The organism is Erysipelothrix amsterdamensis, assembly GCF_940143175.1.
Lineage (GTDB): Bacteria > Bacillota_I > Bacilli_A > Erysipelotrichales > Erysipelotrichaceae > Erysipelothrix > Erysipelothrix amsterdamensis.
Window position 1 is genome coordinate 288,357 of sequence record NZ_OW659496.1, and the last position, 230,686, is coordinate 519,042.

At 37.4% G+C, this 230,686-nt stretch carries 219 protein-coding genes, 4 tRNA genes, 3 rRNA genes and 2 riboswitches (1 of these 228 running past the window's edge); of the genes, 159 read left to right on the plus strand and 67 right to left on the minus strand.

The window, feature by feature from the left end:
- Positions 1-933 carry the 3' portion of a response regulator transcription factor gene (locus NMG63_RS01325; protein ID WP_254007213.1) on the plus strand. The gene continues 561 nt to the left of window position 1, outside the view, so 933 of the gene's 1,494 nt are visible here — the last part of the coding sequence; its start codon lies off the left edge, out of view; the stop codon is at positions 931-933.
- A 45-nt stretch (positions 934-978) separates the two neighbouring features.
- On the opposite strand, the gene NMG63_RS01330 is transcribed toward NMG63_RS01325, so the two are convergent.
- From NMG63_RS01330 to NMG63_RS01340, 3 genes are all read right to left on the minus strand, one after another.
- On the minus strand, positions 979-2,157 hold the full coding sequence (locus NMG63_RS01330; RefSeq protein WP_254007214.1) for an MFS transporter: 1,179 nt from the start codon (positions 2,155-2,157) through the stop codon (positions 979-981).
- A gap of 160 nt (positions 2,158-2,317) precedes the next feature.
- Complete coding sequence (locus NMG63_RS01335) at positions 2,318-4,432, minus strand: GH92 family glycosyl hydrolase (protein ID WP_254007215.1); 2,115 nt, start codon at positions 4,430-4,432, stop codon at positions 2,318-2,320.
- A gap of 10 nt (positions 4,433-4,442) precedes the next feature.
- On the minus strand, positions 4,443-5,471 hold the full coding sequence (locus tag NMG63_RS01340) for a GntR family transcriptional regulator (protein WP_254007216.1): 1,029 nt from the start codon (positions 5,469-5,471) through the stop codon (positions 4,443-4,445).
- A 179-nt stretch (positions 5,472-5,650) separates the two neighbouring features.
- On the opposite strand from NMG63_RS01340, the gene NMG63_RS01345 reads away from it, so the two are divergent.
- The 13 genes from NMG63_RS01345 to NMG63_RS01405 all read left to right on the plus strand — a co-directional run bounded on the left by NMG63_RS01345 (position 5,651) and on the right by NMG63_RS01405 (position 19,944).
- Positions 5,651-6,946 carry a glycoside hydrolase family 125 protein gene (locus tag NMG63_RS01345; protein WP_254007217.1) on the plus strand — a complete coding sequence of 432 codons (1,296 nt, stop codon included), beginning with the start codon at positions 5,651-5,653 and terminating at the stop codon, positions 6,944-6,946.
- A gap of 2 nt (positions 6,947-6,948) precedes the next feature.
- Positions 6,949-9,618, plus strand: a complete 2,670-nt coding sequence (locus tag NMG63_RS01350) for an alpha-mannosidase (protein ID WP_254007218.1) — start codon at positions 6,949-6,951, stop codon at positions 9,616-9,618.
- Complete coding sequence (locus NMG63_RS01355; protein ID WP_254007447.1) at positions 9,618-11,009, plus strand: glycoside hydrolase family 1 protein; 1,392 nt, start codon at positions 9,618-9,620, stop codon at positions 11,007-11,009. The genes NMG63_RS01350 and NMG63_RS01355 overlap by 1 nt, the downstream gene beginning before the upstream one ends.
- A 3-nt stretch (positions 11,010-11,012) precedes the next feature.
- A complete protein-coding gene (locus tag NMG63_RS01360) occupies positions 11,013-11,903 on the plus strand; it encodes an ROK family protein (protein ID WP_200542971.1) in 891 nt (296 codons plus the stop codon).
- Positions 11,887-12,780 carry an ROK family protein gene (locus NMG63_RS01365; protein WP_254007219.1) on the plus strand — a complete coding sequence of 298 codons (894 nt, stop codon included), beginning with the start codon at positions 11,887-11,889 and terminating at the stop codon, positions 12,778-12,780. Before NMG63_RS01360 ends, NMG63_RS01365 begins: the two co-directional genes overlap by 17 nt.
- A gap of 47 nt (positions 12,781-12,827) precedes the next feature.
- Positions 12,828-13,790, plus strand: a complete 963-nt coding sequence (locus NMG63_RS01370; protein ID WP_254007220.1) for a type I phosphomannose isomerase catalytic subunit — start codon at positions 12,828-12,830, stop codon at positions 13,788-13,790.
- Positions 13,791-13,881: 91 nt separating this feature from the next.
- Complete coding sequence (locus NMG63_RS01375) at positions 13,882-14,550, plus strand: histidine phosphatase family protein (RefSeq protein WP_254007221.1); 669 nt, start codon at positions 13,882-13,884, stop codon at positions 14,548-14,550.
- Positions 14,551-14,593: 43 nt separating this feature from the next.
- Positions 14,594-15,814: a GNAT family N-acetyltransferase gene (locus NMG63_RS01380; protein WP_254007222.1), complete on the plus strand. Its 1,221-nt coding sequence runs from the start codon at positions 14,594-14,596 to the stop codon at positions 15,812-15,814.
- Between the two features lie 26 nt (positions 15,815-15,840).
- On the plus strand, positions 15,841-16,593 hold the full coding sequence (locus tag NMG63_RS01385) for an HAD-IIB family hydrolase (protein WP_254007223.1): 753 nt from the start codon (positions 15,841-15,843) through the stop codon (positions 16,591-16,593).
- A gap of 97 nt (positions 16,594-16,690) precedes the next feature.
- Positions 16,691-17,917: a hypothetical protein gene (locus tag NMG63_RS01390; protein WP_254007224.1), complete on the plus strand. Its 1,227-nt coding sequence runs from the start codon at positions 16,691-16,693 to the stop codon at positions 17,915-17,917.
- 10 nt (positions 17,918-17,927) lie between these two features.
- A complete protein-coding gene (locus tag NMG63_RS01395) occupies positions 17,928-19,052 on the plus strand; it encodes an SPFH domain-containing protein (RefSeq protein WP_254007225.1) in 1,125 nt (374 codons plus the stop codon).
- A complete protein-coding gene (locus NMG63_RS01400) occupies positions 19,045-19,398 on the plus strand; it encodes a hypothetical protein (protein WP_254007226.1) in 354 nt (117 codons plus the stop codon). Before NMG63_RS01395 ends, NMG63_RS01400 begins: the two co-directional genes overlap by 8 nt.
- Positions 19,399-19,401: 3 nt before the next feature.
- Positions 19,402-19,944 carry a hypothetical protein gene (locus tag NMG63_RS01405; protein ID WP_254007227.1) on the plus strand — a complete coding sequence of 181 codons (543 nt, stop codon included), beginning with the start codon at positions 19,402-19,404 and terminating at the stop codon, positions 19,942-19,944.
- A gap of 30 nt (positions 19,945-19,974) precedes the next feature.
- Here NMG63_RS01405 and map read toward each other — a convergent pair whose 3' ends face one another.
- On the minus strand, positions 19,975-20,727 hold the full coding sequence (gene map / locus NMG63_RS01410) for a type I methionyl aminopeptidase (RefSeq protein ID WP_254007228.1): 753 nt from the start codon (positions 20,725-20,727) through the stop codon (positions 19,975-19,977).
- Between the two features lie 364 nt (positions 20,728-21,091).
- Between map and NMG63_RS01415 the strand changes: the two genes are divergently transcribed.
- The 5 genes from NMG63_RS01415 to NMG63_RS01435 all read left to right on the plus strand — a co-directional run bounded on the left by NMG63_RS01415 (position 21,092) and on the right by NMG63_RS01435 (position 25,187).
- Positions 21,092-21,922, plus strand: a complete 831-nt coding sequence (locus NMG63_RS01415) for a PRD domain-containing protein (protein WP_254007565.1) — start codon at positions 21,092-21,094, stop codon at positions 21,920-21,922.
- Between the two features lie 18 nt (positions 21,923-21,940).
- Positions 21,941-22,612, plus strand: coding sequence for an N-acetylmannosamine-6-phosphate 2-epimerase (locus tag NMG63_RS01420; RefSeq protein ID WP_254007230.1), 672 nt, complete (start codon positions 21,941-21,943; stop codon positions 22,610-22,612).
- Positions 22,612-24,111 (plus strand): PTS transporter subunit EIIC, encoded by a 1,500-nt coding sequence (locus NMG63_RS01425; protein WP_123171885.1) that lies wholly within the window; start codon positions 22,612-22,614, stop codon positions 24,109-24,111. Before NMG63_RS01420 ends, NMG63_RS01425 begins: the two co-directional genes overlap by 1 nt.
- A gap of 65 nt (positions 24,112-24,176) precedes the next feature.
- A complete protein-coding gene (locus NMG63_RS01430; RefSeq protein WP_256478988.1) occupies positions 24,177-24,647 on the plus strand; it encodes a PTS sugar transporter subunit IIA in 471 nt (156 codons plus the stop codon).
- Between the two features lie 123 nt (positions 24,648-24,770).
- On the plus strand, positions 24,771-25,187 hold the full coding sequence (locus tag NMG63_RS01435) for a hypothetical protein (RefSeq protein WP_254007231.1): 417 nt from the start codon (positions 24,771-24,773) through the stop codon (positions 25,185-25,187).
- Positions 25,188-25,219: 32 nt separating this feature from the next.
- On the opposite strand, the gene NMG63_RS01440 is transcribed toward NMG63_RS01435, so the two are convergent.
- A complete protein-coding gene (locus tag NMG63_RS01440) occupies positions 25,220-26,290 on the minus strand; it encodes an endonuclease/exonuclease/phosphatase family protein (protein ID WP_254007232.1) in 1,071 nt (356 codons plus the stop codon).
- Positions 26,291-26,519: 229 nt separating this feature from the next.
- Here NMG63_RS01440 and NMG63_RS01445 point away from each other — a divergent pair, with 229 nt between their 5' ends.
- The 6 genes from NMG63_RS01445 to NMG63_RS01470 all read left to right on the plus strand — a co-directional run bounded on the left by NMG63_RS01445 (position 26,520) and on the right by NMG63_RS01470 (position 34,400).
- The gene (locus NMG63_RS01445; protein WP_003775691.1) at positions 26,520-26,720 is read left to right on the plus strand and encodes a cold-shock protein; all 201 of its coding nucleotides are present in this window, start codon (positions 26,520-26,522) and stop codon (positions 26,718-26,720) included.
- A 234-nt stretch (positions 26,721-26,954) separates the two neighbouring features.
- Positions 26,955-31,508 (plus strand): S8 family serine peptidase, encoded by a 4,554-nt coding sequence (locus NMG63_RS01450; RefSeq protein WP_254007233.1) that lies wholly within the window; start codon positions 26,955-26,957, stop codon positions 31,506-31,508.
- 112 nt (positions 31,509-31,620) lie between these two features.
- Entirely contained in the window at positions 31,621-32,469 is an 849-nt protein-coding gene (locus NMG63_RS01455; RefSeq protein ID WP_254007234.1) for an undecaprenyl-diphosphate phosphatase, read from the plus strand.
- A gap of 109 nt (positions 32,470-32,578) precedes the next feature.
- On the plus strand, positions 32,579-33,172 hold the full coding sequence (locus NMG63_RS01460; RefSeq protein ID WP_254007235.1) for a PepSY domain-containing protein: 594 nt from the start codon (positions 32,579-32,581) through the stop codon (positions 33,170-33,172).
- A gap of 22 nt (positions 33,173-33,194) precedes the next feature.
- The gene (locus NMG63_RS01465) at positions 33,195-33,725 is read left to right on the plus strand and encodes a dihydrofolate reductase family protein (protein ID WP_254007236.1); all 531 of its coding nucleotides are present in this window, start codon (positions 33,195-33,197) and stop codon (positions 33,723-33,725) included.
- Between the two features lie 141 nt (positions 33,726-33,866).
- Positions 33,867-34,400 carry a TetR/AcrR family transcriptional regulator gene (locus NMG63_RS01470; RefSeq protein ID WP_254007237.1) on the plus strand — a complete coding sequence of 178 codons (534 nt, stop codon included), beginning with the start codon at positions 33,867-33,869 and terminating at the stop codon, positions 34,398-34,400.
- A gap of 40 nt (positions 34,401-34,440) precedes the next feature.
- On the opposite strand, the gene NMG63_RS01475 is transcribed toward NMG63_RS01470, so the two are convergent.
- Entirely contained in the window at positions 34,441-34,941 is a 501-nt protein-coding gene (locus NMG63_RS01475; protein ID WP_254007238.1) for an FUSC family protein, read from the minus strand.
- 532 nt (positions 34,942-35,473) lie between these two features.
- Between NMG63_RS01475 and NMG63_RS01480 the strand changes: the two genes are divergently transcribed.
- The 7 genes from NMG63_RS01480 to NMG63_RS01510 all read left to right on the plus strand — a co-directional run bounded on the left by NMG63_RS01480 (position 35,474) and on the right by NMG63_RS01510 (position 42,095).
- Positions 35,474-35,584: an AgrD family cyclic lactone autoinducer peptide gene (locus tag NMG63_RS01480; RefSeq protein WP_254007239.1), complete on the plus strand. Its 111-nt coding sequence runs from the start codon at positions 35,474-35,476 to the stop codon at positions 35,582-35,584.
- Between the two features lie 96 nt (positions 35,585-35,680).
- Positions 35,681-36,400: a LytR/AlgR family response regulator transcription factor gene (locus tag NMG63_RS01485; RefSeq protein WP_254007240.1), complete on the plus strand. Its 720-nt coding sequence runs from the start codon at positions 35,681-35,683 to the stop codon at positions 36,398-36,400.
- Entirely contained in the window at positions 36,401-37,699 is a 1,299-nt protein-coding gene (locus tag NMG63_RS01490) for a sensor histidine kinase (protein WP_254007241.1), read from the plus strand.
- Between the two features lie 80 nt (positions 37,700-37,779).
- Positions 37,780-38,343, plus strand: a complete 564-nt coding sequence (locus tag NMG63_RS01495; protein ID WP_123171874.1) for an accessory gene regulator B family protein — start codon at positions 37,780-37,782, stop codon at positions 38,341-38,343.
- Between the two features lie 81 nt (positions 38,344-38,424).
- On the plus strand, positions 38,425-38,886 hold the full coding sequence (locus NMG63_RS01500) for a DUF5680 domain-containing protein (protein ID WP_123171873.1): 462 nt from the start codon (positions 38,425-38,427) through the stop codon (positions 38,884-38,886).
- 447 nt (positions 38,887-39,333) lie between these two features.
- Positions 39,334-40,650 (plus strand): uracil-xanthine permease family protein, encoded by a 1,317-nt coding sequence (locus tag NMG63_RS01505; protein WP_254007242.1) that lies wholly within the window; start codon positions 39,334-39,336, stop codon positions 40,648-40,650.
- Between the two features lie 143 nt (positions 40,651-40,793).
- Positions 40,794-42,095, plus strand: coding sequence for a class II D-tagatose-bisphosphate aldolase, non-catalytic subunit (locus tag NMG63_RS01510; RefSeq protein ID WP_254007243.1), 1,302 nt, complete (start codon positions 40,794-40,796; stop codon positions 42,093-42,095).
- Between the two features lie 39 nt (positions 42,096-42,134).
- Here the strand turns inward: NMG63_RS01510 and NMG63_RS01515 are convergent, their stop codons facing one another.
- The 4 genes from NMG63_RS01515 to agaV all read right to left on the minus strand — a co-directional run bounded on the left by NMG63_RS01515 (position 42,135) and on the right by agaV (position 46,395).
- Entirely contained in the window at positions 42,135-44,015 is a 1,881-nt protein-coding gene (locus NMG63_RS01515; RefSeq protein WP_254007244.1) for an LPXTG cell wall anchor domain-containing protein, read from the minus strand.
- Positions 44,016-44,182: 167 nt separating this feature from the next.
- Positions 44,183-45,103 (minus strand): PTS system mannose/fructose/sorbose family transporter subunit IID, encoded by a 921-nt coding sequence (locus NMG63_RS01520; protein ID WP_254007245.1) that lies wholly within the window; start codon positions 45,101-45,103, stop codon positions 44,183-44,185.
- Positions 45,093-45,899, minus strand: coding sequence for a PTS mannose/fructose/sorbose/N-acetylgalactosamine transporter subunit IIC (locus tag NMG63_RS01525; RefSeq protein WP_003775654.1), 807 nt, complete (start codon positions 45,897-45,899; stop codon positions 45,093-45,095). Before NMG63_RS01525 ends, NMG63_RS01520 begins: the two co-directional genes overlap by 11 nt.
- Before the next feature lie 19 nt (positions 45,900-45,918).
- The gene (agaV, locus tag NMG63_RS01530) at positions 45,919-46,395 is read right to left on the minus strand and encodes a PTS N-acetylgalactosamine transporter subunit IIB (RefSeq protein WP_003775652.1); all 477 of its coding nucleotides are present in this window, start codon (positions 46,393-46,395) and stop codon (positions 45,919-45,921) included.
- A gap of 195 nt (positions 46,396-46,590) precedes the next feature.
- Between agaV and NMG63_RS01535 the strand changes: the two genes are divergently transcribed.
- Complete coding sequence (locus NMG63_RS01535; RefSeq protein WP_034886853.1) at positions 46,591-47,781, plus strand: helix-turn-helix domain-containing protein; 1,191 nt, start codon at positions 46,591-46,593, stop codon at positions 47,779-47,781.
- Between the two features lie 57 nt (positions 47,782-47,838).
- On the opposite strand, the gene agaF is transcribed toward NMG63_RS01535, so the two are convergent.
- Positions 47,839-48,276 carry a PTS galactosamine/N-acetylgalactosamine transporter subunit IIA gene (gene agaF, locus NMG63_RS01540; protein WP_003775648.1) on the minus strand — a complete coding sequence of 146 codons (438 nt, stop codon included), beginning with the start codon at positions 48,274-48,276 and terminating at the stop codon, positions 47,839-47,841.
- Complete coding sequence (locus NMG63_RS01545) at positions 48,277-49,452, minus strand: SIS domain-containing protein (RefSeq protein WP_254007246.1); 1,176 nt, start codon at positions 49,450-49,452, stop codon at positions 48,277-48,279.
- Between the two features lie 153 nt (positions 49,453-49,605).
- On the opposite strand from NMG63_RS01545, the gene NMG63_RS01550 reads away from it, so the two are divergent.
- The 11 genes from NMG63_RS01550 to NMG63_RS01600 all read left to right on the plus strand — a co-directional run bounded on the left by NMG63_RS01550 (position 49,606) and on the right by NMG63_RS01600 (position 59,286).
- A complete protein-coding gene (locus tag NMG63_RS01550; protein WP_013852592.1) occupies positions 49,606-50,067 on the plus strand; it encodes a hypothetical protein in 462 nt (153 codons plus the stop codon).
- A 119-nt stretch (positions 50,068-50,186) separates the two neighbouring features.
- Entirely contained in the window at positions 50,187-50,702 is a 516-nt protein-coding gene (locus NMG63_RS01555; RefSeq protein WP_123245149.1) for a hypothetical protein, read from the plus strand.
- Positions 50,695-51,375, plus strand: coding sequence for a hypothetical protein (locus tag NMG63_RS01560; protein ID WP_254007247.1), 681 nt, complete (start codon positions 50,695-50,697; stop codon positions 51,373-51,375). The genes NMG63_RS01555 and NMG63_RS01560 overlap by 8 nt, the downstream gene beginning before the upstream one ends.
- Positions 51,376-51,386: 11 nt before the next feature.
- The gene (locus NMG63_RS01565) at positions 51,387-52,736 is read left to right on the plus strand and encodes a hypothetical protein (RefSeq protein ID WP_254007248.1); all 1,350 of its coding nucleotides are present in this window, start codon (positions 51,387-51,389) and stop codon (positions 52,734-52,736) included.
- 147 nt (positions 52,737-52,883) lie between these two features.
- The gene (locus NMG63_RS01570; protein WP_003775637.1) at positions 52,884-53,228 is read left to right on the plus strand and encodes a hypothetical protein; all 345 of its coding nucleotides are present in this window, start codon (positions 52,884-52,886) and stop codon (positions 53,226-53,228) included.
- Between the two features lie 133 nt (positions 53,229-53,361).
- Positions 53,362-53,483, plus strand: a riboswitch (TPP riboswitch).
- A 69-nt stretch (positions 53,484-53,552) separates the two neighbouring features.
- Positions 53,553-53,849, plus strand: a complete 297-nt coding sequence (locus NMG63_RS01575; protein WP_013852597.1) for a thiamine-binding protein — start codon at positions 53,553-53,555, stop codon at positions 53,847-53,849.
- Positions 53,821-54,612, plus strand: coding sequence for an ABC transporter permease (locus NMG63_RS01580; RefSeq protein ID WP_254007249.1), 792 nt, complete (start codon positions 53,821-53,823; stop codon positions 54,610-54,612). The genes NMG63_RS01575 and NMG63_RS01580 overlap by 29 nt, the downstream gene beginning before the upstream one ends.
- On the plus strand, positions 54,609-55,574 hold the full coding sequence (locus NMG63_RS01585; RefSeq protein WP_254007250.1) for an ABC transporter substrate-binding protein: 966 nt from the start codon (positions 54,609-54,611) through the stop codon (positions 55,572-55,574). Before NMG63_RS01580 ends, NMG63_RS01585 begins: the two co-directional genes overlap by 4 nt.
- Positions 55,558-56,325, plus strand: a complete 768-nt coding sequence (locus NMG63_RS01590; protein ID WP_254007251.1) for an ABC transporter ATP-binding protein — start codon at positions 55,558-55,560, stop codon at positions 56,323-56,325. The genes NMG63_RS01585 and NMG63_RS01590 overlap by 17 nt, the downstream gene beginning before the upstream one ends.
- A 79-nt stretch (positions 56,326-56,404) precedes the next feature.
- Positions 56,405-57,685, plus strand: coding sequence for a GTPase HflX (gene hflX / locus NMG63_RS01595; RefSeq protein ID WP_254007252.1), 1,281 nt, complete (start codon positions 56,405-56,407; stop codon positions 57,683-57,685).
- A gap of 137 nt (positions 57,686-57,822) precedes the next feature.
- A complete protein-coding gene (locus tag NMG63_RS01600) occupies positions 57,823-59,286 on the plus strand; it encodes a DEAD/DEAH box helicase (protein WP_254007253.1) in 1,464 nt (487 codons plus the stop codon).
- A 54-nt stretch (positions 59,287-59,340) separates the two neighbouring features.
- Here NMG63_RS01600 and NMG63_RS01605 read toward each other — a convergent pair whose 3' ends face one another.
- The 4 genes from NMG63_RS01605 to NMG63_RS01620 all read right to left on the minus strand — a co-directional run bounded on the left by NMG63_RS01605 (position 59,341) and on the right by NMG63_RS01620 (position 65,577).
- Positions 59,341-60,279, minus strand: a complete 939-nt coding sequence (locus NMG63_RS01605; RefSeq protein ID WP_254006434.1) for an IS30 family transposase — start codon at positions 60,277-60,279, stop codon at positions 59,341-59,343.
- Between the two features lie 169 nt (positions 60,280-60,448).
- Positions 60,449-64,045 (minus strand): exo-alpha-sialidase, encoded by a 3,597-nt coding sequence (locus NMG63_RS01610; protein WP_254007254.1) that lies wholly within the window; start codon positions 64,043-64,045, stop codon positions 60,449-60,451.
- 198 nt (positions 64,046-64,243) lie between these two features.
- Complete coding sequence (gene mnmL, locus NMG63_RS01615) at positions 64,244-65,185, minus strand: tRNA modification radical SAM protein MnmL/YtqA (RefSeq protein WP_254007255.1); 942 nt, start codon at positions 65,183-65,185, stop codon at positions 64,244-64,246.
- A complete protein-coding gene (locus tag NMG63_RS01620; protein WP_254007256.1) occupies positions 65,182-65,577 on the minus strand; it encodes a GNAT family N-acetyltransferase in 396 nt (131 codons plus the stop codon). Before NMG63_RS01620 ends, mnmL begins: the two co-directional genes overlap by 4 nt.
- Positions 65,578-65,654: 77 nt before the next feature.
- Here NMG63_RS01620 and NMG63_RS01625 point away from each other — a divergent pair, with 77 nt between their 5' ends.
- The 5 genes from NMG63_RS01625 to murJ all read left to right on the plus strand — a co-directional run bounded on the left by NMG63_RS01625 (position 65,655) and on the right by murJ (position 72,786).
- A complete protein-coding gene (locus tag NMG63_RS01625) occupies positions 65,655-66,443 on the plus strand; it encodes a pseudouridine synthase (protein ID WP_123171850.1) in 789 nt (262 codons plus the stop codon).
- A gap of 372 nt (positions 66,444-66,815) precedes the next feature.
- A complete protein-coding gene (locus NMG63_RS01630; protein ID WP_254007257.1) occupies positions 66,816-68,078 on the plus strand; it encodes a YeeE/YedE family protein in 1,263 nt (420 codons plus the stop codon).
- A 42-nt stretch (positions 68,079-68,120) separates the two neighbouring features.
- Entirely contained in the window at positions 68,121-69,818 is a 1,698-nt protein-coding gene (locus NMG63_RS01635) for an FAD-dependent oxidoreductase (protein ID WP_254007258.1), read from the plus strand.
- Between the two features lie 9 nt (positions 69,819-69,827).
- On the plus strand, positions 69,828-71,135 hold the full coding sequence (locus tag NMG63_RS01640) for an APC family permease (RefSeq protein ID WP_123171847.1): 1,308 nt from the start codon (positions 69,828-69,830) through the stop codon (positions 71,133-71,135).
- A 139-nt stretch (positions 71,136-71,274) separates the two neighbouring features.
- Entirely contained in the window at positions 71,275-72,786 is a 1,512-nt protein-coding gene (murJ, locus tag NMG63_RS01645; protein WP_254007259.1) for a murein biosynthesis integral membrane protein MurJ, read from the plus strand.
- A gap of 69 nt (positions 72,787-72,855) precedes the next feature.
- Here murJ and NMG63_RS01650 read toward each other — a convergent pair.
- The 3 genes from NMG63_RS01650 to msrB all read right to left on the minus strand — a co-directional run bounded on the left by NMG63_RS01650 (position 72,856) and on the right by msrB (position 74,925).
- Positions 72,856-74,009 (minus strand): IS3-like element ISErh1 family transposase gene (locus tag NMG63_RS01650; protein ID WP_254006834.1). Its coding sequence is split into 2 segments (ribosomal slippage): positions 72,856-73,736 and positions 73,736-74,009, totalling 1,155 coding nucleotides; the frame shifts between segments, so codons are not numbered across the junction.
- Positions 74,010-74,087: 78 nt separating this feature from the next.
- On the minus strand, positions 74,088-74,549 hold the full coding sequence (locus NMG63_RS01655; protein WP_254007260.1) for a putative immunity protein: 462 nt from the start codon (positions 74,547-74,549) through the stop codon (positions 74,088-74,090).
- The gene (gene msrB, locus NMG63_RS01660; protein WP_254007261.1) at positions 74,515-74,925 is read right to left on the minus strand and encodes a peptide-methionine (R)-S-oxide reductase MsrB; all 411 of its coding nucleotides are present in this window, start codon (positions 74,923-74,925) and stop codon (positions 74,515-74,517) included. The genes NMG63_RS01655 and msrB overlap by 35 nt, the downstream gene beginning before the upstream one ends.
- A gap of 116 nt (positions 74,926-75,041) precedes the next feature.
- On the opposite strand from msrB, the gene NMG63_RS01665 reads away from it, so the two are divergent.
- The 5 genes from NMG63_RS01665 to NMG63_RS01685 all read left to right on the plus strand — a co-directional run bounded on the left by NMG63_RS01665 (position 75,042) and on the right by NMG63_RS01685 (position 80,242).
- A complete protein-coding gene (locus NMG63_RS01665) occupies positions 75,042-75,752 on the plus strand; it encodes a response regulator transcription factor (protein ID WP_254007262.1) in 711 nt (236 codons plus the stop codon).
- Positions 75,739-77,649 carry a sensor histidine kinase gene (locus NMG63_RS01670; protein WP_254007263.1) on the plus strand — a complete coding sequence of 637 codons (1,911 nt, stop codon included), beginning with the start codon at positions 75,739-75,741 and terminating at the stop codon, positions 77,647-77,649. Before NMG63_RS01665 ends, NMG63_RS01670 begins: the two co-directional genes overlap by 14 nt.
- Before the next feature lie 46 nt (positions 77,650-77,695).
- A complete protein-coding gene (locus NMG63_RS01675) occupies positions 77,696-78,136 on the plus strand; it encodes a hypothetical protein (protein WP_254007264.1) in 441 nt (146 codons plus the stop codon).
- A 110-nt stretch (positions 78,137-78,246) separates the two neighbouring features.
- Positions 78,247-78,942, plus strand: coding sequence for a response regulator transcription factor (locus NMG63_RS01680; RefSeq protein ID WP_254007265.1), 696 nt, complete (start codon positions 78,247-78,249; stop codon positions 78,940-78,942).
- Positions 78,905-80,242, plus strand: a complete 1,338-nt coding sequence (locus NMG63_RS01685; RefSeq protein ID WP_254007266.1) for a HAMP domain-containing sensor histidine kinase — start codon at positions 78,905-78,907, stop codon at positions 80,240-80,242. The genes NMG63_RS01680 and NMG63_RS01685 overlap by 38 nt, the downstream gene beginning before the upstream one ends.
- 189 nt (positions 80,243-80,431) lie before the next feature.
- On the opposite strand, the gene NMG63_RS01690 is transcribed toward NMG63_RS01685, so the two are convergent.
- On the minus strand, positions 80,432-81,445 hold the full coding sequence (locus tag NMG63_RS01690) for a YeiH family protein (protein ID WP_254007267.1): 1,014 nt from the start codon (positions 81,443-81,445) through the stop codon (positions 80,432-80,434).
- 93 nt (positions 81,446-81,538) lie between these two features.
- On the opposite strand from NMG63_RS01690, the gene NMG63_RS01695 reads away from it, so the two are divergent.
- The gene (locus NMG63_RS01695) at positions 81,539-82,402 is read left to right on the plus strand and encodes a LysR family transcriptional regulator (protein WP_254007268.1); all 864 of its coding nucleotides are present in this window, start codon (positions 81,539-81,541) and stop codon (positions 82,400-82,402) included.
- Positions 82,403-82,411: 9 nt separating this feature from the next.
- Here NMG63_RS01695 and brnQ read toward each other — a convergent pair whose 3' ends face one another.
- Together brnQ and NMG63_RS01705 are read right to left on the minus strand one after the other, a co-directional pair.
- Positions 82,412-83,719: a branched-chain amino acid transport system II carrier protein gene (brnQ, locus tag NMG63_RS01700; protein ID WP_254007269.1), complete on the minus strand. Its 1,308-nt coding sequence runs from the start codon at positions 83,717-83,719 to the stop codon at positions 82,412-82,414.
- A 111-nt stretch (positions 83,720-83,830) separates the two neighbouring features.
- Positions 83,831-84,871 (minus strand): YdcF family protein, encoded by a 1,041-nt coding sequence (locus NMG63_RS01705; RefSeq protein ID WP_254007270.1) that lies wholly within the window; start codon positions 84,869-84,871, stop codon positions 83,831-83,833.
- 95 nt (positions 84,872-84,966) lie between these two features.
- Between NMG63_RS01705 and NMG63_RS01710 the strand changes: the two genes are divergently transcribed.
- The 9 genes from NMG63_RS01710 (at position 84,967) to NMG63_RS01750 (ending at position 90,784) form a co-directional block, all read left to right on the plus strand.
- Positions 84,967-85,503 carry a GNAT family N-acetyltransferase gene (locus tag NMG63_RS01710; protein WP_254007271.1) on the plus strand — a complete coding sequence of 179 codons (537 nt, stop codon included), beginning with the start codon at positions 84,967-84,969 and terminating at the stop codon, positions 85,501-85,503.
- Positions 85,503-85,934: a DUF1801 domain-containing protein gene (locus NMG63_RS01715; protein WP_254007272.1), complete on the plus strand. Its 432-nt coding sequence runs from the start codon at positions 85,503-85,505 to the stop codon at positions 85,932-85,934. Before NMG63_RS01710 ends, NMG63_RS01715 begins: the two co-directional genes overlap by 1 nt.
- 71 nt (positions 85,935-86,005) lie before the next feature.
- On the plus strand, positions 86,006-86,380 hold the full coding sequence (locus NMG63_RS01720) for a GntR family transcriptional regulator (RefSeq protein WP_254007273.1): 375 nt from the start codon (positions 86,006-86,008) through the stop codon (positions 86,378-86,380).
- A gap of 18 nt (positions 86,381-86,398) precedes the next feature.
- A complete protein-coding gene (locus NMG63_RS01725; protein WP_254007274.1) occupies positions 86,399-87,052 on the plus strand; it encodes a hypothetical protein in 654 nt (217 codons plus the stop codon).
- Positions 87,053-87,062: 10 nt separating this feature from the next.
- On the plus strand, positions 87,063-87,809 hold the full coding sequence (locus NMG63_RS01730; protein WP_254007275.1) for an ATP-binding cassette domain-containing protein: 747 nt from the start codon (positions 87,063-87,065) through the stop codon (positions 87,807-87,809).
- The gene (locus NMG63_RS01735; protein ID WP_254007276.1) at positions 87,806-88,630 is read left to right on the plus strand and encodes an ATP-binding cassette domain-containing protein; all 825 of its coding nucleotides are present in this window, start codon (positions 87,806-87,808) and stop codon (positions 88,628-88,630) included. Before NMG63_RS01730 ends, NMG63_RS01735 begins: the two co-directional genes overlap by 4 nt.
- Positions 88,631-88,676: 46 nt before the next feature.
- Positions 88,677-89,030 carry a hypothetical protein gene (locus NMG63_RS01740; protein ID WP_254007277.1) on the plus strand — a complete coding sequence of 118 codons (354 nt, stop codon included), beginning with the start codon at positions 88,677-88,679 and terminating at the stop codon, positions 89,028-89,030.
- Positions 89,031-89,120: 90 nt separating this feature from the next.
- Positions 89,121-89,825, plus strand: a complete 705-nt coding sequence (locus NMG63_RS01745) for a helix-turn-helix domain-containing protein (protein WP_254006375.1) — start codon at positions 89,121-89,123, stop codon at positions 89,823-89,825.
- Entirely contained in the window at positions 89,798-90,784 is a 987-nt protein-coding gene (locus NMG63_RS01750; RefSeq protein ID WP_254007443.1) for an IS3 family transposase, read from the plus strand. The genes NMG63_RS01745 and NMG63_RS01750 overlap by 28 nt, the downstream gene beginning before the upstream one ends.
- A gap of 101 nt (positions 90,785-90,885) precedes the next feature.
- On the opposite strand, the gene NMG63_RS01755 is transcribed toward NMG63_RS01750, so the two are convergent.
- A complete protein-coding gene (locus NMG63_RS01755) occupies positions 90,886-91,761 on the minus strand; it encodes an RluA family pseudouridine synthase (RefSeq protein ID WP_003775577.1) in 876 nt (291 codons plus the stop codon).
- Between the two features lie 930 nt (positions 91,762-92,691).
- On the opposite strand from NMG63_RS01755, the gene NMG63_RS01760 reads away from it, so the two are divergent.
- A complete protein-coding gene (locus NMG63_RS01760; protein WP_003775575.1) occupies positions 92,692-92,892 on the plus strand; it encodes a cold-shock protein in 201 nt (66 codons plus the stop codon).
- 108 nt (positions 92,893-93,000) lie between these two features.
- Here NMG63_RS01760 and NMG63_RS01765 read toward each other — a convergent pair whose 3' ends face one another.
- Positions 93,001-93,453 carry a hypothetical protein gene (locus NMG63_RS01765; RefSeq protein WP_254007278.1) on the minus strand — a complete coding sequence of 151 codons (453 nt, stop codon included), beginning with the start codon at positions 93,451-93,453 and terminating at the stop codon, positions 93,001-93,003.
- 65 nt (positions 93,454-93,518) lie between these two features.
- Here NMG63_RS01765 and NMG63_RS01770 point away from each other — a divergent pair, with 65 nt between their 5' ends.
- Positions 93,519-94,295: a hypothetical protein gene (locus tag NMG63_RS01770; RefSeq protein WP_254007279.1), complete on the plus strand. Its 777-nt coding sequence runs from the start codon at positions 93,519-93,521 to the stop codon at positions 94,293-94,295.
- Between the two features lie 16 nt (positions 94,296-94,311).
- Positions 94,312-94,722, plus strand: a complete 411-nt coding sequence (locus NMG63_RS01775; RefSeq protein WP_254007280.1) for a GNAT family N-acetyltransferase — start codon at positions 94,312-94,314, stop codon at positions 94,720-94,722.
- Here the strand turns inward: NMG63_RS01775 and NMG63_RS01780 are convergent.
- Positions 94,719-95,417, minus strand: coding sequence for a coenzyme F420-0:L-glutamate ligase (locus NMG63_RS01780; RefSeq protein ID WP_254007281.1), 699 nt, complete (start codon positions 95,415-95,417; stop codon positions 94,719-94,721). The two genes, NMG63_RS01775 and NMG63_RS01780, sit on opposite strands and share 4 nt — an antisense overlap.
- Before the next feature lie 113 nt (positions 95,418-95,530).
- Between NMG63_RS01780 and cls the strand changes: the two genes are divergently transcribed.
- Entirely contained in the window at positions 95,531-97,057 is a 1,527-nt protein-coding gene (gene cls / locus NMG63_RS01785) for a cardiolipin synthase (protein ID WP_254007282.1), read from the plus strand.
- Between the two features lie 7 nt (positions 97,058-97,064).
- Positions 97,065-97,919 (plus strand): patatin-like phospholipase family protein, encoded by an 855-nt coding sequence (locus NMG63_RS01790; protein WP_254007283.1) that lies wholly within the window; start codon positions 97,065-97,067, stop codon positions 97,917-97,919.
- Here the strand turns inward: NMG63_RS01790 and NMG63_RS01795 are convergent.
- Positions 97,909-98,565, minus strand: coding sequence for an RluA family pseudouridine synthase (locus NMG63_RS01795; RefSeq protein ID WP_123171827.1), 657 nt, complete (start codon positions 98,563-98,565; stop codon positions 97,909-97,911). The two genes, NMG63_RS01790 and NMG63_RS01795, sit on opposite strands and share 11 nt — an antisense overlap.
- Positions 98,549-99,406, minus strand: coding sequence for a class I SAM-dependent methyltransferase (locus NMG63_RS01800; protein WP_254007284.1), 858 nt, complete (start codon positions 99,404-99,406; stop codon positions 98,549-98,551). The genes NMG63_RS01795 and NMG63_RS01800 overlap by 17 nt, the downstream gene beginning before the upstream one ends.
- A 129-nt stretch (positions 99,407-99,535) precedes the next feature.
- Between NMG63_RS01800 and NMG63_RS01805 the strand changes: the two genes are divergently transcribed.
- The 11 genes from NMG63_RS01805 to pepF all read left to right on the plus strand — a co-directional run bounded on the left by NMG63_RS01805 (position 99,536) and on the right by pepF (position 112,002).
- The gene (locus tag NMG63_RS01805; RefSeq protein ID WP_254007285.1) at positions 99,536-101,680 is read left to right on the plus strand and encodes an ATP-dependent helicase; all 2,145 of its coding nucleotides are present in this window, start codon (positions 99,536-99,538) and stop codon (positions 101,678-101,680) included.
- Entirely contained in the window at positions 101,677-103,656 is a 1,980-nt protein-coding gene (gene ligA, locus NMG63_RS01810; protein WP_254007286.1) for an NAD-dependent DNA ligase LigA, read from the plus strand. The genes NMG63_RS01805 and ligA overlap by 4 nt, the downstream gene beginning before the upstream one ends.
- Complete coding sequence (locus NMG63_RS01815; RefSeq protein WP_254007287.1) at positions 103,653-104,759, plus strand: CamS family sex pheromone protein; 1,107 nt, start codon at positions 103,653-103,655, stop codon at positions 104,757-104,759. The genes ligA and NMG63_RS01815 overlap by 4 nt, the downstream gene beginning before the upstream one ends.
- An 8-nt stretch (positions 104,760-104,767) precedes the next feature.
- Complete coding sequence (gene gatC / locus NMG63_RS01820; protein WP_254007288.1) at positions 104,768-105,064, plus strand: Asp-tRNA(Asn)/Glu-tRNA(Gln) amidotransferase subunit GatC; 297 nt, start codon at positions 104,768-104,770, stop codon at positions 105,062-105,064.
- Positions 105,061-106,413 carry an amidase family protein gene (locus NMG63_RS01825; protein WP_254007289.1) on the plus strand — a complete coding sequence of 451 codons (1,353 nt, stop codon included), beginning with the start codon at positions 105,061-105,063 and terminating at the stop codon, positions 106,411-106,413. Before gatC ends, NMG63_RS01825 begins: the two co-directional genes overlap by 4 nt.
- Complete coding sequence (gene gatB, locus NMG63_RS01830; protein WP_254007290.1) at positions 106,413-107,828, plus strand: Asp-tRNA(Asn)/Glu-tRNA(Gln) amidotransferase subunit GatB; 1,416 nt, start codon at positions 106,413-106,415, stop codon at positions 107,826-107,828. Before NMG63_RS01825 ends, gatB begins: the two co-directional genes overlap by 1 nt.
- A 38-nt stretch (positions 107,829-107,866) precedes the next feature.
- Positions 107,867-108,544 carry a hypothetical protein gene (locus NMG63_RS01835; RefSeq protein ID WP_254007291.1) on the plus strand — a complete coding sequence of 226 codons (678 nt, stop codon included), beginning with the start codon at positions 107,867-107,869 and terminating at the stop codon, positions 108,542-108,544.
- 89 nt (positions 108,545-108,633) lie between these two features.
- Positions 108,634-109,842 carry an O-antigen ligase family protein gene (locus tag NMG63_RS01840; RefSeq protein WP_254007292.1) on the plus strand — a complete coding sequence of 403 codons (1,209 nt, stop codon included), beginning with the start codon at positions 108,634-108,636 and terminating at the stop codon, positions 109,840-109,842.
- A gap of 65 nt (positions 109,843-109,907) precedes the next feature.
- Positions 109,908-109,983 (plus strand) — tRNA-Asn (locus tag NMG63_RS01845).
- Between the two features lie 7 nt (positions 109,984-109,990).
- Positions 109,991-110,066: transfer RNA gene (locus tag NMG63_RS01850), tRNA-Glu, on the plus strand.
- 136 nt (positions 110,067-110,202) lie between these two features.
- Positions 110,203-112,002: an oligoendopeptidase F gene (gene pepF / locus NMG63_RS01855; RefSeq protein ID WP_254007293.1), complete on the plus strand. Its 1,800-nt coding sequence runs from the start codon at positions 110,203-110,205 to the stop codon at positions 112,000-112,002.
- Positions 112,003-112,058: 56 nt separating this feature from the next.
- Here the strand turns inward: pepF and NMG63_RS01860 are convergent, their stop codons facing one another.
- The 7 genes from NMG63_RS01860 to NMG63_RS01890 all read right to left on the minus strand — a co-directional run bounded on the left by NMG63_RS01860 (position 112,059) and on the right by NMG63_RS01890 (position 118,383).
- Positions 112,059-112,451 (minus strand): CoA-binding protein, encoded by a 393-nt coding sequence (locus tag NMG63_RS01860; RefSeq protein ID WP_254007294.1) that lies wholly within the window; start codon positions 112,449-112,451, stop codon positions 112,059-112,061.
- Positions 112,448-113,050 (minus strand): alpha/beta hydrolase, encoded by a 603-nt coding sequence (locus NMG63_RS01865; RefSeq protein ID WP_254007295.1) that lies wholly within the window; start codon positions 113,048-113,050, stop codon positions 112,448-112,450. The genes NMG63_RS01860 and NMG63_RS01865 overlap by 4 nt, the downstream gene beginning before the upstream one ends.
- A 70-nt stretch (positions 113,051-113,120) precedes the next feature.
- Positions 113,121-114,998, minus strand: a complete 1,878-nt coding sequence (locus NMG63_RS01870; protein ID WP_254007296.1) for a BglG family transcription antiterminator — start codon at positions 114,996-114,998, stop codon at positions 113,121-113,123.
- Positions 114,999-115,062: 64 nt separating this feature from the next.
- On the minus strand, positions 115,063-115,881 hold the full coding sequence (locus NMG63_RS01875) for a PTS system mannose/fructose/sorbose family transporter subunit IID (protein WP_254007297.1): 819 nt from the start codon (positions 115,879-115,881) through the stop codon (positions 115,063-115,065).
- Entirely contained in the window at positions 115,874-116,644 is a 771-nt protein-coding gene (locus NMG63_RS01880) for a PTS mannose/fructose/sorbose/N-acetylgalactosamine transporter subunit IIC (RefSeq protein WP_254007298.1), read from the minus strand. The genes NMG63_RS01875 and NMG63_RS01880 overlap by 8 nt, the downstream gene beginning before the upstream one ends.
- A 29-nt stretch (positions 116,645-116,673) precedes the next feature.
- Positions 116,674-117,162 carry a PTS sugar transporter subunit IIB gene (locus tag NMG63_RS01885; protein ID WP_254007299.1) on the minus strand — a complete coding sequence of 163 codons (489 nt, stop codon included), beginning with the start codon at positions 117,160-117,162 and terminating at the stop codon, positions 116,674-116,676.
- A 144-nt stretch (positions 117,163-117,306) separates the two neighbouring features.
- Complete coding sequence (locus NMG63_RS01890; protein ID WP_254007300.1) at positions 117,307-118,383, minus strand: SIS domain-containing protein; 1,077 nt, start codon at positions 118,381-118,383, stop codon at positions 117,307-117,309.
- Between the two features lie 326 nt (positions 118,384-118,709).
- Here NMG63_RS01890 and nrdI point away from each other — a divergent pair, with 326 nt between their 5' ends.
- From nrdI to NMG63_RS01920, 6 genes are all read left to right on the plus strand, one after another.
- Positions 118,710-119,078 carry a class Ib ribonucleoside-diphosphate reductase assembly flavoprotein NrdI gene (gene nrdI, locus NMG63_RS01895; protein WP_254007301.1) on the plus strand — a complete coding sequence of 123 codons (369 nt, stop codon included), beginning with the start codon at positions 118,710-118,712 and terminating at the stop codon, positions 119,076-119,078.
- The gene (nrdE, locus tag NMG63_RS01900; RefSeq protein WP_254007302.1) at positions 119,075-121,189 is read left to right on the plus strand and encodes a class 1b ribonucleoside-diphosphate reductase subunit alpha; all 2,115 of its coding nucleotides are present in this window, start codon (positions 119,075-119,077) and stop codon (positions 121,187-121,189) included. Before nrdI ends, nrdE begins: the two co-directional genes overlap by 4 nt.
- Before the next feature lie 14 nt (positions 121,190-121,203).
- Complete coding sequence (gene nrdF / locus NMG63_RS01905; RefSeq protein ID WP_254007303.1) at positions 121,204-122,280, plus strand: class 1b ribonucleoside-diphosphate reductase subunit beta; 1,077 nt, start codon at positions 121,204-121,206, stop codon at positions 122,278-122,280.
- On the plus strand, positions 122,280-122,534 hold the full coding sequence (locus NMG63_RS01910) for a glutaredoxin family protein (RefSeq protein WP_254007304.1): 255 nt from the start codon (positions 122,280-122,282) through the stop codon (positions 122,532-122,534). Before nrdF ends, NMG63_RS01910 begins: the two co-directional genes overlap by 1 nt.
- A gap of 51 nt (positions 122,535-122,585) precedes the next feature.
- On the plus strand, positions 122,586-123,485 hold the full coding sequence (locus NMG63_RS01915) for a YihY/virulence factor BrkB family protein (RefSeq protein ID WP_254007305.1): 900 nt from the start codon (positions 122,586-122,588) through the stop codon (positions 123,483-123,485).
- Positions 123,486-123,561: 76 nt separating this feature from the next.
- Entirely contained in the window at positions 123,562-124,377 is an 816-nt protein-coding gene (locus NMG63_RS01920) for a mechanosensitive ion channel family protein (RefSeq protein WP_254007306.1), read from the plus strand.
- Between the two features lie 94 nt (positions 124,378-124,471).
- Here the strand turns inward: NMG63_RS01920 and ybaK are convergent, their stop codons facing one another.
- Positions 124,472-124,942, minus strand: coding sequence for a Cys-tRNA(Pro) deacylase (ybaK, locus tag NMG63_RS01925; RefSeq protein ID WP_254007307.1), 471 nt, complete (start codon positions 124,940-124,942; stop codon positions 124,472-124,474).
- A gap of 76 nt (positions 124,943-125,018) precedes the next feature.
- A riboswitch (THF riboswitch) is annotated at positions 125,019-125,108 on the plus strand.
- Between the two features lie 39 nt (positions 125,109-125,147).
- Between ybaK and NMG63_RS01930 the strand changes: the two genes are divergently transcribed.
- The 18 genes from NMG63_RS01930 (at position 125,148) to NMG63_RS02015 (ending at position 139,960) form a co-directional block, all read left to right on the plus strand.
- Positions 125,148-125,654, plus strand: a complete 507-nt coding sequence (locus tag NMG63_RS01930) for a folate family ECF transporter S component (protein WP_254007308.1) — start codon at positions 125,148-125,150, stop codon at positions 125,652-125,654.
- 36 nt (positions 125,655-125,690) lie between these two features.
- The gene (locus tag NMG63_RS01935) at positions 125,691-127,334 is read left to right on the plus strand and encodes a formate--tetrahydrofolate ligase (protein WP_254007309.1); all 1,644 of its coding nucleotides are present in this window, start codon (positions 125,691-125,693) and stop codon (positions 127,332-127,334) included.
- Between the two features lie 41 nt (positions 127,335-127,375).
- Complete coding sequence (locus NMG63_RS01940; protein ID WP_254007310.1) at positions 127,376-127,912, plus strand: hypothetical protein; 537 nt, start codon at positions 127,376-127,378, stop codon at positions 127,910-127,912.
- Between the two features lie 61 nt (positions 127,913-127,973).
- Positions 127,974-130,151 carry a Tex family protein gene (locus NMG63_RS01945; protein ID WP_254007311.1) on the plus strand — a complete coding sequence of 726 codons (2,178 nt, stop codon included), beginning with the start codon at positions 127,974-127,976 and terminating at the stop codon, positions 130,149-130,151.
- A gap of 359 nt (positions 130,152-130,510) precedes the next feature.
- Positions 130,511-130,861: a hypothetical protein gene (locus NMG63_RS01950; RefSeq protein ID WP_013852633.1), complete on the plus strand. Its 351-nt coding sequence runs from the start codon at positions 130,511-130,513 to the stop codon at positions 130,859-130,861.
- Entirely contained in the window at positions 130,848-131,522 is a 675-nt protein-coding gene (locus NMG63_RS01955) for a F0F1 ATP synthase subunit A (protein ID WP_254007312.1), read from the plus strand. Before NMG63_RS01950 ends, NMG63_RS01955 begins: the two co-directional genes overlap by 14 nt.
- Positions 131,523-131,534: 12 nt before the next feature.
- Complete coding sequence (gene atpE / locus NMG63_RS01960) at positions 131,535-131,777, plus strand: ATP synthase F0 subunit C (RefSeq protein WP_003775506.1); 243 nt, start codon at positions 131,535-131,537, stop codon at positions 131,775-131,777.
- Positions 131,778-131,794: 17 nt separating this feature from the next.
- On the plus strand, positions 131,795-132,307 hold the full coding sequence (locus NMG63_RS01965) for a F0F1 ATP synthase subunit B (RefSeq protein WP_254007313.1): 513 nt from the start codon (positions 131,795-131,797) through the stop codon (positions 132,305-132,307).
- Complete coding sequence (gene atpH, locus NMG63_RS01970) at positions 132,291-132,824, plus strand: ATP synthase F1 subunit delta (protein WP_254007314.1); 534 nt, start codon at positions 132,291-132,293, stop codon at positions 132,822-132,824. Before NMG63_RS01965 ends, atpH begins: the two co-directional genes overlap by 17 nt.
- Positions 132,817-134,337: a F0F1 ATP synthase subunit alpha gene (atpA, locus tag NMG63_RS01975; RefSeq protein WP_254007315.1), complete on the plus strand. Its 1,521-nt coding sequence runs from the start codon at positions 132,817-132,819 to the stop codon at positions 134,335-134,337. The genes atpH and atpA overlap by 8 nt, the downstream gene beginning before the upstream one ends.
- The gene (locus tag NMG63_RS01980) at positions 134,330-135,112 is read left to right on the plus strand and encodes a F0F1 ATP synthase subunit gamma (RefSeq protein ID WP_254007316.1); all 783 of its coding nucleotides are present in this window, start codon (positions 134,330-134,332) and stop codon (positions 135,110-135,112) included. Before atpA ends, NMG63_RS01980 begins: the two co-directional genes overlap by 8 nt.
- Positions 135,113-136,510, plus strand: coding sequence for a F0F1 ATP synthase subunit beta (gene atpD, locus NMG63_RS01985; protein WP_254007317.1), 1,398 nt, complete (start codon positions 135,113-135,115; stop codon positions 136,508-136,510).
- Positions 136,503-136,901 carry an ATP synthase F1 subunit epsilon gene (gene atpC / locus NMG63_RS01990; protein WP_254007318.1) on the plus strand — a complete coding sequence of 133 codons (399 nt, stop codon included), beginning with the start codon at positions 136,503-136,505 and terminating at the stop codon, positions 136,899-136,901. Before atpD ends, atpC begins: the two co-directional genes overlap by 8 nt.
- Entirely contained in the window at positions 136,898-138,238 is a 1,341-nt protein-coding gene (locus NMG63_RS01995; RefSeq protein WP_254007319.1) for a TrkH family potassium uptake protein, read from the plus strand. The genes atpC and NMG63_RS01995 overlap by 4 nt, the downstream gene beginning before the upstream one ends.
- 12 nt (positions 138,239-138,250) lie before the next feature.
- Complete coding sequence (locus NMG63_RS02000; RefSeq protein ID WP_123171800.1) at positions 138,251-138,925, plus strand: potassium channel family protein; 675 nt, start codon at positions 138,251-138,253, stop codon at positions 138,923-138,925.
- A 114-nt stretch (positions 138,926-139,039) separates the two neighbouring features.
- Complete coding sequence (gene trxA / locus NMG63_RS02005) at positions 139,040-139,351, plus strand: thioredoxin (protein WP_003775489.1); 312 nt, start codon at positions 139,040-139,042, stop codon at positions 139,349-139,351.
- 61 nt (positions 139,352-139,412) lie between these two features.
- A complete protein-coding gene (locus tag NMG63_RS02010; RefSeq protein ID WP_254007320.1) occupies positions 139,413-139,715 on the plus strand; it encodes a rhodanese-like domain-containing protein in 303 nt (100 codons plus the stop codon).
- Positions 139,712-139,960 carry a metal-sensitive transcriptional regulator gene (locus tag NMG63_RS02015; RefSeq protein ID WP_003775485.1) on the plus strand — a complete coding sequence of 83 codons (249 nt, stop codon included), beginning with the start codon at positions 139,712-139,714 and terminating at the stop codon, positions 139,958-139,960. Before NMG63_RS02010 ends, NMG63_RS02015 begins: the two co-directional genes overlap by 4 nt.
- 24 nt (positions 139,961-139,984) lie before the next feature.
- Here the strand turns inward: NMG63_RS02015 and NMG63_RS02020 are convergent, their stop codons facing one another.
- Positions 139,985-140,470, minus strand: a complete 486-nt coding sequence (locus tag NMG63_RS02020; RefSeq protein WP_254007321.1) for a hypothetical protein — start codon at positions 140,468-140,470, stop codon at positions 139,985-139,987.
- A gap of 166 nt (positions 140,471-140,636) precedes the next feature.
- Between NMG63_RS02020 and NMG63_RS02025 the strand changes: the two genes are divergently transcribed.
- On the plus strand, positions 140,637-142,079 hold the full coding sequence (locus NMG63_RS02025) for a beta-galactosidase small subunit-related protein (protein WP_254007322.1): 1,443 nt from the start codon (positions 140,637-140,639) through the stop codon (positions 142,077-142,079).
- A gap of 24 nt (positions 142,080-142,103) precedes the next feature.
- Here the strand turns inward: NMG63_RS02025 and NMG63_RS02030 are convergent, their stop codons facing one another.
- Genes NMG63_RS02030 through NMG63_RS02045 form a run of 4 tightly spaced genes read right to left on the minus strand, consistent with a single transcriptional unit; the run spans position 142,104 to position 144,826 of the window.
- Positions 142,104-142,520 carry a gamma-glutamylcyclotransferase family protein gene (locus tag NMG63_RS02030; protein ID WP_254007323.1) on the minus strand — a complete coding sequence of 139 codons (417 nt, stop codon included), beginning with the start codon at positions 142,518-142,520 and terminating at the stop codon, positions 142,104-142,106.
- Complete coding sequence (gene pcp / locus NMG63_RS02035) at positions 142,520-143,161, minus strand: pyroglutamyl-peptidase I (RefSeq protein WP_254007324.1); 642 nt, start codon at positions 143,159-143,161, stop codon at positions 142,520-142,522. The genes NMG63_RS02030 and pcp overlap by 1 nt, the downstream gene beginning before the upstream one ends.
- Positions 143,162-143,186: 25 nt before the next feature.
- Entirely contained in the window at positions 143,187-144,140 is a 954-nt protein-coding gene (locus tag NMG63_RS02040) for a DUF979 domain-containing protein (protein WP_254007325.1), read from the minus strand.
- Between the two features lie 2 nt (positions 144,141-144,142).
- Positions 144,143-144,826 carry a DUF969 domain-containing protein gene (locus NMG63_RS02045; RefSeq protein WP_254007326.1) on the minus strand — a complete coding sequence of 228 codons (684 nt, stop codon included), beginning with the start codon at positions 144,824-144,826 and terminating at the stop codon, positions 144,143-144,145.
- A 400-nt stretch (positions 144,827-145,226) separates the two neighbouring features.
- On the opposite strand from NMG63_RS02045, the gene NMG63_RS02050 reads away from it, so the two are divergent.
- From NMG63_RS02050 to NMG63_RS02065, 4 genes are all read left to right on the plus strand, one after another.
- The gene (locus NMG63_RS02050) at positions 145,227-146,459 is read left to right on the plus strand and encodes a DUF349 domain-containing protein (RefSeq protein WP_254007327.1); all 1,233 of its coding nucleotides are present in this window, start codon (positions 145,227-145,229) and stop codon (positions 146,457-146,459) included.
- 61 nt (positions 146,460-146,520) lie between these two features.
- A complete protein-coding gene (locus NMG63_RS02055) occupies positions 146,521-147,600 on the plus strand; it encodes a hypothetical protein (protein ID WP_254007328.1) in 1,080 nt (359 codons plus the stop codon).
- Positions 147,587-148,135, plus strand: a complete 549-nt coding sequence (locus NMG63_RS02060) for a sugar O-acetyltransferase (RefSeq protein WP_123171793.1) — start codon at positions 147,587-147,589, stop codon at positions 148,133-148,135. The genes NMG63_RS02055 and NMG63_RS02060 overlap by 14 nt, the downstream gene beginning before the upstream one ends.
- A 110-nt stretch (positions 148,136-148,245) precedes the next feature.
- On the plus strand, positions 148,246-149,184 hold the full coding sequence (locus NMG63_RS02065) for an IS30 family transposase (protein WP_254006434.1): 939 nt from the start codon (positions 148,246-148,248) through the stop codon (positions 149,182-149,184).
- Between the two features lie 29 nt (positions 149,185-149,213).
- Here NMG63_RS02065 and NMG63_RS02070 read toward each other — a convergent pair whose 3' ends face one another.
- The 10 genes from NMG63_RS02070 to NMG63_RS02115 all read right to left on the minus strand — a co-directional run bounded on the left by NMG63_RS02070 (position 149,214) and on the right by NMG63_RS02115 (position 154,811).
- Positions 149,214-149,960: a phospholipase D-like domain-containing protein gene (locus NMG63_RS02070; protein ID WP_123171792.1), complete on the minus strand. Its 747-nt coding sequence runs from the start codon at positions 149,958-149,960 to the stop codon at positions 149,214-149,216.
- Positions 149,961-150,090: 130 nt separating this feature from the next.
- Positions 150,091-150,471 carry a hypothetical protein gene (locus NMG63_RS02075; RefSeq protein ID WP_254007329.1) on the minus strand — a complete coding sequence of 127 codons (381 nt, stop codon included), beginning with the start codon at positions 150,469-150,471 and terminating at the stop codon, positions 150,091-150,093.
- A gap of 14 nt (positions 150,472-150,485) precedes the next feature.
- Positions 150,486-151,010, minus strand: a complete 525-nt coding sequence (locus NMG63_RS02080; RefSeq protein WP_123171790.1) for a ClbS/DfsB family four-helix bundle protein — start codon at positions 151,008-151,010, stop codon at positions 150,486-150,488.
- 28 nt (positions 151,011-151,038) lie between these two features.
- Complete coding sequence (locus NMG63_RS02085) at positions 151,039-151,362, minus strand: B3/B4 domain-containing protein (protein ID WP_254007330.1); 324 nt, start codon at positions 151,360-151,362, stop codon at positions 151,039-151,041.
- Positions 151,363-151,387: 25 nt separating this feature from the next.
- Complete coding sequence (locus tag NMG63_RS02090; protein WP_254007331.1) at positions 151,388-151,744, minus strand: hypothetical protein; 357 nt, start codon at positions 151,742-151,744, stop codon at positions 151,388-151,390.
- A 136-nt stretch (positions 151,745-151,880) separates the two neighbouring features.
- Positions 151,881-152,348 (minus strand): DUF7000 family protein, encoded by a 468-nt coding sequence (locus NMG63_RS02095; RefSeq protein WP_254007332.1) that lies wholly within the window; start codon positions 152,346-152,348, stop codon positions 151,881-151,883.
- A gap of 130 nt (positions 152,349-152,478) precedes the next feature.
- Positions 152,479-152,561: transfer RNA gene (locus NMG63_RS02100), tRNA-Leu, on the minus strand.
- 125 nt (positions 152,562-152,686) lie between these two features.
- Positions 152,687-153,454, minus strand: coding sequence for a LiaF transmembrane domain-containing protein (locus NMG63_RS02105; protein WP_254007333.1), 768 nt, complete (start codon positions 153,452-153,454; stop codon positions 152,687-152,689).
- Positions 153,454-153,891, minus strand: coding sequence for a LytTR family DNA-binding domain-containing protein (locus NMG63_RS02110; protein ID WP_254007334.1), 438 nt, complete (start codon positions 153,889-153,891; stop codon positions 153,454-153,456). The genes NMG63_RS02105 and NMG63_RS02110 overlap by 1 nt, the downstream gene beginning before the upstream one ends.
- An 86-nt stretch (positions 153,892-153,977) precedes the next feature.
- Positions 153,978-154,811, minus strand: a complete 834-nt coding sequence (locus NMG63_RS02115) for a deoxyribonuclease IV (RefSeq protein WP_254007335.1) — start codon at positions 154,809-154,811, stop codon at positions 153,978-153,980.
- A gap of 117 nt (positions 154,812-154,928) precedes the next feature.
- On the opposite strand from NMG63_RS02115, the gene NMG63_RS02120 reads away from it, so the two are divergent.
- Both NMG63_RS02120 and pflB read left to right on the plus strand, forming a co-directional pair.
- Positions 154,929-155,450 (plus strand): type 1 glutamine amidotransferase domain-containing protein, encoded by a 522-nt coding sequence (locus tag NMG63_RS02120; protein ID WP_123171784.1) that lies wholly within the window; start codon positions 154,929-154,931, stop codon positions 155,448-155,450.
- Between the two features lie 452 nt (positions 155,451-155,902).
- Positions 155,903-158,140, plus strand: a complete 2,238-nt coding sequence (gene pflB / locus NMG63_RS02125; RefSeq protein ID WP_254007336.1) for a formate C-acetyltransferase — start codon at positions 155,903-155,905, stop codon at positions 158,138-158,140.
- Positions 158,141-158,299: 159 nt separating this feature from the next.
- Here the strand turns inward: pflB and NMG63_RS02130 are convergent, their stop codons facing one another.
- The 3 genes from NMG63_RS02130 to NMG63_RS02140 all read right to left on the minus strand — a co-directional run bounded on the left by NMG63_RS02130 (position 158,300) and on the right by NMG63_RS02140 (position 161,031).
- The gene (locus NMG63_RS02130) at positions 158,300-159,319 is read right to left on the minus strand and encodes an IS3 family transposase (protein ID WP_367399273.1); all 1,020 of its coding nucleotides are present in this window, start codon (positions 159,317-159,319) and stop codon (positions 158,300-158,302) included.
- Positions 159,259-159,963, minus strand: a complete 705-nt coding sequence (locus tag NMG63_RS02135; protein WP_254006375.1) for a helix-turn-helix domain-containing protein — start codon at positions 159,961-159,963, stop codon at positions 159,259-159,261. The genes NMG63_RS02130 and NMG63_RS02135 overlap by 61 nt, the downstream gene beginning before the upstream one ends.
- 105 nt (positions 159,964-160,068) lie before the next feature.
- The gene (locus NMG63_RS02140; protein ID WP_254007337.1) at positions 160,069-161,031 is read right to left on the minus strand and encodes a lactonase family protein; all 963 of its coding nucleotides are present in this window, start codon (positions 161,029-161,031) and stop codon (positions 160,069-160,071) included.
- Positions 161,032-161,188: 157 nt separating this feature from the next.
- Here NMG63_RS02140 and NMG63_RS02145 point away from each other — a divergent pair, with 157 nt between their 5' ends.
- The 3 genes from NMG63_RS02145 to NMG63_RS02155 all read left to right on the plus strand — a co-directional run bounded on the left by NMG63_RS02145 (position 161,189) and on the right by NMG63_RS02155 (position 164,681).
- Complete coding sequence (locus tag NMG63_RS02145; RefSeq protein ID WP_254007338.1) at positions 161,189-162,568, plus strand: 6-phospho-beta-glucosidase; 1,380 nt, start codon at positions 161,189-161,191, stop codon at positions 162,566-162,568.
- A gap of 67 nt (positions 162,569-162,635) precedes the next feature.
- Positions 162,636-163,421, plus strand: a complete 786-nt coding sequence (locus NMG63_RS02150) for a Cof-type HAD-IIB family hydrolase (protein WP_254007339.1) — start codon at positions 162,636-162,638, stop codon at positions 163,419-163,421.
- Between the two features lie 106 nt (positions 163,422-163,527).
- A protein-coding gene (locus NMG63_RS02155; RefSeq protein WP_254006376.1) for an IS3-like element ISErh1 family transposase occupies positions 163,528-164,681 on the plus strand; the annotation gives its coding sequence in 2 pieces (ribosomal slippage) (positions 163,528-163,801 and positions 163,801-164,681; 1,155 coding nt in all).
- Between the two features lie 32 nt (positions 164,682-164,713).
- On the opposite strand, the gene NMG63_RS02160 is transcribed toward NMG63_RS02155, so the two are convergent.
- Positions 164,714-165,577 (minus strand): MurR/RpiR family transcriptional regulator, encoded by an 864-nt coding sequence (locus NMG63_RS02160; RefSeq protein WP_254007340.1) that lies wholly within the window; start codon positions 165,575-165,577, stop codon positions 164,714-164,716.
- 70 nt (positions 165,578-165,647) lie between these two features.
- Between NMG63_RS02160 and NMG63_RS02165 the strand changes: the two genes are divergently transcribed.
- Positions 165,648-165,735 (plus strand) — tRNA-Ser (locus NMG63_RS02165).
- Positions 165,736-165,816: 81 nt separating this feature from the next.
- Here NMG63_RS02165 and NMG63_RS02170 read toward each other — a convergent pair.
- Together NMG63_RS02170 and NMG63_RS02175 are read right to left on the minus strand one after the other, a co-directional pair.
- Positions 165,817-167,190 (minus strand): MBOAT family O-acyltransferase, encoded by a 1,374-nt coding sequence (locus NMG63_RS02170; RefSeq protein ID WP_254007341.1) that lies wholly within the window; start codon positions 167,188-167,190, stop codon positions 165,817-165,819.
- Between the two features lie 8 nt (positions 167,191-167,198).
- Entirely contained in the window at positions 167,199-168,332 is a 1,134-nt protein-coding gene (locus NMG63_RS02175; RefSeq protein ID WP_254007448.1) for an alginate O-acetyltransferase AlgX-related protein, read from the minus strand.
- 232 nt (positions 168,333-168,564) lie between these two features.
- Between NMG63_RS02175 and NMG63_RS02180 the strand changes: the two genes are divergently transcribed.
- From NMG63_RS02180 to NMG63_RS02195, 4 genes are all read left to right on the plus strand, one after another.
- Positions 168,565-169,638 (plus strand): pyridoxal-phosphate-dependent aminotransferase family protein, encoded by a 1,074-nt coding sequence (locus tag NMG63_RS02180; protein WP_254007342.1) that lies wholly within the window; start codon positions 168,565-168,567, stop codon positions 169,636-169,638.
- The gene (locus tag NMG63_RS02185; RefSeq protein ID WP_254007343.1) at positions 169,638-170,342 is read left to right on the plus strand and encodes a phosphocholine cytidylyltransferase family protein; all 705 of its coding nucleotides are present in this window, start codon (positions 169,638-169,640) and stop codon (positions 170,340-170,342) included. Before NMG63_RS02180 ends, NMG63_RS02185 begins: the two co-directional genes overlap by 1 nt.
- A 179-nt stretch (positions 170,343-170,521) precedes the next feature.
- A complete protein-coding gene (locus tag NMG63_RS02190) occupies positions 170,522-171,175 on the plus strand; it encodes a sugar transferase (RefSeq protein ID WP_254007344.1) in 654 nt (217 codons plus the stop codon).
- A gap of 139 nt (positions 171,176-171,314) precedes the next feature.
- Positions 171,315-174,569: a glucosaminidase domain-containing protein gene (locus tag NMG63_RS02195; RefSeq protein ID WP_254007345.1), complete on the plus strand. Its 3,255-nt coding sequence runs from the start codon at positions 171,315-171,317 to the stop codon at positions 174,567-174,569.
- Positions 174,570-174,635: 66 nt separating this feature from the next.
- On the opposite strand, the gene NMG63_RS02200 is transcribed toward NMG63_RS02195, so the two are convergent.
- Together NMG63_RS02200 and NMG63_RS02205 are read right to left on the minus strand one after the other, a co-directional pair.
- A protein-coding gene (locus NMG63_RS02200) for an IS3-like element ISErh1 family transposase (RefSeq protein WP_123171090.1) occupies positions 174,636-175,789 on the minus strand; the annotation gives its coding sequence in 2 pieces (ribosomal slippage) (positions 174,636-175,516 and positions 175,516-175,789; 1,155 coding nt in all).
- Between the two features lie 126 nt (positions 175,790-175,915).
- Positions 175,916-177,661 (minus strand): M3 family oligoendopeptidase, encoded by a 1,746-nt coding sequence (locus NMG63_RS02205; RefSeq protein ID WP_254007346.1) that lies wholly within the window; start codon positions 177,659-177,661, stop codon positions 175,916-175,918.
- Between the two features lie 313 nt (positions 177,662-177,974).
- Here NMG63_RS02205 and NMG63_RS02210 point away from each other — a divergent pair, with 313 nt between their 5' ends.
- From NMG63_RS02210 to cysE, 16 genes are all read left to right on the plus strand, one after another.
- Positions 177,975-178,928, plus strand: a complete 954-nt coding sequence (locus NMG63_RS02210) for an ABC transporter substrate-binding protein (protein WP_254007347.1) — start codon at positions 177,975-177,977, stop codon at positions 178,926-178,928.
- Positions 178,929-179,231: 303 nt separating this feature from the next.
- Positions 179,232-180,188, plus strand: coding sequence for an ABC transporter substrate-binding protein (locus tag NMG63_RS02215; protein ID WP_254007348.1), 957 nt, complete (start codon positions 179,232-179,234; stop codon positions 180,186-180,188).
- Positions 180,188-181,114, plus strand: coding sequence for an ABC transporter permease (locus NMG63_RS02220; RefSeq protein ID WP_254007349.1), 927 nt, complete (start codon positions 180,188-180,190; stop codon positions 181,112-181,114). The genes NMG63_RS02215 and NMG63_RS02220 overlap by 1 nt, the downstream gene beginning before the upstream one ends.
- On the plus strand, positions 181,098-181,877 hold the full coding sequence (locus NMG63_RS02225; protein WP_123171769.1) for an ABC transporter ATP-binding protein: 780 nt from the start codon (positions 181,098-181,100) through the stop codon (positions 181,875-181,877). The genes NMG63_RS02220 and NMG63_RS02225 overlap by 17 nt, the downstream gene beginning before the upstream one ends.
- A 283-nt stretch (positions 181,878-182,160) precedes the next feature.
- Positions 182,161-183,699, plus strand: a 16S ribosomal RNA gene (locus NMG63_RS02230).
- 308 nt (positions 183,700-184,007) lie between these two features.
- Positions 184,008-186,905, plus strand: a 23S ribosomal RNA gene (locus NMG63_RS02235).
- 76 nt (positions 186,906-186,981) lie between these two features.
- A 5S ribosomal RNA gene (gene rrf / locus NMG63_RS02240) occupies positions 186,982-187,095 on the plus strand.
- The 16S, 23S and 5S rRNA genes sit together here, the layout of an rRNA operon.
- A 240-nt stretch (positions 187,096-187,335) precedes the next feature.
- Complete coding sequence (locus tag NMG63_RS02245; RefSeq protein WP_254007350.1) at positions 187,336-188,406, plus strand: ABC transporter ATP-binding protein; 1,071 nt, start codon at positions 187,336-187,338, stop codon at positions 188,404-188,406.
- Positions 188,406-189,290 carry a carbohydrate ABC transporter permease gene (locus tag NMG63_RS02250; protein WP_254007566.1) on the plus strand — a complete coding sequence of 295 codons (885 nt, stop codon included), beginning with the start codon at positions 188,406-188,408 and terminating at the stop codon, positions 189,288-189,290. The genes NMG63_RS02245 and NMG63_RS02250 overlap by 1 nt, the downstream gene beginning before the upstream one ends.
- A 2-nt stretch (positions 189,291-189,292) precedes the next feature.
- Positions 189,293-190,153, plus strand: coding sequence for a carbohydrate ABC transporter permease (locus tag NMG63_RS02255; RefSeq protein WP_254007351.1), 861 nt, complete (start codon positions 189,293-189,295; stop codon positions 190,151-190,153).
- Complete coding sequence (locus NMG63_RS02260; RefSeq protein WP_254007352.1) at positions 190,137-191,414, plus strand: MBL fold metallo-hydrolase; 1,278 nt, start codon at positions 190,137-190,139, stop codon at positions 191,412-191,414. Before NMG63_RS02255 ends, NMG63_RS02260 begins: the two co-directional genes overlap by 17 nt.
- 20 nt (positions 191,415-191,434) lie before the next feature.
- Positions 191,435-192,694 (plus strand): ABC transporter substrate-binding protein, encoded by a 1,260-nt coding sequence (locus tag NMG63_RS02265; protein WP_254007353.1) that lies wholly within the window; start codon positions 191,435-191,437, stop codon positions 192,692-192,694.
- Between the two features lie 106 nt (positions 192,695-192,800).
- A complete protein-coding gene (locus tag NMG63_RS02270; RefSeq protein WP_254007354.1) occupies positions 192,801-193,352 on the plus strand; it encodes a hypothetical protein in 552 nt (183 codons plus the stop codon).
- On the plus strand, positions 193,345-194,271 hold the full coding sequence (locus NMG63_RS02275; protein WP_254007355.1) for a helix-turn-helix transcriptional regulator: 927 nt from the start codon (positions 193,345-193,347) through the stop codon (positions 194,269-194,271). The genes NMG63_RS02270 and NMG63_RS02275 overlap by 8 nt, the downstream gene beginning before the upstream one ends.
- A gap of 133 nt (positions 194,272-194,404) precedes the next feature.
- Complete coding sequence (locus NMG63_RS02280; protein WP_254007356.1) at positions 194,405-195,007, plus strand: deoxynucleoside kinase; 603 nt, start codon at positions 194,405-194,407, stop codon at positions 195,005-195,007.
- 10 nt (positions 195,008-195,017) lie between these two features.
- The gene (gene cysE / locus NMG63_RS02285) at positions 195,018-195,548 is read left to right on the plus strand and encodes a serine O-acetyltransferase (RefSeq protein ID WP_254007357.1); all 531 of its coding nucleotides are present in this window, start codon (positions 195,018-195,020) and stop codon (positions 195,546-195,548) included.
- A gap of 30 nt (positions 195,549-195,578) precedes the next feature.
- On the opposite strand, the gene NMG63_RS02290 is transcribed toward cysE, so the two are convergent.
- Both NMG63_RS02290 and NMG63_RS02295 read right to left on the minus strand, forming a co-directional pair.
- Positions 195,579-196,859 carry an adenylosuccinate synthase gene (locus tag NMG63_RS02290; protein ID WP_254007358.1) on the minus strand — a complete coding sequence of 427 codons (1,281 nt, stop codon included), beginning with the start codon at positions 196,857-196,859 and terminating at the stop codon, positions 195,579-195,581.
- A gap of 153 nt (positions 196,860-197,012) precedes the next feature.
- A complete protein-coding gene (locus NMG63_RS02295) occupies positions 197,013-198,536 on the minus strand; it encodes a bifunctional metallophosphatase/5'-nucleotidase (protein ID WP_254007359.1) in 1,524 nt (507 codons plus the stop codon).
- Between the two features lie 104 nt (positions 198,537-198,640).
- Between NMG63_RS02295 and NMG63_RS02300 the strand changes: the two genes are divergently transcribed.
- The 5 genes from NMG63_RS02300 (at position 198,641) to NMG63_RS02320 (ending at position 204,419) form a co-directional block, all read left to right on the plus strand.
- Entirely contained in the window at positions 198,641-198,868 is a 228-nt protein-coding gene (locus NMG63_RS02300) for a hypothetical protein (protein WP_254007360.1), read from the plus strand.
- Between the two features lie 92 nt (positions 198,869-198,960).
- On the plus strand, positions 198,961-200,751 hold the full coding sequence (locus tag NMG63_RS02305) for an ABC transporter ATP-binding protein (RefSeq protein WP_254007361.1): 1,791 nt from the start codon (positions 198,961-198,963) through the stop codon (positions 200,749-200,751).
- Positions 200,744-202,594 (plus strand): ABC transporter ATP-binding protein, encoded by a 1,851-nt coding sequence (locus NMG63_RS02310; RefSeq protein WP_254007362.1) that lies wholly within the window; start codon positions 200,744-200,746, stop codon positions 202,592-202,594. The genes NMG63_RS02305 and NMG63_RS02310 overlap by 8 nt, the downstream gene beginning before the upstream one ends.
- Positions 202,595-202,850: 256 nt before the next feature.
- Positions 202,851-203,960 (plus strand): M42 family metallopeptidase, encoded by a 1,110-nt coding sequence (locus NMG63_RS02315; protein ID WP_123171756.1) that lies wholly within the window; start codon positions 202,851-202,853, stop codon positions 203,958-203,960.
- A 51-nt stretch (positions 203,961-204,011) separates the two neighbouring features.
- Positions 204,012-204,419: an SRPBCC family protein gene (locus tag NMG63_RS02320; protein ID WP_254007363.1), complete on the plus strand. Its 408-nt coding sequence runs from the start codon at positions 204,012-204,014 to the stop codon at positions 204,417-204,419.
- A 7-nt stretch (positions 204,420-204,426) separates the two neighbouring features.
- Here NMG63_RS02320 and NMG63_RS02325 read toward each other — a convergent pair whose 3' ends face one another.
- Positions 204,427-205,134, minus strand: a complete 708-nt coding sequence (locus tag NMG63_RS02325; protein ID WP_301332392.1) for a GntR family transcriptional regulator — start codon at positions 205,132-205,134, stop codon at positions 204,427-204,429.
- Between the two features lie 205 nt (positions 205,135-205,339).
- Between NMG63_RS02325 and NMG63_RS02335 the strand changes: the two genes are divergently transcribed.
- Together NMG63_RS02335 and NMG63_RS02340 are read left to right on the plus strand one after the other, a co-directional pair.
- Positions 205,340-205,819, plus strand: a complete 480-nt coding sequence (locus NMG63_RS02335; RefSeq protein WP_123171755.1) for a peptidylprolyl isomerase — start codon at positions 205,340-205,342, stop codon at positions 205,817-205,819.
- Between the two features lie 109 nt (positions 205,820-205,928).
- Positions 205,929-207,074 (plus strand): CDP-glycerol glycerophosphotransferase family protein, encoded by a 1,146-nt coding sequence (locus NMG63_RS02340; protein ID WP_254007364.1) that lies wholly within the window; start codon positions 205,929-205,931, stop codon positions 207,072-207,074.
- 170 nt (positions 207,075-207,244) lie between these two features.
- On the opposite strand, the gene NMG63_RS02345 is transcribed toward NMG63_RS02340, so the two are convergent.
- The gene (locus NMG63_RS02345; RefSeq protein WP_254007365.1) at positions 207,245-208,291 is read right to left on the minus strand and encodes a M24 family metallopeptidase; all 1,047 of its coding nucleotides are present in this window, start codon (positions 208,289-208,291) and stop codon (positions 207,245-207,247) included.
- A gap of 94 nt (positions 208,292-208,385) precedes the next feature.
- Here NMG63_RS02345 and NMG63_RS02350 point away from each other — a divergent pair, with 94 nt between their 5' ends.
- On the plus strand, positions 208,386-208,742 hold the full coding sequence (locus tag NMG63_RS02350; protein ID WP_003773015.1) for a hypothetical protein: 357 nt from the start codon (positions 208,386-208,388) through the stop codon (positions 208,740-208,742).
- Positions 208,743-208,768: 26 nt separating this feature from the next.
- Here NMG63_RS02350 and NMG63_RS09195 read toward each other — a convergent pair whose 3' ends face one another.
- From NMG63_RS09195 to NMG63_RS02370, 5 genes are all read right to left on the minus strand, one after another.
- Entirely contained in the window at positions 208,769-209,107 is a 339-nt protein-coding gene (locus NMG63_RS09195; RefSeq protein ID WP_367399271.1) for an IS3 family transposase, read from the minus strand.
- A gap of 23 nt (positions 209,108-209,130) precedes the next feature.
- Positions 209,131-209,523, minus strand: a complete 393-nt coding sequence (locus NMG63_RS02355) for a hypothetical protein (protein ID WP_123171751.1) — start codon at positions 209,521-209,523, stop codon at positions 209,131-209,133.
- Between the two features lie 116 nt (positions 209,524-209,639).
- A complete protein-coding gene (locus NMG63_RS02360; protein ID WP_254007366.1) occupies positions 209,640-209,897 on the minus strand; it encodes a helix-turn-helix domain-containing protein in 258 nt (85 codons plus the stop codon).
- Between the two features lie 73 nt (positions 209,898-209,970).
- Entirely contained in the window at positions 209,971-210,600 is a 630-nt protein-coding gene (locus NMG63_RS02365; protein WP_254007367.1) for a histidine phosphatase family protein, read from the minus strand.
- A 42-nt stretch (positions 210,601-210,642) separates the two neighbouring features.
- Positions 210,643-211,062: a DUF2721 domain-containing protein gene (locus NMG63_RS02370; protein ID WP_123171748.1), complete on the minus strand. Its 420-nt coding sequence runs from the start codon at positions 211,060-211,062 to the stop codon at positions 210,643-210,645.
- Positions 211,063-211,195: 133 nt separating this feature from the next.
- Between NMG63_RS02370 and lplA the strand changes: the two genes are divergently transcribed.
- From lplA to NMG63_RS02455, 16 genes are all read left to right on the plus strand, one after another.
- Positions 211,196-212,182 carry a lipoate--protein ligase gene (gene lplA, locus NMG63_RS02375; RefSeq protein WP_013852671.1) on the plus strand — a complete coding sequence of 329 codons (987 nt, stop codon included), beginning with the start codon at positions 211,196-211,198 and terminating at the stop codon, positions 212,180-212,182.
- Between the two features lie 126 nt (positions 212,183-212,308).
- The gene (gene pdhA / locus NMG63_RS02380; RefSeq protein WP_003773019.1) at positions 212,309-213,439 is read left to right on the plus strand and encodes a pyruvate dehydrogenase (acetyl-transferring) E1 component subunit alpha; all 1,131 of its coding nucleotides are present in this window, start codon (positions 212,309-212,311) and stop codon (positions 213,437-213,439) included.
- Complete coding sequence (locus tag NMG63_RS02385) at positions 213,439-214,419, plus strand: alpha-ketoacid dehydrogenase subunit beta (protein WP_003773020.1); 981 nt, start codon at positions 213,439-213,441, stop codon at positions 214,417-214,419. The genes pdhA and NMG63_RS02385 overlap by 1 nt, the downstream gene beginning before the upstream one ends.
- Positions 214,420-214,439: 20 nt before the next feature.
- A complete protein-coding gene (locus tag NMG63_RS02390; protein ID WP_254007368.1) occupies positions 214,440-216,020 on the plus strand; it encodes a 2-oxo acid dehydrogenase subunit E2 in 1,581 nt (526 codons plus the stop codon).
- Positions 216,021-216,039: 19 nt separating this feature from the next.
- Positions 216,040-217,446 (plus strand): dihydrolipoyl dehydrogenase, encoded by a 1,407-nt coding sequence (gene lpdA / locus NMG63_RS02395; RefSeq protein ID WP_254007369.1) that lies wholly within the window; start codon positions 216,040-216,042, stop codon positions 217,444-217,446.
- Between the two features lie 390 nt (positions 217,447-217,836).
- A complete protein-coding gene (locus NMG63_RS02400; RefSeq protein WP_254007370.1) occupies positions 217,837-219,615 on the plus strand; it encodes an ABC transporter substrate-binding protein in 1,779 nt (592 codons plus the stop codon).
- Between the two features lie 79 nt (positions 219,616-219,694).
- Positions 219,695-220,666 (plus strand): ABC transporter permease, encoded by a 972-nt coding sequence (locus tag NMG63_RS02405; protein ID WP_003773025.1) that lies wholly within the window; start codon positions 219,695-219,697, stop codon positions 220,664-220,666.
- 10 nt (positions 220,667-220,676) lie between these two features.
- Positions 220,677-222,536, plus strand: coding sequence for an ABC transporter permease subunit (locus NMG63_RS02410; RefSeq protein WP_254007371.1), 1,860 nt, complete (start codon positions 220,677-220,679; stop codon positions 222,534-222,536).
- 58 nt (positions 222,537-222,594) lie between these two features.
- Positions 222,595-224,082, plus strand: a complete 1,488-nt coding sequence (locus NMG63_RS09185) for an oligopeptide/dipeptide ABC transporter ATP-binding protein (RefSeq protein ID WP_301332393.1) — start codon at positions 222,595-222,597, stop codon at positions 224,080-224,082.
- A gap of 2 nt (positions 224,083-224,084) precedes the next feature.
- Complete coding sequence (locus tag NMG63_RS02425) at positions 224,085-225,026, plus strand: ABC transporter ATP-binding protein (RefSeq protein WP_254007372.1); 942 nt, start codon at positions 224,085-224,087, stop codon at positions 225,024-225,026.
- A gap of 2 nt (positions 225,027-225,028) precedes the next feature.
- On the plus strand, positions 225,029-225,217 hold the full coding sequence (locus NMG63_RS02430; RefSeq protein WP_003773029.1) for a hypothetical protein: 189 nt from the start codon (positions 225,029-225,031) through the stop codon (positions 225,215-225,217).
- 102 nt (positions 225,218-225,319) lie between these two features.
- On the plus strand, positions 225,320-225,760 hold the full coding sequence (locus NMG63_RS02435) for a MarR family winged helix-turn-helix transcriptional regulator (RefSeq protein ID WP_254007373.1): 441 nt from the start codon (positions 225,320-225,322) through the stop codon (positions 225,758-225,760).
- The gene (locus tag NMG63_RS02440; protein WP_254007374.1) at positions 225,744-227,474 is read left to right on the plus strand and encodes an ABC transporter ATP-binding protein; all 1,731 of its coding nucleotides are present in this window, start codon (positions 225,744-225,746) and stop codon (positions 227,472-227,474) included. The genes NMG63_RS02435 and NMG63_RS02440 overlap by 17 nt, the downstream gene beginning before the upstream one ends.
- 1 nt (position 227,475) lies before the next feature.
- Complete coding sequence (locus NMG63_RS02445; RefSeq protein WP_254007375.1) at positions 227,476-229,266, plus strand: ABC transporter ATP-binding protein; 1,791 nt, start codon at positions 227,476-227,478, stop codon at positions 229,264-229,266.
- A 52-nt stretch (positions 229,267-229,318) separates the two neighbouring features.
- On the plus strand, positions 229,319-229,996 hold the full coding sequence (locus tag NMG63_RS02450) for a metal-dependent hydrolase (protein ID WP_254007376.1): 678 nt from the start codon (positions 229,319-229,321) through the stop codon (positions 229,994-229,996).
- 14 nt (positions 229,997-230,010) lie between these two features.
- On the plus strand, positions 230,011-230,655 hold the full coding sequence (locus tag NMG63_RS02455) for an HAD family hydrolase (RefSeq protein WP_254007377.1): 645 nt from the start codon (positions 230,011-230,013) through the stop codon (positions 230,653-230,655).
- Positions 230,656-230,686: the final 31 nt, after the last annotated feature.

The following is a 230,686-nucleotide window of genomic DNA, read 5'->3' on the forward strand; positions in this document are numbered from 1 at the left end:
ATTCAACGACTCATTCATCATAATCAATATTATGCCTTTTATGATGATCAAGATCTTGTAATGATTTTGGAGGCTGATCGCGTAGAGTTTGATGCTCTTCGAAAAGATCTTTCAAGTCATATCAATCATCAAAATCAGATGCTTGCAGTCGGAGAACTTTTAGTTCCACTTGAAGAAGTTCCAAACAGTTATCAACAAGCAGAAACACTGGTGAGTGTGTCTCGGTTTTATGGCGATCATCCCATTACAGAACGGATGATGCTTAAAAACAAACTGGAACAAAACGATTCTATGTATGAGATTTCGTTTAAAAAATTCCATCATGCTTTATCAATTGGGGATATTCATCTGATTAAATCTGAGATTGGGTCGATGTTTAAGTTGTTATTTGAATACGAAGCAGATCCAGAATATGTTCGCTATATTGGTTTTGTAATTTTCTCAGATATTTATCGACAACATGAAAGTGTTGGTTCGCAGATGTATCATGACTTGCTTCATGAGTTAAATAAATGTGATAGCATCGCGGAAATTCGGGAAGTACTGCATCATGCACTTGAAGCAACCCGTAATGATCAGGTCTTAAAGCAACACAATCCGAATATTCAGAAAGTACTTCAGATCGTTTTGAAAGACTACGCAAAAGATATTACGATCAGCTCAATTGCGGACACATTGCATATGAATGCGATGTACCTTGGACAATTGTTTAAGAAAGAAACAAACAAGAGTTTCTCGCAATACTTAAATCATTTTCGAATTAAAGAGGCCCAAAATCTCCTCTTAAAGTCGAATCATAATATTAATGAAATTGCGGAACTTGTGGGTTATACAAGTTCCGGATACTTCTATAAAAACTTTAAAAAGGAATGCGGTATTTCACCGAAAGAATATCGGGAACGTTATTTGAAACAACCAGATCGTATACGATAAAAAAAGGCCTCAACATCAATGTGTTGAGGCCTTACTTTTGTAACGTTATAATTTTTTGGACTTAAGTGTATAAATGGAAAGAATGATTAGTGTACTTGCTAGTACTAAAAAGTATCGTGGCATCAAAAGCATACTACCCGTATGAAGTTTTGCCATAATACGAACTAACAAGCTAATACATAGGTAGTAACCCAGACTGAATAGGGAACCTGCGGTTCCGTAAACATCTTCGAAGCCATTTAGAGCTAAACTGATTGCATTGGATAGTGAAATGGCTGTACCAAATCTAACAACAATCATTCCTGCAATATAAAACACAAGAGATGGATTGTGTGAAGCAAAAACCATGGTTAAACTACCGAGTCCGAAAACAATATTACCAATGAGCATGATGCGTTCGGGTTTATAGTGTTTTAAAAGCATTTGAGTTAAGAGCGCTCCCAGGATTGTAGATATTGCGAAAAACACACTGTAACTACCAATTTCTGTGAGCGAACGGTTGAAAAATGCTTGCAGGATTATAGGTGCTTCCACATAGTAACAGGACATTACCGCGTTCATAACCGCAATAAAGAATCCGTAGATCCAAACTGTTGGGGTTCTAACTAACCTTAAAAAGACTTTGAGAACACTGTTTTTCGGTAAGTCTTCTTGAATACGTGTTTCGGGTAATTTGTTGTAAGCGAGAACAAGTATGCTCAGTCCTAATACAACTAATAGTGCGAGTAAAGAATATAGGGTGTAGCGTTCCACAATAAATCCACCGAGTATGGGTCCTAAACCTGGAACAAAAGCTAAGCCAACAGATACTTTTGAAAATAATTGATTGCGCACATTCGGTGAAAATGCTTCACGTAAAATTGTTTGTGTTGTAACTGAAGTAGTAGCAATTCCAAAGGCTAAAATTGCACGACCCATAACAAATAAAGTGAAATTAGATGCTATAAATACTAAAGAAGCACCGATTAAATATATGGACAATCCATACATCATTGCCGGTCTTCGTCCGTGGGAATCAGAATAGGTTCCCCAAAAGAGAACACCGCAAGCAAATACTAGAAAATAAATGCTAATGGTATTTTGAGCACTGTTTGCACTTACAGAAAATGTTTGCATGACATGTTGTAAGGATGGCGCAAATAATGCCTCATGAAGTTGGGGAAATCCCAATAGTATAATTATTAATAAAAATGTTGGTTCTGAATTTACGATGTTTTTTCTCAAAAAATAGTCCTCCTATCGATTCGAACGTTGAAAAAAAACATCTAAGTCGGGTAGGGGCGCAATTTTTTTAATGATTGAAGTGAATGTCATCATTAATGCTCCTTTGTCTAAGATTTACTATACCATATCTAACTCCAAATAAGCGAAAGAAAAAGCACATTTAGATGTGCTTTTTTGTGTTTGAGAATGGTTTTATCTTATTGAACCAATCATCATTCGGAACAATACCAAGTGTTATTTCGAGATGTCCACCACGCATGATTGTATCGTGCTTCAGGATACAATCATGATAAGGAATTCCGTTGAACAGAATCTCGTTTATAAAATTACATTGCGGATGATTGTTGTGGGTAGTGATATTGAAGGTATTACCATTACTTAGGTGGATTTGCGCAGAATCTAGAAGCGGTATTCCAATCACATACTCTAAACTACCAGGGCATACGGGATAGAATCCGAGAGCACTAAAGATATACCAAGCACTCATACTGCCATTATCTTCATCACCTGGAAAACAATCTGTAAAACAGTGAGTCATTAATTGTTTTAATAAAACCTGACTTGAACTTGCTTGATTTGCGTAGGTGTAGAGATAAGGGATATGGAAGGATGGTTGGTTTGAGATTGCCATTTGCCCAAAATCAATTGCGGCCATTTCACTCATCTCATGTATTTCAAAACCATAACTTCCTACATCGAATGTTGGTTTTTGATTTACGAGTTCATTTAACTTTTGTGTAAATGGGACGGGTCCACCATAAAGGTTGATCAGTCCTTGGATGTCGTGGTAAACGCCAAAACTGTTTTGCCATGCTGAACCTTCTGTATAAGCACCTCCCCATCGATGGCTGTTGAAGGGTTCTTCGAGGTTTCCGGATGTATCGCGTGGTCGCATGAACCCGGTCTGTGGATCAAAAAGGTTTTGGTAATTGTAAGAACGTTTGAGATAGGTCTCTGCCTGCTCGGGTTTTCCGCAATACGTTGCAACTTGCGCGATACAAAAGTCAGAGTACGCATTATCGAGCGTTTGATTGACACTTTCGTGATAGTGATTCGGTACGTATCCGTACTTAAGATAGTCGCGAACGGCTCGACGTCCATAATTCGCATTGGATGATTCTTCAGAAGCTGCATGAATCATAAATGCAAGGAGTTGATCCGCATCTTCAGTTCCAATGCCTTTTAAGATGGCATCGCATATTACTGCATCTATGAGCGTTCCTGGCATGAGTCCACGTTCATCGGGAGAAAGCCATTTGGGTAAATAACCGGTATTGTTGGCGTGGTTTAAAAATCCTTTTAGACTTAATGCATATTGATCAGAATTCACAAGACTCATAAGAGGGAAGACTGTTTTATATGTGTCCCAAAAGCCATTGTTGGTAACCATATAACCCGGTTTGGTTTGTTTTGCCATTGTATTATAATGACAAGGTTTCATATTTTCATCGTATTCGTAAAAAGTCATTGGAAATAAGTGTGCACGATAGAGACAGTGTCGAAACATTTGACTTTGCGAAGGGTTGTGATGATTAAACGTAATCCGATCAAGATTTTGTGTCCAAAGTATTTGGGCGTGATCACACATGGCGTCGAAATTATCAATTTCCCGAGTTTGGTTCAAGTGTGCTTGATTGAGTGATTGATGGGAAAAAGCAGCGTGAATCTGTAAGTTGTTGGCGTCGGATTTGAAAACATAAAAATCCTTTTCTTGAATCAAGGTCCCAGGCTGAGTCATTGTGAATACAAAATACATCTTAAGATTTGGGTCCTCACATCCAGAAGGATTCGATACCCAACCGACTAGGTTTTGACCGTCTTGAGAAATATCAATCTCGTTGATGGCGCTGAATGCTACAGAAATGGCTTGTGAGCCTTGTAGTCGTATAGAAGCCCCATACATTGAAGGTGTTAATTCACTTGTGAGTTGATATCTCGGACTGTAGAGTTTTAGATAATGTGGTTCGAAAATTGCTTCCTGTTTGCGATATGTGGATTGAATGTCATAAAGTGAATGGATGCGTTGGTCTCCAGAGAAGGGACTGATCAACATGGACGAAAAATCCCCCATCCAAGGACTGGGTTGATGCGTTACTCGTAAACCTTGAAAGGTCTCTGTTTCCGGGTGGAACCACCAACTTCCTTTGGATCCATCAGTTTGTGGGGCGAAGTAATTCATTCCAAAGGGTACACCTGTATAGGGTAGAGCATTACCTCTTGAAAAGCTGTGTTGATTATTGGTACCAATGCGTGTATCGATATTAAGTGATTTCATAGAGTCTCCTTTAATTCGTAGAATTTCGCTTTATAAGATTTACGTCAAGGACTTGACGGGATACCGGATGACTTGGATTTTTAATTCGTGAAAGTAACTCATTCATGGCGACACGACCTATCTCCTCAAAATTTTGAGCGATGGTTGTAAGAGGGGGATCAACATATGCGCTTGCTTGTGTATTATCGAATCCAACAATCTTTAAGTTTTGAGGAATGAGAAAGCCGAGGTGTTTGAGTTCAGCCATTAAGGTTAGAGCTAAAATATCATTGCCACACACAAGTCCGCAATGCTTGGATTGTAGTCTTTCTAAGAAGTCTGGATCTAAGGTTCGATCAGATGGGGACCATAAAATTGGATTTTGATGCGTGTAATCAGATGATTCTGACAGTGCTCTTAAATAACCGAAGTAACGTGTACGAATCGAGGACACGTTCTCAATATCTTCCGAAGTCACAAACAAGACTTCATCTACACCTTGTTCTATCAGATGTTTAGTTGCTTCGTAACCACCTTGATCGTTATTTGAAACCACGGTTGTGATTGGCATACCGGAAACTTCCTTATCCAAGATTACTACCGGGATGTTTCGTGCATAGAGAGTAAAGACGGCTTCCAGTGCATCGTGATTGTCGATGGGATAAAAGATAACGCCAGCGAAATCATCGTATTGCGTTTCTAAATCGTAGCGTTGAATCTGTAAGCGGTAAGGCGTTCCCTGTAGAGCTTGAAGCATTCCGGACGTGTAATCACCAAAATTCGAAGCATCGGGGAAAGGCATCATAAATAATAAATCATAGACATCTTCGGATGTTTTTTTTGTATTGGATTCTGCTACAAAACTCCCCTTTCCTTGAACGCGATAAATTAAACCATCTTGTTCAAGTTCGTTTAGGGCTCGTTTTGATGTAATACGGCTTACGCCATAAGTGGTGGAAAGTTCAAGTTCTGTCGGTAATTGACTGTGTACCGATAAGGTTCCGTTCATGATATCTCGTTGGATATCATTTTTTATTTTTTCATATAAGGGTTTTGTCATGATTCGCACCTCTATCTAGTTGATATATCATATCGAAATTATAGCATGTTTAAGGCTTAAATCAATCCAATAAAACGTACTTAAAAACCTATAATTTGTCCATTATTTTAAATGTTGGTATATCATACAATGATTGTGTAAATAGTAATCATAAAATGATATATCAACTAGGAGGGTTTATGACAACTTACAATACGGTACCGCAATCAGCAGAGAAGCTGATTCGCGAAATTCAAACGCAATGTGGTGAAGAACATAAAGCTTGGGGAGAAATATTTGAAAACGTCTTTTCCAATACATTACTCACAACGGTTAAACGGATTGCAGAAGATGATACGTTTGTTTTAACGGGTGATATACCTGCGATGTGGCTTCGCGATTCTACAGCACAAATTCGCCCTTATTTAGTTCTCGCGAATGAAGATGAGTCCATTAAAGAAATGATTCTAGGGTTGATCAATCGTCAAATTTTCTGTATTAACCATGAACCGTATGCGAATGCATTTAATGAGACGGAAAATGGAGCAGGTCACCAAACGGATAACACTTACATGACACCGTTTATTTGGGAACGTAAATATGAGATCGATTCTTTATGTTACCCGATTCAATTGTCCTATCTCTATTACCAAACTACTCAAGATACTCGGGTATTTAGTGAAGCTTATACGCAAGCAGTACGTTCAATTTTAGATGTATGGGAAACAGAACAAAATCATGAAACATCTCCATATACGTTTACGCGTCCAACAGATCGTCCTGAGGATACTCTAGTAAATGAAGGTCGCGGAACACCTGTAGCTTATACAGGGATGACATGGTCTGGTTTTAGACCAAGTGATGATGCGTGTGAGTATCACTATCTTGTGCCCTCAAATATGTTTGCGGTGGTTGTTCTGGAATATATAGAAGAAATATACTCTGATATTCTAAAGGACTCGGAAATTGTAGAGCGGGCACAAAAACTTCGTAATGAAATTAAAGAAGGAATTGAATCGTTTGGCGTTGTGGATACAGATTATGGATCAGTTTATGCCTATGAAGTGGATGGTCTTGGCAATTCGAGTCTGATTGATGATCCAAATGTTCCTTCACTATTAGCAGCACCCTATCTTGGGTACTGTGCATGGGATGATCCAATGTATCTTCGTACGCGCAATCATATTCTAAGTCCATCAAACCGATATTTCGAATCGGGTACTTTCGCATCAGGGTGTGGAAGTTCTCACACACCTAAAGGTTATATTTGGCCAATTGCACTGGCAATTGAAGGATTGACTACACCTGTTCTCGAAGAGAAAAAGCAAATTATCGATACGCTTGTTAAAACGGATGGTGGTACGAAAATGATGCATGAAAGTTTTAATGTAGAAGATCCAACACAATATACACGTGAGTGGTTTTCTTGGGCAAACATGATGTTCTGTGAACTGGTTATGGACTACTTCGGAATTCGTGTTGGAAAGGAACAATAAAGATGAAAAAAATTGTACATATCATATCCCACAGTCATTGGGATCGAGAGTGGTATTTACCTTACGAGCAACACCATATGCGTTTAGTTGAACTTATTGATGATCTTTTGGATTTATTTAAAACAGACCCAGAATTTAAAAGTTTTCATCTGGATGGACAAACCATTCCACTTGATGATTATTTAGCGGTTCGTCCTCATCGACGTCAAGAAGTTCTTGAGGCAACGCAATCTGGGAAACTAAAAGTGGGACCATTCTATATTCTTCAAGATGATTTTTTAATCAGCGCTGAGGCGAATACACGAAATATGTTGGTAGGACTTGATGAAAGTAAACAATGGGGAGAACCAGTAATGTTGGGTTATTTCCCGGATACATTTGGAAACATGGGACAAGCGCCACAATTGATGAAACAAGCAGATATTCATGCGGTTGCGTATGGACGTGGAGTAAAAACGACTGGATTTAATAATGTTGTTGTGGATGAGACTTATGTTTCCAATTACTCCGAACTTATGTGGGAAGGTGCAGATCAAACTGAAATTTTCAGTATTCTTTTTGCGAACTGGTATAGCAATGGTAATGAAATACCCGTTGAAAAAGATGCAGCCCAAGCGTTTTGGAATCAAAAACTTGCGGATGTTGAGAAGTATGCATCCACACGTCATCTCCTCATGATGAATGGTGTTGATCATCAACCTGTTCAAAAAAATGTTGCGGAGGCCATCCGCCTTGCGAACGAGCTATATCCAGACTATGAATTCATTCACAGTAATTTTGATGATTATCTTAAAGCTGTGATGGCTGAATTACCCAATGATTTGGGCAGGGTAAAGGGTGAGCTTACAAGTCAAGAAACGGACGGGTGGTATACTCTTGCAAATACGTCGTCGTCACGTGTTTATTTAAAACAAAAGAATACAGAAGTACAAAATCTTCTTGAACTTGTTGCGGAACCTCTCGCTACAATGGCAATGGAAAATGACTATCCACATGACATGCTTCGTTATGCGTGGAAAACATTAATGCAAAATCATCCTCATGACAGTATTTGTGGTTGCTCGGTTGATGCAGTTCATCGCCAAATGATGACCCGTTTTGAAAACGCTGAAGAAGTTGGAGTCTATGTCAAAGATCTCGCGTTGGATCATTTAGAGAAGCAAATGGATACATCGATGTTCCCAGAGAACAGTCGTCCATTTACAATTTTTAATACACTTGGAATCAAACGCTATGAAACAGTGACAATCACTCTTGAATTGGAGCGCTTAGACTTTAACCGCGAACAACCAGACCAGTTGTATAAGGAACTTGAAGCCAAAGTTCTTCCAAACTTATGTGTTCAAGATGAACAAGGACATAAGGTTGAAGCAGAAATATTAGATTCGTGGGTACAGTTTGATTATGACCTACCAAAAGATGGTTTCCGCGTTCCACATATGTCCAAACGCGTGAAGGTGAGATTATCCTGTGAACTGCCGGCCCTAAGTTGGAAATCGTTTGCACTGGTTGAGGGAGAAAATACGATTGATTGCGCTGAAGAACTTATCGAAAAGAACGTGCTCGAAAATCAATTTTTAAAAGTGACCATTCATGAAAATGGAGCGGTTGATGTTTATGACAAAGCGAATCATAAGTCATACTTAGATGTCTTTTATTACGATGATGCGGGTGATATTGGAAATGAATACATTTTTAAACAACCTTATGGGGAGCAAACACTTACAAGTCGTAATGTTCAAGCAACAATTGAAGAACTTGAACGAAGTCCACTGGTTCAACGTGTCGCTATGACTCAAAATCTTGATATTCCTGTAAGTGCCGATGAATCTTTATTGTACGAACAAATTTCAGTTACAGAAATGCGCCAACGGAACGCTAAACGAAATCTAGAAACAGCACCGCTCGCAATTACTACAGAATTCACATTAGAAAAAAACAGTCCGGTTCTAAAAATTGATACCCGATTTACAAATGAAATGAAAGATCATCGTTTGCGTGCTTGTTTTGATGTTGGATTTAAAACAACACATCATCAAGCAGAAAGTATCTTTGAAGTGGTTACTCGTCCTAATGCGGTAAGCAAATCTTGGGAGAATCCTTCGAATCCCCAACACCAACAAGCTTTCTGTGGTCTCTATACACACGGACAAGGCGTGGTTATTGGGAATATTGGTTTGAATGAATATGAAATAGTCAATAACGACACAATCGCTGTTACATTACTTCGAAGTGTTGGGGAAATGGGAGATTGGGGATACTTCCCTACACCTGAAGCACAATGTTTGGGTGATCATCATACGACACTCTATTTTGGATGTCATAACGATACGAATCGTGTGAATATGTATCAAACTGTGAAAGCAAAACAAGTTGGATTCCAAGTGAAGCAATGCAAGCATCATCAAGGAATTCTTGCCCCAACCCATACTTATCTAAGCTTAAAGAGTCAAAGAATGTGGATGACTGCTTTAAAACGTAAAGAGCATGGGAAAGATCCTATTGTACGTTTATTCAATATGGAATCGGAATGCAGTGATGCTTTGGAGGTTTGTCTGCCAAATCATACGGTGATGAAATCAGATGTTTTAGAAAGAGATAACGGAGTTTTTGATGGCATCATAAAGCCGGCAGAAATTGTGACCCTTCGTTTTAAAAAGGAGGGACAATGATGAAACCGACCAATGATTTCAGTCTTCCAAAGCATTTCTGGTTTGGGGCAGCAACGTCTGCTCCCCAAACAGAAGGTGCAGCGGATGTCGATGGAAAAAGTCCAAGTACATGGGATATGTGGCATAAATTGGAACCAAATCAATTTGATCAAGAAATAGGACCAAATCAAACAAGTGATGTTTACCATCATTACCGCGAAGATGTGAAACGCATGCAAGCGATGAAATTAAATTCATTTCGCACATCCATTGCGTGGACGCGCCTTTTACCTGATGGTGAAACCTTAAATCAGAAAGCTGTCACATTTTATAGAGATTATTTCAGTGCCATGTTAGAAGCGGGTATTGAACCGGTGATTAATCTCTTTCATTTTGATATGCCTTGGTGGCTCATGGAAAAAGGTGGCTGGGAGTATGAGGGTATAAGCGATGCATTTGCTTACTATGCTTCAGTCTGTGTTGAGACTTTTGGAGATTTGGTCACATATTGGACAACGTTTAATGAGCCTATTGTGCATGTAGAGTGCAGTTATCTTTATGGATATCACTACCCTGCAATCCATGATTTTAAGAAGGCAATTCATGCGGGTTATCAAACAATCTTAGCGCATGCGAAAGCGATTCAAGCGATGCGCGCTGTGAAACCCGACGCCAAACTCGGTACAATTCTAAATTTAACGCCAGTCTATGGTAAAAGTGTTCAGGAAGAAGATTTGAAAGCGCAGGAAGCAGCCGACTTACTCAATACCAAAAGTTTTCTTGATGGTATGGTACTTGGAACCTTTTCCGAGCCCTTGAAGGCGTTACTCCTTGAACATGATTTAATGCCAGATACAAATCCTGAAGATTTAGAAATTATTTCCGATGTTAAACTGGATTTTATTGGAGTGAATTATTATCAACCGCGTCGTGTTCAAGCACCCACAACATCAAAAACACCTGCACAAGATCCAGAAGATCTCTATATTCCGTATATATGGCCCGAACGAAGAATGAATCCCTATCGGGGATGGGAAATCTATCCAGAAGCATTGAGTGATATCGCAACGCTAATCAAGGATGAGTATCACAACATACCCTGGTACTTATCTGAAAATGGTATGGGTGTAGCAGATGAGATGCGTTTTGTCGATGAAGACGACGTAATTCAAGATGATTATCGTGTCGAATTTATTTATGATCACTTGAAGGTTTTAGAACAAGCCATTGCGGATGGCGCAAATTGCTTTGGTTACCACTTGTGGACATTTGTGGATTGTTGGTCGTGGCTAAATGGTTATCGCAATCGCTATGGTTTTTATCGTATTGATCTTAAAACTCAAAAACGTTTTCCAAAACAGAGCAGTTTTTGGATGCGTGCGGTGATTGAACACCATCAAAAGGGGGAATAAGCGATGAAATATTTTGTATTTGATTGGGGTGGAACCTCTGTGAAATATGCATTATGGGATGGCGATACTTTAAGCGATCCAGGTTCTTTTAAAACCCCTTCCACTTGGGAACAACTGAAAAACGAGATGTTAGAACGCGTTAAACCTTACCAAAATACTGTTCAAGGTATTGCGATATCATCACCCGGAAGTGTTGATATCAAACAAGGTATTATTGGGGGCCTAAGTGCAATCGACTATATCCATAATTTTAAAATTGTAGAGGAAATGGAATCACTGTTTGGACTTCCTGTAAGCATCGAGAATGATGCAAACTGTGCAGCACTTGCGGAGTCTTGGCGTGGTGTCGCAAAAGACATGAAAAATCTTCTCTTTGTCGTGATTGGCACAGGCATTGGCGGTGCGGTCATTGTAGATGGTGTGTTGCAACGGGGGTCACAACGATTTGCGGGTGAATTTGGCTGCATGATTTTTGACGGTGAAAATACATGGAGTATGGCTGCGACGGCCGTACACATGGCTGAACGATACTGTCTACGCAAAGGACTTGAAATGGATGCATTAACGGGAGAAACCGTATTCCAACGTGCGCAGCACGATCAGATTGCTTTAGAAGAAGTCAATAAGTTTTATGATGCGCTTGCACTTGGTCTGTACAATCTGCAGTTCACATTAGATCCAGATTGTATTGTCTTAGGTGGTGGGGTATCAAAACATCCGGATTTAATTCCCGAGCTAAATCAACGCATTAATCGCTTATTACAAGAGGCCCAACTTGATGAGCTAAAAATCAATCTCAAACCTTGTTCGTACCATAATGATGCGAACTTAATTGGCGCGGTAGCATCGCATTTAAGTCAATGTGGAGGTGAAAATCATGAAATATGCGATTAGTGTTGATATTGGAGGAACCAATACACGTGTGGCTTTAGTTGATGAAGCTGGAGCGATTCTTAAACGAAATATGTTTTCAACAGATTCAAATGATCCTAAAGCGAATCTTATGAAAATTCATGAAATTGTGAAGGCGTTTGACACACCCATCCTTGGAGTTGGGATGTCGTGTCCAGGACCCTTAGATCTAAAAAAAGGTATCGTATTGACCCCTCCTAATTTAACGGGATGGCACGGTTTTCCCTTAAAAGAATATGCGGAATCACTTTTCGATTGTCCAGTGTTTGTGGAAAACGATGCCAATCTTGCAGGCCTTGCTGAGGCATGTTTAGGTGCAGGGCAAGGCTGTGAAGTTGTTCAATTTTTAACGATAAGTACCGGAGTTGGCGGGGGTTTGATTATTAATCAAAACATATTCCAAGGCGCTCACGGTTTTGCGCAAGAAATTGCGAACATCATTCTTGTTCCTGGAGGACATCAATTAAAACCACTGATGCCTGGAAGTTTAGAATCAATGTGCAGTGGCACTGCAATACTGGCTCGTGCTCAAGCAGAGGGGCTAGATGTAAATCATGCAGGCGATGTGGTGACTTATGCGAAAAAGGGAAATCGTGAAGCACAAATCATTCTTGATGAAAGCAAAGAATACCTTGCAAATGCACTTGCGGGGATGATTGGCATGATTGACCCAGACATTATTGTTTTAGGAGGCGGTGTGGCACTGAAAATCGACGGATATGTTGAAGAAGTTTCACAGCGTGTTAAAGAAAAAGTTTATGAGGTTCAAAAAGAAAACGTACGAATCGAGAAAGCAAAACTGGGTGATGACAATGGCATCATCGGTGGCGCATTACTTGTGTTTAATTCACTTTCATAAGTGTTGTGGTTGGCCACAACACGTGACCAACCTTGAGGGAGGTTAATATGGCTGTAATTAAACTAAGTCCTGCATTTAAAGATTATCTTTGGGGTGGGACACGCTTAAAAGAAATGTATCAAAAACAAACAGATTTAGATATTGTGGCAGAAAGTTGGGAAGTATCGACACATCCTGATGGTCCCAGTTATGTTGTAAGTGGCGTGGATGAGGGCAAAACACTGACTGAATACATAAAATATTATGGTACCCAAATTTTGGGTACACATGCTCAAGATTTTGATTTCTTCCCGATTCTAGTTAAATTTATCGATGCGAAAAAGGATCTTTCGATTCAAGTACATCCAAATGATGACTATGGCCTCAAGCATGAGGGGGAATACGGAAAAACAGAAATGTGGTATATCGTTGAAGCAGAACCCGATTCCGCTATTTACTATGGAACCAAAAATAAAATCAGTCGTGATGATTTTGCGCAAGCAATCGAATCGAATACCGTCCTCGATGTTTTAAATCGTGTTCCGGTAAAAAAAGGCGATGTTATTTTTGTGGAAGCAGGAACCATCCATGCAATTGGCGCAGGAATTGTCATCTGTGAAATCCAACAAAATTCCAATACAACCTATCGTGTCTATGACTATAATCGTAAAGATGCTTGCGGAAATCTTCGTCAACTACATCTGAAACAAGCTCTTGATGTTTCAAACTTGGATCCGTTGGATACCCATTTTAAACCACAAGGCAAACTTGAAACCTTTGAGAATTATCAGAAACAAGTTCTGGTATCTTGTCCGTATTTTAAAACTACATGCATGAATCTATCCGGTGTTTTAGATTATAAAGTCGGACCTGAAAGTTTTGAAACATGGGTTGTTTTGGAAGGGAGTTTAGACATTACTCATAATAATCACACGACCAAACTCAAGGCGGGAGAGACGCTCTTCCTTGAGGCAAATACGAATGATTTACGCATGTCCGGAACTGCAACATGCTTATCAATAAATGTTTAAAGTGCCTTGTGCACTTTTTTTTCGGGGGTATCTCAAAGCAGGAATGTTTAGAAACTGCTATACTATCACAGTATGGTTGTTGGAGGTAAATATGAGTAAACCAATTAATGTATATGTTATTAGACATGGAAAAACAATTTTTAATAATTATGACCGCATGCAAGGGTGGAGTGATACACCTTTACTTGAGGAAAGTGAAGTACTTGCACGTCAATTAGGAAAAAACTTAAAAACAATAGATTTTGATGCACTCTATTCAAGTGATAGTGGACGTGTATACCAAACACGTGACTGCATCCTCGAAGGTTATGGACATGCTTTACCGATGCAAGCAGACCGCCGTTTCCGCGAATTCTTTTTTGGACATTTTGAAGGTGTTCCTGTTGTGGAGTTGTGGAACAAAATCGCAAAACATCGCGGATATGAAAACTTTGAACACTTACAAAAAGAAGTTAATATGATTGATCGACTCGATTGGATCCATCAATTTGATAACTGTGGTGCTGAATCATCCGCTGAGTTCGAAAATCGTATTGTGGCAGGTCTTGATGATGCATTAGAAGATGCACGTAAACAAGGTTATGAGAACGTCATGCTCGTATGTCATGGTGCAGTGTGTGCGCAACTCTTTAAATTATATGCAGAAGGTGTTTGGTTAAATCGCAGTCCTGAAAACTTAAGTGTTTCAAAACTCGTGTGTAGTGAAGATTCACGGATTTTTGAGTTTGTAAATAACACTCAAATTTTGAACCAATTGTAAAGTGACTTATTTTTAATTATAATAAAAACAAAGAGGTGAAAGAATGAGTAAGCATTCTACGCACAGAAAACTAAAACTTAAACCCGTAACCGTTGAGGATATTGATCAGTTTAATGAATTGTTGCGGTATGTATTTCAAGTTACTGGGGAAGAAATAATCAGTTCAGGGTATGAAGACGAAGAAGAAATTGTACGTGCTAAACGTCCAATTCTAAGTCAAGCTGATGTTTTTGGTTGGTACAATCAAGATGAGTTGGTGTCTCAAATCGCAATCTATCCCTGTGAAGTTAATGTTCATGGTACCTTGTATCAAATGGGAGGCATTACCGGTGTTGGTACGTATCCTGAGTATGCCAATATGGGCTTAGTGCGTGAGTTAATTCAAAAAGCATTAGAATCCATGCGTGAAAACAAACAATATATCTCCTATTTGTATCCTTATAGTATCCCGTTTTACCGGCATAAGGGCTGGGAGATTATTTCAGATCAAATGACATTTACTCTTAAAGACAGCCAATTACCCAAAACAGTTCCTGTAAAAGGACATGTTGAACGATTAGAAATTGATGATGAGGATGTCTATCGTGTTTATGATCAATTTGCTCGTAATAATCACGGTGCGATGATTCGTGATCGTTTAGCTTGGGAAGAATACTGGCGATGGGAAAATGAAGAAGATCGTTTTGCCGCAGTTTATTATAATGCAGATGAGGAACCTACTGGTCTCTGTTTTTATTGGATTTCCGATGAAGTCTTCAATATTAAAGAGATGATCTTTATTAATCAAGATGCGCGCAAAGGAATTTGGAATTTTATTGCCGCTCACTTTTCAATGATTGAATCGGTGAGTGGAAAAAACTATTCTGGAGAACCCATTGCATTTTATCTTGAAGACAGCGATATTGTCGAAACGATTCAGCCCTACTACATGGCTCGGATTGTGGATGTGGAAGGGTTTCTACGTAACTATCCCTTCGCAGACATCTGCGAACCGTTTCATTTTATCGTCGAAGATCAGGCAGCGCCATGGAATCATCGAATTTTTGGTATCAACTGGGATGATGAAGAGAATATTCTGATTAGTAATGAAGCGGTAGGTCCTGAAATTCGATTGGATATTGGAGCCCTTACTACATTATTAATGGGATATAAATCCGTATCGTATTTATCACGACTTGGACGCATAGTGGGTTCGCAACGTGCATTACGAAATCTTAAACGTATTGTAGTGTCCGACCGTGTATATTTTTCAGATTACTTTTAAACAGATAGAAAACTATGAGGAAGATTATGAATTGTGTTTTTGATATCGATGGAACAATTTGTTTTGATTATATGAATTTAAGTGAAGAAGGGGTTCAACTTTTAGAAACGCTTGAAGAAGCAGGTCATCACGTAATGTTTGCTTCCGCAAGACCCATTCGTGATATGTTACCGGTTCTAAAAGATCGCTATCGTAACTATACGTTAATTGGCGGAAATGGTTCAATCATTTCTCAAAATGACCAAATTGTGGACGTATGTCTTTTTGAAGCGGATCTTTTAAAATCGATTATGGACGTTTTAGAAGATGAATCTGTGATCTATTTAGCAGATGGCAGATGGAACTTTAGTTATAACGGAGATGGCTCCCATGAATTAATGCAGTATGTTAATCGAGGGAATCTTGGAGACAATGTATCGTTTGAATCATTAGATGGGGTTATGAAATTAATCGTTTTAGAGGCTGAAGATATGAATCGTGTTCACGATCGTCTAAGTGATCTACCGGTTTCATTTTACCGTCATGAATCGACAGGAACTTTAGATATACTGGCATTTAAAACATCGAAATATGATGCCTTAAAACGTCTTGGCATCGAAGATTATATTGCGATGGGAAATGATATCAATGATATAGAGATGTTAGATCATGCAAATCCGGGAATTATGATTAACTTTAATGAACGGCTTGCACCCTATGCAGACTATCAAGTAGATTACGATGAGCACTATCTTGAATCGATTTTAGAAATTATAGAAAAGCATGAAAAGACAGCATAAGCTGTCTTTTTTTTGACGTTTATAACATATTCACAGTGTTTTATAACATTACACCGTGAATTCACGCCATTACTCCTAAAATTAATATAAAAAAGGGGTGGATGCATTGAAGTTAAAACATTTAAAACAGAGGGTGAGTGATTATAAGATTTTGTTTGTACTGATGGTTGTGGGGATTTTGACGCTTACTTGGCTTGGCTGGGAGATGCGCCCGGCACAAATGCGTTCGGCACGTTATACCAATGTACAAAACTATGAAACCATCAACGGTTCTTATGATTTTAAAGATACATACAGCTATTTTGAAACTTTAGGATCACCTGTAACAAAATCACTTTTCAAACTGGAAAAACCCTTCACCTACAACGCCAACAGTGTTGATGTAGTAATTCAAGGGTATGAACTTGTGGAACTGGAACAAGCCATCCAAATTGGGTCATCATCACGAACCCCATCAACGAAGCGGTATCTGATTGCACATATAACAGTCGAAAATCATCAGTCGGAAGCTATTGTTGTGAAGAATTTTGAAAATTTTAATTTTGAACGGGATTATCTTAATGCGATTAAAACGGATGCAAGTTATCCCAATTTAAATTGGGCAAGCGCCTCTGCAACAGGTGGTCATATTACAATTCAACCCGAAGCAGAACAAGAAGGCGAACTTTTAGTTGCTTTAAGTCCAACACATTATGCAAACCTATTCATGGAGGGTGGTTTAAAACTTGAGTCACCTGAAATTAATTTTGAAGGGGACTTCACGGATGATCGTTTGTTTGAAAGTTATCGTCAACTGGATATTCCTATTGCGGAGACAGAAGTAGCGAAAATTTATGACACCTCGTTGGCCTTGCCGACAAATATGCTTCGCTCGGCTTACGGTCAGGGCATTGTAACGGAACAATATAAGCCAGACGTTACGTTTAAATCAGAGGATGGAATGTTATCCGCGACCCTTGAACGTATTGACTTCATTAATGGCGAATACAAACCTTCTTATTTGGAAGGAAGACGTTATGCGGAAAAAGGAGTACAACGATCGATGATGTATCGCGTACGCTTTGAAAACCATGGAACCAGACCCATTCAAGTAAATGATTTACAAACATCACTTGAATCCCTCAATACTGGACGGAAACGCTCGAATTACCCAACATCAAGTCGAAGCTTCATTAACCCAAATGAACCGAAAGAAGTGCTTTATGAATTAGAAGAACACAGCAATTCAGTGTTGAAAATGAATCTCGGCGATCAATTAGAATTTACCGTTGTATCAGAAAGTAATCGCACCTTATTATCCGGTACGTTTACATTAGAAAAATAGGAGGATTATTATGGCACTTATCGACATCGTAAAATACGAAGGAAATCAAGATGTTTTCGCTTGGAAATACCCTGGTGATGAACTTACAACATTTACACAACTCATTGTGAATGAATCACAGGCGGCAGTATTATATAAGGAAGGGGTTGCTTATGATGTCTTTGAAGCTGGAAGACATACCCTTGATACCGCAAATATTCCACTTCTTAATAAGATTGTGAATCTTCCATTTGGAAAGAAATCACCTTTTAAAGCAGAAGTATGGTTTGTAAATAAAGCACACACCCTTGATATTAAGTGGGGAACAACATCACCCATCCAAATTCAAGATCCTAAGTATGGTATATATGTACCTCTCAGTGCTTATGGTCAATTTGGAATTACAGTTCATGATCCAAAAGCATTTCTGATTAAGTTGGTGGGGACACTTAAAAGCTTTGGTCGTAATGAAATTATTAACTATTTTAGAGGGTTTTATAATACCCATGTGAAAGATGCAATTTCAACCTATCTTGTGGAAAAACGCATTACAGTTCTTGAACTGAGCGCATATCTTAAAGAACTATCAGAGTCTGTTAAAGAACAAATGCAACCAACATTTTCGGAGTATGGTATTAATCTCTTGAACTTCTATATTGTGGATATTAGTGTCCCAGATACAGATGGTGCGGTAATGCGTCTTAAAGAAGCACTTTCAAAACGTGCAGAGATGGATATTGTTGGATATGACTACAAACAAGAACGTTCCTTTGATACTCTTGTTGGTGCTGCGAAAAACGAAGGAAGTATGGGCAGTGTTATGGGTGCTGGTATGGGATTAGGTCTTGGAGCAGGGCTTGGAAAAACTATGAGTGAAACCATGGGAACCTTAAGCCTTGATGCGGATCTGTCATGTCCTCATTGTGGTGCGAAAGTCATGGAGTCGGATAAGTTTTGTGGAACATGTTCCGAAGTGCTTAAACACGAAGTGAAAAAATGTCCGGGATGTCATACAGAGCTCAATGATGCTACGCAAAAATTCTGCCATGAGTGCGGAACCCAGTTACAAAAAAAATGTCCATCATGTGACGCACAATTAACAAGTGATGCGAAATTCTGTGGAAGTTGTGGAAAGAAGGTCGATGATCATGAATAAAAATTATAATATTATCGGACTGATAACGGTACTTGCGACGGTATTGATTGGTTATTTGAGTGGTGTTATTGTTGAAATTGCATTTATATGGATCCTCGTAACAGAAGTTGTTTTCTTTTTAATCACGGGATTTGTGGGTACAATGAAATCAACATTTTTAAAAAGCAGTGTCGCGACCATCATGGCGCTCTATGCGTTATTATCAATAAGTTATACACTGATTGTATCGTTTCTCATTCATCAACCCGATCAAACGTTATTGATTGGTCAAATTGTAATTCATGCATTACTTATGGTGTTCCTTTTAATCGTTAAGAACAAAGCAGATCGCTTGGAAATGAAATAACTTATGCAGTTTAAAAAAATATCAACTAATCCAAAATCACGTCTTTACCAACGTAAGACAGGTCGGTTAGTGTGGGGTGTTGTCTTGTTCTTCTTTGGTCTTTTTGGACTAGTGACTGAAGTTCAAGATTCGTATCGCTATGATTACAGCGGTATGATTATCGGTATTGCGTTCATGTTTGGTGGTCTGGCGATGGTTTACTCGGCAACCAAATCAAACTTAAATCTAGAACGGTACCATGCCTATAACCAACTTATTTTTAAGAGAGGAATTTTTTCAATTGATTCCTTAGCACGGTCAATGGATAAAACATATCCAGAAACGATTCAAGATTTAGATCAACTTGTACGAAAAGGTTATCTTCAAGATATGAGTGTTAATCGAGATTCGAAAATGATTGAAGGTTTATTTGTATCGAAATACAAAGCTCAAGTACAGTCGAAGATGATTCGATGTCCAGGATGTGGTGCTTCAAATGAAGTCATTCAACATGAAACCATTCCATGTGAGTATTGTGGACGTAAACTTAAATACACAGATTCGTAAAAAAAAACGTTCGGGCTATGCCTGAACGTTTTATTTTTGTTTGGTTGTAATGAAGGGACCATCTTTCGTAATAGCGAAAGTATGTTCATATTGACAGCTTAGACATCCGTTATTTGTACGAGCAGTCCAGCCATTGTCATCTAACTTCGCATACGGTGAACTTTCGTTGACGATCGGTTCAACCGTAATAACCATACCTTCTTTTAGCTTCGCGCCAGTTCCATACACACCGACAAATGGAACCATCGGTTCTTCATGAATTGTGGGGCCTAGACCATGTCCAGAGAAATCAAGAGACATTTTATAACCGAATTGCGTGATGTACTCATCCATAGCGGCACCAATATCACCAACACGATTGCCAACTTGGGCTTGTTCAATCCCGATATAAAGAGCTTTTTCAGTAACTTCCATTAACTGTTTTACTTCAGGACTTGGATTATTTCCAACACAGTATGCCCAACAAGAGTCAGAAAGAAATCCATTGAGGTCAACACAAAAGTCTACCTTAACAAGATCACCGTCTTTAAGTTTTGTGTGGGTTGGAAAACCATGACACATCTCGTCATTCACACTACAGCACGTAGCATACTTATAACCTTCATAACCAATTTGGGCTGCAACACCACCATTGTCTTCAATCATTTTTTGTACAAATTGGTCAATGTCGTGTGTTGATATTCCGGCTTTTATATAGTCTCGTAGAGACTCATGGATGGAAGCGAGTAATTGCCCGGATTGATACATACCGTCAATTTCGCGTTTTGATTTAATCGTAATCATAGATACTCCTTTTTTACTTATAGGTCTATTATACGCTTAATTTGAAATAATTAAACCGAATGTCAATTCTGGGTGGTGTGATATGTTTGTGATAAATTTGATATAAAATGATAATTAATTTAATATAAGGGTAGAAATGCGATATATTCCGGTAATAATTTTCAACAATGTGAAATTTCAAATATATTTTACAAACTCGTTGATTTTGTAAGGGATTTCGGCTATAATCCATATGCGTGCAACTATATTTCGCATATAGGCATTAGCGACTCGAAATTTTTTTCGTGAGCTCTTGTTTCAGCGAGGATAGTTGTTTTTTTGTTGCATGAGCTCTAGTGTAATCCAGGAAGAAGGAGATGAACGTATGAAGAATCAGTTCAAAGTAGTTCGAGCATTTACCCATAATATTGTCTTTGCCCAACTTGATAAGTATGACTATATCTTGATTGGAAAAGGCATCGGCTTTGACGCTAAGAGCAAAGCGGTCATCGATGAAGAGTCTGTCACGAGTTTTTACCGTATTCAAGATTTAGATAAAATGAGCCAGTATGAAAAGATCGTTATGAACACAGATGATCAAGTACTGCTTGTTACAGAAGCGGCAATTGCTTATGCAGAAAAGACTCTGAATTATAAATTTGATGAATCAATTCATATTTCATTACTCGATCATATTAATTTTGCGATTTATCGTTATCATAATCGCGTTAAGATGAGCAACTTCTTCACCGAGGAATACTATCTTATGTATTCCGAGCTTTATGATATTTCCAAACATATGGTTGAAATGATTAATGACGAATTGGATGTAGAACTCCCTCACTCTGAAGTTGGCTCGGTAATTCTCCATTTACATGCTGCCATGCATCAAGGTAAGGTTTCAAACAGTGCTTTTTATGCTCAGGTGATCACTGCATCCGTCGACTTTATCAACAATCGTATTCCAGAAGAATTCACTCAAAACAGTGTAGGGAAAGCACGTTTAATTACACACCTCAAATTTGCATTTAAACGTTCAGGAGATAATGTAACCCTCACAAATCCATTGATTGATATTCTACGTGAACGGTATTGTGAAGCCTATGAAATCTCTGAAGATCTTGCATTAATGCTTGATCAAGAGTTTAATATTCAACTTCCTGAATCAGAAATTGGTTATATTGCACTACACATTTACAATTTACAACACTCTTAGTGTTGAGGAGGTTAGATTATGTTAGAAGCTGTGAAAGGCGGACTTATCGTTTCCTGTCAAGCACTTGATGGGGAACCGTTACAAAGCTCAATGATTATGGGCCGTATGGCAATTGCTGCAAAGGCAGCAGGTGCTGTAGGGATTCGAGCTCAAGGGGTTAATGATATCAATGAAATTAAAAAGACGGTAGATTTACCGGTTATTGGTATTATTAAGAAAAACTATGAAGGCAGTGAAGTGTTCATTACTGCAACACATCAAGAAGTTGAAGCACTTCTTGGAACAGAATGTGAAATGATTGCACTTGATGCAACAAACCGTGTTCGTCCGATGGGCGTGAAAACGGAAGACCTCGTCAAACAAATTCATGATGGTGGACGTCTTGCTATGGCAGACTGTTCAACGCTTGAAGAAGTGATCGAGGCAGAACGTATTGGTTTCGATTGTGTTTCGTGTACACTTGCGGGATACACATCGTATTCTAAAAATGTTGATGGACCGGATTTTGAACTGGTAGAGAAGATGGTTCAATCGGTAAAGGTTCCTGTAATTGCGGAAGGTAAAATTCATTATCCCGAGCAATTAAAACATATTATGGATTTAAAAGTTCATAGTGCTGTTGTAGGTGGTGCCATTACCCGTCCTCAAGAAATTGCGACACGCTTTATAGAAGCGATTAAGGAGAAATAATGTTTAAACAACTACAAAAAATTGGTAAGTCATTTATGTTACCAATTGCAATCCTTCCAGCTGCTGGATTGCTCTTAGGGATTGGTGGAGCACTATCAAACCCAAATACTGTAGCAGCTTATCCATTTCTAAATCAACCAATCTTACAGGCTGTATTCCAAGTTATGTCTGCAGCCGGAAGTACTGTATTTGGAAATCTTGCATTACTCTTAACAATTGGTCTTTGTGCAGGTCTTGCGAAAAAAGATAAAGCAACAGCTGTTTTAGCGGGTGTTGTAGGTTATCTTGTTATGAATGGAACTATGACGGCACTTCTTGGGATTTTTAGTCCTGAAGGAGCTGCTATTGATACTGGAGTTATTGGTGGTATTGTAATCGGTAGTGTTGCGGTATATTTCCATAACCGTTACCACAATATCCAATTACCACAAGTACTTGGATTCTTTGGTGGATCCCGTTTTGTACCGATTATTACTTCATTTGCAGCAATCTTTGTCGGAGCCGCATTCTATATTGTTTGGCCTCCCTTCCAACAACTTCTTGTAAGTTGTGGTGACTTTATTGCTACTTTAGGTCCAATTGGAACATTCCTCTATGGATTCTTGATGCGTTTATGTGGTGCTGCAGGTCTTCACCATATGATCTACCCAATGTTCTGGTTTACAGAGCTTGGTGGTGTTGAAGTTGTGAATGGTGTTTCTGTAGCAGGTGCTCAAAAAATATTCTTTGCGCAACTTGCAGATCCAAACCATGTAGGTCTTTATACACATGGAACACGTTTCTTTGCAGGTCGTTTCGCAACGATGATGTTTGGATTACCTGGAGCATGTCTTGCAATGTATCACTGTGTACCGAAAGATAAAGCGAAACAATATGGTGGTTTATTCTTAGGTGTTGCACTTACATCATTTATTACAGGGATCACAGAACCGATTGAATTTATGTTCTTATTTGTATCTCCTGTACTTTATGTAATTCACGCATTCTTAGACGGTGTATCGTTCTTAATTGCGGATGTACTTCGCATTTCAATTGGGAATACATTCTCAGGTGGATTTATTGATTTCTTACTCTTTGGAATCTTACAAGGACAAGCTAAAACACACTGGCTCTATGTCTTACCAGTAGGTGCACTTTGGTTTGTAATCTATTACTTTGTATTCAAGACCTATATCTTGAAGTTTAATGTCCCAACACCGGGTCGCGGTGAAGACGAAGTAGCTCCAGAAGCTGCAGTCACAACAAAAGATTCGTTAAAAGATGACTCTATCAAGATTATTGAATATCTTGGAGGTCAAGAAAATATTGAAGATGTTGATGCATGTATTACACGTTTACGTGTAGCGGTAAAATCTCAAGATAGCGTAAACAAAGAAGGTTTAAAAGCACTCGGAGCTACAGATGTTCTTGTAGTTGGGGATGGTATTCAAGCGATTTATGGCGCGAAAGCGATTCTCTACAAAAATAATATTGTTGATATCTTAGGTATTGATGAGTAGTTCCCGTTACAAACACAAGCATTAGTTTGAACACAATCTAATAAAAATATATACGGAGGTTCACCATGTTTGAACGATTTAAGAAAAAAGAAGAAACGATGAAAGCATTTGGAACTGGAATCGCACGGTCATTAACGTCGGTTCCAGATCAAGTCTTTTCTCAAAAAATGATGGGTGATGGTTACGCAATCGAACTTACAAATGGTGAAATTGTTGCGCCAGTGAGTGGGGAAGTTACGATGATCTTTCCTACAGGTCATGCATTCGGTATTCAAACGGATGCAGGGCTTGAAGTTCTCATTCACATTGGTATTGATACGGTAGAATTAAAAGGTGAAGGATTTAAAGCGGTGGTGAAACAAGGTGATAAGGTAAAACAAGGTGATGTATTGACTCATGTTGACCTCGACTTTGTGAAAGCACAAGGCAAATCGCTAGTAAGTCCTTTTATCTTTACATCAGGACAAACCATTACACTTCATAAAGAAGATGAAAATGTTGATCCCTCAACAGAAAATCTTTTGACAATTCAATAGTAAATACAGAAAACACGTTTCATCGTTAAACTTTGAAACGTGTTTTTTTTGTATGGAAATATCACGAGTTCTTAACTGAAATTTCGCGTTAACTTTGTATAATCTTTAAAAAGGAGGGTAATGATGAGAACGTTTAAACGCCCCCTAACACGTGTTCTGAGAAGTTATCTCTTAAGTGCGCTAATACTAATTGTTTTCCTAAGCGTTCTTACATTTATCTTAGACCGACAAACACAGCTTGATTGGGCAAATGTTTTAGGTGTCTATGTATCACTTGGTGGTGTTATTTCAATTTTGTGCATCTACTTTATTATTCTTAAGGATGCTATACGATTCGATTTGGATGATACGCACATTATTTCATACCAACTGATGGGTATGAAAAAGAGTTATGACTTTAAGGAATATCGCATAAAGGTACAAAATCATGATATGAAGTTAAATTTCGAAAACATACGTACATTCAAAACGGATGTGATTAACTGCAGACCCTTAGGTCATGCTGTGTTTCGCCAACTACTCGATCATCTACCACATTAAAATAAAAAAATACGTTTTCTAAACGTATTTTTTTATTTTAATGTGAAGATCATTGTTACTGGGTTATGGTCGGAATGTTCAAAGTTGAGGGTTCCATGTCCTTTAGTTTGTGTTATTTCGATATTATCTGAGACAAGAAATCCATCTATAACTGCGGTAAAGGTTTCTTGAGGTCGGTAGGCCTTATCTACGGCTCGTACTGAAGGATTTGTGGGGTCAACACCCCAATGGTAGCCTTGAGGCGCAAAGTCCTCAGGAAGCTTCATAATCCAATCAGGATAGGTATCGGTCCAGGTGAAGTCTTGCGCATCCGTTGTAGGTAACTCATGATTAAAGTCACCACCTAAAATAACGTAATTGCCCTGTTCATACTCAGTTTCAAGAACATTACGCATCTGTGCAAGTTGTTGGACACGGACTTTACCTCCTTCATCAAAAGCAGAGAAGTGCGCGTTGATAAGAACCAGTTCTTTACCGTTATCCGTTGGATAGCGTGTAATACTAAAAGCGCGCTTCAGATCAAACAATTGTTTAATCATCGGTTCTTCACCTTCAAAACGATAACGTTCGGAAAGGTTTGGAACGGATTTAGAGAGGGTTACAATTCCACTTTCAGCACCACCCATGGGATGTGTAAATGGAACAGGAACGTATTTCACCTTGTAATTGGGTGCATAAACCCCATTATATTCATCTTTCCGTAGGAACTCGTATTGATTGACGTCAAAACCGCGATTCCCCGACAAATCCACTTCTTGAAAGAAAGCAAAATCAGGATTTTGAGTTATGAAAAACTGATTGATTGACTCCATGTTGGTAATCACTTCATCGTATGAGTCAGCACCTGCTTTACTCCCACCATCCATAAAGAAGTCTTGATCTTTTCCTAATGCACCATAACCAATATTATAAGTTAAAATCGAATAGGGTTTACCAGTAGAAATTGTAGACTTCAAAGTTCCTTGATCTATTTCAAGTTGGATTCGAGCTTCGGGTTTATAATCAGTAATAAAGGCATAAGTAATAAAACCACCCAGTACAATTAAAACAATAAGCAGGAATGATAAGACCACTTTAATCAATAATTTAAATAGATTCTTCATATGCATCCTCATTTCTATAAATTAATTTTACGTTAGATTGTTGAAAGCAACAAGATAAATGAATGAAAGTTTTGAATGTGGTATTTTGGTGAGAAATGAATAAGTTTAAATGTTTAGTAGTAATTAGCAAAATGATGTGATATACTTTAGAAGTTAAAAGATACTCATTGCAATTGTGTGAACAAGGTAAGCATGACCTTCTTAATTAACTAGAACTGGAGGCATACTTATGGAATCAGGAAAAGTAAAATTCTTTAATGCAGATAAAGGTTTTGGATTCATCATCACTGACAGTGGAAAAGAAATTTTCGTACACTACTCAGGAATCATCAGCGATGGTTTTAAAACTTTAAATGACGGTGATGTTGTTACTTTCGATATTGAAAGTGATACACGTGGTGATAAAGCTATCAACGTTAAAGTTGCTTAATTAAAACATTATCATTTAACTCTCGGTAACGAGAGTTTTTTTGTGCCAATTCACGGGCACTTTTTTGTTTTTGTAGAATATTTCCCACCTTGCAATGCTCAAAATTTGATATAAAATCACGCGATTCTTGATGAATTTTGGAACTTTCTTAAATCTTGACCATAATAAAAATAATTCATGTATTATAAAAAAAAGAAAATAATAAATACTATATATAAGGATAGCGGTGATTTTATGAGAAAAAGATTTAAAACGATGATGCCATTGGTCTTATCACTCCTTTTAGTGATAACAACCGGTACAAATATTCGTGCAAACGATGAGGGAACATTAGCTGAACTCACAGCTCTGGATGATGTATCGATCGTTCAAACAATCTTGGATGAAGAAGATACAAGTACTCAAGAGGATGACCCAGAAGTTTCTGTGGACCCAAGTGTCCCCGTCGATATTATTGTGGAACTTGAAGCACGGCCAATTTTAGATTACGAAAATGAGATAAGACAAGTAGGAAGTTTGGGTGAGTTTTCGGAAACGAAACAGGCTCAAGACCTTGAAGCGAATTTAATCAAATCTCATGAAGTTGTAGTGGATAAGATTGCGGAAGTGATACAAAAAGATGTAGCGGTAGATAGTAACTTCACACGAGTTATGAATGGTTTTTCGCTTAAGGCTTCATTGGATGATCTTAATTTAATTAAAGATATCGAAGGGGTTAAGAGTGCGTTTGTGAGTCAAACATACGAGATTCCAGAACCCCAAATGGTTGATAGTAATCGTACTATTGGTTCGGATACGGTTTGGACACAATCCCATTACAAAGGTGAGAATACTGTGGTGGCGGTATTGGATACGGGTCTCGATACAGGCCATCCAGCATTTGCTGTAGCGCCAACACAATTTAGAATTAATAAACAAAAAATTCAGTCAGTACTTAATAATAAAAAACTGAAAGCAATAGCCAATACTCCCGGTTTAACCGTAGATCAAGTATATATTAATGATAAAGTTCCGTTTGTTTATGACTATGCGGATAAAGATGCAATTGTTGATCCAAGTGCGCATAATTATGGACGTTTAGCGCATGGTACCCACGTTGCGGGAACGGTAGCAGGAAAAGATCAAGCAGATTTTAGAGGTGTTGCACCGGAAGCACAACTGATGATTTTTAAAGTATTTAGTGATAAAGGTGGCGGTGCCAGTGATATCAGCTTAGTATCAGCGTTAGAAGATTGTGTTTATTTAGGCGTTGATGTTATAAATATGAGTTTAGGAAGTGATGCAGGTTATATGCATGATTCCTACAAACCAACAAATGATATGTACAATCGTATTCGTGATAACGGAATTGTACTTGATGTGGCGGCAGGAAATGCTATGTCGTCTTCTGAAAAAAACTTATATGGTAATGACTTAACGCTTGCCTCAGATCCTGATCACGGTATTGTTGGGAGCCCTTCAACTTATGCATCACCCATCTCTGTTGCAAGTGTAAACAATACAAAATATCGTCCTGGTAGTAAAACGATTGATCCAACTCAAGTTACCTTATCAGGTTTCTCCAGTATCGGTACAACACCTAATATCAGTATTAAACCTGAGATTTCGGCGCCAGGAGCATGGATACGCTCCGCGATGCCTCGTTTAAACGGTCAAAACTACGATGAAATGTCCGGAACATCCATGGCAACACCTCATGTTGCAGGTGCATCCGCATTAATGAAACAGTACTTAAACGATAAATTTGGTAATTTAACGAACATTCAAAAAATGGAACTCACTAATAATTTACTGATGAGTACCGCGCATCCAATCGTCCAAAAAGATGGAGCACCACAACCAGTCCGAAAGCAAGGTGCTGGAATGATGGATATCAATGCAGCCATTAAGACACCAGTCTATTTAAGCGTTGATCCAAAACAAAATCATGATGGATCCAATCGTCCTAAAATCGAATTGGGGGATGATCAAAACAAGACGGGAAATTATACGTTAAAATTTAAAGTTACCAATATGGGAACGCAAACCGAAACGTATCAGATTCAAGAAAAAGTAAGTGTACCCGCAATCAAACGCAGTATCATGGATGATCATCGAGAACGTGCGTTTATGACAGATGATAATCGCAGTGTGGATGTAACACGTTCAGGTGTAACCTCCATAACCGTAAAAGCAAAAGAAACAAAAGATGTATCGATTACAGTCCAGCTTACACAAGCTGAGAAAACACGTCTTAACCAAGAATTTGAAAATGGTACGTATGTAGAGGGGTTTGTGCAACTCACACACGCAAGTCATCCGCAAATAAGTATTCCATTTCTCGCTTTCTATGGAGATTGGGAAAAAGCACCGATTTTTGATCATGCTGCGGAATATGAAATGGGTGTTCGTGCAAGCAATTATGCACACCGTTACTTATCCGATAAAATGCCGATGGGTGGTAATATTTTTGATCGTCGTATGATTCATACAAACCCAAGTCGTTTTGTCATCTCACCCAATGGTGATGGCTTATACGATAAACTCAGTGGTATTAATTTAGGTCAATTAAGAAACGTTGAATCCATGACGATGGAAATTACCAACAAACAAACAAAAAAGGTCATTATGAAAGAAGAACGACCCAATATTCGCAAAACATTCTACAACAATTCCTATGGAAAACAAGTTCCTAATCTACTCTTTTGGCCATTCTCAGCCTTCACAGGTCTTGATCAACAGAAAAACCCACTACCCGAAGGGCGATATGATATGAAAATCAGCGCAGATTTAGGGTATCGTAAGGGAATTGACCAAGAGATTGTTCATACAATCCACGTTGATAACACCAAACCTGTCATTCCTCAAGATAAAATTAAGTTTACGGAAAAAAATGGCACAGTCATGATGCATGTGGAAAGTAATGACAACACATTCTTAACACAGACAGCACTCTACCCCGTTTATAATGGTAAAGTACAAGTAAATCGTCCTTTAAAGAAACAATATACACCTTATGATCTCGTCTCACGTCACGCTTTTGATGTAGATGTGACAAACTTAAAAGGGCATGAAGTGGTTATTTCCGCAGTTGATGCAGGAATGCTTGAAACGAACTATAAAACAGTCGTCCCCGGGACACCGAAACCACATCTTAAAGTTGATGAATTCAAAATTAAGGTAGGAGCACAAGTAGAGCTTGAACCGGGTAATTTTAAATGGCAAACACCTACATTTGAATCTGAAGACCCTGAGATTGCGGATGTGAATGATAAAGGACTTGTGACGGGCTTAAAACCAGGAGCAACCTTTATTAAAATAAAAGATAAAAACGGTATTGATCTTGTAGCGTTGATTGAAGTGTTTGAAGAAGAATCGTTTAAACTTCAGATGAAGGTTGGAGAAAAACGCCAACTTGTTTCATATAATTTAGAAGGAAAACGGACCTTCGATTCTGATGCACCTCATATTGTATCAGCGCGTGATACCGGAGAAATTGAAGCACATCAAAAAGGTAAAGCAAAAATTACGGTACAAAATGCCTATGAAAAATTAGAGTATGAGGTGGAAGTAGTAGATCAACCACAATATAAGCCAACATTACGTTTTGATAAAAGTGTATATGAAATTAACTCGGGTGAAGTCGTTTCACCAAAATTCATCATTGAAAACAATGATCCAAGTAATCCACAAGTTGTAACGCGATTACTTACAAGTAATGAAGAACACGTAAGTATTGCAGGGCTCAAATTTACAGGAGAGCATGCGGGTGAAGCAGCTGTCATTGCGGAACTCAAAAACGGAACACGTGCTGTTGCGAAGGTAAAAGTAGGGGGATTGGATACTAAAAAACTTGATATCCTAATCAGTCAGGCATCAAATCTTAATGCAGATGATTACACCAAAACATCCTTCACATCCCTTACAACAACACTTCAGGAAGCAAAAGCGCTTCGCAAACAAAAAGGTATTGATCAAAGCCACATTGATTCTATGGTAGACAAACTTGAACAAGCAATCAATCAACTTGTTCAAGTGATTAAAAACCTGCCGAATACGATGACGGTAGAGGTCGGAAACACGTTTAAATTAAGTCCAAAACCTGCACAAGGAAAATGGGTTTGGGATGCAGAGTACCTTGAAGGAACGCCTCAAAATAACGAACAGGACATGATGTTTAAAGGTCTTAAAGAAGGTCAAACGGATGTGCGTTATCGCACCAAAGACGGCGAAGAACAATCTGTAGCCGTTACCGTTAAACCTAAACCTAAACCTGTAGAAATCGATCCAGTCGTACCAACTGATCCTGTAGATCCAGTGAAGCCAACTGATCCCGTAGATCCGGTGAAGCCAACTGATCCTGTAGATCCGGTAAAACCAACTGATCCCGTAGATCCGGTAAAACCAACTGATCCCGTAGATCCGGTGAAGCCAACTGATCCTGTAGATCCGGTAAAACCAACTGATCCCGTAGATCCGGTGAAACCAACTGATCCCGTAGATCCGGTAAAACCAACTGATCCCGTTAATCCGGTAAAGCCGACCGACCCTACCAAACCTGTAAAACCTGTAGATGGCGGTTTAAAACCGATTGATGATCTGAAAAAACCAATTGTTAAGCCAAAAGATCCTGTTGTCCAGCCACCACAGGTGGAAAGTGTTAAACAAGAAAAGCCAATGATTCGTTTTGGTATTGCAAGTGAATCGTTACCTCAAACCGGAGTAACACCGCAATATCATGGTTATACACTCCTTGGATTGGGACTTATAATTCGTGTTATCAATGATAAAAAGAATCGCATGAAATAATTTATCCATGATCTTTTAACTGAAATTTACATCAAATTCATCACAATGAGTGTTCAATATGTTATTCTAATCATAGTCTGTTAAGGCATAATATAAATAGGAGGACTCTAGTTTGATTGAGTTATTAAAAGTTATAATCCTCGGTATTGTTGAAGGAATTACAGAATGGTTACCGATTAGTAGTACAGGACATATGATTCTTGTTGATGAATTCCTTAAACTGAATGCACGACCTGAATTTAAATCAATGTTCTTTGTTGTAATACAATTGGGTGCGATTCTTGCCGTTGTCGTTATTTATTGGCATAAACTCTTTCCATTTAAGAAAAATAAAGATGGAAAAATTACCGTTGAAAAAAACATTATCGATATGTGGTTAAAGATTGTCGTTGCATGTATTCCAGCTGGAATTGTTGGAATTCTATTTGATGATTGGATTGATGCACATTTGTATAATCCGACAGTCGTTGCAATTATGTTAATCTTATTCGGTATTATTTTTATCGTGGTCGAAAACCGTAATAAAGATTCAAAACCTAGAATCACAAAAATTTCTGAAATTACATACCAAACTGCATTAATTATCGGTTTATTTCAATTGATTGCTGCAGTATTTCCAGGAACATCACGTTCTGGCGCAACCATCGTGGGTGCATTAATATTTGGTGTATCACGAATTGTCGCAACTGAATTTACGTTCTTCTTAGCTGTTCCTGTTATGTTTGGAGCAAGTATTTTGAAATTAGCGAAGTTCTTCATTAAAGGAAATGGATTTATGTTTTCAGAATTTGGTTTGCTCGTAGTAGGGATGGTTGTTTCATTCATTGTCTCAGTATTCGCAATTCGATTCTTATTGAATTATCTTAAGAAGAATGACTTTAAAGCATTTGGTGTTTACCGAATTGTTTTAGGAATTATCGTGCTCTTATTCTTCTATGTAGTAAAACCATTATTATTCTAAAAGAAGCTTCGGCTTCTTTTTTCTAATTAAAATCACAATACAACACACAGTTGTTCAAGCAAGTGTGTGCTAAAATAGAAATAGAAAAGAATGAGGAAGGACTGTCGACATGAAAAAGATCATTTGTATTTGTTTGATGCTAGGAATCGTTACCGGATGTGCAGATCGTGGTAAAACTGCGACTACGGTGAAACCTCGTCCCATCGATAAAGAGGTTCATAAACTTCCGCCTGTCAAACCGAATACAGAAAATCCTAATCATCTTCCGGATGTCTCATTTGAAGATGCCCTTGAATTCTATTTTTCTTTACATGATGAACAATCAATTATTACAGAGATTGCTTATCGTCCCCTTCATGAAGAAGGTGTTTATGAGGTCAAGGCAGCGATTGAAGACAGTGAAGTTGAAATTGTATTTAATAATAATCATGCAATACTCTCAGAGACAAATGAATATTTGGATCATGAAGAATTGATTGAAGTCGAGCGGGATGGATTTACGCGTGATGAACTAGATACGATAATCCCTGTATCAGAAGCAATGCATCAAGCTATTAAGTTCAAACCCGGACATTTTGTGGAAGTTGAACTTAAAAAAGAAAAAGATTTGTTTATATATGAAGTTGAAATCGTTGGAGCGCATCAAAAGTCGATCGACATCAAGGTTGATGCGATCACAGGTAAAGTTCTGCGTGAAGATTAGTTTATGAAACTTAGAAAGTATTATGATGAGAAAAATTAAATTATTTATTGCCATGAGTTTGGATGGCTATATTGCGGATGAAAAGGGTTCAATTGATTGGTTGGAGCCTTATAACTCTGGAGATGATGACACTTATGATTTGTTTTACAAAACCGTTGATACTGTCGTCATGGGACGGAAAACATACGAACAGGTGACTGAAGAACTTTCACCAGATGTATATCCGTATGAGGATTCGTATACCTATGTTATTTCATCACAAGATCTAAAGCCTCGAGATAACATGACTGTCATCTCGGAAGATGTCGTCGCAGTTCTCAATTCGATAAAACACCAAGAGGGTAAAGATCTCTGGATTGTCGGTGGGGCAAGGTTGGTTTCAGCACTTGTGGATGCATCCATTATTGATGAGTATTGGATTGCGGTTGCGCCGGTCTTACTCGGCAAGGGGATAGCGCTATTTGAAGAATCGATAAACATGGAACATCTTCATTTGGTGGAAAGTTTTACCAAAGGTCAATTGGTTTATTTGAAGTATGAGAAGCGCAGTTAAATGCGCTTTTTTTGTTGTTTTAATACGTAATCGATTTTATTATGAAATAAGTGTGAAAAATGACCGCGAATGTCCTTGACTTGTACATGTGGCAGTTGTATTATAAGTGGAATGACACACTTATGTCGCAAAGAGGTTATGATGAAACAACAAGAAATTATTAGAAGAACTGTGCCCTTTATAATTATGAATCCTACTGCTACGGTGAATGATATCGCAAAAAATGCAGGTATCAGTCGTGCTACGTTTCACCGTACATTTACAGGACGTGACGAGCTTTATGATGTAATGGCTCGAGCATGTATTGAAGAAATTGATACCGCACTTAAGGGTCTCGAACGCAAGCTGGATTTATTTGAATCGTTAAAAGATATTGTGGATGTGCTCATTGAACTGGGTGATCGTGTGTATTTTTTATATTATTATCCGGATGGTTTAAACTCGGATGAACTACGACAAGAATGTCATGCAATCTTAAAACCTCTTTATACGGTTGTGATTAAAATGTATAAAAAGAAGATGTTGAATCAGAAGGTTAATGAAGGTTGGATTATCAATACGATTAATAATTATGTTTCAATTGCTTGGGTTCAAGTATATGTGGGTAATGTAACGCAAGAAGAAGCCGTTGAGAATACAATGCAAATGTTGCTTCATGGCATCGTATCATATTAAAAAAAGTCTCAACGACATGTCCCGTTGAGACTTTTTAATTTTAAGATAATTCTTCTTTATGGTTGATGTATTTATTAATAATCACGGATATAAAGATACCAAAGAGTGTTTCAAGAATGCGTCGAATCATATATTGTATTGCGTCGCCTTGGGTGCCATTATGATTGAGTAAGACAGCAAGAACAAGAATGGCTGACATGGATGTAGCATACTCGCGTAGATTTAAAATTTTACAGAGTGTTAGATCGACTAAAAGTACAACTACAATTAGTACTGTATAGGTTAAGGATTCACTGGGAATATTAAAATAGATTGTAATGAGAAGAAATAAGATTCCAATGATTCCTCCAAATAAAGTCCCTAAGATACGATCAAGTGAAGCACGCACTGCATGTTCTGGGGATGACTTCATCATTAAAACGGCGGTAATCGCTGCATAGAAGGGAGCAGGATAGTTTAACGTCCAAGCAGTGACGAGACAGATTGCAACCGCAAGGGTTGTTTTTAGAATTCGTAAACCGGGTAAATATTTCGTGTCCATGTGGCACCTCATGTTTCTTTTTTGTGTAAAAATACAAAATATCCTTAATTTCATACAAATTATACATAAAATATCAAAATATGTCATTCTTCCGTTATTATAGGTTTGCATAACAATACAAAAAAAAATCATAACCTTCTTTGTATGTATGCAGCACACACCATAATAATGATTCATCAGTGTGTGATGAATCGTGTGCAACCGTCTTTGGTGAGACGACTGCTTTTCGATGAAGTTAAGTAACAGTTAGGAATGTTCAAACGAAGATGAACACACTTCGGAGCTCTTATTTAGGTATGGTGGGATATTCTAAATAGTACATTGACTTCCTATAAATCATTATATCGCACATAATCGATTTGTACGCTTGGTTATACTTGACCATATACTCAAGCATTGTTACTTCAGTTATTACGAATAACGATCCGTTTGCATTCTATCATACATGTAAACGAAGCACATCGTACCAAAATTTGTTTTGATCAAGGGGATGTGAAGCAATACAGATATTTGGGGCGGAAGGAGGAGGCCAATGAAAAAAATAGTTAATCACGTAGTACATGGTTTGTTGAAAATTTCAGATCAAGCTACGACATTATCACTATGGTCTTTCTATAAGCCAGAATTGCCAAAGAAAAAATAATAAAGAACCTTGGTTAGTAACGGACCAAGGTTTTTTTTATGGCTTCAATTTTTGATTGGGGTTATGCTATAATTTAGGCAAAGGAATGGTATGGTTATGATTAAAATAGCAATTGTTGATGATGAAACGATAATGCATGATCGTCTTCGGGAAGTTGTGAATCAAACACTGCTTAGTAGAGATATTGATTATCGCATCTTAATCTTTGATAATCCCGATGATGTATTGTCATGTGTTAAACAGACCAAGATTGATATTGTTTTATTGGATATCGAGTTGGGTTCTCGAAATGGTGTGGAGTTAGCGAAACGCCTTTCTTTGGATAGTCCAAGTACCGTCGTTGTGTTTATCACTTCTTATGAGGGCTATATTAAGGACGCATTTGGTCTTAATGTTTATGACTATATCTTGAAGCAAGAATTGGATTTGCAGTTGCCAGAGGCGTTAATTCAGCTTACAACGCGTCTTACACAGCGTGACAGTGTTGTTTTTAAGTTTGATTCAGGGATTTTAAATTTAGAGCTTATGGAAATTGTTTTTGCTTTGTATGAAAATCGTAATATAACGATTTTTACTCAAGATGAATCCTATGTCATGAAGTCAACCAGTCTCACAAAAGTGTATGAGAGTTTACCTGAATCGATGTTTATTCAACCTAATAGTCGTTATATTGTGAATATGATGTATATTCAAGAGATGCGAAAAGGGGTTATCAAACTGAAGGGGTATGATGATCTGATTGAAGTATCACGCGGTCAGTTTAAAAATTTATATCAAAATTACTTGGATTTCTTAGTAGAAAGTGAGCGATTGTAGATGACAAATGAAGGCATGATGTTTATTGGGGAAGCATTGTTTTGTCTTTTAGATGTATTGTTGCTTTTTAGAGCGGCGCAAGTCTTTCTTACAACTAAAGATAATCATAAATTCAAATTCTGGGGTGTTACCTTCCTAACATCCTTTTTAATTTTTAGCGCAACCGTATCGACAGCGTTTTCCTCCTTTGTTTCGATTATTATGGGGGTGCTGCTGGTTGTTTATGTATTTGTGCTTTTTGATGGAAGTGTTTTTGCGAAGGTCATGTCCGCAATTGTTTATTACCTGCTGTTAGGAATTATCACAATTCTTGTAATATCCGCAGTTGTAAAGATTACCAATATTCAAGTTGATGTCTTGATGGGTGCAACCGAATTACGAATGATTGTGATGTTTGGCATTAAGACCATAACAATCATTCTCATTGAGTTATTACGACGGTTTTTAGGGCCAAAGCAGTTTACCCAAGATATTTTCGTATCCAACTATACACTCGGTTATCTTGTCGTGAATCTTCTCGTAATCATTGTACTTTTTGATATTGTTTTGACTCAAGATTATATTATTTCTAAAAATCTTATCTTTTACTTTATTATCATCCAGACTATCTTAATTTCAATCATGTTTATGATTATCAGTAACTACTTTGAAATGAAGGTCAAAAACGAGACCTATCAAACGATGATTGATGCGTTTAATTTATACCAAAAACGTGAAGTGGAACGTGTAGAATCGGATGTGGAAGTGTTAAAACTTAAACATGATCTCAAAAATCATATGGCATCTTTATCGTATATGATCGAGTCTGGGAAAGATGATGAAGCCCGTAATTATATCCATGAACTGATTCATCATGAGGCTTTGAAAACGTATGTGAATACACCCAATCCCGTTATTAATGCCATCGTAAACTCTAAGATCACTCAAAATCCACACATCCATTTTGTAACCCGTGTCGGTATTTCTGAATTTAAAATTGAGCCGTATGATCTAACGGTATTATTGGGAAACGCTTTAGACAATGCGATTGAAGCTGCAGGAAAATGCGAACGTAATCGTGTGGTGAAGTTATATCTTGAAGAGAACAGCCAGTTTTGTAAGATTCAAGTTTTAAATACATTTCATGAAATGCCACGAATGAAAGATGGTGTTTACCTTTCTTCAAAACGACTTGGGGATAAACGTGGTTTTGGGATGGTTGCTATGAAAGAGACAACTGAAAAATACTTGGGAAGAATGGACAGTAAAATTGAAGATGATTATTTCAAACTCACGTTGATTCTTTCGAAATCATCATAATATGCATAAAAAGATACAATATAAACCATTTCGATTTATCATGTATCTTTTTTTCATATAATACAAATAAGAGGTGTTACATGAAAAAAATATCATTGAAATTAAGTCATAATTTTTATAAGTACGGATATATTGATGAAGATGATTGTGATCGCATGCGCTTTGCTTTGGAAGTCGTGATGTCCAATCTTTTTACTTTTGGTTTTATCATTCTCATGGGTATCGTATTTCATTGCTTTCGACCAACACTTGCATTTGTCGTGATGTTAGGGGCGCTTCGAAGTTTAGATGATACGTTTCATTCAAATACATTTCTTGGTTGCTTTACCATGACAGTTTTTGCATATATCTTTTCGGTATTTGGACCAAGTGTTATCGATACAAGTTTTAAAGTCCCTTATATGTTATTATCTTCGGCTTTTTGTGGGTCGATTATGCTTGTGTTTTTGTTTAATCGAAACAATATTCAATTAAATAAGAACTCTGGATTTATGAGTTATATTATTATCATGTGCATCATTTTATTTATTCTAACCCTAGCCCTCCCAAGTATCTTTGATATTATTTTGGTAGTAATGAATGTCATTATGGTAGTAACGGTAACGTTTGCTTTAGGACAAATTATTCATCTTCGTGAATCATAATTAAGCACTATGATATTTATCCTCTAAGTCTGTGTCAACTAAGTGTAGAAACCATAATATAACTAAAAGAGGGAGATTGTTATGAATTATGAAGCGTTAATTGTTTTCCTAATTGAAGCCAAAAAAAATACTTATGCATCAGGTTTTGGAAAAGTAGATAGTAGTCGACCGCATTCATATGATTTAGAGTTTAATTCAGGAGAGTACAAATACATTGATAGTTATTTAGGTACTCATTTGTTCACTGGTGAAGAAGCAATCTGGAATCAATTAAATCCTGTTTGGGCAATGAATTACAGTGGAAGGGTCATCAATGAAGAAAAATTTTCAAGCAAGTTCTTGAAAAAGGCCTTGATGGAGCCAACAATTGATTATCCATTTAGGGGTAAACCGTTTTATTCTGAAGGTGATTATACCTATGTAATGGAGGCAAATGGTGATTTTTCTTGGTTTGTCGGCAGAGAACTTATCTTTAATAAAGACGAATTAGTGTACGAACTCAATTTTCATGGGGGATTAGTTTTAGATACTCATTTTGATTAATATTCACATAATGAAATGAGTACATCGAGATAAACTTTAAAACCAAACTTAGTTTGGTTTTTTTCTTTTCAAAGCGGGATCAGTAAATATTAGGTATTTTTAAAAGAACTATCTTGTAGTTTCAAAAGTGATTCGCTAATGATTTCCATCAGTTGTACATAGTCGAAGGCTTCTGTTTGGAAATATGATGATATTTCCTACTAAATGGTATTTCACATTTATTTTATACAAGGCTCTTTTAAATTGAACTTGTATTTATCTGAGAACCTATGCTATAATCTCGATAGTATGAGTCCTTTAAGTTGTGACAGAGAGCACAGCAAGGTACGCAGTCAACTTTTGTATTATGATGCATAAAGCTGCTTTTTACCTTATTTAAACTTAAAGGACACCTTCGGGTGTCCTTTTGTATAAAAGACCATACGGGAGAAAGAAGAGGTTTTACACATGAGTCATAATCTTACAGTAGGGGTTCAAGAGAAACCCAGTTCAACAAGCAAGTGGGTTATCCTAAGCTTGCAACATGTCTTTGCGATGTTTGGGGCAACCATTCTCGTACCTTTTTTAACAGGTCTTGATGTTGGGGTCGCACTTGTCGCAAGTGGTATTGGTACCTTAATTTATATTCTATGCACAGGCGCTAAGGTCCCAATTTACTTAGGAAGTTCGTTTGCATATATTGGAAGTGTTGCTGCCGCAATCGCTTCAACGGGAGGCGCAGCAAGTGCTTATACCGGTCTAATGGTTGTAGGTCTGATTTATTTAATCGTTTCCATCGTGATTACTTTTACCGGTAGTGGTTGGATCAAAAAGTTATTACCACCAGTAGTCGTAGGACCGATGATTGTGATCATCGGCTTGTCCCTCGCTCCGACAGCCGTTAAAGAAGCAGGTTTAATGGGTATTGATGTTCTCTTAGAACAAGGTAAGTATGTTGGTGTTCAAGGCGCTGCGTGGAAAGTTCCTTTAGTAGCATTTGTAACATTTATGAGTGTTGTACTCGTTTCAATTAAAGGAAAAGGTTTTATTAAAGTAGTACCGTTCCTTGTGGCGATTTTTGTAGGATACTTTAGTTCTGTTGCATTAGGACTTGTTGATCTTGGAACCGTATTCCAAGGCTATAGTTTTATTCAAATTCCAAAATTCCAATTTATTGGAACATATAAACTTGATTTCACAGCCGTTGCAGCTTTCGCACCATTAGCGCTCGTAACAATTGCGGAACATATTGGAGACCACGTAGTATTAGGTGAAATTACGGGTGAAGATTATCTTGAAAGTCCAGGACTAAACCGTACAATATTAGGAGATGGATTGGCTACATTTGTCTCTGCAGCAATCGGTGGACCTGCAAACACAACTTATGGTGAAAATACAGGGGTAATCGCGATGACGGGTGTAGGATCTGTATATGTGACCGGATTGGCCGCAATCTTCGCAATCTTACTTGGATTCTTAGGATGGGTTCAAGCCTTTATCACAAGTATTCCTTGGGCTGTTATTGGTGGTATGACCATTGTGCTTTATGGATTAATTGCTTCAAATGGTATTAAAGTATTAATTAAAGATCGTACGGATTTATCCGATATGAAAAACTTGGTTGTCGTTGCATCCATGTTGGTGATTGGTCTTGGTGGAGCAAGTGTTCAAATTACATCACAAACTTCATTAACAGGGATGAGTTTAGCGGCAATTGTCGGAATTCTCCTAAACCTTTTCTTGAATTTTATTGATAAACCCAAAGAAATTAAAGAGACTTATTAAAAAAGCGGCTTCGGCCGTTTTTTTTATGGTTGATGTTTCATTTGCATTTTTCAAACCAAAATCGAAAAGTACAACTGAATTGTTTATTAAACTAAATCACTGCTACGATGAACATGATAATCTATATTCGAGAGGTGACATAGATGAAAAAAAATCCATTATTTTTATTAAACAATAAACGTCCTGTGGGTGTTTATTCTGCATGTACGGCAAGCGGACCCGTACTTGAAGCAACATTAGAGTTCGCAAAAGAACACAATTCTTCGGTAGTAATCGAAGCAACCGCAAACCAAGTAAACCAATTTGGTGGTTATACAGGCATGCAACCTGTTGATTTTAAAGCGTTTGTTTATGAACTATCCGATAAAGTTGGATATGACAAATCACGCATCATTCTTGGTGGTGACCATTTAGGTCCTTTAACATGGACTGATTTAAATGAAGATGAAGCAATGAAAAATGCATGTGACTTAGTCTATGCTTATGTTCGTGCTGGTTTTACAAAAATTCACTTAGATACATCAATGCGTGTTGCAGATGATAGTACTGAAGAAGTGTTATCAAATGAAACCATTGCACGTCGTTCAGCAATGATGGCAAAAGTTTGTTTAGAAGCTTATGATGATTTATTGAAAGAAGATCCTGAAGCAGTATTCCCTGCATTTATTATTGGTAGTGAAGTGCCAATTCCAGGTGGTGCCCAAGAGGAAGAAGATGCTCTAGCAGTAACATCTCCAGAAGCATTTAAAGAAACATACCGTGTATTCCAAGAAACATTTAAAGCAGCAGACGTGGAAAAAGTATTCGATTCTGTAATCGGTATTGTTGTGCAACCGGGGGTTGAATTTGGTGATGCAGATTTATTCCAATACAATCGTGAAAATGCGAAAGAACTTACGGATACATTAAAACGTGAATTTGATTCATTTGTATTTGAAGGTCATTCAACAGACTATCAAACACCAACACATTTACGTGAAATGGTTGAAGATGGTATCACAATCTTGAAGGTTGGACCAGCATTAACATTCGCATACCGTGAAGCACTCTTTGCGCTTGCACATATCGAAAGTCAAATCTGTACAGATCCATCAAACTTTGTAGATGTTTTAGAAACTGCAATGCTTGATCAACCTGGAAACTGGCAAAAACATTACCATGGAACAGATGTTGAGCTTTTCATCAAACGTAAATACAGCTATAGTGATCGTGCTCGTTATTACTTACCAGTACCTTCAGTACAAGCTGCAATTACAAAACTTGTTTCAAATTTAAATTCTGTAGAAATTCCAATGACATTAATTTCTCAATACATGCCATATCAATACCGTCGTATTAAAGAGGGAATTGTTGAGAATAATGCGGAAGCACTTATTAAAGATTACATTAAACTTTATCTTGATGATTATCAATATGCAACGCATGTTGATGAGCTTGAAGCTTAGTTAAATAAAAACCCATTCCAATTGGAATGGGTTTTCTTTTTAGTCTTTACGACGACGTGTGGCCATGAAGATACCAACTACGACAATACCAAGACCGATAAAGGGTTTGATAGTTGTATTCATTCCTGTATTTGGAAGTGAATTCATATCAACGGCATCATTACTTTGAATTAAGCCTGAATTGTCATTAATGACAAAGACAGTATTTTTTGATGTCGTAATATTTCCGTTTTCGATACGTTCTTCATGGGTGTTTTCAGATTGTATATGTGTTGGACCTTGAGGTAGGTTTGGTTTTACTTCAGGTTTTGTTTCAGGTGTTGGATTCGGTTTAATAGGCGTTTCGGTTTCCGGAAGTGATGGTGTCGGTGTTTCAACATCACCCTCAACAATACTAACGATAACTTTTTGATCTGAAACAAGATAAGTTGTTGAAACTGCTACGGACACTGTAACTTCGTATTGGCCTAATTGACTTAGGTTTACGCTTGTATCAAAATTTGAAACAAGTTGGATTTGGTTGAGCATGCGACTTGAACCACTGCGGCGAACATGCGCATTGATATCACGAAGAAAATCTGTCTCTTCGCAGATACTGCCAAGCTTATATTCAATGTTTGCATCAACTACAAGTTCTAATGCATGAACGCGATTCCATGCTGCGAAAAGGACAGTATCGTGTTCAAGGGTATCAGTTTCTTTGACGGGTAGTAATCCTTCTTGGTCATAAGTCCATCCAATAAATTCATGCGTCTCATGAGATAAAGTAGGTAATGTGCCAATGGTTTCTTGTGCGTAACGAATTTGTGATTCAGGACTTTCAAGATCACTTAATTGTGTATTAAATGACAAAATATTTTTATTGACGTTGAGTTGTACAGCGTTTGTTGTTACTTCGGTACTTGAACGATCAACACCGATTACAAGACGGTAATATGCACCATCATGGTCTTTAGTTGCTTGAAGTGAAAGCGTTGCTTCATTTTCGTTTTCAAGGTCTGTAAACACCTCGTTGTCTGCACTAACTTGCCACTGATAATTTAATTTAAAGGTTACCGGTGCTGTAATGGATGCAGTTGTACCGAGAGTTACGGAGTCATTCAGTTCATAAGTGTCTTCGATTGCAAGGGGTTCATATGAAATCTTTGCATCATTTTCTACTTCATAGTAAACATAGTTACCAAAGCTAAATGAATGCCAAGCACCATGAGCATGAGGCCATAATGATTCATCTTTTTCTTGGCTCATCTCAAAGATCTTTCCATTATTAACGATGTTTGTTTCGTTGTTATATAAATCAAAGGCTAAAACGTTATTATCTTTACTGTTAAAAGAGATTTCTTTTAAATTCCATCCACCATTTAAAAGGGATTGATATGGACCAGATAGTCCAGTTTCAGGTAGGGGAGTTTCAGATTTCGGTCGTAAAGCTAAGGCACCTTTACCGGTATCAAACATACGTAATCGAATACCATTTGGATTACCAGGTGTTACTGTTGACAACGGATTACCATCAATATCAACCCATGGATTTGGTACTTTCCATTGTCCTTCTTCATTATCCCAGACCATCGCTGTAGCGGCCTTACGATCGCCACCATACCAATCTTTCTTGTAATAGACATGATCGATGGAATTGGTAACATATTTCAGGCGTCGTCCCTCTGGAGCGGTCTTGAGGCTGAAGTTTGCATTAAAGTCGTAGCCATCAAAGCGTTCGGTATTTTTCCCGTTATTGTTGATCACTACTTCATAATAAAAGAAGTCGGAATCAACTCGTCCAGAAGCATGCGCAAATCTTTGGTCGATAATGACATCTTCGACAACAGTTGTTGTATCAGCAGAGATTGCGGTAAATGTTATGGACACTAAAACTGCGGTTATAAGTGTAAGACTTAATTTTTGTATCATTTTATTCATAACTTGGTCTCCATTCTTTGGTAGGGCTATTGTATAATTTCAGTCCACCTTGAATGGGTTATGTGTCATAAAAAATATCATAGATGTCATAAAACCTACATAAATTACACAATCTAAATAAAATAGACAAATAAAAAAAGGGATGCATGCATCCCTTTTATGGCAGTTTATTTAGGTTTTTTAGGTATGTGTAAATCATACCATTCTACTACAGGTGTATAACCACCTTTAATTGGTTCACCGTTTGCATCAAGTGCACCGGAGTCTTCAGCCCAAATACCAAATGCAGTACCTACAAGACCAATTACGAGAAGTAATCCAATACATTTTGTAGGCGTCCAATTATGTTTCTTAATAAGTACAAAGAGCATCAATGTAATAATTAATGGAATTAATTGAGGTAAGATACCATCCAAGACTTCTTGGAAGTTAATGAAAGCTCCACCACCTTGATCAATTGAGATACGTAGTGATGTAGCACCATAGTTTGATACAAGTGCCCCAACAATAAATACACCGAGAATACTTGCTGCACGGGTAAACTCTTTTGCATTTTCTGTAAAGAGTGATACAGCATTTGTACCAAGCTCGTAAGATTTATGCATTAAGAAGTAACGAACTGCAAATTGCGCAATATTGAAGATTAAGAGGAATAAGATTGGTCCCATTAAACTTCCGTTAATTGCCATATTCGCTGTAAGCCCAGCAGTAATTGGAACGAGTGTTAACCAGAAGAGTGCATCCCCAATACCACCAAGTGGTCCCATTGCCGCAACACGTACGGCACGAATGGTAGGAATATCTGCTTTTTGTTGTTCAAGTGAGAGTACAATCCCCATTACAAACGTAACAAGGAATGGGTGCGTATTAAAGAACTCTAAGTTATGTTCCATGGATGCTGAGAGATCATCCTTGTTTGTATGGATTTTCTCAAGTCCTGGCAAGATACCATAGAGCCATCCACCTGCTTGCATACGTTCGTAGTTAAACGATGATTGTAAGAAGAGTGAACGCCAAACCATTTTATTTAACGTTTTCTTATCCAGTTGTTGTGCTGGATTTAGATCTTTATATGTATTAGATTCCATCTTCGTCACCTCCACCTGATGTTAAGTCACGTAGTTTTGTATTTGTTTGGAAATCGTAGATTGCAATAGCAGTACCGATCATTGCGATAATAAGCAATGCGGAACCACCAAGTCCTGGAACTTTACTGATAATTGTAGCGAATGCAAATCCAAGGAAGAAGAATCCCCAGAGTTCTCCGGAGAGCATAATCTTCATAAGAATTGCAAATCCGACATAACGCATCATCTTACCACCAGCTGCAAGACCGGCCATAAACCAACTATTATTGGATGACCAATCAACGATTGCTCCACTAAAGGAAACACCAAGTTTCATACCAACCATAATAATGACAGCGAAGAGTAGTCCGATTAAACCCATCCCGATATAGTTGATTTGTTCAATCCCTTTTGGATTTGCAGCTTTCGCAGCTTCATCCGCTTTCTTCATTAATGGTGACATTAAGGTAAAGGCTGTTGTTACAGCATATTGACCTAAAAGTGCAAATGGAACCGCCATCCCCACAGCGGCACTTGGATCAACACTTGGCATGGAAACTGCAAAGATTGTTGCCATGATACCACCAATAACTGCGTTTGGTGGTTGTGCTCCCCCAACAGGCATACTACCAATTTGAATTAATTGATATGTTCCCCCAACAACAAGCCCGGTTTTCATATCTCCTAAAATCGCTCCGATTACAGGACCAACAACGATAGGTTGGTAGAGTGATTCAAGGAAACTGAATTGGTCAATCGCAACAATAAATGTAACGATAAATACGAGCAAGTATTGAATAATTGAAAAACTACTCATAATTCTTTCCTCCTATATATTATTGAAATAACTTTTCGATGTTATCAGCACTTTCGGTAGGAACTTTTCGAATCTCAAGCTCTACACCCAGTTCTTTTAAACGTCTAAATGCTTCCACATCATGATCATCAACAGCGACAACTTGGGCTACTTGACGTTTTCCTTCTGACATATGCATGTTTCCAATATTTACTTTCGTAATGGGAACACCACCCTCCACAAGTGTTAATACGTCAGCAGGGCTCTCACAAACAATAAAAATCTTTTGTTTGTCTGAAGCCTTATGAATTGTTTCGATTGTCTTTTGTAAGGTCCAATAGCGTGTGGTTGCATAACTTGGTGCAGCCATATCCATTAATCCTTGACGCATTTTATTTGATGCTACTTCGTCATTCGCAACAAGAATTAAATTAGCTCCAATAGCGGAACACCATTGTGTTGCGACTTGACCATGAATTAATCGATTGTCAATTCGTGTTAATACAATATTAGGCATCTAAACTCTCCTCCTTCTGCCATAAGAGATGTAAGCGCTCTTATAGTATAAGTGTACCTTAACATTCACAAATAATATTTGCACAATTTTATACTTGTTTTGCACTTTTGTGTTTACTCGTTTGATTATCACACAATAAGAACAAGAATATCTTATGATTAAGTTAGAATATTTGTAATGAATAAAGGAGAAACTATGTATTTAAAAACGACAAGCCCACAATTCTTGAAGTATGGACAAGTACAAGATCACCCATCAAACTTTAAAGTTCATCGTTTCTTTGTGGAAGGAAAAGTTCCTCAGTACTTAAAGTCAGTATCAGTGCCCGTTACACTTGAAGTATTAGAAGGGATTGCATTGGTTGTGATTTTAGATCCATCAGGTGATCCAGAACAGTTTGTAATCCATCGGATTGCCCGATTAAATCCTGATATCCCTTATACCGTAATCCCACTTACACAAAGTGCTGTGATTGAAGAATCCATTCAATCGGATGGTGTTTACACCGTTCATCACTATGAGAATGAACAAGAGGTAGGTTACCTTCCGATACGTCCTAAGTTTTATGTTACCGATATTTTTTCATATTATTATAGTGTTAAAGGGAAAAACTATCATTTTTCTGGGGAATCGCATTTCTATTGGGAAATTACGTATGTGGATACAGGGGAGTTGGTTACGGAAATTGATGGGAAAGAATTCAAACTTGAAAGTCAAAGCATGATGCTTTATTTCCCAAATCAATTTCATAAACAACGCATTGAAGGGGATAAGTCCTGTTCTTACTTAACAATCATGTTTGACATGAATATTAATGTGCATGATATTGATCATATTAAAAATAAAGTCTTTACCTGTACACAAGAAATGTATAATTTGTTTAATAGTTTTATTAAACATTCAACGATTTTAGAAACATATAACGTACCGTATTCACGAGATCTCATGATTTCGTACTTGCAAGAACTGATCATCTTGGTCATTCAATATGACAGCCCAAATCACACACAACATTTGAACTCGAATCCTATTCAAGCTAATTTTGAAAATGAATTGGTAAATGAGATTAATAAGTATATCTTAAATAATATCTGTGAACCCATATCGGTAGAGGATTTATGTGATCACTTTGCGATCAGTCGTTCAAGTTTACAAGTTCTTTTTAAGAAAAACATGGACATGCCTCCAAAGCAGTATATTAATGATATTAAGATGATGCGAGCACAAGTCATGATTTTGGAAGAAAATTTACCCATTACTGAGGTAGCGATGCGTTTAGGTTTTAGTTCAATTCACTATTTCTCCCGTAAGTTTAAAAAACAATTTGGCTTGTCTCCCACCGAGTATGCGCAGTCTTTATATAATAAAAATACCAGCGATGATTAGCTGGTATTTTTATTTGATTTGATAAGCTTTGATAGATTACCAAATTCGATTTAATTGTTAGATGCCATCGCCATCTTCAATCTCATCATCGCGTTGTAAGTCTGCGATGTCGAAGAGATCAACTTGCGATGCTCCTGTTTCGCTTAGTGATAAAGCAAAATCGTGGAGTAATGGTTCACCAAGTCTCATAAGACTGGCTTCAAGTAACATGGATAAATTGGTTCCTGTGAGAACTTCCACGTTTTCTTGTTGTGTCGCAATCATGACTGCTTCTTTAAACGGTGTTCCACCTTTTAAGTCTGTAAAGACAAGAACACCATCTCCAGTGTTAACGTTGTTGATTGCAACTTTTAAGTCTTCAGACAACGCCTCAGGTCCTTTTTCCTCTAAAAAGAGAACGGATTCATATGAGGGTTGTTTCCCAGCGATTAATTCTACAGCAGACGTTAAGCCTTCCGCAAAACGTCCGTGTCCTGTTACGACAATACCAATCATCTATTTTTCCTCCTCGTAGGAATATGGATAAATAATAACACCTTGTACGACACGGTTTACAAGTCCTGATGGCCATGGATTATCCGGTGACTTATCTAAATCAAGAGATTTGTAAAGGGATAATACTTGTGCATACATAACCATATTAAGTCCCACTAAATCTTTGTTTGTATCTTCATTATAGTTAATTGAAACATAAACATCAACGAGTTCACGAATCACATCATCATTCATAGTATCCACAACCATGATTTGGTTTCCATTACGTTGAGGACTCATTTCCTTAATAATATCAACTTGATATTGACGTGTATAAGGATCTTCTTTCATATAGACAACTGTCAGTGTTGTACCATTTACAATTGATTTAGGACCATGACGGAAGCCGAGTGGTGAGTTATGCATTGTCACAACTTCACCTGCAGTCAGTTCAAGCATTTTTAATGCAGATTCTTGAGCGAATCCGTTTTGATCTGCATCACCAAGGTAAACAATACGATCAAATTTAAAGTTTTCTACAAGTTCCATCGCAACTTTATAGCCTTCTTCATTAAATGCATAACCCACACGGATAATGTCTTTAATTGAAGGGTAAAGTGATTCAAGGTTTTCCGTATTAAAAGCCAAGAATGCAGCAAGGAACATGTTTGAGAAACTACTTGTCATTGCAAATGAGAGGTCATTTGTTTCTTTAGGTAGTTTGATTGAGTAGATGTTTTCATCATCACGAAGTGCAAGTTTTCCTTCGTGATTACATGTAATCACTAAGTGTTTCGCATTTTTATTGATTTCATTCACAACATCTACAGCTGCAATGGATTCAGGTGAGTTACCTGAACGACCAAAGGATACAAGTAATGTAGGTTTTACAGGGTCGATAAATAAAGCAGGTGTAGCCACAATATCTGTAGTAGCAATTGATTTAAAATTTGAATTGAATTCCTTTACAAGTACAGGTGCAAGTGCATTTCCTACAAATTCACTGGTACCCGCTCCGGTAAAGATTACATCGTATTCACTTTCATTAATCACTTGATTAATAAAGTTTTGGATTTCTTGACGGCGTTCTAAAACAATATGGTATGTTTTATCCCATGTTTGCGGTTGTTGGTGGATTTCATTTGCGGTATCAAATGCTTTGAGATCTTTCCAAGTTTGTTCATTGTTGTTAAACATAGTGTATATGTCTCCTATCTTTCATTGTTCACTGTCATTATAGGTAAGCATTGATACGACCTCAACCAAATTGGTTAAAGATACAAAAACCTCGTTAAAAAAGACAAGTGAAATAGAAATGTTATACAGTACAATAAAGAAAAGGAGTCAATTATGAGCGGAAACCAAAAAAATACATTTACTGATTTTCTAACACGCAAAGTATATAAAGTGAATCAAGACCAAGAAAAACAGCTTGTTTTTTACCGTAATCGTATTGTGATAGCAATTATGCTGGGAATCTTTCTGATCAGTTTTAACGTTCCAACTGGTTTGAGTCTGTTATTGGCAGGGGGATTTGGTGTTGTTGCGGAACTTCGTTATCGTTTTGATTTTCTAAAAAAATGTCATCCTGTTTCTTTGGCACAGGTGAAACATAAAACGGTCTCGTCATCAAACATGCTTCTCAATAGTGGCTTGTATGGTGTTTTGGGTATCTTATTACTTTATTTCGCATTGAAAGAGCCCAGCGTTGAATCCTATCGATGGTTCTTAGTGGGGATTGGGGCAGTCGGTATTGTGGTTGCGATGGTATACTTAATTCAATATTTCTCAAATCGACACGAACACATTTAAAGGTGCACTCCAAATGCACCTTTTTCTTATGAATTATCCATGAAAACAGAAGACATGAATATAGGCTTTAAGTGCTTTGTGCTAAGATAGAGGTGTAGAGAGCGACAAGGAGGTATTGTATGCGAAATATGATTGAAGAATATCGACTTAAAACAAATGGAAATCTAGGAAATATAATTTATAAATGGGGCCCAGTAATCCTTTTAGTAGGAGCTGTTATTTTACTGGTCTTAACGCAAATGACTTTTGGAAATATTTTTAATGCCATGACACATGTTGAACGGTTTGCGGGGAATGTGATCAAGACTAAGGTGATGGTTTCGATTCTGATGGTTGTCTCAATTTGTGTAGGTTTATTGATGATTTGGGACATGATTGCGTTTAAAGAAAAACGTGGTGAAGTTAATCGCTTGTATAGCTTGATTGGGACCGTATTTTTTTTCTTAACCTTAGTGAATATAAATAAAATCACGAAGCTTACGAATCTTATTGAAATCGTTGAACCGACACAATCGGTTTATCGTATTATTGCATGGGGTGTAATTGCGGTGCTCGGTCTTGTTTTGGGACTGATTCATGCTCATAAACAAAATACGCGTATTGTGATGGAACGAGAGGTAACCTATCATGCTTAGTTCAAAACAATTAGAACGTTTAAAATTAGAACATGTGGAATCTTTGGATGAAGCATTGCATTGTTTACGACGTGACATCAAGCCGAAGGTGTCTGCCCAAAAATATGCGAAAGTTGTTGCATCCGTCGCAACACATTATGCAGAGGTGTATGAAGAACAACCCGAAATACTTGAATCCGATAATGCACCAATCTCTGAAGAACCAATCGAACCGGTGGAAGCGCCAACTGTAGGCTTTAGTACGCAATTCTTTGCGACATTGCTTACAGGCTTGTCTGTAGTGAGTTTGGGTGTTGTGATGATGAGTAATCGTAGTTTTGCGAAATTAGTTAGTATGTTTGATCAAGGAACACCACTGCTTTGGATTATATTGAGTATTTTGCTCTTTGTATCAATGTTGGTGATTCGTATGATTGAACGGAGTGAAAATGCACATGCGAAATATTATTTAAGTCGTAAACTCGTCTTATGGATGAGTGGACTTGGATTGATGAATGCACTGATGGGTATTTTTGTCATAATGAGTGCAAATTCATTAAATTTAGTTTTAAAACTTATGTTTTCATTAGTCTTAGGAAAAATCACAGCCGTAGTTTGCTTGTTAACGGTAATTGCGTTTGTTGTGGTATTAGTTAAACAAGATGAATTAGTTCTTGTGAAAGTACAAGAGTAGGAGGCATAGAAATGGAAGAAAAAGATGAATTGGACGACATTCTTGATGAAGTCGATGCGCAAGATGATGCGGAAGCAAAACGATTAGAGGACTTGGAAGAAACAGAACAAGAACTTGATGACTTGGAAAACAAGGAAGAAGATCTTGATGACATTCTCGATGAGATTGAGTCTAAACCTGAAGCTGTGATCGAAAAGGTTTATGTCGTAGAAGAATCACCAAAATCTGTAGAAGAAACCGTCGTTAAAAAGTCAAAACCAAAACGTTCTGATAAGCATAGTAAGTCTAAACACAAGAAATCGAAGAACAAACGCAATGCATTGATTGCCTTGTTTGTTTTAATTGTAGTGTGTGGTGGTGTCTTTACGGTATGGAAACTAAAGTTTAGTGGACAAGCCTTGGATGCGTTTAAATATGTACAGGTTGACTTTGAAGGGGTCGATACAAAAGGAACGGCTACATTAGAAGTGGACCTAGACGCAATTAAAAATCCTGAACAAAAAGAAATCTATGAAAGCTTAACGTATAGCTTGAGTCCACAAGAAGGTCTCGAAAATGGTAATCGTATTAAACTGATTGCTGAGAAATCTGAGTCTACAGATAAACTCTTAAAAACACATAAATACCGTCTTGAAAATTTAGAAAAAGAAATCGTAGTTAAGGATCTCTATGATTCCGAACAGTTTAATCTCTTTGAACAATTTTCATTTAATTTTGAAGGGATGGATGGAAGTGGTACGGTTACCTATGGTATGTATTTGGATGTGGATGAGTCATATCTTCAAACAATTGTGGAAGGAACAACCTTATCATTCTCAAAAGATAAAAATCTTGTGAATGGTGAGGAAATAACTGTCAAGGCGACCTTTAATAAAGAAGCGATGGCAGCCATGAACCAACATAAAGTTAAAATTTCTGAAGAACAGACAACTGTTAAAGTGGAAGGCCTAAGTGATGTTTATGCAAGTATAGATGATATTAAGGAATACAAGGAGTTACAAAATCTTGCGTTCAATAAAATTAAAGCAGATTATGCGAAACATCCCGATACTTATACGAATTTCAAACTAGAGTATGCATGTTATGCAGCGGATACACAAAATAATGTAAATGCGGTCGATTACTTTGATAAGCATGCTTACTCAAAAGGGAGTTTGATGTTTATTTATAGTTTTGATCGTATACGTGGTAATGATGTTGCACATTTTGCAGATAACTATGGTTACACCAATATGGTATTAAGTGATGGGAAACTAGATCGTGATGCCATGTTACTGATGTCACCGTATCAAGATGGTGCATCTATAGAGAAAGTATTGAATGAATTACAAGCGAATAATTTTAAGTGTGAAGCCCAATAATATGGAACGCATAAAGACTGTCAACAAGTTTGGCGGTCTTTTAATATTGGCCTTTGACCCGTCTTTAATGTAAGCGCTTGCTATATTTGTGTAATTTGTGTATAATTTGTGTAGAGAGCTAAACATGCATATGGTTAGGGGGATTTTATGAAAAACTATTATGCTGTGTTTATTGCATTTACGCTCGTTGTTCTTACACGAACTGTGATTCATCCGGATTTACTTTTAACTGTAACGGGTACTGTAACATTCTTGGTGATTCTAATCTTTGCGATAACACAAATATTTAATTTAAAGCATGAAGTACGCGACGAGAGATTGCTCTATCTTAATGCTGTGTTAAATGTGTTTACTGCTTTCTTATATTACAACAATGTTTATAAAGCGATAACATTAACACCCTATGATTCGCTGTTATTCGGGTTAACAAGCGTTCTTGCATTCATATCTCCAGTGTTACTGTTTCTTGCTCGTGATGCAAACCACATCTGAGTGCTTTATACATGATCGTAATTGCTTGTGAAAATATAACCAGTGCCAGGTTATATTTTTTTTGTCTTTCGATTGCATATTAATGTGGGTTTAGTATAATGGGGTTAGTTTCTGATGGAGACTAAGAAAATTGAATTCGTACAAGGGGTGCTCGTATTTCGGGCTGAGAATAAACGGTTACGTTTTAAACTCTAAGCTTTAAGCTTTGTACCTGATCCAGCTAATACTGGCGGAGGGATGTATTAATCGCATACTTTTTTTTGAGTAAACGTGTATACCTCTTTTCGTACGAGAAGAGGTTTTTTATATTATAAGGAGGTTCATATGAACGCAAGTGTAGCAATTCAGATTTTACCGAATACAACTTCAAATGAAGAAACAATTCGTATTGTGGACGAGGTGATCGCATATATTGCGCAAACAGGTCTAAATTATGTTGTAGGGCCGTTTGAAACATCTATAGAAGGGGATTATGATGAATTGATGGAAATTGTAAAGAACTGTCAACTCATTGCTGTTAAGGCAGGTGCGGATAAAGTATCAGCATATGTAAAGATTGCTTATGCACCCACAGCCCACATTCTCACCATCGATGAAAAAATCACAAAACATCAAAAATAAATTGTTGTCAGTATCCGCAATTGTTGGATTGTTGGTGCTGTGGCAAGGTCTTTCATCACTTGGAGTGATACCACGGTTTATGTTGCCGGCTCCCAGTGATGTTGTGAAAGCATTTAATAATGATTTTAGTTTACTTATGTATCATGCGAGAACAACGCTCTTAGAAGCCTTTTTAGGATTAACATTTGGAATTTTGTTAGGATTTATATTTGCGGTCGTTATGGATCATGTATCGTGGTTCCATAAAATGTTTTACCCACTTATTATTCTTACACAGACAATTCCTACCGTTGCATTGGCACCGCTTTTGGTGTTATGGATGGGTTACGGATTACTTCCTAAAATTACGTTAATCATCTTAACGTCGTTTTTCCCCATTACGATGGGATGTATGAATGGATTTCAGTCCTGTGATAAGGACGCCTTGAATTTAATGAAATCGATGGGTGCAAATACCTTACAAACCTTTCGTCATATAAAATTTCCACATGCCTTACCTTACTTCTTTTCCAGTTTAAAAATTTCAGTATCGTATTCTTTAATTGGTGCTGTGATTGCGGAATGGTTAGGTGGTTATAGTGGATTGGGCGTTTATATGACTCGTGTACGTAAATCGTATTCGTTTGATAAGATGTTTGCTGTAATTTTCTTTATATCTTTCTTAAGCTTGGTATTGATGGGCTTCGTTTCGTGGTTACAAAAACGAACGCAACCATGGCTTGATGCGGAAACTTTACAAAGAGATGGAGCAGATAATTCATGAAAAAGAAATTAATGGGGATACTGGTGTTGGGGTTACTTTTAACGGGATGTGGTGCTAAGTCATCAAAACCGGTACGTATCGTATTGGATTGGACCCCCAATACCAATCATACGGGGCTTTATGTAGCTCAAGAAATGGGATTCTTTAAGGCTCAAGGTCTTGAAGTGGAGATTGTTCAACCACCAGAAGGATCCACAACATCGTTAATTGGTGCAGGTGGTGCAGAATTTGGTATTAGTTTCCAAGATACCATGGCACCAGCACTTGCCAGTGAACATCCACTTCCAATTACAGCGGTAGCAGCCTTAATTCAACACAATACTTCAGGTATTGTTTCATTAAAAGAAAAGGGTATTGATGCACCTCGTAAGATGGCAGGACATACTTATGCAACATGGGATTCACCGATCGAACAAGCAATTATTCGTAAAATTGTGACGGATGACGGTGGAAATTATGATGACATTAAAATGATTCCTAATACGGTTACGGATGTGGTATCAGCACTTCAAACAGATATTGATGCAGTCTGGATTTTTAAAGCATGGGATGGTATGGCTATCCAACAAGCAGGTCTGGATACACATTTCTTAAACTTTGCGGATTACGGTCAAGAACTTGATTTCTACAGTCCTGTTTTAATAGCGAATAACAGTTATTTGGAAGAAAATGGCGAAGAAGCCAAGAAAGTTTTAAAAGCCTTGGAAGAAGGGTATGAGTTTGCGATTGAAAATCCTGATGAAGCAGCGGAGATTCTTGTGAAGCATGTACCGGAACTTGATCTCGATCTCATCAAGGCAAGTCAACAGTTCCTTGCGAAAGAATATAAAGCTGAAGTTGCGAAGTGGGGTACGTTTGATGGTACGCGATGGAATCAATTCTATGCATGGCTTTATGATAACAAATTGATTGACATGCCCATTGCGGAGAATGTAGGTTTTACTAATGACTATCTCAACTAATCCCGTTTTATCACTTGAACACGTATCGATGGCTTATGGCCGAAAGCAAGTCTTGGATGATGTTTCGGTTACGTTAAATCAAGGGGAAGTTGTCTGTATCTTGGGTGAAAGTGGTGTTGGTAAGACGACATTATTTAATGTGATAGCAGGACTGCTTCACCCTGATAAGGGTTCCGTATCCTTACATAAACAAGATATTACAGGCACGACCGGTCATGTTTCGTATATGCTTCAAAAAGACTTATTATTGCCTTATAAGACCGTTATCGATAATGCTTCACTCCCTTTACGCATTCAGGGTAAAAGTAAAGTAGAAAGTCGTGAAGAAGCTTTAAAATACTTTGTGACCTTTGGGTTGGAGGGAACCGAAGACTTATATCCAGCACAGTTATCGGGAGGAATGCGTCAACGTGTCGCATTTCTAAGAACATTTTTATTCTCAGATAATGTCGCTTTATTGGATGAACCCTTTAGTGCATTAGACACCATTACCAAACATCAGATGCAAACATGGTATTTGGATATTATGAGTCAGTTAAATCTATCCACCTTCTTTATAACCCATGACATCGATGAGGCGATATTACTTTCAGATCGAATTTATGTACTGAGCGGAAAACCGGGGAAAATTACGTATGAACTCATCATTGATACGCCAAAACCTCGAAATGAAGACTTTCTGCTTACGGATGAATTTATTAATTATAAACGCATCATCAAAGGTCACTTAAACGAGACTAAAACCGAATAGAACTTAAAGATACACACGGATAAGTGTGTATCTTTTTCATAAAACTTGTTATATTGATAGAAGAAGGTTGAGGAAATGCATGTTAGATACAAAAACAATTAAAGAACGCGTCGTTTTAGTTGGCGTGGATTTTGGAAAAAAGGATTTTGATTTAGAATCATCAATGTTTGAATTAGTGGACCTGGTTGAGGCAGCTGAGGGAACGGTTGTATATCAAATTACGCAAAATCGAGATCGCCCTGAAAGTGCAACCTATATTGGGATTGGGAAAATTGAAGAAGTGATGCGTGCCGTCGCAACTTATGATGCAGATACTGTAGTTTTCAATGACGAATTAAGCGGTTCGCAAATTCGTAATCTTGAAAGTTTAATTGGGTGTAAGATTGTCGATCGGACCAATCTCATTCTTGATATTTTTGCCTTGCGTGCAACTACGGCCGAAGGGAAACTTCAAGTTAAACTTGCGCAGTTAAAGTACCGTTTGCCTCGATTGATCGGGTATAGTGATTATTTATCCCGTACAGGTGGTGGCATTGGGACACGGGGTCCCGGAGAACAGAAACTGGAATTGGATCGTCGTCACATTCAACGAGAGATTCTTCACGTCCAAAATGCCTTAACAAAATCAGAAGAAAACCGTGAGATTACGCGAAGTAAACGGTTAAATTCAAATCTTCCTATAATCTCTTTTGTTGGGTATACAAACGCAGGGAAATCGACGTTAATGAACGCAATTTTAACCAATGGTGATCCTCAGTCAAACGATAAACATGTGTTTGTGAAGGATATGCTCTTTGCGACTTTAGAACCATCCCTACGGAAAGCACGTCTTAATAATGGTCTAAATGTTATTCTTACAGATACCGTTGGATTTGTTTCGAAATTACCACATACACTTGTTGAAGCTTTTAAAGGGACCCTTGAGGAAATTAAGTATTCAGATCTTATCATTCATGTCGTGGATGCATCCAATCCTGACTTAAACATCCAAATGGATACAACGTATAAAATGCTTCGAGATTTAGATGTGCTTGACCGAAAAATCATTACAGTTTTTAATAAAATGGACCTAGCGATGGATCAAGATATCGCTTTTTACCAAAGTGAATTTGGAAATCGCATGTATATTAGTGCTCATGATATGGATGATGTTGATCGTCTAGTGGATGCCATTGAAGTTGAATTGGAATCAAGTTTCAAAAAAGTAAATTTTGAAATCCCTTTTTCCGATCTTGGCATTTTAGATGCGATTGCATCCAATTATGAAATTATTGGTTTGGAGTATACAGAAAAGGGCGCACAATTCCGTGCAGTGATCCGTGAATCGGATCAAAATCGTTATAAAAAATACATAATCTAAAAGATGTTTGTGTTTTTGGATTGCTCATTAACCACTTTGTACTGAGATAGTGTATAATGAAAAAGCACTTTCACACATGTCCAATCGGTATGGTGAATTCGGTTTAGAATAACCATGCATAGAAAAGAGATGATATCGTGAAACATACATTTAAAAATTATGGAATTGATAATTCAATTCTAAAGTCAATTCAGTATTTGGGCTATGAAGCCCCAACAGATGTTCAACAAGAAGTCATTCCGGCAGTATTAAGCGGGAAAAATATTGTTGTACAATCACAAACAGGTAGTGGAAAGACCGCTTCATTTGGGATTCCTATTTGTCATCAAGTTGAATGGGAGAAACGTAAACCTCAAGTTTTAGTATTAGCACCGACGCGTGAACTTGCAATCCAGATTCAAGAAGATTTATTTAATCTTGGTCGTTTCAAACGCTTAAAGGTTGAAGCATTGTTTGGTCGCAGTTCGTTTGAGAAGCAAGCACAGCGTTTAAAAGAAATGACACACATCCTTGTCGCAACGCCAGGTCGCTTATTGGATCATATGGCAAGAGAAACCGTGGATCTTTCACATATTGAAACATTAGTGATTGATGAAGCGGATGAAATGTTTAATATGGGGTTTATTGATCAAATTACAAGTATCATCAACCGTATCCCGAAGAAGAGTCAAAAACTGCTCTTTTCCGCAACCATGCCAGAACGTGTTAAAGACCTTTGTACACTTTACATTAAAAATCCGCAATGGATTGATATTGAAACAGAAAGTCGCGTTGAAGATCGTATTGATGAACGTTATTATATTGTGGATTATCCCGATAAAATGGCGTTACTTGAATCCGTACTTATTACGGAAAATCCAGATAGTTCAATCATTTTCTGTAATACAAAAGAACAGGTCGAAACCGTAACCAATTTTATGGAAGACTTGGGGTGCAAGGTAGATACCCTTCATGGCGGGATGGAACAACGTTTCCGTACCAAAGTCCTAGCGGACTTTAAACATGGTCTTTTCCGTTATCTTGTTGCTACAGATGTTGCGGCACGTGGTTTGGATATTGATGATGTTTCACTTGTTGTGAACTTCGATGTTCCTGAAAATACTGAAAGCTATACGCATCGTGTCGGACGTACCGCACGTGTGGATAAATATGGTAAAGCAGTAACCTTCGCAAGTCCCTATGAAATGAAATTTATGAATCTAATTATCAATGATACCGATCATGAACTTCAAAAAGTAGTCAAACCAGGACAAAGTCTTGTGGATGCACGTCGTGATGCATTTGAAGCCAAACGCGATCGTAAACCTAAAGTCAAAAAAGATAAAGCACATGACTTTAAACAAGAGATTACCAAAATTCATATTAATGCTGGTAAGAAAACTAAAATGAGACCTGTTGATGTGGTTGGAGCATTATGTTCCATTGAAGGCGTGAATGCAGAAGACATTGGTGTTATCAGTATTGTGGATGTTTCTACCTTTGTGGAAATTCTAAATGGTAAAGGGGATCTTGTTCTTAATGCTCTTAAAACAATGCCTATCAAAGGCCGACCTCGTAAAGTAAACCGTGCCAATAAAACGGAATACGAACGACTTTTATAAAAAACTAAAAACTGTAGCTGCACCTAAATGGACGCAGCTACAGTTTTTCTTTTATCAAATCTCAACCGCACCACTTTTACTTTTATTAAAGTCTATCTCATAGGCCGTTTTGAAGTCAAATATTTTTCGCGGCATTGAGTTAATTTTGAAGCAAATATCATCAAGATATTGTTGCGCTATATCATACATTGATTTACCTTTTGGTATAAACCTTCTTACTATTGCATTCGCTCGTTCATTGGTTCCACGTTGAAAAGAACAGTATGGATCACACTTATATAGTTTCACACCCAACCGCTTGGCTGTAATTCCTAATGTTTTAAATTCAAGTCCATTATCTACTGTTATCGATTTCGTGGTTATATTATTCTCTTCAATAAATTTTCGAATTAAGTTTGATGTGTAATAGTCATATCGATATTCTGCTTTAATAAGCCAGGTCATTCTTGAGCAGCGGTCTACAATGGATATAATCGCTGCAGATTCATGTTTCTTACCGATTATAGAGTCGATTTCGAGATGGCCAATCTCGTTACGTTTCTCAATGTATTTAGGTCTAAGGCTAATTGGAAGTACTGTTTTCTCTTCCAAGTTCCATCTCAAGTGATTCATCATTCCACTAATTCTCTTTTTACGTTTTCGACGTTTATAGCACATTCTATTTGGTTTTATATCAAGTTTACCTTGATTAATCCAGTTATAGACTTGCTGCGATGAAACACACGGTTTATATGGATGATATCGTTTATAGTTACTCAAGCATACTTCTACCGAATGAACTTTAGGATCATAGTGAGAATGCAGATATTCGATTAGGTGGGAATATTTTTCTCGAATATCAATCGTTCGTTTCTTATAGACATTATTTTTATATCTAGAAATCGTAGAATGAGATATATTGAGTTTACGTGCTGCCTTGCGCATAGAGTAGCCGATGCTTAATAGAATATCAATTTGGTCTTTCATTTTTTTATCTAATTGTTTATACTTCATATGGGAGCTCCTTTTAGTCGGGTGGGCTCCTTTTATTATACAAAAACAACCGCACCTTGGGTGGTGCGGTTGAGATTTGAATTTAGGAAAAACTGTAGCTGCACCTAAATGGACGCAGCTACAGTTTTTTTAGAAAAAAGATACGTTATTACTAACGTATCTTAAAATTTTATTGTTTTCGTTTAAAAATCACAAAACCACATAGGGATACAAGCATACCAAGTCCGATAAATCCAGAAACAGCTTGTCCTGTTTTAGGAAGTGTTACATCGGTTTTGTCGGTAGGTGATATTTGAGCACTGTCTTCAGTATTGCTATCTGGAGTTTCAGGTTTTTGAGAATCTGTATCCGGTTTTGGATCTACGATTGGAGGTGTGATGTTTTCATCAGGATTTGATGGTTCCTCTTTTTCAACCTCACGTTTGCTTAAACCTCTAACGGCTGAGTCTAAGGATTCAATGGCTTCTTTAATCTGAGCTTCGTTTGGTGTAGAAGCTTGGAAGAGACTTCTGAAACTGAAGCTTGGCGTTTGAAGTAATGCTTTCGCAGACTCTAACGCGTCATAAACAGCCTGTACACTTGTCTTTGTGTAGAGAGACAAATCAAGTGTATTCATATAATCTTCAACCTCTTGAATTTTTTGACGTAATGAACCTAAAGTATAGTTGCTTAACTCGAGATTATTGATGAATTCATTGAGGTTTATAACCATTTCATCAATCAATTCCTGTGTTGCTTCTGAGTTATCGCGAAGTTCATACGCTTTTTCTTTTAATTCAAGTAAAGGTTTAAAACTTGCTTCGGTGTAAAGGTTTTGATTCAAACTTTCAAGTGTTTCGAGAACTTGATTTAGGGTTGAAAAATCAAGGGGTGCACGATACGGTTTTCCGTGCAGAGTAATTTCCGCAGCATTCCCATAGTTTTCAAGCCCTTTCACCACTTTAAAGATCAGCGTATCCACATGAGCATCTTCAAATGTGATCGTTTTCTTTGTAAGGTTAGTATCAAGGGTTCCTTCAGTGAGAACATGAAGCGGTGCATCGCCCAATTTTCCTAAGATTTGATATTCGGTGACGACACCATTGAGCGTACCATCTTGACGTGGTAGGTAGGTCAAGGCATTCACAACCATCTCATGATGGAATGAAACCGTTACATCAAATGGTGGGTTCTTATCACCCCATTTGGAGTGCCAGAAGGTGTTTGGGTCGCCATCAAAGGCTAAACCGATGGGACCTTCGACGTGTGTATTCCCTTTTTCATCTTCTTGACTTGATGCCGTTACATCAAACATTGAGTTTGGAATGTAAGTTGGATCAATCGCATCAATCATAGCATGGATTTGTTGGATGAAATCACCGATGGTAAAGGGATTATCACTTAAGAGTTCTGCTTTGGTGATCAGTTGATCCGCTGCATCCTTCACACTTGGTGCTAAGTTTTCAAAATCAAGGGCTTTAAGTGTTTCAAGCGCTTCATCAAGACCTTGTTTATTCGCAATATTGAGTGCTTTTCCATCAAGTGTTTCAAGATACCCTTTAGTAAATCCATTAAGAATGGTGACGGGTTCTGCTAAGTTAAAGCGTAATGTGTTCGTATCAACACGATTCGGTGTTGTTGTTTGAGTTGTATTATACGTTAACGTTAAGTTTGAACTAGGAATTAAAGCTTTATCCGATTTGATTTCAAGATAGGTATCCTGAATATCAAGACTTAGACTTGAAGTATCTTTGACACCTAAATCTTCAAAAGAGAAGCGTTTAAACATCATCGACATATTATCCCCGTTTTCAGGTTTTTTATGTTCATACATTAAACCGAAGTGACCATCGGGAAGTGGTTGAACCACATTGTACTCATAATTTCCACTTTGCATATGCGTATTAGAAAGAAGTACGAGACGTTCACCTTCTAAAACTTGAAGCAGTTTCACAGCCCCATTGGTACGTTTAGGACCATTTGGATTTGCAAGTAAGATATACTCTTTACCTTCATGGTTATAATGGAGGGCGGACATTTGTGAGTAAACATCGGTAATTGGAAGTGTTTCAAGATCATTCTCCCAGGTTTCTCCATTATCGTAAGAAGTACCTACCAGAACTTTTCCGGATACATTTCGCGCAAATTGTTTCAGGGTTCCGTTATTAAGTTGTACCACTTGAGATTCAGTTACCAATGCACCGCCGTTATTTAAGGTTTTAGAATTTAAAACTTGACCGTTAAAGTTACGATTGTCATTGAGTGATTCCGTTTTATGCCATGTAATACCATCGGAACTTTTAATCATGGATGTAGATTGGGAATTACCACCATGGCGGTTTGTATGGTAAATCGGGAAAGCAAGGTCACCGTTTTCAAGTTGAATCCCAACACCGGGACCGGTTCCGATGAATTGCATCCAATCTGCTTTAACTTGTGGTGTAATATCATGGGGTGATGACCATGTTTGACCGTCATCATCCGAATGGGTTAACCATAAATAAGCGGTTTGGCGAATGCGTAATGGACTTTTCTTAAGATAGATATTTCCCACATACGTATCGCCTTCATAAATATCTCCAAGATCATTGAAAGGCATGCCCTTCTCAGATTCTAAGACAACGCGGTAATTCGTGATGATATCAGTGTTTAGATCAAATACGGTTCCATCAGCTTTTGCGTAATACTTTTTGCCATCGGTACCTTTCAAAACAATATGAGTACCGTCTTCTTTGGTTACATAAGGTTGACCAAAGTCTTGGTCTTCATTTTGAACACTAAAGAATCCTCGTGATTCTGGGAACATATCGACTAAAAGATAGATACGTCCATTCCGTTTATCTTGTGCCATTGCCGCATCAATGAGGAATGCGGAACTTTGATAGTTCGTATTCACATTTTCTTGAGAAACATTCGGATCTGATTTTAAATCAATAATAACTTGAGTGTCAGACCATGTCTTACCACTGTCTCGACTTCTTCGTAAGGCGATATCGATATTTCCCCAGTCAGCTTGGTGGGTAATACGCTTATCGATTGCAGCGATTACTGTGCCATCTTGGGTTGTGAGAAGACTTGGAATACGATAATTTTTACTTCCATCTTGTCCTGGCGCATAAAGTTCGATCGCTTCTGAAGTCGTTGTATCAACCGTAGACGCTGTATCTGCATGAAGTGCTTTGATGGTATCAACATCGAGGATGTCATGACTTAAGTTCAAGGATGCGATTTTGCCACTAAATGGCCATAGGTTTTCACCTTTTAAACGAGCAACCCCTCCCAATTTCATACGGTTCCAAGGCAAAGATTGGATTTTTGTGAAATCAATATTATCTTGGGATGCAAGTAAGATTCCATCTGCATATATTTCAACACGATTACCATGATTTAAAACGGTAACGGTGTGCCAGTTTGCGTTGGCAAGCTGGGTACTTGTGCCCGAAGTATTGATTATATGTTTGCCGGTTTCATCTCTGAATTCAATGCCAAGTTTACCGGTACTGTTTTGATAGTAAAGCGCGAAATAGTTGTTTTCCAAATTTGCGTTTGATATTGAAAACAGGGAAGTAAGATCACTGGATAGTGATTCAGAGCGAAAACGTAAGGTTAGGGAACCTTGATTAAATTCTTTGATGTGTGATAAATGGTCGGAAATATCAGCACCTTCTCCCTTTAAGTGTACATCGTGAAGATTTAGATCATTCATAGCAAAGATAGAACTTGGGTAAAGACTAATACCCAATACAAGTGTAAGAAGCACGACGAAAATGTTACTTATTTTCTTCAATTTAAATACCCCTCTCATATAAGTAATGTATGGATGATTCAAATGTAAGCGCTTCATTCATCGACATTATAGCATCTTTTTCGGGCATGTCCAAAACAATTTACAAAATTTCATATTCACGAAAATGAGTTTCTTAAAGGGTCGAAAATAAGCATTAAGATTGTGTATTTAACGAAAATAATTACCAAAAAAAGGAGCTTAACGCTCCTTTACGTATTTACCTTGCCAGGTATTTCTTTTAACCATTAATTTATCGATTTCATTGGTGACTACAATTTTTCGAATGGTCCACAGTGGAGCAAGCAAATCATCTGCCATCCCATCTCCGGTAAGTCGGGCAATCACAATGTCCTCGGGGAGTCGTTCAATTTGCTTCACAACAATATCCACGTATTCATCACGACTTAAGAGAGGAAACGCATTTTTTTGATATTCTGCGCCCAGTTTTGTGCCTTTAATAATATGAAGCATGTGTATTTTAACCATCTCAGGATGCATTTTCGCAAGATAGTCGGCTGTTTCAAGCATCATCTCCGGAGTTTCTTGGGGAAAGCCATTGATAATATGAACACAAGTACGAATACCTGCTGCTTTGAGTTTTTGAATACAGCTTGTGACTGATTCAAGATCATGACCACGATTCATCCATTCTGAAGTTTCAGGATGGATGGTTTGTAAGCCGATTTCGATGGTTAAATCTTTCTTACGACTCATTGCTTCAAAATATGCAATCTTCTCATCATCCAAACAATCACTTCGTGTCGCAATATCTATCCCCACAAACCGATCATCATCAAAGAAGGGATCGTAAAGCTTCTTGAGGTTTTCGAGGGAATCATGCGTATTGGAATAAGCTTGAAAGTATGCAATCTTGGCGGCGTTGGGCCATTTTTGAAGCATTATATTTTCACTGTGTTCAATTTGCTTCTCTAAATCAGGATTTTTTAAAATCATGTCTCCTGATCCACGGGCACTGCAGAAGTTACAACCCCCACTTCCACACGTACCATCACGATTTGGACAAGTAAATCCTGCATCGATGCTGACTTTAAATGCTTTTTGTCCATAAGTTTTTTGGGTAAAGTAGTTATAAGTTTGATAACGCTTGTTATCTAGGGAATAAGGGTAAGGGTTTGTCATCGTAATACCTCCATAATACAATAGTCGATGTCATTGCGGGTAAATGTTTGATTTGTTTGTCTAAAACCAAAACGTTCATAATATGAAATTTTGCTTGTTCGCGCATTAAGAATGATGCGTCCATTATATAATGATAGCACATGACTTAATAACATGCTCCCGTAACCTTGATTTTGAAAGCTTGGAAGGGTTGCGAATTTTCGCAGTTGAAGCGTATCATCATGATTAATGGCTGAAATCACTGCGATGCATTGGTGGTCCATAAAAAGACCATAATGCGTTGCGAGGGAGTCATCCTCAGTTTGTGCCAAGTTTAAAGGTCCATCAGGATACATTGCTTTGTGGCGAATGGGTAAAACGTGGTCTATTGAAGTTGTTTGTATGGTAATCATGGTTATTCTCCTTGTGACATATTATACGGTAAATGGTAGAATAGATGTAAATAATTAGAAAATAGATTGAGGACTTTATGAAACAAGCACGACAACAAGCATCAAATATCAATGAAAATATCAACCCCATACAGCACGAAGCACGGGAATCTTTACGTTTAAACAAGTATATTAGTGATTCGGGGTATTGTTCACGTCGGCAAGCAGATCGTTTTATTGCGGAAGGTGTAGTTGCGATTGATGGTGTTACGGCCACTGTTGGCCAGCAAGTACTGCCAGGGCAACGTGTAACCGTTGAAGGCAATCACGTTACCATCGATGGCGAAAAAGTTTATATCGCTTTAAATAAGCCGCGAGGCATTACCTGCACAACCGATACCGCAATCGGAGGGAATATTTCAGATTTTATGAACTACCCAAAGATGATTTTCCCAATCGGACGTTTGGATAAAGATTCCAGCGGATTAATTTTACTCACCAATGATGGTGACATCGTTAATAAAATACTACGTGAAGAATACGGTCATGATAAGGAATACATTGTATCGGTCAATAAAGCGATTGATGAAGACTTTATTACCACAATGTCTAAAGGGGTCGAAATCTATAACCAACAAACCCATCGTATGCAAGTGACCAATCCATCCGAAGTGGAGAGGGTTGCACCGAAAACATTCCGTATTATTTTAAATCAAGGCTTAAACCGTCAAATCCGACGTATGACAAAGGCATTGGGTTTTAAAGTTACAAGCTTAAACCGGGTTCGAATTATGAATATTAAATTGGGTGATTTAAAAGTTGGTGAATGGCGCTATCTAAGTGTACAAGAACTGGAAGAAATGAATCAACGTATCCAAAACCGCTAATAAGCGGTTTTTTATTTACCCATAACCAAATATTATTGCGCGATAGGCACGAGTTATAAGCAATACTTATGACAAACACCTGAAATCCATGAAATTTTGTGATACAAGTTATTAATTTCACAAACACAAAAGAAATAAATCACTTTTAAATCGAAAAAAGTGATATAAGAGCAGATTATGGCTAAAGTCCATAAAACTCGTGAGTTAATTAGTTGAAATGTCATCGATACGTGATACGATTTATGAGCAAGGCAACGATTAGCCTTAAACATTTGATGATTATCCATGCGGTAATGCGCAACGATACGGGGATCTGATAATCAAATAAATGTAAGGTGTCGTTTGCATCTTTGTCATTCATAGGAGGAGAACATGAAGAAGACAGAAAATATTATTGGATTTGTATTGCTTATCGCAGTATTCATCCTTGGAAAGAATTTTTTAGCGTCTGATATGCATTTATTCAGACTTGTAATGGGGATTGCATTAGGATATACATTAACACGTGCTGCAACAGGGTTTGCAGGAAGTGTGAACCGTGCCGCAAACACGGGTTCAACAAAATTAATGAAAACCTTAATGTTTATGTTCTTTATTACCACAGCATTATCCGCATCGTTTATGATTTTCCAAGATCCATCACAAATGGATTTGTGGGTTAATCCAATTAATGGTGGCTTACTTGTTGGGGGTGTGCTTTTCGGATTTGGGATGGCATTCTCATCCTGCTGTGCATCCGGTGTTTTAACGGATTTAATCACAAGTTTACCACGTGCTTTAATTACACTTGTATTCTTTAGCTTTGGAGTCTTTATTGGATTCCCACTTCAAAAACAAGGTTGGGTTGCGACATCATGGTTTGTTTCTGAAGTTGGATCACAAACTGCAGGTGGTGTCTTCTTACCAGACCTCTTTAAATGGGATGGTCTTGGCGGATATCTTGGTGCATTAATCTTAACAGCACTTCTTTGTGGTCTTGTGGTTGTGCTTGCTAATAAATACGAAGCAAAACGCAAAAAAGAGGGTACATACACAGGTCATTTTGTGGAAAAAGGCCAAGACAGTATGCAAGCATTTGAAGTTGAGAAAGATTATGCTTTCCCAACAGAAAGTACTTATGAACGTCTCTTTGTAAAGACATGGACTTTAAAACAAGGTGCAGTCATCATTGCGATTCTCTTTACATTATTAATGGGTGTTACAAAAGCAGGTTGGGGTGCATCAACACCTTACGGATTCTGGTTCGGTAAATTCTTAACACTCTTTGGAGTATCCGCAGAATCCCTTGGAGCTTTTACACAAATGGATCCAGCTGTATTCTCAAAACCATTCTTAGCAAACCCTGTGACAGTTCAAAACATGGGTATCCTTCTCGGAACTGCAGTATATTTACTGACAGCAGGTAAATTTAAAAATACATTTATGTCAGAATTACACATTACCGCAAAAGATGGACTCCTTTACGCAATGGGTGGTATCACAATGGGTGTTGGGACTCGTCTTGCGAATGGATGTAACGTTGGTGCATTATATACACCGATTGCGAACTTCTCATTATCCGGTTGGGTGTTCCTTGTCGTGATGGTGATTGGTGGTTACTTAGGAAACAAACTCGCAAAACATTTACAAAAATAAACAACTTAAAACAATAACTTAGAAAAGAAAGAGGATTCTACCATGAGTAAAAGAATATTAATTGTTGGAGGGGTAGCTGGAGGCGCTTCAGTTGCAGCTCGTGTTCGTCGTCAAGATGAACATGCGGAAGTTATTATGTTTGAACGCGGACCGAATGTGTCCTTCTCAAACTGTGCCTTGCCTTACCACTTAAGTGGCATTGTCGCATCAAGTGATGACTTAGTCTTAATGACACCCGAACAATTTAAAAAACAATATAACATCATTGCACGCACAAGCACTGAAGTTCTAAAAATTAATCGTGATGCGAAAACTGTAACGGTTAAAAATCTTGAAACCGGTGAAGAAATGGATGAAGCATATGACAAGCTTGTCTTATCACCAGGAGCAAGTGCAATTTTACCACGCAGTATCGAAGGCATTGACGGCGATAATGTCTTTACCGTACGTAATGTTGTCGACATTAAAAAATTAAACGGACATATCGTCAACAACAATATTGAAAACATCACCGTCGTTGGTGGTGGATTTATCGGTGTTGAAGTTGCGGAAAACTTGCGTCATGCAGGTAAAAACGTAACACTTGTGGAAGCAATTGATCAAATCATGAGTCCATTCGATTATGATATGGCACAAGTATTACATAAAGAAATGATGGATCACGGCATCAACCTAATTCTTGGTGATGGCGTTAAAAAGATTACAGAAACAAGTGTTGAACTGGGTTCAGGAACAATCTTGGAATCTGGTGCAGTTGTAATGGCAATCGGTGTTGCACCTGAAACAAGTCTTGCGAAAGCTGCAGATCTTGAAATCGGTGTTACAGGTGGAATTAAAGTTGATCACAACTACCTTACAAATGATAAAAACATTTATGCAGTGGGTGATGCGATTGAAGTCTTCCATCAAATCACACATAAACCAACACGTCTTGCACTTGCAGGCCCTGCTCAACGTCAAGCACGTGCAGCCGCAGATCATATGTATGGAATTCCTCATAACAATAAAGGTGTTGTTGGATCATCATGTGTACAAGTATTTGACTTAAATGTTGCTTCAACCGGTCTTAATGAAAAAATGGCAAAGGCTAACGGTTTCGATTATGACTTTGTTTACATTATCCCTGGTGACAAAGTTGGATTAATGCCCGATGCAAATCCAATGCACTTTAAACTCTTATTTGAATATCCAACAGGTAAATTACTGGGTGCGCAAGCAATCGGTAAGGGAAATGTTGATAAACGTATTGATGTGATTGCGACAATGATTCAAATGGGTGGAACTCTTGAAGATCTTAAAGAAGTTGAATTATGCTATGCACCACCATTTGGTACGGCTAAAGATGTCGTGAATCATGCAGCGCTTGTTGGTTTAAACCTTCTTTACGGTCGTTTCAACCAAGTTCCGGTAACGCAAGTTCGTGAATTGGTAGAGTCCAATGCATGTATTATAGATGTTCGTGAAGAACATGAATATGCATTAAGTCACCTTATCAATGCTGTAAATATTCCATTAAGCCAAATTCGTGATCGCTTGGATGAAATTCCTACAGACAAACCTGTATATTTACACTGTCGTTCAAGCCAACGTTCATACAATGCTGTTATGGCACTTCAAAACCTTGGTTTTGATAATGTGATTAATATTTCCGGATCATATCTTGGAATCTGTGTTTATGAATACTTTAACGATCAAGTCACAGGCCGTGATAAAATCGTTACAGAATACAACTTTAACTAAGGAAAATCTATGCGCAAAAGACTCAGCAAACTGGATATCTTGGCGCTTGCATTAGGTTCAATTATCGGTTGGGGATCGTTTACGCTCCCAGGGACCAAGTTCTTGCCCGAAAGTGGTGTGATTAACACTGCAATCGGGCTTATTCTTGGTGGCATCGCAATCATCTTTATTGTTCAAGGGTATCATGTCATGATGTCTACCCATCATGAAGACGGTGGTGAATTCTCATATACATACAATAATTTAGGAAAAAAACACGGTTTCATTGTAGGCTGGTTCTTAATTCTTTGTTATATCAGTATGGTTCCCCTGAATGCGACAGCATTTGTGCTTGTCGTGAAGAAACTTTTTGGATCTTTTGTAACGTTTGGATACCTCTATGATATCGGAGGAACCTCCGTATATCTCTCAGAAATACTTATCGCAAGTTCCATCATCATCGTGTTTGCGAAAATTAATATCCAAGGACTTAAGATGAGCTCAAAAGTTCAAAATGTGATGATTTTGCTTACGGTCGCAAATATTATGGTGATCTTCACCATGATGCTTACAACACAAGGCACTTCCGTTTTGAAAGAATACTACATTACCCCTTATACCTTTGATCTTGCTCAAATTGCAAAAGTCTTTGCAATTGCGCCTTTTCTCTTTGTAGGGTTTGATGTAATACCTCAAGTATCAACGGATTTAGACTTCAGTGCTTCAAAAGCCGTTCGAGTAACCATTCTTGCTGTATTTGCAGGTGTCGTATTCTATAATCTCAATAACATCACGACAGCCTTGGTCTTTGCGCCACAAGCCGGTTTACTTGAAGAGTGGGCATTAGGGTCAGCGGTTTTAAGTCGCTTGGGATTTACAGCGTTTATCTTACTGTTGATTTCACTTGCCGGTGCTGTATCGGGTGGGATTAATGGCTTTATGCTTGGAGGAAGTAAACTTATCGGGGCATTAGCTCAATATAAACTGATTCCTGAAAAGTATAACTATGAAAACCAAAATGGTATGTATACAAAGGCAATCCGCTTCATTACGATCGTGAGTCTTGTTGCACCATGGTTTGGACGTGAGATGATTATTTATATTGTAGATATGTCGTCACTCTTAGCGGCCATTGTTTATTTCTATGTGTGTATGATCAGCTATCGAAAATCATCGGGGCATGCTCGAAGATTAAGTGCTGTGGGTGCGCTAGTAAGTCTTGTCTTTGTAGGACTTCTTGTTCTACCGGGATCACCAGGACAACTCCAGTTGCCTTCATTTATCTTTATGATTATTTGGTCAGCACTCGGTGTTTTCTATTACTTTAAATATCAATAATACTTTAGGTTAAAGCGATGCAGCTTTAACCTTTTTTATCGCAGATTAAAAACCCAAAAAGTGTTTAATTATGTGACACGACATTTTCGTTAAGTTTCATGAATTAAAAGGGTATAATAGAAAAGAAAAGAGGAATTCCATGAAACGTAATGCAGCTTATTTAACCATCGCAATTCTAATCTCAAAAATATTAGGTCTTGTAAGAGGGTTTGTTTTATCGTATTTTTACGGAACATCAATGGTATCCGATGTTTACTTTACTTCATGGAGTATTCCCAATGTAATCTTTGGATTTGTGGCAATTGGACTGGTAAGTACGTTCATTCCGGTTTATATTCGGGCGACTGAGGAACAGGGTGAAGCAGTCGCAGATCGTTACATGAGTGATGCACTCAATCTGATTACAATTTTAGCCTTAGTTCTGGTCTTGTTGGGTCTTGTCTTTACGAAAGAACTGGTACTTATTTTCGCGCATGGGTATACAGGTGCTAAACTGGAACTTGCGGTTCGCTTTACCAAAGTTACACTTCTATCAATCTTCTTTATCGGAGCACGTTCGATTTATGAAAGTTATCATGAGATTCATAATCGCTTTCTTATTGCACCGATTGGAAGTTTCATGATGAATATTGTGGTTATTCTATCCATTTTTATGAGCGTGAAAACGGATATCATGGTCTTGCCTATTGGGATTTTTATTTCAAGTGTTATTCAATATCTCTTTGCTTTCATTACATCAAAAGGTAGAGGGTTTAAACGTCGTTTAAGCTTTGATGTTCGCAATCCCTATGTAAAGATGATGACGGTGATGGCAATTCCAATCATTTTGGGTGCTTCGATTGATCAAATTAATCTTGTAATAGATCGGACTATTGCCTCGACGTTTGTTGATGGATCTATTTCCGCCATCAGTTATGCATCGCAAATTAATGATGCAGTCTTAGGTGTTTTTGTTTCAACGATGGCAACAGTACTCTATCCAACCCTAGTGGGGAATGCAGTTCGTAATGAAACGGAACAACTCAAAGGAACCGTTACAAAAATATTAAATGTTGTGAATTTATTAATGATTCCTGCATCCATTGGAATCATGGTACTTTCAAAACCGATTGTAATGATGCTTTTAGGTCATGGTAAGTTTGATGATCAAGCAATTGTGGTCACAGGTACGATTTTATTTTTTTACGCTTTGGGTCTTGTGGCGTTTGGAATGCGTCAAGTTTTAACGAAAACATTTTATGCACTGGAAGATACAAAGACACCGGTTCGAATTGGTGTGGTTTCTGTAATCACTAATATTATTTTAAATCTTTTACTTTCGAAGATCATGGGGGTTACAGGTCTTGCACTAGCGACAACATTGGCGGCATTTGCAGGTTCTTTACTTCTCTATAATGCACTGCGAATCCGTTTGAATGGTTTGAAAACGGGGCAATTTATTCGCTCGTTCTCTAAAACGATGCTCGCATCACTCATCATGGGGTTTGCGGTGTATGTCATCTATTACCCAACCTTGCTGGGTGATATGGGTAAAAAGGGTGTTGTGATTGCGATTGGGTTTGGTATTGCGGTTTATATGCTGGTCATGCATTTTATGGGTGTACCGGAATATGATGAAATTATTAAAAAAAGAATTAAGACGAATGCATAAAAAAACTTCTTTGAAGAACTAGTTTTGTTGGAACTGACCTAGTTCCGTGGGACTAAAGAAAAAACCAAGTTAGGATGAAGTTAACCGATAATTTACGGGCGATTGATATCCTAGCTTTTCTTGTATTCGATTTTCATTGTAATATTTTAAATAGTTTATCACAGTTTGTGATACAATTTCAGTAGAACCCTTTAGTTCTGGGTTTAATTCGAATGTTTCACACTTTAGAGAGGCATGAAACGATTCGATAGGAGCATTATCAGCGGGTGTCCCCTTACGGGACATACTCATGGTAATGCTTTTATTTTTTACTCTAAGTTGATACTCTTTTGATGTATAGACACTCCCTTGATCAGAATGAAGAATACATGGCTGAACGATATCCGGAAGTTGATTTAATGTATCAACCACACATTCTAGGTTTTGTCTGTCACTCAATGTAGACGCAATAATCTCACCATTATATAAATCCATGATCGTAGATAAATAGAGCATCTTATGGCCATAAGGGATGTAAGTGATATCTGTCACCAATTTCTCTAGAGGACGTAGTGATTTAAAGTCGCGATTAATGATATTGGGCATAATGATCTTCGGATTTTTGTTTTTTCTATACCGTTTGACCTTAACACGGCATTGACATTGGTGTTTCTGCATTATCTTTTGAACAGTGTTCTTATTGATAATTCTTTCTTTTCGAATTAATGCAGTTATTTTTCGATATCCATAACGAAATTTATTTTCTTTACAAAGTTCAATTACTAATGCTTCATTGACAGAATAATTATTAGACTCAAGTTGCTCTTTTTTAGTCCAACGGTAATACGTTGACTTAGGTACCCCAAAAAGATTCAAGATATCTTTAATAGATACAGTGTTGCGATACTCTTCAACGAGCTTGATGATTATTTCAGGAACCACATCCTTTCTCTTTCCAAATACTTTTTTAATAGTTCAATTTGTTGCTCCAAAGATTTAATTCTAAGTCTTTGTGTTTCTTCGACCGTGTCTCCTTCAGGCCCTTTTCCAAAAGTATATTGCTTGCCTACAGGTTGAGAAAATCGATAGTGTTCACCATTTCGATACCATCTCCACCATGTTTTGACTTGTGTTACATTTTTTATTCCAAGTTCAGTCTGAATAAACCTGCTTGAGTATCCTGCCAATTTCATTTCTATAACTTTCATCTTTGTCTCATAGCTATGCATAGTTCGTGTTCCCATATAAAAACCTCCTATATTGAACTATTTTACAATAATTCTCATACAAGAGGTTTTTTTCTTTAGTCCCACGGAACTAGGTCAGTTCCGTTCTTTGTAAGAAGTTTTTTTATCGAGATAATCGGACAAGGTGTCGAGTTGCCATTTACGTTCAAGTGAACGTTTACTGCGTTTTCCAACTTGTACTGCTTTTAATGCATAATCTGCACATTGGATGCCGTGTGCTTTTACTTGTGTGGTTCCTGCGGCATGACCACTTGCTCTGAGTAAATAGACGTGCTCTGTTTTTGTGAGCTCACGTGCACGCTCATGTGCCTTTAAGGCGCGTTTTCGTGCTTCATCTGTCGCCATGGTTCCTTCAACCCAATCTCGGGTTGCTTTAAGGGACGCGGTAGCATGTACATCTTTATAGCGACAAAGGGTTAAAGCATGTTCGAGGCAATCTCCAGCCCACATCACAACGATGTGTTTTGGTGCTTCTTTTAAAAGCGATTCTAATAATTCTGTATCAGTCATGTTTGATGTCTTGGATATACTGTCCATAGCCTTCTTCTTCCATTTGATCAAGTGGAATAAAACGAAGTGCTGCGGAATTGATGCAGTAACGAAGTCCTCCCAGTTCTTGAGGGCCATCGTTAAAGACATGACCAAGATGTGAATCTGCATTTAAGGAACGCACTTCGATACGTCGTGTTTCATCTTCAACTTCAAGCAGTGCGTCAATAGGTTTTGCGAAAGCAGGCCATCCGCAACCCGCATCAAATTTATCGTTTGATAAGAAAAGGGGTTCGCCGCTTACAATGTCGACATAAATTCCGGGCTCATAAAAATCATCATAGGCTCCGGTAAACGGTGCTTCAGTAGCACTGTTTTGGGTTACTTCATATTGAAGTGGTGTGAGTTTATTTTTTAAATTCATCCTTATGTCCTCCTGAATTAATTATAAACCAATGTTGTATCTTAAACAATTCTTAAACATTTGACCCGTTGGTTTTTAAACAGTTACTCCCTATAATAGAACTAAGAGGTGGCAAGATGGCTAAAATATTGATTTGTGATGATGAAAAAGATATTGTGAATGCATTAAAAATTTATTTATCACAGGAAGATTATATTATTTATGAAGCGTTTAACGGCGTAGAAGCATTAGAGTTGCTTGAAAAAGAGCACATTGATCTTGTGTTGCTGGATATTATGATGCCTGTAATGGATGGGTTGGAGGCGATGATGCATATTCGTAAAACAACAACAATCCCAATTATTCTTTTAACGGCGAAGGGCGAAGATACGGATAAGATTTTAGGATTAAATGTTGGGGCGGATGACTACATTACTAAACCGTTTAATCCAATGGAAGTGATAGCACGGGTAAAATCACAACTTCGGCGCTACACACAATTTAATCAGGCATATGTAGAGAAGTCCCATATTTTAAAAGTAGGCGGACTTGAACTGAATGATGAAACCAAATCGGTGAGTATGGATGGAAAACACGTCCGTTGTACACCCACTGAGTTTGAAATCTTAAAGTTTTTGATGGAGCATCCAAACCGTGTCTTCTCACCCAAGCATATTTATGAACATGTATGGCAAGACCACTCTTATGGTGCGGAAGGAACGGTTGCAGTTCATATTCGTCATTTAAGAGAAAAGCTCGAAATCAATCCGTCAGAACCCCGTTATTTTAAAGTAGTGTGGGGACAAGGCTATAAAATAGAAGGAGATCTAAAACATGAATCCGAATAAACGTAAACATTTTATCATTCGTTTCTTATCAGCAGCCGTATTTATCGTATCCTTTGGGGGATTTGTGGGGAGTGTGTATGCCCTGGTGAAGATGCAAGATCTTCACGTGAACAGCATGACGCCGGAAGCGTTACGCGAAAATGTTTATAATGAAACCGCTCAAGACCAAATTAGAACTTTGATTCTAACGTCATCGTTTGATAATGCGTCTGACAAGCGTTTTGCTGCAGGACTTAAAGATATGGAACAATCTGTAGTTTCTCCAAATCATTTTTTTAAAATCTATAATTCGGACAATGCGCTTCTATACAGCAAGGAAACCCCTTCGAAGTCTGGATTTATCACAGTCTATACTCTTTCGGATTATCAAAGCGTGGATGAACGTGATTCGGATGGTCATTATATAAAATCACAAATGATTCAAAAAGATTATCGCGTTGAAAGCCAAATTGTTGAGGGGGCGCACGATGTCTTTTGGTATTTGGATATCTTAATCAATAAACTCTTAGAATTAGGTTATCGTCTGTATGGAATTCTAATTGTTTCTGCGTTTTTTATGCTTGCGTCATGGATTGTCTTTACAAAACATGCTGGGATTCGTAATGAAGATGGTACTGTCGACCAGAATTCTTTTGATCGTATTCCTTTAGAACCCTTTGCGCTTTTATACTTATTCATTTTCGGCTTTTCGATCAGTCTTCTTGGAGAGAGTCTTAAGATCTTCTATCGCGATGTTCCCAACGCTTTTTTAATGGGAATCAGTATTACACTTATTTTATTGGGGTTATCATTTATTTTTTATAACTCGTTCATCAAACGGATTAAAGCAAAACAGCTCTTTGTGAATTCGTGGGTCTATCGATGGGGATATCTCCCGATAAAACGTCTTTATAATGCATCATTCCACAATCGTGATTTGCTTATAAAAGTTTCCGTGGTTGTGGGGGCATCTTTATTATTTGATGTCATCACGATGACATCAATTTTCAATCATAATAACGGCACCATGTTCTTTTTCTGGTTAATAAAAACAGGCGTGGTTCTCTATTTTATCTTTAAATTTACGCTTGATGCGAAAGGGATACGTGATGCAACGCAAGCAATGGTTTCTGGGAACCTCGATAAACCTCTTGATACATCAAAGCTTCAAGGTGTCTTAAAAGAACATGCACATGATTTAAATCAACTATCAGATGGTATGCATCGTGCGGTCGAGAAACAAATGAAATCGGAACGCATGAAAACGGATTTGATTACAAATGTCTCGCATGATATCAAAACACCCCTAACATCGATCATCAATTATATTGGACTTCTTGAACAAAAATCTTTTGAAGATATAGAAGTTCAAGAATATTTAAAGGTTCTTTCAAGACAATCTTCACGCCTTAAGAAATTAATTGAAGATTTGGTTGAAGCATCGAAAGCAAGCTCAGGATCAATTCATCTTAATCAAGAAGATACCGACCTCAATGTCCTTCTTGATCAAGTCATCGGAGAGTACCGGGATCGCTTTGATCAGAAACACTTGGAGCTTGTCGTGTCACAGGATGTCGTTCATGCACATTTAGATGGAAATGTCCTATTCCGTGTACTGGATAATCTCTTTGGAAATATTTGTAAGTATTCCTTAAAGCAATCACGGGTTTATGTAAATTTAAAACTTATTGAAAATAAAGCGGTTCTTGAAATTAAGAACATCTCAGATGTGTCTTTAAACATCAGTTCCGATGAATTAATGGAGCGATTTGTACGCGGTGATGCATCTCGAAATACAGAAGGAAGTGGCTTAGGACTCTCGATTGCGAAAGCATTAACGGAAGTAATGGGTGGTGAATTTAAGCTCGATATTGATGGTGATTTATTCAAAGTTAAATTAACATTCCCACTTCAGTGACAGGCCTTGTTTTCTCACGTATAATATAGTGAAGGAGACGATGCATATGAATCAAAAATTATTTAAACTTAAAAATATCATCGTCTTAATCGCCGTCATTAACTTTATGATGTTGACGATGGTTCGGGTCATCCTCTATTCGGAGTTACACCTTGTATACCGTTCTCATTTTAAAATGTTTCTCTATGGAGGTTTCTTTACCTGTATCATTCTTTTAATGTTTTATCTAGTTTATTATTTAGTAAGACCAAATGCTTTTGATCGCCGATATGGTATTGAAAATATTTTCCGTCGTGTCCTTCTAACAGTTTTTCTTCTCGCGGGTGTTCTCTATCTAGGATCAATAATGACGCGTTATGTTATTAACCTTGATCGAACTGAAATTCAACGGGATGGCATGATTGAAGTAACGACGAATGGACGTGTTGAACGTTATCGTGATTGTGGTCCCTTGTTTATGGAGTACATCACCACATCTTTAGATTAATCAAAGCGATCAATTAAGATTGCTTTTTTTTGTGATTTTAAATAACAATTATTGACAAGAAAAGTGAGAATCTCTATATTTAAACTTGATTTACTTGAGGAGGATGTTTTATGAATCGCATACTTGTGGTCGATGATGATTTTGAAATTAGGGAACTGCTTGAATTACTGCTTACTAACGATGGCTTTCAAGTGCAGACGTATTCGAATGGTTATGATGCACTGGAAGCCCTTGATGATGGATTTGATTTAGCGATTTTAGATGTGATGATGCCGGAGATAGATGGTATTAAACTGTGTCGAAAAATACGTGATGCACACCAAATTCCAATTCTTTTTCTGACGGCTAAGGAGAAAGAAGAGGATGTAGTCAGAGGGTTTTCCGCAGGTGCAGATGACTATGTAATGAAGCCATTTTCATATCTTGAGCTAAGTGTCCGGGTTAAAGCACTTTTACGACGATACTGTAATTATGGAAGTAAGCAACAAGGTAGCGATTATGAGATGCTTGAAGAAGGTGATCTACGCTTAAACCGTAGAACCAATGAAGTTTATAAAAATGGAGTTTTACTCGATTTAACGGAGCGTGAGTATCGTATTCTGCGTCTTTTATTAGGGAATCCAGGCCGTATCTACACCATGGAACAACTTTTTGAAATTGTATGGGAAGATACGTATTTCTATTCCTGTTCCAATACAGTGATGGTTCATATTCGCAATCTTCGCAAAAAAGTAGAAGATGAGCCCAATAAACCCAAGATTGTGAAAAATGTTTGGGGTAAAGGGTATACATACGATGGTCTTTAGGCAAACGAAAAAACCAACGCGACTTTCGTTTCAAATTCTTATCTACATTCTTATTGCGACGATACTGAGTTCTTGCCTATATTTTACGATGCGACATTTTTCCGAGATCTATATTACAAGTGTCCATCCAAACCGTAATACAATTCACCAACGTGTGGATTCGTTACAAACATATATTGAGGCAAAAAAGATTACAGAAGCATCGCTGGATCAACTCAATGATTGGGTTAAACAATATCCGTATTCGCTTTTCTACATCTACAACGACTCGAAATTGTTGTATACGAACGATCTTGAAGTGGAAGTAAGGTCCTTTGACACGGTTAATGACGCATCGTATCCACTACAAACCTTTGGTTTAAATGTGAATGGAACACCGCTTCGGGTTGATATTATGAGTCAAGATAATATTGAATTTTTAGATCGCGTTGATCAAGTGAACCGTGTTGTATCGTTTATCGCGTTTGTAACGGTGATGTGTATTTTATTACGAAGTATGACTTCTTACATAGAAACGATTACGAATGAACTTAATGCGATTGGTGGAGGTATGCTCGAAACGAAAGTATCAGAACAAGGTAATGATGAATTAACGGATTTAGCGCGTGGTATTAATATGATGCGCGAAGCACTAATCGCCAATACTGAGATGGTTGTACGTTCACAAGAAGCGTTAAAAGATGCAACCACAACGTTGTCGCATGATATTCGCACGCCAATGACAATATTACTGGGTTATCTTGAATACTTACAAAATGATGAAAGCTTAGATTCCTCGCATCATGATAAAATTCATCGATGTTATCAGAAAGCACATCAGGTTAAAGATTTAACTCAAGAATTACTACAATGTTTTACGGATATCGCAAATCAAGAGGAACATTCCTTTCCGATTATTAAAACATCCTTTAATGATTTGAAACATGATTTTTTGAAGCAGTTACGGTCCTCCCTTGGGGTGTATGGTATTGAGGTCGTGGTTGAAGATTTCAGTAATGAACAAGGTTGGTGTTATGTTTCGCATATCTTGATGCATCGTATTTTTGATAATATAACGTCAAACATTATTAAATACGCACAATATGATCAAGGCGTTAGTGTTCATATAAAAATGCTTGGTCCGAAAGTGCGGATTCTTGTGGAGAATGAAATTGCTTTGGTGCCAAGAAATCATGAGAGTTACGGTATTGGATTAAGGAGCTGTGAACGACTGATGAATCTTCAAGATGGATTTTTATCGTGGAATCGAAATGGAACTCAGTTTCAATTGTGTTTAGAGTTAACAGTTAAGAATTATTAAGAAAAAGAAAATACTATTCTATACAATTATTTTGTATACTGACAATGTCTTGAAACTGAATGACCGTATACATAATTAATCTCGTTGATTTGATAACGTCATGTTATCAATCCATATTCTTTCCACTATCAGTCTTAAGTTTCATCAAGACACAAAAAAAACAGGATACAATTCCTGTTTTTTTTGTGTCTAAACAATTCCCATCATAAATTCAACACCCAATGCAACCACCACCACAAGTAATGAAATAATAAAACCATGGAGGAATGGGTTGAGACCGGTCTTCAACATCGATTTGAATTTTGTATTTAAACCAATAGAAGCAAGTGCACACACCATTAAAAATTTACTAATTTGTTTGAGAAGTTGACTGATACCAACGGGTATCAAACCTGTGCTGTTGAGAATTGCCATCCCAATAAATAAAAGAATAAACCAAGGTATGATTTGTGTTAATTTAATTGATTCATTTGCGGGTGTTAAGCCATCTCTTTTTTTAACGTGTGCGTGAATTAATGAGAAGACAATAACGGTTGGAATTATTGCCAGCGTACGGGTTAATTTCACCATCGTTGCGAAATCTCCTGCAGCTTCCGAGAATGCATAACCCGCTGCCACAACACTTGATGTATCATTCACAGCAGTACCTGCCCACAAACCATAAGCCATATCCGTGAGACCTAATGCTTTTCCCATAATCGGGAAGAGTACAATCATCAGTACATCAAATAAAAATGTTGCGGACATCGCATAGGCGATATCTTCGTCTTCTGCTTCAATAACAGGTGCAATTGCAGCGATGGCTGAGCCACCACAAATTCCCGTTCCGGCAGAGATTAAATTCGATAACTTCCAATTTAAACCAAGTTTCTTTCCAATAAAGTATCCACCACCAAAACATGTAAGCAGGGTAAATACCATAACGGCTAAGGATAGTTTTCCTACCGTTAAGATCATTGTGATATTTAACGATGCTCCTAAAAGAATAATCGCGAATTTTAAAACATGCTTGGATGTGAATTTTAAACCTGTTTTGATAACTGGACTGGGTTCTTTCCACGTATTCACAAGCATTCCAATAAGCAGTGCAATGACGGATGCTCCGACAAATTTTACGGGTAATAGACTTTCAAGTAGCACAGCGATAAGCGCTACAAGGCATGAAAGGATAAAACCGGGTGTATATTTTTTAATTGAGTTCATAAGACCCCTCTTTCCAAAGAAAGTATACCATGTGTTATCATAACGCTTTATTATTCTGTGTTATAATGGATAAAGAATATTTATGGAGGGTATATGGATCCAAAGTTAAAAACATTAATGACTGTGATGGAGTTGGAAAGTTATACTGAAGCAGCTTCTGTGCTTCATTTGACTCAACCTGCAGTTTCTCAACACATTAAGCGCTTGGAAACAATCTACCAGTGTAAGTTGGTGTATTTTGAAGGGCGGGTCTTGCATTTTACACAATCCGCATATTTACTTTATGATTTCGCCAAAATCCAGAGTGCTCATCAGGATGTCTTATTCCAAAAACTTGAAGGTGTTGAAAATCCGGTATCGATTGGTATGACGTTGTCGATTGCGGATTATTACTTTCCAGCGTCCTTGCGATCCTATCTGATTGAAGAGTGTGTAAATTTTAAGATTAAAGTTGCGAATACGGATACGCTTTTAGAGGATTTGAAATCAGGTGCTATTGATTGTGCTTTGGTTGAAGGTATGTTTGATCAAGATATCTTTACCTCGCATATCTTTACAGAGGCTCGTTTTATGCCCGTGGTGGCACGAACTCATCCGTTGGTAGGTCAAAGTGTGAGTTTAGAGAAACTCCTGTCATATCCGGTTATAGTACGCGAGTTGGGTTCAGGTACGCGCTCAATTTTTGAAAACTGGTTAACAGCTCATAATCATCGTTTAACTTCATTTCAATCAGTCCAAGAGATTGGAAGCTTTCAAACCATAAAAACATTTTTAAAGCGATCCAATGCAGTGTCATTTATGTATACGAAAGTAGCTCATGAAGATATCGAAAATCAAGAATTAACCTATCTTGAGCTTGAAGATTTTGAATTGAAACGACCCTTGCACTTTGTGTATCTAAAACATCATCTTAAACAAAATGAGATTGAGGCAATTTATCATCTTACGCAAAAATAAAAGAGGAACTTAATTAAGTTCCTCTTTCTTTTGGAGCATTAAACTGAATGATGCAAGAATTAATGTGGGAATGACCCATCCGAGATTAAGGGTGTAAAAAGGCAGCGTTCGACAGAATTGTGTTATTAGGGGGACTGAAATTTTAAAGTGATCAAGAACTGCAATAATACTAAATAGAGTACTGGATATAATTGCGATGCGGTATGTCAGGGTTGAGGGTTTAGATGATAAACCCAAGAGTATTAAAACAATAGCGGCCGGATAGACACAGGCAAGGATGGGTCCGCTGATTTTCAAAATTGTTGTTAATCCGATATTAGAGATTGCGAAACTTATGAAGCAAAGGATTGATACACTACGACGGTAGCTTAAGCGTGGATATCGTTCCGCAAAGAATTCTGCGGAACAACTAATGAGACCTACACAGGTTGTAAGACATGCAAGAAAGAAGAGCATACCAAGAACAAAAGGGCCATAATTTCCAAATAAACGGGTTCCAAGATGTGCTATAACCTCCGCACCATTTTGAGCCTGAACAAGCTCACTCGACATTAAATTACCTAAAAAACCAAGCATACAGTAAACAATAAACAAGAGCACTCCCGCAATAACACCTGATTGAACGGTTGTCTTTCGAACTTGTTGTTCATCTTTTAAACCATAACTTTTAATTGACATTGTCACTAAAATACCAAGGTTTAAAGCCCCCAAGCCATCCAAAGTTAGGTAACCATCCACAAGACCGCTTGCGAAAGAAGACCCGGATGTAAGGTAAGGTTCATGGGAAAGTGAGTTTCGGGACAAGGTTGTGAAAAACGCTGCACCAAACAAAATAAGAATAAACAGTAAGAGTAATGGCGTCAAGATTTTTCCAACACGATCACTTAGCGCTTGTGGTTTAATACAAAAACCAAAACACAGAAGAAAAAACAGAAATGAATAAATCAGTAATCCCATTTGAATATGATTCGGATTATCAAAGAGAAGGCGTATTGACGTTTCAAAAGGCATAATACCGGCACGCGGTACTGAGAGAAGTGGTCCACTTAAAAGATACAAGATTGTTGGGAAAATCAATGCGAAGCAAGGATGTACTTTGTTCGCAAGACTTAAAAAACCATCTTGTTTCGAAACGGCAACGAGAGCGAGAATTGGTAAGAGTACGGCTGTAATACTAAATGCAAAGATCCCAATCCATTTATGAGTCCCTGCAAGATAACCAATCATCGTCGGGAAAATAAGATTTCCTGCGCCGAAAAACATCGAAAATAACATTAAACTAACAGATAATAACTGTGATTTTGATAATTTATTCATATATAATACCCCTTAAAATTTTAATTTCATTTTCTAATTAAACTTTAATGAACAAATATTGTCAATAATAATCATAAAAAAAAGAGCCACTTAAGACTCTTTAAGAATAAATTAGAGTAAACTCGCAAGAAAAATAAGGGAATAGGCAAGCCCATTAAGGCTGAGATGAATGCGACGATGCATAACCATTAACGCAATAAACTCGCGAATCATTGCATTGGGCACAAAATAGGCAGCAGTTTTCGCGCCAATGCCTTGCGCATCTAAACCAACCTGGCGAGCATATTGACTGGCTCTAAATATATGAAATGTGTTTGAACTAAAAAGACAGGTATAGGGATGATTTAATGCGTAGGCATCCATCATTTTCTTAGAAAACAACATATTTTCATAGGTTGTCGTGGACTGTGTTTCCATCAGTGCATGTGACTTTGGGATGTCATGTGCAAGTGCATAATCACGCATTGCTTGACCTTCAGGAACACACTCATCTTCACCTTGTCCACCACTAAAAATAAGAAGAGGCGGAACTTTTTGATGGTGATAATACTCGAGTGCGACATCAATTCGAGCGGCCAGAAGAGGTGGAACTTCATTACCATTTCGAAGACCACTACCCAAAACAATAATAAAATCGCAATCTTTATGGGGCTTAAAAAACTGATAGAGAAATGAGGACGATAAAAAATTTATAAAAACAAATATTAAATAAATGCATGAAAAGGTGATACAGGCTAAAAGGGTGTGGGCCCATCGCAGTTCCTGTGGAATTGAATTCGAAAGCAAGGGGATTACAAAGATAAACACAATTAAACCCAAAGCAGCAAAAAGCGTTAATAAATTTGAAAAACGAATCCCTTCTTTTTGAATTAAGTGTTTCGCATTCTTAATAAGGCCAATAATGAGTATATAGTAACCCAGAAGAAAAACGAGAAGGACTAGAATCATTAAGCATAATGAAATCGCACGAAGAAGAGGGTTCTCATATGTGAACGAAAGTGCAATGAAATCAAGTGCGATGAGCGACATCAACATATTAAATAAAAATCCATTGAAGATACGTCCGCGATTTCGTTTAAAAGATAAGAAAAGAATTCCCCCTAAAACTACACACAGTAACGAGAGTATTAACACTACTGAATAATCTGCCATCATCGACCCTCCTTTTTTGATTATTATACCCTAAAAGTGTCCTAGACAGAACTTGCGTGTTTTTTAAGGTATAATAACATCAAGGAGTGTGACCAATGATAGAGATACGTAAACTACAAAAAGAAGACATGAAATTACTTTGGGAATATGCATTTCAAAAAGAAAGACCGTGGATGTCCTTTGATGCGCCCTTTCTTGACGAACATCTTCCGTTATCTTATGAAGATTTTGAGGCATCACGACTGGAATTATACTTAGATGTGGATTTCAGGCAGGGAATTTTTAAAGATGGTCGATTAATTGGACTTGTATCGTATTACTGGGAATCATATAAAACACGATGGCTTGAGTTTGGAATTGTTATTTATGATGAGAAGGAATGGGGGCATGGACTTGGAAGTTCATGTGCCATGTTTTGGATGGATCAACTCTTTACAGCCTTTCCGGATATACAACGTCTCGGATTTTCAACCTGGTCGGGGAATAAAGCAATGATGGGTGTTGGTGAAAATATTGGAATGACTTTGGAAGGTAGAATCCGAAGTGTTCGCTACTACCAAGGTGAGTATTACGATGCATTAAAATACGGTATGCTTCGTGAAGAGTGGGATGTTAAACGGAGAATGTTTTAATGGACATTCAAGCGTATATTGATCAAGGTGAAGGCGCCTTTAAACAACAATACATCCTGTTGTTTAATGCCATCAAGTCCTCCATACCAAAAGGATTTGAATTAATTATGCAATACAATATGCCTTCATTTGTAGTGCCATTATCGTTATATCCAAAAGGATATCGTGGTGATCCTACCGTACCCTTACCATTTATTAGTTTGGGATATCAGAAACATCATATTGGTCTTTATCATATGGGGATCTATGCACAACCGGAAATATTAAGTTGGTTTGAAACATCCTATCAACAATCTGTCTCAACCAAATTAAACATGGGGAAGTCGTGCATCCGATTTACAAAGACTACTGAAATTCCGATCCAACTCATTCAAGAACTTGTGGCCAAAATAACACCGCAAGCTTGGATTGAAATATACGAAAACAGCTGAAAGGCTGTTTTTTTATAGATTGACAATAAATGATTGACTGTATATGCTGTGTATACACAGAAAGGGTCCTTATGAACATATACATCAAAACAGAATATGATTTACCCATTTATGAACAAATAGTTGTTCAGATTAAACAAGCAATTGGAAAAGGTACGCTCAAACCCCATGAAGCCATGCCCTCGATTCGATTTCTGGCCAAAGAATTACAGGTAAGTGTGATTACGACCAAGAGAGCGTATGAAGAACTGGAAAAAGCAGGATATCTTTATACAATACCGAGTAAGGGATCATATGTCTCTGAGCTTGGAAAAGATAAACTTTATAAAGATTCTGTAAGTTCCATTGAGTCACATCTTGATTCAATTATCACCATTGCGAAAAATGCTGAGATTTCAAAGCAGGATTTAATCGAACTTTTAGATGCGGCATACGAAAAAGAATAGAAACGGGAAAGAAAAATTATGAAAAACGCAATCAAACGACAGTACTCACTTTTTAAATCATTATACACATATAAAACATTTTTAATATTAATGTTGATGATATGTATCTATGCTTTAGTATTTCAAGAATATCGTATCAACCCAGGCATCTGGACCCTTATCTTTTTTACTCAAAAAAATTGGAAAAGTTATGTTTCACTACGATATCAATCCAAAAAAACTTTTTTTGTCGATATGCTCGGCGTAAGTCTCATTACATTTATTTTTAATGCCATGATTATCGCGTTTTTCTATTTTGGACTTCGAAGTATTTTTGGTCCTGAAATACTGATGTCTGGAGAAGAAATGGTGCACTACCAACAAGCTGGATTAAATATAAAACAGATTTCAGACGATCTCTTTTGGAAAGAAATTTATAAGAGCATGGCCATACTGTATATCGTAGGGATCATACAAGTATTCAGTTTAACGCGTATTTATAGAATTCATAGTGATCGTCCTAAAGAAATGGGAACGGTTGCCTTGAAAATTATCATCGTAATTACATTGATCGGCTGTACTGTAAGTCTGCCTCTACCACTCCTCTATAAAGTAATTATTGGGAGTCTTGCATCGCTTATACTCATATATCAAAACTATAAATACGCTGTAAGTCATTTCGACTTAATATAAAGGAGAAACTATGTCAAACTACTTAACCGTCGACCATTTTGGTCGTAAATTTGAAGGCTCATTTGAAATCAAACCGATGTCGTTTGAAATCATGTCAGGAACAATCTGCGGTGTTTTTGGAGAAAATGGGGCCGGGAAAACGACCTTGATGAACATGATGATGCAGATGTATCAACATACTTCAGGCTCAATTAAATTCGGTTCAAATCCACAAATCCGTTCATTATCGGCATATATACCCGATACAATTCCCTACCCTGTGCACATGACACTTCAAGAAATTGTAACCCTAGAATCCTTGTTAATTCCGACATGGAATCAGAGGTTGTTCGAAAAATATCAGCTTCAATTTAATTTGGACTTAAAAACACCCTTAAATAAACTAAGTTTGGGTGAGAAACAACAACTTATGTTTTGTATCGCGCTTGCGACTGAAGCAAAACTGTATATTTTAGATGAACCTACTGAAGGCATTGATCCATTTAAGCGTGATGAATTCATCAGGTTACTCCATGAAAATATTTATAATCAAGAAGCAATCGCAATGATATCAACCCATAATGTGAAAGGAATTGAAAACTTACTGGATTATATTTTATACATGGAAAAGGGAGCGTGTGTACTTTTTACAGATATCGAACAATTTCCACACGCAGCTCGAAAATGCCTAGCAGAACGTCATCTAGATTTAAGTGTATTTGATAGAAATCCGAGTTTGGATCAATTTATTCAAATGATGCAAGGGTGTAACGCATGATCCACATAAACAATCTAAAAATCCAACGTGATACATTAACATTTGATATTCCTAAACTTAACTTAGAGTTCGGGAAGTTGATTTTGGTGGTTGGTCCAAATGGTAATGGGAAAACAACACTACTTAAGTTGTTAAGTGGTGGCCTAAAACCAGATCTTGGAAATGTGACCATTCATAACCAATCTGCCCATGACTATGCGATAACAGAAGGTATTTGTTATATTCCTTCTCAATTTCCATTTAAAACATCGATTCAATTATCAGATTTAGGAGGTTATGGGGAAGCACTTATTCCTAATTGGGATTTTAAGTTATTGATGCAACAAGCACGGGAAATGGGATTTTCAAATCTAAATCGTATCGATGAAATGTCTCAAGGACAACGCCAACAAATTCTGTATCATTTCATGATGCAGAAACAGAGTAATCTTTATCTTTTGGATGAACCTGGCCTCGGTCTTGATGCACGTCATCTTAAAATACTACGAGAGGATATTCAAACAAAATTACTTCATGTAGATCACACTGTGATCATTGCAACCAATTCGCTTGAACATTTTGAAACCATTGCGGATGAAATTGTCCTAATGTCCAAAGGTCAGTGTATTGTTTCGGACACTGTTGAAAATCTTAAAGATCGCTATCAGGGAATTACTCAAGAGGAGTGGCATAAAACAAAAAATGATGATGCCATGGTAGGGATCTTAAATTCGGGTGTATACGTAATTGATACTAAAGTACATCATTATGAAAGGATGCAACGCTTAAACCTCACTCCAATATTAAAAGCGCTACTTGAACAACATGAAAACATATCTTAAACAATCCTTTTTCAGAAGTCGTCTTCTCGGTGGAGTCGTCATACTCATGAGTGATTTACTATTTCTTGTATTATTTCGCAACATGATGTCATTTGAAATGCTAAGCAGTATCTGGTTTCTTGGAAGCAGTATAATGATGGGTGTATCCTTAAATAATGCTACTAAAACATTCAATGATGAAAATCATCTGATACAACTAAGATCGCTAGGCTTTACCTCAAATGAAATTAAACACGAATTTGAGAACTTAGTTATGAGAAGTTTTATCTCACTGATACTTATGCGCATTATGTTGATATTGCTTACACATACATTCTCAAGCAGAAGACTGTTTATACTCATTGTTGCTTTATTAAGTTACACTGCGCTTTTGAAGTGGTCTTCAAGTCATAAAATATAAAAAAGCCCCACGCATAATGATAAGCTCCCCTTAAAGTAGACACCCGAAATAAATAAAATCGGGCACTACAAAAAAGGAGGAGCTTTTTCTATGGGGAGAAAGAATAAATATCCAGCCGAAATAAAAGAACAAGCAATTAATGAATATTTGAATGGCATAAAAGGTGCACCAGAAATAGCTGAAGAATTATCTATTGATTCTAGTACATTACGTAGTTGGGTGAAAAAGTATCAAACTTATGGTATTGAAGTTTTTTCAGATAAAGATCGAAACAAAAGTTATTCGAAAGAGCTCAAGGAATCCGCAATTAGGGATTATCTTGAAGGCGCAGGTTCTCTTAAAGATATTAGTATTAAATATGGTATAAGTTCCCATGAGGTTTTGCGCGGATGGATAAAAAAGTATAATAGACTTGAAACTATAAAGGATTACGATCCTAAAGGAGAAGTCTATATGACAAAAGGTAGAAAAACAACAATTGAGGAGCGTCAGGAAATTGTCGCATATTGTATTGAACATGACTACGATTATAAGGGGACTGCTGAGCGCTATGAACTTTCTTATGCTCAGGTTTATCAGTGGGTGAAAAAGTATAACGAATTGGGAGATGATGGTCTTCTTGATAAACGTGGCAAGCGAAAACAAGAAGATCAACTTAGTAATGAAGAACGTTTAGAACGTAAAGTAAAACTACTTGAAAGACAACTCGAACTGAAAGAACGCGAGAACATTCTATTAAAAAAAGTGAAGGAAATCGAAAGGGGGCGATATTCTCCAAAGCAAAACAAGAAGTAAAGTATCTCGCAGTGCAGGAACTACATCATAAACATGGCTGGAGTATTCAGTGGATGTGTAAGGTACTTAAAATCGCAAGAAGTAGTTATTATAAATGGACGCATCGTGTTGAAACAAGCAATGAAATTGAAAATCATGAGCTTTGCAATCTCATTCTTGATTATGATGAACTATTTGGACATATCTTAGGCTATCGACGCATGACGGATTGGATCAATGAGTTGAATAGCGTTCAATATAACTCGAAGAGGATTCATAGACTCATGAAGATGCTAGGGGTGAAATCAGTGATTCGTCAAAAGTCTAAAAAATATTCACGAAGCACTCCTGAAATCACAGCTGAAAATATTTTAAATCGAAATTTCTTTGCCGCAAAACCGAATGAAAAATGGCTGACAGACGTCACAGAATTTAAGATTAAAGGTTCAAGTAAGAAACTATATCTCAGTGCGATTATTGATCTTTATGATTTAAGTGTTGTGGCGTATCAAATAAGTGATCGGAACAATAATCAACTTGTGTTTGATACTTATCATAAAGCTATCGCGAGATATCCAGAGGCAAAACCTTTATTTCACAGTGACCGCGGATTCCAATACACAAGTAGGGCATTTAGGAAACAGCTAGAAGATCAAGGAGTGATGCAAAGTATGTCTAGAGTGGGACATTGTATTGATAATGGTCCTATGGAAGGATTTTGGGGAACAATCAAATCAGAAATGTACTACCCTAATGAATTCAGTACAAGAAGCGAATTGAAGAAAGCAATTGAAGTGTATATTGATTTTTATAACAACAAGAGACTTCAGAAACGCTTCAAAAACAAAACACCAATGATGGTTCGAACTGAAGCGCTAGGAACAGAGACACCTGTAGTCTACGCGATTCCAACTAACAAGAAGATTGAAGCTTACTGGTCAAACATTAGAGAAAAACAAATGCAGTCACTTGTAGCATAAAAAAGATGATTCATCATAAAGTGATAAATCATCTTGGATATTTTATTTATTTCACCTGTCTACTTGACAGGGAGCAGTTCATAATAAGTGGGGCTTTCGTTTTAGATTGATGTTTCTTGAGTTGGTGTAATTTTGGATAACTTTTTAAATTTTGGTGGTAATGGTGATACAAAGGTCATCATTTTCTTTGTTTTAGGGTTCATAACTCTTAAACGGTAAGCGTGTAAACCAAGGCGCTTCAATGGGTTTGTCTTAGCATCATATTTCTTATCACCGATAATAGGATGTCCAATATCATTCATATGGACACGAATTTGGTTTTTACGTCCAGTGTCAATTTGAATTTTTAAAATTGTATTGTTTTCGGTGCGTTTAATCACTTCATAATTTGTGATTGCTTCTTGACCTGATGATGTAGAGTACATGTGTGTTGTTTTATTTTGTCTTAAGAACGAACGGATGACATCCTTGTCTTTAGGCACAACACCTTCAACAATCGCAACGTATAAGCGTTCGTCCACTAGTTCTGACCACTTATCTTGATACAAACGTTTTACATATTCGCTTTTCGCAAACATCAAGACACCCGATGTATCTTGGTCCAAACGGTGCACTACAAAAATACGATTTTTAGAATCTTGTTTCTTCACGTAATCACTTGCAAGACGAAACGCTGTCAACTCTTCTTCTTTTCGATTAGAAACCGTTAAGAGCTTGTAAGGTTTATCCACAACTAAGATATCTTTATCTTCATAGAGAATTTGTAAAGGTGTATCACGTTGTTGGTTGTGGCTTACAATCGTAATGGTTTGTCCAGCAGTAATCAGATCATCAAATTGTGTTGTAACTTCATTATCAATTGAAATACACTCGTGTTTTAAGAGTGATTTAATCTTTGAACGGCTATAAGGTAAGTCTTGGCTCAAGAGATAATTCAAAAGTTCATCATTATGTTCTACTTTTAAAATATGTTTCATATATATATTCCTCATTTCGTACTCTATTATGACAGAAATTCATGATGAAAGATACAAGTTATATTTCTAAGAATGTGGGTGCGAATGTAAATGAGACTAAGAGAAGAAATGATTTGGCGTAATCATTATCGGGTATTTCATAAAGAGTGAAGGAAAACACGAGTAAATCTGCTGGAGATAAGATGAAACTTTTGTGATAATCACAGAGTGAAAAACGATGAAGAACTTCGATATTTATGCCTAAAACGTCTTCAATTTATTGTTTACTCAACGGTAATAGTTTTCATTATTTATCATTAATGAACTCGGCAATAACATTAAAGACAAAATGAGTAAAATTAAACAGATTATGATATCAACTGTAAATAATAAATATAAATGGAATCGATACAAATCGTAGGATGGAATGCGAATTCAGTATTAAACCTAAAATGACTTGAAGGAACCGTTTTAGAAATTGACATTAGGTCCAATCAGAAGTGGGTTTTTGAATTGTGGTAGTAAGTGCGTTGAAGCAGGGGTTAGACTTTAGAGCATCCTTAGATTTTTATAATAAAACTCAATATTTATTATGCAGATCTCATTTATCTTTTTGTTCGGAATATAGCGAAATCACGAGATTTTGAACAGCTCCGAAAATGATCATTTTCGATAGATTAAAACAAACCCCGTCATTGAATCGAAAGAGTCAATCCTAAAGCCTTATTCAATGTGTTTCACTATCCAAATGTAAACGCTTAATATTTATGGGTTTGTGGCACGATAATTCATTGACAAGGTGTTTTAGAAGTGATAATATCAAGTTGTAATAAGAATGTTTATGATTAGTATATATATTAAATCGTAATAAACTCAATGTGTTTTGAAGAACTGGTATATTAGTTTGCGAATTACGCTTGAGTACATCTTATTCTGATAGGAGGTACTAGCATGAGTACAGGTAAAGTGAAATTCTTTAACGCTGAAAAGGGTTACGGATTCATTACTATCGAGGGTGGACAAGATATCTTTGTTCATTACTCAGCAATCGTTGCTGATGGATACAAAACTTTAGAAGAAGGACAAGAAGTTAGCTTCGAAGTTGTTGAAGGTCCACGTGGCGAACAAGCAGCAAACGTTAGAGGTATCTAATTAGTTAGCTAAAATGAAAACAGTGGATTCGTCCACTGTTTTTTTCTATATTACAACACTAAGCACGCTGATCGCATTAAAGTAAATGCATGATTAAGGGTGCTTTAATTATTTACTTGTAATGGCTTGTTCAAGCATATCCCCAAAAAATCCAATAAGGGGCAATTTACAGTACTGAAATTTACCAGCTTTAGCGATTCCAAAGATATGATATAAACTGTATATAAGACTTAAAACGATGTTTATAATTGTGAAAATCAGAACAGCAGTGGGTCCTACTAGTACAATCCAACCAAGAACAGAGATAAAGACGGTTTGAATAATTCCGATGATTAGATTAATCACAAAGATTGCAATGTTTAATACGGCTATCTGACCTGCGTGATTTCTTAGGTATCGACTACGTTTTTCTAAGAATAAAACGAGAAACGCGAAGATTAATGGAAAAACACTTAAATCACGATTACCAACAGCAGCAGCAAAGCTAAAAGCCCATAAGATAATTGCGATTACGGTTACGTTTATATCCATAAAACTAGCATTTTCATTACGATGATTCATATGGTATTCCTCCTTTGTTTATAATATAATGAATAGAGGTAAAAGTAAACGTGGAGGTAGTTTTTATGGATGGAGCAATGCATGTAAGTGGTATGCAAATCGCAATGATGATTGTGAGTTTTGTATTTATTATCGCGATGATGGTTGTATTATTAGGTCGTTATCGCCGTGATGAGGATTTAAGTCGTACTTTAATCTGGGGACTTGTAATCTTTATGGGTACAAATGTGTTCGTAACTGGCTTTGGATTAATCTTAAATAAATCAGTTTGGTTTATGTCATTGCACCCTTTAATTCAAATGGTGATTTATTCGTTGGATTTAGTTATTGGTTACACTCTTATTTCTACCATTGTTATGCATTTTTTTGTTAAGAAAAGTCATAGTGATAGAACACCGATCATAATGGCCCTTGGATTTATGCTTATGCATTTTTTTCAAACCGCTATGAGCTTGGCTAATTTTGCAGTAATGTCGATTGCGATAAATAAAGGAGATACCGCGAAATTTATCGGAGAGAATGTAAATGCGGAATCCGTACAAAATACGATCGATTCTATAATTGCTATGAAACCAATGAATTATCTTGATCTTATTGTTTCAATTTATGGTGATTTTATAGTATATGCGGTAGTCTTAATAATTCTCTATCGCCTATTCACTGCTCATGATAAAAAAGTTGTATATGGTTTCTATTCGATAGCAATCCTACTATTTTATCGACTTCTTATTGGGATTTCCAAGTATTACATAAGTAATGTTGTAATTGTAATTCTAATTAATCTGGTCGCAATGAGTGCAATTGGCTATATAGGCTATAAATTCTATAAAAAAGATTTCTAATTCGAGGTGAATCATAATGGAACTTAAATTGATCGATATTTCAGATGAATTTGATGATAATGGTGTTGAAACACTCTTATTTGATATTTATGTAGGTGAAATTGATCGTTATGTTGGACGGTGTGAGTATCGTAATGAGCACGGTCGGGATCTTTGGTATTACGGAAATATTGGTTATATCATCTATCCACCTTATCGAGGGCACAATTTTGCTTATCATGCGTGTGTTGCGCTTTTTGATATTGTGAAATCGGTAAAGCCAGGTTTACCTGAATTAATCATTACCTGTAACCCTGATAATATTGCATCAAAAAAGACGATTCTCAAGTTAGGTGGCAACTATCATTCGACCATTGATATCATGGCGGATCATGAGTTGTTTAAACTTGGAGAAACGTCTAAAGAAATATATACGATTAAATTTTAAATTTTACGGATAATTCCTAATGGTGTTGATTGTGCTTTTTGACCAAGGGGGTTATCCTTTAATATTTTAACCATTAATGGGTTATCAATTGAAGAAGAACTTGATCCAAGTATATTCCCACCTAAATCATTAATATCAGTTACGATGACTTCAATATCCTTATCAAATGCAGCTTTAATTGCTTTGGCTACCTCGTTTGGACGTTCAGGTCCAAGTACTACATATTCGTTATAAGGTGGAATCGTATGTGAAGTGGGGCCGTCGATAGCACGTGCTTTCGATCCAGCTACACGGTAGAAATCACCTTTACGTCCAAATGGTTTTGTGATTGCTGCTACACCTGCGGCAAGGATAATGCGTGGTGTTCCACATTCACGAAGTGCCATTTCCATGGTTTCAGGCATTCCTAAACCAATTCCATGAGGTGTTTTGGTTACATATTTTGATAACGTAAATGCAAGCTTACGTGGTTTCACATCTTTAATGGGATAAGCACGTCCTTGGGTGATTGCTACAACTTTCTCAGTAACAAATAAAATATCTCCATCTTGTAATGAAGCATCCGCAAATTCTTTGATGACTTCAATTAAATTATCATCACGCATAATTAATTTTGTTTTTAAAGGTAAACGTTGGTAACGTTTGCCATCGACAATTACTTCAAGTTCTTTATTGTCATTTGGTTTGATTGTCATGATTATCAACCTCTCTATCCTTAATATCATAACTTTTGCATTAGTCTTAATCAAGTAGAAACTTGATTATTGAATTTAGTTTAAAGTATAATTTACATATAGAAAGAGGACTTATGAAAACATTACTACGTTTATTAACGAATAAGATTTTTATGGTAGGACTTATTGTGATTGCGGAGTTTGCGATTGTAGTTGCTTTAATTTGGAATTTATCGCTTAATTACGCGTTTATGCACGCTTTTTTTGTGTTTTTATCAGTCCTTCTTATTATCTACATTACCAATCGTAATGATGATCCATATTATCGATTGGCTTGGACTATTATCATTCTCGTAATTCCTCCGATTGGTGCTGTGTGTTATCTTATTTTTGGTGGTAAAAAGGTTCCGAAGAAATTACGTGAACGCATTAGTGATACTTATTCTAAAGATGCTTTTTTACAGGATGAATCATTTGGTATCTTGGAAGAATCCATTGAGGCAACGCCGCGCTGGGCACGTCTTGTGAAGTATTTAATGGCGAGTTCACACTACCCAATTTATAAAAATACAGAAGCAACGTATCTTGGGAGTGGCGAAGAAAAATTCCTACATATGAAAGAAGAAATTCGTAAAGCTGAGAAGTTTGTTTTTCTAGAGTATTTTATCATTAAAGAAGGTTTGATGTGGCAAGAACTGCTAGTGATTCTGCGAAAGAAAGTCGAAGAGGGTGTGGACGTTCGGTTGATGTATGATGACTGGGGTTGTGCACTTTTCCGTGATTTAAAGAAGCAATGTGAAGAAGCAGGAATTGTGTGTGTAGAATTTAATCCATTAGTAGCCCGTCTAGCTATTCAAATGAATAATCGTGATCACCGTAAAATTTGTGTTGTGGATGGTCGTGTTGGGTTTATTGGTGGTATTAATCTTGCGGATGAATACATCAATATTGGCAGTAAGTTTGGTCACTGGAAAGATACTGCGGTCATGATTGAAGGGGATGCGGTGCATTCACTTACCTTGATGTTTCTACAGTTTTTCCGTTATTATACGGGAGAGATTGAAAATCCGAATGATTATAAATACGACTTTGGTGATTTAGAAAATGCACAAGGCTATGTCATGCCTTTTGCGGATGCACCAACAGATAGTTATGATTTAGGATTAGACGCTCATTTATCCATGATCAACAATGCACGTGATTACATCTACATTCAAACGCCATACTTAATTGTGGGCCATGAAGTCATTCAAGCTCTCGAGCTTGCGGCGCGAAGTGGGGTCGATGTTCGTATTATTGTTCCGCATATCCCTGATAAGAAGATTGTGAATCATGTGACAAAATCTAACTATCAAATCTTGATTGAAAGTGGTGTGCGTATTTACGAATACGAACCGGGTTTTGTGCATTCAAAAACGTTTGTAGCGGATGATCAGATTGCACTTGTAGGAACAACAAACATGGATTTTAGAAGTTATTATTTGCACTTTGAGTGCAGTATTCTCTTTATCAACAACAACATCGTTGGAGATTGTTATGATGATGTGATGCATACCATTACAGAGAATGCGATTGAGATTACCTTAGAGGATTGCCTAGCAGTCCCTTATTTGGTAAGACTCTTTCGATCAATTGCCCGTATATTTAGTGGCTTAATGTGAGGTTAAAATGGAAAAAATTGGATTGGTTTTAGAAGGCGGTGGGATGCGTGGAGCATACACTGCAGGTGTTTTGCACTGGTTATTACAGGAAAAAATAGAATTTGATTATATTGTAGGGATATCATCTGGAGCACTATATGGTGGTATGTTTGCTTTAGGAAAAAAAGATACACTAGAAAAAGCAGCGATTGAGGTCGCAGCTGATAAACGTAATGTAGGGATTCGTCCAATTTTAGCGGAAAAAACACTTGTTGGATATGACTTTCTTTACAATACCGTTACAAAGGAATTAGACTATCCAATTACTGAGATGAATAAAATACCGGGTAAGATTGATATTGGTGTTTATGATATCGCAGGTGAAAAAACGATTTGGATTGATAAAGAACAATTAGCTCAAGATCCATTGTTTATTAAAGCTGCATGTACGTTGCCGGTTGCAGGCCGTGCGGTATGGATTAATGGACGTAAATATATGGATGGTGGTATTACAACCATGATTCCAGTTCAAAAAAGTATTGATGAAGGTTGTACACGTCATATCGTTGTGACAACGAAATCCGCAGATTATGTTCGTAAGGATCAAGGGTTTGCGCAGAAAATGCTTTTACGAACTGTGTATCGTAAGTATCCGAAACTTGTTCAAGATTTTGAAAGTCGTCGTGATGTTTATTACGAAGAACGTGACCTGATTAATAAACTTGTAGACGAGAAAAAAGCAACCTACATTTATCCAACTCAAGAAGTTGGTGTCGGTCGCTTTAAAGGATCTGAAGAACAGTTTGAAGATTTGTTTAAGATGGCGCATGATGATTGTGAATTGCGCCGTGATGAAATTATGGCAATGGTTTCTAAAGATTAAATGGGAATTTAGAGGGCGTGTGACTTGTGAAGGTCATGCGCTCTTTTGTTATGGGATGATCAAAACTGAGTTCGGTTGCCCATAAAGCAATTTGTTGTCCTGGTTGTGAATGTTTATTATAGCGAGCATCACCCCATAAGGCGTGAGCACGTGATGCGAATTGAACCCGGATTTGGTGCGATCTTCCAGTTACAAGTTTAATTTTAACTGTGGATAGATTTTCTGAAGGATGGTAGTAAGCTTCGATGACATGAAGTTCTGCGTATTTACCATCAGGATGATTTTTATCAACCACATAAGATGTGTTTGTCTTACGATTTTTTACCATCGTATCACGGAATGTAGTGGCTTCAACATATCCCGTACAAACAGCGGTATAGGTTTTGTCTAGGGTACGGGTTCGAACTTGATCACTGAGTCGTCCTGCTGCTTTTGATGTTTTTGCGAAGACCATGATGCCGCCTACTGGACGATCAAGTCGATGTACAAGACCAACATAAACATTTCCAGGTTTATCATATTTAACTTTAATGTATTCCTTAACTTCGGTGAGTAAATCAAGGTCATTACTTTCATCACCTTGAGAGGGTTGGTTTGGTTTTTTTTCCACGACGATCACGTGGTTATCCTCATAAAAGATTTTCATCGTAACACCATCTTGTAGTGACACCACATGGTAACATTGTGTCCATTGAAGTAATGGGAAGGCCAATTGCTTCGCTGTGTGTGTTGAGTGGGAATTTTTGGTCGCGTAGTGCATCGTTGAGGGCATGTCGTACCTTTTTAGGTGTAAGGTTTGTCGTGTAGGTATTTAAGACTACAAAGAGTGCATTGGGGTCAAGGAGCTCCATAGCAGCATTTAAAAGAGGTTGAAGTTGGTCTTCAATTTTCCAACGTTCTCCTTTAGGTCCTCGACCAAAACTTGGCGGATCCATTACAATACCGTGATAGGTACGTCCACGTCGCTTTTCACGCTCAATGAATTTCATGGCATCTTCGACAATGGTTCGGATTTTTTTATCAGTTAAATCATTGAGTTCAATGTTTTCACGTGTCCAAGCAATCATCCCTTTGAGTGCATCAATGTGAACCACTTCTTCAACATTCTCTTTCGCACAAGCGATGGTTGCGCCACCGGTATATCCAAATAAATTAAGGATACGAACGGGTTCTGTATGAGTTTGAATTACGGAACGCATCCAATCCCAATTAACGGCTTGTTCGGGGAAAATACCGGTATGTTTAAATGATGTTGGTCGAACCTTAAAGTTTAAATCTTTATATTGGATAATCCAACTTTCAGGGAGTGTTCGATTAAAATGCCAGCCTTCTTTAAAGAAAGCATCGATGGGCATTCCGGGTGTTGTGGGTTTCCATGTCGCAACAGGATCTGGACGTCGCACAATAATGTCATGGTAACGTTCTGTTTTTAAACCATTTCCAGCGTCTAGGACTTCAAAATCAGTCCATTCAGTAGGGACTCTCATACTCTTACCTCAGTTTCTAAATATATTCCTACATATTATAGGTTAGAAAGGTGTTTGAGCGCAAACATTTCCTTAGTAAATGTCACTCAGTCAAACGAGTGAATATGCTATAATGTTAGCGGTGATAAAATGGATTATATTCAAGGATTAAATAAAGAACAAAAAGAAGCAGTATTAACAAAAGCAAAACATGTGCGTGTGATTGCGGGAGCTGGGAGTGGAAAGACTCGGGTTCTCACAACTCGGATTGTGCATCTCATCGCAGATCTTGGATATTATCCATCTAAAATCTGTGCAATAACATTTACGAATAAAGCGGCGAATGAAATGAAGGAACGAATGGAAGCGATGTTGCCCGATGCAATACGGGTTCATACTTCAACCATTCACTCTTTATGTGTTCGTATTATTCGTGAGGAGTATGAAGCATTAAATTTAGTTCGTAATTTTACGATCTTGGATACGTCAGATCAACAAGCGGTGATGCGTGAAGCATATAAACAATTTGATTATGACCGTAAAGATATTTCATTTCGAGAAGCATTGACTTATATTTCAAATAATAAGTTTGCAGGGGTTGATGTTTCGCAAGCAGAACGTATGGCAGGATCGAATTATCATGAACAGAAAAAAGTCAATTTATATCGTTTTTATGTGAATCGTTTACATGAACTTTTTGCTTTGGATTTTGATGACTTGCTTTTAGAAGTGAATCGATTGTTTAAAGAAAATCTCGAAGTCCGTGATAAATGGCGACGACGCTTTGATGTCGTTTTAGTAGACGAGTTCCAAGATGTGGATCACGTTCAATATGGTATTGTGGATGCGTTAGTGGGTGATGAAAATCAACTGTATGTCGTGGGAGATCCCGATCAAACAATTTATACATGGCGTGGTGCTAATGTGGATTTCATCATTGATTTCGATAAGAAGTATCCGGAGTCCGAGACTATTACGTTGAATCAAAACTACCGTTCAACACAACATATTCTCGATAGTGCAAATACATTAATTAAAAATAATAAAGATCGTCCCGATAAAGCGTTGCATGCAAACAAGGAAAGTGATTTTCCGGTTCAATATGCAACACTTGATGATGGTGATGCAGAGGCGTATTGGGTTGCCAATAGAATGTTAGAGTTGCACGATGAAGGTCACTCTTATCTAGATATGGCTGTTCTGTATCGCTCAAACTATTTATCACGTGCCCTTGAAAAAGTTTTGATGGCACGTCGAATCCCATATGTGATTTACGGTGGTTTGCGCTTTTACGATCAAGCCGAAATTAAAGATATGATGAGTTATTTGCGGATGATTACCCATGGTGACGATTTGGCTTTACGTAGAAGTATTGCAATGCCACGTCGTGGTATTGGTGAAAAAACATTAGATACCATTATGCTGCAAGCGCGTGAACGTGAAATGACTATGTATGAAAGTATGCTTTATGATGTCCATCATCAACAGGCAACACCAAAAATTCGAAATTACGTGATGATGATTGAAGATTTCCGTGAAATGGCGCAGGAAGCATCGATTGAAACGATCATGCAATACGTCTTAAAACGAAGCGGACTTCGAGAACATTTTGAAAAAATCCAAGAACTTGAACGCGTTGAAAGTCTCAAAGAATTAATTGGTGATGCCTTAACGTTCCAAGAAAACTATGAAAATCCAAGTTTAGATGAATACATTCAAATGGTAAGTCTGTATGGCGATAAGAGTGAAGTTGTAGAAGGGGAGTATGTTCGTCTTATGACGGTTCATGCTGCGAAAGGGCTTGAGTTTGAAAATGTCTTTATAATGGGATTGGCAGATAATATCTTCCCCAATAAAAACAGCATTCAAGAGGGTTCTGGAGGAATTCAAGAAGAACGTCGCCTAATGTATGTCGCAATTACACGTGCCAAAGAGCGTCTCTTCCTATCAAATAATATTGGGTACAATTTTGTTGCAGGAGGGTATGCACGCGCATCGCGTTTTATTAAAGAAATGCATCTAGATGAAAAAACTTCTGAAATGGAAACACCAACCATTACTCGAACTGAAGTTCAAGATGCTATAAGTTCATTTGAAAAAGCATCCGGTCTGACTAAGTTAAAGAAAAAAATTAAATTCAAAAGTGGAGACCAAGTCGTTCATGATGACTTTGGTGAAGGGATTGTGATTCGTGTCGATGATGACACAATAAAGATTGCCTTTAATTTCCCACATGGAACAAAAGTAATTTCAAGAAAATATGCAGGCATTCGGTTGAAGGGAGACATGTCATGAGTAAAGAACGAATTTTAGAGTTGCGTAAAAAATTACATCAGTATAATTACGAATACCATGTTATGGATCAACCAACAATTGCGGATGTTGAATACGATCAGTTATTACGCGAATTGAATGAGCTCGAAGCAATACATCCAGAGTTCTTTGACATTAATTCACCGACTCAAAAAGTGGGTGGTGTGGTTTCCGAACGATTTTCAAAAGTTACACACCGTTTTCCAATGTTTTCGTTGGGGAATGCATTTTCCCAATCTGATTTAGAAGCTTTTGACGACCGGTTACGTGCACAATTCCCGAGTGTATCTTATGTTGTGGAGTTGAAAATTGATGGACTAGCGATGTCTATTGATTATGAGGACGGTATGTTTACGCAAGCTGTAACACGCGGAGATGGTACAGTGGGGGAAGATGTAACGCAAAACATTCGAGTTATCGACTCGATACCCCTTCAACTAAATGTTGATGAAGATGTTACGGTTCGTGGTGAAGTATTTATGCCGGTTAAATCGTTTACTCGAGTCAATGAATCACGCAAGGAAAATAATGAAGCCTTGTTTGCGAATTGTCGTAATGCGGCAGCAGGAACAATTCGTCAACTTGATTCGAAAGTTGTTGCGACTCGTGGCTTAGATGGTTTTTGGTATACGTTGGTTAATGCTAAAGAATTAGGGATTGCGAGTCAATATGATTCGCTAATGTATCTAAAGCAAATCGGGTTTAAGGTAAATCCAGAAATTAAATTATGTAAGACGATTGATGCAGTATGGCAACGTATTGAAGAAATCGAACAGATGCGTGCATCCTTGCCTTATGATATCGATGGTGTTGTGATTAAAGTCAATGATTTTGCGATGCAAGAAGAACTCGGATTTACCGTAAAAACACCACGATGGGCGATTGCTTATAAATTTAAAGCTGAAGAAGTAAAAAGTCGCGTTGAAGATATTTTTGTAACCGTTGGTCGTACTGGAAAGATCACGCCCAATGCGAAACTCACTCCGGTTCAGATTTCGGGATCACTCGTAAGTTATGCAACCCTTCATAATGAGGATTACATTTTGAACAAAGATATTCGAATTGGTGATGAGGTTATTGTTCGTAAAGCGGGTGAGATTATTCCGGAGATTGTCTCAGTTGATGTAAGTCATCGAACAGATGCGATTAAGCCATATCACTTTCCTGAAGTATGTCCTATCTGTATGGGACATCTCGTTCGTTTTGAAGGTGAAGCCGATCATTATTGTGTTAATGTGGATTGTTCTGCGAAAATATCGGAAGCCTTGGTTCATTTTGCATCAAGGGATGCAATGAACATCGATACTTTAGGGGAACGTCGTGTTTATCAATTGCATGATGCGAAGTTGCTTAACACAATTACGGATATCTATACATTGCAGGAACATAAAGATGCACTTGAGAAGCTTGAGAAAATGGGTCCAAAGAGTGCAGAAAAATTACTGGAAGCAATTGAGAACAGTAAAAATAATTCGGTAGAGAAGCTGATTTTTGGACTTGGTATCCGACATGTCGGTGCGAAAACATCCAATGTTCTCGCCGCTCATTACAAAACAATTGCTTCACTGATGGATGCAACGTATGATGAACTCATTGCAATCGATGAGATTGGTGGTGTCATTGCTCAATCTGTTGTTTCATTCTTTGAAATTGATCATAATCGCGAATTAATTGAAGATTTACTTGAACGTGGTGTGAATGGGAATTACAATCATGTTGTGACCTCCAGTAAATTTGAAGGGATGAAGTTTGTTCTTACAGGAACATTACAAACAATGGGTCGAACGGATGCAAAGAAAATCATAGAATCGTTTGGCGGCAGTGTTTCAGGTAGTGTAAGCAGTAAGACTGATGTTGTTGTGTATGGTGAAAGTGCTGGGTCAAAACTTACTAAAGCCCAATCATTGGGTGTTAAAACATGGACAGAAGAAGAATTCTTGAATGAGGTGAACTCATGAAATTTAAAAAAATGATGATGATTAGTTTGGCGGTACTCCTATTAGTGTCAGGTTGTGCACGCCAAGAGACAAAACCAGAAACAGGCAAAGAGAATGTTTCGGTGATTCAAGGTGGTAAGGGTGAATACTCAATATTAACACCGTTTAAAACGTCGCCATTGCGACAAAACTATGGGACTAACTTTAGAGAAGTGGACATGATTGAAATTGGACGACGACTCCAAGACAAGTCAAAAGATCACTTTAATCCAGCAAACTTTAATATTTCAGAAGGGTCAATCATTAATGATGACCACTATGATCAACTCCTCCGTCACGAGTCTAAAAATTATCCTTACGGCTTAAATCCTGTTGATGGGACGGAGTTTGTTGAAAAAGGACGTAAAATTCAGACACCAACATTTGTGCGTGATGTGGTAGAAGTGAATTTCCACTCCGGAAATGATATCAATAAAATTGATGGGGTTGGAATTGCACTTGTAATGAAGCGCGTACAAACAGAAGCAGGTACTGGATTACCTGTTCGTTTGTCGGATGAAACACTCTACGAAATTGCGCGGACTTCTATTGGTAACCGTCTTATCTCTTATTTGCGTACAATCGAAGGTATGAGTGATGTGCCCATTTATCTTGTGTTATATGCTCAAGAAAGTGATACGGATACATTGCCAGGGAAATATTTACCGGGACGCGTTATTGGGGAAGGCTTTTTTGAATCACGTGGTGGACAGTTTGAACAAACAAGTGAAAAGTGGACACTTTTAGGGACTCAAGAAGCTTCGGAAGAGTATCCAGAAACATCTGCTGATTTCTCTGTATTTAAACGCGAAGTTGTGGATTTTATGAATGATGAAAGTATTGGAGTTACCGGTAAGATGTTTGTGATCGATAAAAAGGTTCAACAACTTGATATTGACCTAACAACAGGTGCAAAAACCTATCTCGAGATTTATGGGCTTGCGCAATATGTATCGGAGCGTATCAGCGCATTTTCAGATATTCAAGCACCGATAACCGTAAATATTAAAGTCTATCAAAATTCACGGATGATTGTTCGTAAAGAACCAGGGAATAACAAACCCATTATTATTACAGTAACTTAGGAGGATTTATGAAAAAACTAGATAAAGAGCTTATTGAAAAATTCGCTTCCGATTTAATGTTTCGTCTAACTGACGAAGAACTTGAAATGGTCGAAGCAAATGCTCATGTGTTTGAACGTTATGTTGATAAGATTCAAGCAATTGATACAGAAGGTGTTGAGGTTATGTCTTATCCTTTTGAGATGGAAACAACATGGCTTCGTGATGACGAACCCAATCATGTCATTGATCAATCCCTTGCATTTGAGAATGCACCGCGTGTTGATGTTGATTATTTTGAAATTGTAAAGGTGGTTAATAAATGAGTAAATCAATCGATGAAATTATTGGAAATTTAAAAAAAGAAAATGAGCGTCTTAACGCAATTGTAAGTTTTGTAGATCCAAATGAAGTTACGGATGGTTTAATTTCTGGTTGGGATATTGCTTTAAAAGATAATATCAATATGAAAAACACTCTAACAACAGCAAGTTGTAAGTTGCTTTCAAACCACCAATCAATTTACAATGCACATGTTGTGGATCGATTATTAGATGAAGGCGCAGTTATTGTTGCGAAGACATCGATGGATGAGTTAGGTATGGGTGGTACAAATTTATCAGCGATTACTGGACCAGTCTATAATCCGTACGATTTAACACGTATCTCAGGCGGTTCTTCAGGTGGTTCTGCGGCGCTTGTGGGTGCGAAAGCAGTTCGTGCAGCCTTAGGTAGTGATACAGGGGATAGTGTTCGTAAACCCGCTGCATATTGTGGTGCTGTAGGCGTTAAACCAACTTATGGTCGTATTTCACGATACGGTGTGATTCCTTACGCATCTTCCCTTGATCATGTTGGCTATTTCACTCAAAACGTAGCCGATGCAGCATGTCTTCTTGAAGTGCTTGCCGGACGTGATGATCGTGACATGACAAGTTCTATGGAACCTGTTGCGTCGTATTCAAAACTTTTAGAAATGAATCTAGAAGGAAAACGTATTGGAATTTTTAAAACAGTTGAAGATGCGATTGAAAATGAAGCAGTCAAGGCATCATTTGTACAATTTAAAGAAAAACTCGAAGCTCAAGGAGCAATCTTAGTTGAGAAAACGATTGATAAAACGTTAATGCGCACGATGCTTCCGGTGTACAGCGTGATTTCAAATTCAGAAGCAGTTGCAAACCATGCAAATCTTGATGGTGTACGATTTGGCTTGTCACAAGAAGGTGATTCGCTTGAAGAAATCATGAAGAATACACGTACGAACGGATTTAGTTCCTTAATTAAACGTCGTTTCATTTTTGGTGCTTTTGCTTTAGATGATGCTAATCAAAAAGAAGTATTTGATCAAGCGAAGAAAGTACGCCGTTTATTAGTCGATGCTTATGCATCGTGTTTTGAAGATGTTGATATTATGGTTACATTAGCATCGGGTACCGTTGCACCGAAAGTTGAAAATCAATCGATGGATGAATTATCGGATGCATACTTAATTGGAGAAAACCACATGGTCATCAACAACTTTAGTGGCTATCCAAGCATGACATTGCCACTTGATTTAGTAGATGGACTTCCTGTTGGTATCAATATTTCAACACAACCCTTTACTGAAGCTAAAATGTTTGCATATGGGCAAGCATTTGAGTCATTAATTAACTGGAAGGGAGCATTTTAATGGGATACGAAGCAGTTATTGGAATTGAAATTCATTGTGAATTAAAAACAAAGACAAAAATGTTTTCAGGTGCACCGCTCGGATATGGTCAAAAACCAAATACCGCAATCAACGAAATTGATTTAAGTTATCCTGGAACATTACCGCAATTAAATAAACAGGCGGTCAATTATGGTGTTCGCTTATGTAAAGCTTTAAATTGTGAGATTGATGATCTAATTCGATTTGATCGAAAAAACTATTTCTACTCTGATTTGCCAAAAGGATATCAAATTACACAACAATTTTTCCCGTTAGGTCAACATGGACATTTTGATGTTCTTGTGGGTGAAACAGTCAAACATATTCGCATTAACCGTATTCATATGGAAGAAGATACTGCGAAACAATTTCATGAAGGTGATAAAACATTGATTGATTTTAATCGTGCAGGAACACCCTTACTTGAGATTGTTACTGAAGCAGATTTTAGAACTGGTGAAGAAGCGGCAGCATATGTTGATGCATTGCGTCTATTAGTAGTGTATTTAGGCATCTCTGATGGTCGTATGGATGAAGGGTCTTTACGTTGTGATGTTAATATTTCGCTAAGACCTGAAGGTCAAGAAGCCTTTGGAACAAAAGTAGAAATTAAAAACCTAAACTCCACAAATAACGTGCAAAAGTCTATTGAATTTGAGAGTATTCGTCAGGCTGAAATCCTAAATTCAGGACAAAAAGTTGTGACCGAAACGCGTCGTTTTGATGAAAAAACTCAAGAAACTGTCGCAATGCGTACAAAAGAAACAGCAGTGGATTATCGTTATTTTGTAGAACCAAATATTGTACCTGTTCGAATCGGACAAGATATTTTGAATCAAACTTTGGTCGAATTACCGATGGCACGAATACAACGTTACCAAGATCAAATGGGACTGAGTTTGTATGATGCGAATGTCTTGGTTAAAAATCCAGACTTGGCAGCTTATTTTGACGTATTGGCTCAAAAAACAGATGCTTATAAGCTTTTAGTGAATTGGTTGACACAAGATGTGTTAGCGGTTCTCGATCAAAAAGGTGAACGCAGTTTTGAATCATGGCTCAATGTTGATCATTTTGTTGATTTCATCGAAGCAATTCAATCTGGATCTATTAATTCAAAACAAGCAAAACAGGTTTTTGCGAAGTTTGTTGAAGGGGAATCTCCTAAAGACGTAATCAAGAAGTCAGGGATGGTTCAAATCAGTGATGAAGCAACAATTACAGCGTGGATTGAAGACGTATTAACGCAAAGTCCACAAGTTATTGAGGATTATAAAAACGGTCTTGATAAATCCATTAAATTTGTTGTAGGACAAGTTATGAAAGTCTCTAAAGGACAAGCAAATCCACGAGTAACCAATGAACTGGTTGTGCGTGTGCTTGATAATAAATAGAAAATAATATAATATTTAAATGCATAAGGAGGATCGCAATGACAAAAAAAATGGATCCAAAGCAAAATAAAGAAGTTCAAGTTAAAAAGCAAAAACAAACTAAAAAACATGACTGGTCTTATTATGCAATCATTATCTGTCTTGTTTTAATCCTAATTCCCTCTCTTTGGTTGGGCTTTACAATTGTTAAAGCATCGATTGAATCGGGAAAACCATTAACAGGACAACGATTCGCAAATGATCACGATCCTGAAATTACTTCCGATTTACAAAAAAAGGTTGCGGAAACGCTCGAGGAGATTTCAGAATTTGAGTCTGTAAGTGTATCGCTCAAAACAGCGACGCTTCGTATACAACTTAAAATGAAGCCTGATACTTCAAAAGAAGATGCTTCTGCCTTGATTGAATCAGCGTACGATCGAGTTGTTGAAGTTTTACCTGTAGCTGAGTACTTCAAGACAGAAGGCTCTAAAAAACGATATGATTTAGAAATCAATCTTTTCAATTTTACCGATGTTACTGATGATAATCGTGGTGATTTTATATACTACCAATTAGTTAAAAACGGAAATATGGAAGATAAGCATATTCAGCTTGTTTCTGAATCAAAAGATTCAGAACTTGTCGAACGTTTAAAAACGGAGCAAGCTGAAGCAAAAGAAAAAAAAGCAAATGAAAACGGAGAACCGTCGAAAGAAGAGAAAAAAGAAGAGTAAATTATAGTGATTTCGCTTTATTGGATGGCTTCTTAGATTAAAGTGACACTATTGTAATAGTCGTCACTTTTTAATGTGGTAAAATATATATGATGAAAATAATAAAAGACTTCAGTACAAAAGTAAGAACGCTATTATCTGAGAATGTAATATTTTTGATGATTATGGTGCTATTCTTACCAGACTATTTGTTATATCCAGCGGTTATTGTGGCGGGAATTTTTGTATTGTATGAATGGATTCGATATAAAGGCTATAAATGGAGCACGTTCTGGATTTTATGGGCGTATTTGCTCATTGTAGCCGTCCTAAACAAGAATGTGCAGGGGATTATAGGGACTATGTACCTAATTATCTTAGTAGCCTATGCATTTGTTTTAAATCGAAGAATGAGTCCTAAGGAATACATGAAAATGCAATACTATATTGTGTGGTGTTCCTTATTTAACTTCTTCTTCAACTTTATTCGTTGGAGACCATTTTGGTATAAATCATTTATGAGTTTATTTGATGGTGTAATCCAAATGGGACATCTGCCTTTTTATGGTGATGGATATTTTAGAGCGTATTCAACGTTTGATAATCCAAACTTATATGCTTTTGTTCTTCTTATTGTTCTATTGGTTTGTTTTAATCAACTTCAATTTCAAATTACGTTCAAAAATTATCGATTGAGCGCATTCTATGCAGGTGCCTTTATCATTAACCTCTATGCAATGTTTTTGACGGGTACACGATCCATTATCGTAGCCTTGATGTTTGGTCTTCTAACCGTAATTTTAGTTCAAAGGAAGTGGACGCAATTTAAAGTGATGATCCTACTGGGAGCACTTTTAACCTTGTTTATTCTTTCAAGACCGGATTTGTTTCCACGTTTTATGCAAATTGCAGAACATAGTGGCATTCGCCTCGAAATTTGGGACAAAGCTATTCATCAAATATTAAAAGAACCGTGGTTTGGTAAAGGGATGTTTACCTATGCACTGCTTTTTGATAATATCGATGCCCACAATATTTTTATTGAGAGTTTCTTAAGTTTTGGTATTTGTGGAACTGTTATCCTTGTATCGTTTCTCATTGGTAAATTGCGTGATGTGTATTTAAATGCTTATTATCTTGATTATCCCTTGGCATTGGGTGTATTAGTTGCGACAATCATGTATGGAATTTTTGATATACCATTATTTGCGGTACAAACAAGTCTCTTATTTGTAGCGGTTTTCTGTCTTCCAAGGCGACAGCCGTCTCAAATCTTGGTCCCAAAACCAACACATATCGAAATTATTGAAAAAACTTAAACTATTTTTAAAATATGCTTGTCAAGGCAATATTAGTATGGTATATTTTATAAGCACTTGGCGATGCTTGTTTAGCTCAGTCGGTAGAGCAACTGGCTGTTAACCAGTGGGTCGCAGGTTCGAGTCCTGCAACAAGCGCCATTTATATGGCCCGTTGGAGAAACGGTTAACTCACATGCCTTTCACGCATGCATTCACGGGTTCGAATCCCGTACGGGTCACCATAGTGTCAATAACCTCACTTCTTAGGAAGTGAGTTTTTTTTGTATGTACGAGTTTTGTGTGTTTTTTCGCACAGATAATCGTCTTGTGGTAAAATAGATGTAACGGGTAAAACCGCTATAGATAAGAGGTGTATTTATGTCGGATAAATATGAATTACCACTTCGTAGTGAAGTGGATATAAAAGATACATGGGATTTAACACCGATGTTTAAAGATGATGACGCATGGAATACAGAATTTGATGCGATTCAAAATGACTTAAGTGAAGTGGCTGCATATCGTGGTACTTTAACGAAAAGTGCTGAGAGTTTGTTAGCGGGTCTTAAGTTTCGTGATGAATTAAGTTATCGTATTGAGTTTTTATATGTTTATGCACATTTAAGTTTTGATGTCGATACCACAAACCCTAAGTATCAAGCTATGAATGCGCGCGTGCAATCGCTTCTTGCGCAATTTGGATCGAGTTTTTCGTTCTACGAAGCAGAAATTTTATCTGCGGATGAAGCTGTGATACGGGAATATCTTGAATCGAATGATGCACTCAGTTTATATAATCATGAGTTTGATCGTCTTTTCAAATCAAGACCACATATTCTTAGTGAAAAAGAAGAACGTATTCTTGCCTCATCAGGAGAAATCTTTGGTGTTTCTTCGCAGACATTTGGTATGTTGAATAATGCAGATATTCAATTTCCTACAATTAAAGATGAATCTGGAAATGATGTTCAATTATCACATGGACGTTATTCACTATTAATGGAAAGTGCAGATCGACGTGTTCGTGAAGATGCTTTCAAAGCGATGCAAACAACCTATGGTAATTTAAAGAATACGCTCGCAAGTACGCTGTCGGGAAATGTTAAGGTTCATAATTTCAATGCAACAATCCGTAATTATGCATCGGCACGCCAGGCTGCTCTTGCTGCGAATAATATTGACGAAGAAGTTTATGATTCTTTATTAGAAGGAATCCATAATAATATCAATTTATTGCATGATTATGTTGCACTTCGTGAAGAAGCCTTGGGTATTGATGATATTCAAATGTATGATATCTATGTTCCTATGGTTGATGAAGTGGATTTGAAGTTTACGTATGAAGAAGCGCAAGAAGTGATCTTAGATGCATTGAGTGTTCTTGGAGAAGAATATTGTGCTGTATTGAAACGTGCATTTGATGAACGTTGGATTGATGTTGTTGAGAATAAAGGAAAACGTTCGGGTGCTTATTCTTCAGGTACTTATGGAAGTGCACCGTACATTCTTTTAAACTGGCAAGAAAATATTGATAATGTGTTTACACTTGCTCATGAACTTGGCCATAGTGTTCACTCATACTTTACACGTAAGTATCAACCTTATATTTATGGGGATTACTCTATTTTTGTTGCTGAGGTAGCTTCAACGACGAATGAGAATTTATTGTTGAATTACTTGTTGGATCAATATGAGGATCCTAAGGTTCGTGCTTACTTGTTGAATCATTATTTAGACACGGTTAAGGGCACGGTGTTCCGTCAAACACAGTTTGCTGAGTTTGAACACCTTATTCATAAATCAGACCAAGAGGGCGTTGCTTTAACGGCTGATTATTTAATTGAATCTTACTACAAACTTAATCAATTCTATTATGGTGAATCAATCAGCACCGAAGAAATTGGTTATGAGTGGGCACGCATCCCTCATTTCTACTATAATTACTATGTTTACCAATATGCTACAGGGTTTAGCGCAGCAACTTTATTCAGTGAAACAATTTATAATGGTGGTGATGCGACACCTTATCTTGATTTCTTGAAGTCAGGAAGTTCTGACTATCCAATTAATGTCCTTCGTAAGGCGGGCGTGGATATGACTGAATCAACAGCAGTTGATACAACACTCGAGAAATTTGGCGAACGTATGGCTGAATTACGAACACTACTTGTAAAATAGATAATAAAAAAACGGAACATCATCCAGTATTGGGTGGTGTTCCGTTTTCTATGTGTTTATTTCTCGTTTTGAGCGTATTCCGCAAGCACACAGGCTTCGATTACATTAAGTTCGAGTTCTTGTGCTTTAGCACGTAAAGCATCGTTTACGGTACCTGGTTGAAGCCAGAGAACGTTGATGCCTTTTTCTTTAATGGATTCAAGCATGTTAATTCCAATCTTAGGATTTACAACCATTACCGCAACGTCAACGGCATCGGTGATTTCTAAAAATGAAGGATAAATGGTCTTACCATCAATTTCCGTATAGTTTGGATTAACACCAATAACTGTTTTATTTTTTTGTTCGAGTAACTTATAAATGCGGTGCGCATAGGTTTCTGGTTTGTTATTGATTCCTACAACCACAAAATTTTGTGACGCATTTAGGATTTCATAAGGTTTATTCATAATGTCAGCTCCATATCAAACCATTGTTTGATTTCTTCTATTTCGTAAGCGCGCATACGGTGATCAAGCTCATAAATACGGTGAGTAACACGTGCATTATTATTTATGAGGCGTTTTTCTAAAGCTACGGCACTTTCATAAGGAATTATATCATCAAATCGACCACTATGAATTAAAATATCCATGTCTTTTAAATCAAGTTCTTGTGTATCGCTTGTAAAGTTCATAGGTCTTAACAGCACACATTTTTTAAATGGGGTAGGTTGTTCAAGGATTAAGGCGGCAATCGTGTTGGCGCCATTGGAAAAGCCTAATGCCCAAAGTTCACCGAGATTGTATGTTTCTTTTAATGTTTGTACTGTATCGAGAATGGTCTGAACACGACCCAGTAAGTCTTCTTCGTCAAGTATTTGTGTTTCACTTTGTACAGCAGAGAAACGACGTTTTCCAAATGTCACAACATCACCGCGAATGGAAAGATGGTTCATCGTTGGTGCAACCATTTTCGCGACAGGCAGCAATACCGTTTCATCACCACCGGTTCCATGAAATAAAACAAGGGTCTTGTCACTTCCGTTATCAATAAATTTATGTATCATTTTGAGTACTCCTTACGTCTTAAATATGAAAACATCATACATGATGTGAGGTTTGGGGACAAGTCATGCGCTAACTGGATAGTAAGGCTTGTTTAAAATCGTCGAAGGACTGACCTTCGATAAGTTGTTGGACTTTAAAGCGATCCATGGACCATTTTGAAAAGCGATCACAAAGGTAGAAGAGGTCATGATCTCCATCGCGTTTTGTTTTAATTAGGAAAAGAACGTGTACTTCACTTTTATCCCAAATAATTGGTTTTTCCAGTATTGCTACAAAGCACAACGCGCGATCAACATGTTTTTTTAAATCTTGAAGGTGGACAAGGTTGTGTCCAATTTCATGGGTTGCGAAGGGATTTGAATCATAGTGAGGTTTTAGTAGATTCATGGTATTCATCTTATCTGTTAGGTTGTGTAGGACTTGTTCTTTATTATTTCCAGGCAAGTTATAGATGACATATTGAGGTTTGAGGTAATGGTCTAAATCTGCTTCGGCTAGGTCAAATTGTTTAATTTTTTGTTCGATGTGGGTGAGGTAGTTGCCATCTTCGATTGCGACGACTTCTCGAGCCTGTGGAATGGTCATTTTTGCCATTGAGACTCCAATATCAAGATCTTGTGTAATTTCTTGTAGTGAGCCGTAAACACTGACCGTAATGTGTTCTTGATTAAAATGTTCACGCAAGGTTTGGCCATAGACAATAGTTTCAGAGCGTCCATTTCCACCGATAAATCCAATGTTTAGAGTTTGTTGGTGGCGGCGGGTCATCAGTGCCCCTTGGAAATAGAGGAGTAAATAACCAAACTCATCAAGATTGATGGAGATGTCTGGATAATTTGCCTCGATAACTGATACGGCGGAGATGGTAACTTTTGCGGCAAAGAGAAATTCCCGTAAATTTCGATGAATTAAGGGATTTCTTATGGTCAGTCCATTTTGTATGCGTTTGATCATTTGGGGTATATGTAATAAAAGATAGCGAAAGAGTTCGTGATTATCGAGAAAGTTGATTGCGAAGTTATTATCGATTTCGGTAAAGATATCATAGATAAGTGCTTCATCTTGAACATCTGTTTTTCCTGAGTGTGCGATAATTTGTTTGCTGTCAAGATGAATGGCGAGATAGAGCAGTTCGGGTTTTTTAAGGACATCTTCGTTTAAAAGCGTACTTACAGCATTCGCAATGGTTTGAGCCAGTGGTAGTAGTGGAGAATCGGTTGTTTTGTGAATCTCGATGTGATGTCCTTCACGGCGTCGCTTGAAGAGAATGAGTATGTGTACTGCGATATTTTGGAGAGAGAAGTCGGAAAGAAGAATATCTGCTTTGAAACAAGATTCTTTGACAATTTCTTCGGTTTTAAAAAGGATGTCTTTGTTTAAGATAAAGAGATCTTTTTCTTTAGACTCAACAAGACTTAAGGTGTTGTGGAAGAAGTATTCCGCAAAGGCAAGCCGAAGGTTGAATTCGGAACCGGTTAATTTAAGCCCGTATGCAGGACGTGATTTAAGCTCGAGTTGAAACCGTCGGAGTTGTAATCGGACATCTTTAAGGTCGTTGTGAATGGTTGTACGGCTTACAAACATACGTTCAGCAAGCTCTTCAAGTTTAAGATAATCAGAAGCTTGTAAGAGTGTTCGAATAAGATATGAAACACGCTCTGAATTATTTCTCGAAAAGCTATTCATCCTGCGAATAAGACTGATCGAGCCGATATTTTCAAATATTTTTTCTTCTTGGTCTTCGTTTAAGGGATTGAGCCGGTATCCATGTCCTGGAATCGAACAGACTTCAATCTGATAGGACTTTAGGAGCTCGCGAAGAATCTGGATTTCTTTCTTAATGGTACGGATGGATACATTGCTTGATAGGGCAAGTTCTTGGGCTGTAACGGTGTTGCCTTGGGCAAGATGGTGCATGATGATGAGTTGTCTATTTGTGAATTCCATAAGGCCTCCTTTTAAAAAAGATGTTGCGTATCTTTACGATAACGCAACATCTTAACTTGTGCAATTAGAGTAATCCAATATAAGATCCAATGATACCAAATGCAATGGTAACAAGGAGTAAGAACATGGAACTCTTTTTCTTGTTCTTTAATAAGTGGAACATGAGTAATGTATAGAGTAGTGGTAGAAGTAACGGAAATATTTGGTCAATGTATTGTTGGAGGAGAAACTCGGTCTCGTTGAACGAGAAGGCTACGATTGTTTTAAGTTTAACCATCTGAGCACTCATTCCTCCAATAACCATTAATCCAACAATCGTTGCTGCTTTTGTTATCTTAGCGAAAATGCCTGATTCAGAAGCACTATCCATAAGATTAGTACCAAATCTATATCCAAATACACCACCGAGGTATCGAACAATTAAGTGTGGAACATTAAATGCGATTAAGAATAGAATTGGCCCAAGAATGTTTCCTTGTTGGGATAAAGGTAATGCGATTGCGGTAGCGATAATACGAATGGTACCCCAGAAGAAGGAATCACCAATACCGGCAAAAGGACCCATTAATGAAATCTTAATGCTGTTGATGGTATTCTTATCAAAATCAGGGTTTTGACTTGCTTCTTTTTCAAGTGCGGTCGCAACACCAGTGATTGCAGATACGACATGAGGTGTCGTATTAAAGATTTGCATATGACGGACAAGGGCGTCTGCACGGTCTTCTTTCGTGTGATAGAAGCGTTTAATTGCCGGCCACATACCAACGGCAAATCCAAGACCCTGTTGGCGTTCGTAGTTATATGAGTTTTCGAGTAAGAATGAATACCAGAATATTTCTCTAAATAATTTCTTGTCTTCTTTTGTTGTTTCAATTTTATTCATCGAATAAGTCCTCCAATTCATCATGCTGTACGGCTGCAGGTGTCTGTCCGACTTCAAATACAATAATGAAGGCTAAGATAACACCAAATAAGGTTACGGCTAAGATTGGTAACTCAAGATAAGCGATTAGAATAAATCCAAGAATAAAGTAAAGAATGTTTTTACCATTCATCATTGGTTGTAGCAATAATGCGAATCCAACTGCAGGAAGTAATTTTCCAGCAACTTCAAGACCGTTCATAAGATTAGTAGGAATTGCCTGAACAAATCCCTCAACAGCACTTGCACCAAAGAGCACTGCGATGAACGCTACGGTAAAGTACATTAGACAGTGTAGTAAAAGCCCGCCAATATTAAGTGCAAACATGCCTTTAATATTCGCATCTTCCGCAAGTTTCATGGCAAAGTCCATAAACCATGATCGAACGATAAAGATAATAACTTTTAATGATTGAGCGAGAATTGCAATCGGTAATGCGAGTGCGAGCGCAATTTCTGATCCTTGACCGGATAAGATTGCGAAAGCTGTACCGAGTGCAGAACCAATAAGCACATCGGGTGGTACTGCTGCACCAACTTGAATCGCACCCATAAAGACGAGTTCAAGACTGGCACCAATAATAATTCCTGATTGGAGATCGCCTAGAACGAGTCCAACAAGGGGTGAGATAATAAGTGGTCTGTTGGCCATTGGGGTTCCGAGCATCTTTTCGACAAACCATACCAAGGCAACGACGAGACCAACAAGTAACGCTTCTTGCATAGATATTTCCTCCTTATATTTTTATTTAATTACAGTGTTAAATATTTTTGACGTAAATCCGAGAAGTCTTTGCCTTTATCATCAGGAACTTGTTTCACTTCAACAGAGATTCCTAATGTAATGAGGTTGTCCATTGCACCAAGTTCTTCAGCTGTAAAGTAAACGGCAAGTGCAAAGGCTTTACGACCCTCTTTCATTTGAACTCCACCCAAGGTACAGACCGGTGTTTCATCAATACCTTGGTAGAGTTTAAGTGCGTCATGCGGGGAAGCAGTAACAACAAATACCTTGAGTCCTTTAAGCTTTTCGTTGTTTAAAAGGGTAATTGCGTCTTCAATGGAGCGGATCGCAAGTTTTACGCCGTCAGGCTTCGCAAGCTTGAGTGCTTGTTTGCGAATCGGGTCGGATGCTGCATCATCACTTGCGATAACAATCGCTTCATAATTCAGAGCGGATTTCCAACTGTAAGCAACTTGACCGTGTAACAAGCGGTCATCAATTCTAATTTTTTGTATCATAATAAACTCCTTCTTTATATAATATCGGTTAATGTTGTGGGATTGCTCTCAAAGTCATCAGTTGTATCGTTTTCGATTTAAACAAACTTCAGTAATGAGACCCGATACTGTGTACGATTTTGAGTGTAAAGCAATGTGTCTGCTTTAGGGAGTCTTTGTTTCAAGTGTTTTATTAATGTATTCCGTTAGTTGTGGGTACATCGTTTTTGTTAGGTCGCGGCCACGTTGTGTAGCAATGTGGTATGCGAGCACTTGGAAGAAAGTCATGTAAGCAAGTGGATAAAAATACATGGAATTCGTGTTGATGTTGAAATCGTCTTCGTTTGTATTTGAGACAATTATACAGCGGGCATGAACTTCCTGTGTTATAAATTTTTGAATCTTCCTGCTTTTTTGTAGATCTTTTTCATGATGAGCAAGTAAGAAGAATCCTTGGTCACTAGTAAACATGTTTTGAGGACCATGAATCAATTCTTCAAGCTCGAAACTATTGGTAAGACAGGGTAGCATTTCCATGAATTTAATATCTGCTTCTTGAGCGATGGGCCATAAGGCACCCGGACCCGAAAAGATATAGGTATCAGTTTTGGAAAAATAGTGCTTGTTGGCATGATAATAAATGTTTGATGCTTCACGAATGTGGGGGAGTTCTTGAATCATCACATTTAAATCATCTAAAATCACATCAGATTGTGTGGGGTCAATCTGTTTGTTTAAAACGCCAAGTGACAAATAGATTAGATAAAGAACCGTACAGGTGGTTGAGAACCCAAGAGTTCTAAACATAAATTGTTCTTTGCCGCTTCCCATTTCAAGTGCCGTTTGAGCAGCTTTCGCTATCGGTGTATCAAGCGACTCAGTAATTGATACGGTTTTAAGTCCTAATTGATTTGCACGTTGTATCGCTTCATACACAAGTTTTGTTTGGCCTCCTTGTGAGATGAAGATATAGAGTGCGTTTTGATCACATAACTCTACGTTGTAGTGTTCAACAAATATACTGGGGTACATTAATTCAACTTCAATTTGGCATGTCGATTCCGCAAATGGTTTTGTGGTGAATGCCGTATTGTATGATGAACCCGATCCTACAACCACAACTTTGCGTACAGTATCTCCATTTGCAGCATGTTTCATTGCGGTTGTAATCACATCTCGTTGATCACGTAATTGTTCTAGTTTTTCTGGGATTTCAATAATACAATCCATTAATGTATTCATTGAGTCACCTCTCTTTCCTTTGCTCGCCTTTATCATACCTATCTGTGCTTTTCAGTTCCATAGGGACTTTTGCACGAACGGTCGTGCAGCAAATTAAAGCGGTTTCAAAACAGTAGTTTTAGTTCCATTTCAGGTGTCAACAGTTAAAATAGAAAAACTTTTAAAAAAGCATGAGAAATGAAAAACAAAGTTACTAACAACGTTAATCGTTAATTAATTTATCTTTCAAGTTTACATTTTGGAATTTCGTTGTAATTTCATGCAATACTCAAGAATTTCGAGGAGGGTTATGTTTAAATGAAATTAGTTCGAAAGGATGTGACGATGTGATTGTAGTTTTTGACAGTTTAACAGGACAATGTCAACGATTTGCGGAAAAACTTGGTGTTCCTTGTATTGATATCTTAGACTATGAACCGACAGATGAAGACGTCTTTCTAGTAACCCGATCTTGGGATTTCGGAAAGGTAACGGAAGAGACCAAAGTATTTTTAGAACACGAATCCGCTAAGGTTATTGGCCTTGCGGTAGGTGGCAATCGCAATTGGGGCACAAACTTCGGTGCAGCAGGCGATAAAATTCATAATGAATATAACATTGAACTTGTATTAAAGTTTGAAGGATCAGGATTCACAAAAGATGTGGAGCTTGTTCAACAGTGGATAGAATCTTATAAGGGGAGGACAAACAAATGACAGTACAAAATAAATCAAATCAAATTCCAGAATGGGTAATTCTGAATAATCAAATTGTTGATGGCGACGGTAATATTAAAGATTTAAATAAAGATAAAGAGGCAGTACGTTCGTACTTCTTAAACGAAATCAATAAGAAAACTCAGTTTTTTCACTCTTTGGAAGAAAAACTCGAATATCTTACAACCAATGATTACTATGAAACAGAATTTTTAGAAAAGTATACGTTTGATCAAATCCAAGCGGTATATGATATCGCATATGATGCGAAATTTCGTTTCCCAACATACATGGGTGCATTTAAGTTCTATAATGATTATGCTCTAAAGTCGATTGATGCGGAACGTGTATTTTTAGAACGATATGAAGACCGCCTTTCAGTCATTGCGCTTTACCACGCAAATGGTGATTTTGAATTAGCGAAAAAATTGATTACATCGTTAATTGCTCAAGACTTTACACCCGCTACGCCCACACTTTTAAACACAGGTAAGAAAAAACGGGGTGAGTTTGTATCGTGTTTCCTACTCGAAGTGGATGACTCGCTCAATGATATTGCACGGGTTCAAGAGTTTGCAATGCAACTTTCGAAATTAGGAGGCGGTGTTTCAATCAACCTTACAAATTTACGTGCTAAGGGTGAATCCATTAAAGATATTCCTAATGTCGCGAAAGGTGTTGTCGGGGTAGCGAAGCTTTTAGATAATGCGTTCCGATATGCTGATCAAATGGGTCAACGTCAAGGTGCTGGTGCTGTTTATCTCAACGTATTCCATGCCGATATTGAAGATTTCTTACAAACAAAAAAATTAAATGCTGATGATGACGTACGCGTTAAAACATTGTCAATGGGTGTTGTAATGCCGGATAAAATGATTGAATTAGCACGCGAAGATAAAGACATGTATGTCTTCTATCCTCATACTGTATATAAAGAGTATGGTATTCCATTCTCAGATGTTGCGATTAAAATGGATGAATGGTACGACAAATTGGTTGAGAATCCTAATGTACGTAAGCGTAAAATCAATCCACGTAAATTGTTTGATATGATTGCGCAATTACAAGGTGAATCAGGTTATCCTTACATAATGTATGCAGATAACGTAAATAAAGAGAATCCACTTGCAGATCCCATCAAATTTTCAAATCTATGTACCGAAATCTTACAACCGTCAATCGTATCCCATTACGGTGATTACCACCGTCGTGACGAAGATGAAATTGGCTTAGACATTTCATGTAACCTTGCCAGCGGTCATATGGGTAATATGATTAAAAACAACTCAATTAAAGAAACTGTATTTGCAGCGATGGAAATTATGAATTCTGTTTCTGAGAAAACAAATATTGCGCATGTTCCTGCCGTAGCACGTGCAAACCGCATTATGCGTAGTGTTGGTTTTGGAGTCATGGGTCACCATGGTTATATTGCGGAAAACTTTATTGCTTACGGAAGTGAGGAAGATATCGATTTAATTGATGTATTCTTTAGTTTGATTAATTATTACAGTCTTGTTCATTCAATGGAAAAAGCAAAAGAAACGGGAGAGAAATTCTACGGTTTCGAGCGCAGTTCTTATGCAGATGGCAGTTATTTCAACGATCGAGGTCAAGTATTACCCAAAACTGAAGTCGTGAAGGGACTTCTGGTAGATGTGGAAATCCCAACGGATGAAGACTGGACACAATTAAAAGAAGATGTGATGACTTATGGTTTATATAACTCTAATCGTCTTGCGGTTGCTCCCAATGGATCGATTGCATATGTGATGAGTGCAACCCCTTCATTAACACCGATTAAACAAGTTGTGGAAGAACGTACTTATGGAAACTCAAAAACATACTTCCCAATGCCTGCTGCAGATGTTGCTGGGTTTATGTATGAATCGGCATACCAAATGGATAAGTATAAGATCATTGACGTCATTGCAACGGCTCAAAAGCATGTTGATCAAGGAATTTCGTTTGAACTGTGCATCACTTCAGATGAAACGACGCGTAGTCTTCAACGTTATTATCTCTATGCACATTACCAAGGGATTAAGACGTTGTACTATACACGAACACAAAAACTAAGAATTGATGAATGTGAAAGTTGTGCAGTTTAAGGAGGAGGCGAACGATGATGTTGAAGCAAATTAATGAGATCAAAGCAGATCGTGAATACGATGGTGCGAATTGGAATGAACATGAAGATAATTTTACACAAACGTTTTACGAACAAAATTTAAGCCAGTTCTGGAGACCGGAAGATATTAGTCTTCAGCCAGATTTAAATCTATGGGCAAGCTTGCCTGAAGATGTGAAACTGGCATATGGCCGAAACTTATTGGTCCTTACCTTCTTAGATACCTATCAAGGTGATATCGGAATGCCGGTGGTATCGCGTTCGATTGACCATAAGTATCATCAACGTAAGTCGGTATTGAACTTTATGGCTGCGATGGAAAATGCAGTTCATGCGAAAAGTTATTCAAATATTTTTATGACTTACATGAAAAATGAAGAAATTGATGATCTTTACCGATGGGGTGAACAAAATAAGAATATGCAAAATATTCTCGCGTTAATCATTGGTTATTATGAAAACTTAGATCGCCTTACTTATCGTAAGCAATATGCTGATTTAGGCGATCCAGTAGATGATTTTGAGTTTGATGTAGCGCAATGGAAAGCGATGGTTGCAAGTGTATTCTTGGAGTCATGTCTTTTCTATAGCGGTTTCTACTATCCACTTTATTTCTATGGTCAAGGTAAATTGATGCAAGCTGGGGAAATCATTAATTTAATATTACGTGATGAGAGTATCCATGGACTCTATATTGGTAACTTAGCGATGGAGTTGTATCGTAAGTTTGATGCGGAAACACAAGCATCGCTTTACGAATGGCTTACAACTTATTTAGATGCAATCTATGAGGAAGAAGTTGAGCTGATTGAAGCGATTTACGATCCCGTAGAGTTATCACACGATGTGAAGATCTTTGTTCGTTATAATGCAAATAAAGCAATGATGAATCTTGGTTTTGATGCTTATTATGAATACGAAGAAGTAAACCCAGTTGTACTTAATGGCTTAAACACAGAAACAAAAACGATGGATAACTTCTCAATGAAGGGAAATGGTTATCAAAAAATGAAATCGGAGTCATTACATGATGATGACTTCTTCTTTGATAAAGAAAGGATTACACGATAATGACAAAAATAATGATGTTAACACAGGATAATTGTCCTAAATGTATGGCACTAAAAAACTTCTTAGAGTTGGGACTTCGTAATAAATATGCAGAACATATTGAAGTGGTGAAACGTGAAGATGATCCCGAACGTTTTAAATCTATAGCATTAGAACATGGTGTTATGGCTACGCCTGTACTCATTGCTGGGGGAGAGGTATTAGTTGATACAAATCCATCAAAGGTTAACGCATTCTTCGAAAAAATCATTTAGACTGGAATTATTCCAGTCTTTTTGTTACATTGGTATAAGGAGAAGTGGTGCATGAAAAAATTCGTTAAAAAAATCCAAACAGTTATGGAAATGATGTCTTCAAACGAGGGGACACTCTTTACATATGCTTTGGCGTATTCAATTATTGTTGGTATTGCACCGTTTATCATTATATCGGTTGTATTTGTAGGGACGTATGTTTACGACGTATCACAGATTATCCAACTCTTACAGCGATACGTACCCGCAGATTTAATTCTACCTTTTGTGGACTATATTCAAACTTCAGATTTATCGAATTTATGGTTGATTATTTCATTGTTGGGCGTTTCAATTTGGGTTGCGTCAAAAAGTATTTATTCATTTCTTCTTTTAAGCAGTGAACAAGATGGCGTCAACATCAATCATTTCTTTTTAAGAATTTTAGCCTGTATCTACTTTATTATGATCGTATTAGGGATTATGGCTTTTGGTATTCTGATCGGGTATGTCCCATTTATCAATAAATTTACGACACCGATAGTCATTACATTTTTCTTTGTTTTCTTCTATCGATTGTTATCGTTTAAATACACACGATTCCGTGATGTAATTTGGGGTTCTGCCATTACTTCAATTGTCTTAATTTTATTAGGGCGATTGTTCTTTGTGTATATTAATCAATACTCAAATTACCAAACCATTTACGGTCCACTTGCATCGATGATGATTCTATTAATTTCTGGTTGGATAATTGCGTGGGTTGTCTTTTTTGGATATTGTATTAATTATGTTGTCCGTGATGATACGCTACCTGTTCAAGGAAAACACCGTCTTATTTCCATTCTTGAAAAGACGAATGAGAAAATTGACGAACGTGAAGAGAAATTTATTCATGACCATATCGAGCGGAATCATGACCATAATTCATCACTAAAAGATGAAGAAAAATCAGAAGACATTCAAGATTAAGAAACACTAAGGTGTTTCTTTTTGAATTGTATTGGAAACGAAACCTTGGTAAACTATTTAAAGGGAGTTGAAGTTTATGGAAAAGATAATATTGTTTTTTGAAACACCACTTGTTTTACGTTTGATAAGTATTGCATTAACACTACTAATTGTGTTTGTGATTGTTCGAGTCATCCGTAAAAGTTTAATTAAAATTGAGAACAAAGTACCACTTGGAAAACAACAACGTACGGTCTACCCAATAATTTCTAGAACACTTGTTTATGTTGTGTATTTTATAGCGTTTATTATCATCTTGGAGACGATTGGATTGGATACAAAACCGATTCTTGCAGTTACAAGTATTGGGAGTGTTGCGGTAGGGTTTGGGGCCCAACAACTTGTAAAGGATGTCATTAACGGATTTTTTATTCTATCTGAAAATCAATTTAATGTTGGAGATGTAGTTTCATTATCAGATGTTACTGGCACAGTGGAAGATATCACACTCCGGACGACTCGTTTACGCAATGGTACGGATGGTAAGGTCTATATCATTCCAAATGGTGAGATTAAAATGGTTACAAATATGTCGAAAGAGTTTATGTTTGCGGTCGTCAATGTGCCCGTTCCTTATGACAAAGATTTGGATACGATTTTAGAAATTTTAAATGATACGGTAAAACACTATCAAAACCCGGGATCAATAATGCAGACTCCTGTTGTACAGGGTGTTACAGAGTATGAGGAGAGTTCGTTGAATATCCGAATTACCTGTAAAACGTATGTTGGTAAGAATTGGGCGGTAGAGCGAGATCTGCGACGTGTTATTATTTATGCACTTGAAGCGCATGATATTTCACTTCCATTTCCAACCCGTACTGTTTATGTTGAGCAGGATTTATCGAACTAAATATAAAAAAATCGCATTAAAAAAGTAAACATGCATTCATGCTGTTTACTTTTTTTGATTAAATCGTCTAAGTGATTAATGTTTTTATGGGTTCTCAAACAGCGGTAATGGCGTCAGTTTTCGCGTCGATGAGGTCAATCAAGGTTTCAGGTTTCATTTCAATTTGTGTACCGATGCGTCCTCCCGAAAAAATGATCGTATCAAAGAGCAAGCAGGTCTCATCGATAATAGTTGGAAACTGTTTTTTCATACCAATTGGTGAACAACCGCCGCGTACATAGCCGGTTAAATCAAAGAGCTCTTTTACATGGAGCAATTCGAGCTTTTTAACACCCAGTCCTTTGGCACAAGCTTTGAGATCGATATGATCCGCTACGGGAATTAAAGCGACATAGTAACTGTTTCCATTATGTAAGACAATGGTTTTAAAGACTCGTTCGACAGATTCTTCAATTTGTCGAGCAACGGTGATGCCATCAATATTGACGCCATCACTTTGATATTCGCGCATTTGATACACTATTTTCTTTTGATCAAGGATGCGCATTGCGTTTGTTTTTTTCATAGTACATACTCCTCATTTGAGTATATAGTAACATAAGTTGATTTATGAGGGCAGTCTTGGTATTCTTAATTTATCAAGCAAAGTAAATGACACGCGTTAAGTGCATACAGATGGGAAGTTGCTGTATGACGAAGCGAAAGCGCGGTGTGTTATTGCGTCCGTTGCGAGACCTTTTCTTTTTGCTTGACAAAGAAAAGAGGAATTTATGATGAATACACGAAAGCTTACACATCTTGCGATGTTTGTGGTGCTCCAAATCGTTGTTTCGCGGTTTTTAGCAGTACCAACACCTATTGTTAAGATTAGTTTTACCTTTGTACCTATGGCAATTGCTGGGTATTTATATGGTTGGTTATTTGGTGGGGTGGCCGCTGTTCTGGCTGATGTCTTAGGAGCGATGCTGTTTCCACAAGGCGGTGCCTATTTTCCAGGGTTTACGCTATCTGCGTTTATTATTGGAGCGATGTATGGTTTATTGAAAGATTCAGATTGCGGCTGGTCTATTATTATTGGGATTGCACTTTTTAATACAATTGCGATTAATTTGTTATTGAATACGTATTGGTTAAGTTTGATTCTTGGTAAGAGTTATCTAGCGATGATACCAATTCGCGTAACGAAATCTTTAGTCATGCTTCCCATTAAGATTTTTGTACTGAAAAAGGTTTTGGATTACATGAAGCCTTATAAATCACGATTAACCAAAGCATAGGTATCCTATGCTTTCTTAAATTTTAGGAGGAATGTTATGAAAACAGATGTAGAAATATCAGAATCAATAAATAAGTTGCCGGTCCAATCCGTGGCAGAAAAACTGGGTGTAGCTGCGAGTTTGGTTGAACCTTACGGTCAAAGTAAAGCAAAGCTTTCGCTTGATCTTATGGAACGTCCTGAGAAAGGGAAGTTAATTCTTGTGACTGCCATTAACCCTACACCAGCTGGCGAAGGGAAAACTACGGTAAATATTGGTCTTTCGATGGCTTTAAACCGTTTAGGGGTATCTGCAATAAGTGCACTTCGTGAACCTTCTTTAGGCCCTTGTTTTGGTATGAAAGGTGGGGCAACTGGAGGGGGTTATGCTCAAGTTGTACCGATGGATGATATTAATCTTCATTTCACGGGTGATTTCCATGCAATTACCTCGGCACACAATCTTCTTGCGGCATTAATCGATAACCATATCTATCATGGAAATGAAATGGGGATTGATCCTGATCGCATTGTATGGCATCGCGTGATGGATATGAATGATCGCTCGTTGCGTGAATTGGAGATTGTTGGAAAACGTGTTTCACACAGAACCTCTTTTGATATTACGGTAGCGTCAGAGATTATGGCGATTTTATGTTTAGCTGAAAATATGGATGACTTGAAACAACGTTTAAGTCGTATTGTAGTGGGTTATACATTTGAAGGAGATATGTTGACTGCACAAGATTTTGATGCGGTGGGTGCCATGGCCTTGCTTTTAAAAGATGCAATGAAACCTAATTTAGTTCAAACAACTGAAAATACGCCTGCATTGATTCATGGTGGACCGTTTGCGAATATTGCACATGGTTGTAATTCGGTGATTGCGACACGAATGGCTCTCAAATTAAGCGACTATGTTGTCACAGAAGCGGGATTCGGTGCTGATCTTGGTGCTGAAAAGTTTTATGACATCAAGTGTCGTAGTGCCAATCTTGTTCCAGATGCCACAGTTTTAGTCGCGACTATTCGTGCACTTAAATATAATGGAGGTGCATCGCTTTCGGAATTGGATATTGAAAATGTTCTGGCCCTAAAAGAAGGGTCCAAAAATTTAATTCAACACTTTGAGAATTTAAAAAAGTTTTCGGATAATGTTGTGATTGCAATTAATCAATTTGAATCGGATACAGACGCAGAAGTAGAATATTTAATTCAGTTGGGTGAAAAACTTGGATGTGAAGTCATTTTAACGAATGTGTTTTCAGAAGGAGGGAAAGGCGGCGAGGCATTGGGACGTGCTGTGATTGAAATGTGTCAAAAACCCTCTAACTACAAGCCGTTATACCCACTGGTGAATGATCTTAAACAAGAAATCAATACAGTGGCTCAAGAGATTTATCGTGCGGATTCTGTGTCGTATTCGGATGGTGCACTTGAGAAACTTAAGGAGATTGAATCCCGATACCCAAGTGGATTACCAATCTGTATTGCGAAGACACAAACCTCTTTTAGTGATGACCCCAAAAAACTTAATGCACCATCAAACTTCTCTGTTCATGTACGTGATGTCCGTTTAGCTGCTGGTGCGGGCTTTGTAGTTGTTCTATTAGGTAATATTTTAACAATGCCAGGTTTACCGAAACATCCGAATGCTGTGGATATGGATTACGTTGATGGCAAGGTAACTGGATTGCGTTAGAAGTTGTGCTATAATATTCTCATTAATATTTGAGGTGAATTGTGGAACATAAAGAAGTTTACATTGTGTTAAGTGATACAGGGAGTCTTTTAACTCGGATTATTAAGATGGTTACAGGTGCTCCTTATAATCATGTTTCAATATCATTTGATGCTTCATTGCATACGTTGTATAGTTTCGGTCGTAAACAACCTCACAATCCTTTTTGGGGAGGGTTTGTGAAAGAGAGTTTTTATGATGGAACGTTTAAACGTTTTAAGAATACACGCTGTTTGGTGCTCAAACTTGATGTTGAGTCGGAGACATATGCGCTTTTAAAAGCGAATGTTGGAGTGTTTGTGGATAATATGGATGCATACCACTATAACTTTGTTGGGCTTGTTGGTGCGGCGTTTAATCGTCGTATCGCGCGTGAAAACGGATATTATTGCTCAGAGTTTGTCGCGGAGGTTATGGAACAAGCGAATCTTGTGTTTTGGGAAACCCCTAATTATCTTGTGCATCCTTATGATTTCACGAAAGTTGAAGCGTTTGAGGTTGTGTATGAAGGCTTATTAGCCGAATTTTCAAAAGCGTGATACACACTTTTTTATTTTGATTAAGGTGTGTTAAAATAGGGGGGAGAAGTGAGGAAATTAAATGGAAAAAAATATAGTTGATTTACTCAAGAAAGAACTAAAAGAGTACGGTCCGCATCAAATTGATGCGGTTTTAAAATTATTAGCAGATGGTAATACAGTGCCTTTTATCGCACGTTATCGTAAAGAGGTTACGGGAACACTGGACGAAGTGCAAATTCGTGAAATTGAAGAGCGTCATCGCTATCTTGAATCATTAGAAACTCGTAAAGAGGAAGTGTTACGTCTTATTGATGAGCAAGGAAAGTTAACCGATGATTTAGCATTGGAAATCGGTAAAGCGACGGTACTTCAAAAAGTTGAAGATTTATACCGTCCTTATAAGCAAAAACGTCGTACGAAGGCGACCATTGCGAAAGAAAAGGGCTTAGAACCGTTAGCAGATTACGTGTTGTCTTGTCCTTACGATTTTAACGATGAAACACATGGAACACCGTATTTAAGCGATGAATTTGACTTAAATACGCTTGAAGAGGTGTATCAAGGCGTTCATGAAATTATTGCGGAACGTGTTGGAGATGAAGCTTCATTTCGTGAATGGATTCGTGATTTTACGATTAAAACAGGTGTTTTAACAACAGCACTCAAAGATGAATCGAAAGATGAACGTCATGTCTATGAGATGTATTATGAATTTACACAACCCGTTAAAAATGCTGCTTCTCACCGCGTTTTAGCAGTGAATCGTGCAGAAAAAGAGGGTGTCATTAAAGTTGATATTGTTGTAGATGAAACCAAAATCATGCGTTATCTGGATCATCAAATCATTGCGAATAAAACTGATTCTCCAACCGTTCAAGTGGTTCGAGATGCATACGAGGATAGTTATAAGCGATTTATAAAACCTGCAATTGAACGTGAAGTGCGCAATATGTTAACAGAAGAAGCTGATAAACAAGCAATTTCGATTTTTGGTGAAAACCTCAGGAATTTGTTATTGCAAGCACCTTTAAAAGGGCGTACAGTTATGGGATTTGATCCTGCTTATCGTACAGGATGTAAGCTTGCTATCGTTGATGAAACTGGTAAAGTTCTAGCAATTGATGTTATTTATCCACATAATCCTGCACCAGCGCATAAACAGCGTGAAGCTGCACAAATTTTTGTTAATCTCATAGAAAAATATCAGGTTGATATGGTTGCGATTGGTAATGGTACCGCAAGTCGTGAGTCTGAAGTTTTTGTTGCGGAGAACCTTAAGAATGTGAAAACTAAGACGTTCTATCTGATTGTTAATGAAGCGGGCGCATCTGTCTATTCCGCAAGTGATATTGCTCGTAAAGAATTCCCAGATCTTCAGGTTGAACAACGTTCTGCTGTAAGTATTGCTCGTAGAATTCAGGATCCATTGGCGGAACTTGTTAAAATTGATCCAAAGTCTGTTGGTGTTGGCCAATATCAACATGATGTGAGTCAAAAGAACTTATCGAACCAGTTAGATTTTGTGGTTGAAACTGCAGTTAACCAAGTCGGTGTGGATGTGAATACGGCGAGTCCACAATTACTCGAACATGTTGCGGGATTAACGAAAACAACAGCGCAAAATATTGTATCGTACCGTGAGGAACATGGCTCTTTTGATTCGCGTACAAAAATCAAAAAAGTTCCCCGTTTAGGACCGAAATCCTTTGAGCAAGCGATTGGATTCCTTCGCATTCCTAAAGGAAAAAACATTTTAGATAACACAGGAATTCATCCTGAAACCTATGTCATTACGAAACAACTTTTAAGTGATGAGGGAATTGCATTAAAAGATTTAGGGACGGAAGCGACACGAAAACACTTAGAGTCGTTATCAATCAATGAATTATCGGAGAAATACGATTTAGGTAAAGAGACACTCAGTGATATTCTTAAAGCGTTGATCGCCCCCGGACGAGATATGCGTGATGAGATGAGTGGTCCGCTTTTACGCTCTGATGTTCTAACAATGGAAGATTTGAAATCGGGTATGGAACTTAACGGTACCGTACGTAATGTCGTCGACTTTGGGGCATTTGTAGATATCGGCGTAAAACAAGATGGATTGGTTCATATTTCTAAATTGAGTGATCAATTTGTTAAGCATCCAACGGATGTTGTGGCGGTGGGTGATGTTGTAAAGGTATGGGTTGTTGATGTAGATGCTGCAAAACAACGTGTACAACTTTCGATGATTCCGCTCTCGCAAACGAATTAGTAACGCAAAACTGTAGTCATCTGCTCGAGGTGATTACAGTTTTTTTAACTTTTAAGTGTTGTTTTATCGCGAAACAATAAAAGTACAACTTAAAATTGTTAAGTTTGTGTTAAATTTGAGGGTCAAAAAGTCGGTTTTCCTATCCTATTTATATAGGGGCATATTTAAGCCTTTTATTTCAGAGCCGTGGTACATTCTACCGTGCATTATTCATTGAAAAATAACCTTCAATGTGTTACGATTTACCCGTATTCACAGTGTTGAATGAAGGAGTCGATAACCCGTTATGAATGTCTAACTTTTTTTACAGAAAGTGGATGCGAACAAAACGGGGTTTTTTTGAGATTATGGAGGTGCTTATGGCAAAGAAAATTAAAGTTGGTGTGATTGCGATTGTGGCAATGATTCTGATGTTCTTTGATTGGCGAATGACTCTTGGTTGGCTCATTGGCTGGGCATGTCTATTAACGCTAGGATTTTTCAGAGAAAAATTTTATGCGATTATTCTCGATGAAGATCAGTTTACTGTAGGTAAATATGTAAGGTACATCATATTTGTATTTGTTATTTTATGGTTACCACTCTTGCTTGCATTTATGTTTCCTAATGCAATTAACCCGTATGCATTAGCGGCATCGTATTTGATTGATCGACTCATATTATTTATGTCGGGATTATTTACAAAGGAGAATAAGCATGGTACAGAGTGAACTCTATTCAGTCTTGATCTTAACAGTTGCTGTCTCCGCCTTGTTTTATGTTATTGGTACAAAGCTTAAAGATTTAACGCTTGAGGAACGTCCGAAAGGATTAGCACTTAAAGCAGTTCTTTATGTTCAAACCATAACTACGTTTACTGTGCAGAACATGGGTGAAAAACATGGGAAGCGCATGGCGGCGTACATTGGGAGTGTGTTTATTTACATTCTCTTAGCAAATATGATGGGTTTAACGGGATTAGAAGCACCGACAAGTAACTATAGTGTTACACTCGTTCTCGCAATTATAACGTTTGTTCTCATCCAAATTGCAAAGATTGACGCGAATGGTGCCAAGGGTTATATCAAAGGTTTCTTTGAGCCATTCTTCCCGTTTGTGATTCCAAACTTCTTCGGTACAGTTGCACCGTTAATTAGTTTGTCATTACGTTTATTTGGGAACGTATTATCGGGAACGGTCATTATGACATTACTCTATACGTTTACAGCGTGGGTAAGTAGTTTTGTTCCAGTAATTGGTGGATTCAACTTTATGGGTGTAATTGTAGCCCCAGTATTGCATTTATATTTTGATTTATTTTCTGCATTTTTGCAGGCATTTATATTTATTTCATTGACATCAATTTTAATTGCTGTCGAGTATTCAGAATAAGGAGGATTTAAAATGGATACAGTTAGTGTTGGTAGAGGGTTAGTAGCGATTGCTGCTGCTTTAGCAGTTATGACAGGGATTTTCTCAACAATTGGACAAGGTTATGCAGCGGCAAAAGCTGTTGAAGCAGTTGGTAAAAATCCAGAAGCAGAAAGTAAAATCCGTGCTATGTTAATTCTTGGTGCTGGTATTGCTGAAACAGCTGCTATTTATGGTATGTTAATTTCATTCTTGTTAATCTTTGTATTTAAGTAAGATATTAGGAGGGTTCTATGACTATCGATATTGCACAAAAGTTAATGCCAAATCTCTTGACGATGGCAGCTCAGCTTGGTGCTACATTCGTAATATTTTTGATGTATAAAAAATATTTACACGAACCTGTTCAAGAATACTTAGAAAAACGTTCGGAATTAATTGAGAGCGAAGTAAAAGAAGCAGAAGCACTTAAGCTAGAATCAAGAAAACTTAAAGAAGAACAACGTCATGAGTATGTTGTCGCAATGGAGCGCCTGAAAAAAATTGAAGGTGACATGATGACCGATGCTGAAGCAAAACGTAAAGATATTATCGCGTCTGCTCAGGTAGAAATCGATCGTCGTCAGACTGCATTGCAAAAAGAATATGAATTAGAAAAGAAAAAACTTTATACAGAAGTTCAACAGTACATGCTTGAAGTTGCAGTAGATGTAAACCGTAAGGTTTTACAAGATACAGCACTTAATAATACGAAGATGATGGATGATCTTGCGAAGGAAATGAATGCTTATGATTATAAGCACTAAAGTCTACGCAGAAGCACTTTATCAAGTAGGGGTTGAAACAAGTAAACCGCTCGAATTCTATGAATCGTTACGAACCTTTCAAGAATTTTTAAACGATGAAGAATTTAATCGTATTATGGGAGCAACGTTTTTAGATCAGAATGCGTTGATGCCAGTATGGAATGAATTGGGAAAATCGTTTCCACAAGAAGTAGTGAAATTTCTGGGCATGATTCAAGATGCGAAACTTATGAGCGATTTTAATCGTGTTGTACGCGAGTATCGTGATTTCCTTGAAGAAGGTAAGCATCTTAATGTTGTTGAAGTTACAAGTCCAAATGTTTTAACTGAGGACGAAAAAGACCAATTGATGCATAATTTGAAAGCACGATACAAAGGTGTTTTTGAAATTGCATATCATGTTGACGATTCGTTGATTAATGGTCTTGTGGTTCGTGTCAACCATGATATTTATGACACAAGTATTAAAAGTAAGTTAGATCGAATCTTAAACCAGGGAGGATTAGAGAATGAGTAACCAAACTGAAAACATCTTACAGATGTTAAAGGAAAAAATTAGTACTATCGAATTTGATGAAGCCAATGTTGATGTTGGTAAAGTCTTCAAAGTCGGTGATGGTATTGCCTTCGTACGTGGTTTAGATCAAGTTCTATCTGGTGAGATGCTCCGTTTCAATGATGAAGTATTTGGTTTAGCTCTAAACTTAGAAGAAAACCAAGTAGGGGTTGTACTTTTAGGGAATGACAAACTCGTTAAAGAAGGGGATGTTGTTTACCGTACAAACCATATTATCGAAGTCGGTGTTGGTGATGCCCTTTTAGGACGTGTTGTTAATGCATTAGGTCAACCAATTGATGGTCAAGGACCTGTTGAAACTGTAGATGTACGTCCAATTGAACGTGTAGCTCCAGGTGTTATGACGCGTAAATCAGTGCACGAACCGCTTCATACTGGAATTAAAGTTGTTGACTCCATGATTCCTATTGGAAAAGGTCAACGTGAATTAATTATTGGAGACCGCCAAACGGGTAAAACAAGTATTGCTTTAAACGCCATTTTGAATCAAAAAGGTCAAAATGTGAAGTGTATCTATGTTGCAATTGGACAAAAAGCTTCGACGGTTGCGATGGTTGTTGAGAAACTTAAAGAACATGATGCATTGGACTATACAGTTGTTGTTTCAAGTACTGCAAGTGAATTAGCGCCACTGCAATATCTTGCACCTTATACAGGATGTGCAATTGGAGAGCATTGGATGGATAATGGCGAAGATGTCCTTATTGTCTATGATGATCTTTCGAAACATGCGGTTGCTTATCGAACCATTTCATTGCTATTAAGAAGACCAGCAGGTCGTGAAGCGTATCCTGGGGATGTTTTCTATCTTCACTCACGCTTACTCGAACGTTCTGCTAAACTTAATGAAAATTACGGCGGCGGTTCAATGACTGCGTTACCAATTATTGAAACGCAAGCAGGTGATATTTCAGCTTATATCCCTACAAATGTAATTTCAATTACAGATGGTCAATTATTCTTAAACCTTGATTCATTCAACAGTGGTGTTCGTCCTGCCGTAGATAGTGGAATGTCTGTATCCCGTGTAGGATCAGCAGCACAAACTAAAGCAATGAAACATGTAGCATCGTCACTAAAACTTGAACTTGCAACGTATCATGAATTATTGAGTTTTGCTCAATTTAGTTCAGATATTGATGAAGCAACGCAAAAAACGATTGACCATGGTCGTCGTTTAACCGAGCTTCTTAAACAAGGTGCGCTTACAAAGACACCACATGAGTTGATGATTATTAGTATGTTCTTAAACAAATATGGCTATCTTGACCAATTAGAGGTTAAAGAAGTTTTAGCGTTTGAGAAACACTTACATGGTCGTTTTGTTCAAACACATGCAGATGTACTCGAACGTATTAAAAAAGACTATGTCTTGGATGATGCGTTAATTGAAGATTTGAAAACAATTATTGATGAAGAAATAAGTGATTTTAAGGCGGCGCATCATGCCTAATACTTCAGGTATAAAAAAACGTATAAAATCCATAACTTCAACTCAAAAAATTACTAAGGCGATGAAACTTGTTTCCTTAAGTAAACTACAACGCTATCGTGACCAGATGAGTGAGTTCAAAGATTACTATGAAGCTGTTACTAAAGTTTCAGAACAATTTATTCATTTTGATGAAGCAATTATTGATGATACACCACGACTTTATCTTGTCGTAATGCCAGATCTTGGATTATGTTCAGCATATACTCAAGGTTTAGCACGGAAACTGTTAGAAGTTTATCGTGAAGAGGACATGGTTATTAGTCTTGGTGCACAAGCCTACGATTTTTTACAAACACGCGGTGTAAACATCATTAATCCTGAGGTATCAAGTGAACGTATTGAACTGCACGATATTATTAAAACGATTAATCCGTTTGTATCAACACATCAAATTGTCGCTATCATACCCGAGTATGAAAATGCGATGACCCTCGAGTTTAAACTTCATATTTTGAATACAAAATCAAGTGGTCGTCGTGATGATGTCATCTATGAACCAAGCTTTGAAGAAGCATCGGAAATGATGATTAAACAATCACTGATGAGTCTCGTTAAATTTACATATCTAACTTCAAAAGTTAGTGAACATACAACACGTCGGATTGCCATGGAAAAAGCAACTGATAGTGCTCAAGATATGATTGACGATCTTGGCCGCAAGTATAATCGAGTGCGTCAAGAGGCAATCACACAAGAAATATCAGAAATTGTTTCTGGAATGGAGGTTTCTTAGATGAAAGGTCGTATCGTACAAATTGTAGGTCCTGTTGTGGATGTTCGCTTTGAAAAAGAGCACATGCCAAAACTATACAATGCTCTAAAAGTAAAACATGAATCAATGGATGTCACTCTTGAAGTGTCACAACATATTGGTAATGATTTAGCGCGTTGTATCTCAATGGGTCCTACCGATGGCTTGTCTCGTGGACTCGAAGTTGAGGATACAGGATTTGCGATCAAAGTTCCGGTCGGAAAAGAAATTTTAGGCCGCATGTTTAATGTATTGGGAGAACCAATCGATGAACAAACATTCAGCACAGAAGGTGTTGAGATGCATGAAATTCATCGTGAGGCACCACCCTTTAAAGATCAACAAACTACAAATACTGTGTTAGAAACAGGTATCAAAGTTATTGATTTACTCTGTCCGTACCCACAAGGTGGAAAAATTGGCCTTTTTGGTGGAGCGGGTGTTGGTAAAACTGTTCTAATGCAAGAATTAATTCACAATATCGCAATTGAACACAGTGGTCTTTCTGTTGTTGCGGGTGTTGGTGAACGTACTCGTGAAGGAAATGATCTATATCACGAAATGAAGGACGCTAAAGTTCTTGAAAATACTGTACTTGTTTATGGTCAAATGAATGAATCACCTGGAGCACGTATGCGCGTTGCATTATCCGCTCTAACGATGGCTGAAAACTTCCGTGATCAAAACAAACAGGATGTTTTATTATTCATTGATAATATTTTCCGATTTACGCAAGCAGGTTCAGAGGTTTCGGCTTTACTTGGTCGTATGCCATCTGCTGTTGGTTATCAACCAACACTTGCTACAGAAATGGGTCAATTACAAGAACGCATCACTTCAACAAAATCAGGATCAATTACATCAATTCAAGCGATTTATGTTCCAGCGGATGACCTTACGGACCCTGCTGCTGCCATTACATTTACGCACTTAGATGCGAAAACAGTGTTGGATCGTAATATTGCAGCTCTAGGGATTTACCCAGCGGTTGATCCACTTGAATCCAGCAGTAATCTTCTATCAGAAGATGTTGTTGGTGCAGAGCATGTTTATGTTGCGACAGAAGTTCAAAAAATCTTGCAACGTTATAAAGACTTACAAGATATTATTGCAATCTTAGGTATGGACGAATTAAGTGAAGATGATAAGTTAACGGTTAACCGTGCGCGTAGGATCCGTAACTTCTTGTCCCAACCGTTCTTCGTTGCGGAAACGTTCTCCGGGATTCCGGGTTCTTATGTGCCAATTGCTGACACAATCCGTAGCTTTAAAGCGATTTTAGAGGGTGAAGTGGATCACTTACCAGAACAAGCATTCTTGTTTGCATCTACAATCGATGACGTTTACCGCAAGGCAGGCGTAACAAAAGAAAATGTTTAATCTAAAAATAGTTACACCAGAGGGAGCATACCGGAGTGTTGATGTGGAATCCATCACACTCCCAACTTCTGACGGACAACGCACGGTGCTCCAAGAACATATGGCAATTGTATTGCCAATTGAAATTGGAACAATGTATACAAAATCGAAAGATGGAAAAGAAAACTTCGCGGTTTCGGAAGGATTGTTTACGTTTGAAAACAATCAAGGAACGCTTTTAGTTGCTACAATTGAGAGCGAAGCAGAAATTGATTTCCATCGGGCTGAACAAGCACGAATTCGTGCTGAAAAGCGTCTGAATGAAAAGAAAGATTATGAAGATGGGCTTGATTTAAAACGTGCTCAACTTGCTCTTATGCGTTCATTATCGAGGTTGAGGTTGAAAAAATGAATCGTAAATTTAAAAAACTTACAATTCCTCAATATATTGCACTTGGTTTCGCACTAACAATTCTTGTTGGTGCGACCTTGTTGTCTTTACCAATATCAAGTCAAAGTGGCCATGCAACAAACTTTTTGGATGCATTATTTACAGCGACATCTGCAGTATGTGTGACCGGTCAGGTTACGCTTAATACCGCAGAACATTGGAACTATTTTGGAAAAACGGTGATCATTACTTTAATTGAAATTGGTGGACTTGGGTTCATGTCAATTATCGTGATGTTTTTTGTCTTTATAGGAAAACGTTTAAACTTACGTCAACGTTTGATTGTTCGTGAAGCCATAAATACGGATAGCTTATCGGATGCACAGTTCTTAATTCGATATATTATTCGATTTTCGCTTACGATTCAAGCAATTGGAGCTGGACTTTTGGCAATTGATTTTATTCCAAGGTTTGGTTTATTAAAAGGTTTATATTTCTCTGTTTTCCACAGTATTTCCGCATTTTGTAATGCTGGATTTGATTTATTTGGGGATAGTTTAGAAGGATTTACTCAAAATCCACTTGTGATTCTCACAATTGGTGGACTTATAGTCGTGGGTGGCTTAGGGTTTATCGTCTGGCGTGATGTGTTATCATATCGACGGAATCGTAAATTACTTATGCATACCAAAATTACACTGATTACAACACTGTCAATCTTAGGCGTAAGTTTTTTACTCTTTTGGTTAAGTGAAAGTCGCAATGGAACCTTTGCGGATTTACCATTCCATATGCAACTTATAAATTATCTGTTTATGGCGATTACCCCGCGTACGGCAGGTTATGCGAATGTTAACTATGCGACGGTTTCGTCAATGGGTATTTTTGTTACAATTCTCTTAATGTTTATTGGTGCTTCAGCGGGTTCAACCGGTGGTGGTGTTAAAGTTACGACCGTAGCTACCATTGTACTCTTTGTTCGTGCCAAGTTAAGAGATGAACAAACACACTTTAAGAATCGATCCATCTCTCATGAAAAAGTAGAGAAGGCGCTCTTAATTGTATTTGCTGGGATTATTATGGTCTTACTTGCTTCACTCATACTTCTGATAACAGAAACGATACCTGAACGTTACGGTATTGAGTATGTGCTGGTAGAAGTATTCTCGTGTTTTGGTACTGTAGGTCTTACAATGGGCCTTACACCAAATCTTACTGTGATTGGTAAAATTGTATTAATCGTATTAATGTTTGCTGGACGTATTGGATTATTAACATTCTTCCTCTCGTTTGGTGGCCGTGCAGAAAAGAAAGAACCGTTAATTCGTTACCCTGAAGGGAATGTCTTAATCGGATAAAGGAGCGAAATAATGACAAATAAAACTGTTGCTATCTTAGGGCTTGGATTATTTGGAGCATCGATTGCGAAAACATTAGCGCGACATAAAGTTGATGTTATTGCGATGGATTCGAAAATGGAACGTGTTGAAGAAGTAGCGAATTTAGTGGAGCATGCTGTTCAAGCTGACTTCACCAAACTTGAACAACTCGAAGCTGCGGATGTCGCGAATGCGGATATCGCTATTATAGCGTCGGGAGAACGTTTGGAATCCACAATCTTAGGTGTTCTGAACCTTAAGAAGCTTGGGTGTAAGCATGTTATTGTGAAAACAAAAAATATGGATTACTATGAAGTTTTGAAAAAAGTGGGTGCTGACCGTGTCGTGTTACCCGAAGTTGAAATGGGTAAACGACTGGCAAATGAAATTGCGAAACATAGTGTAATAGATGCCTTGAGAATTGATGATCGATACAATATTGTCGAGATTCATGCACTTTCATCATGGTATGGTAAAAGCATTAACGACTTAAACCTTCGTCAAGAGTATGGATTTAATATTCTTGGTATGAAGTGTGATAATAATCAAGAGTTTCAAATTCTTGTGAGTCCAGAATATAAAGTGCGTGAAGGGGATCTCTTCTTTGTACTTGTCGAAGAAAAAGACTTACAACGCTTTAATGATCTAGAGGACCACAATGAATAAGAATCGGGACAATTTTTAAAAAGATTGTCTTTTTTTATGCAAATCACTTTACTATTATACCGTAGGGGGTATAATAGAGTCATAAGGTAAATAACCAAAAGGAGTGTAACAATTATGGCATTACATATAACAGATAAAGACTTTAAAGAACAAACTTCAGAGGGACTCGTATTTGTAGACTTCTTCGCTGAGTGGTGTGGACCATGTAAAATGCTTGCACCTGTAATTGATGAACTTGCAGAAAAATATGAAGGTAAAATCAAAGTTGCGAAACTAGATATTGATGAAAACCGCCAAACTGCAACGGAATTTAATGTTATGAGTATACCAACAATGATCTTGTTTAAGGATGGCGAACCTGTTGAAAAAATCAGTGGATTCCAACCAAAACAAGCACTTGAAAAATACTTAGACAGTAAAATATAATTGTAAAGATATGATATAATGTGGCCGATGCCACATTATATTTTTTAGGAAGGGTATCAGTATGTATAAAACTATTATGACCCCAGAATTAGAGTCACAGTTAAATCGTAACGAAAGTTTGAATATCATTGATGTTCGGGATGTGTGGGAGTTTGAAAGTGGTCATATTAAAGGCGCACTTAATATTCCACTTGGTGAATTGGCGGATCAGTATACGAAACTTTCGAAGGACAAGATGTATCATATAATTTGTCTAACCGGTCAGCGTTCTCAAGAAGCATCTCGTTTTCTTTCGGCTCAAGGATTTCAAGTTGTGAATGTAATGGGTGGTATGTCGATTTATAAGGGAGCGATGTCACAATGACATGTGAAAAACAATTATTAAACCGTTTAAAACGAGCTGAAGGACAAATACGAGGTGTTACGCGTATGCTTGAAGAAGGCGAGAGCTGTCAAGATGTCTTGGTTCAATTAACGGCTGTACGATCAAGCGTTGATCGTATTATTAAACTGATTGCAGTAGACAATCTACTGGATTGTGTCGATGAATCGGGTCGTGATCATGAACGCGTTCAAGATGCAATCAATCTCATCGTTAAGTCTCGATAACGAGATACAATAAAATAAAAGCACCTATGCAGTAGGTGCTTTTATTTTACATGTTGTATTATTGATTTCATAACGTGTCCAGACAAGTCCGAGAAGGATTAGTACTAATGAAAGTAATTTGTACGGAAGTCCGGCTAACGGAAGGGCCATGACTGAGAAGGCAATTCCGATGTTTGCGAAAAATGCAATAACACAAGGGGTACATCCGTAGGTAAGAATTCCGAATAGAATGGATACAAAGCTGAGATTTGCACCTTTACTTTCGATACCTTTAAGATCTACCATAATAGTATTTAAAACCATTAAGAGGCCACTGAGAAGTGCCATTAATAGATTTATAAATACATTGATAATAACGAGATACATACCATATTCAAGTATCATCTCACGGTAACTGAGGTTGAAGGAATCAATAAGCGTATAGATTGCGAGAAAGAAAATCGAAAATAACGCAAGTTTCATCAACGACCTCGGTGACTTAAGTTTCTGTAATGCTTCATTAAACATCATAGTTCACCTCTTATTATTACAAAACCATTATACCACAGGGGGTATATATATAAAGGATTATGCTTTTATTCGCTCATGAAGCATTTAATATTTGACATCACCTTGCTGGGGTGGTATCTTTTTAGAAAGCGCATTCAGATGCATGTATTTATAAGGAGGCGAAATCATGAAATGCGATCAAATAGAACTAAAGAGTCAGGAAGATGAACTTCCGTGTAGCTCTAATAATAAAGCAATAAGTATTCCGAAAGTTAAGGGTCATATACTAAGCGGATGTTTTGGTGATGATCTTCGAGCTGAAAGGCACTTATCCAGGGCTCAAAAACAAGGGAATACAGATTGTGATCGATCGCAAAGGCAAGGTTTCGATGTGAATCTGGAATGTCCAATAAAAACTCAATTGGATGAACTCCATGAATGGTGTCAGGGTAAGTTATCGGGTCATTTTTCACCCCGATATCAAGTTTTATCCTTTACACAATTTAACCCCAAAACGAAAACCATAAGTGTTCGTAATAATTTTAAACACTTAGATACGAAACGTGCGGTGTTTCGGTCGTGTGTGCTTAAGGATGGGCACAGAATTTTAGGATCGGACGCAACCGTAACAATCGCTGCTGGGGTTGGTGAAATGCAAGAAGTAACTTTAAACACCCCAAGTTTTTATGAATTTGATGCAATGTATCACCTAAATCTTTACGTTAAAGACCCTTACACAGATGATGATGTGTTGTGTCATCAATTGCGTCTTCATCATTTGGTGAAGCAAGAGGTTTTAATGGCGGATGTTTATGCTGCCATCGAAGTTGTAGAGACGCAGAAGCGTTGTGAAGTTCATGGTGAGCATTTCTCCCTATCGTTTCATAAAGAAACGGGTTTTATGGATTCGTATTTTTATCACGGTGAATCATTGCTGAGTCAGCCGATGAGTTTATTGTGTAATCGTGGCCCCATGAATTATGAAGATAATGAACACTGGCATTCATTCACGCGTGAATGGTCGCAGGAGGCCGTTGAATCGACGACACAGCATTTTTCAATTGTAGTTGTAAATGATTCGCGTGTTCGCATTACGATTCGTAGTGTGCTTGCAAATGGTTCTGTAGTGCATACAATTTATAAAGTCTATGCAGATGGTCGTGTTTGGGTGCGTCAAACGTTTAAACCCTCAAGCCATTCCGGACTCTCGATGATTGGATTTAAGATTCCACTCGGACAGTCCTATAGCGAATTTCGTTACTTTGGCAAAGGTCCGCATGCAAATTATCAAAATCTAAATGATGATCTAGGTTTAGCTGTTTATCAAGAACTTATCGAAGAAGTGAGTTCAAAGACATTTAAGAATCATACTCAAGTTTTTTGGGCATCATTGACGAATTCATCACAACGTGGTGTGATGATCAAGTCAGATCGATTACCGCTGAATGTTGGTGCATGTAGAAGTGATGATGACTGTGTAGCGTGTATCGTGGCAGTTGATGTTGTAGGGTGGTTATCAAAGCACGATCCTCAGTTTATGGATGTTCACCGGGAGTATCATTATGAATTTGAGATGGTTCCGGTCACTAAAGGACAAGAAGATGTTTATTACAAGGTTAAGATGATATAAAAAAAACATGCCAATTGGCATGTTTTATTTTTTTGAGGTTTTAAATGCTCTCCAACTTCCTTCTGGAAGAAGAATTGCTTCATCAAACCGTACATCTTGATCTTTAAGATTATAGAAGTAAACGCCCAATTCAACCATTTCACCGTTTTCTTTGGTAATGGTAGAGGGAATGCGTTTATATTCATCATCATCACGTCCATTAAAACCTTCCATCGCATCAATATCATCGATAATGAGACTGAGGTCTTTAACTGTAATGATTTCACCCCAAACCTTGGTGTTGCCTTCTTGGAGAAGTGCTGGATAGCCTTTATAAGGCATATCATACAATGTTCCGAGAACATAAGCTTTTTCAATTGAAACAACATGTCCATCGACATATTTATCAAAATTAAAGAACCCTTCCATTAAAGATCCATAAACAAACATTTGATTATTCATTAGCTGATTGCGCCACCTTGAATTTTGTGATCTTCTTTAACCGTTACGGCTGTAGCGATACATACTTCTAAGCCCTTAGCGATTTGTTCTAAAGTTAAGCTTGGTGCAGTAGGTTTATCCATAACTTGTTCTGTTGCGAAAGGAACATGAATAAAGCCACCGCGAACATTAGGATATTTTTTATCAACTAAATAGAGTAATCCATACATAAGATGATTACATACAAAGGTACCTGCTGTGTTTGAAACACTTGCGGGAATTGAAGCTTGCTTCATATTCTCAACCATTGCTTTGATTGGTAATGTAGCGAAATATGCTGCTTTACCATCTTCAAAGATTGTTTCATCAATCGGTTGATTGCCTTCGTTGTCTTTAATACGAGCATCATCTTGGTTGATGGCTACACGTTCAGGTGTAACCCCAAAACGATTTCCAGCTTGACCAACACAGATGACAATGTCAGGTTGATGTTTAGCCATCGCTTCATCTAATACCTCAACCGATTTGTTGAAGACGGTTGGAACTTCGAGTTTAAGTACTTCGGCCCCTTCGATTGTATCAGGGAGTAATTTAACTGCTTCATAAGCAGGATTCATTTTTTCCCCACCAAATGGATCAAAACCTGTAATTAAAACTTTCATAGATACGTCCTCCTTCAATAATTTTTTAGAAAGCTAAGAAATACATCAAGAAGATATGGATTACGAGCATAATAAGAGCCATAGGTGCTTGATATTTAATAATAGAATATTGTGATTTTGTTTCAAGAAGTGCAGCTGGAACAATATTAAAGTTCGCAGCCATTGGTGTTAGTAAAGTACCACAGAAACCAGCTGTCATTGCAAGCGCACCTGCAATCAGTGGATTTGCACCTTGAGCAAATACAAATGGAATTCCAATTCCAATTGTAATAACGGTAAATGCCGCAAAAGCATTACCCATAATAATTGTAAAGATGGCCATACCTACACAGTAAGCAACAACACCCGCAAAGATGTTTCCATTAGGAATAAAGCTACCAAGTAGTGTCGCAATTAAACTACCAACTCCCGCTGTTGTAAAGACAACACCTAGGGCTGAAAGCAATTGCGGTAAGATACTGAATGAACCCATTGTACGCATAAGGCGTGTTGCGTCATCCATAACACCTTTAGGTTTTGTTTTTGTAATAATAAAGGTTGCGATTAATCCACATGCTGCAGACAATCCAATTGCGATATACCCGAGAACACCAGCACTAACACCTGGTGCAACTTTTGGTAAGACAAAGGAGAATAAGAATGCTCCAATCGCAATAAATACAGAAGGAATAAAGATTTTAAAACCAATTCGATCTGATTGTTCATCACGGAAATCTTGAGAAATTTGCTCAATATCTCCAATATTAACGGTCTTCATAAATGAAAGGACTCCAAGTGCTAACACAAGTAACCCGTTAATTTTATTAGGAATGTATTTTCCTAACATAAATAATACGGCTAAAATAATCCAAAATGATGCGGCACCGTATTTGCGGTTATCATCAATATTGCGATATGCTGAAATTGCAGTTGCGATAAAAATACAACCAACAACCATATACCACATTTCTAAGAATAATTCCCAAAAATTAGCTGTCATAATTATTTAGCCCCTCTCTTAATGCGACGATCTAACAGAACTGTTTGAACGCCTCCAAGTACTAGAGCAATTACAAAGACTGGAACGCTCCAAAGTGCGATTCCTTGGTGTGTTACGTCATAACCTTGTTCAACAAGTGTTTCAACAATTAAGATAACACCACTTGCATAAGGGAATAAGTTTTGACCAAAGAAGTTACCATAGTTTTCAGCAGCAGCGGCACCTGCTTTAATTTCTTCTTCCTCTGCAACGGATAATGCGGAACCTTTTTCTTGAATTCCAGCACCCTCAGCCATTGGATGAATCAATGGACGGACAAATTGAGGATGTCCTCCTAAACGTAATGCACCAGCAGCGGCACATTGGCGAATTAATTGGTAAACCCAAATAACACGGCCTGCTGTAAGAACTTTCATTTTTTGAATAAGTTTTACAGCTTGTTCTTTTAATCCATAACGCTCACATACCCCAACTACCGGTAGCGTTAAGACAAAGATCGTTAAACCACGGGACTTAACAAAGTTAGAACCCAGTGTTTCTAAAATCTCACCAATGTTCATACCACCAATTAAAGCAGTAACAACAGCAGCGACTAAAACAACAGCGATTGAATCAATTTTCATTGCAAATCCAACAACAATAATAAGAACTCCAACTAGGAGCCAAAGATTAACAGTATCGACCATACACTTCTCCTCTCGTATAGATTTAACTATACGTAAGATTATAAAATGAAACAGGATTCATTACAACTAAAAGACGACGGTATTTTCAGGATTCAACCCATCAACTTCCAAAAACAAGATAAAATATAGTCAAATTGAAGACAAATAACACACCTTAATTCAAGAAAAGAGGCTTTAAACAGGGTAGATTAGACGGTTTCAAAGATTTTCAGATTGGAATGATTGATAAACTGAAAAAATAAATCAAAATAAATGTAAGAAAACGAAAAATGCAAGTTTGCACACATGATTTTCACGTTTAAATCACATATAAATGATATGATTTATTAGATAAAAAAGAAGTATTTTGGATTCATGCAGAATTTATGCATGATAAAATATTTCAATTGATAAGAAAGAGGTGTTCGACATTAACGAGAAACAAATTAATGAGACAGAAGAAGTAGTAGAAAAGGAAGTAAGAGAGCCTGAATTTTCGCGACATGATTTTGGATGGGAAAGTCTTGCTTCTGTGGAAACGTCTCGACAAAACCAATTAATTTCAGAAGTATACAGTGTTATGAGTACAGGGGATGATGAACGCATTGAGTTCGTTAAGAAAGAATGGGAATCTTTATCTGAAGAAGGCATAGATCAAGATTTAGAAGATAAATTTAAAACAGCACTTGATCAATATGAACATCGTCAAGAACGACTCGAAAGTGCACGTTCCATTAAAAAAGATTTAATTGAACAAGCCGACCAACTAAAAAAATCTACAGACTGGAATAAAACAGCCGTTAAATTACAAGAACTTCAAAAACAATGGAAAGAAGCCGGATTTGCGGGTCAAGACGTAGATCAAGAACTTTGGGAAAAATTCCGTGCGATAAATGATGAGTTCTTTGATGCTCGCAGTGCACATTTTGAAGAAATGACGGTACTTCGTAAAGATGCGAAAGCATTGAAAGAAGCCTTAATTGTCGAAGTAGAAGCAATTAAAGATTCAACCGAATGGAAAGAAACATCGGATGCAATGCGCGATTTAATGACACGTTGGAAAGAAGCTGGATTCGCTGGTCGTGAACATGAAGATCGTTTATGGGAAGAATTTAACGGTCATCGTCAAAATTTCTATCAAAAACAACGAGAGTTCTTTGACGGATTACGTGCTGAACAAGATAACGCACGTGAGAAAAAAGAAGCGATTATCGAAAAGGCTAAAGATCTTGTACAAGCATTCAACGATGCAACCACACGTGAAAATATGGAAGCACTGTTTAATGAATGGAAAGAAGCAGGACATAGTGGTCGCGATCATGAACCAAAACTTTGGGATACATTTAGAAGTATTCAAGATGATTTCTATGCACGCATAAAAAATCGAGATTTTAATCGACAAGAATCGCGTCGTAATGAAATCGAAGAAGAACTTGAACTGCTCGATGTTCGTTGTGATGCTTTAGAAGAACTCAATGAAAAAATTAAAGTTAAGATTGCAAGTCTTGAAGGTCAAGCAAAAACAAATGATTCTGAAACGTTACAAGAAGAAATTGCAGGTCTTAAAAACAACTATGAAGAGAACGAAGCAAAACTTGACGAATATGTTCGTGAACAAGCAAAACTTCAAAATGAATTAAATCGAATCTTCTAGTTTTAACCACTCTTGCATGAGTGGTTTTTTTATGGTCTAATAGACATGAAAAGAGGATTATATGAAAAATAAATTATTGAAAATAACCTTAGTTTTTCTTTGCGCATTCTTAGGATTTGCGGGAGGGCACATGGCCCAAAAGCTATCCTTTACATATAGTATTGGTCCCCTGAATATTTTTCTTGCGTCGATGGGCTTTATAATATTAAGTTTTATAATCCATATTGTGATGCACGAAACAGGTCATCTTATCTTTGGTCTCATTACGGGTTATCAATTTATTCTGATTCGTTTTTTCTCATTGACACTAATCAAAACAAATAACGGATATAAATTGAAATCGCTCAAAATTCCAGGTACTGCCGGACAGTGTTTGATGATGCCGCCTAAAACAATGAACGAAAACTTTCCTACCCAACTTTATAATTTTGGAGGTCTTATTACAAACGGTGTAATTTCACTCGTGGCACTAGCAGTTCTTGTATTACTTCCTGTTGGTCCTTATATGCAAATATTTCTAACCTTACTAATTCTCTTGGGGATATTCGCTATTCTGATGAATGGACTTATTATCGAAGATACACCCAATGATGGTTACAATGCATCCCTTTTAAGACATCGCTCAGAGTTACGCCCCTATTTCTGGTTACAGCTTTACGTTATTGGGATGAAAGCACAAGGAAAAGGGTATGATGAAATCAACCCGAGTTTTATCAAATCGATTCCACTTCAAGATTGTGACAATCCAATCGGTTTAACGGCACAACTTATTTATATCGAATCGTTGAAGTCAAATTATGACCGTATTGAAGCATATGAAGCGCTTAAGGATCTCGAAATGATCCCAATTCAAAAAGTATTTGTGGACCTTGATCATGCTTCCTGTTTAATGTTAGAAGGGGAGATTGTGGAACCCACCCCGATGATGAATACTATTGTGAAGAAAATCAAAGGGAATCCAGATTGTTTGAAATTCGAATTTTTGAAAGCGTTAGTGATTGAGAAGGATGAAGTTCGTGCTTCGCAAATTCTTCAAAACTTCAATAAAGAAACCAAAAACTATCCATACCGTCACGATGTCGCATTAATATATAAAGAACTCGTTGATTTTGAAAATGAGTATCGTCATGGAAGCGTTTGAGAAAATGATTCGTGGAGAAATGTATCGAAGCGATGACCCAACATTAAAGCAACTCAACTTAAAAGCAATAGAGTGTACGATACGTGCAAATCAAGAAGCAAATGGCACTGTACGCTCGGATATTTATCGAGAAATACTTGGTAGTGCACCTGAAACCTTTTGTATTTGTCCTGGCTTCGCATGTGACTACGGTGTAAACATTCATCTAGGAAATCATTTTTTCGCAAATCATAACTGTGTCATGCTTGATGTCTGTGAAATTCGATTTGGTGATCACTGTATGTGCGGACCCAATGTCCAAATTTATACAGCTACCCACCCGCTTGACCCTTCTACACGAAGTTCGGGATGGGAGTATGGAAAACCAGTCAGTGTTGGAAACAATGTGTGGCTAGGTGGAGGTTGTATTCTATTACCAGGCGTTTCGTTAGGGGATAATGTAGTGGTCGGAGCGGGAGCTGTTGTCACACAGAGTTTTGGTGACAATGTCGTTCTTGCTGGAAACCCTGCGAAAATTATTAAAACAATCAAATAAAAAAGTCCGTAATGGACTTTTTTCCTAAATTCAAATCTCAACCGCACCACCCAAGGTGCGGTTGTTTTTGTATAATAAAAGGAGCCCACCCGACTAAAAGGAGCTCCCATATGAAGTATAAACAATTAGATAAAAAAATGAAAGACCAAATTGATATTCTATTAAGCATCGGCTACTCTATGCGCAAGGCAGCACGTAAACTCAATATATCTCATTCTACGATTTCTAGATATAAAAATAATGTCTATAAGAAACGAACGATTGATATTCGAGAAAAATATTCCCACCTAATCGAATATCTGCATTCTCACTATGATCCTAAAGTTCATTCGGTAGAAGTATGCTTGAGTAACTATAAACGATATCATCCATATAAACCGTGTGTTTCATCGCAGCAAGTCTATAACTGGATTAATCAAGGTAAACTTGATATAAAACCAAATAGAATGTGCTATAAACGTCGAAAACGTAAAAAGAGAATTAGTGGAATGATGAATCACTTGAGATGGAACTTGGAAGAGAAAACAGTACTTCCAATTAGCCTTAGACCTAAATACATTGAGAAACGTAACGAGATTGGCCATCTCGAAATCGACTCTATAATCGGTAAGAAACATGAATCTGCAGCGATTATATCCATTGTAGACCGCTGCTCAAGAATGACCTGGCTTATTAAAGCAGAATATCGATATGACTATTACACATCAAACTTAATTCGAAAATTTATTGAAGAGAATAATATAACCACGAAATCGATAACAGTAGATAATGGACTTGAATTTAAAACATTAGGAATTACAGCCAAGCGGTTGGGTGTGAAACTATATAAGTGTGATCCATACTGTTCTTTTCAACGTGGAACCAATGAACGAGCGAATGCAATAGTAAGAAGGTTTATACCAAAAGGTAAATCAATGTATGATATAGCGCAACAATATCTTGATGATATTTGCTTCAAAATTAACTCAATGCCGCGAAAAATATTTGACTTCAAAACGGCCTATGAGATAGACTTTAATAAAAGTAAAAGTGGTGCGGTTGAGATTTGATAAAAGAAAAAAGTCCGTAATGGACTTTTTTAGTAGGCAGGTTCTTCAAAGTATTGTTTTCCAATTTCATTAAAATAGAATTGCTGACATTCTTTATCATTTAAAAGGGAATCAATATAGTGATGTAAGTCATTCACTTCATCCTTTTCATGAATACTCATGCAAGATTCATAGTTTGAATAAAAACCGTTTTTTGTAAAATTGAGGGAACCAATAAAAGCAACATCATCCACGACATACAGTTTTGTATGTAGCTTTTGATAGCGGTTGGTTTTCCAAATAGAGATTGGCATATTGGGTTCGTAAGCGTAGCTATAAATGGGTGTCTTATGAACGTGGTCGAAATATTTGAAATTTGCGGTGAAAAGCGCCACAACAGCAATCATTTCAAACCAAAAACCAACAGTTCCTTTAAGTGTTAGTGCATGCGCTAAAATAATAAAATTAACGAAACACCATCCTAATGCAATCAAACGTCCCATACGTTTCTTTCGTAATGCTTCATCACTTTTAATGCGTGTTTGGGTGAACAGGGTGTGCGCCAAATCTTGATTTGCTTTTTGACCTTGTTTATAATCCCATGTGAATACTAAACCCGTAGCGATCCCTGCTTGATGTTGTTTAATTAACTTTTGTACATAATCCTTATTTACATAAGGGGATACAATCTTAATTGTTTGTTTACTTTGATTAAAACGTGTCATAATTTCTTTTCCGGCACCTTTACCAATATAAAGATCCCCATCGACACGACTTAAATTTATATGATTAGACACAATAAAATCTCCTTTAATAACGATACACATCATAAATAAGGAATTGATGACTTACAAGTTTATCCTCTCAATCACACAAAAAACGAGTATTAAGTAGTCAAAAATATAGATACACAAAATAAAAAAGCCATCATACGATGGCTTTATGCTTAACTCGATTTAAAAGTTTTTGTGAATCAATGGTTTCGATTTCATTAGCATCTATATAAAGCAGATTCGTTAACGTTTCTGTTTCAGTAAAGTCTAACTTAGGACGAACCCGTTTGAGTGCTTTCTCAATTTTATGAATTTGGTCAAAAGGATCCAATGCATCATTGGTGATGATTTCTTTACAAACAATATAATGATAAAGAAGTTCCTTCTGGTCTCGTTTTGGAAATAACTCAAGGAGTACGTTTTGAATCATTTGCTTTTGTTGCTCACCGCGTGGAAAAACCTGTTTTAGATATTTTTCGCGATCACGATCGAGATCTGCTTTAGGACGAAAATTAAACCAATTATCAATACTCATGGTATCACTTCCTTTTAATCTATTATATCACGCTTCAAAGCTTTATACTGTTTTCTTAATTTTTTTAGTGCCCAATCGTAATGCGATGAGGTGGCGCTTATAAAATAAGCACCTAAGGTTGTTGTTTTGGTAAATGGGTATACCTTTCTATCAAATAATGATTCTTGCGTATGGTTATGTATACGACTCACAACTTCCGCATGGGTATTTTGAATTTCCGTAAGTGCATCTTCCAAGGAGGTATTTTGGTATGCTTCCCAGATTTTGTAATTTAGTTCCGGTGTTGTTTTCCATGTGAATCCTTTTGCGGGAATATCAGGCATTCCATTTTCTATAACACCGATTTGATACCATTGGATCATCATTTTATGCCATTCAATGAGATGACATAAAACATCTCGTAAGTTACGATCTCGATCTTCGAGTATGAATGTGGCATTTCGTTCTTCTTCGCTTAAAGAATCGATAAATTCATTTAATTTATTAAAGTTTTCAGATGCTGCTTCGAGCAATGTTTCTTTTGTTTGTGGACGTGCCATGATTTTCTTCTCCTTTTTAAATTATCTTTTATTCAAGATTGAGACTTGCGTTTTCGTAGTCCATGATAGTGCTTTTTACAGACCCACCAAGATGTTGTTCAACATATGTTGCAAGGTGTTGGGTAGCCTTCTCTAAATCGTCGCGACGCGTTGGATCGACACACTCAATAATTAAGAATGCATGCGTTGTGTCATCCGTTAACATGGTGCGTTGACCATCACGCCAATTCCAACAACGACAGACTGCACCAACATCATCAACGTATGCGATTTCTCCCGGAAGTGTATTATCGGGTTCTGTATCACCCAGAGCCATAAAAGGATCATTTCCTTGCGTTTTAATTAATCGCAAAGACCCTACAAACGTATCGATGTCTTCACCACCACATGGAAGCCCATACGTCAGCGAGATTATCAACAAGGGGATTGATCGAACCAACCGTATTTCCCTTAGAAACCCGCTTCAACAAGGCCTCAATCGATACACGTGCACCCTTTTTGGTTTTAAACTTTTGATATGCGTCACGCCATACGGAAACAACAGTATTTTGACTTAAAACATCTTCTGTAAGATACTTCTGAGCGTCGTGATGACTCTCGTCAAGAAATTTAGAAATTGCAGTCATTGCTTCAGAATTAAGATCTTTGTTTTGGACATCGTGTGCAAGCACAATTCCAAAGCAAGCATCAGGAAATAAAGACCAAAAATCATCAGATATTTTAAATTGTTTCATGGAAGTTCCTTCTTTCTATATGATTATTATAATACATTGGTGTGAAGGGGAGCTTGTAAATGTGATGAAAAAAGGAAATCATGTTCCGAAGACGTTTAAAACAATAAAAAAACTTGATATAAAAACAAGTTTTTAGCTAGAGATAAGCGTGTATTTGCGCATAAGCGATTGGAATCGTTTTAAGTATTGTATCTGTTAGTGCATCAAGATCTTCAAAGTTTGGATGGGTTACCAAATTCATCGAAACGATAAACCACTGAGGCATCTCATCAAAATGGTTAAAGGGCGAATCTTTCAACAAGTTCCAATACTTTTCTTGAATCGGTTTTGTCCGTCCCATAAGCCAAAGTTCAAAGGCCATCGCTTGATGATTTAAGATTAAGCCCAGCTTTAAACCCTGTGACCGAAGAAAATCATCGTCAAAATAAAAATAAGTATAATCGAGATAGCCATTAAGAACGGATTTCGTTGAAAATGAATCAAGTACGAAATTACGCTGGATTTGGTTCATCGTGTCGATTAAAAATTTATACGTAGAAGGCATGTCGTTATCATTGATGCTTTCTTGGTATTGAAGGATGCGCTTATTTATAGAAGTTTTCATAGTAATCTCCTTTATTCAAACTATAGCAAATCCTTTATTCAAACTATAGCAAATCCTTTTTTATAAAACAATTAACAAATAAAAGATCAAAAAAAAGTCATTACCGAAGTAATGACTGTGATTTAATAATTGGTGCGGGCGAGAGGACTCGAACCTCCATGCCGAAGCGCTAGATCCTAAGTCTAGTGTGTCTGCCAATTTCACCACGCCCGCGTATTCACTTTGTATTGCTAATAGATTATAACAAGCCATTTCTAAGAATGCAATACCCAAATTCAATAAAAATAAAAAAAGAATGAAAATATAAAAAAAGCGGTTAAAAACCGCTTAAATAGTGATTATACGTACACAATTTTGATTTCGCCAAGGGTTACATCGCCGGTTAAAGTTAATGTAGGGCCATCAACGATTGTATTTCGATGGGGATCACTGACACTCGCTAGCGTATTATCAATATTATTAATAACGTTGATATTATAGGGAATAAACAATTTTACTTGTCCAAATGCGCAACTCACTTCAAGTTGTGCTCCTGCAGGGTTAAATTGAGCCTGATCAAAATAGATTGATAATGACGCAAAAGTATTATCGATATAGCCACCCGTAAAGTTTTTCGAGCGGATATATCGCGTACGATCCGTAAACAATGCTTCGATATTTATAAAGTCGGCATGGTCGTCATCGCGATAACCGCTACGACTCTGCTGTGATCCGGTGTGATATTCGTATTGATTACCATCTTCATCCGTTGCATAACTTGTACTTTCACGATATGACTCATACTTTTGATAGTTCACGTGACGTTTGCGTCGTTTAAAGATCACAGAGAGACCAACCGCTAGGAACGTACTTGCCCAAAATAAAGTGCCGCCATTTCCGTGAATATTAAAATAAACACGGTTAATCCAAAGCGCCAGAGTAAGTGGGTAAACAATCCCGAAGAAATTTAACTTAGGCATATTTGAGATTGCGAATGCTACTAAAGCTACCGTAAATGCAATCTTGAATGCATTGGGACCAAAACTATAAAGATTAAATGCGCTACCAAATAAGCCAAATGCCAGTAATACTAAGACAAATCCCCAGAAATAATCATTTTTTTTCATTAGATACTCTCCTCCTTTAATCGTTGTTTAATCTGTTGGAAATACATTCGTGATACATACGTTATCTTATGACTGTTATAGAATTGAACACTTCGAGATGATGTAATATTCCGTTCAAGTGAATCAATCTGATTAAGATTCACAATACTTGATTTGGATGCTCGCATAAATGAAGTAGGTAAGGATGCTTCTAATTCATACAGGCGATAGTGTGTACGAAATGAATCTTTTGCCGTATGGACATAAACCGCGTCGTCTTCAGTCTCGAAGAAACAAACTTCATCAAGACCAAGTGTAATATCTTTACCACGGTGAACCGCATTTATCGATAGCGTATCCAAGGTATTAATCATTTTCTCAATTTGAGGTGTCATTTCGCGACACTCCAAAACAATATCTTCTTCAAGATTTGGATTAATAATAACCTTTATATTCACAGATGTTCCTCCTGACTCTATTATAAATAATTATAATCGAATCGATACAAAAAAAGGGTAAGATGTCATAAATAAACCTTAAGTTGTTATTTGCGAATTGATCTTAAGAGCTCAATCTCTGCTTTATAACCATCGTTATCATCTTGTGGAGTTTCTAGATAAAACGGAAGATGACGTAATTTGGGATGGTTTATAATTTTTTCGAATGTTTCCAACCCTATTGATCCTTGACCGATTTTTTCGTGGCGATCTTTGTGAGACTTAAAGGGATTTTTACTGTCATTGATATGAATCGCATGTAGTTTATCTAAACCAACAACTTCATCAAAGTGTTCGATAACACCATCTAAATCATTCACGATATCATAACCGGCATCATAAATGTGGCATGTATCCCAACATACACCAATTTTTTCTTTAACCTTCACTTTTTCAATAATTGCACCAATTTCTTCAAAAGTGCGACCGACTTCAGTTCCTTTACCTGCCATCGTTTCAAGTAAGACAATTGTTTCTTGATTTGGGTCTAAGACGCGATTCAACATATCAGAAATCATAACAATCGCCGGTTCAACACCTTGTCCTACATGACTTCCCGGATGGAAGTTATAAAGACTGCCTTTGATATGGCTCATACGAGACAAATCATCAAGCATGAGTTCTTCTGCATAATCACGCGTATAATCCTTATTACTGCAAGGATTCATCGTGTATGGTGCGTGCGCAAGAATGTGTTTGAAATTGTTTGCTTCAATTAAAGTATTAAGTTTTCCTAAATCCTCGAGATTAAGGGGCTTTGCTTTTCCGCCGCGAGGACTTCGCGTGAAGAACTGAAACGTATTGGCATCAATACGAAGTGATTCATGTCCCATTGCTTCATAACCTTTCGCAAATGAGAGATGACAACCTAGATAAAACATAAAAATTCCTCCTTATATATACGTATCGTATCAAGATGCATCGCAGACTACAATCTTAAAGCAAATAACTATACTTTAGAAAGGGATATTGATAGAGTTTAATAAAGAGGTGATGACATGGAATTAAGTGGTAAAAGAGTTTTAACCATCGTGAGTGATGATTTCGATGATCTTGAATTGTGGTATCCAATTCTACGACTTCGTGAAGCGGGTGCGCACGTTGATATAGCAGCTGAACTTAGTGGAACGACTTACCGTGGAAAATACGGTCTGTCGGTTGTGAGTGATTTAAAGTTTTCGGATGTGGATATTACGCGCTATGATGGTCTTGTGATTCCGGGTGGATGGGCACCAGATTATCTTCGTCGATTGGATCCAGTACTGGATTTTGTGAAGTATATGGACAGCAATAAAAAGGTAATTGGTCAAATTTGTCATGCTGGATGGGTTTTATCATCTGCTGGAATTTTAAACGGAAAAACGGTAACCAGTACACCAGGCATTAAGCATGATTTAATGTATGCGGGAGCACATTGGGTTGATGAACCGGCAGTTCGAGATGGTCACGTTGTATCAGGAAGACGACCACCCGATTTACCGATTTATTTACCGCTACTTATTGAAGCACTCAAAGACTGATCGAAATCAGTCTTTTTTTTTGAATAAAACGACACTATCTTGCTTTTAATTTCGAAATTAAAGTTGTTTAGCGTCGTTTTTTTAATGACTACCGTTAAATTTGAACTTTTACGGATAGCTCTACACTCATAAACTTCGTTATTTTGAGCAAGATAGTGTTAACGGTGCTTATGGAGTTTGTGAAACCATGACATAAATGAAAAAGGGTTTTATTTGAACTAAGTTCACTTACAAGTGAGTATTTTTAGATTTGAAGTGACCTAAATAATTTTGTGAAAAAAGTCTGTGAATTCTCAAACTAGTATGTTTTGAAGCAATTAAGCACAAGTGTGTACAAGAACAAGCCCAAAAAGGATGTGAAAAATAAAACGTATTGTACTAAGTTTGATATAATATGCGTGTAATACAAATAAGATATTGGGAATCAAACCCGAGAATAAGGAGGTATCTTAATGTATAATCAATGGAAAGGCTTCAAAGGAAGCTATTGGAAAGAAAACATTGATACTCGTGATTTTATCAAAAATAACTACACAGAGTATACTGGTAATGATGAGTTCTTAGAAGGACCAACTCAAAATACGTTGGATCTTATGGAACAACTCGAAGAAATGAATGCTGTACAACGTGAGAAAGCTGGCGTTTACAACATGGATACTAAAATTGTATCTACTGTAAGTTCACATGGTCCTGGTTACATGAACAAGGATAAAGAACAAATTGTTGGGTTCCAAACAGATGAACCATTAAAACAAGCGTTTATTCCTTTCGGTGGAATTGGAATGGCTGTGAAGGCTCTTGAAAGTAATGGTTATGAACCTGATGAAGAGTTAGTACATATCTTTACAAAATGGCGCAAGACACATAATCAAGGGGTATTTGATGTTTATACACCTGAAATGCGTGCAGCACGTAAGAACAAAATCATTACAGGTCTTCCAGATGCTTACGGACGTGGACGTATTATCGGTGATTACCGTCGTATCGCACTTTATGGTATTGATCGTCTTGTTGCTGGTAAGAAAAACGATTTAGCACATACAGGTTACAAAACAATGACGGATGATGTAATTCGTCTTCGTGAAGAAATCAGCGATCAAATTCATGCATTAGCAGAAATTAAAGAAATGGCTGCTTCTTACGGATTTGATATTTCACAACCTGCAGGAAATGCTAAAGAAGCAGTTCAATGGTTATACTTTGGTTACTTAGCAGCAATCAAAGAAAATAACGGGGCAGCGATGTCTATTGGACGTATCTCAGCATTCCTTGATATCTATATCCAACGTGATTTAGACAATGGTGTGATTACTGAAAAAGAAGCACAAGAACTTATTGACCACCTCGTAATGAAATTACGTATGGTTAAATTTGCACGTACACCTGAATACAATGCATTGTTCAGTGGTTACCCAATCTGGGCAACATTATCAATCGCAGGTATGGGCTTTGACGGACGTTCACTCGTTACAAAAACTGACTTCCGTTTACTCCACACACTCATTAACATGGGACCTTCACCAGAACCAAACTTAACAGTTCTATACTGTAAAGAATTACCAGAAGGATTCCGTACATTTGCATCTCATGTAGCAATCGAAACATCTTCAATTCAATTTGAAAATGATACATTACTTCGTGAAAAATGGGGTTCAGACGACGTTGCAATCGCATGTTGTGTATCCGCTACTGTAATCGGTAAAGATATGCAATTCTTTGGAGCTCGTGCAAACTTAATTAAATGTTTACTTTATGCTATCAACGGTGGTATTGATGAAGTGACTAAAGCACAAGTTGGACCACGTTTACGTCCAATTACATCAGAATACTTAAACTTTGATGAAGTTAAAGTTGCTTACCAAGACATGATGGACTGGTTAGCTGAATTATATGTAAATACATTAAACTCAATTCACTACATGCACGATAAATACGCTTATGAAAAAGCACAACTTGCATTAATGGATTCCGATCTTAAACGTACTTTTGCAACTGGTATTGCAGGTATTTCACACGTTGCTGACTCCTTATCAGCAATCAAATACGCTAAGGTTAAGACGATCCGTGACGAAAAAGGTTTAGTTGTAGATTATGAAGTCGAAGGAGACTTCCCTAAATATGGTAATGATGATGACCGTGCAGATGATCTTGCAAACTGGGCATTACAATACTTCATGGGACAAATTAAACGTCACCATACATACCGCAATTCAACACCGACATTAAGCTTACTCACAATCACATCAAATGTTGTTTATGGTAAAGCTACAGGTAATACACCTGATGGACGTGGACAAGGTGTTCCTTTAGCACCTGGTGCGAACCCATCATACGGTGCAGAAAAGAATGGTTTATTAGCTTCATTAAACTCAACAGCTAAATTAGACTATAACTGTGCACTTGATGGTATCTCAAATACACAAACAATTGCGCCAATCGCAATGGGTAAAACTTCAGACGAACGTATCGTAAACCTACGTGGTATTATGGACGGTTACTTCGCACAAGGCGCTTACCACTTAAACGTTAACGTATTTGACAATGCACTTCTTGAAGATGCTATGGCCAATCCATTGAAATACCCTAACTTAACAATTCGTGTTTCAGGTTATGCTGTTCGATTTGTAGAACTTACAAAAGAACAACAACTTGATGTTCTTATGAGAACGGCTCACGAAAGAACTGTTTAATTTATAATTTATTAAACTCAAAAAATCACGCTTAAACCGCGTGATTTTTTTTTGAATTAAAAAAAGACATCGAAGGGTTGAACTGCTCCCTGTCAAGTAGACAGGTGAAATAAATAAAATATCCAAGATGATTTATCACTTTATGATGAATCATCTTTTTTATGCTACAAGTGACTGCATTTGTTTTTCTCTAATGTTTGACCAGTAAGCTTCAATCTTCTTGTTAGTTGGAATCGCGTAGACTACAGGTGTCTCTGTTCCTAGCGCTTCAGTTCGAACCATCATTGGTGTTTTGTTTTTGAAGCGTTTCTGAAGTCTCTTGTTGTTATAAAAATCAATATACACTTCAATTGCTTTCTTCAATTCGCTTCTTGTACTGAATTCATTAGGGTAGTACATTTCTGATTTGATTGTTCCCCAAAATCCTTCCATAGGACCATTATCAATACAATGTCCCACTCTAGACATACTTTGCATCACTCCTTGATCTTCTAGCTGTTTCCTAAATGCCCTACTTGTGTATTGGAATCCGCGGTCACTGTGAAATAAAGGTTTTGCCTCTGGATATCTCGCGATAGCTTTATGATAAGTATCAAACACAAGTTGATTATTGTTCCGATCACTTATTTGATACGCCACAACACTTAAATCATAAAGATCAATAATCGCACTGAGATATAGTTTCTTACTTGAACCTTTAATCTTAAATTCTGTGACGTCTGTCAGCCATTTTTCATTCGGTTTTGCGGCAAAGAAATTTCGATTTAAAATATTTTCAGCTGTGATTTCAGGAGTGCTTCGTGAATATTTTTTAGACTTTTGACGAATCACTGATTTCACCCCTAGCATCTTCATGAGTCTATGAATCCTCTTCGAGTTATATTGAACGCTATTCAACTCATTGATCCAATCCGTCATGCGTCGATAGCCTAAGATATGTCCAAATAGTTCATCATAATCAAGAATGAGATTGCAAAGCTCATGATTTTCAATTTCATTGCTTGTTTCAACACGATGCGTCCATTTATAATAACTACTTCTTGCGATTTTAAGTACCTTACACATCCACTGAATACTCCAGCCATGTTTATGATGTAGTTCCTGCACTGCGAGATACTTTACTTCTTGTTTTGCTTTGGAGAATATCGCCCCCTTTCGATTTCCTTCACTTTTTTTAATAGAATGTTCTCGCGTTCTTTCAGTTCGAGTTGTCTTTCAAGTAGTTTTACTTTACGTTCTAAACGTTCTTCATTACTAAGTTGATCTTCTTGTTTTCGCTTGCCACGTTTATCAAGAAGACCATCATCTCCCAATTCGTTATACTTTTTCACCCACTGATAAACCTGAGCATAAGAAAGTTCATAGCGCTCAGCAGTCCCCTTATAATCGTAGTCATGTTCAATACAATATGCGACAATTTCCTGACGCTCCTCAATTGTTGTTTTTCTACCTTTTGTCATATAGACTTCTCCTTTAGGATCGTAATCCTTTATAGTTTCAAGTCTATTATACTTTTTTATCCATCCGCGCAAAACCTCATGGGAACTTATACCATATTTAATACTAATATCTTTAAGAGAACCTGCGCCTTCAAGATAATCCCTAATTGCGGATTCCTTGAGCTCTTTCGAATAACTTTTGTTTCGATCTTTATCTGAAAAAACTTCAATACCATAAGTTTGATACTTTTTCACCCAACTACGTAATGTACTAGAATCAATAGATAATTCTTCAGCTATTTCTGGTGCACCTTTTATGCCATTCAAATATTCATTAATTGCTTGTTCTTTTATTTCGGCTGGATATTTATTCTTTCTCCCCATAGAAAAAGCTCCTCCTTTTTTGTAGTGCCCGATTTTATTTATTTCGGGTGTCTACTTTAAGGGGAGCTTATCAAGGTTCGGATGTCTTTAATATTATTATTATTATTACGAGATGAAGAGAACTGCAACGCACTCCGGTGCGTAAACATCTGTTTGGAGTAGTGTCAGTTTCCCATTTACAACATCTCTCGCATACAAAGTGAGATTGTTTGAATCACGGTTTGCGCAAACAAGATATTTATTATCTAGACTGAGGGCAAAATCACGCGGATGTTCACCAAAGCTTGAAATATTTTGAATTAATTCAAGTTGGAGCCCGTCTTCACTGATTTTAAAGACTGTGATGGAGTCGTGACCACGGTTGGATACATAAAGATAGTTTCCGTCTTTAGAGATTCGAATTGCAGCTGCAGACCGGATGGTCTCAGTTTCCGGTAATGCATCAAACACACCGTGTTCTATAAAATCAAATCCATCATCTTCAAGAACTGTCACATGGCATGTGTGTTCAGAGAAAAGATAAAGGAGGGGTAGATGTGGATGAAAGGCAAGGTGTCGTGGACCCGACCCTGCAGGTGCTTTATATGTTGCGATTTCATTCATGAGTTCATATTTACGAACCGTATCTAAACCTAAATCGCAAACATAGACAAATTCAGTGTTGGGTTTCTTGTTCACGAAGTGGGCATGCGATCCATCTTTGTATTCAATTTTCTTAAAAACTTGATGGTTTTTATAAACATTGACGCGTCCTTTATGGTAATTCGCATCATAGATTTGATCTTCAACCTTGTCATAGGCCACATAACACGGTGCAGGTCCCATCTCAACAAAGCGTTCAATAAGTTCTGTGTTAGTTCCTTGATACTTCCATGTCGCAATCCCTGCTTGATCATCTTTTTGATAGACACTGAATAAGGTTTGCGTTGTTGGATCATAATCAAGGTAGGTTGGGTTTTCTACCTCCGCAATGTGCGTTAAACGCACTAAACGATCTTGTTCCAAGTCAATTTCATAAATCCCTTTGCTTTCAGATTTTGTATAAGTTCCAAGTAATATTTTAGTCATAAAAGCCTCCTGAATAAATTATACCATAAGAATATGGTATTTAATTTCACACTTAACACTTGAGAAAACACTTAAATGAAATTAAAAATCAAGTTCGGTGTGGTTTATTGTGAGAAGGTTGAAGAAGGGATACAATTTGAATAATTAGGAGGCGACTATGACAAAAAAAATAAAGATTGTGACGATTGGTGGAGGCAGCAGTTATACACCAGAATTAATGGAAGGATTCATTAAACGATCTAACCAAATTGATATTTCAGAACTGTGGTTGGTGGACGTCGAAGAAGGTAAGGAAAAGTTAGAAATTGTAGGTGCAATGGCACAACGTATGGTGGAGGCAGCCGGTCTTGATTGGAAAGTAAAATTAACGCTTGACCGTCGTGAAGCACTTAAAGACGCGGATTTTGTGACGACACAATTTCGTGTTGGGCAACTTGAAGCACGGAAACGAGATGAACGAATTCCCGGGAAATACGGATCACTGGGTCAAGAAACAAATGGTGCGGGTGGTATCTTTAAAGCGTTTCGTACGATTCCTGTAATTCTTGATATTATTAAAGATATGGAATCATTATGTCCAAATGCATGGTTGATTAATTTCACGAACCCCGCTGGAATTATAACCGAGGCAGCGATTAAGTGGGGTGGTTGGAAACGAACAATTGGTCTTTGTAATATTCCGGTTGGCTGTACAAAGATCAACCATGAAGCAATGGGGTATGATGAGGATGCAAATGTTTTATTTGAAAAGTTTGCAGGGGTGAATCATTTTCATTGGCATCGTGTTTGGGACCAAGATGGAACGGAAGTAACGCAAACGTTGATTGAACGATTGTTTGATCCAAGCAGTGCATTTTCAAAAGTCCAAGAAGTGAAAAACATCACACCCATACCTTATAACCTTGATCAGTTGAAGGATTTAGGAATGATTCCGTGTTCTTATCACCGTTACTACTATATTGCGCGAAATATGACCGAAGAGTTTATGGAAAATTGGACGAATCATAAAACACGTGCTGAAACGGTCCAACAAACCGAAGCGGCCTTATTTGAGTTGTATAAAGATCCAAATTTAAATTATAAGCCTGAAGAATTAACGCAACGTGGTGGTGCCCATTATTCTGATGCTGCGTGTCAATTAATTGCATCCATTCATAATGACTTGCGTACGGTCATGACTGTAAGTACCCAAAATAATGGTACGATTACGGATTTACCTTATGATTGTGTTGTGGAGGTAACAAGCGTGATTACGTCTCATGGCGCTGAACCGTTTAACTGGGGATCTTTTGAACCGGCAGCACGCGGTCAATTACAAATGATGAAAGCAATGGAAGAAACGGTGATTGAAGCAGCTGTTACCGGAAATTATCGTAAAGCGGTTCAAGCCTTTTCGATTAATCCTATGATTCAAGGGGGACATTACACGATTGATATGCTTCATGAAATGCTTATAGCACATAAAGACTATTTACCCCAATTTTCCGATAAAATTGCGGAACTTGAAAGCCAAGGCGTTAAATACATCGCAGATTAGAGATTAAATTGCTATAATGGACAGGAGGCTTTGCCTTCTGTTTTTTTTATGAAAGTTGAGGAAGTATATGATTAAATTAATTGCGACAGATATGGACGGGACACTTTTGGATGCTGATCATGTTTTAACACCTTCAATGCGGGAAAAAATTTGTGAACTGCGTCAGAAGGGAATTAAGTTTGGGGTTGCGACGGGCAGACCCATGGATTCCGCAGTCTTTGGGATACCTGATATCGCCGAATTATTTGATTTCGCAATCTGTGATAATGGCGGATTTGTGTATGATTTTGCGGATGGTGAGATTCATGAACAATTTCCGTTAAGTGGAGATTTAATTCGTGAAATTTTGGATACCTTTATGCCAATGGGTGGAAACCCAGTATTAACAGGACCTGGGAAACTCTATACACAATTTGAGGATTTTTATAATATCGAGGTTCGTACTCACATTGATTTGGAGTATGTCGATGTCCGTTCTAAAGTTTTGGACTCGCACGCTAAGATTATTTTCAGTGGAGAACCTGAAATATTAGCGCGTATTGAAGCGTATGTAAATGAAAATCCCGATTCACGTTATGTTGCTTTTTACTCTCAAAAAGAGTTAATTGAGTTTATGGATCCGCGGATTAATAAGATGGTCGGACTTCAGTACTATATGGATAAGTATGGTATTACACCTGATGAAATTATGACCTTTGGTGATAATAATAATGATTTGCATATGATTGAGGACGCAGGGCATGGTGTTGCAATGGAGAATGCAACGCAAGCAGTGAAGGATGTTGCGAATGCAATCTGTGGTTTGAATCATGAAGACGGTGTTAAACGATATCTTGATCAATATAAGTTCTAAAAAAGACTCCAATCATTGAGGGAACTGACCTAGTTCCGTGGGACTAAAGAAAAAAACCTCTTGTATGAGAATTATTGTAAAATAGTTCAATATAGGAGGTTTTTATATGGGAACACGAACTATGCATAGCTATGAGACAAAGATGAAAGTTATAGAAATGAAATTGGCAGGATACTCAAGCAGGTTTATTCAGACTGAACTTGGAATAAAAAATGTAACACAAGTCAAAACATGGTGGAGATGGTATCGAAATGGTGAACACTATCGATTTTCTCAACCTGTAGGCAAGCAATATACTTTTGGAAAAGGGCCTGAAGGAGACACGGTCGAAGAAACACAAAGACTTAGAATTAAATCTTTGGAGCAACAAATTGAACTATTAAAAAAGTATTTGGAAAGAGAAAGGATGTGGTTCCTGAAATAATCATCAAGCTCGTTGAAGAGTATCGCAACACTGTATCAATTAAAGATATCTTGAATCTTTTTGGGGTACCTAAGTCAACGTATTACCGTTGGACTAAAAAAGAGCAACTAGATTCTAATAATTATTCTGTCAATGAAGCATTAGTAATTGAACTTTGTAAAGAAAATAAATTTCGTTATGGATATCGAAAAATAACTGCATTAATTCGAAAAGAAAGAATTATCAATAAGAATACTGTTCAAAAGATAATGCAGAAACACCAATGTCAATGCCGTGTTAAGGTCAAACGGTATCGAAAAAACAAAAATCCGAAGATCATTATGCCCAATATCATTAATCGCGACTTTAAATCACTACGTCCTCTAGAGAAATTGGTGACAGATATCACTTACATCCCTTATGGCCATAAAATGCTCTATTTATCTACGATCATGGATTTATATAATGGTGAGATTATTGCGTCTACATTGAGTGACAGACAAAACCTAGAATGTGTGGTTGATACATTAAATCAACTTCCGGATATCGTTCAGCCATGTATTCTTCATTCTGATCAAGGAAGTGTCTATACATCAAAAGAGTATCAACTTAGAGTAAAAAATAAAAGCATTACCATGAGTATGTCCCGTAAGGGGACACCCGCTGATAATGCTCCTATCGAATCGTTTCATGCCTCTCTAAAGTGTGAAACATTCGAATTAAACCCAGAACTAAAGGGTTCTACTGAAATTGTATCACAAACTGTGATAAACTATTTAAAATATTACAATGAAAATCGAATACAAGAAAAGCTAGGATATCAATCGCCCGTAAATTATCGGTTAACTTCATCCTAACTTGGTTTTTTCTTTAGTCCCACGGAACTAGGTCAGTTCCGAGGATTGGAGTCTTTTTTTATATACCATGGATGCTGTTCGATGATTTCCTGGTTTTTTTCATAATCGATTGCGAAGATTAAAGCATAGATAAAATCAAGTACGAGTTGCATCGATGTTCTCGAGGAAAAGGAGGCCATTTTGGTGACAAGTTCTTCTTGTGGTGAGACATGAACAACTTCTGTGGCATGTGTGCATAAGGGGTTGTTTAAGGGCCCCGTAATTAAGATATAAGGGATATTCCGCTCAACTAAAGAGTCAGCGATGGTTTTGTTGTGTTCATTTTGACCGTAATAGGAAATAATGAGAGCAATACTGTCAAGGGGTTGTGTATTTGCTTTGAGCGATTGAAATCCTAAAGATGTTTCGAGATTACAATCAAGTTCAATACGGAACAATTTATATTGAAAATCTTGAGCAAGAATTAACGATTGACCCGAACCGTAGAGATAGATATGAGGTGTATGGTAGATTTTATGAGCAATTCGATCGAGCTGTTCCAGGTCCATGTTGTTGTAAGTATCGTTCATGGATTGATAGTTGAGTGATAATATGGATTGGACAATCTCAGCACTCGTTTGATTTTTTTTGAAGGGTACATCATCACGGATGCGATTCTCTGTTATTGAGAATGAACTTAATTCACTTGCCAGTTTAACTTTAAAATCACTAAAGCCTTCCGTTTTCATTTTTCGACAAAAACGGGTAATGGTTGACGCACTTGCGTACGTAGTCTCAGATAATTCATGAATTGTCAGTTGGGTCACAAGTTGCGGATTTTCAAGGATATACTGCGCAATTTTTGATTCGGTATCTGAAAGTTGGGTACTGTTTTTGATTCGATTGATAAGTAGCACAAAGAAAGCCTCCTTTTTGTATATTATACATTGTTTTCTGTTTAATTATTATGTATAATAAATAAGCACTGGAGAATTGGCCGAGTGGCTTAAGGCACCATCTTGGAAAGGTGGCGAAGTGAAAGCTTCCGTGAGTTCGAATCTCATGTTCTCCGCCAAATTTAAAAGAACCTACTCGATGAGTAGAAATAAAGAAAAGAGACCCATAATTTTATGGGTCTTTTTGTTGCTTGTTTTCATTAGAATTGTTGGTATATAAATGCTTTAAAGGAGCTTGTAACAACAAAGATAATGCCAAGTACAAATAATCCTACGATTAAGACCATACTTGCGATTTGTTGCCATTGCTTCTCGCTGGTATTCCAACGCATGATCAATGAATTGATGAGAGGTGTGCAGAATAAGATTGCGAGAATCCAATCAAGGGGACGTGAAAGGACATAGGTTAGGATTTGTTTAACACCAATCAGATTCATATCCCATATAAACATTTTTGATAGAAAATCAAAAGCTTGCGCTAGGGAACCTGCACGAAAGAAAACCCACCCGATGTTTATGAGGATTAGGGTAATAAGGTGTTGAAGGATGCGTGGTGCTTTTTTGAGTGCTTCGCCCCATACATTACGTTCTAGGATGATTACCAAGAAATTAAAACATCCCCAAATAATAAAGTTGAGGGAAGAACCATGCCAAAATCCGGTAATGAGCCATACGACTAACATATTCAAATAAGTTCGTCTGGAACCTTTACGATTACCGCCTAAGGGTATGTAGATATAATCCTTGAACCAACGGGTAAGGGTAATATGCCATCGTTTCCAAAAGTCGCTAAACGATCGAGCAAGGTAGGGATCGTTAAAGTTTTCAGGTAAATGAATTCCAAACATTCCACCGATTCCAATGGCCATATCTGTATAACCAGAGAAATCCAAGTAAAGCTGAAGCATAAACGCAATGGACCCTAGCCATGCTGTTCCGGTAAAGAAAGCTGTGGTATAAAGGCCTTCATAGACTTTTGCGACGATGAGTCCAAAATTCGCAGCAAGATATGCTTTTTTGAACAAACCGATAGTAAAGCGTACAAATCCATTGTATAACATCTCATGAGACACATCTTTGTCATCAATCTTAGTTTCATCATACCTTAAGATGGGGCCCGATGTGATAGTCATAAATAACATAAAAAACGCACTGAATTTAAGCAGGTTTGTTTCGGGTTTTCGGTCCCAATATGCGACATCTGCTAGATAAGCAATTCCTTGGAAGGTATAAAACGAAATGCCGATTGGAGCCATAAACCCTTCTAAAAAAGTCAGGTTTGTTGTTTCGATAAAAAGCGGTTTATACTTAAAGAAAACCAAGACTAGAATGTTAAGACCAATTGTAGCGATAAACAACTTCTTATTTGGTTTCTTATACAAGAAAGCGGCGGCATAGAAATAGCTTAACATCGATAAGATAATGATAAGCAATGGACCAAATCCAAGATAACTGATAAACAATAAATTAAGAACTGCTAAGAGGGATGTCTTATGTTTTCCGTGTGTCGCAAGGTTGATGAGGACTGCAAGGGGAAGGAAAACAAATAAAAATGTGTAACTTGTAAGGGGCATAGAATCTCCTATCCATTTTCAATTAAATTAAGTTGTGTGTTTCGAACAAAGACGATTACGTCAAATTTGTTTTTTTCAATGTATTCATAGACATTACCTTTGTAGGATCGTAAATCAAGTGAATGAACTTCATTGAAATCATAAATGGAAAGATACTCTAAGGCATTGGTGAACGAATCTCCGATAAAGAGTATCTTGGGTAGATTGTCGCGTTTTGTTTTTATAACTGTATTTGCTTTGTCACCATTCATATAATTACCGTAAAGTGAAATCGTTTCATCCGTAATCATAACGGGCTCATCCGAAGGTGAACTATCCTCATATCGCTTATATTTTGGGAGTGATTGATTTTTGGGTTTGAGGTAGTAAAAGGTTTCTCCTTTAGAATAGCTTGTATCTGCCATCGTTCGAGAATTATTCCCGATGAATGGACTTTCATAAACGACTCGTTTATAGCCGCTGTCCGGACGTGTCGTAATGCGGGAATCGTTGATTGTTTTAATGAGCTCCTGATAAATTAATAATGATGCATCAGCGGTATAGTGGTTATCGGTTTTGTAGTAAGGTTCAAGTATATTGTTCTCTAAGAAAACATCGGAACCAGGTATCGTCTGAATAGACGTTTGATTTGCCTGTGTAAGCAGTGCATTGTTGTATTCTAACTTATGTGCTGTGTTTGTTGCGAAATAATTTGGGAAAAGCTCGCTGTGGAAATCGTGTTTTTGTGGAATATCAATAAAAATAAATTGACCACCACTTTTTTCTGAAACATTTTTTAGGTTTTGAAGGTTTGATAACGGTTTATTCAGGGACACTTGTAACGAATTGATTGATTGTTCCTGGTAATCTTCAAACTCTAAAAGATAACCTGTTTCGCTGATAAAATGATTCTTACGAATTGATTTAAGTAAAAATTTATCAATTTTAGAACTAGACTTTAAAATACTATCTCGAAATACGAGTTGGTCAAGTTGATATGTTTCGAATTCTTCAAAAAAAGTTCCGTTGAATACTTCTTGTATATTTGTACTTGGAAATTGGGCTAGACTTCGATATTCTAAGTCTGAATTGGTACGATCTGGGCTTAGTAACGATAGCATCGTAATACAAAGCATAAAGCTGAAAACCATGATTACAATCATTTTTTTCAAAATTGTGATACCTCCTTGTCTCATTATGGGGATTAACCGTATTCAATTATATAACAATTCCATAAATATTAGTATTAAAGCAGTTATGGATTCATTAATTTGTATTTAAGAATTTTATTAGATTCGAAAATAAGGTATAATATAAATGTTTAATATATAAAGTTTGATTGTTTTCATCGATGTTGCTTAATTAATATTTGATGATACAATTAAGGAGGAAAATATGCTTAATTTTACAGTTGGGCCGGTCATGATGCGTCAAGACATAATGGATGTTGGTGCTGAGCCTGTTCCATACTTTAGAACACCTGAGTTTTCAGATGTTATGTTGGAAAATGAATCAATCGTTAAAGAAATTTGCGGTGCTCGAGATGAGGATAAAGTTGTTGTCTTAACGGGATCGGGTACAGCTGCAATGGATGCAGCTATTGTGAATTGCGCAAAAGATAACGATAAGTTTTTAATTGTTAATGGCGGCTCTTTTGGAGCTCGTTTTTGTGAAATATGTTCTGTGTATGATGTAAATTTTGAATCCATTAATTTAGATTTTGGTCAAAGTTTGACATCGGCTGATTTAGAACCTTATGAAAATGCGGGATTTACAGGGTTTCTTGTGAATTTAGATGAAACATCTTCGGGTGTTTTATATGATATCGATTTAATTTCATCGTTTTGTAAACGTAATAATTTATTCTTGATTGTGGATGCAATCAGTGCGTTTCTTGCAGATGAAATTATGATGGAGCAATCCAACATTGATATTCTCATTACAGGATCTCAAAAGGCTTTAGCATTGCCTCCAGGACTTTCGATTCTTGTGTTGTCGGAAGATGCTCAACGTCGCGTTGATGAAAACAAACGTCCTTGTTATTACTTAGATTTAAAGAGTGCTTTATCCAATGCGAAGCGTGGGCAAACACCGTTTACGCCTGCTGTTGGTATCGTCTTACAACTCAATCTAAGACTTAAGCAAGTTAAGCAAGATGGCATTGAACAAACAATTGGGGATACAAGAGCACTCGCGATGTCGTTTCGATCAAAAATCGAAGATTACGGGTTCAAGTGTGTTACCGATTCGAGTTCGAATGCAGTGACAGCGCTTTTTGTTCCAGAAGGTAAATCAGCAAAAGAAATCTTCACGGTTCTAAAAGATGAATATGAAATCTGGGTAACGCCAAGTGGTGGTGCTTATGCAGATTCTGTTTTAAGGGTTTCACACATCGGTGAAATCACTCAAGAAAATATGGAGACATTATATAATGCGCTCGATTCGCTTAAAGAAAGAGGTATAATCTAATGAAATTAGTATTATTAGCAGCAGGAAGAGGAACTCGTATTAGCCGTTATTTAGAAGGAAGACCTAAATGTACTGTTGATATTGGGGGACAACCACTGATTGAGTATACAATTGAATTATTCAATAAGAATGGTATTAACGATATTGCGATCGTATTGGGATACGAAGGTCAGTATATTCGTGAAGCACTTAAAGGTAAAGATGTTAAGTTTTACTACAACCCATTCTATGATGTAACAAACAGTGTTGCTTCAATTTGGTTTGCGAAAGATTTCTTTGAACCTGCAGAAGATGTGTTAATTATGAATGCAGATGTATTTTTAGAACAAAAAACACTTGATATTATCTTAGCTGAGAAAAAATCACCAGTATTGTTCTCGGACGATACTCGTAAAGAAGAAAGTGATTACAAATTCTACTACGAAAACGATATCTTAATCAAACACGGTAAAGAATTAACCGGTGATGATATCACTGGAGAATATGTTGGAATTGCGAAATTATCATCAGACTTCTTACCAGAATTCTTACAACGTTTAGAAGTTCTAATTGATACACAGCAACATGGCCTATGGTGGGAAAATATTCTATATTCCATGATTGAAGAGCAACCCATTCATGTTAAAAATGTTGCTCCGAATTTCTGGGGTGAGGTTGATTATATCGAAGACTATGAGCGTATCATGGCTTTTATTAAAAAATAACAATATAACTGTTACAGAAAGAGAATCGAAAGATTCTTTTTCTTTGTTTCCGATTCCGAACCTGCACATAACCTTGTTAGGATATGGCGAATATGCTATAATTGACCTGTTTGTAAAATATAAAAAAGCAGTGTTTATTAAATAATAAACATTCTGTTAAGATAATGAGGATGAAAAATATGATAAACAACAACTCCGATGCTCATGAGAACATAGTATTAATGGAAAAGTATCAAGAGTTTAAGAAAAAACACCCATACGTTTATTTAAAACGAATTTTTGATCTTATCTTAACACTATTGTTTTCACCAATTATTATTATAATTGTTGTGATTTTCGCAATTATTGTTAAGGTGGATTCTAAAGGGCCTGCTTTCTATACGCAACAACGTGTAGGACAAGCAGGAAAAGAATTCAAAATCTATAAATTACGATCGATGCGTGTCGATGCCGAGGTTAATACCGGTGCTGTTTGGGCTGAGAAGAATGATCCACGGATTACGAAAGTGGGACGCTTTATTCGTAAAGTTCGTATTGATGAGCTTCCTCAATTCTTAAATGTATTAATAGGGGAGATGAGTATTATTGGTCCTCGTCCGGAACGTAAAGATTTAACGGATCAGTTTGAGTCGGAAATTCCAGGTTTTAAAGATAGACTTCTTGTTAAACCCGGTATCACAGGTTGGGCTCAAGTTAATGGGGGCTATGATATTACTCCAGCTGAGAAACTTGTGTTTGATCGTGAGTATCTAAATGCATTCTCATTCAAGCAAGATATCGTGATTATCTTCAAAACAATTCGTGTGGTTCTAACTGGAAGTGGCGCACGATAAAGCACTCGAAAGAGTGCTTTTTTCATATTCTTGAGAATTCATGGTAAAATTAAGATTAATTAATATATGATTGCTGGATACAGTACTTTATAGTAGGAGAATAGTTTATAATACTATTATTGTTGAGGAGGTTGTGTTTATGGAAAGAAAGAGATTTCTAGCGTTATTTTTAACGTTAGTAATGCTTGTTACATCAGTTACTTATAATACATTAGCATTTGATGAACCGGATGCATCATTAAGTACCGATGTAAGTCAAGAAGTTGATTTAAATCATAAAATAGAATTTGAAAAAGAAGAAGAGGCTGAGGTGATTGAAGAACCATCAAAACTTGAGCTGGAAGTGCCTGAGGTGGAAGCTGAGGTTCCTTCAAAAGCATCTCCCAATATCTTAAAAGCGGTTTCGAGTCTTTGTGTACAAAATGGTTGGATACAAAAAGGTACGGCTTGGTTTTACTGCGAAAATGGAAATCCAATCAAAAACTGGAAAGAAATTGGTGGATACTGGTATTTCTTCAAACCAGATGGTGAGATGAAGTCACAAGCATGGCATCAAAGTGGTGATGATTGGTATTACTTCAGTAAAAGTGGGAGTGCAGTGAAAAATGATTGGGCTGAAATTGGTGGTATTTGGTACTTATTTGATTCAAAGTCAGTGATGCTTAAGAATCAATGGACTCAGTCAGGTGGTTATTCCTATTACTTGGACTCTGATGGGAAGGCTGCGAAATCACAATGGAAAAAAGTTGGAGATGTTTCATATTATTTCGATTCCTCCAGTCATCTCATTCGTGAAACGAGTGCAACACATACTTATTCAGTTAAGAAAATTATGGATGATGGTAGTATTGCCACAGGAAAACCAAATTTTGAAAGTAACAATCTTAATGATGCCATAAATAAAATGAATCAACTGGGAAGTGGTTATGTTGTGACGTCGATGGCAGGGTTGAGTCATTTGGGGATTGTGGCCATGAGTTCTGGCTATGCACACTCACTTCCAAATCGTAAAGGTGAAATCAAAGACCTTGCAAGCAGTGAAACATTAAATATCTATAGTAATCGTAACCTTACAGGTTCTGCACTTACTTATATTTCAAGTAATTATAAAATGCAATATAAAGGGACTGAGTTAACAGACTCGGGAAAACCTGTAATTCGAGTTAATATTCAAGGTGCTGAAGGGTATGTTGATCTAAGTAAAGTTGATTTAATTCCAATGCACTATATTGATAAAAAACTTCCAATTTATTTGGGTGGTAATCTTAATGATGACGGTTATCGAAAAGTAGTTTCTCCAGATTATTATTGGGTGAAAAATGGGGAAATATCATTATACTTCTCTCAAACCTACGCTCAAAGTGGAGAACAAGGAATTACGTATGCGCAAGCGCCAACGTGGCTTCCAGAATCTGGAAATCCATACTATTCAGAAGATGGTGTTCATTTCTTTAGCGATAAAGAATTGAAAAAACCAATCATGGATGGTAGTCAACCTGGAGAATTTTATGCGTATTATCAATGGCTTCCAGTTCGTAGTTTTTCAAATATTGGAGCGGATGATCTAAACGAACGCTTACGTTATCTTGATAAAACAGATTCGATCATTTTTGGAAACGAACAAGCGTTTCTTGAAAGTGGTCATCTCTATGGTATGAATCCACTCCTGTTATTTGCGCAAGCAGCACATGAGTCTGCTTATGGAACTTCATGGTTAGCTAAAAACAAATTCAATCTGTTTGGTTGGAATGCGGTTGATTCTGATCCAAGCCAAGCACTGACTTATACAGGGGTGTATAACAGTATTAATAATCATATGGCAAAGCAGTTAAGCTCGTATTTTGATGTTGGGGATTGGCGTAATGCCGGACTGAGTTTTGGGAATAAAGGTTCTGGAATCACCGTTCGTTATGCTTCGGACCCGTTTTATGGTATTAAAGTAGCGGGTATCGCTTATACGACCGATCGTGCAGCGGGATTTAAGGATTATAATGGCTATTCATTAGCCCGCATCAACAATCAAACAAGTACGCCTGTATATAAAGGTGCGAATACACATTCAGGTGTATACTATGCAACAAATTCAGGTTTAAATCATCAAGTTGTACTTGATCTTGGGGATGCATCGGGTTATATGAAAACGTATCTATCAATGCCAGTTGTAAACGGTTCGGTATCCGTTAAGGCTATGCCTGTAGATTTACCTGCAAACTTGGGCTATATTGCAAATAGTGCACGGGTTAAAATTAAATCAAGTGGTATTAAGAAATCGAATGCCCCAAGTACTCGCATTACGGTAGCGGAAACATCGAAGAAATATACTGTAAAACAAGATCTCAACATGCGTAGTGGATGGGGTACATCAAATCGTATCTTAGCTACAATTCCTGCGAAGACAGTTGTTCAAGCATATCCAACTACAAATGGATGGGCGAAAGTTGTCTATAACAATCAAATTGGATATGTGTCACAAGATTATCTCACAACCGAATCGATACCAACCGCTCCTAAAACAGGTTGGGTTAAAGATGGCGCGAAATGGCTCTATTATGAAAACAATGCAGCCGTAAAAGGGTGGAAGAAAATCAGTGGAAGTTATTATCTCTTTAATAACAGCACTGGAGTGATGTATTCGAATACATGGACTAAAGATGCACAAGGGCGTTGGAGTTACCTTGGTGCAGATGGTAAAGCGTTAATGAATGAATGGTTTAAATCCTCAGGTAAATGGTATTATGCTGGTAATGATGGCAAAATGCTCCGTTCAGGTCTTCATCTTGTAAAAGGATCATGGTATGAATTTGGTTCTGATGCAGATATGAAAGCAAATAAATGGATTAAAAATTCTAAGGGGAAATGGCATTATCTCAATTCAGGTGGTGCTGCCGTTAAAAATGCATGGGTTAAAGTCAGCGGTAAATGGTATTACGCTGATGCAAACAGTGAAATGATTACAGGCTGGAAGAAAATTAACGGAAGTTGGTATGTCTTTGACTCAAGTACCGCAATGCTTTCGAATCAATGGTATAAAAATGCAAGTGGTTCTTGGTCCTATGTATCGGATTCTGGTGCTGCATTAACCAGTCAATGGAAGAAATCAGGTGGTAAATGGTACTACTTCCTAAGTCATGGTGGAACTGCACGTGGCGTTCACCGCATTGGTGGTTCAAGTTATGCTTTCGGAACTGATTCTGTAATGCATGCCAATCAGTGGGTAAAGCTGAACCAAAAATGGTATTATGCTACAGGGTCTGGAGCACTTCAAAAAGGATGGATTAAGTTGGGTGGTTCTTGGTATTATTTAAACCCTTCTGACTGTGTTATGGTTTCAGATAAAACAATGACCATAAATGGCACACGTTATCGTTTTGATCGTTCAGGTCGCATGCTTTAGAAATAAAAAAACCATAGTCACTTTTGGGAACTGACCTAGTTCCTTGGGACTAAAGAAAAAACCAAGTTAGGATGAAGTTAACCGATAATTTACGGGAGATTGATATCCTAGCTTTTCTTGTATTCGATTTTCATTGTAATATTTTAAATAGTTTATCACAGTTTGTGATACAATTTCAGTAGAACCCTTTAGGTCTGGGTTTAATTCGAATGTTTCACACTTTAGCGAGGCATGAAACGATTCGATAGGAGCATTATCAGCGGGTGTACCCTTACGGGACATACTCATGGTAATGCTTTTATTTTTTACTTTGAGTTGATACTCTTTTGATGTATAGACACTCCCTTGATCAGAATGAAGAATACATGGCTGAACGATATCCGGAAGTTGATTTAATGTATCAACCACACATTCTAGGTTTTGTCTGTCACTCAATGTAGACGCAATAATCTCACCATTATATAAATCCATGATCGTAGATAAATAGAGCATCTTATGGCCATAAGGGATGTAAGTGATATCTGTCACCAATTTCTCTAGAGGACGTAGTGATTTAAAGTCGCGATTAATGATATTGGGCATAATGATCTTCGGATTTTTGTTTTTTCTATACCGTTTGACCTTAACACGGCATTGACATTGGTGTTTCTGCATTATCTTTTGAACAGTGTTCTTATTGATAATTCTTTCTTTTCGAATTAATGCAGTTATTTTTCGATATCCATAACGAAATTTATTTTCTTTACAAAGTTCAATTACTAATGCTTCATTGACAGAATAATTATTAGACTCAAGTTGCTCTTTTTTAGTCCAACGGTAATACGTTGACTTAGGTACCCCAAAAAGATTCAAGATATCTTTAATAGATACAGTGTTGCGATACTCTTCAACGAGCTTGATGATTATTTCAGGAACCACATCCTTTCTCTTTCCAAATACTTTTTTAATAGTTCAATTTGTTGCTCCAAAGATTTGATTCTAAGTCTTTGTGTTTCTTCGACCGTGTCTCCTTCAGGCCCTTTTCCAAAAGTATATTGCTTGCCTACAGGTTGAGAAAATCGGTAGTGTTCACCATTTCGATACCATCTCCACCATGTTTTGACTTGTGTTACATTTTTTATTCCAAGTTCAGTCTGAATAAACCTGCTTGAGTAGCCTGCCAATTTCATTTCTATAACTTTCATCTTTGTCTCATAGCTATGCATAGTTCGTGTTCCCATATAAAAACCTCCTATATTGAACTATTTTACAATAATTCTCATACAAGAGGTTTTTTTCTTTAGTCCCACGGAACTAGGTCAGTTCCTGTGATTATGGTTTTTTCTTTATGTGTATTGATGATAATACTATTGGGTTAATTCGATAAACATTTCGATGCGGTCTGCTGCGACTTGAAGGCTTGATTTCCAGAATTCGACATCTGTTACGTCAATATCCGCTTGTGCAGCGACATCTTCACAGGATGCAGTTGTTGTAGCTTTCAGAAGGTTTCGGTATGCAGGAACAAAAGATGCTCCTTCTTTTTCAAATTTAGCGTAGAGACCCAGTGCGAATAAACCACCAAATGCATAAGGGAAGTTGTAATAACTTAATCCACCACTATAATAATGGCCTTTACATGCCCACATATAAGGGTGATAAGTGCTCGCGTCCAATCCATCTCCGTAAGTTTGGTGTTGTGCTTCAATCATAATTTCTTTTAAATCTTTAGGGAATAAGAATTCAGATTTACGGCGTTCGAAGACTTCGGATTCAAATTTAAATCGTGATAGGATATCAACGATAATTTGGGTTAAATCTTGAAGTGAATTTTCAATTAACACAAGTTTTTCTTCATCGCTTGATGCTTTAAGTGCAGCATTGAAGACAATGTTTTCACAGAATGTTGAAGCTGTTTCAGCTACAGGCATTGAGTAGCTTGTATTCAATATCGGCAAATCTTCAATCATCATACCGTGGTAAGCGTGTCCCAATTCATGAGCGATTGTAACGATATCAGAGATAGAGCCATCGAAGTTTGTGAGAACATAACTTTGTTTTATTTGCGATTGGTTACTGCAGAAAGCGCCGCTACGTTTTCCCTCGCGAGGTAAAAAGTCAATCCATGCATCTTCGTAAGCTGTTTTTGCCATCTCAGCAAGATCATCTGAAAATGCTGCGAAGCTATTAAGAATCATCTCTTTGGAGTCTTCAACTGTATAAGTTTTTGGGTTTTTGGTTTCGAAGGGTGCGAAGAGATCATACCAAGGAAGACCGTTTTCATGATTCATGAGATGGGCTTTATGTTTAAGATATTTTCTAAATACAGGAAGATACGCTTCAATTGCTTCCAATAAAGCATCAAGTGTTTTTTTGCTCATTCTTGAATCGAAGAGTGTTTTATCAAGTGCGGACTCATATCCTCGCAAGTCAGAAACCGTATTTACGGTACCTTTTATGCTGTTTAATGCGAATGCGATGGAGTCATCCATCTTTTCATATAATTCTAATTCTTTATAATAAGCATCTTTACGGATTTTTGGATCATGTGAGTATGCAAGATTACGAATTGATGCCATCGTATGTTTTTCGCCATTAAATTCAATCGTCGTCATTGAAGTGAGATGACCAAATAATTGATTCCAAGCGCTTGCGCCGTTAATATTTAATTTTGAAATGACTTCTTCAACATCAGGGGATAAATTATGCTTGCTGAGGTCAATCATTTCTTGCAAGATAAACTCATGTTCTTTAATCAATGGACTTTCCGCAACCCATTGAGGAAATACGTCTTTTGAATCTGCCATGAATTTACTGAAGAGTGCGTATGCGCGTGATGTCTCGCTAAGTATGTTTTGCAGCTGGCCCATATGGCGATTACTTTCATTATCACTTGCGTTAGCTGAAATCTGTAAACTTGCGAAGCTAACAAGTGAATTTGCAAGTGTATTGAGTTCTGAATCGAGAACTATAAAAGCCTCTAAATCCTTACTATTTGTGAGGTTGGGTGCTAAGTTATTCATTGATTCAATAATTGTTTTGAGCTTTTCTACATCTGAAGTGTAGTCTGCGTCATACCCTTTATAAAGGGCATCTAAATTCCATGTATACATTGTGATATGGTTCTCCTTTAAAATATATTAGAATTATACCACAATTATGAAAGTGTGTTACATAATAATGAAAATATATATCGAGTTCTCAGAAAAACATTGAAACAAGAAAGTAAACATGTTAAAATTTCTTTACAGAAAGGTTGGTGTCCTATGACCAACACAAATCACAAACAAAACAGCTCTTTCTTTTACTTTAGATAAAGGTTAATATCGCTACACGGTATTAACCCTTTTCCCTAGGTTAATCGAATGTAGCTGGTTCAAACAAAAAAGCTGCATTCGCAGCTTTTTTTGTTTGAAGGAGGAAACGATGAAAAAAACAATGATATTCTGTATGATTTTACTGATATTGGTAGGTTGTGGACGCTCAAAGCAAGAAGATTTATATACGATTGGTGTGTTACAATTCGCAGATCATCCATCATTAGATGCGACTTATGAAGGAATGAAAGTTAAGTTAGATAAGCTAATGGGTAGTGAAAATTATCGTATTATTTATCAAAATGCACAAGGAGAGAATGGAAATAATGAATTGATGGCCCGTGGCTTTGTATCTCAAAACGTGGATTTAATCTATGCAATAGGAACAAACTCAGCACAAAGCGCTAAAAATGCTACAGAAGGAACGAGCATTCCAGTAGTTTTTAATGCGGTAACAGATCCGGTCGCTGCAGGACTTGTTGATTCGATGGAACAACCTGGGCAATTTGTTACGGGAGTTAGTGATCAATCGCCTGTAGAAAAACAGTTAGCGCTTATTAAAGCACTCTTACCTGAAGCGAAGCGTATGGGGATTGTTTATAATATTGGTGAAATTAATTCTGTGACTCAAGTTGAAGTCATCACTTCCTTCGAAAAAGATTTAGAAGTCGTTTCGATTGGGGTCACAAGTATGCAAGAATTACCAATTGCAATTCAACAGTTAGCAGAAAAGGTAGATGTTATTTTTAACATAACAGATAACATGGTTGTTGCATCAACTGCGAATATTGTGGATATTGCTTCAAAATACAAGGTGCCGGTGCTTGCCTCGGAAGATGGTCAGCTTGATGAGGGGATTTTAGCGACGGAATCGTTAAGTTACTTTGATCTAGGGGAATCGGCGGGTGATATAATCTGTAAAATCCTTGTGGATCAGGTAGATCCAAATAATCTTTCTATTTTAATTTCAGATAAGACAAAATTGTATATAAATAAAGAGGTTGCAAGAGAGTTTGGTATTGAAATTCCTGCTTTACTTGAGGAACGTAATGAGTTGAAATGAAAAGATATTCATTAATAATGTAAGAAATGAATAAAACTGAAAAAGTACTTGCATCTAAAAAACAACAGTGTTATGGTTGTAACGAAAGGTTGGGTATTCCAATGAAAAATATAAACAATTTAAATCAAGCCCAACAATGGAGCTACTATTATTATTTTAGTTAATTAGTTAATATGCCGCGTGGATATTAGCTATTTTGTGTTACTAAAATCTACAGGCTCCTATCAATCTCGTATCAACTTAACAAAGCCGTGTAGATTTATGTACATGGCTTTTTTGTTGGATTGAAAAGAGGAGAAGAAAATGAAAAAAATAATAATGATGCTGATTGGTGCACTTGTACTCACAGGATGCATGAACAGTAAACAGAAAGAAATGAGAATTGGTGTAATTCAATGGGCAGAACACCCAGCGCTCGCAGATTCTTTAGAAGGATTTAAAAAAGGTCTTAATGATAATGGTCTAACCGATAAGATTGCGCTCGAAGTCAAAAACGCGAACGAGGATGTTGGAACTGCACATTTAATTGCAAATCAATTTGTACGTGATTCCGTTGATTTAATATTTGTCATTGCGACACCAGCTGCTCAAGCAGCAATGAACGCGGTGGAAAAAACGGAAATTCCAGTTATCTTTAGTGCTGTGTCGGATGCGAAAGAGGCAGGTTTGGTTGATGATTTAATGCACCCTGGGGGTAACTTAACTGGGGTGAGTGATTTACCACCGCTATCAAAACAAGTTGCGCTGATCAAAGAAATGCTCCCAAACGCAAAGAATATAGGGATCTTATTCAATACAAGCGAAATTAATAGTAGAAATCAGATTGATGAAGTACGCACGATTGCACAAGATTTAGATATTAATGTTATTGAAAAAGGTGTGAGTCAGGCTAACGAAATTGCGATTGCGGCGCAACAATTAGTCCAAGAGACCGACGCAATTTACATTGTAAATGACAATATGATTGCAGCCGCTACGGGACTTGTAGTAGATACTGCAAATGGTTCAAATAAGCCAGTATTTATGGCAGAGGTAGGACAGTTTGACCAAGGTATTCTTGCTTCGGATTCAGTAAGTTATAAACATCTCGGCGAAAAAGCCGGAGCGATGGCTTACGAGGTTTTAGTAAATAAGAGAGTGATTGCATCAATTCCGGTTTATATTTCCGAACAAACAGAATTATTCGTCAGTGAGCAAGTTGCTTCAAAACTTGGTATTAGTATTCCAGAAACGGTACGTGAAAGAGCGGTGATTCAATAATGGGACTCGTAAATACTTCATTTATTTCAGATATCTTAATTCAAGGCTTTCTATATGGTATTTTATCAATGGGGGTTCTTATCTCCTATAAAATTTTAGATATTCCTGATCTGTCCGTAGATGGTACATATCCACTAGGTGCTGCGGTAAGTGCTGTTTTAATTCTAAATGGATTTAACCCGTGGTTAGCATTACTTATTTCAACAATTGCCGGTGCGTCCGCGGGTGTTGTAACAGGGGTATTTCATGTGAAACTTGGTATATCGTCATTATTGAGTGGTATTTTAGTGATGACAGGACTTTACTCTATTAATTTAGTTGTGGCTGGAGGAAAACCAAACATTCCGCTTTTTAAATTTGAAACAATCTTTTCTACGCAATGGTTAGAAAAAATCGGAGCACCCGATTTTCTAATTAATAACTTTCAACTCATTATCATGGCAGTTCTAGTATTTGCTATAAAGGTAATTATTGATCAACTATTGACAACAAAGACAGGATATTTACTTAAAGTTACAGGTGACAATGAGCAGTTGGTTACTTCGCTTGGACACAATGTAGGAGTCGTGAAAATCATGGGACTTGCTCTTGCGAATGCGATTGTTGCATTTAGTGGAGGCTTGGCTGTTTCAGTGAATAAGTATTTTGATATCTCGCTTGGAACAGGAATGGTTGTCTTGGGATTATCCTCTGTAATTTTGGGGACAACAATTTTAGGAAGAACTAAATTAAAATCAACAACTATGGTTATTTTTGGAGCAATTGTCTACCGTCTGATTGTGGCATTTGCAATTCGAATGGGGATTGATGCACAGTTTATGAAACTTATGACCGTTGCAATCTTTATCGGCGCAATTATGCTAAATAAAATTAAACTTCCAAAACGTATGGATACGAAGGAGAACCGTCATGCTAAAGCTCAATAACATTTCAAAAGCATTCAACCGAAACACACCCATGGAAACAAAGCTTTACCAAGATTTAAATATTCAAGTTGATGATGGTGAGTTTATTACAATTATTGGCTCGAATGGTAGTGGTAAGTCAACGTTACTCAATTTGATATGTGGTCAAATCGATCCTGATGTAGGAGTTTTAACTTTTATGGGTCAAAATCTTCTGAAAATGAAGAATCACGAACGCTTCAAAACAATCTCGCGTGTGTATCAAGATCCCATGGCCGGAACATCACCTTCACTTACTGTGTTGGAAAATCTTTCTCTTGCTTCAAACAAAGGAAAACTCATGAGTTTTAGAAAGGCGATTAACCATAAAAAGGAATCAGAATTTATCGAGTTATTAAAATCTTTGGATTTGGGTCTTGAAGATAAGTTACATGTCCAAGTTGGTCAACTTTCGGGAGGACAGCGCCAAGCGCTATCGCTACTAATGGCTCTAATGAATAATCCGGATTTATTACTCCTTGATGAGCATACTGCGGCACTTGATCCGAAAAGTTCGGAGTCCATCATTAAACTTACCCAGGAAATGGTGAGTAAACGAAAAATCACGACCATAATGGTAACGCATAATTTACAGCATGCACTTGATTATGGAACGCGATTATTGATGTTTCACAATGGTACAATTATCCGTGATATCTCAAATAATGAAAAATCTAAACTTTCGAAATCTGATTTGTTAAATATGTTTGCATCTTATGATGATAATTATGTAGAAACTATCTAAGGCAGCAATGCCTTTTTTAGTTATATTTTGCCCCTGCTGTATACGCCTATATATAAGGAAGCCTTTTTCAATTTTTCGTGATGTAAAAGAACCGATTGAAATAAAACAAAATAAAGTGAAAATAGTGTTGACGGTGGCTAAAGAGGGTGGTATTATATACAAGCGCTAAGGGAAACCGGGTGCAGAAAATGGTCTTTGAAAACTAAACAGGAAACGTCAATTTCAAAAAGAAATACGGATAAATAAATAAACAAAACTCGTCAGAGTTAAAAAGAGAAAGAATCAAATGGAGAGTTTGATCCTGGCTCAGGATGAACGCTGGCGGCGTGCCTAATACATGCAAGTCGAACGAAGTGAAGAGGAGCTTGCTCCTTGGAACTTAGTGGCGAACGGGTGAGTAATACATAAGCAACCTGCCTCGATGCCTGGGATAACAGAGGGAAACTTCTGCTAATACCGGATACGTTAATCTAAGACATCTTAGATTAATTAAAGATGGGATACATCACAACGAGATGGGCTTATGGCGCATTAGTTAGTTGGTAAGGTAACGGCTTACCAAGACGATGATGCGTAGCCGACCTGAGAGGGTGACCGGCCACACTGGGACTGAGACACGGCCCAGACTCCTACGGGAGGCAGCAGTAGGGAATTTTCGGCAATGGGGGAAACCCTGACCGAGCAACGCCGCGTGAGTGAAGACGGCCTTCGGGTTGTAAAGCTCTGTTGTAAGGGAAGAACGATAGGAAGAGGGAATGCTTTCTATATGACGGTACCTTACCAGAAAGCCACGGCTAACTACGTGCCAGCAGCCGCGGTAATACGTAGGTGGCAAGCGTTATCCGGAATTATTGGGCGTAAAGGGAGCGCAGGCGGTTTATCAAGTTTATGGTTAAAGTTCGGGGCTTAACCCCGTGATGCCATAGAAACTGGTAGACTAGAGTGCAGGAGAGGTTAGTGGAATTCCATGTGTAGCGGTAAAATGCGTAGATATATGGAGGAACACCAGTGGCGAAGGCGGCTAACTGGCCTGTAACTGACGCTGAGGCTCGAAAGCGTGGGGAGCAAATAGGATTAGATACCCTAGTAGTCCACGCCGTAAACGATGGATACTAAGTGTTGGAGAAATTCAGTGCTGTAGTTAACGCAATAAGTATCCCGCCTGGGGAGTATGCGCGCAAGCGTAAAACTCAAAGGAATTGACGGGGGCCCGCACAAGCGGTGGAGTATGTGGTTTAATTCGAAGCAACGCGAAGAACCTTACCAGGTCTTGACATACCGCGCAAAAGCACAGAGATGTGTAATAGTTATGGCGGATACAGGTGGTGCATGGTTGTCGTCAGCTCGTGTCGTGAGATGTTGGGTTAAGTCCCGCAACGAGCGCAACCCTTGTCTTTAGTTACCAGCATTAAGTTGGGGACTCTAAAGAGACTGCCGGTGATAAACCGGAGGAAGGTGGGGATGACGTCAAATCATCATGCCCCTTATGATCTGGGCTACACACGTACTACAATGGCGTATACAGAGGGCAGCGAAGCAGCGATGCGGAGCGAATCTCAGAAAGTACGTCTCAGTTCGGATTGGAGTCTGCAACTCGACTCCATGAAGTCGGAATCGCTAGTAATCGCGGATCAGAATGCCGCGGTGAATACGTTCTCGGGCCTTGTACACACCGCCCGTCAAACCATGAGAGTTGGTAATACCCGAAGCCGGTGGCCTAACCTAGTTTACTAGGAGGGAGCCGTCGAAGGTAGGATCGATGATTGGGGTTAAGTCGTAACAAGGTATCCCTACCGGAAGGTGGGGATGGATCACCTCCTTTCTAAGGAGTAATTAGAAAGACGTGAAGTTGACACCTAAAGTTTCCTGTTTAGTTTTGAGAGTCCGTTGGAATCTCAAGAAAAATGATCTTTGAAAACTGAATAACAGAAAAGAAAAAGAGATAGACAAAGAAATAAATGTTATCAACATGATCTTTTCGAATAGTTGTATAAAACTAGATTTACATCAAGTTAAACAAAAACAGTAACTTAAGCAATTAAGTAAGCAATCAAAGCAAACACACAGCTTATCAAGCGATAAGCGTTAAAAAAAACCTGATTTTAAGAATTAGGGCGCGAAATTACATGTGATTAAATATGTAAGGGCGTACGGTGGATGCCTAGGCACTAAGAGCTGATGAAGGACGCGACTAACAGCGAAATGCCTCGGGGAGTGGTACGTACACAACGATCCGGGGGTATCCGAATGGGGAAACCCAATACTGGTTATGCAGTATTACACATAAATGAATACATAGTTTATGATGAGGCAACCTTGCGAACTGAAACATCTTAGTAGCAAGAGGAAAAGAAAACAAAAGTGATTCCCTGAGTAGTGGCGAGCGAAACGGGAAGAGCCCAAACCATCTTCGTGATGGGGTAGTAGGACCACAACGTGGGATATCGAAGCTAGTCGAATGGCATTGAAAGGCCAGTCAAAGAAGGTGCAAACCCTGTAGACGAAAGCGTAAGATACTCTAGTGGTATCCTGAGTACGGCGAGGCACGAGAAACCTTGTCGGAATCAACCGGGACCACCCGGTAAGGCTAAATACTCCTTAGTGACCGATAGTGAACCAGTACCGTGAGGGAAAGGTGAAAAGAACCGCGGAAGCGGAGTGAAATAGATCCTGAAACCGTATGCTTACAAGAAGTCAGAGCCCGTTAATGGGTGATGGCGTGCCTTTTGTAGAATGAACCGGCGAGTTACTCATAATGTGCGAGGTTAAGTTGAAGAGACGGAGCCGAAGCGAAAGCGAGTCTTAATAGGGCGATATAGTACATTGTGGTAGACCCGAAACTGAGTGATCTAGCCATGACCAGGTTGAAGTTTGGGTGAAACCAAATGGAGGACCGAACCGACCATCGTTGAAAAGCTGGCGGATGAGTTGTGGCTAGCGGAGAAATTCCAATCGAACTCAGATATAGCTGGTTCTCCCCGAAATAGCTTTAGGGCTAGCGTCAATGTAAGGCCACTGGAGGTAGAGCACTGAATGTATGATGGCCCCATCTCGGGGTACTGAATATAATCAAACTCCGAATGCCAGTGGATAGTAGTTGGCAGTCAGACTATGGGTGATAAGGTCCGTAGTCGAAAGGGAAACAGCCCAGACCATCAGTTAAGGTCCCAAAATTCATGCTAAGTGGAAAAGGATGTGGGGATGCACAGACAACTAGGAGGTTGGCTCAGAAGCAGCCATCCTTTAAAGAGTGCGTAACAGCTCACTAGTCGAGTGACCCTGCGCCGAAAATGTACCGGGGCTAAGTATGATACCGAAACTATGGATTTATTGTTTCAATAAATGGTAGGGGAGCGTTCTATACTGCGTTGAAGCTGTACCGTAAGGAGCAGTGGAGTGTATAGAAGTGAGAATGCCGGTGTGAGTAGCGAGATGTCAGTGAGAATCTGACACACCGATTGCCTAAGGTTTCCAGGGGAAGGCTCGTCCTCCCTGGGTAAGTCGGGACCTAAGATGAGGCTGAAAAGCGTAGTCGATGGACAACAGGTTGATATTCCTGTACCCGATACATAAGTGAAGGAATGACAGAGAAGGCTAGGTTATGCCAGCGACTGGAAGTGCTGGTTTAAGCGAAGGAGCTGTATGGTAGGCAAATCCGCCATGCAAAGCAAAGGCGTTACGAGGAGTGAACCCGTGAGGAAGTAGCGAAGTAACTGATGCCAGCTCTCAAGAAAAGTTTCTAGCGTTAATTATGTATTGGCCCGTACCAAAACCGACACAGGTAGGCAAGGAGAGAATCCTAAGGTGAGCGAGAGAACTGTTGCCAAGGAACTCGGCAAAATGACCCCGTAACTTCGGGAGAAGGGGTGCTCGTAAGAGCCGCAGTGAAGAGGCCCAAGCGACTGTTTAACTAAAACACAGCTCTCTGCAAAGTCGCAAGACGAAGTATAGGGGGTGACACCTGCCCGGTGCTGGAAGGTTAAGGGAATATGTTAGAATTCGTTCGAAGCATTGAACTGAAGCCCCAGTGAACGGCGGCCGTAACTATAACGGTCCTAAGGTAGCGAAATTCCTTGTCGGGTAAGTTCCGACCCGCACGAAAGGTGTAACGATTTGGGCGCTGTCTCGGCAGCAGACTCGGTGAAATCTTAGTACCGGTAAAGATGCCGGTTACCCGCAACTAGACGGAAAGACCCCATGGAGCTTTACTGTAGCTTGATATTGAACTTTGAGCCTACATGTACAGGATAGGTGGGAGACTATGAAGCATGTACGCTAGTATATGTGGAGTCGCCATTGGGATACCACTCTTGTATGTTTGAAGTTCTAACCGCGTACCGTGATCCGGTACCGGGAGAGTGTCAGGTGGGCAGTTTGACTGGGGCGGTCGCCTCCTAAAGAGTAACGGAGGCGCCCAAAGGTACCCTCAGATTGGTTGGAAATCAATCGACGAGCGTAAAGGCAGAAGGGTGCTTGACTGCGAGACCTACAAGTCGAGCAGGGACGAAAGTCGGGCTTAGTGATCCGGCGGTTCCGAGTGGAAGGGCCGTCGCTTAACGGATAAAAGCTACCCTGGGGATAACAGGCTAATCTCGCCCAAGAGTTCACATCGACGGCGAGGTTTGGCACCTCGATGTCGGCTCATCGCATCCTGGAGCTGAATTAGGTTCCAAGGGTTGGGCTGTCCGCCCATTAAAGCGGTACGCGAGCTGGGTTCAGAACGTCGTGAGACAGTTCGGTCCCTATCTGTTGTGGGCGTAGGAAATTTGAGGAGCGCTGTCCCTAGTACGAGAGGACCGGGATGGACATACCGCTGGTGTACCAGTTGTTCTGCCAAGGGCATCGCTGGGTAGCTAAGTATGGACTGGATAAGCGCTGAAAGCATCTAAGCACGAAGCCAACTCCAAGATGAGATTTCCCATACGTAAGTAGTAAGACCCCTGAGAGACGATCAGGTTGATAGGTCAGAGGTGGAAGCATAGTGATATGTGGAGCTGACTGATACTAATAGGTCGAGGTTTTAATCACAAAAGATACAACGATTCGAAAAAGATCAAATTTCTGTTATTCAGTTTTGAGAGTTCATCTCTCTAATGCACTATGATCTGGTGATTTTAGCGAAGTGGTCACACCTGTTCCCATCTCGAACACAGAAGTTAAGCACTTTAGCGGCGACAATATCTAGCCACGCGCTAGTGAAGATAGTTCATCGCCAGGTAATTTGACACTCTATTTAGAGTGTCTTTTTTTTTTATGCGGTCATAATTGTAATTATGTGACAGTTTATATTTTTTTCACATGTTTATTTAATATTGTTAATGGTTTTTAACACAAATACGTGTATTGACTGTTATAATAATGATGTAACAACTGTACGTAAAATTCGTGGTCGTTCACGAAATAAATAATATCGAATATATTAAAATTACGTAATATTATGTTTATAGGAGGAAGATGAATGATTGAAGTCAAGGACTTACGGAAAGTGTTTGATAATGGTTTTGAGGCATTAAAGCAAGTTACATTCTCAATTGAGAAAGGTGATTTAGTTTGCTTACTTGGCCCAAGTGGTTGTGGAAAAACAACAATTTTAAATTTAATTGCTGGTTTACTTGATCCCACGGATGGCACAATTCACAATGAAGGGGTCTCAATGGTTGATAAACATCCTAAAGATCGTGATATTGGTTTTGTATTTCAAAACTACGCACTTTACCCACATATGACAGTATTAGAGAATGTCATGTTCCCACTACGCGTAGGTGATAAAAAAATGCCAAAAGAAGAAGCAGAAAAAATTGCTCGTAAATATATGGCATTAACAGATATTGAAGAATTAGCGAATAAAAAACCAGGAACAATGTCTGGTGGACAGCAACAACGTGTAGCGATTACTCGTGCTTTAGTTCAAAACCCTTCAATTTTATTACTTGATGAACCATTAAGTAACCTTGATGCACGTTTGCGATTGAAAATTCGTGAAGAAATTCGTCGTCTTGTTAAGGAAATTAACATTACTACAATTTTTGTTACGCATGACCAAGAAGAAGCGTTATCAATTAGTGATAAAATCGTTCTTATGAACGAAGGTGTTATTCAACAATATGATGACCCTCAAAATCTTTATTTAGAACCTAATAATTTATTTGTGGCTCAATTTATTGGTAATCCTGTCATCAATATTCTTCCTGTAGAAGTTAAAAATGGCACAATCATGGGCGAAACTTTCGAATTTAATAAGAGCTCACTTGTACAAGATCGTATTAAAACAGATTTAACAGATGGAACATACCTTTTAGGAGTTCGTCCCGAAGATATCATTTTCGGTGAACAAGGAATTTTTAATACTGAAATCGAAACCGTAGAACTTATTGGTCGTGAAGGAATCCTTAATTTTAAAATTGGTTCAAAAAATGCGAAGGGAATCGTAAGTATTGAATCATTAATTGATCCAGCAACAATCGTTAATTGTGATTTCAATTATCCACGCATTTTCATGTTTAAAGAATCTGGCGAGAGGGTCTACTAATGAAGAAGTTTAAGTATAGCGCTGAAAATCAAAGACAGGCTTGGTTGTTTCTTTTACCTGCTTTGGTGATTATTGCTTTATTTAATATATATCCATTAATCCGCGCGTTAATTATGTCCTTTCAATCAGGTACACTAACAAACTTGAAGCCAGCCGGCATTAGTAATTATCAATATGTACTACAGGATCCAAAGTTCCATATTGCAATGCGAAATACTGCAGTTTATGCCTTTCTTGTAGTTCCAATTTGTTTAATTATTTCAATGTTTATTGCACTTCTCATTTTTGAAAAAATAAAGAATAAGAGTTTCTTTGAAACAATTTTCTTTATTCCTTACTTAACAAGTGTTATTGCGATTGGGGTTGTGTTCCGTTACCTCTTTAATGGTCCTTATGGATTCATTAACTTTCTATTAAGCTTTATTAATGTTGGTCCAATTAATTTCTTGGACGATATTATGATGAGTTTGCCGACGCTGGTCATTTTTGGAATTTGGAATGGTCTTGCGTTTAATATAATCATTCTACTCTCAGGACTTCGTAATATTGATCGTGAATACTATAAGGTGGCTGATATGTTTGGTGCAACGGAACTTCAAAAATTATTCCGAATAACTTTGCCTCAACTTATCCCAACTTTAACGTTCCTGTTAACAGTTAACTTAATTAATGCCTTTAAAGTATATACTCAAGTCTTTGCGATCTTTAATGGTAAGGCGGGAATTGCAAATAGTGCGACAACTGCCGTATTCTATATATTCACTACCTTCCATGTTGATAATCGATATGGTCCGGCGATGGCCGCAACTATTCTTCTGTTTGTGTTTATTCTTGTATTAACACTGATTCAGAATAAAGTGTTGAAGAAGATAGAGGAGAGATAGCCGTGAACGAAAAATCTGAATTTTCACCAAATTTAAAAATTATACTAACGAAGTTATTTAAAATAATTGCGACAATCTTTATTGTGGTTATGGCGATCATTACTCTATTTCCATTTGTTTATATGATTCTTGCAAGTTTGATGACCTATCAGGAAGCGACCAGTATTCCACCAACGTTAATTCCTTCATCACCACAGTTCCACAACTTTGTGGAAGTATTTCAAACAGCACCGTTTGTTCGTTATTTCTTTAATACTGTAGTGGTTGCAGGGATTAGTACACTTGGAATTCTAGTTACATCAACTTTGGCTGCATTTGCACTTGTAAAGCTCGAGTTCAAGCACAAAGGTCTAATTATTTTAATCATGGTATCCTTGCTGATGGTACCGTATGAGTCAACAGTATTTACAAATTATCAGACGATTGCGCGTCTTGGTTTATTGAATACCTATACTGCGTTGATTGTTCCATCACTTGCCAGTGTATTCTATATATTCTATTTAAAAGGGTATCTAACAAGTATTCCAATTTCATACTATAAAGCAGCTAAAATTGATGGGTGTACGGACTTGGAATTTATTCGTAAAATTATGATTCCTTTATCAAAACCTGCTCTCGTTACAATCGGTATTTTAAGCTTTATCTCACACTGGAATTCATTCTTGTGGCCATTATTGGTTACCAATGATTCAAGTATGCGATTGTTGAATAATGGGTTGAGTGCATTTGCTACGGAGAGTGGGACAGATGTTCATCTTCAAATGGCAGCTGCAACATTAACAATCATCCCAGTGCTGATTATTTACTTTATTTTTAGAAATCAAATTATTAAAGGAGTGTCAAAGAGTGGACTTAAAGGATAGAAAAACTAAAATTACATTTCACAGTGGCGTACTTACAATTGGTGGTACTGTTATTGAAATAGCGTATGAAGATTCACATATCTTTTTTGATTTTGGTACAGAATTTAAACCAGAATTAAATCTCAAAAATGAATCGTTACAAGAACTTATCGACCATCGTCTAGTGCCACATTTAGAAAATATTTATGATCCTGAATTAGGGTATACGTATCCATTCGAGAAGGGTCCTAATTATGCTCATACTGCTGTGTTTTTAAGTCATTGTCATCTTGATCATACGCGTATGGTTAATTACTTGGATCCAAAAATTCCGATGTATGCACTTAAAGAAACAAAAGTTTTATTAAATAGTTTGAATGCACAAAATAACTTTATTTTACCAAGAGCAAATGCTACGGATTCATTCACACGTGATATTATCGGTTGTGATAATCATGACGTTATTGAAGTTGGAGATATCAAGGTAGAATTAAGTCGTGTTGACCATGATGCTTATGGTGCCTGTGGTCTTTTAATCACAACACCAGATATGCATATTGCTTATACAGGTGATTTACGTCTTCATGGTTTTGATGTTGAAGATTCACTTCATTATTGTGAACAAGCAAAGAATACCGATATGCTCATTATTGAGGGTGTATCAATTAGTTTCCCTCAAGAGGACCGTGCAACGGGACGTATTGAGTCTGAAGCAGATTTACTTAAGAAAATCGTGAATATTGTAAACAGTAATCCAAACAAACAAGTGACTTTCAATTGCTATCCGGCGAATGTAAAACGATTAGCTGAGATTGTAAAACAAAGTCCACGTGAGGTGGTATTAGAAGCATCCTTTGCAAATATCTTAAAAGAGTGTTTAAATATGGAGTGTAAGTATTACAATGCAAATGACAATAACTTTAACTTGGATAAGAATCTTGAAGTGGATTACGATACATTACTTCAAGATGAGGGAGCTTATTTGTGGCAGGTTGTTGATCATCACGAAAACCTTAAAGGAGGTGGTGTCTATATCCATAGCGACGCTTCGCCGCTAGGAGAATTTGATCCAGCATATTTACCATTTATTCAGTTGTTGAAGGATTGCGATATTGAATTTAATCGTATAGCGTGTTCTGGACATGCTTACCCTGAAGATTTAGATCGTATTGTAAGCCTAATCCAACCGAAGTTATTAGTTCCAATTCATTCTCTAAGACCAGATTTACTTGAGAATAAATATGGAATGCGTCATTTACCAACCCGTGGGGAAACTATCTAAAGGAGACACATAAAACAAATATGGGAAATATTAAAAAGATTTTAGTAGCATTACTTGCTTTACTTGTTCTTGTAGGATGTTCAAATAAAGGTGATGATACAGCATCTGCTGATATCGTTACAGAATTGACAGAAGAAACAGAAATTCGTTTCTGGCATGCAATGAATGGTAAACAAGAAGAAGCATTAACAAAACTTACTGAAGATTTTATGGCAGCAAATCCAAAGGTTAAAGTTGTATTACAAAACCAATCAAGTTATCCGGATTTACGTCAAAAATTATCTGCAACACTTGTAAGTCCTAAAGACTTACCAACAATGACACAAGCATATCCAGCATGGATGTTTAATGCGTCAGTAGATAAACTTGTTACAGACTTAACACCTTATATCGAAAACGATACAATCGGAATGAAAGACTACAATGATATTGTTGAAGGATTCCGTGAGGGTGGTAAAATCGAAGGTGTAACATACGGTATGCCATTTAACAAATCAACAGAAGTTCTTTACTACAACAAAACGCTTCTTGATGAGTTAGGACTTAAAGCTCCTACAACTCTTGAAGAACTTAAAGAAGTAAGTAAAACTGTTTATGAAAAGAAAAATATTGTGGGAGCAGGATTTGACTCACTCAATAACTACTATGCTACAGGATTAATTAATAAAGGCGTCGAATTCAATAAGGATATGGATCCTACAAGTAAAGAAAGTCTTGAAGTGGCATCATTCTACCAAGAAGGTGTAAAAGATGGTTACCTACGTATCGCAGGAACTGACAAATACTTATCAGGACCATTTGGTAATGGTCAACTTGCAATGAACGTTGGAAGTACAGCAGGTGAATCACACGTACTTAAAGGTGTAGACGGTCGTTTCGAAATTGGCGTTGTTAAACGTCCTGAAAAAATCAGTTTACAACAAGGTACAGATTTATACATGTTCTCATCCGCAACATCAGAACAAAAAACTGCAGCGTTTGAATACATGAAATTCTTAGTATCTGCAGATTCACAATTACACTGGGCTAAATCAACAGGTTATATTCCAGTACGTACAAGTGTTATCGAAAGCAAAGAATACTTAGAAAGTGGTTCAATGATTGCGCCATTAATTCAAGAAATTACAAAAGATGTATTTACAATTCCAGTTTCCGCTAACTCAGATGCAGCTTATACAGAAGCAACTGTGAAGATGGAAGAATTACTATCTGATACATCAAAAACACCAGAATCTGTAATGGAGTCTTACAAAACTTCTTTACAAACAATCTGGCAATAATTAAATCAAAAGTGGATTATAAATCCACTTTTTTTTTCGTTTTCTTGAGTATACGACCATAAGTGTCGTATAATGTTGGTATACTTATGTCAAGAGGTGATACAAGATGAAAAAAGGATTTAATTTAAAAGATTTGATGATTGCGATGAAAGGGAATGATGTGAGCTCATTTATTAATGATCAAGCACTTCGTTTCACAGAGCGATTTGGACTCTCATTTGAAGATTGTGTTTCCGTTACATTGAAGTTTGATTCTCATGAAGATGCACAGGATTTCTATAATGAGTTAAAATTTAATGCATATTATTCTAAAGACTATTCGGTTGCTTCATCAGCTCGTGGTGGTAATTATTTGACCGTATCTGGTGCTCAAACCCTTTATGATTATTTTGGGTCGAATGAGCCCAATCTGTTAACTGTAAGTCGTGATTTGGATTTAAACTTCGAAATATCTTTTATCCAAACCTATACTGGAACAGAATTTACCGGTGCAGTACATCGTGGTGAGCTTCTAAGTCGTCAGTGTATTGTTGAGGTGAGCGATATGTTACCAGAGCTTACACTTGGAGGCCTTTGTCAAATTGCACGCAGCGAATCAGAATTTAATGATCTCCTGACACGTTGTTATATAATTGAAGGACAAACGATTTATGAGTAAGTTGAGTAACGCACTTGTGATGTTAGATGTTTTATCCGCACGCTCTGTAGTATCCTTATCAGAGCTTGCGGATCTTTTGGAGATTAGCGAACGAGGCGTCCAACGGTTAAAGGACGAACTTGAATCCGTCGGATATGAGATTAAAACGGTAATGGGGCCCGGTGGTGGTTATGTATTAGAGTCAAAAACTCAGATACAGCCATTGGCTTTTGAACGCAATGAACGGAAAATGTTGAAGCAGGCTTTTTCGGTTTTATTATCACAAGATAATCCAACATTAGGAAATGATTTTGTTGCTGTAATATCAAAGTTATCCCATCAATTAGATTATAGTGGTAATGTATCCGTATCTGCTTTCCAATCTGTTAAGCTTAATGTCGATCCAAATCTTTACCAAAAACACATAGAGATGCTTGAGAACGCCATTGAAAATCATTTGCGCATTGACATTGTTTATAATAAAAATCATCGTGAGAAGCGTTCATACATCTTTGAACCGTATGAGCTTGTAATTGTGAATAAGTTTTGGTACTTGTTGGGCTATGATGATAAAAACCGTTACTTGAGTCTGAAGGTGAATCGAATTCATGAATTATCGTTACGTGATGAGGTATTTCGTTTTGATGACGAGACTTCAAGTAAGCATGTTTTTTCTAAGTTTGGATATAAGATCAAACCTGTATTTGCGGAATTGGAAGTTTTTGAACAAGATTATCTTAGCGAATATATTTGGGGAGAACACCAAGAAATAACGTGGATTGACGATCATCGTTTTATCTTAAACGTTGAATTTTCCAATGAACTTGCTGTAAAAGATTTTGTATTACAGGGTGGTTCTCATATTACCGTTTTAAAACCACAGTGGCTTCGTGAATGGATTGTTGATGAATGTCATAAAATTACGAAACTCTATCGTTAAGATGCTTGCTTTTTTGTCATGACAAAGCTAAACTTATTGATAGAGTGTCTTAAGGGACATGAGATGGTGGTGAGTTATGGGATTTAATTATAGCGATATATTAAATTATGTATCACGGAAAGAGGTTTATGACATGATAGTTATTGAAGGTGTTGTTGGAGTTGGAAAAAGTTCTTTAATGCGCATTCTTGGTAAGGAAGGTTACGAAGAGTTTGAAGAGCCGGTTGTAGATAATCCAGTTTTGGATAAGTTTTATCATGACCGTTGTCGTTATTCATTTCCTTTACAAGTTTTCTTCTTAAATAAACGTTTTGAACACATCAAACAAGCTAAAGATGTAAGTAAAGCGGTAATGGATCGAAGCATATATGGGGACGCAATATTCGCTCGTATGTTAAACTTAAGTGGAGAAATGAGTGACGAAGAATTTCAAATTTATTCTGAGTTACTACAAAATATGCTTGAACATGTTCATGTTCCCAAATTAATGGTATATCTTGAAATTAGTGTTGATGAGGCAATGAACCGTATTAAGAAACGTGGAAGAGATTATGAATTAATTGTTGAACGTGAGTATTGGGAAAAACTCAATGACGAATACAGTAATTATTTTGACAATTATGATCTTTCGCCAATGCTTAAAATTAATGTAGATAATCTTGATTTTGAAAATAATGAAGCAGATCGCATTTATGTTCTAAAGCTTATCAATGAAGCATTACTCGAATTAAAATAAGGAGCATTTTATGAGATTTTTAGAGACAGCACGTGCATATAAAAAACAAGATCCTGCTGTACGATCAGTTCTGGAGGTTATTTTACTCTATCCAGGATACCATGCGATGGGGTTTTATCGAATCGCACATTGTTTCTATCGTATTAAGTTTTTCTTTGTGGCTCGATTCATTTCGCAACTTGGACGATTTTTGACTCAAATTGAAATTCATCCCGGTGCAGAAATCGGTCGTCGATTTATTATTGACCATGGTAGTGGAGTTGTGATTGGACAGACTGCAATTATTGGTGATGATTGTTTGATTCATCATGGTGTTACATTAGGTGGTAAGTCACGAGAGCCTGGAAAACGACACCCGACTTTAGGTAATAAAGTTCATGTTGGTGCTGGAGCACAGGTACTCGGGAATATAATGATTCACGATGAAGCGGTGATTGGTGCAGGAAGTGTCGTGACAAAAGATGTTGCGCGCTGTGATATTGTTGCTGGAATTCCTGCTCGAACAATACGCAATAAGTGTAGTGACGAAGGAAGATTATAAAAAAACGAACAGAATCTGTTCGTTTTTCTTTTATCGTAAAGGTGTTCGTTTCATAATTTGATTTCGATTTGGTCCATTTGAAACAAGTTCGATATTTGTATCAATAAGCATTTCAAGTTTATTAATATAGTTTTTACAATTTTCAGGAAGGTCATCATAACATGTGATATGGGTAATATCTTCTTTCCACCCAGGAAATGTTTCAATTACAGGGGTTGTGTGTTCTAATTCTGTAATGTTTCCAAATCGCATGGATTGTTGCCCTTGATATTCATAAGCCGTGACAACTTTAATTTCATCTAAATAAGAAAGGACATCAATGTTTGTGAGTGCAACATGAGTTGCCCCTTGAGTTTTACATCCAAAACGTGTGGCGACAGCATCAAAGTAACCAACACGTCGCGGACGTTTGGTATTAACGCCATACTCACCTGCATCACCACCACGTTGACGTAATGCTTCGGCTTCTTCTCCAAATATTTCTGAGACAAATGCACCAGCACCGACACAACTTGAATAGGCTTTTGTGACCGCCCATACTTCGTCAATAGGATGTGGTAATCCTGCCCCTACTGTTGCATAGTAAGCTAAAGTGGATGAAGAGGTTGAATAGGGATAAATTCCAAAGTCTGGATCGCGTAATGCACCAAGCTGTCCTTCGAAGAGAATGTTTTGACCCTTATTATGGGCTTCATTTAAAAACGTGAAGACATCACGAACATAAGGATTGATTAAATCCCGGTATGTCATTAATTCTTCGAAAATTGCATCTGCAGACAATGGCTCTTGATGATATAAATTTACTAATAATGTATTTTTAATATCTAAAACCCGATCAATTTTACTGCGTAACCAGTCTTCGTTGTATAACTCACAGACTTGGAACCCAATCTTTGCGTATTTATCGGAATAAAAAGGTGCAATTCCGGATTTTGTGGATCCAAACTGATCTTTACCCATACGGGCTTCCTCATAAACATCGAAATTTTTATGGTAACTCATCACAATTTGAGCGCGATCACTTACAATAACTTGAGGATGAACACCACGCGTTTTTAATTCTTCCAATTCATGAATGAATGCCGGAATGTTTAAGGCAACACCATTACCAATAACATTAATCGTGTGTTTATAGAATACACCGGATGGTAACATCTTTAGCGCAAACTTACCTTGGTCATTGATAATTGTATGACCTGCGTTATTTCCACCTTGGAATCGAACGACGATATCTGATTCACTTGCGAATACATCGGTAAGCTTTCCTTTACCTTCATCGCCCCAGTTAGCACCTACTATAGCTTTAATCATAATTACCTCCTAAAAATACAAAATGAGACACCTTGGTGTCTCACTGTACACGAACTAGAATACTTTTATTTTTTTCGAGTGTCAAGATTTTTTTTTTGATAGAATAAAAAAATACAAAATTTCTAAGAACTTGAAACTTTGTATTTTAGGATTTTATGTTGAGGCAATAACTTTAATATTATCACGATGATTTACATGAACTGGAGAATTTTCTACAAAATAATCCATAATGACATCGACCATTTCTTCTTGAATATCATCCAACGTTTCACTTTCTGCCACCATTGTATAATTTCCGCCACCCATTGCTCGATAATTGTTAACAACGACCGTAAATTCATCGGTATCTAGAACGGGTTTATCTTGGTAAGTGAGACTTACAACACGTGATCCTCTCGGTTTTGAGATATCAAGTGTATAGTCCACACCATCAAGCATATCGTAATTATAGTGTTGTGGTTTTGGTTCTACGTATTCAGGAGAAGGTACAATTTGATGTGTTCCATCTAAGCTAAAGTAATGAGCACTGAATTCAATCATTTCGCGAAGTGCTTTCCCACTCATCTTTTTCACAACCAATGTATTGGGATAGAGGTAAGTACTCACTAATTCACGCATCGTAATCGACTTATTAAATCCTTGAGCACCATTAAAGAGAGCTACTGACGAAATTTGTGCACCAGAACGTTTGAGTTGGATTTGATTTAAAAGTGAAACGAGGGGGTGCTTATGAAGCCTTGCATCCAACTCGTCATCAATCATGACATCCATATTTTCTAACGTTCCAACTGGTTGATCCAGCCATGTTTGTGTTTTATTTTGTAAGGACTCGAGGGGTTGGAGTAGGTCTTGATCTATATCATAATCGGCGGCACTTAAACGCTGTGCGTCAGCGCTCCCTGTTTCTAAATCAAGATCAATTGTAATGAATTCTTTTGCTTTAAAGGTATTTTGAGTTACTAAAACACCATTAACGGTTTCAATAAAGGAGCGGTGTTGATGGCCGGTAATTAAAATATCAAGCCCTTCAATATCAGTCATAGCATAGCCTTCATTTTCACCAGTAAGACGTTCTGTAGGTTCACCTGTTTGAGGATCGCGCTCTAAACCACCATGGTACATTGCGATGACATAATCGACATCATTTCGAACGCGTTGAACCTCTTTTTGAAGGTGTTCAAAAGCACCTTTAAAACTCATGTTTTGAATATGAGCCGGGCGTTCCCAATGCGGAATATATTGAGTCAAAACACCGATTAGCGCTATTTTTTTACCTTCATAAGTAAGAATTTGAGTGCTTCCAGGTACTTTACCATCGATTTCGATATTTGAGGTAAGTAGCGGAGCATTGTTTTCATTAATATATTTTTCTAAGATCTCAGGACCATAATTAAAATCATGGTTACCAAGATTAATGAAGTCATAGTTCATTGCGTTAAAGCATTGTGCTATCGGGTTGTTTGCCGTTTGCGCATGTTGATGCGCATAGGTTAGAAGAGGTGTACCTTGAAAGGCATCTCCATTATCAAGAAGTAAAACATTTCCTTCATTTCGAAACTGTTTAACTGCAGTACTGATGCGTGCAAGCCCATAATCTTCAAGGTTTTCACGACTTGTATAATTTGTTGGAAAGATATTTCCATGGACGTCTGTTGTGACGACGATTTTAAGTTTCATTTTTATCACCAAATCTATTATACCAAATCTAACTTACGATGTTTGGTATTGATTACTTTTTTTGAAATATATGATAAAATATAAACAAATGAAAGGAGGAACTTATGAATCGCTCAGATAAATGTTTAATGTGTGTTATTTTATTTCTAACGATTATGTCGAATGGTATGTTTGGCTCTCATAATCAACAAGGGGCTTTTGTGTCTCCAAGAAATAGTAAGCACCTTTTAACCCAAATGAATAAAAATGATAATGTTGCATTATCGAGCGTCGCATTTTGTTTTATACAAAATACTTATGATTGTCTGTGTGATTCTATAAGTGCCTCTTAAAACACTTATTTTCAGCATAGATATTCATAAAAACACATGGAAATGTGTTTTTTAAGCCTTAAAGGAGAAGATAATATAATATCGAGGTGAATATGAAAAATATTAAATTTATTTTTAAATATACTGAGGGTCATCGAAATAAAATCATTATTATGACGTTTTCAGTAATCATTTATTGTGCAGTACTTTTAGTGAATCCGTTATTACTGCAGTATACGATTGACCATATTTTAAACGACTTACCGATAAACACCTCATGGATGATGATGTTTACAGATTTCTTAGGTGGAATGAATTCGGTTCGTGATCACTTATGGTATGTAGGTGTTGTGATTGTAATTTTGAACGTATTGAGTGGTCTTACGCATTTTTGGGCATCTTACTCAATTGGTTCGTTTTCTGAGTATTTTTCGGAAAATTTACGTAATGATGTCTTTGATCATTTACAAAAATTACCGTATGCCTACCATGTGCGCGCTAAAACGGGTGATTTAATCCAACGTTGTACCAGTGATGTAGACCAGATTGGACGGTTTTTAAAATCGAAAATTCAAGAGTTGGTTTATGCATTAACGATGGTTGTGATTGCATTGACTGTTTTATTTCGTATTAATGCCAAGATGACATGGATTACTATGATTTCATTTCCATTCATCTTTGGATTCGCGTTTTTATTTTTTAAAAAGATGCAAGCGGTGTTTAAGAAGAGTGATGAAGCTGAAGCGGCACTGTCCAATACGTTTCAAGAGAGTATGGATGCAGTTCGTGTTGTGAAAGCATTTAATCAAGAACAGTTTGAAGTTGAAAAATTTGAGGCTAAAAATAAAGAATATGCCTCGATTACTAAAGAAATGATTCGACTTCTAGGTGTTTATTGGGGAACGTCAGATTTACTTTGTTTTATGCAAACGTTAATCGTTCTGATTGCAAGTATTTTTGAGGTGCGTTCAGGCAATCTAACGGTAGGGAATGCTATTGTGTTTATTTCCTATGTAAATATGGTGCTTTGGCCAATTCGTAATGTGGGACGAACTCTCTCAGATATGGGAAAGGTCAGTGTGAGTATTGATCGTTTAAATGAAATCTTAGAGTTACCCATTGAAGATCTTGAATCTGGACTAAGCCCTGATATTCAAGGTGAAATTTTATTTGAGAATGTTTCGTTTAAATATGATGATGCAAGCACTCCAGTACTTAAAAATTTGAATTTCAAGATTAAGCCTGGAGAAACGGTTGCGATTATGGGGCCGACCGGGAGTGGTAAGTCGAGTTTAGTTCATTTACTTACCCGAATTTATGATGTTACTTCAGGGACCATTAAAATTGATGGAATCGATATTAATGATATTTCAAAAAGTTATCTTCGTAAAAACGTAGGACTTGTTCTGCAAGAACCTTATTTATACTCGAAAACACTTTTTGAAAATATTCGAATCGCAATTCCTCAAGCCTCAGAACAGGATGTATATGATGCATCACGCGTTGCTTCAATTCATGATGTGATTACATCTTTTGATCTTGGATATGAAACGCCTGTAGGGGAAAAAGGCGTTACGTTATCGGGTGGACAAAAACAACGTGTTGCGATTGCCAGAACGCTTATTGCGAATACACCGATATTAATTTTTGATGATTCGCTGTCTGCTTTGGATTCTCAAACAGATGCTTCAATTCGTGAATCACTGAATCATACAAAAAATGCAACATCCATCATCATTACACATCGTATAAACAGCGCACAAAATGCAGACAAGATTATTGTTGTTTTAGATGGAGAAATCAAACAAATTGGGACACACGATACTTTATTGGAAGTTGATGGTTTGTACCGAAATATTTATGACATCCAAACGAATCAGAAAGGGGGTGCTCTTTATGAGTAATAGAGAAGAAGAACAATTTACTTCTGAAAAATTAGATGTTGGACTTTGGAAGAAAATCCTAAAGATGTTGCTTGAAAATAAAAAAAATCTCTTCTTGGCGCTCTTCTTTGTTTTATTGGAAGCAGTTATTGGAGTTATTCTGCCTGTTCTAAATCGCTATGCCATTGATGTTTTCTATCAAGGACACGGTTCAACAGAAGCGATTATAAAGTTTACGCTTTTATATGGCGGCTTGGTTGCATTTCAAGCATTTTTAATTTACGAATTTATTTATCGTAGTGGTCTTATTGAGATGGATATTAGTTATCAAATCCGTCAAAATGTTATGGAAAAACTTCAAGTGCTTCCTTTTTCATACTATGATAAGACACCAACTGGGTGGATTATGGCACGGATGACCAGTGATGTTTCACGATTATCGGAAATTCTTTCCTGGAGTTTTAATGACCTTGTATGGGGATTTTTGGTGATGATGATGTTACTTATTGTGATGTTTACTGTAAATTGGAAACTCGCTTTAATCATCCTTGTGATCGTACCGATGGTTTATTTTGTGAGCGCTTGGTTTCAAAAAAGAATCCTTCAGAATTATCGCAGTGTTCGTGCTGAAAACTCAAAAATAACACACGGATTCAGTGAAGGGATTACCGGTGCAAAGACTACAAAGACGATGGGATTGGAAGCGATTCATTATAGTGAATTTAAAAATAATACGATGGCTATGCGTTCCAAATCAATTCATGCTGTCATTCTTAGTGCACTATATATGCCTTTGATTACGCTTATTTCATCACTGGGAAATGCGGGTATAATTTACGTAGGTGGAAATATGGCATTACAAGGTGTTATCCAAATTGGAACTTTAATTTTATTTACCCAGTATGCAGAACGTTTCTTTGAACCTTTACGAAACATTAGTAACGTGTTTGCGCAATTACAAATGGCGCAAGCTTCGGCAGAACGTGTACTTTCATTGCTTGAAGAAGATTCAACATTAATTGATCGTTCAGATGTTATTGAAAAATATGGAACAATTTTGAATCCAAACGAATCCGTCTATGAACCGATAATCGGAGATATTGAATTTAAAGATGTTGATTTCTACTATCAAGCATCAGAGCCAATCTTAACGAAATTTAATTTGACCGTCCAACCTAAGCAACGCATTGCTTTAGTCGGTGAGACGGGAAGTGGTAAATCGACGATTGTAAATCTAATATGTCGTTTTTATGAACCAATTTCGGGTTCGATCTTGATCGATGGTGTTGATTATCGAGAACGATCGATTGGATGGCTTCATTCCCATCTCGGATATGTCTTACAAGCACCGCATCTGTTCTCTGGATCTGTTCGTGATAACATTGCCTACGGAAAACCCAATGCAACGGATGAAGAAGTGATGAATGCTTCGAAGCTTGTAGACGCACATCGATTTATCATGGAACTCGAGGATGGCTATCAAACTGATGTTGGTGAAGGTGGAAACCGATTGTCTACAGGGCAGAAACAGTTAATTTCGTTTGCCCGTGCAATTCTTGTTGATCCATCAATCTTTATTTTAGATGAAGCAACAGCTTCCATTGATACAGAGACGGAAGCCATTATTCAGAATGCAGTCGAAACGGTTCTCAAAGAGAAAACAAGTTTCATAATCGCTCACCGTCTTTCAACGATTGTGAATGCAGATCGTATTCTTGTCATTGATAAGGGTAGGATACTGGAAGACGGAAATCATCAGAGTCTTATGAGCCAAAAAGGTCGATATTATGAACTCTATATGAACCAGTTTAACGAGAAAAATCAAACAAATATGATGAATACATTAACACCTATTTCCGAATAGGTGTTTTTATCGCAATTCTTGTCATCTTGAATATTCGCTATCATAATTCGTGTCCTATAGAAATCTTTGTGATATGATAGTTTAGAAAAAAGAGGCTCTTTCATTCCCACCAATTGACGTTACATGTGATTAAGGGATTCATTTGTTTTTGATGATTTGGTTACGTCTATGCAAGATGTTGTATTACATAATAATTACCATCTTAATACTGTAGGATTATTGGATTATAGTGAGAGTCTAGAAATAGGAGAATGATATGAAGAAGAATATTACGCTTGAAGAAGCATATGGTGATGTGAATTTAGAAATGCTTGCGGATTTTACGCTTACAAATGGTATCTCAGGTCATGAAAAAGATGTTGCAAATGTCTTTAAATCTTGGGTTGAAGAAAGTGCAGATGATATCTGCTTTGATAACCTCGGTTCAATTATTGCTCATAAAAAAGGTGCTGAAAATGGGCCTAAAATTATGTTGGCAGGGCACATTGATGAGGTAGGTTTCCTTGTTCGAAGCATCGATGATAATGGTTTCTTACGAATTCATCCAGTCGGCGGATGGTGGCCACATGTGTTATTATCACAACCAGTCACAATTCAAACACGAGACGGTAAAATGTATGTTGGTGTTACGGGATCAAAAGCACCTCATGGGATGACGCCTGCGGTTCGTAACAAAGTTATGGATATCACAGAAGTTTTTGTTGATCTGGGTGTCGCATCAAAAGATGAAGTAGAATTATTAGGAATTCAAGTTGGGGATACTGTAACGCCAAAGGCAGATTTTCATGTTCTCGCTAATCCTAACTTCTTAATGTCAAAAGCATGGGATGACCGTATCGGTGCTGCTATTGTTGTTGATGTTATGAGACAACTTAAAGATGTTGAGACAGCATCACACATCTATTCTGTTGGAACAGTTCAAGAAGAAGTGGGCTTACGTGGAGCTCGTACTGCAGCACAAACAATTAACCCTGATATCGCATTTGCTGTTGATGTCACAATCGCAACGGATACTCCGGGTGAAGACAACCGTATTAAAATGGGTGTTGGTGCTACTTTAGAAGTGATGGATGGCTCTGTAATTGGTCATAAAGGACTGCTTTACTACCTTCAAGACCTTGCGGAAGAAATGAACATTGACACACAGTTTGAAATCTTAGCTGCTGGAGGAACGGATTCCGGTGAAATCCATAAAGTTCATGATGGTGTTATTACGCTAACACTTTCGATTCCTGCGCGTTATATTCACTCGCACTTGGGTATTATTCATCGTAAAGATTATGCAGATACTGTTGCACTGATAACTGAATTCTGTAAACGATGCGATGCGGATGTACTCGAATCATTACAAAACTACAAAAGATAAGTCTATGACTTATCTTTTTTTCCGTTATAATAGAATAAAGTGAGGTAGTGTATGCTTAAAGAAACAGTTTTTATTGAGGCTCCTTTAGAAGTAGCCTGGGATCGATTCGAACTTGAATTCGCAAAACTCTTCAAGTGCAGTCCTAAAAAAATGCTTCATCGAGAAATGAAGGCAAAAGTTAAAACCATGAATGGACGTGAAATTGAATTGAAACAACGCGTTATCATTCATGATCGCTATAAACATTTTGCGTTTGTATCTGAAAATCCTAAAGAAAACGTAACAACACATTATGAATTTTTTGAGGACAAAGATGGAACGTTTGTTTCTTCTTATGACGAAAAGAGCAAAGGCGAAATGGTGTATCGCCTTCCTTTTGTTAAACAGAAAGTTCGAAAACAGCTTAAAGGTCGTCTTCAACAGATTAAATTCATGATAGAAGCAGAAAAGGGAGCATAGCTCCCTTTTAAATTGGACTGGATAATTTCAAAAAACGTGCATATTTATAATGGTGGTAGTCAATTGAATAATCAAAAATCTCTCCATTTTTAAGCATGGCTTTACTGGTAGTCTTTAAAGCCGGGTCGCCTTGATGAAGTCCAAGTAACTCGGCATTAATATCATCTAAAGAACACGCCTCTATTAAGCGGTCGATATAGCCAACTTCTTGTCGAAGACCTTCTTGTATATAGGAATAGATAGAGTTTTCAATGATTTCTCGATTTAGATAGGGAATCAAATTACGATTAAAGTAAGAATACTCAACAACCCATCGGTTTCCATCCACAATACGTAGCCGATTTACAAAATACAATTGGGTACCGACTTCGCAATTCATCTCGATCGCAATCTCACGATTGGCAATAATCTCTTGAAAATCTAAGATTTTCGTTTCAATACGATTTTTTTTATGATTTGACGATAAACCGTGAAAGTTTTCTAAGTTTATCGCATTAATGTGGTCCACATCTCGCACAAACATACCACTCCCTTGAACGGAAATAATATAACCTTGTCGTGACAGGAGGGCAATGGCTTTTCGAATGGTATTTCGACTCACATTAAATTCCTGCATCAACGCTTCTTCTGTAGGGATTTTTGTATTAGATGGATAGATACCATCCATAATACGATCTTCTATTATAGTACTAATCATACGATACTTATGTGACATAATGTGCTCCTTTATCTCAATTATACCATGGTCTAAGAAAAGTAACGCAAACGCTCTGTAAGGATTGATGATATTAATCCTTACAAATAAAATTTTTAGGTTTTGGACCCTTGATGTTGGAATAGACTAATTCGCCTTATGCTTTCAAGAATTCCTCCTAGTAAAAGTATAGCACTTTTGCTATGATTGTCACGGAGGTATTTTTATGACACAAACAATTAAAATTACAATGAATAATGGTAAAACCATGACAGCAGAGCTTTATGAAGACATTGCGCCTAAAACAGTCGCAAACTTTGTGAAGTTGATTGAAGAAAAGTTTTATGATGGTTTGATTTTTCACCGTGTAATTCCTGGATTTATGATTCAAGGTGGATGCCCTAATGGAACTGGAATGGGTGGTCCGGGTTATGAAATCGAAGGCGAATTTACTTCAAACGGTTTTAAAAATGATTTAGTACACAGTAAAGGTGTTTTATCAATGGCACGTGCTATGGATCCAAATAGCGCAGGAAGTCAATTCTTTATCATGGCTGAAGATGCACCGCATTTAGATGGTCAATATGCAAGTTTTGGTAAATTAGTGGATGGACTTGATGTGGTTGATGAGATTGTTCATGTTAAACGTGATCGCAACGATAAGCCAACAGAACCTCAAATCATTAAAACAATTGAATTAATCTAATAAAGGAAGGTGTGTGATGCACCTTTTCTTTATTTCAAAGGTAATAGGAATTGTCTGAATTTTATAGTATAATACCCCATGTATATAAAGCCTTTCAAGGAGGTTATGAATGAAGAAAAAACTTGATTATATATTAAAGCACAATAAAGTATTGTTGATTGTATTTACAAAGACACTCTCGATGATTTTTCGATTCATCGGATTGTTTATTCGCACCGAAGAAAATTTAATTTTAATTTCCGCGAATTCCCGCGGATATAATGATAGCCCTCGCGCAATTTATGAGTATATGAAAAAGGATGCGAAATATGCTCAGTATCGTTTTGTGTGGGCTGTTGATGATGTTACGCAATCCATTGAAGGGGCAGATCTTGTTAAAGCGGATACGTGGCAATATTTCAAGACTGCTTTGAAAGCACAATATTGGATTACCAGTGTTAATATTGAACGTGGTTTACATTTTAAAAAGAAAAAGACCGTCTTTCTTAATACATGGCACGGCGTCGCAATTAATGAAATGGGGAATGCGGTAGCGGGACGTACTGATTTTGATTGGTCTGACACAGATTATATTTGTTATAGCGCGGAAAATGAAAGACCGATTTATTATCGTGACTTTAATGCGCGTCCAGAGTCAATGATTCCTACAGGTCTTCCACGTAATGATGAATTGTATCATGTGGATCCTAATAAAGTCATTGAAATTAAGAAAAACTTGCAGATACCAGAAGACAAAAAGGTGATTTTATACGCACCGACATGGCGTGATAGTGAAGATTTTGGTAAGAGTTACCAAATCAAGCCACCGATTGATTGTGACGTTTGGAAAAAAGCTTTGGGCGATGAGTATGTTGTGATTTTAAGAACCCACCCGTATACCAACGAATTGATGGGTGTTACCTTTGATGATTTCTTCTTTGATGGAACGATGTATCCTCGTGTTAATGACTTGATGATGATTTCAGATATGCTTATCTCAGATTACTCAAGTATTATCTTTGATTATTGTGTTCTTGAAAGACCTGTAATCTGTTTTGGTTATGATTATGAAGCGTATTCTGAAAAACGTGGATTCTATATTGACTTAGAGACAGTGATTCCAAGCGGTATCATTCGAGATGAAACACATCTCATTGAGCACATTAAATCGATGGACTATGAAGAACAAGTTTCAAAGACAAAAGTGATGAAAGAAAATCATGTCACCTATGGCGGTAATGCCACTGAACAGATTGTTAATGTTGTATTTGGATAAATTAAAAAGCCGGTCCTTTAACGACCAGCTTTTTTTTATCTAAAAAAAGGCAGCCATTGGCTGCCAAATGCTTTGAGGGGATGTAAAGCATTACAATCTTATGACTGCATATACATCATACCTTCTAAAGATAGAGATGTAAATTAATACGAGTTCATTTCACAAGTGTTTCACTTTTTAATATCGCTAAACTCTTTTTTACATTGATTCATTACAAAGACACCATCCTTTGTAACGTGTACAAGATCTTCAATTCGGATACCACCTTTACCAGGAATATAGATTCCCGGCTCGATTGAAAAGCACATTCCGGGTTCAATGATTCGATCGTTTTTGGAAGAAACATCGAGGTTTTCATGGCACTCAATACCGATTCCATGTCCTGTACGATGTACAAAGTAAGGACCATAACCTGCAGCTTCAATAACAGCACGGGTTGCTTTATCAACATCCGACAAACGTGACCCTGGCTTTACTGCTTCAATACCTGCTTTATTTGCGGCTAGTACGATTTTATAGAGATGTTCCATCTCAGGGTTTTCGCCCATAAAGAAGCATCGTGTCATATCGGAACAATAGTCTTGATATATGCCACCCATGTCAATCAGTACTACATCGTCTTCGCGTAAGGTGCGACTTGATGGAACACCGTGGGGATCGGCAATGTTTTCAGTAAACAGTACGATGGGTTCAAAACTTACCCCCGTTAACGGTGTTGTGCTTTGCTTTTCGCGAACAATTTCAGCGAGTTCAATTTCAGTCATACCAACTTTAAGCAAAGATTCCATTTCAAGCATAATGCGATCATTATGATGCGATGCTTCGATTAATGTTGATATTTCGAAATCATCTTTAAGGGTACGAATTTGTTCAAGGTAAGGCGAACCATTTACAACCGTGTATCCTTTATTAATAAAAGGGATTAAAAAGCGGGAAGCCCAATTCCCATCGACTGCAATATTTTTGTGGGTGAGATAATTTTCGATGAGCGATGTTGTATCGTCACCATCTTCATAGACAATTGTTTTTATATCTTTCGGTGCTTCAAAAAGTTTGTTTAAAAACAAAATGGGTTCATGGTCTTTTCCGACCAAGAGTGCAATCATGCGCTCACCAACGTCAAAACGATGTCCAGTATAGTAAAAAATCATCATTTTATCTGAGATGATCAGTTGTGATTCCTGCATTAGATTTGTTAGTTTATCGATTCTTTTCATAGTGTTACTCCTTTTCATCATTATACGCTTGGTATTAAGGCAAATGCAATGTACATATAAGTATGTTAGAATATGAAAGAAAGGATGATACTCTATGAAACAAGGACATGAATCACAAGTTATTATCGTAAATCGTAATCCTTACGATTCCAGTATTCAAATTGTCATACCGCCGTTTCGTCCGATAAATCTTTTTGAAATTGAAGATAATTTTGAAGAAGTTAAACTAGAAATCGAAACAAAAATTATGAACCAAGAGGTTGCTGAACGTATTGTTCTATTCGTTTCTGCTTTCAAAGAATCGATGGAAGAAGGGGATGTCTTACCGATTGTTGAGTATTTTATTTCAAGTGATATTGAGAATATGGATCCTGATGAATTAAAGATGATCTTTGATGCAGTTAAGGAATTTATCACTTTGGTTAATGATGAGAATCGTTTAATGCATTAGAAAATCTCCTGCGATACTAGTACCTGTCAAGTTGACACTAAATAAAAAGTAGATTTATATTTGATAGGACTAAGATATCCAAGGTCTTTCTGGATACGTTCGGTATTATACCAATGAACGTATCCTTTTATTTTTGTTTTTGCTTCTTGTTTTGTTAATTTCCCATCGATTCTAATACATTCTTCCTTTAGTTGGGAAAACCAATTTTCTATTGGACTGTTTTGCCAGCAATGTCCAGGTTTCGACATACTCCTTATATACCCATGTTTTTCCAATTTATCAATATAGTACCCTGAATAGTAAAGAGAGCCTTGATCCGAATTGATCATTGCAATGTTAGAACTAGCCTTAGGAAGCCTCTTCATCGTATCTTTTTAATAATTCAATGTTATTTTTTGTAGAGAGAATATGCTATAATTTCATTATTAAAGAGATCTTTAATAGCAGATAGATACAGTAATCCGTCTGAACATTGAATGTAACTGACATCGGTTGAAAGCTTTTCTAGGGGTTTCGTTGATGTGAAGTCTTCATTCATTAGGTAAGGAGCCATTTTTCGATGGCTCTTTTCTTTTCTCAATTTTTCGAAAAACGGACGTCTTACTCTAACTTTGGTTTTGATATTCAGTTCGTTTTTGTATCGCCTTATAAGTTTATGGTTCAAGACAACGCCATGCACTTGCTCGATATGGTACTTTAAACGCATTGTTCCATATACTCCGTTTAATCTATTATGTTCACCTAATATAATATCAGCTGTCGCAGAATTAAAATTATTCATAACGGGTTTCCCGTTTTTTAACCACTTATAATAACTTTGCCTTACAATTTGCAATACATCACACAGTCTTGAAACAGGGTACTCTTTTTTAAGAATATCTATAATCTGATATTTTTCTATTCGTGTTGCATTTTTCGGATTTTCATGAGTAGAGTATAAGTCTTTTTAATAATTTCTATGTCCTCTACTTCTCCAGGTTTCTTTCCGCGTCTATCTAAATGTAGTGTTCCCTCCATAAGTTTTCTTTTCCAGTTTGCGATTGTGCCAGTGCGAACATTATATTTCTCACTGACACTTCTACATGATTTACCACTCAAAATCTCTTGTACAATCATTAACTTATCTTCATACGATCTTATCGTTTGTTTGCCCATAAAAAAATACCTCCAAAATTTAACTAAATATTAACACGATAGTGTTTTTTATTTAGTGTCAACTTTAAAGGTATTATAATCGCGGGAGATTTTTTAATTGGTAATGCGACGTATCATTACGATAAATTAAATGAGTTCCGTCTTCATCAAGAACGATTTTAGTGAGACTAGTTGAATCAAAATCTTCTTGGGTTATAATGGATGTCAAATTATGGTTCATAAAATAATTCGTTAATACTTTAAGTGTTATACGATGGGATACAAGTGCGATTGTTTTGCCGACATATTGAGTTGTCAGGGTTTTGACCACTGGAACGATGCGATTGTGTACATCTTCAAATCGCTCGCCAGGACCAACGGGTGTGTATCGTAGCGGATCGTTAAAAAAAGCATGCCATTGATCCGAATACTGTTTTTTAACATCTTGATGCACCTGTCCTTCCCAAACGCCCATTTCAATCTCTCGAATGCCTGGTTCTAATCGAATTGGTGTTTGTGGAAATACGAGTGACGCGGTTTCTTGTGCACGTTCACTGGTACTCACGATGACTTCATCAAAGTCTATCGATTCTAAACGTTTTTGAAGAAACATTGCTTGCTGTTTTCCTTCAGCCGTTAAAGGTGAATTTTTTGATCCTTGCATTCGATGTTCTTGATTCCATAAAGTTTTTCCATGGCGAATAAGATAAATTGTTGTTTTCATAATAACTCCTTGATTACAATTCATAAAAAAAGCACATAAGTGCTAATTGTTTTCGTTTTTATTTTTAATATCTTGTAATTGAATGGTAAGAGCTTCGATCGATATTGAAAGTTCTTTGAGTAGATAAACTAAAGAAATTACGAGAAGCACTAAACTCAGCGCAAATATTATATGAGAAAACGTAACCATTGCTTCGTTATATTGTGCAAAAAGGGTTAGGAGCATACTGAGTACCGCTCCAATAAAACTCATGGCTCCGAGAACTTGCATTGACTTAATATATTTCATACGTTTTTGGAGGTTTATAATTTGTGCGAGAATCTGTTTATTCGGAGAATCTTGATGTTTTTCGTAGAGGTCTCGAATAAGTCCTGCAAGTACCACAAAGCGATTTGTATATGCCAGCATAAGTAGCGAAATTGCGGGAAAAATCATTGCGGGTGTTTGTAATGTGAATTCCATAATTTAATCTCCTTTTTAGTTGTCAAAACGATAACGAAGTGAATGTGAAATATAAATTCACTTTAGTTGAATTATATCGCAATGGTCTTTAAAATGAAAGTGGATGTGGGAGATAGAGAGTGAGGTAACAAGTATGAGATACTTAAAAAATCCATCAACAAATCCTTATTTTAATTTAGCACTTGATGAATATGCGATGAAGCATATCAATTGTGAGGAGGATTTTTTCTTTCTATGGCAGAATGAGCCAGCGGTAATTATTGGTAAAAATCAGAATACCGTAGAAGAAATTAATCAAAAATTTATTGATGATAACAAAATTAAGGTTGCCCGTCGCGTTTCAGGCGGTGGCGCAGTATATCATGATTTTGGAAATCTTAATTTTACATTTGTGATTAATGTGGATGACCCAGGAAAAGTCAATTATAAGAAGTATGTTCAACCAATTATTGATGCGCTCGCAAGTATGGGTATCAATGCTGAGGCGTCGGGACGTAATGATATTTTAATTGATGGCCTTAAGATTTCAGGAAATGCGCAACGAATGGCAAATGGCAAGTTAATGCACCATGGTACTTTGTTGTTTGATGTTAATATTGAGGATATGGTTCAAGCGTTAAATGTTGATCCTGATAAAATTACATCAAAAGGTGTGAAATCAGTACGATCACGTGTAACCAATATTAAGGAACATTTACCTGAAGGGACAGATCTTAAAACCTTCTGGGATGAGTTACAATACTTTTTATCAAATAAGGGGCAAGATGCGGAAATTATTCTCGCACCTGAAGAAATTGCGAAAATCGAATATGAAGCAATCAATCGATTTGGCACATGGGATTGGATTTACGGTGCTTCCCCTGAGTTCAACCTAAAGAACAGTAAGCGATTTGCAGGCGGACGCGTTGAGGTCTTGATGGATGTAAGCGAAGGCCACATTGATAACGTTCGTTTTATTGGAGATTACCTAGGTTTAGAAGATGTTGCGGATGTTGAAGGACGCCTCCAAGGAACGCGTTTTAAACAAAGTGATGTCGATGCCGTACTTTCAGAAATGGATTTACGAAAATACTTTGGTATTATCACAAAAGAGGAATTATTAGAGTTGATGTTTGATTAGTTTCAAACAACACTATGAATTTTGCTCGAAAGTAGCAATATCGTTGAATGAAATGCGCTTACGTGTTACATTTAAACTGTAATTAGGCATTACCACTTAATGACCTAAGCAAGATATAGAAGGGAAATGGAAATTTCAATGGCACAAGTTAAGAAAGATAAAGCGTTGGATTTCGCTGCTCAACTTAAAAATGTTGAAAAGCTTTACCCAACATTCCAGATTCTTGATGAAACTGGAAAAGTTGTTAACAAAGAAATGTTACCAGACTTAAAAGATGAGGAGTTAGTAGAACTCTTTGAAACTATGTTATGGTCACGAGCATTAAACGACCGTTCAACTACATTAGCACGTCAAGGACGTCTTGGATTCTTTGCTCCTACTGCAGGACAAGAAGCAAGTCAAATGGCGAGCCACTTTGCATTTAATAAGGGGGATATTTTGTTCCCAGGATATCGTGATATTCCTCAATTAGTAAAACACGGATTACCACTACATAAGGCATTCTTATGGAGCCGTGGTCATGTTGAAGGAAATAACTACCCTGAAGATTTCAATGCAATGCCTCCACAAATTATTATCGGTGCGCAAATTATTCAAGCTGCAGGAGCTGGAATTGCACTTAAAAAACGTGGAAAAGCTCAAGTAGCATTTACATATACAGGAGATGGTGGATCATCACAAGGTGATACTTATGAAGGTCTTAACTATGCTGGAGCATTTAAAGCACCTGTAGTGTTCTTTATTCAAAATAATGGATATGCGATTTCAACACCACGTCACGTCCAAACAGCAGCACCTACACTTGCTCAAAAAGCAGCAGCTGCAGGTATCCCTGGTGTTCAAGTAGACGGTATGGATCCCCTAGCAGTCTATGTTGCAACAAAAGCAGCACGTGATTGGGCAATCGAAGGAAATGGTCCAGTGTTAATCGAAACATTAACATCACGTTTCGGTCCTCACTCACTTTCAGGTGATGATCCAAAACGATACAGAACTCAAGCAAGTTTTGATGAATGGGATAAAAAAGATCCATTGATCAGAATGCGTAATTTCTTAACAGAAAAAGGTCTTTGGGACGAAGAAAAAGAAGTTGAATTAATCGCTCAAATTGATGATGAAATCAAAGAAGCAGTTAAACTTGCTGATTCACAACCAAAACAAAAAGTTTCTGACTTCTTAAAAAATATGTTCGAAGAACCAACAAACACAATTGCAGAACAAATTGAATATTTTGAAAACAAGGAGGGTAACAAATAATGGCACAACTAACAATGATTCAAGCCATTACTGAAGCGCTTGATATTGCCCTTGAACGTGACGAAAATACGTTGATTTTCGGTGAAGACGTTGGGAAAAACGGTGGAGTATTCCGTGCAACTGACGGACTTCAAGAAAAACACGGTGAAGACCGCGTATTTGATACACCATTAGCTGAATCAGGTATTGGTGGATTAGCAATCGGATTGGCATTAGAAAAATACCGTCCAATTCCTGAAATCCAATTCTTCGGATTTGTATTCGAAGTTATGGACTCAGTTGTAGCACAAATGGCACGTACACGTTACCGTTTAGGAAATACACGTAACATGCCAATTACAATTCGTTCACCATTCGGTGGTGGTGTTCATACCCCTGAACTCCATTCAGATAACTTAGAAGGTTTAATGGCACAATCACCTGGAATTAAAGTGGTTATCCCATCAAATCCATATGATGCAAAAGGTTTACTTTTAGCTTCTATTGAAGATAACGATCCAGTTGTTTTCTTAGAACACATGAAATTATACCGTTCATTCCGTGATGAAGTTCCAGAAGGATACTATACAGTACCATTAGGAAAAGCAAATGTTGTAAAAGAAGGTAATGATGTAACAATTATTACTTATGGAGCAATGGTTCGTGAATCCATTAAAGCTGTTGAAACATTAGCAGCAGAAGGAATTTCTGCAGAAGTAATCGACTTACGTACAGTTTCACCAATTGATTTAGATACAATTATTGAATCTGTAACGAAAACAGGACGTTTAGTTGTTGTACAAGAAGCACAACGTCAAGCCGGAGTAGGGGCTCATGTTATGTCAGAAATCGCAGAACGCGCAATTCTTACATTAAAAGCACCTGTAGGTCGTGTTGCAGCACCAGATACAATTTTCCCATTTGGTTTAGCTGAAAACGATTGGTTACCAAACGAAGAAGACATCACAAATAAAGTACGTGAAATTGTTAACTTTGATTAATTTAGGAGGCGAAGTGCATAATGTCATTTATATTTAAAATGCCTGACGTAGGTGAAGGAATTGCTGAAGGAGAAATCGTTAGTTGGTTCGTTAAAGAAGGCGACACAATTAAAGAAGATGAACCTCTATTAGAAGTTCAAAACGATAAACTTGTTCAAGAAATTCCATCCCCAGTAGCAGGAACAATTACAAAAATTATGGTCGCACCAGGAACTGTAGCAACAGTTGGTGACGATCTCGTAGAAATCGTAGCAGAAGGCGCAGTTGCATCTGCACCTGCTAAAGAAGAAACAGCAGCACCTGCACCCGCAGCAGCTGCAGGATCATTTGTATTCAATATGCCAGATGTTGGTGAAGGTATCGCTGAAGGTGAAATTGTACAATGGTTTGTAAAAGTTGGTGATGACATTCAAGAAGATGCACCACTATTAGAAGTTCAAAACGATAAGCTTGTTCAAGAAATCCCATCCCCAGTATCAGGTAAAGTCATGAATATCATGATTGAATCCGGTACAGTGGCAACAGTTGGACAACCACTTGTTGAATTTGCAGCAGAAGGACATGCTCCAGCAGCAGCTCCTGCGCAAGCAGCACCCGTTGCAGCAGCAAGCCAACAAGCTTCAGGAAATGGCGAAACTTTCGCACAGAATAAAATTGCTGGACGCGTTCTCGCAATGCCATCAATTCGTCAATTTGCACGTGAAAATAACATTGATTTAACACTTGTTACAGCAACAGGTAAACACGGTCATATCCGTAAATCAGATGTTGAAGCATTTATCGCAGGCGGCGCAACTGCACCAGTAGTTGAAGCACCAGTAGTTGAAGCAACAACATCCGTTGAAGCAGCACCAGTAGCAAAACCAGCAGCGAAACCAGCTCCAGTTGTTGTTACAGGATCTACGACACGTGAAAAAATGACTCCAACACGTAAAGCAATTTCAAAAGCTATGGTTACAAGTAAAGCAACAGCACCACACGTTACATTATTTGACGAAGTTGATGTTACAGAACTTGTAAATCACCGTAAGAAATTTAAAGAAATTGCAGCAGCACAAGATGTTAAATTAACATTCTTACCTTATATTGTTAAGGCATTAACTGCAGTAGTACGTAAATATCCAATCTTAAATTCAAGTGTTGATGATTCAACACAAGAAATTGTTTACAAAAACTTCATTAACATTGGTTTTGCAGCAGATACACCTCACGGTTTATATGTTCCAAATATCAAAAATGCTGATTCAAAAGGAATCTTTACAGTTGCTAAAGAAATCTCAACATTGGCAGCCGCAGCAAATGATAATACATTAGCTGGAGCAGATATGCGCGATGGTTCAATTACAATTAGTAATATTGGATCAGCACGTGGACTCTGGTTTACACCAATCATCAACTACCCAGAAGTAGCGATTTTAGGTGTAGGACGTATTGATAAGAAACCAGTTGTTTTAGCAGATGGAACAATCGGCGTTGGAAATATGTTAGCATTATCATTAAGCTTCGACCACCGTATTATCGATGGTGCCCTAGCACAAAATGCCATGAACGAACTCAAGAGATTGTTAAACAATCCTGAGCTTCTATTAATGGAATCTTAATTGGAAGGTGGAATAGTACATGGTAGTAGGAGATTTAGCTCTTGAATTAGATACAATTGTTATTGGTTCAGGTCCTGGTGGATATGTTGCAGCAATTCGTGCAGCTCAATTAGGTCAAAAGGTAGCAATTATTGAAAAAGACAATATTGGTGGCGTTTGCCTTAACGTTGGATGTATTCCATCAAAAGCGTTAATTAATGCAGGTCATCGATACCAAGAATCAATGAATTCAGAAACATTCGGTGTTACAGCTGAAAATGTTAAAATTGACTTCACAAAAACACAAGCATGGAAAGATGAGCAAGTTGTTAATAAACTTACATCTGGAATTGCAATGTTATTAAAGAAAAATAAAGTTGAAATCATTCGTGGTACAGCATTCTTTAATGACACACATCAATTACGTGTTGTAAATGATGAGTCAGCTCAATCATATACATTCAAACACTGTGTAATTGCAACTGGTAGCCGTCCAATCGAAATCAAAGGTTTCAAATTTGGAAAACGCATCATTGACTCAACAGGTGGATTAAAATTAAAAGAAATTCCTAAGAAACTTGTTGTTATCGGTGGAGGATATATTGGTTCAGAATTAGCAGGTGTTTATGCTAACTTAGGATCAGAAATTACAATCCTTGAAGGCGCTCCTTCAATCTTACCTCAATTCGATAAAGACATGATTAAACTTGTTGAAAACGAATTTAAGAAAAAAGACGTTACAATCGTAAACAACGCGATGGCTAAAGATGCTAAAGAAACAAAAGATGGTGTTGTCGTTACTTATGAAGTAGATGGCAAACCAGCAACAATCGAAGCAGATTACGTTATGGTTACTGTTGGACGTCGTCCTAACACGGATGATCTTGGTTTACAAGTAGCCGGTGTTGAGACAAACGAACGTGGTCTTATCACTGTAGATAAACAAGGACGCACAAGCCAAAAACATATTTTTGCAATTGGTGATGTTACTCCAGGTTTAGCATTAGCACACAAAGCTTCATACGAAGCAAAAGTTGCTGCTGAAGCAATCTCAGGCCAACCTTCAGAAATCGACTATGTTGCAATCCCAGCGGTATGTTTCACAGACCCTGAACTAGCAACTGTTGGATTAACTGAAAAAGAAGCTAAAGACCAAGGATTAACAGTTAAAGTATCAAAATTCCCATTTGGTGCAAACGGTCGTGCACTTTCACTTAATGCAGGTGAAGGGTTCGTAAGACTTGTATCAGAAAAAGACACAGGATTACTACTTGGTGGACAAGTAGCCGGTGTTGGAGCAAGTGATATTATTGCTGAAATCGGATTAGCTGTTGAAGCACGCATGAATGTTGAAGATCTTTCATTAACAATCCATGCTCACCCAACACTATCAGAAACAGTTATGGATGCATCTGAAATTTCACTCGGATTGCCAATTCATATTTAATCTATATAATAAGGATGCGAAAGCATCCTTTTTTTATTTATTTCATTTAAACCATGATAATTTTGTATTATCTTGCATAAATTTCTGAAAGTTGTTTCAAGAATACTTGCCAAATCAACGAGTTCTATGGATTTCTTGTGATATTTAACGATTTATTTTCATACGATATTTTCATCCAGCACACAATTTGTATCTTTAAACCCACTAATTAGTGGTTTATTTGCTTAAATACGCTAAATGTAAATTGTTTCATAGATTTTATGATTTATTTTCATAAAATTGATAATATACTGAAAAATCAATTGACAAATTTTCTGTATCCTATATAATACATTCATACAGTATCACTTATCTGTATCAATGTTTGACAACAAAAGGAGGAGAATTACCATGAAAAAATTAATGATTGCATTCGTTGCAGCGTTATTGGTTCTTACTGGTTGTGGATCACAAGGTTCATCCAGTACATTAACGGTTGCAGCCCCTGCTTCACAAAATGGTGACTTTGTGGCAGGGTTCGGATCAAATGCCTATGACCGATGGGCAACTAACTTAATGCACGTTGGTGCAAGCGTTTTCTATATTGATCGCGATACTTCGGAGATCAAGCCAAATCCTAACTTCGTAGAAAGTCACGAAGTAAAAGCAGACAGCGAAGGAAATAAAACTTATACCTTCAAAATCAAAGGTGGCAACAAATACTCTGATGGAACAGAGATCACAGCAAAAGACTACGTTATGGCTATGTTGTTCCGTACACATCCAGCTTGGATGAAAGTTGCATCAATGGAAAGTACCGGAGACGAACTTTTAGGATACAACGCATATAGTACAGGGGAATCAAAAGTTTTCGAAGGGGTTAAATTAATCGATGACAACACATTCTCATTAACAATTGATAAAGCAAACTTGCCTTACTACTTTGAAGCAAGTAAAGCGGATATCTCACCTGAACCAATGCATGTTTGGTTTAAGGATGCTAAATTAAATGCTGAAGGAAATGCATTCGACAACACACCTGAAGAAATTCAAGCAGCTGTTGAATATGTTTCAACAACTGAACGATACAAACCAACTGTAGTAGTCGGTGCGTATAAGTTAGAAAGCTATGAAAATGGTACAACAATTCTTGTTAAAAATGATCAATATGCAGGAAACTACGAAGGTAAAAAACCTGAAGTTGAAAAAGTTGTAATCCGTCAAGTTGACTCAAACGTTACAGTACAAGCGATCGAAAAAGGTGAAGTTGATTTATCACCAGGTAACATCGAAGGTGAATACATCAATAAAGCAAAAGAACTTGAATTACAAACAGTTAACTATCCACGTAATGGATTCGGTAACATCACATTAAAAGCTAACAAAGGACCTACTCAATATAAAGAAGTACGTCAATCAATTGGTTACATGTTAAACCGTAACGAATTTGTTCAAAAAATTGCTGGTGGATACGGTTCTGTAGTTAACGGACCATTTGGACTATCACAATGGTTCTATAAAGATAACAAGGACAAGATTGAAAGTTCACTTATTGACTATACTTACAACATTACTAAAGCAAACGAATTACTCGATCAATCAATCTACAAATTCGAAAAAGATGGTGTAACACCATTTGATGCAAGTAAAGCAAGTAAAGATTATGCTCGTTACGATGCAGATGGAAATAAACTTGTTGTTAAACACTTTGGTTCTGAAAAGAACTCAGTAACAGATTTAATTGTTTCTCAATTAGTTCCTGCAGCTGAAAAAGCTGGTATGGAATACTACATTGAGCAAGGAGAATTTGCTACATTAGGTGCATACATGCAAGGACGTGAAGAGAATGACTTTAATGCATTTAACCTTGCAACATCATTCACATCACTATACGATCCATGGCAAAACCATTCAAAATATGTTGGTACAGGTTTAAACTGGAGTGATATTTCAGATCCAGAACTTGATGCAGCTATTGAAAAGGTACGTCGTATTGAACCAGGAAACCGTGAAGCTTATTCAGAAGCAGTTGTAGAATACTTCCAACTTTGGAATGATCTCTTGTTCCAAATTCCTCTCTACTCAAATCTATACCATGATATCGCGTCAAACCGAGTTAAAGGTTTAGAAAAAGTAACACCAGAGATGGACTGGTCAAAAACTATAGAATATATCTCAATCGAAGGATAATTTGAGTTATAATTGAATGTAAGTACTATAAGAAGTGTCAATCGGCACTTCTTATAGTCGTGTTAAAAGGAGAAAAACGATGTTTAAGTATATGATAAAACGGATTATGTCGTTGATTCCTGTTGTGATCATCATTTCAATCATGCTATTTTCATTAGTGAAAATGATGCCTGGTGATCCCGTAATAGGAATGATAAACCCAGCGATTAAAGATCCAGTACAATACCAAAGGGCTTATGATGAAGCTGCAGAGCGCATCGGTCATAACAAGCCACTCCCAGAACAATATGTTCGCTGGGTAAAAAACACACTTTCGGGTGATTTAGGGATTTCAACATCTAAAAATAAACCCGTAAAAGAGGTTATTGCAACACCACTAAAAAATACAGTATTTCTTAATATAATTTCTACAACAATTGCGTTTGTTATCTCAATTATTGTAGGTATTAAATCAGCCGTGAATCGTGGCGGAAAATTTGATAAGTTTTGGCAAGTCTTTTCACTTGTCGGAATGTCAATGCCAACATTGTTAATCTCGATCTTGTTAATTTACTTCTTCGCAATTAAATTAAGCATCTTCCCTACAGGTGGGATGCCACTTGCTGGAACTACAGGGATTGCATATGTGGGTCAATGGTTCCGTTATGCAGCCTTACCAATTATCACCTTAACCATTGGTTCATTTGCATCGACAATTCGATATGTCCGAAATGCAATGATTGAAGTGTTAAACAGTGATTATATTCGTACTGCACGTGCTAAAGGGTTATCAGGAAAAGTCATTGTCTATTCGCATGCGTTTAGAAATGCTCTAATTCCAGTTGTAACGGTTCTTGCAGGTTCGATTGCTGGTATTTTTGGGGGTGCCGCAATTACCGAACAGATCTTCTCATGGAACGGGATTGGAAACGTCTTGATTCAAGGAGTTGGTAGTCGTGACCTCATGCTTGTATTAGCAATGAACATGTTCTATGCAATCCTATCACTCGTTTCAAACATTGTTATGGATATTGGATACGCGATGGTTGACCCACGTGTTAAATTAGATTAGGGGTTTTGATATGGACAACAATAAGAAAAATTCATTTTGGACAAGTATCAAATCGATGTTTGCTAATCTGTTTAAGAGCGGTGGGCAACGACGCGAAGAACTTGAAGATTTAATCGCTGATGATGTGGTAATTAGCCCATCAAAACAAATTGCGAGAAACTTTTTTGAAAATAAATTAGGTGTTACAGGACTTGTAGCATTCATATTAATATTTGTGGTTGTATTTGGTACCACAACATTTAGACCGTATAATTCATACGATCATGAAACAGTATTAAATAACTTAGCGCCTGGGACAAAGTATTTAAATATTCCCAAGGAAATACAAGGCAAAAACATTGATACAATAAGCAGTGGTACTTCATACTCTGTTGCATTAGATGATGCAGGAAAAGTACATTTCTGGGGACAACGCCCTGATAAGAAATTTAAAGTGGATCAAATCGTTGAAAAAACTAAGAATAGTAAAATTAAGTCACTTGCGTCAGGAGATAAATTTGTTGTTGCAGTCACCGAAAACAATCAATTTATTGGTGTAGGTGAAAATACATTCTCTCAAACAGAACTACCATTTGATGTCATGGAAGAACTTGGTAGTGACAACATTGTTAAAGTAGCAGCAGGAAAACGTTTTACTGCGATTGTTACAGATACAGGAAAAATCTATACATGGGGTAGTGTTCTTGAAAACAACCTCGATAATATTCCGAAAAGCATCCAAGGTCGTGTTAAAGATATCGCAATTGGACAATTTAACATCATCGCTTTACTTGATGACGGTTCATTGACAGCATTTGGTCAAGGTGGTACTGAAGTAGGTGCCATTCCGACAGAATTAACAGATGGTTCTGTAAAAGTTACTCAAGTAGAACTTACTAAGACTTCAGCAATGGCTTTAGATGCTGATGGTAATGTTCATACATGGGGAGCACACGGTAAATATCAAAGCATTCCAGAACTTGATGGTAAAGTAGTGCAAATTGCATCAACCTTATCATCATTTAACGCACTTACAGAATCTGGAAGTGTTTATGCTTGGGGTGAAGGTAAATTTAATTTAACGGATGTTCCATCATCAGTAACAAACGTTAAAAACAAACAAATTTTCTCAGATCATTTCCAATCATTTGCTGTGAGCGAAGATAATCAAATTAATGGTTGGGGTAACAAAGGTTTTATCTTGGGAACGGATGACATGGGACGCTCAATTGGAGAACGCTTGCTTTATGGTGGTCGTATCTCATTAACAGTTGGTGCGATTTCAATGATTATTTCTACCCTCATCGGTGTGCTTGTTGGTTTAATTGCTGGATTCTACGGTGGTTGGGTTGATAACTTACTCATGCGTATTGCTGAAGTTATTAGTGCTTTCCCATTCTTACCGCTTGCAATTACCTTATCGGCTTTATTACCTTCCTCAACAACACAATCACAACGTCTTGCGATGATTATGGTTATTTTAGGGGTAATCTCTTGGCCGGGTGTTGCACGTCTTGTACGTGGCCAAATCCTAGCTGAACGTGAGAAAGATTTCGTTCTTGCTGCACGTGCATTAGGACTGAAAGAAAAAACAATTATTATTCGCCATATTTTACCAAGTGTATTTAACTTTATTATTGTTAATATGACACTTGGATATGCATCAAGCTTACTTACAGAAGCTGGATTGTCATATTTAGGATTTGGTGTTAAGCCACCTTCACCATCATGGGGTAATATGCTCAATGGTGTTGCAAATACAACAGTTATTGAAAATTACTGGTGGCAATGGCTTCTACCAGCACTCTGCGTTATGCTTACAGCCTTGTCTGTTAACTTAATGGGAGATGCACTTCGCGATGCAATGGATCCGAAGTCGAACCAGAAGTAGGGGATGGTAGATAAAATGAAAAATACAGTAAATTACAAAGTAAGGATGGGATTATATAATGGAAAATAAAGATAATCGCGTTCTCATAAAGGTTGAACACTTACAAAAATATTTCCCAATTAAAAAATCCAGTGTTTTCCAACGTAAACAAGAATATGTAAAAGCCAACAAAGATATCTCAATTGAAATTTTTGAAGGTGAAACATTAGGACTTGTTGGAGAATCCGGTTGTGGTAAATCCACGTTTGGTCGTACATTAATTCAATTGTACGATCAAACAGGTGGTGTATCACTTTATTATGGTGAAACAATTGAAGAAATGATGCCTGAGTACGTACGCGGAGTATATAAATCAATACCAAAAGTTTTTGGTAAACATGATGCAGAATACAAAGCGATTAAAGACCTTGAATCAAAAATTGAAGGAACATCAGGCGAAGAATTTATTGAACTTAATGAATCTTTGCGTCTTTTAAAGATTGCATATGAGACAACATACGGAAATATTTTCCGTCTTGCAGGTGGACTTCTTGTTCATGATAATCTGAACGAAGTGAGTAAATTGCTTCTTTCAAAATATCAAAAAGGGAGTGCAGTAGCGAAGTTACATAAAGAACTTGAAATGGAAACATTGCGCAATACCATGCATGATAAAAAAGCAAATGGTAATGTATCAAGTTTAAAAGAAAAATTAGCAGCAGCTCAAAAAGAGCTTGATGACGTTAATGTGGTTATTAACGAAATGAAGGCAAAATTATCATCACATGATAATTTTGAAGAATATGAATCTTTACTTGATGATGGTATCGATTTATCATCATTAAACAAACAAGAGATGCGTTTCTTACGTAAGGATTTACAAATTATTTTCCAAGATCCATATTCATCACTTGATCCTCGTTTTACCGTAGGAAACATCATTGGAGAAGGGCTGATTGCTCATAAACTCTTCAAGGATGCAAACAGTGACGAATACAACGAATACATTATTGATATAATGGAAAAATGTGGACTTCAGAAAGAATTTATACACCGTTATCCTCACCAATTTTCAGGTGGACAACGTCAACGTATTGGGATTGCTCGTGCATTAGCGCTTCGTCCTAAGTTTATCGTTTGTGATGAAGCTGTTAGTGCATTGGATGTATCCATCCAGTCTCAAGTTATTAACTTACTTCAAGATCTTAAAGATGAGCACAACTTAACATACCTATTCATTACCCATGACTTGGGTGTGGTACGTTATATTAGTGACCGTATTGGTGTTATGTATTTTGGTAACTTGGTTGAACTTGCACCTGCTGAAGAAATCTTCAGTAATCCGCAACATCCATATACCAAACAATTGCTTGCAGCGATTCCTCGAATGGAAAAAGATGAAGCAGAGATTGCGGAACTTCTTAAAGTTGTTCCAAATGGCATTTTCGATTTCACATTTGAAGAAACTGGTGAAGCTGATAAAGATTGGTATGAAGTGGCACCAGATCACTTTGTAGCATGTCGTCTTCTCAATGCTGAAGCGAAAAATAAGAAAGGAGGTATGTAAGCATGGCTTTATTAGAAATTAAAAACCTACATACCTACTTTGATACAAAACGTGGCTTGGTAAAAGCTGTTAATGGTGTTTCTTTCTCTGTAGATGAAGGACGTACATTGGGTATTGTTGGTGAATCAGGAAGTGGAAAGAGTCAGACAGCAATGTCGATCTTACAATTGTTTGAATCAAACCAACGTATCTATGAAGGTGAGATTATCTTTAACGGTGAAGTTCTATCGGATTATACGGAAGAACAATTACGTAAAGTTCGTGGAAATGATATTTCTATGATTTTCCAAGAACCGATGACAAGTTTAAACCCGGTCTTCACGGTTGAACGTCAAATTAGTGAAGTATTAATGCTTCACCAAGGTATGACTAAGCAAGAAGCGAGTCAACGCGCACTGGAAATGCTTGCATCCGTTAAAATTCCTCGTCCAGAGAAAGTTCTAAAAAACTATCCTCACCAATTATCAGGTGGGATGAGTCAACGTGTTATGATTGCGATGGCGCTTGCATGTAATCCTAAGCTTTTAATCGCTGATGAGCCTACAACGGCTCTTGATGTTATTATTCAAGCAGAGATTCTTAAACTAATGAATGATCTTAAAACAGATTACAACACATCAATTCTCTTTATTACTCATGACCTCGGTGTTATCAGTCAAATGGCAGATGATGTTATTGTTATGTATGGTGGTAAGATTGTTGAAGCGGCACCAATCAAAGCAATCTTTTCAGATGCGAAACATCCATATACGAAGCGCTTATTAAACGCGTTCTTAAAAACGGATATTAGTGGACGTAAAGATCGTAAAGAAGTTGAAGCGGATCTTTATTCTTCAGAAAACGAAGTTTATGACTTCTATAACTTTAAGACAAACGCAATTGCGGATGTTGATTGGCATTGTGTTGGTGAAAACCACTACGTTGCATGTAATTTAAAGAAATAATTATGTTGAATAAACGAAAAAAAAGAAAATTACTAACTGAAGAAGAAATTCAAGAAAAGTTTAAAGATGTTGAGTTTGAGAAAAATGATACGACGGCAATGATTATTGCCGCAATCGTAACACTCTTACCAGCGCTACTCCTTGTATTAGGATTGATCTATGGACTTTTATGGCTGATCTTCATTGGCTAAAGACACTAAGGAAGCCGTCTCAGGACGGCTTTCATTTATTTATCACAGTGTCTTTTTCTTTTTTGATATAATTAGTTAGTCGTTTAACTAAAGGAGAAGTCTATGGAATCTGTCTTATCACAACTTTATCGCGCATTAGAACGAAAACATCGAAGTGTTGTTCAAGCCTATTTAGATACTCTAGGGCTCTATATAGGGCAACCACGTTTTCTTTTTGAGCTGTATCGAAATCCTGGTTTGACACAAAGAGAGTTAGCAGAAATACTTGTGGTTACAAAGGAAACAGTATCTGTAGCTCTAAAACGTCTTGAACAAGGAGATTTTATTCGCAGGGAAATACCGGAAGATGATAAACGGTGTCGTCAGCTATACCTGACTGAAAAAGGGGAAGCGACGATTGTCGAGTTGAAGAAAAATTTTGATTCCATAAACAATTCAATGTTCCTGAACTTAAGTACGGAACAACAACTTCAGTTAGAAGAATTACTTACAGAAATGATTAAAGGATTGGAGGCAAGAGAGACAAATGAAAACGTTCTTTAAATATTTTAAACCTGAGATCCCAATCGCATTATTGGGAATTATTTTTGTCGGTAGTGTCGCCTTCATCGAATTGTATCAAATTCAATTGATGGCGCAAATTATCGACGTAGGGATTGCGAATCAAGATTTTACGGTAATCCTTAATGTTGGTCTGAAAATGGTTGGGCTTGCCTTGCTCGGGGCGGTCATTGCGATGCTTGGTTTGGTTTTTCCATCGCAAGCTTCCAACAATTTCGCCTTAAATTTACGTCGAGACATCTTTAAACGTGTACAAACATTTTCGTTAAAGAATATGTCTCAATTTCAAACGGCTTCTTTAGTAACCCGTTTGACGAATGATATCAACTTTCTACAGCGAACCATTATGATGTGCTTACGCTTATTAGTGCGTGCACCAGTATTCCTCATCAGTACAGTTGTGATGACCTATATGATAAGTCCTGATCTGTCCATTGTAATGTTAGGAGCGGTTGTGGTATTATCACTGGTCTTGCTTTATGTTATTAAAGAAGGATTTCCACGATTTGTTAAGTTGCAAGATAAAGTGGATAAGATGAACCGAAAGGTTCAAGAATCCCTCATGAACATTCGAGTTATTAAATCTTTTGTCCGTGAGGATGAAGAATCGCACAAATTTCAAGACGAAAACGGTGAGTTGTTTGATGCTTCCGTCAGCGCCATGAATTTAATGGTGGTCATGAATCCAGCATTAATGGGTGCAATTCACTTTGCGACACTGTTTATCGTATGGATTTCAAGTTTCCTTATTGTTGATCAACATTTAATTAATATTGGTGATTTACTCGTCTTTATAAACTATCTTCGTTTTACGATGTTCTCGATGATGATGATCACAAACGTTTTAATGATGATTTCACGATCGAAAGCATCCGTCATTCGTTTGAAAGAAGTGTTGGAAACTGAACCAGATATTACCAATGCAACAATACTGGATACACTTCCTGAAAATCCACGAGGTGATATTCATTTTGATAATGTCTCATTCCGTTATTATGAGGATGCAAATGATATTCTCACAAACATTAATTTTGCCATTAAACCCGGTGAACATGTCGGGATTATTGGTTCTACAGGTTCAGGTAAGTCTACCTTAATTAATCTCATGGTACGTTTAATTGATGTGACTGAAGGAACAATCTACCTTGATGGAAAAGATATCCGTACGCTTGATTTGAAATCGTTACGCAGTCAATTTGGATTTGTTCCCCAAAAAAATGTGCTGTTTACTGGAACCATTGAGTCGAACCTGAAACTTGGAAATCCAAATGCAAGTCAAGAAGATCTTATTCGTGCTACGAAAGCAGCTTCGATTTATGACTTTATCATGGAACAAGAAGAGGGATTTAAAGCACCAATCCAACAAGGTGGTACCAATTTATCGGGTGGTCAACGTCAACGGATGTGTATTGCTCGAGCACTGGTTGTGGAACCTAAAATTCTTGTTTTAGATGATAGTACGAGTGCCTTGGATGCTGCTACAGAACAACGCGTCAAAGAGTCCGTTCAAAGTCTTTATGAAGATGTTACGGTAATCAGCATTGCGCAAAAAATTAGTTCTGTTTCAGACAGTGATATGATTTTAGTTATGGATGAAGGCAAAATTGTTGGGCAAGGAACTCACACTACGCTGCTTGAGTCCTGTAGTGTTTACCAAGAAATCTATGAAAGCCAACAACGAAAGGGGGATGAATAAGATGAGTGAACGTAAAGTCGTCATTGGTCATAAACCACGAAACCAACAAAAAACACTGAAACGTCTCTTAGGCTATTTAGGACAAAATAAGATCTTGCTGATTATGGTAATCATCGCATCGATTGTCTCAACCCTGGGTGGACTTTATGGATCGTATTCGATCTCTCCATTAATCAAAATTATTGAAAACGGATTAAATGGATCGATTTCACGAGATTTGATGTTCCAACAGCTCTTTAGTAAACTTATTTTTCTTGCCGTAATCTTTGTGGTTGAAGTTTTAGCGATGCTTTTCTCAAACCGCATGATGGTCAAAATCTCTCAACGTACAGTCGAAACAATTCGAAAAGATATGTTTGATCATGTGTTGAAGATGGATGTTAAGTATCACGATCAAAATGCTCATGGGGATTTAATGAGTCGTTTTACAAACGATATTGATCTTGTGGGGGAAGGCTTAAACTCTGCTGCTGCTTCAATTGTTATTAATATCTTCACGTTATTAGGAACAATCGTGGTAATGTTTATCCTGAGTCCTACGCTTTCCCTTGTGACCTTGCTGATCTTGCCACTGCTTTCAATTATGGCAAATGCAATCGTAAAACGAAGTCGTATTTATTCTAAACGCCAACAACGTTCCCTTGGAACCCTCAATGGTTACATTGAAGAATCCATGGAAGGCCAAATGGTTATGCAACTTTTTAATCATGAAGCAGAAGCTGAGAAAGATTTCCAAGTGCTAAATCAAGACTACCGAAAGAATTCTCAAAGTGCTCAGATTACATCGATTATGATGTACCCGTTGATGCAGAATGTGAATACCATTAGTTATGCGGTTATTGGGATTGTGGGGGGATACCTTGCAATTAATCATGGATTAAGTATTGGAGACTTGGGTGCTTATGTAAATATGACACGGACTCAAGGAAAACCAATTAATGAAATCTCGAGTCAATTCACAACCCTTCAGTCTGCAATCGCTTCAGCTGAACGAATTTTTGAACTGCTGGACTGGAGTTTAGAGTCTGAAAATGAAACGGATTTAATTCTTGAAGATGTTGTAGGGTCAGTGCGTTTTGAAAATGTAACATTTGGATATAATCCAAGTGTTCCAGTCCTAAAAGATGTTTCGTTTTGGGCGAAGCCGGGACAGAAAATTGCTTTCGTAGGATCTACTGGAGCAGGGAAAACGACCATCACAAACCTAATTTCTCGATTCTACGATATTGATGCAGGAACTATCTTAATTGATGACAAACCTCTCGATACGATTAATCGTTACAGTTTGCGAAAACATATAGCGATGGTCCTTCAAGATACGCACTTGTTTAGTGGTACCGTTATGGAAAACATTCGTTATGGAAATCTTGAAGCAAGCGATGAAGCGTGTATCGAAGCCGCAAAACTTGCGAATGCGGATCATTTCATACGTCAACTCAAACATGGCTATCAAACGGTTCTTGGAGGCGATGGGGATGATTTATCGCAAGGACAGATGCAATTACTGAATATTGCACGTGCTGCGGTAGCCAATCCTGAAATTCTCATCCTTGATGAGGCTACATCCTCCATCGATACCCGTACTGAACGCATGGTTGAAAAAGGGATGGATTCAATTATGGAAGGACGTACAACCTTTGTGATTGCACACCGTCTGTCAACAGTTCGAAATGCGGACGCGATTATTGTTTTAGAACATGGTGAAATTATTGAACGCGGAAGTCATGATGATTTAATTCAATTAGGCGGTCGTTATGCATCATTATATTCAGGACAATCTCAGTTAGCTTAGAGTAGCATTATGCTACTCTTTTTCGTGTTATAATAAAAACAAGGGGGGCATTATGATGGTTAATGTAGAATATATTAATAATGCGGGTTATGTTGTGGAAACGGAAAAAGCAGTTTATATTTTTGATTATGTTGAGGGTCTGTTGCCATCACGGTATTTATACAGTGAGAAAGAAACATTCTTTTTCGTAACAAGTCGTCATCGCAATCATTACAATGAATCAATTTACAGTTATGGAAAGACGGTTATCCTGTCATCGGATATTTTAGTATCTCCGTACCGTAATGTCTTTATGATGGAGCCAGGTGATGAAATTCACTTAGGTTTCGCGAAAGTGCGTACGTATGAAAGTACAGGTGGTGGTGTCTGTTATCTCATTCAAGAAGGCGATTTAAAAATCTTACATGCCGGGTCGCTTAACAACTGGCATTGGAAGGATACGTTTACGCCTGCAGAATCTCGTTTTGAAACGCATCACTTCCATGAAATTCTTCAAGATATTGCGGTCTATGCACCGATTGATATCTTAATGTTTACACTTGAACCTTCAATGGGTGAAGATTTTGATCGTGGTGCACGCGAAGCTCTTGATTTACTTCAACCGCTTTGTTTCTTTCCAATTAAAACAAAGCATGATGATTCACGCTTTTTCAATTGGGCGATGTCACGTCCAATCACAACATGTTATGAACCAAAACATGATAATCAAGTCTTTAGAAATGTAATTTAGAAAGTTGGACTCACATGGCATTTATTTTTGATTTAGATGGAACGTTATTAGATTCCATTGATGATTTAGGGAATAATTTAAATACAGTGCTTACGCGTCATAATCTTCCCACTTATGATCGCGCACAGTATAAAAAGTTTGTAGGAAATGGGATGAAAAAACTCGTTGAGCGGGCATTACCGAGCGATTACGAAGCATTTGATGTAATCCAGAAAGAATACCTTGATGAATACAGTCGCCACTACACAGAGGCGTCTGTGCCCTATAACAAGGTTTGCGAAACACTCAAGGAACTTAATCAACGTAATACTCCAATTGCAATCTGTACAAACAAGAAACAGGAATATACAGATGGGATTGTGAAGCATTATTATGATGATATTCAATTTGTTGCGACAATAGGAGATACCTTTGATGGTAAACATAAGCCAGATCCCTATTACCCGTTGGTGATTGCATCAACGATGGGGATTGATCCTTCTTTAATTTATTTCGTAGGCGATAGTGATGTGGATATGAAAACAGCTAAGAATGCGGGAATGGTACCAGTAGGGGTGTCATGGGGCTTTAGAAGTGTTGAAGAACTTCGGGAACATGGTGCTCAGTATATTATCAATTCCATTGAAGAAGTACTTGATTTACCAAGACTTACAAAATAACTTTGTGTAGAAAAGCACAGAAATCACAAAT

Excerpts from the sequence above, each read along its gene's own strand:
- NMG63_RS01335 (WP_254007215.1), bottom strand. The coding sequence starts at position 4,432 with ATGAAATCACTTAATATCGATACACGCATTGGTACCAATAATCAACAC.
- NMG63_RS01340 (WP_254007216.1), bottom strand. The coding sequence starts at position 5,471 with ATGACAAAACCCTTATATGAAAAAATAAAAAATGATATCCAACGAGAT.
- NMG63_RS01345 (WP_254007217.1), top strand. The coding sequence starts at position 5,651 with ATGACAACTTACAATACGGTACCGCAATCAGCAGAGAAGCTGATTCGC.
- NMG63_RS01350 (WP_254007218.1), top strand. The coding sequence starts at position 6,949 with ATGAAAAAAATTGTACATATCATATCCCACAGTCATTGGGATCGAGAG.
- NMG63_RS01355 (WP_254007447.1), top strand. The coding sequence starts at position 9,618 with ATGAAACCGACCAATGATTTCAGTCTTCCAAAGCATTTCTGGTTTGGG.
- NMG63_RS01360 (WP_200542971.1), top strand. The coding sequence starts at position 11,013 with ATGAAATATTTTGTATTTGATTGGGGTGGAACCTCTGTGAAATATGCA.
- NMG63_RS01365 (WP_254007219.1), top strand. The coding sequence starts at position 11,887 with ATGAAATATGCGATTAGTGTTGATATTGGAGGAACCAATACACGTGTG.
- NMG63_RS01370 (WP_254007220.1), top strand. The coding sequence starts at position 12,828 with ATGGCTGTAATTAAACTAAGTCCTGCATTTAAAGATTATCTTTGGGGT.
- NMG63_RS01375 (WP_254007221.1), top strand. The coding sequence starts at position 13,882 with ATGAGTAAACCAATTAATGTATATGTTATTAGACATGGAAAAACAATT.
- NMG63_RS01380 (WP_254007222.1), top strand. The coding sequence starts at position 14,594 with ATGAGTAAGCATTCTACGCACAGAAAACTAAAACTTAAACCCGTAACC.
- NMG63_RS01385 (WP_254007223.1), top strand. The coding sequence starts at position 15,841 with ATGAATTGTGTTTTTGATATCGATGGAACAATTTGTTTTGATTATATG.
- NMG63_RS01395 (WP_254007225.1), top strand. The coding sequence starts at position 17,928 with ATGGCACTTATCGACATCGTAAAATACGAAGGAAATCAAGATGTTTTC.
- NMG63_RS01400 (WP_254007226.1), top strand. The coding sequence starts at position 19,045 with ATGAATAAAAATTATAATATTATCGGACTGATAACGGTACTTGCGACG.
- NMG63_RS01405 (WP_254007227.1), top strand. The coding sequence starts at position 19,402 with ATGCAGTTTAAAAAAATATCAACTAATCCAAAATCACGTCTTTACCAA.
- map (WP_254007228.1), bottom strand. The coding sequence starts at position 20,727 with ATGATTACGATTAAATCAAAACGCGAAATTGACGGTATGTATCAATCC.
- NMG63_RS01415 (WP_254007565.1), top strand. The coding sequence starts at position 21,092 with ATGAAGAATCAGTTCAAAGTAGTTCGAGCATTTACCCATAATATTGTC.
- NMG63_RS01420 (WP_254007230.1), top strand. The coding sequence starts at position 21,941 with ATGTTAGAAGCTGTGAAAGGCGGACTTATCGTTTCCTGTCAAGCACTT.
- NMG63_RS01425 (WP_123171885.1), top strand. The coding sequence starts at position 22,612 with ATGTTTAAACAACTACAAAAAATTGGTAAGTCATTTATGTTACCAATT.
- NMG63_RS01430 (WP_256478988.1), top strand. The coding sequence starts at position 24,177 with ATGTTTGAACGATTTAAGAAAAAAGAAGAAACGATGAAAGCATTTGGA.
- NMG63_RS01435 (WP_254007231.1), top strand. The coding sequence starts at position 24,771 with ATGAGAACGTTTAAACGCCCCCTAACACGTGTTCTGAGAAGTTATCTC.
- NMG63_RS01440 (WP_254007232.1), bottom strand. The coding sequence starts at position 26,290 with ATGAAGAATCTATTTAAATTATTGATTAAAGTGGTCTTATCATTCCTG.
- NMG63_RS01445 (WP_003775691.1), top strand. The coding sequence starts at position 26,520 with ATGGAATCAGGAAAAGTAAAATTCTTTAATGCAGATAAAGGTTTTGGA.
- NMG63_RS01450 (WP_254007233.1), top strand. The coding sequence starts at position 26,955 with ATGAGAAAAAGATTTAAAACGATGATGCCATTGGTCTTATCACTCCTT.
- NMG63_RS01460 (WP_254007235.1), top strand. The coding sequence starts at position 32,579 with ATGAAAAAGATCATTTGTATTTGTTTGATGCTAGGAATCGTTACCGGA.
- NMG63_RS01465 (WP_254007236.1), top strand. The coding sequence starts at position 33,195 with ATGATGAGAAAAATTAAATTATTTATTGCCATGAGTTTGGATGGCTAT.
- NMG63_RS01470 (WP_254007237.1), top strand. The coding sequence starts at position 33,867 with ATGAAACAACAAGAAATTATTAGAAGAACTGTGCCCTTTATAATTATG.
- NMG63_RS01475 (WP_254007238.1), bottom strand. The coding sequence starts at position 34,941 with ATGGACACGAAATATTTACCCGGTTTACGAATTCTAAAAACAACCCTT.
- NMG63_RS01480 (WP_254007239.1), top strand. The coding sequence starts at position 35,474 with ATGAAAAAAATAGTTAATCACGTAGTACATGGTTTGTTGAAAATTTCA.
- NMG63_RS01485 (WP_254007240.1), top strand. The coding sequence starts at position 35,681 with ATGATTAAAATAGCAATTGTTGATGATGAAACGATAATGCATGATCGT.
- NMG63_RS01490 (WP_254007241.1), top strand. The coding sequence starts at position 36,401 with ATGACAAATGAAGGCATGATGTTTATTGGGGAAGCATTGTTTTGTCTT.
- NMG63_RS01495 (WP_123171874.1), top strand. The coding sequence starts at position 37,780 with ATGAAAAAAATATCATTGAAATTAAGTCATAATTTTTATAAGTACGGA.
- NMG63_RS01500 (WP_123171873.1), top strand. The coding sequence starts at position 38,425 with ATGAATTATGAAGCGTTAATTGTTTTCCTAATTGAAGCCAAAAAAAAT.
- NMG63_RS01505 (WP_254007242.1), top strand. The coding sequence starts at position 39,334 with ATGAGTCATAATCTTACAGTAGGGGTTCAAGAGAAACCCAGTTCAACA.
- NMG63_RS01510 (WP_254007243.1), top strand. The coding sequence starts at position 40,794 with ATGAAAAAAAATCCATTATTTTTATTAAACAATAAACGTCCTGTGGGT.
- NMG63_RS01515 (WP_254007244.1), bottom strand. The coding sequence starts at position 44,015 with ATGAATAAAATGATACAAAAATTAAGTCTTACACTTATAACCGCAGTT.
- NMG63_RS01520 (WP_254007245.1), bottom strand. The coding sequence starts at position 45,103 with ATGGAATCTAATACATATAAAGATCTAAATCCAGCACAACAACTGGAT.
- NMG63_RS01525 (WP_003775654.1), bottom strand. The coding sequence starts at position 45,899 with ATGAGTAGTTTTTCAATTATTCAATACTTGCTCGTATTTATCGTTACA.
- agaV (WP_003775652.1), bottom strand. The coding sequence starts at position 46,395 with ATGCCTAATATTGTATTAACACGAATTGACAATCGATTAATTCATGGT.
- NMG63_RS01535 (WP_034886853.1), top strand. The coding sequence starts at position 46,591 with ATGTATTTAAAAACGACAAGCCCACAATTCTTGAAGTATGGACAAGTA.
- agaF (WP_003775648.1), bottom strand. The coding sequence starts at position 48,276 with ATGATTGGTATTGTCGTAACAGGACACGGACGTTTTGCGGAAGGCTTA.
- NMG63_RS01545 (WP_254007246.1), bottom strand. The coding sequence starts at position 49,452 with ATGTTTAACAACAATGAACAAACTTGGAAAGATCTCAAAGCATTTGAT.
- NMG63_RS01550 (WP_013852592.1), top strand. The coding sequence starts at position 49,606 with ATGAGCGGAAACCAAAAAAATACATTTACTGATTTTCTAACACGCAAA.
- NMG63_RS01555 (WP_123245149.1), top strand. The coding sequence starts at position 50,187 with ATGCGAAATATGATTGAAGAATATCGACTTAAAACAAATGGAAATCTA.
- NMG63_RS01560 (WP_254007247.1), top strand. The coding sequence starts at position 50,695 with ATGCTTAGTTCAAAACAATTAGAACGTTTAAAATTAGAACATGTGGAA.
- NMG63_RS01565 (WP_254007248.1), top strand. The coding sequence starts at position 51,387 with ATGGAAGAAAAAGATGAATTGGACGACATTCTTGATGAAGTCGATGCG.
- NMG63_RS01570 (WP_003775637.1), top strand. The coding sequence starts at position 52,884 with ATGAAAAACTATTATGCTGTGTTTATTGCATTTACGCTCGTTGTTCTT.
- NMG63_RS01575 (WP_013852597.1), top strand. The coding sequence starts at position 53,553 with ATGAACGCAAGTGTAGCAATTCAGATTTTACCGAATACAACTTCAAAT.
- NMG63_RS01580 (WP_254007249.1), top strand. The coding sequence starts at position 53,821 with ATGAAAAAATCACAAAACATCAAAAATAAATTGTTGTCAGTATCCGCA.
- NMG63_RS01585 (WP_254007250.1), top strand. The coding sequence starts at position 54,609 with ATGAAAAAGAAATTAATGGGGATACTGGTGTTGGGGTTACTTTTAACG.
- NMG63_RS01590 (WP_254007251.1), top strand. The coding sequence starts at position 55,558 with ATGACTATCTCAACTAATCCCGTTTTATCACTTGAACACGTATCGATG.
- hflX (WP_254007252.1), top strand. The coding sequence starts at position 56,405 with ATGTTAGATACAAAAACAATTAAAGAACGCGTCGTTTTAGTTGGCGTG.
- NMG63_RS01605 (WP_254006434.1), bottom strand. The coding sequence starts at position 60,279 with ATGAAGTATAAACAATTAGATAAAAAAATGAAAGACCAAATTGATATT.
- mnmL (WP_254007255.1), bottom strand. The coding sequence starts at position 65,185 with ATGACAAACCCTTACCCTTATTCCCTAGATAACAAGCGTTATCAAACT.
- NMG63_RS01620 (WP_254007256.1), bottom strand. The coding sequence starts at position 65,577 with ATGATTACCATACAAACAACTTCAATAGACCACGTTTTACCCATTCGC.
- NMG63_RS01625 (WP_123171850.1), top strand. The coding sequence starts at position 65,655 with ATGAAACAAGCACGACAACAAGCATCAAATATCAATGAAAATATCAAC.
- NMG63_RS01630 (WP_254007257.1), top strand. The coding sequence starts at position 66,816 with ATGAAGAAGACAGAAAATATTATTGGATTTGTATTGCTTATCGCAGTA.
- NMG63_RS01635 (WP_254007258.1), top strand. The coding sequence starts at position 68,121 with ATGAGTAAAAGAATATTAATTGTTGGAGGGGTAGCTGGAGGCGCTTCA.
- NMG63_RS01640 (WP_123171847.1), top strand. The coding sequence starts at position 69,828 with ATGCGCAAAAGACTCAGCAAACTGGATATCTTGGCGCTTGCATTAGGT.
- murJ (WP_254007259.1), top strand. The coding sequence starts at position 71,275 with ATGAAACGTAATGCAGCTTATTTAACCATCGCAATTCTAATCTCAAAA.
- NMG63_RS01655 (WP_254007260.1), bottom strand. The coding sequence starts at position 74,549 with ATGGACAGTATATCCAAGACATCAAACATGACTGATACAGAATTATTA.
- msrB (WP_254007261.1), bottom strand. The coding sequence starts at position 74,925 with ATGAATTTAAAAAATAAACTCACACCACTTCAATATGAAGTAACCCAA.
- NMG63_RS01665 (WP_254007262.1), top strand. The coding sequence starts at position 75,042 with ATGGCTAAAATATTGATTTGTGATGATGAAAAAGATATTGTGAATGCA.
- NMG63_RS01670 (WP_254007263.1), top strand. The coding sequence starts at position 75,739 with ATGAATCCGAATAAACGTAAACATTTTATCATTCGTTTCTTATCAGCA.
- NMG63_RS01675 (WP_254007264.1), top strand. The coding sequence starts at position 77,696 with ATGAATCAAAAATTATTTAAACTTAAAAATATCATCGTCTTAATCGCC.
- NMG63_RS01680 (WP_254007265.1), top strand. The coding sequence starts at position 78,247 with ATGAATCGCATACTTGTGGTCGATGATGATTTTGAAATTAGGGAACTG.
- NMG63_RS01685 (WP_254007266.1), top strand. The coding sequence starts at position 78,905 with ATGTTTGGGGTAAAGGGTATACATACGATGGTCTTTAGGCAAACGAAA.
- NMG63_RS01690 (WP_254007267.1), bottom strand. The coding sequence starts at position 81,445 with ATGAACTCAATTAAAAAATATACACCCGGTTTTATCCTTTCATGCCTT.
- NMG63_RS01695 (WP_254007268.1), top strand. The coding sequence starts at position 81,539 with ATGGATCCAAAGTTAAAAACATTAATGACTGTGATGGAGTTGGAAAGT.
- brnQ (WP_254007269.1), bottom strand. The coding sequence starts at position 83,719 with ATGAATAAATTATCAAAATCACAGTTATTATCTGTTAGTTTAATGTTA.
- NMG63_RS01705 (WP_254007270.1), bottom strand. The coding sequence starts at position 84,871 with ATGGCAGATTATTCAGTAGTGTTAATACTCTCGTTACTGTGTGTAGTT.
- NMG63_RS01710 (WP_254007271.1), top strand. The coding sequence starts at position 84,967 with ATGATAGAGATACGTAAACTACAAAAAGAAGACATGAAATTACTTTGG.
- NMG63_RS01715 (WP_254007272.1), top strand. The coding sequence starts at position 85,503 with ATGGACATTCAAGCGTATATTGATCAAGGTGAAGGCGCCTTTAAACAA.
- NMG63_RS01720 (WP_254007273.1), top strand. The coding sequence starts at position 86,006 with ATGAACATATACATCAAAACAGAATATGATTTACCCATTTATGAACAA.
- NMG63_RS01725 (WP_254007274.1), top strand. The coding sequence starts at position 86,399 with ATGAAAAACGCAATCAAACGACAGTACTCACTTTTTAAATCATTATAC.
- NMG63_RS01730 (WP_254007275.1), top strand. The coding sequence starts at position 87,063 with ATGTCAAACTACTTAACCGTCGACCATTTTGGTCGTAAATTTGAAGGC.
- NMG63_RS01735 (WP_254007276.1), top strand. The coding sequence starts at position 87,806 with ATGATCCACATAAACAATCTAAAAATCCAACGTGATACATTAACATTT.
- NMG63_RS01740 (WP_254007277.1), top strand. The coding sequence starts at position 88,677 with ATGAGTGATTTACTATTTCTTGTATTATTTCGCAACATGATGTCATTT.
- NMG63_RS01745 (WP_254006375.1), top strand. The coding sequence starts at position 89,121 with ATGGGGAGAAAGAATAAATATCCAGCCGAAATAAAAGAACAAGCAATT.
- NMG63_RS01755 (WP_003775577.1), bottom strand. The coding sequence starts at position 91,761 with ATGAAACATATTTTAAAAGTAGAACATAATGATGAACTTTTGAATTAT.
- NMG63_RS01760 (WP_003775575.1), top strand. The coding sequence starts at position 92,692 with ATGAGTACAGGTAAAGTGAAATTCTTTAACGCTGAAAAGGGTTACGGA.
- NMG63_RS01765 (WP_254007278.1), bottom strand. The coding sequence starts at position 93,453 with ATGAATCATCGTAATGAAAATGCTAGTTTTATGGATATAAACGTAACC.
- NMG63_RS01770 (WP_254007279.1), top strand. The coding sequence starts at position 93,519 with ATGGATGGAGCAATGCATGTAAGTGGTATGCAAATCGCAATGATGATT.
- NMG63_RS01775 (WP_254007280.1), top strand. The coding sequence starts at position 94,312 with ATGGAACTTAAATTGATCGATATTTCAGATGAATTTGATGATAATGGT.
- NMG63_RS01780 (WP_254007281.1), bottom strand. The coding sequence starts at position 95,417 with ATGACAATCAAACCAAATGACAATAAAGAACTTGAAGTAATTGTCGAT.
- cls (WP_254007282.1), top strand. The coding sequence starts at position 95,531 with ATGAAAACATTACTACGTTTATTAACGAATAAGATTTTTATGGTAGGA.
- NMG63_RS01790 (WP_254007283.1), top strand. The coding sequence starts at position 97,065 with ATGGAAAAAATTGGATTGGTTTTAGAAGGCGGTGGGATGCGTGGAGCA.
- NMG63_RS01795 (WP_123171827.1), bottom strand. The coding sequence starts at position 98,565 with ATGAAAATCTTTTATGAGGATAACCACGTGATCGTCGTGGAAAAAAAA.
- NMG63_RS01800 (WP_254007284.1), bottom strand. The coding sequence starts at position 99,406 with ATGAGAGTCCCTACTGAATGGACTGATTTTGAAGTCCTAGACGCTGGA.
- NMG63_RS01805 (WP_254007285.1), top strand. The coding sequence starts at position 99,536 with ATGGATTATATTCAAGGATTAAATAAAGAACAAAAAGAAGCAGTATTA.
- ligA (WP_254007286.1), top strand. The coding sequence starts at position 101,677 with ATGAGTAAAGAACGAATTTTAGAGTTGCGTAAAAAATTACATCAGTAT.
- NMG63_RS01815 (WP_254007287.1), top strand. The coding sequence starts at position 103,653 with ATGAAATTTAAAAAAATGATGATGATTAGTTTGGCGGTACTCCTATTA.
- gatC (WP_254007288.1), top strand. The coding sequence starts at position 104,768 with ATGAAAAAACTAGATAAAGAGCTTATTGAAAAATTCGCTTCCGATTTA.
- NMG63_RS01825 (WP_254007289.1), top strand. The coding sequence starts at position 105,061 with ATGAGTAAATCAATCGATGAAATTATTGGAAATTTAAAAAAAGAAAAT.
- gatB (WP_254007290.1), top strand. The coding sequence starts at position 106,413 with ATGGGATACGAAGCAGTTATTGGAATTGAAATTCATTGTGAATTAAAA.
- NMG63_RS01835 (WP_254007291.1), top strand. The coding sequence starts at position 107,867 with ATGACAAAAAAAATGGATCCAAAGCAAAATAAAGAAGTTCAAGTTAAA.
- NMG63_RS01840 (WP_254007292.1), top strand. The coding sequence starts at position 108,634 with ATGATGAAAATAATAAAAGACTTCAGTACAAAAGTAAGAACGCTATTA.
- pepF (WP_254007293.1), top strand. The coding sequence starts at position 110,203 with ATGTCGGATAAATATGAATTACCACTTCGTAGTGAAGTGGATATAAAA.
- NMG63_RS01860 (WP_254007294.1), bottom strand. The coding sequence starts at position 112,451 with ATGAATAAACCTTATGAAATCCTAAATGCGTCACAAAATTTTGTGGTT.
- NMG63_RS01865 (WP_254007295.1), bottom strand. The coding sequence starts at position 113,050 with ATGATACATAAATTTATTGATAACGGAAGTGACAAGACCCTTGTTTTA.
- NMG63_RS01870 (WP_254007296.1), bottom strand. The coding sequence starts at position 114,998 with ATGGAATTCACAAATAGACAACTCATCATCATGCACCATCTTGCCCAA.
- NMG63_RS01875 (WP_254007297.1), bottom strand. The coding sequence starts at position 115,881 with ATGAATAAAATTGAAACAACAAAAGAAGACAAGAAATTATTTAGAGAA.
- NMG63_RS01880 (WP_254007298.1), bottom strand. The coding sequence starts at position 116,644 with ATGCAAGAAGCGTTACTTGTTGGTCTCGTCGTTGCCTTGGTATGGTTT.
- NMG63_RS01885 (WP_254007299.1), bottom strand. The coding sequence starts at position 117,162 with ATGATACAAAAAATTAGAATTGATGACCGCTTGTTACACGGTCAAGTT.
- NMG63_RS01890 (WP_254007300.1), bottom strand. The coding sequence starts at position 118,383 with ATGAATACATTAATGGATTGTATTATTGAAATCCCAGAAAAACTAGAA.
- nrdE (WP_254007302.1), top strand. The coding sequence starts at position 119,075 with ATGACAGTACAAAATAAATCAAATCAAATTCCAGAATGGGTAATTCTG.
- nrdF (WP_254007303.1), top strand. The coding sequence starts at position 121,204 with ATGATGTTGAAGCAAATTAATGAGATCAAAGCAGATCGTGAATACGAT.
- NMG63_RS01910 (WP_254007304.1), top strand. The coding sequence starts at position 122,280 with ATGACAAAAATAATGATGTTAACACAGGATAATTGTCCTAAATGTATG.
- NMG63_RS01915 (WP_254007305.1), top strand. The coding sequence starts at position 122,586 with ATGAAAAAATTCGTTAAAAAAATCCAAACAGTTATGGAAATGATGTCT.
- NMG63_RS01920 (WP_254007306.1), top strand. The coding sequence starts at position 123,562 with ATGGAAAAGATAATATTGTTTTTTGAAACACCACTTGTTTTACGTTTG.
- ybaK (WP_254007307.1), bottom strand. The coding sequence starts at position 124,942 with ATGAAAAAAACAAACGCAATGCGCATCCTTGATCAAAAGAAAATAGTG.
- NMG63_RS01930 (WP_254007308.1), top strand. The coding sequence starts at position 125,148 with ATGATGAATACACGAAAGCTTACACATCTTGCGATGTTTGTGGTGCTC.
- NMG63_RS01935 (WP_254007309.1), top strand. The coding sequence starts at position 125,691 with ATGAAAACAGATGTAGAAATATCAGAATCAATAAATAAGTTGCCGGTC.
- NMG63_RS01945 (WP_254007311.1), top strand. The coding sequence starts at position 127,974 with ATGGAAAAAAATATAGTTGATTTACTCAAGAAAGAACTAAAAGAGTAC.
- NMG63_RS01950 (WP_013852633.1), top strand. The coding sequence starts at position 130,511 with ATGGCAAAGAAAATTAAAGTTGGTGTGATTGCGATTGTGGCAATGATT.
- NMG63_RS01955 (WP_254007312.1), top strand. The coding sequence starts at position 130,848 with ATGGTACAGAGTGAACTCTATTCAGTCTTGATCTTAACAGTTGCTGTC.
- atpE (WP_003775506.1), top strand. The coding sequence starts at position 131,535 with ATGGATACAGTTAGTGTTGGTAGAGGGTTAGTAGCGATTGCTGCTGCT.
- NMG63_RS01965 (WP_254007313.1), top strand. The coding sequence starts at position 131,795 with ATGACTATCGATATTGCACAAAAGTTAATGCCAAATCTCTTGACGATG.
- atpH (WP_254007314.1), top strand. The coding sequence starts at position 132,291 with ATGATTATAAGCACTAAAGTCTACGCAGAAGCACTTTATCAAGTAGGG.
- atpA (WP_254007315.1), top strand. The coding sequence starts at position 132,817 with ATGAGTAACCAAACTGAAAACATCTTACAGATGTTAAAGGAAAAAATT.
- NMG63_RS01980 (WP_254007316.1), top strand. The coding sequence starts at position 134,330 with ATGCCTAATACTTCAGGTATAAAAAAACGTATAAAATCCATAACTTCA.
- atpD (WP_254007317.1), top strand. The coding sequence starts at position 135,113 with ATGAAAGGTCGTATCGTACAAATTGTAGGTCCTGTTGTGGATGTTCGC.
- atpC (WP_254007318.1), top strand. The coding sequence starts at position 136,503 with ATGTTTAATCTAAAAATAGTTACACCAGAGGGAGCATACCGGAGTGTT.
- NMG63_RS01995 (WP_254007319.1), top strand. The coding sequence starts at position 136,898 with ATGAATCGTAAATTTAAAAAACTTACAATTCCTCAATATATTGCACTT.
- NMG63_RS02000 (WP_123171800.1), top strand. The coding sequence starts at position 138,251 with ATGACAAATAAAACTGTTGCTATCTTAGGGCTTGGATTATTTGGAGCA.
- trxA (WP_003775489.1), top strand. The coding sequence starts at position 139,040 with ATGGCATTACATATAACAGATAAAGACTTTAAAGAACAAACTTCAGAG.
- NMG63_RS02010 (WP_254007320.1), top strand. The coding sequence starts at position 139,413 with ATGTATAAAACTATTATGACCCCAGAATTAGAGTCACAGTTAAATCGT.
- NMG63_RS02015 (WP_003775485.1), top strand. The coding sequence starts at position 139,712 with ATGACATGTGAAAAACAATTATTAAACCGTTTAAAACGAGCTGAAGGA.
- NMG63_RS02020 (WP_254007321.1), bottom strand. The coding sequence starts at position 140,470 with ATGATGTTTAATGAAGCATTACAGAAACTTAAGTCACCGAGGTCGTTG.
- NMG63_RS02025 (WP_254007322.1), top strand. The coding sequence starts at position 140,637 with ATGAAATGCGATCAAATAGAACTAAAGAGTCAGGAAGATGAACTTCCG.
- NMG63_RS02030 (WP_254007323.1), bottom strand. The coding sequence starts at position 142,520 with ATGAATAATCAAATGTTTGTTTATGGATCTTTAATGGAAGGGTTCTTT.
- pcp (WP_254007324.1), bottom strand. The coding sequence starts at position 143,161 with ATGAAAGTTTTAATTACAGGTTTTGATCCATTTGGTGGGGAAAAAATG.
- NMG63_RS02040 (WP_254007325.1), bottom strand. The coding sequence starts at position 144,140 with ATGACAGCTAATTTTTGGGAATTATTCTTAGAAATGTGGTATATGGTT.
- NMG63_RS02045 (WP_254007326.1), bottom strand. The coding sequence starts at position 144,826 with ATGGTCGATACTGTTAATCTTTGGCTCCTAGTTGGAGTTCTTATTATT.
- NMG63_RS02055 (WP_254007328.1), top strand. The coding sequence starts at position 146,521 with ATGAAAAATAAATTATTGAAAATAACCTTAGTTTTTCTTTGCGCATTC.
- NMG63_RS02060 (WP_123171793.1), top strand. The coding sequence starts at position 147,587 with ATGGAAGCGTTTGAGAAAATGATTCGTGGAGAAATGTATCGAAGCGAT.
- NMG63_RS02065 (WP_254006434.1), top strand. The coding sequence starts at position 148,246 with ATGAAGTATAAACAATTAGATAAAAAAATGAAAGACCAAATTGATATT.
- NMG63_RS02075 (WP_254007329.1), bottom strand. The coding sequence starts at position 150,471 with ATGAGTATTGATAATTGGTTTAATTTTCGTCCTAAAGCAGATCTCGAT.
- NMG63_RS02080 (WP_123171790.1), bottom strand. The coding sequence starts at position 151,010 with ATGGCACGTCCACAAACAAAAGAAACATTGCTCGAAGCAGCATCTGAA.
- NMG63_RS02090 (WP_254007331.1), bottom strand. The coding sequence starts at position 151,744 with ATGAAACAATTTAAAATATCTGATGATTTTTGGTCTTTATTTCCTGAT.
- NMG63_RS02095 (WP_254007332.1), bottom strand. The coding sequence starts at position 152,348 with ATGAAAACTTCTATAAATAAGCGCATCCTTCAATACCAAGAAAGCATC.
- NMG63_RS02105 (WP_254007333.1), bottom strand. The coding sequence starts at position 153,454 with ATGAAAAAAAATGATTATTTCTGGGGATTTGTCTTAGTATTACTGGCA.
- NMG63_RS02115 (WP_254007335.1), bottom strand. The coding sequence starts at position 154,811 with ATGTTTTATCTAGGTTGTCATCTCTCATTTGCGAAAGGTTATGAAGCA.
- NMG63_RS02120 (WP_123171784.1), top strand. The coding sequence starts at position 154,929 with ATGGAATTAAGTGGTAAAAGAGTTTTAACCATCGTGAGTGATGATTTC.
- pflB (WP_254007336.1), top strand. The coding sequence starts at position 155,903 with ATGTATAATCAATGGAAAGGCTTCAAAGGAAGCTATTGGAAAGAAAAC.
- NMG63_RS02135 (WP_254006375.1), bottom strand. The coding sequence starts at position 159,963 with ATGGGGAGAAAGAATAAATATCCAGCCGAAATAAAAGAACAAGCAATT.
- NMG63_RS02140 (WP_254007337.1), bottom strand. The coding sequence starts at position 161,031 with ATGACTAAAATATTACTTGGAACTTATACAAAATCTGAAAGCAAAGGG.
- NMG63_RS02145 (WP_254007338.1), top strand. The coding sequence starts at position 161,189 with ATGACAAAAAAAATAAAGATTGTGACGATTGGTGGAGGCAGCAGTTAT.
- NMG63_RS02150 (WP_254007339.1), top strand. The coding sequence starts at position 162,636 with ATGATTAAATTAATTGCGACAGATATGGACGGGACACTTTTGGATGCT.
- NMG63_RS02170 (WP_254007341.1), bottom strand. The coding sequence starts at position 167,190 with ATGCCCCTTACAAGTTACACATTTTTATTTGTTTTCCTTCCCCTTGCA.
- NMG63_RS02175 (WP_254007448.1), bottom strand. The coding sequence starts at position 168,332 with ATGATTGTAATCATGGTTTTCAGCTTTATGCTTTGTATTACGATGCTA.
- NMG63_RS02180 (WP_254007342.1), top strand. The coding sequence starts at position 168,565 with ATGCTTAATTTTACAGTTGGGCCGGTCATGATGCGTCAAGACATAATG.
- NMG63_RS02185 (WP_254007343.1), top strand. The coding sequence starts at position 169,638 with ATGAAATTAGTATTATTAGCAGCAGGAAGAGGAACTCGTATTAGCCGT.
- NMG63_RS02190 (WP_254007344.1), top strand. The coding sequence starts at position 170,522 with ATGATAAACAACAACTCCGATGCTCATGAGAACATAGTATTAATGGAA.
- NMG63_RS02195 (WP_254007345.1), top strand. The coding sequence starts at position 171,315 with ATGGAAAGAAAGAGATTTCTAGCGTTATTTTTAACGTTAGTAATGCTT.
- NMG63_RS02205 (WP_254007346.1), bottom strand. The coding sequence starts at position 177,661 with ATGTATACATGGAATTTAGATGCCCTTTATAAAGGGTATGACGCAGAC.
- NMG63_RS02210 (WP_254007347.1), top strand. The coding sequence starts at position 177,975 with ATGAAAAAAACAATGATATTCTGTATGATTTTACTGATATTGGTAGGT.
- NMG63_RS02215 (WP_254007348.1), top strand. The coding sequence starts at position 179,232 with ATGAAAAAAATAATAATGATGCTGATTGGTGCACTTGTACTCACAGGA.
- NMG63_RS02220 (WP_254007349.1), top strand. The coding sequence starts at position 180,188 with ATGGGACTCGTAAATACTTCATTTATTTCAGATATCTTAATTCAAGGC.
- NMG63_RS02225 (WP_123171769.1), top strand. The coding sequence starts at position 181,098 with ATGCTAAAGCTCAATAACATTTCAAAAGCATTCAACCGAAACACACCC.
- NMG63_RS02245 (WP_254007350.1), top strand. The coding sequence starts at position 187,336 with ATGATTGAAGTCAAGGACTTACGGAAAGTGTTTGATAATGGTTTTGAG.
- NMG63_RS02250 (WP_254007566.1), top strand. The coding sequence starts at position 188,406 with ATGAAGAAGTTTAAGTATAGCGCTGAAAATCAAAGACAGGCTTGGTTG.
- NMG63_RS02265 (WP_254007353.1), top strand. The coding sequence starts at position 191,435 with ATGGGAAATATTAAAAAGATTTTAGTAGCATTACTTGCTTTACTTGTT.
- NMG63_RS02270 (WP_254007354.1), top strand. The coding sequence starts at position 192,801 with ATGAAAAAAGGATTTAATTTAAAAGATTTGATGATTGCGATGAAAGGG.
- NMG63_RS02275 (WP_254007355.1), top strand. The coding sequence starts at position 193,345 with ATGAGTAAGTTGAGTAACGCACTTGTGATGTTAGATGTTTTATCCGCA.
- NMG63_RS02280 (WP_254007356.1), top strand. The coding sequence starts at position 194,405 with ATGATAGTTATTGAAGGTGTTGTTGGAGTTGGAAAAAGTTCTTTAATG.
- cysE (WP_254007357.1), top strand. The coding sequence starts at position 195,018 with ATGAGATTTTTAGAGACAGCACGTGCATATAAAAAACAAGATCCTGCT.
- NMG63_RS02290 (WP_254007358.1), bottom strand. The coding sequence starts at position 196,859 with ATGATTAAAGCTATAGTAGGTGCTAACTGGGGCGATGAAGGTAAAGGA.
- NMG63_RS02295 (WP_254007359.1), bottom strand. The coding sequence starts at position 198,536 with ATGAAACTTAAAATCGTCGTCACAACAGACGTCCATGGAAATATCTTT.
- NMG63_RS02300 (WP_254007360.1), top strand. The coding sequence starts at position 198,641 with ATGAATCGCTCAGATAAATGTTTAATGTGTGTTATTTTATTTCTAACG.
- NMG63_RS02305 (WP_254007361.1), top strand. The coding sequence starts at position 198,961 with ATGAAAAATATTAAATTTATTTTTAAATATACTGAGGGTCATCGAAAT.
- NMG63_RS02310 (WP_254007362.1), top strand. The coding sequence starts at position 200,744 with ATGAGTAATAGAGAAGAAGAACAATTTACTTCTGAAAAATTAGATGTT.
- NMG63_RS02315 (WP_123171756.1), top strand. The coding sequence starts at position 202,851 with ATGAAGAAGAATATTACGCTTGAAGAAGCATATGGTGATGTGAATTTA.
- NMG63_RS02320 (WP_254007363.1), top strand. The coding sequence starts at position 204,012 with ATGCTTAAAGAAACAGTTTTTATTGAGGCTCCTTTAGAAGTAGCCTGG.
- NMG63_RS02325 (WP_301332392.1), bottom strand. The coding sequence starts at position 205,134 with ATGTCACATAAGTATCGTATGATTAGTACTATAATAGAAGATCGTATT.
- NMG63_RS02335 (WP_123171755.1), top strand. The coding sequence starts at position 205,340 with ATGACACAAACAATTAAAATTACAATGAATAATGGTAAAACCATGACA.
- NMG63_RS02340 (WP_254007364.1), top strand. The coding sequence starts at position 205,929 with ATGAAGAAAAAACTTGATTATATATTAAAGCACAATAAAGTATTGTTG.
- NMG63_RS02345 (WP_254007365.1), bottom strand. The coding sequence starts at position 208,291 with ATGAAAAGAATCGATAAACTAACAAATCTAATGCAGGAATCACAACTG.
- NMG63_RS02350 (WP_003773015.1), top strand. The coding sequence starts at position 208,386 with ATGAAACAAGGACATGAATCACAAGTTATTATCGTAAATCGTAATCCT.
- NMG63_RS09195 (WP_367399271.1), bottom strand. The coding sequence starts at position 209,107 with ATGAAGAGGCTTCCTAAGGCTAGTTCTAACATTGCAATGATCAATTCG.
- NMG63_RS02355 (WP_123171751.1), bottom strand. The coding sequence starts at position 209,523 with ATGAATAATTTTAATTCTGCGACAGCTGATATTATATTAGGTGAACAT.
- NMG63_RS02360 (WP_254007366.1), bottom strand. The coding sequence starts at position 209,897 with ATGGGCAAACAAACGATAAGATCGTATGAAGATAAGTTAATGATTGTA.
- NMG63_RS02365 (WP_254007367.1), bottom strand. The coding sequence starts at position 210,600 with ATGAAAACAACAATTTATCTTATTCGCCATGGAAAAACTTTATGGAAT.
- NMG63_RS02370 (WP_123171748.1), bottom strand. The coding sequence starts at position 211,062 with ATGGAATTCACATTACAAACACCCGCAATGATTTTTCCCGCAATTTCG.
- lplA (WP_013852671.1), top strand. The coding sequence starts at position 211,196 with ATGAGATACTTAAAAAATCCATCAACAAATCCTTATTTTAATTTAGCA.
- pdhA (WP_003773019.1), top strand. The coding sequence starts at position 212,309 with ATGGAAATTTCAATGGCACAAGTTAAGAAAGATAAAGCGTTGGATTTC.
- NMG63_RS02385 (WP_003773020.1), top strand. The coding sequence starts at position 213,439 with ATGGCACAACTAACAATGATTCAAGCCATTACTGAAGCGCTTGATATT.
- NMG63_RS02390 (WP_254007368.1), top strand. The coding sequence starts at position 214,440 with ATGTCATTTATATTTAAAATGCCTGACGTAGGTGAAGGAATTGCTGAA.
- lpdA (WP_254007369.1), top strand. The coding sequence starts at position 216,040 with ATGGTAGTAGGAGATTTAGCTCTTGAATTAGATACAATTGTTATTGGT.
- NMG63_RS02400 (WP_254007370.1), top strand. The coding sequence starts at position 217,837 with ATGAAAAAATTAATGATTGCATTCGTTGCAGCGTTATTGGTTCTTACT.
- NMG63_RS02405 (WP_003773025.1), top strand. The coding sequence starts at position 219,695 with ATGTTTAAGTATATGATAAAACGGATTATGTCGTTGATTCCTGTTGTG.
- NMG63_RS02410 (WP_254007371.1), top strand. The coding sequence starts at position 220,677 with ATGGACAACAATAAGAAAAATTCATTTTGGACAAGTATCAAATCGATG.
- NMG63_RS09185 (WP_301332393.1), top strand. The coding sequence starts at position 222,595 with ATGGAAAATAAAGATAATCGCGTTCTCATAAAGGTTGAACACTTACAA.
- NMG63_RS02425 (WP_254007372.1), top strand. The coding sequence starts at position 224,085 with ATGGCTTTATTAGAAATTAAAAACCTACATACCTACTTTGATACAAAA.
- NMG63_RS02430 (WP_003773029.1), top strand. The coding sequence starts at position 225,029 with ATGTTGAATAAACGAAAAAAAAGAAAATTACTAACTGAAGAAGAAATT.
- NMG63_RS02435 (WP_254007373.1), top strand. The coding sequence starts at position 225,320 with ATGGAATCTGTCTTATCACAACTTTATCGCGCATTAGAACGAAAACAT.
- NMG63_RS02440 (WP_254007374.1), top strand. The coding sequence starts at position 225,744 with ATGAAAACGTTCTTTAAATATTTTAAACCTGAGATCCCAATCGCATTA.
- NMG63_RS02445 (WP_254007375.1), top strand. The coding sequence starts at position 227,476 with ATGAGTGAACGTAAAGTCGTCATTGGTCATAAACCACGAAACCAACAA.
- NMG63_RS02450 (WP_254007376.1), top strand. The coding sequence starts at position 229,319 with ATGATGGTTAATGTAGAATATATTAATAATGCGGGTTATGTTGTGGAA.
- NMG63_RS02455 (WP_254007377.1), top strand. The coding sequence starts at position 230,011 with ATGGCATTTATTTTTGATTTAGATGGAACGTTATTAGATTCCATTGAT.